Here is a 225,127-nt window from a genome sequence, read left to right as displayed (position 1 = left end):
TCAGGCTGAAGAAGCCCATGCCGGAAATCGAATGGAACAGCCTGTCGTTGACCTGGCCGATGTCGAGGGTGACCGGCTCGCCCTTGCAGAGCGCCTCGATCTGATGCTCGAGCGTACCGTAGAGGCCGAGATCGCGGCCGAGCACGTTGACGGTGCCCAGCGGCAGCACGCCGACCGGCCGGCCGGCCTCGAGCAGGACCGGCAGCACGCCGTTGATCGTGCCGTCGCCGCCGGCGACGACGGGTATGCAGCTCTCGTCCCTGATCGCCAGGGCAAGTGCGTCGCCGAGATCGCGCGGATGCACGAGCTTGACCGCGACCGAACAGTCATGGGCGGCGAAGGCCGAGCGGAGGCGATCTGCGAAGGCCTCCGGACCTGCAGCCAGGACCGTGCCTGCCTTGGCGTTGACCACGACGGTATGATGCATCGACGGTTCCCCCGGGAGCCGTTGCGGTTCGGTCGGGGATGGCAGATCCGCCAGGCTCATGACAAGGCGGGCTGGTGCCAATGACGATTGCCGAATCCTGGCGGCGCCTGTTCCGACTGAGCCTCCTCGACCTCTTCGGTCACAACCTCGAAGCGCTGCAGGATGTGCGGGCCGAAGGAATTCACCATAGCGACATCGGTCGCGTCCCGGCCGCGCGCGATCACGATGCGCCCGATCCGGGGCATGTTGTGACGGGCATCGAAGGTGTACCAGCGGCCGCTGAGGAAGACCTCGAACCAGGCGTTGAAATCCATCGGGGCCGGGTCCTTCGGCACGCCGATGTCGCCGAGATAGCCATTGCAGTAGCGCGCCGGGATGTTGAGGCAACGGCACAGGGCGATCGCCAGATGCGCGAAATCGCGGCAGACGCCGATGCGCTCATCGAAGGCTTCGGAAGCGGTGCGGGTGTTGCGGGCGAAATGGTAGCCGAAGGTGAGATGGTTGTGGACGAAGTCGACCACCGCCTGCACGCGCGGCCAACCGGGCTCGACCTGGCCAAACAGGCTCCAGGCCTGGGCACCGAGCTTGTCGGTCTCGCAATAGCGGCTGCCCATTAGATAGACGAGCGCCTCGTCGGGAAGCCTGGAGGGCACAACCTCGTGGGCAGCGAGGTTGACCGGGTCAGGCTCGCCCGAATCATGCGCGACGCCTTCGGAGCAAAGCAGGATGCCGCCGGCCGGAGCGACGATGCGGCGGCAGATGTTGCCGAACTGGTCGAGATATTGCGAAACCGGCACCGGCCGGTGCGGATCGCCGAGCGCGGTCACCATCATCTCGTCGGGCTGCATCAGGTCATGGCGACGCGAGGGATGAATGTCGAGCAGGGTGATCAGCGGCAAATCCTGCTGGCAGACGAGTTCGATACGATAGCCGTAGCGGATCTGCATGGCGCTCTCCTGGATTCACCGTGAGGTAATCGTCGCTCGATCCAATCGTTGCTAGATCATGGAGCGTTCGCGTGTGTCGAATTCAGGAGGCGCCACGCCCTGATCGCACTCCCCAAAAAATGGGCGGGATGCGGGTCAAAAGTCCCGCATCCCGCCGCCACGGCGATTCGGCTGGGGGGATAGCAACCGCCGCGACCTGCTTAAGGCCGGCCCTACATCATCCAGTAGGGCATCGTGCCGTAATAATCGTGGACGCGCTTGCCATAGGCTTTGTCGTCCCAGTCGGGCTCGCCCTCGCTGTCATACATGGGCGCCGCCGCGAGCTTCTCCTTGGTCAGCGGAACGACGTAGCCACCGCGATTGGTGTCGTAGTCGAGCACGCTCCAGGGGATCGGGTGATATTTCTCGCCGAGTCCGAGGAACCCGCCGAAGGACATGATGGCGTAGGCGACCTTACCGGTGTGCTTGTCCAGCATGACGTCGTAGATCTCGCCGAGATGGTCCCCGGTCGCATTGTAGACATCCGTACCGGCGACGCGTGCTCCCGCGATCAGCGGATTCTTCGATGAGACGGCCATGGTTTGAGCTGTCATCAGCTGCTCCTCCGGTTCGAGCGGCTTGTCTCGCCGCAGGCTGACTGGAGAACGTCGCTTCCCGGGAAAAGGTTCCGGCCAAAATTCATCTGCCGTTCAAATCGAGGGAGCCAATGATGCCGCCTGCGCACCGCGTGGGCACTCATGTGGGGAACTTTCCCCGCCACCCCTCGTTATGGGCGCAAGGCATCGGCCGATGCCCGGACGCCAAGGAGAAATCTGATGAAGAAGCTCGTAATCCTCGCCGCATTGGCCGCCTCCCTCGGAGCCTGCACGCAGCGCGAGCAGAATACGGGGGCTGGCGCCCTGATCGGCGCCGGTACAGGCGCTGTCATCGGTGGGCTCGCGACAGGACGCGCCGGCGGCGCGCTGGCGGGCGCCGCGATCGGCGGCGCCGGCGGCGCGATCATCGGCAACGCGTCGACGCCGGACACCTGCTATGGCCGCGACGAATACGGCCGTCGCTACCGCTACGCCTGCTGATCGACCTCAGCTTTCAGCGACAAGGCCCGCCTGGGAAGGCGGGCCTTTTTGTTTCGCGTCGCCGACGGTCTGCTCAGACCTGTCCATAAGGTCCGAAGCGGCCGACGAAGCGGTGACGCGTGCCGGGATAGAGCAGCCGCACCGCCGTGACCGGGGCGCCCTGGTTCCAGGTCCGGCGCTCGACCAGCAGGCAGGCCGTGCCGGCCTCGATGGCGAGCAGGCGGGCCTCCTCCGCCTCGGCGGCGATGGCGCTGATCGCGTGCTCGGCCTGCGACCACAGGCTGTGCTGCAAGAGCCAGTCGCCCGGTGGCGTGGCCTTGAAATCCTCCTCAGCGGCGGCGGGCACCGTGGCGAGATGGATCACGCGCTCCTCCAGCACATGGGGCTGGCCGCTGCTGAAATGGCGGGTGACGAGATGCGCGACCCTCTCGCTGCGCTTCAGCCCGAAATGCGAAGCGAGTTCGGCCGAGGGGCGGCCGTCGCGCCGCGACAAGATCTCATAGGCATAAGCCTGGCCGAGCCCCCTGACCTCGTCGGGAATCGAGAGGATGTCGAGCATGGCGTGGCTTGCCGGCGGGCTCGCGACAATCGTCCCCGACCGCCGCCGCCGCGTGATCAGGCCCTCGCGCGCGAGCTGGACGAGGGCGCGGTGTACGGTCATGCGCGAGGCGCCGAGCTGCTCCATCAGCGCGTGTTCGGGCGGGACCGAAGTGCCCGGCGACCAGACGCCATTCAGGATCAGATCGCGGATCGCCCGCCTGATCTGGTCGTAGACCGGGCCGGCTCCATCGAGCTTCACCGCCTCCAGCCTGGTTTCCGCCATCGTCAAGCCGCCTTCAGCCGAGCAATTTTCGTATCGTCGCGGCAAAGCGCGTCTTGACCGGCTCGCGCCCGAGATGGCGCCCCTCCGCGACGACCCTGCGACCGCCGACGAAGACATCGCGCAACGGCAGCGCGTTGGCGGCGAAGATCGCGCTGTCGAGCGCGATCTCTCCGGCCTTGCCGAGCAGCGCCGGATGGTCGGCAGCAAGCGTCACGAGATCGGCGCGGCAGCCCGGCGCGAGCCGCCCGATGGCACGACCGCAGGCCTGCGCGCCGCCCACGCAAGCCGCCTGCCAGAGCGCGGCCCCGGTCGAGGCGCCGGCATCCGCCATCAAGGCGCGGCCGCGGTCGCGCAGGCGCTGGGAGTATTCGAGCTGGCGCAGCTCCGCCCCGGCATCGATCTGGATGTTGGAATCGCTGCCGATGCCGAAGGCTCCACCGGCCGCGCGATAGCGCACCCCGTCGAAGATGCCGTCGCCCAGGCTGGATTCGGTGATGGGGCAGAGGCCGGCGACCGCGCCGCTGCGGGCGATGCCATCGCGCTCGGCCTCGGTCAGATGCGTCGCGTGGATCAGGCACCAGCGCCGATCGAGCGTCGTATGCTCCATCAGCAATTCGACCGGGCGGCGGCCGGTGATCCTGAGGCTGTCCTCGACCTCGCGCATCTGCTCGGCGACATGGATATGCAGCGGGCCATCGGGCCGCAAACACGCCAGCCAATCGAGATCGTCGAGCGCGACCGCGCGCAGCGAATGCGGGGCGAGGCCGAGCCGCGCATCCGGCAGCGGGCGGATCGCCGCCGCGCTCGCCTCGATCAGGCTGAGGTAGGCGTCGCGCTCATTGATGAAGCGGCGCTGGCCATGGACGGAAGGCGTGCCGCCGAAATTGCCGAAACGATAGAACACCGGCAGCAAGGTCAGCCCGAGCCCCGTCTCCTGCGCCGCCGCGGCGACCGCGCCCGCCATGGCGGCGATATCGACATAGGCGCGCCCGTCCTTGTCGTGATGCAGATAGTGGAATTCGGCGAGCGCCGTGAAGCCGCCCTCCAGCATCTCGACGAAGGCCTGGGCGGCGATGGCCTGGACGTCGTCGGGATCGAGCCTGTCGAGGAAGCGGTACATCACCTCGCGCCAGGTCCAGAAGGAATCATCGCTCGCGCCACGCCGCTCCGACAGGCCGGCCATGCCGCGCTGGAAGGCATGGCTGTGCAGGTTCGGCATGCCGGGCAAGGCGAGACCGGGCAAACGCTCCGCATCCGGCGTGGCCGCAACGCCGGCTTCGATGCGCGTGATGACGCCGTCCGCGATCGTCAGCGTCACGTCATCGGCAAATCCGTCCGGCAGGAGGGCCTGCGCGAGATGCAGGGTCTGGTTCACGCGATCGCTCCAGCAGTCATTTGCGGCCCGCTTGCCAATTGCATATGCAATTGGCTAGCATAGTCCTGGGATAGGGATTGTCGAGAGGAAACGCGGGTGGCGCAACGGCCGGATGAGTTCCTGATCTGCGACCGGGTTTGGACGAATGCCCGGCTCGCCACGATGGCGGCAGGCTCCGGCACACCCTATGGCGCGATCGCAGATGGCGTCATCGCCGCACGCGACGGGCGCATCGTCTTCGCCGGAGCGAAAGGCGACGCGCCTGCCTTCGATGCGGTGGAGACGATCGACTGCGGCGGCCGCTGGATCACGCCCGGCCTGATCGACTGCCACACCCATCTGGTTTATGGCGGCGACCGCGCCCATGAATTCGAGCTGCGCCTTGAGGGCGCAAGCTATGAGGAGATCGCGCGCGCTGGCGGCGGCATCCTCTCCACCGTCAGGGCGACGCGGGCCGCAAGCGAAGCCGAACTCTTCGCCAGCGCCGACAGGCGGCTCGCCGCATTGATCGCGGAAGGCGTCACCACCGTCGAGATCAAATCCGGCTATGGGCTGGAGACGGAGACCGAGCTGAAGCAGCTTGCCGTGGCGCGCCGGCTCGGGCGCGAGCGGCCGGTCGGCGTGCGCACGACTTTCCTGGGCGCGCATGCGGTGCCGCCGGAATATAAGGGCCGCGCCAGTGACTATGTCGAGCTCGTCACTGGACCGATGCTGGACACTGTGGCCGCACGGGGACTGGCGGATGCGGTCGATGTCTTCTGCGAGGGCATAGCCTTCTCGCCCGAGGAAACCGCGCGCGTCTTCGCTGCCGCCAAGGCCAAGGGCCTCTCAATCAAGATCCATGCCGAGCAACTCTCCAATCTTGGCGGTGCGGCGCTGGCCGCCGAGCATGGCGCGCTCTCGGCCGACCATCTCGAATATCTCGACGAGGCCGGCGTCATCGCCATGGCTGGGGCCGGCACGGTTGCGGTGATCCTGCCCGGCGCCTTCTATTTCCTGCGCGAGACGCAAAAGCCGCCGATCGCGCTGCTGCGCCAGCATGGCGTGCCGATCGCGCTCGCGACCGACGCCAATCCCGGTTCCTCGCCGCTGACCTCGCCGCTCCTGGTGCTCAACATGGCCTGCACGCTGTTCCGATTGACGCCGGAAGAGGCGCTGGCCGGCCTGACCCGCAACGCTGCGCAGGCGCTGGGCTTAGGCCGCGAGATCGGCACGCTCGAGGCCGGCAAGCGCTGCGACCTCGCGATCTGGGAGATCGAGCGCCCGGCCGAGCTCGCCTACCGCATCGGCTTCAACCCGCTTCACGCCCGCATCTGGAACGGACAATGACCTCGCCTCTCCTGCTCACGCCCGGCCACGCCCCCCTGACGCATTGGCGCGACGTGCTCGCCGGCGCCTCGCTCACGCTCGACGCGGCAAGCGCCATCGCCGCGGCCCAGGCGATCGTCGACGACATCGTTGCCGCCGGCACCGTGACCTATGGCGTCAATACCGGCTTCGGCAAGCTCGCCAGCGTGCGCATCGCAGATGCGGACCTCGCGACGCTGCAGCGCAATCTGATCCTGTCGCATGCGGTCGGCACCGGCCCGGCCCTGCCCGACAGCGTGGTGCGCCTGATCCTCGCCATGAAGGCGGCGAGCCTAGCGCGCGGCGCCTCGGGCGTGCGCCCCGTCGTGGTCGAGGCGCTGCTCGGCGCGCTCGCGGCCGATGCCTTGCCGGTGGTTCCGGCGAAGGGTTCGGTCGGAGCCTCCGGCGATCTCGCCCCGCTGGCGCATCTGACAGCCGCCCTGATGGGGGTCGGCGAAATCAGGCTGAAGGGCATGGCGCTGCCGGCAGCGGAGGCCCTGTCGCGCATCGGCCAGGCCCCGCTCGCGCTCGGCGCCAAGGAAGGGCTCGCGCTGATCAACGGCACGCAGGTCTCGACCGCGATCGCGATCACGGCGCTCTCCGAGATCGCGCGCGTCTTCGACGCCGCGCTCGTTGCCGGTGCGCTCTCCGTCGATGCGCTGAAGGGCTCGGATACGCCGTTCGATCCCCGCATCCAGGCGCTGCGCGGCCAGCCCGGCCAGATCAGGGTCGCCGCCACCTTGCTGACGCTGATCGCGGGCAGCGAAATCCGCGACAGCCACCGCTTCGGCGATACGAAGGTGCAGGACCCCTATTCGCTGCGCTGCCAGCCGCAGGTGATGGGCGCGGTGCGCGACCTCCTCGGCAACACCGCCGCGACGCTCGGCATCGAGGCCAATGCCGTTACCGACAACCCCTTGGTACTCGGGCCGGGCGAGATCGTCTCGGGCGGCAATTTCCACGCCGAGCCGGTCGCCTTCGCGGCCGACATCCTCGCCATTGGGCTGTGCGAGATCGGCAATCTCTCGGAGCGGCGCATGGCGCTCTTGGTCGACCCAGTGATGAGCGGCCTGCCTCCCTTCCTGGCGCGTGACGCCGGGCTCAACTCCGGCTTCATGATCGCACAGGTGACGGCCGCCGCCTTGGCGTCCGAGAACAAGCAGAAGGCCTATCCGGCTTCCGTCGACACCATCCCGACCTCCGCCAATCAGGAGGACCATGTCTCGATGGCGACGCATGGCGCCTACCGCCTGCTCGACATGGCCAAGAACGCCGCCAGCATCATCGGCATCGAATTGATGGCGGCGGCAGAGGCGATCGAGCATCACCGGCCGATGAAGACGAGCCCACGGCTGGAACCGGTGCTGGCTCTGTTGCGCGGACGCATCGCGCCGCTGACGGCCGATCGCTATCTCGCCCCGGATCTCGCGGCAGCGACGGACCTCGTGCTCAGCGGCGCGGTCGGTCAGGCGGCGGGGTTGGATAGTTTTGCGGAGTTCGCGGCGTGATGGTGTGCGTCATTCTCGGGCGCAGCGGAGCGGAGACCCGAGGATCTCGGGCAAGAGATGCTCGGGTCAAGCCCGAGCATGACGGAAGGCTCATCCCATGACTGACATCGTCACCGTCACCCCAGGCCCCTCGCCCTTCATCCTCTCGATGCCCCACCCCGGCACCGGATTGCCCGGCGAGGTCCGCACCGCTCTCAACGAGACCGGCCGCAGCATGCCTGACACCGACTGGCACATGCGCCAGCTCTATGGCTTCACCGAGCGCTTCCGGCCGACGATCGTCGAGGCGGGGCTGTCGCGCTATGTCATCGACGTCAATCGCGACCCCTCCGGCGTCTCGCTCTATCCCGGCCAGGCGACCACCGAGCTTGTCCCGACCACGCGTTTCGACGGCGAGCCGATCTGGACTGCGCCACCAGATGCGGCCGAGATCGAGCGGCGACGCCAAGCCTATTTCCAGCCCTATCATGAGGCGCTGGCCGCCGAGATCACCCGCGTGAAGGCGCTTCACGGCTGGTGCCTGCTCTGGGACTGCCACTCGATCAAATCGGTGATCCCGCGCCTGTTTCCCGGCACGCTGCCGAGCTTGAATCTCGGCACGAATTCGGGCGCGAGCTGCGCGGCGCCCATTGAGGCGGCGGCTGTCGCCGCGATGGCGGGCCAGCCCTTCAGCCAGATCGTCAATGGCCGCTTCAAGGGCGGCTGGATCACGCGCCATTACGGCAAGCCGGGCGAGCATGTGCACGCGATCCAGATGGAGATCGCGCTCTGCGCCTATCTCACCGATGAGGCGCCGCCCTGGACCTTCGACGAGGCCAAGGCGGCCAAGCTCCAAGCCGCCCTCTCCAGCATCATCGCCGCCGCGCTCGACGCGGCCGCCAGCTTCGAAAAGGCTCAAGCATGACCCGTATCGACAACAGCCGCGTCATCCGTAGCCCACGCGGCAGCGAGCTCTCGGCCAAGAGCTGGCTGACCGAGGCGCCTTTGCGCATGCTGATGAACAATCTCGACCCCGATGTCGCGGAGAAGCCGGGCGAGCTCGTGGTCTATGGCGGCATCGGCCGCGCGGCGCGGACCTGGGAGGATTTCGACCGGATCTGCGCCTCGCTGCGCTCGCTCGAGGCTGATGAGACCTTGCTTGTGCAATCCGGCAAGCCGGTCGGCATCTTCAGGACGCATACGGACGCGCCGCGCGTGCTGATCGCCAATTCGAACCTCGTCCCGGCCTATGCCAATTGGGAGCATTTCCACGAGCTCGATAAGCTCGGGCTGATGATGTACGGCCAGATGACGGCCGGCTCCTGGATCTATATCGGCACGCAAGGCATCGTTCAGGGCACTTACGAGACCTTCGTCGAGGTCGGCCGCCAGCATTATGGCGGCTCGCTCAAGGGCAAATGGATCCTGACCGGAGGCCTGGGCGGCATGGGCGGGGCGCAGCCGCTCGCCGCCACCATGGCCGGCGCCTCGATGATCGCGGTCGAGTGCAAGCCCTCCTCGATCGATTTCCGCCTGCGCACCCGCTATCTCGACGAGAAGGCTGCCAGCATCGACGAGGCGCTGGAGATCGTCGAGCGCGCCCATAAGCAGGGCAAGGCCGTCTCGGTCGGCGTGCTCGGCAACGCGGCCGATGTGTTTACCGACATGGTCCGCCGCGGCATCCGCCCCGATGTCGTCACCGACCAGACCTCGGCGCATGATCCGCTCAACGGCTATCTGCCGGCCGGCTGGACGCTGCAGGAATGGGAGGAGCGTCGGGAGCGTGACCCCGCCGGGACGATCCTGGCGGCGAAGGAATCGATGGCGACGCATGTGCGCGCCATGCTCGATTTCCAGAAGATGGGCGTACCGACGCTCGATTACGGCAACAACATCCGCCAGATGGCGAAGGATATGGGCGTCGCTGACGCCTTCGATTTCCCTGGCTTCGTGCCGGCCTATATCCGGCCGCTGTTCTGCCGCGGCATCGGGCCGTTCCGCTGGGCAGCACTCTCCGGCGACCCCGAGGACATCTACCGTACCGACCAGCGCGTGAAGGAGCTGATGCCGAACGACACGCATCTGCACAACTGGCTCGACATGGCGCGCGAGCGCATCCAGTTCCAGGGCCTGCCCGCCCGCATCTGCTGGGTCGGGCTGGGAGACCGGCATCGGCTCGGCCTCGCCTTCAACGAGATGGTGGCCAAGGGCGAGCTCAAGGCCCCGATCGTGATCGGTCGCGACCATCTCGATTCCGGCTCCGTCGCCTCGCCCAACCGCGAGACCGAAGCGATGAAGGACGGCTCGGACGCGGTCTCCGACTGGCCGCTGCTGAACGCCTTGCTGAACACGGCGGGCGGCGCGACCTGGGTCTCACTGCATCATGGCGGCGGCGTCGGCATGGGCTATTCGCAGCATTCGGGCGTGGTCATCGTTGCCGACGGCACGCCGGAAGCCGCGAAAAGGCTGGAGCGCGTACTCTGGAACGACCCGGCGACCGGCGTGATGCGCCATGCCGATGCGGGCTACGAAATCGCGATCGACTGCGCCAAGGCGAAGGGGCTGAAGCTGCCAGGCATTCTCGGTTGAATATGCGCCTGATCCGAGCCAGCGAATGCCGCGCCATGCCGTGGAAGAATGGCGGCGGCACCACGACCGAAATCGCCGTGCATCCGCAGGGCGCCTCGCTCGATGCCTTCGACTGGCGCATCTCCATGGCGCATGTCGGCGGCGACGGGCCGTTCTCGAGCTTCCCCGGCATCGACCGGACCCTTGCGGTGCTGCGCGGTAACGGTATCCGCCTCGCCTTCAGCGATGGTGAAACGATCACGCTCGACAGACAGACGAAGCCCTTCGCTTTCGCAGCCGACCGCGCTGTCGCGGGGCAACTCGTCGCCGGACCGATCGACGACCTCAACGTGATGAGCCGGCGTGGCGGCTGGGCTCATGCGATGCGGCGGCTGACGGGACCGGGGCCGCATGCGCTTGAAGCCCATGCGGGGCTGCTCGTCCTCGTCGCCCACGCCGGCGGCTGGGCGGTAACGGCGGCGCGCCGGACGGAGGCACTCGCGCCCGGCGACAGCGCGCTCCTGGAAAGCCCTGGGAACGTTGAACTCAGCGCCGACAACCCCGAAAGCGAGATCTTCGCGATCACGCTACAGCCGATGAGCTGACACGCATGCGTCAGGCTCGCCCTTGGGCGATCTTCGGCGAACAGCCCTCGTCCGCGCAGGCCTTTGGCGGCGTCGCGATCCTGGCAACGGTGACGCTGGTGCGGCGGGAATAGGGCCGCGACGCCCTCTTCCCTTCTCCCCTGGCGGGAGAAGGTGGCTCGGCGAAGCCGAGACGGATGAGGGGGCGCTGTGAGCTTTCCATCTAGCCGAATACGACGCCAACCTGACAGGGCACGGCGCCCCCTCATCCGGCGCTACGCGCCACCTTCTCTCCCGCCAGGGGAGAAGGGTTTCCAGCGCTCTTCCACTAGCCGCCCCCCTATTGCGGCTGCTCCATGTAGCCGCGCGTCATCGGCAGCGTGTCGAGGCGCTTGGTGAGCTGGAACTGGAAGACGACGAGGTCGTCATGCCGGAAGCTCGCCTCCGAAGCCGCGAGATAGAACTCCCACATCCGGGCGAAGCGCTCGTCATACATCGCGACCGCCTCCGTGCGGCGCGCGAGGAAACGCTCGCGCCAGGCCTTCAGCGTCTCGGCATAATGCAGGCGGAGCACCTCGACATCGGAGATGATCAGGCCCTCATGCTCGATCGCCGCCGTCACCTCCGACATCGCCGGGATATAGCCGCCCGGGAAGATGTATTTGGCGATGAAGGGATTGGTCGCGCCCGGCGGCGAACAGCGGCCGATCGTGTGGATCAGCGCGACGCCGTCTTCCTTCAACAGCTCCGCGACCTTGCGGAAGAAGGTGCGGTAATAGCCGACGCCGACATGCTCGAACATGCCGACCGAGACGATCCGGTCGAAGCGTTCCGGGACATCCCGGTAGTCCTGCAGGCGAAAATCGACCGGCAGGCCTGCGGCCGCCGCGCGCTCCTTGGCAACAGCGAGCTGCTCCTGCGAGAGCGTGACGCCGGTCACGTTCGCGCCGGTCTCGCGCGCGATCGTCAGGCCGAGCCCGCCCCAGCCCGAGCCGATATCGAGCACCTCATGGCCCGGCCTGATCGCGAGCTTGGCCATGATGTGCCGCTTCTTGGCGATCTGGGCCTCGGCGAGCGAGGTCTGCGGCGTCGGGAAATAGGCGCAGGAATACTGCATGTCCTCGTCGAGGAAGAGCCGGAAGAACTCCGATTTGAGGTCGTAGTGATGGGCGACATTGCGCCGCGCCCAGCCGAGCGTGTTGTGCTGTTGGAAGCGCCGGACGCTCGTCCTCAGCGTTGCCAGCGCCCTCCAGGCCGTCGGGCGGTTGCGCGCCACTCCTGCGACCAGCACGTCCAGCAGATCATAGAGGCTGCCGCGCTCGACCACGACACGCCCTTCCATCACCGCTTCACCCAGCGCCAGTTCCGGGTCCAGCGCGAGCTGGAGCTCGGTCGGCCGGTCGGCGATGCGCATCCTGAATGTCGGCGTACTTCCCTTCCCGACGGATTGTAGCGATCCATCGGGGAACACAACATCGATCCGCGGCTCCTTCACCAGCCGGGACAACATCCTTGCGATAAACGCGTGCATCGGCCCCACCTCATGGCAGCACCCCTTTGGAAATAAGATGGCAATCGTCCAGCGCAACAAAATAGCCCTTTTTATGCAATTCCGACCATCGCCAGCCGCATAACGAGCGAGTGGCGGGCCGATTGTTGCGCGGGCAGGTTCTAGTGGACCTCCGCCGCCAGCACGGCCTCGACGCGGATCTCCTCGACCAGCCGCTCCTTCAGCGCTACGAATTCCGGGCTGGTCTTGATGGTGTAGGGTCGCGGATGGGGCAGATCGACCGCGATATCGGCCTTGATCCGGCCGGGCCGGGCGCTCATCACCACGACGCGCGAACCGACGAAGATCGCCTCCTCGATATCGTGGGTGACGAAGAGCACGGTCTTCTGCTCGCGCTCCCAGATGCCGAGCAGCATCTCCTGCATCAAGGCGCGGGTCTGGTTGTCGAGCGCCCCAAAAGGCTCGTCGAGCAGCAGGATCTTGGGGTCGTTGGCGAGCGCGCGCGCAATCGCGGTGCGCTGCTGCATGCCGCCTGATAGCTGTTTGGGGAAATGATCGACGAAGGCGGAGAGCCCAACGCGTCCGGCCCAGTCGCGGGCGCGATCGAGCCGCTCGCGCTCGGGCACGCCCTTCTCGCGCAGGCCGAAGGCGATGTTCTCGATCACCGTCAACCAGGGAAACAGCGTGTAGCTCTGGAAGACGAAGCCGCGATCGGCGCCCGGCCCGGAAACAGGCGCACCGTCGAGCAGGATGCGGCCCTCGCTTGCCGTCTCCAGCCCGCCGATGATGCGCAACAGCGTGGATTTTCCGCAGCCCGACGGGCCAAGGATCGTGATGAAGTCGTTATCGGCGACGCTGAGCGTCGTCGGCGTCAGAGCCCGCGTCGGCTGGCCGCCGCGCTGGGCCGGAAAGACCTTGCCGACATTCTCGATGATCAGCTTGCTCATCGAGCCGCCCATGGAAACAGGCGCTGATTGACCGCCTTGAACAGGAAATCCGAGACCAGGCCGATCAGCCCGATGACGATGATGCCGAAGATGATCTGGCCGGTGTTCAGCAGCGCCTGGCTGTCGGTGATCATGTGGCCGATGCCCGATGACGAGCCGATCAATTCGGCGACGATGACATAGGTCCAGGCCCAGCCGAGCACCAGGCGGAAAATCTCGGCGATCTCGGGGGCGGCATTGGGCAGGAGCACGCGGCGCACCACGGAGGTGTCGGTCGCGCCCAGCGTATAGGCTGCGTCGACGAGATCGCGCCGGATCGAGCCGACGGCAACCGCGATCATCAAGATGAGCTGGAAGACCGAGCCGATGAAGATGACCAGCAGCTTCTGCGCCTCGCCGATACCGGCCCAGAGGATCAGGAGCGGAATGAAGGCCGAGGCCGGCAGATAGCGCGCGAAGGAGACGAAGGGTTCGAGGAACGCCTCGACCGGCTTGTAGGCGCCCATCAGGATGCCGAGCGGCAAGGCGACGACGACCGCCAGCACGAAGCCGCCGATGACGCGCCAGATCGTCATGCCGATATCGAAGGCGAAGCCGTACTGGACCAGCAGGCTATAGCCTTCCCGCAGCATGGTGAGCGGGTCGGCCAGGAACAGCCGCTGCACATAGCCGCCGAAGGTCGCGACGGACCAGAGCACGACGAACAGCGCGAAGAAGGCGACACCGTAGCCGATCCTTGCGCCGCCGGAGACCGGCTGAAGCGGTTTCATGCGGCGGCTCCGATCGTGCCCGCGACCGAGGCCAGCTCCCGCCAGGGTTCGATCGACCAGAAGCCGGCCGCCGCGCCCGAGCTCGAAGGCAGGACGAAGGCCGCGGTTGCCGCGATCTTCGCCGCTTGCGGGCCGTAGGACATCGCCTGACCTGGGAGTCCGAGAGCCGCTTGCGCCGCCCGCTTGCCGTTGAAGGCGACGATGGCTGGGGCATGCGCCCTGATCTTGCTCATAAAGCCCTCGATATCGAAATGGGATCTCAGCAAGGCGGCGTCCGGCCCCGACGTCGCCTTGGCGACGTCGGTCAAGCCGATGCCGTATCGCGGCAGATCGCGGAAATCCATCGGGCCGAGCCGCTCAGCGATCAGCCCGACCTCATGCAGGGTTTTCCAGAACTTGTTGCCCGGCCCGGCATAATAGGCCCCGCGACGTGCCGAGACCGCCCCGGCCTGCGTGCCGCAAAACACGATACGCAAGCCAGGACGCAAGACATCGGGCAGGATCACGCGGTTCAGCCGCCGATGACGTATTTCGTCTCGACCAGCGTGCCGAGATCCGGCTTCGCCTTGATCAGGCCGATCTCGAGCAGGAGGTCGGCGGCCTTGGCGGAGAAAGCCTGCCATTCCCCGGAGAAGAACGCCTTGTTCCCCGCGGCATCCGACCAGCGCAGGTAAGCGGCCGACTTGCCGAACTGCTCGCCGCTCTGCTTCACATCGGCGCCCATGATGCCATAGGCCTTGTCCTTCTCGGCCTTGATCAGGTCCAGCGCCTCGAAGTAGCTTTTGGTCAGGGCGGCAGCCGCCTTCTCGTCGACGAGGAAGGCCGGCGTGCAGCCGAACGTGTCCATCACCATCGGGTAGTCGAGCGTGGTGGCGATGATCTTGCCGGCCTCCGGCTTGTCGCGCACGGCGGAGAGGTAGGGCTCATAGGTCAGGGCCGCGTCGTTCTGGCCGGCGATGAAGGCCTGCGCCGCCGGGCCCGGCTCCATATTGACCACCGTCACGTCCTTGATGGACATGCCGTTCTCCTTGAGGAACCAGGCCAGCGCGAAATAGGGCGAGGTGCCCGGAGCCGAGGCCGCCACCGTCTTGCCCTTGAGATCCTTGATCGAGCCGATGGCGCTGCGCGTCACCATGCCGTCGGCGCCGTAGCTCTTGTCGAGCTGGAAGATCTGCTTGCTCTTCACGCCCGCGCCGTCCCAGACGATCCAGGTCTCGACGGTCGTCGCGGCGCATTGGATGTCGCCCGAGGCGATGGCGAGATGGCGGTCCTTCTGCGGGATCTTCTTGATCGTCACGTCGAGGCCGTTCTTGGCGAAGATCCCGGCCTCCTTGGCGAGCACCAGCGGGGCAAAGCCGGTCCAGCCCGAGATACCGATGGCGACCTTGGTCTGTGCCTGCGCGGCGCCCGCCGCAACCAATCCGGCGAGCCCGATGCCGGCCAATGCCGCGATGCGCTTCAAAGCTGTCATGACGTGAGCCTTCCCCTGTTGTCGTCGGATGATCCGGGCGGCGAGACGCCACCGCAAGCTGAAGCAGACCCAGATGCAACCTTCGTTCCAGGGAAGGTTAAATGCATATGCAAATCCGTCAAGCCGCGCCCTCAAGCCGCGCACTCAAGCCGCACCCTTGGCACCCATCACGCGATCTCGACCCCGCCATGAATTTCTCGCGTTTGACAGTGCGCCAAACATCTTTTCCCCTGAGGCCTCCTTTCGCGCTCAGCGCGTTCTCCACCAACCCTGTCCGGGATGATCCGAATGAACGGCGCCGACCGCCTCTGCGACACGCTCCTCGTCAACGACGTGGATGTCTGCTTCGCCAATCCCGGCACATCCGAGATGCATTTCGTCGCAGCGCTCGACCGCAAGCCGCAGATGCGCTGCGTGCTCGGCCTGTTCGAGGGCGTGGTGACGGGCGCTGCCGACGGCTATGCCCGCATGGCCGACAAGCCGGCCGCGACCCTGCTGCATTGCGGGCCCGGCATGGCGAACGCGCTCGCCAACATGCACAATGCAAGGCGCGCCTGGACCCCGATGATCAACGTCGTCGGCGACCACGCGACCTATCATCTCCAGCACGACGCGCCACTGACCAGCGACATCGAGAGCCTGGCCAAGCCGATGTCGCATTTCGTCCGCCGCATCGCCTCGGCCGAGGATGTCGGCCCGGCGATCGAAGAAGCCTATGTCGCCTCGCTGACGCTGCCGGGCGTCACCACCGTCATCCTGCCGGCCGATTGCGCCTGGAACGGTGTCGAGCCGGCCGAGCTGAAGCCGGTGAAGCTGCCCGCGCTGAAGAGCGTCGACGCCACCACGATCCGCGACATCGCCGCCGGGCTGCGCAAGCATGGCACGCGCGCCGCGATCATGCTGACCGGGCTCGCACTGCGCGAGGCGCCGATGGAGATGGCGGCGCGCGCCTGCGCCGCGACGGGCGCGAAGATCTTCAGCCAGATGTCGAACGGGCGCGTTCAGCGCGGCGCCGGCCGCGTCGCAATGCCCAAGATCCACTACCCCGTCGACAAGGCGCTCGATCAGCTCAAGGACATCGACTATCTCGTGCTGGTCGGCGCGCAGATCCCGGTCGGCTTCTTCGCATATCCCGGCAAGCCCGGGCGGCTGGTCCATGAGGGCTGCGAGATCGTGACCTTGGCCCGGCCCGGCGACGATCTGCCCGGCACGGTCGCCGCCCTCACCGACGAGCTCGGCGCGACGAAGACCGCGCCTGCCTTCATCGCCCCGCCGCGCCGGGAGCAACCGGCGCTGCCGACGGGAACGCTCGACGCCGACAAGGTCTGCAGCATCGTCTCGACCCTGCTGCCGGAGAACTGCATCGTCTGCGACGAATCCGTCTCGTCTGGCCGGATGTTCTATTTCGACTGCTACAGCGCGCCGCAGCACGACTATATCCAGCTCACCGGCGGTGCGATCGGCGAGGGCATCCCGCTCGCGGTGGGCGCTGCGGTCGCCTGCCCCGACCGCAAGGTCATCGGCATGCAGGCGGACGGCTCGGGCATGTATACGGTGCAGGGGCTGTGGACGCAGGCGCGCGAGAATCTCGATGTCGTCACGGTGATCTTCGCCAACCGGACCTATGCGATCCTGCATGGCGAGATGCGCGCCGTCGGCGTCAATGATTTCGGCCGCAACGCCAAGCTGATGCTGAACCTCGACGAGCCGGCGCTGGACTGGGTCTCGATGGCGCGCGGCCTGGGCGTCGAAGCCGCCCGCGCCACGACGGCGGAGGAGTTCACCAAGCTGTTCAAGGGCGCGCTCGGCAGGAAGGGGCCGTTCCTGATCGAGGCGGTGATCTGAACTCTTCCTTCTCCCCACCCATCTCGCTTCTCCCCACCCATCTCGGGCTTGCCCGAGATGGGAAAGGCAAGTGTCAAAGTCGGCAACAGCCGACTTGATCGGGTGGCATGGCGAAGCCATGACGGATGAGGGCAGACCCTCGACCTAAAGAAGAAAGGGCCGCTGGCGCGACCCTTCCCTCATCCGTCTGCTATGCAGACACCTTCTCCCCCAAGGGGAGAAGGAGATCCCCTACTTGAACCCACCCAGGAACGCATCCAGACAGCCGCCGATCGCCTCGATCGCGTAGCCGCCCTCCTGCACCACCAGCGTCGGCAGGCCGAACGCCTTCACCTTCGCGCCGATCGTGCCGAAATCGGCCGCGTCGAGCTTGAGCACCCCGATCGGGTCGTCCTTGTGGGCGTCGTAGCCGAGCGCGATCACCAGCGCGTCCGCCCCAAAAGCCTTGATCGCCGCGCCGGCCTTGTCGACCGCCGCCGCCATCGCCTCTCCACCCGTGCCATGGGCCAGCGGCAGGTTGAGGTTGAAGCCCTCGCCCGGGCCATTGCCGGTCTCGTCGGCATAGCCGGTGAAGAAGGGGTAGTAGTCCACCGGGTCGGCATGGACCGAGATCGTCAGCACATCGTCGCGACGGTAGAAGATCTGTTGCGTGCCGTCGCCGTGATGGGCGTCGACATCGAGGATCACGACCTTGCCGAATTTCGAGCGCAGGCGCTGCGCCGCGACAGCCGTGTTGTTGATGTAGCAGAAGCCGGTGGCGCGGTCGGCGCGGGCATGGTGGCCCGAGGGGCGGCAGAGCGAATAGACCGCGCGCTCGCCGGACAGGATGGCGTCGGCGCCGGCGACCGCCGTCTCGGCCGAACGCAAGGTCGAGGTCCAGCAATGCTCGCCGACCGGAACCGAGAGATCGCCGAGATACCAGCCGAGCTGGCCCATGATCCCGGTCGGCCGGCATGGCGGCCGGACGGATTCGTCGGTGCGTCCGCTCCAATAGGGGAAGGTGTTGGGCCAGGCTTCCGGCCCGCGCTCGGGCAATTCCAGCCAGCGCGGCCAGAGCGTCTCGAGGAAGCGCACGAAGCCCTCGCTGTGAACGGCGAGAATCGGGTCGGTGCCGCTGGCGGCCGGCTGCTCGGGCGTGACGCCGTGCTTCTTCAGCGCGCCGAGCAATTGCGCCGTGCGCTCGGGCAGGTCCTTGGGCGCAACGATCTGGCCGAAGCGCATATATTGCTTGGGGTCATGGAGCGACTGGTCGGGGTGATAGAAGGCGCGCATGCGTGAGACGGTCCCTGGAACGAGCGAAGGCGGTATAGTTGAGCAGAGGGGGCGGATGCTAGCAAAGCCCGCGCCGCGCCGTCAGGCCGCAGCGACGCTGCCCCGCCCTGCATCAGTCGAGGGGTCCGCCGGCATGAGGCTCGCCGCGACGAGCTTCGAATAGCGGTAGCCTTTGCACGAAACCACAGCCGTGACGCCGCAGGAAAGCCTTGCTCCCGCCAAATGCCTCAAGAAGCACCGCGCGGAGCGCGATCAAGCCATCAGGGTTTCGGCGCGATCAGTGCGGTGAATTCGGCGGCGAGCTCGGCGACGTCGTAGCGGCCTGGGCGATACCAGTCGGTCGAGCCGTTCAGCGCGCCGAGCAGGAAATTGCGCAGCGCCTCGGGCGCTCGCTCGCCCGGCAGCACATCCGCGGCCTGCATCTCGGCGACAAGCTCGCGCCAGACCTCCTCATAGGCGCGGCGCACCCGGCGCACGCTGTCGGGCGCGGGCGACGCCCCGAAGGTGAAGGTCTTGATGCTGGCCGAGGTGTAGTCGCCATGGCCGTGGAGCGCGGTGAGATGCGCGCCGATCGCCGCCTCGAGCCGCTCGCGCGGCGTGGCCTCGGCATGCCCGGCCAGGGCCGCGACGACCGCCTCATGGACGAAGCGGACGCCGTCATTGACCACCGCCTCGACGATCTCCTCCTTCGAGGCGAAATGGTAGTAGAGGCTCGCCTTGCGGATGCCGACGGCCTCGGCGATCTCGCGCAAGGTCGTCTGGTGGTAGCCGCCCGAGCGCAGCAGGCGCGCGGCGGTGTCGAGGATGAGCCGGCGCGAACCGCCTTCGGCGGGCTCGCGACCGCCCTTTTCTACCGCCACCATCACCGCGTGTCGTCCCGGACAAGCGGCGAAGCCGCGCCGATCCGGGACCCATGCCCGAACCTTTCAGAAAAGCGTTCTGGCATGGGTCCCGGGTCTCCGCTTCGCTGCGCCCGGACGACGGCGCGCGTGGCAGAAAAGAAGAGCGCTCGCTCACAGCCGCTTCGCGACCTCTTCAAGCATCACTTCGGTCGCGCCGCCGCCGATCGACTGGACGCGGGCGTCGCGGGTCATGCGCTCGATCGTGCTTTCGCGCATGAAGCCCATGCCGCCATGGAACTGCAGGCAGGCATACATCACCTCGTTGACCAGCTCGCCACAATAGGCCTTGACCATCGAGACTTCCCTGGTCGCCTCAAACCCCTGCGCGTCGAGCCAGGCCGCGTGGTAGACGAGCTGGCGGCCGGCCTCGACCTTGCCGGCCAGCGTCGCCAGCTTCTGGCGGATGGCTTGCTTGTCCCAGAGCGGCGCACCGAAGGCCTTGCGGGTCTTGACGTAGTCAAGCGTCAGATCGATCGCGGCCTGGGCCTCGCCGATCGCCATGGCGCCGATCACCGTGCGCTCGTTCTGGAAGTTGCTCATGATCGCGTAGAAACCGCGCCCCTCCTGGCCGAGCAGGTTCTCGGCTGGAATGCGGCAGTCCTCGAAGACCAGCTCGGCGGTGTCGGAGGAGCGCCAGCCATGCTTGTCCAGCGCACGCGAGACGCGGAAGCCCGGCGTGCCCTTCTCGACCAGGAAGATCGAGACCGATTGCGACGGCTTGGCCGCGAGGTCGGTCTTGGCGGCGACGCAATAAAGATCGGCATGGACGCCGTTGGTGATGAACATCTTTGCGCCGTTGAGCACGTAATGGTCGCCCTCGCGCCGGGCCGTGGTGCGGATGCCCTTCACGTCAGAGCCGGCATCGGGCTCGGTGACGGCGACCGCGACGATCTTTTCGCCGGCGATGATGTCGGGCATGAATGTGTCGCGCTGGGCCTGGCTGCCGGCATTGAAGATATGGACCGAGGCCATGTCGGTGTGGACCAGCGCCGTGATGGCTGCACCCGAGAAGGTCGAGCGGCCGAGCTCCTCGGCCAGCACCACGGTCGCCAGCGTATCCATCTCCGAGCCGCCATATTCGCTGGGGTAGCGGATGCCGAAGAATCCGAGCGCACCCATGCGCTTCAGCACCTCGCGCGGCACGAAGCCGGCTTCCTCCCAGGCCAGCCCATGCGGCTTGATCTCGGTCTCGACGAAGCGGCGGACCTGGTCGCGCAGCGCCTCGTGCTCCTCGGTGAAATAGGGCGAGCGGCGCGGGGCTTCACCGCCCGCCTTGATCGTCTCGGCTGCCGTCATGGTCTGTTCTCCCGCGCTTGACCTGTGCGCTTCAATCCGCCTACCTAACGGACGGTAGGTGAATTTGCGGTGACGTTCAACCCGTCATTGCGAGTGTGAGCCGAAGCAATCCAGAAGGTCTCGCTCGATCCCACTGGATTGCTTCGTCGGCTTCGCCGCCTCGCGATGACGGTTGACGGCGGCGCGACAGGAACAGAGCCATGAAAGACACCAATCGGGTGGAAACCGCCAGCGCCCCTCCCCCGCTCGCCGCGATGCTCGCCACTCTGCGCGAGCGCCATGCATTGGTCGCCGCAGGTGGCGGCGACACCATGCGCGCCCGCCATGAGCAACGTGGAAAAATCATGGTGCGCGAGCGCATCGATCTCCTGCTCGATCCGCAGACGCCCTTCCTCGAACTCTCGCCGCTCGCCGCCTGGGGGCTCTATGGCAACGAAGTGCCGGGCGCAGGCATCGTCACCGGTATCGGCATCGTGCAGGGCCGCGCCTGCATGCTGATCGCCAATGACGCGACGGTGAAGGGCGGCTCCTTCTTCGCCGAAACCGTGCGCAAGCATCTGCGCGCACAGGAGATCGCCGGAGAGCATCGCCTGCCCTGCCTCTACCTCGTCGATTGCGGCGGCGCCTATCTTCCCGAGCAGGACCGCGTCTTCCCCGACCGCGATCATTTCGGCGGCTCCTTCTACAACCAGTGCCGGATGTCGGCGGCGGGAATCCCGCAGATCTCACTGGTCTTCGGCGGCGCGACGGCGGGCGGGGCCTATATCCCGGCGCTGTCGGACGAGGTTATCATGGTCAAGGGCACCGGCCGCATCCATCTCGGCGGCCCGCCGATCGTGAAGGCCGCCATTCACGAGATCGTCGATGGCGAGACGCTGGGTGGGGCCGAGATGCACACGCAAGTCTCGGGCGTCGCCGACCATCTCGTGCTGACGGAAATGGAAGGCCTGGCCAAGCTGCGCGAGATCGTCGGCTCGCTCGGTGATGCAGGCAGGCTGGTCGAACCGCCGCATGAACCTGCCCCGCCGAAGCTCGACCCGGCGGACCTCGTCGAGCTCGTGCCGACCGACCTGCGCCGCCCTTACGACGTGCGCGACGTCATTGCCCGCATCATCGACGACAGCGCCTTCAACGCCTTCAAGCCCGATTATGGCGCGACACTGGTGACGGGCTTCGCCCGCATTCACGGCCACCCCGTCGGCATCATCGCCAATAACGGCGTGCTGTTTTCTGAAAGCGCGGTGAAGGGTGCGCATTTCATCGAGCTCTGCGACCAGCGCCAGATTCCGCTGCTCTTCCTGCAGAACATCACCGGCTTCATGGTCGGCACCGAGGCAGAGCGCGGCGGCATCGCCAAGCATTCCGCCAAGCTGGTCTATGCCGTCTCGAATGCGCGCGTGCCGAAATACACCGTGCTGATCGGCGGCTCCTATGGCGCGGGCAATTACGGCATGTGCGGACGCGGTTTCCGCCCGCGCTTCCTGTTCTCCTGGCCCAATGCCCGCATCGCCACGATGAGCCCGGAGGTCGCGGCCAATGTCGTGACGGAGCTGCGCCGACAATCGCTCAAGGGCGCCACCGATGAGGCCGCCATCGCTGCGCTCGACGCCAGGACCCGCGCCCAGTTCGAGGAGCAGAGCGACCCCTATTACGCCACCGCCCGGCTCTGGGACGACGGCATCATCGAGCCGGGGCAGACGCGCGACGTGCTCGGCCTGTGCCTCTCGCTGGCAGCGGGCGAGCCGCGCGATACCTCGCCCCGCCCCGTGTACCGGATGTGATGGTGATGCTCAGAAACCTCCGCTGTCATTCCGGGGCGGCCCGCAGGGCCGAGCCCGGAACCCAGAACCGATGCCGGTTCAAGGAAAAACGAGGGCGCGATGCCGCTCTTTCTGAAAGGGCATCGGCTCTGGGTTCCGGGCTCAGGCCTGCGGCCTGCCCCGGAATGACGGGCGCGGTTCCAACAGATCTCCGGCGAGGCATTTGATGTTCGACACCATCCTGATCGCCAATCGCGGCGAGATCGCCTGCCGCATCATCAAGACCTGCCGGCAGATGGGGATCCGTACCGTCGCGGTGCATTCGCAGGCCGACCGCGATGCGCTGCATGTGCGCCTTGCCGACCAGGCCGTGGATATCGGCCCCGCACCTGCCCGCGAGAGCTATCTGCGCGCGGACAAGATCATCGCGGCGGCGCTCGCCACCGGCGCGCAGGCGATCCATCCAGGCTACGGCTTCCTGTCCGAGCGGCTCGACCTGATTGCCGCATGCGAGGCCAACGGCATCAGCTTCATCGGGCCCTCCAGCGCGGCGATCGACGCGATGGGTGACAAGATTCGCTCCAAGCAGATCGCGCGCGACGCCGGCGTGCCGGGCGTGCCCGGCTATGACGGCGCCGATCAGTCGCCGGAGGTCTTGCGTCGGGAGGCGCTGCGCATCGGCCTGCCGGTGATGGTCAAGGCCTCGGCCGGCGGCGGCGGCAAGGGCATCCGCAAGGTCGAGCGCGCGGACGATCTCGACGGAGCCATTGCCGCGGCCGCGCGCGAGGCGCAAGCAGCCTTCGGCGACGGCCGTCTGCTGATCGAGAAATTCGTGACGCGGCCGCGCCATGTCGAGGTGCAGGTCGCCGGCGACAGGCACGGCAATATCGTCCATCTCTTCGAGCGCGACTGCTCCGTGCAGCGTGCGAACCAGAAGCTCCTGGAGGAGGCGCCTGCGCCCAATCTGCGGCCGGAGACGCGCGCGGCCCTGCACGAACATGCGCTCAGGCTCGCGCGCGCGATTTCCTACGACAATCTCGGCACGGTCGAGTTCCTGGTCGATGCGGCGACGCAGGCCGTGTTCTTCCTGGAGATGAACACCCGCCTCCAGGTCGAGCATCCCGTTACCGAGGCGATCACCGGGCTCGACCTGGTGGAATGGCAGATCCGCATCGCGGCCGGCGAGACGCTGCCGCGCAAGCAAAGCGAGATCACCTGCACCGGCCATGCGATCGAGGCGCGATTGACGGCCGAACGCGCGGATGAAGGCTTCCGGCCCGATACGGGGACGATCCGGCTCTGGCGCGAGCCGGACAGCCTGCGTATCGACAGCGGCGTCACGGTGGGCAGCGAGGTCTCGACGCATTACGATTCCCTGCTCGCCAAGCTGATCGCGCATGCGCCCGATCGCCTGGCCGCCATTCGCAAGCTCGCTGACGGCCTCGACCGCCTGAGCGTGCTTGGACCCGGCACGATCCGGCCCTTCCTCACTGATGCCTTGCGCCAGCCCGCCTTCGTCTCTGGCGAGGCAACGACCCTGTTCATCTCCGAGACCTGGCCCGGCGGCTGGGCGCCCCGGCCTGTTGACGAGGTCGTGCGCAACGCCGTCGCCGCGGCAATCTGGCTCACCGCCAACAGGCCAGCGCCAGGCAGCGGGCCCTGGAATGCGCTTGGCGGCTTCAGGCTGCTCGCTCCGGCGGGACGCCCCGCCACGGCGCATCTCTCAATCCAGGTAGGAGGGCATGCAACGCGGCTTGCCGTCGAAGCGCATGACGGCTTCCTGCGCCTGACCAGCCCCGGCGGCTCATATGACGTCGCTATCAGCAAAGCCGGGCGGGATCGCTGGAACGTCACCGTCGATGGCGTGAACACGGCCGTGGATGCGGCCTGCTACGCGGAGGAGGTATTCCTTCGCCATGGCGGATTCGAAGGCCGGATCGGGATCGCGTTGGCCGCGGTCGCCGCAGCGGCGCAGCGCGCTGCGAGCGGCGAGACCGGCGACACGCTGCGCGCCAGCATGCCGGGCACCGTCGTCTCGCTTCATGTGGCCGAGGGCGACAGCGTCGAGGCCGGGCAGATCGTCGCCGTGCTGGAATCGATGAAGCTGTTCATGGAGCTGAAAAGCCCGGCTTCAGGCACGGTCAGGCGGCTGGGCACGCGGGCCGGCGCCAGCGTCGCGGCCGGCGATATGCTGATCGCGGTGGAGAGCGTTTGATCGGCACCGAGGTCAAACAGGACCGCCCAAAAGCAGCGCCGTGTTTTCTTCACGCGGACCGGCGTCCACTTCGCTCGCACATAAAAGAGGGGCCGGTTTGCACCGGCCCCTTCCCGCCCGACCCGGCCGAAGCCGAGGCCGGGGCCGTTCAGGATCGATCGGCTGGATCAGTTGCAGCCGCAGCCATGGCCGCCACGGCCACCACGACCCAGTCCGCCAAGCAGGCCGCCGACGACCGCCTTGACCGGGGCAATGACGTTGACCTTGTTGCCGTTGCCGACATTGTTGGCGATGTTGTTGCCGCTGAGGACGCTGACATTGTTGAGCACGCTCACCTTGGAGATGCTGGCCGTCACCGGGGCGATGATGCCGCCGATCAGCGAGCCGCCGAGAAGCGAGCCGCCCTTGCCGCCAGCCATGGCAGGAGACACGGCGAAAGCTGCAACCGTAGCGAGAACATAAGCGTATTTCATTGTACTCTCCCTGGGTCCGCCTCGGGGTTCGAAGCGATGACAAACGTATAGGTTGCAACAACCTCGAGATGCAATCTTAGACGAATATTAACCATACTTGATAATCTTAACCCAGATGTCGGCGGAGACATGCTCTGCGAAATCTAAATCTATTCAATTCTTCTTTTGATATAACTCTAGTAGCCGAACGTAATACCTTCGGCCGTTTAGAAAATTTTAAGTACGATCGACTGATTATCGGCGCCTCTACAGCGCGAGCAGCGATGAAACACAGCCTGTTCACTCTCTACCTCCTGCCGCTCCTCATGGCGGGAACCGCTTATGCGGCGGAGAAGGACGTGCAGCCTGCGGAGAGTTCGGTCGCCGTCATCGGCCTGCGCGGCGGTTACGACAGCAATCCTTTGACGCTGGAAGGCGAGAAGGGCAGCCCCACCGCCACGGTCTTTGCAACCTGGGATTATCTCCACGGGACATTGCAAGACGGCTATGGCGTCAACCTCACCTTGGCCGAGACCCAATATGACCCGCGCGTGCTCTCCGCGGCGCGCTTCCACACGCTGACCTTGAAGCATGCGGTCCCGATCGGCGATGCGACGGTGGTCCAGACCTCGATCCTGGCTTCCAACGAACAGAGTTGGTCGCGCCGCAGGAGCAGCCTGGGCCTGCGCGGGCGCATCGACCATGCCATCGGCGCCTTGCGCCTGTTCGCGAACGCGGAGGGCCGACTCACGGCACTGAACGAGCGCAATGTCTTCAATCTTGGCGACTTCCTGCCCCGCGACGAGAATTTCGGCACGGTCTCGCTGACCTCGGGCGCGGCCTGGCGCATCGGGGACAGCGAGGTCGGCGCCTCCTTCACCGGGTCCCGGACGCATTTCGTCGACGGGGTCGATTATCTCGGGCTCCGGCGCGACCATAACCGTGTGCAGCCGAACCTGTTCATCTCGACCAAGATCGGCGAGGCAACGCTCGAAGGCTCGCTCTCGCCGTTCCGCGCCATCTTCCCCGAGAAAGAGTTCGAGACCGTCAGCGAACTGCTCTACACGGCCAAGGCGCGCATTCCCTATGGCGCCCTGGCGTTCGAATTCGCCTCGAGCCGGGCAGTCGAGGACACCACGCTGCCCTTCTCGGCCATCGATCTCGTGACGGCCCATGAGATCAAGCTCACCGCCAAGATCAATGAGGCGAACGCGGTGGCGCTGAGCCTGCGCCGCAAGACCGACAATTATCTCGGCCTCGACGCGCTCTCGGACCAGAAGAGCATCGGCATCGACTATCAGCGCGCCCTTGGCGACGGCCTGACCGCGACCGCCTCCGCCTCGCTGCGCAAGACCAAGGAAACCGGCCTTGAGCCGGTCACCTCCTTCAGCCTGATGCTGGGGCTGCAAAAGCAGATCGATTTCAGCAAGCCCGGAAAGCCGGAGAAGGCGGGCGGCTGATGGAGGGCTGCGTGGAGCGCAGTCCAAGAGCAATTTCCGATCCAATCGGGATCGTTCAATTACTCTAAATCCTTGTTTTTTACGCGTTTTCTTCACGCGAACCGGTATCCCCTTCGCTCGAAAACGCTCTAATCGGCGGCGTCGCACGCTCCCGGGCCTCGCCACTCCCAGGCCTCGCTACGCCCACGCGCAACGCATCCCGTAGGAGGCGTGTGCATTGAACTCAACCGCGGGCCCACGCACAACCATAGGATGTGGCTGAAATGTGACGGACAGCGAGCTTCCAATTCTGTAGGACGCAGCCTGTGTGGAGATAAGGGCCTGACCTTGTTGAATTTGAGCCGTTTGCGCAGGCCCCGATACGCAACTTTCATGATCGGCGGAATCGTTGCTGCAGCCGCAGCAATTGGATGGTCGCTTGGAGCTTATGCAACCAAAGACGACTTCAATGCGAGGGCTTATTCGCGCCAACGGGCCCCTGTCATCGACGCGCAGATGCGGGATACCGACCCTGGTTTCATCCTCTTTGCAGGGGACAGCCATATTGACCTGTTCAATGAGCCCAGTGAACTCTGTGGCCGGGATACCGCCAATGCCGGCCTGAGCGGCGTAACGGCCGAGATTTACGCTACAGCGCTCAAGACGCTGCACTACCCTCACAAGGCCAGCCTTGCGGTCCTGACAATTGGGACGAACGACCTTGCGCGGAAGAAACACCTCGATCCGGAAGCTTTCCAGGCAAGCGTGGAGAGCATTGTTCAGACGCTCAAAGAACACGCCTCCTTCATCGTCATGACGGCCATTCCTCCGATAGGTAGAGAATTGGCCAATTCCTTCAATATCGACTCGATTGAAAAGTACTCCACGATCTTGTCTGGCGTCTGCATCAGCGCGCACGCCTGCAGCTATCAAGATCCGTACCAGGACATGCGCGTGACCGGAGAATTCGGCCTTGCCAAGCCCAACACCTTGGCTGACGGCGTTCATGCGAAATCATATCGCGAAGTTTACGAGCGAATTCCGCTGTGCCGCATTCTCGCGGAAGCTCATTAGCTCGACCTGTGACGGCCCGGAGCAGGCGAGCTTGGCGTCCCGCTCCAGCTTCGCCATACACGACACCCTATCCCGCCCCTTTGTGCCAAGGCGCGGCTTGCGGTGGAAATTGGCGGGGATGATCAACAACCGCAAAAGGTTGGATGGTGCCGCTTGAGGGATTCGAACCCCCGACCCCCTCATTACGAATGAGGTGCTCTACCAGCTGAGCTAAAGCGGCGACACGCGAGGCGTCTACCAGCCCTGCCGATTCTTGGCAAGGCGAAGCGGGGCAATGATCGCCGCGCGGTTCAGGATTTCCGCAGTTTTTCGGTCTCGGGCTTTTCCTGGCCGAGCGCGACGATGCCGCGGCGGATGGTGCGGGTGCGGGTGAAGTGCTTGTGCAGCGTCTCGCCGTCGCCGAAGCGGATGGCCCGCGTCAGCACCGAGAGGTCCTCGCTGAAGCGGCCGAGCATCTCCAGCACCGCCTCCTTGTTGTGCAGGAAGACGTCGCGCCACATCGTCGGGTCGGATGCTGCGATGCGGGTGAAATCGCGGAAGCCGCCGGCGGAGAACTTGATCACCTCCGACTGCGTCACCGCCGCCAGATCCTCGGCCGTGCCGACGATGTTGTAGGCGATCAGGTGCGGCAGGTGGCTGGTGATCGCGAGCACGAGGTCGTGGTGCTGCGCGGTCATGATCTCGACCAGCGCGCCCATCCCCTCCCAGAACTGGCGGGTCCGGGCAATCGCCGTCGCGTCCGTGCCCTCCGGCGGGGTCAGGATGCACCAGCGGTTGAGGAACAAGCTCGGGAAGCCGGCGTCGGGGCCGGAATTCTCGGTGCCGGCGACGGGATGGGCCGGGACGAAATGCACGCCCTCGGGCAGATGCGGCATAACCGCCTCGACCACGGCGTTCTTGACCGAGCCGACATCGGAGAGGATCGCGCCGGGCTTCAGCGCAAGCGCGATCTCGACGGCGACAGCTCCGCAAGCTCCGACCGGCACGCAGAGGATGATGTGGTCGGCATCGCGGGCGGCCTCAAACGCCGTCTCCGCGATCTCATGGCCGAGGCCGAGCTCGCGCGCCCGGGCGCGCACGGCCTCGTCACGGTCGGAAAGCACGATCCGACCGGCGAGGTTGAGCTCCTTGGCCGCATGCGCGATCGAGGAGCCGATCAGGCCGATGCCGATGATGGCGAGGCGACCGAAGATCGGCTCACTGCGACGCGGCGCAAAACTCTCGGACGCGGTCGTCATGCCTTGCCCGCGAGGAAATCGGCGAGCCCCGCGACGACGAGGCGGTTGGCCTCTTCCGAGCCGATCGTCATGCGCAGCGCATCGGGCAGGCCGTAAGCGGCCACGGCGCGCAGGATCAGCCCGCGCCGGGTCAGGAAGGCGTCGGCCTCCTTGGCCGTCTTGCCGGGCTTGGCCATCTCGCCGGGCTTGGCCGGAAAATGGATCAGGATGAAGTTGCCGACGGAGGGCGTGACCGAGAGCCCGAGCTTCTCCAGCTCGGCCGTGGTCCAGGCGAGCCATTTGTCGTTGTGCTCGATGGCCGAGGCGACATGGGCCTCGTCCGCGATCGCCGCGGCGCCGGCCTCGATCGCCGCGCCGTTGACGTTGAACGGGCCACGGATGCGGTCGAGCGCATCGACGACATGGGCGGGACCATAGAGCCAGCCGAGCCTGAGATTGGCGAGACCGTAGATCTTGGAGAAGGTGCGCGTCATCACGACGTTCTCGCTCTCCGCGACCAGTTCCAGCCCCGAGGCATAGTCGTTGCGGCGGACATATTCGGCATAAGCCGCATCGAGCACCAGCAGCACATTGCCGGGCAGGCCGGCATGCAGGCGCTTGACCTCGTGGAAGGGCAGATAGGTACCGGTCGGGTTGTTGGGGTTGGCGAGGAAGACGATCTTGGTCCGCGGCGTCACCGCCGCCAGGATGGCGTCGACATCGGCGGTGAAGTTTGTCTCCTTGACGATAACGGGTTTGCCACCGGCGGCCAGGATCGCGATGCGGTAGACCAGGAAGCCGTGTTCGGTGAAGACGCCCTCATCGCCATCGCCGAGATAGGCCTTGGTGACGAGCTGCAGCAATTCATCGGAGCCGGTGCCGCAGAGGATGCGGTTGGCGTCGAGCCCGTAGCGGCCCGCGATCGCCTCGCGCAACTTGGTCGAGGAACCATCGGGATAGAGCTCAAGCTTGCCGCTGAGCGAACCATAGGCTGCAACCGCCTTGGGGCTTGGGCCGAGCGGCGTCTCGTTGGAGGAGAGCTTATGCAGCTTCACGCCCGCGGGGGCTGCGGACTTGCCCGGCACATAGGCCTGGATGTCGAGGACGCCGGGGCGGGGCACGGGGCGGGAGGCGGCATTGGCCATGATGGTCGGGACCTTGCGAAAGACGGCTTTTAAATCAGCGGACGGACTTGACGGCGAAGCGGGCGGCGTGGCTGCCGATCTCGGAAAAATCGCTGAGGCCGGCGGGCTCCAGCGCCTTGCGGATCGCGCTCTGGTCGACCTCGCCGGAGGCGGCGACCAGGAGCGAGAGATGCGAGCCGTCGGCGGCCGAGGCCGAGACCTCGGCCAGATGCTGGGCGAGGCCCGAGCGCAAAACCTCGGACCAGCGCTCGACACGCGCCGCATAGAGCACGATCTCGCGCACCGCGGCATCGGCCAGGGGCTTGGCGACGCAGTAGACCGGCGTGCCGGCCGGATGGTCCGGCCGCTCGATGAAGGGCAGGCGCGCGATGATCTTGGGGGCGTCGCTGCCGATCAGATCGCGCCACCAGATGCCGGCGCTGGCGCCCTGGTCCATGCGGAAGATGCCGAGATCGCCGGCCGAGTCGGCCACCGCCTTGATGACGGCACGCGCATCTTCATGCGTGACGAAAGGCACGGTGAAGCCGAAATGGAAGCGGGCGGAATCGCGCATCGCCGCGTCGCCGCCCGAGACATCGGCATGGACGGAATAATTCGCCTGCACATAGGTGAAGGTCGCGATGATGATGCGCCAGATGCCCTCGATCGTGTCGAGCGGCAGCAGGCCCTTATGGCGCAACGCCAGGCGCTTCATCATGTCGGCCTCGCGGCCGGGGCGGAAGGCCGAGCCCGAGACTTGCGTGTTCTTGATCGCGATCAGCGTCTCGATGATCGAGGAGCGCTCCATCAACAGCGCATGCATCTCGCTGTCGATGCGATCGATCTCGGCGCGCAGATCGGCAAGGGTAGTCGGAGCGGCTTCGGTCATGACGGCTGCGCGATCGGAGGGACAACCCTCATCCCGAGGAGCCGCGAAGCGGCGTCTCGAAGGATCGTTCCAGCAGGCACTGGAGCATCCTTCGAGACGCAGCTGAAGGCTGCTCCTCAGGATGAGGGCTTTAGGTTCTGCTTAGGCTCTTAGCGCCGTCGCGGGGCCTTGGCAAAGCCGTCGCGCGCATCCACGCATTGACAGAAAGCTTGCGCGCATTGACAGAACGCTTGCATCGCGGCATCGCTAGAGTTCGATCTTTCGAACAAGTTGACCGGCAAGACAAATCATCCTGTCAAAGCGGACGATGATGAGCGATCTCTCTCCCAGCCTCGCAGACCCGTTGAAGGAGGCCAATGAGCCTTCGAGCCTGGTTGCGCGCTTCGGCCCGGACACGCCGTTGCTGATGGATTGCGGCGTCTCGCTCGATCATTGGCAGATCGCCTACCAGACCTATGGTTCGCTGAACGCAGCCCGGTCCAACGCCATCCTGGTCTGCCACGCGCTGACCGGCGACCAGCATCTCGCCAGCCGCAACCCGATCACCGGCAAGGGCGGCTGGTGGACGGCGATGATCGGGCCGGGCAAGCCGATCGACACCGAGCGCTTCTTCGTGATCTGCTCCAATGTGATCGGCGGCTGCACCGGCACGACCGGCCCGGCCTCGACCAACGCCGCGACCGGCAAGCCCTGGGGCCTGCAATTCCCCGTCGTCACGATTCGCGACATGGTGCGCGCCCAGCGGCATCTGATCGACTCGCTCGGCATCGAGAGCCTTTTCTGCGCCGCCGGCGGCTCGATGGGCGGCATGCAGGTGCTGCAATGGGCGGCGAGCTATCCCGAACGTGTGTTCTCAGCGCTGCCCCTGGCGACCGGCGCCAAGCATTCGGCCCAGAACATCGCCTTCCACGAGGTCGGCCGGCAGGCGGTGATGGCCGATCCCGACTGGCGCGGCGGGCGCTATCTCGAAGAAGGCACACGCCCCGCCAAGGGCCTGTCCGTCGCCCGCATGGGCGCGCATATCACCTATCTCTCGGAGCCCGCGCTGCACCGCAAGTTCGGCCGCAAGCTGCAGGACCGCGAGGCGCCGACCTTCTCCTTCGATGCGGATTTTCAGGTCGAAAGTTACCTCCGCTACCAGGGCGTCAGCTTCGTCGAGCGCTTCGACGCCAATTCCTATCTCTACATGACCCGCGCCATGGATTATTTCGACCTCGCCGACGACCATGGCGGCGTGCTGGCAAAAGCCTTCGCGGGCACGAAGACCCGCTTCTGCGTCGCCTCCTTCACCTCCGACTGGCTGTTCCCGACAGCGGATTCACGCGCCATCGTGCATGCGCTCAACGCCGCGGGCGCGTCGGTCTCCTTCGTCGAGCTCGAGAGCGACAAGGGCCATGACGCCTTCCTGCTCGAGGAGCCGAACCTCTTCGCCACGACGCGCGGCTTCATCGGCGCAGCGGCGCGGGCAAGGGGAATTTGAGATGCCGGTGATCAGCCGCATCCGTCATGCTCGCCCTTGTGGCGAGCATCCACGTCTTGGTCATAGCGCTCGACAGCGGAAGACGTGGATGGTCGGGACAGGCCCGACCATGACGGGGAGGCAACCCGCCTTCACGATGAGAGCCGCGCCATGGCCCTGACCGATCTCCACACCAACCGCATCGACCTGAAGCTCGTCGCCGAGATGGTGACGCCGGGCTCGCGCGTGCTCGATGTCGGCTGCGGCGATGGCGAATTGCTGGCGCTGCTGGCCGATAGCCGCCATGTCGATGCGCGCGGCATCGAGCTCTCCCGCGAGGGCGTCGCCGGCTGCGTCGCGCGCGGGCTCTCCGTGATCCAGGGCGACGCCGACACCGACCTCGCCGATTACCCCGATGACAGCTTCGACTATGTGATCCTGTCGCAGACCATCCAGGCGACGCGCAATCCGCGCCTCGTGCTGGAGCAGATGCTGCGGATCGGCCGGCGCGCCATCGTCTCCTTCCCGAATTTCGGGCATTGGCGGATGCGCACGCAGGTCTTCTTCATGGGCCGCATGCCGGTGACGGATTCCCTGCCCTATGCCTGGTGGGACACGCCCAACATCCATTTCTGCACGATCCGCGATTTCGTGACGCTCTGCGACACGATCGGCGCGGAAAAGGAGCGCGCCGTCGCCCTCGACGCCGCCGGCGGCAAGGTCGGCGTCAGCGCGCCCTGGTGGCTCTGGAACCTGTTCGGCGCACAGGCGGTGTTTTTGCTGAAACGGGGATAGCCCTTCTCCCCTCGGAGCACCGCAGCGCTCACTTTCCTTCTCCCGGATGGGAGAAGCAAGGTGGCGCGGAGCGCCGGATGAGAGTGTGCCCTTTCAATAGAAGGCGCTGCGGCTCAGTCTCGCCCCGATAATCAGCAGCACACCCTCATCCCTGCCCTTCTCCCATCCGGGAGAAGGGTTCCCCGCGCCTTTCGCCACAGCCGCGACGCCTCTTCCCTCTCCCCGAGGATGACGCGGCTTTCGCCGCGTCAGTTCAACGCCACGCCGGCCGGCCGCTTCTCCTTCACGGCAGCGACGTCGCCCAGCATCAGGCTGGTCGGGCCGACCGTGACCGGCACGGTCTCGCCATCATGGATCTTCCCGGCCAGCAACAGCTCGGCCAGCGGATCCTGCACCGACTTCTGGATCACGCGCTTCAGCGGGCGCGCGCCATAGGCCGGGTCGTAGCCCTTCTCGGCCAGCCATTCGCGGGCCTGCTCGGACAGCTCCAGCGTGATCTTGCGATCGGTCAGGAGCTTGGCGAGGCGGGTCATCTGGATATCGACGATCGCGCCCATATCCGCCCGCTGCAAGCGGTGGAACAGGATGATGTCGTCGATGCGGTTCAGGAATTCCGGCCGGAAGGCCTGCCTGACCACGCTCATGACCTCGTCGCGGACCGCGTCTGAATCCTCGCCCTCGGGCTGGTTCACCAGATATTCCGAACCAAGGTTCGAGGTCATGATGATCAGCACGTTGCGGAAATCGACCGTGCGGCCCTGGCCGTCGGTCAGGCGCCCGTCATCGAGCACCTGCAGCAGCACATTGAAGACATCGGGGTGGGCCTTCTCGACCTCGTCGAACAGCACGACCTGATAAGGCCGGCGCCGCACCGCTTCCGTCAGCGCCCCGCCCTCCTCATAGCCGACATAGCCGGGAGGCGCGCCGATCAAGCGGGCGACCGAGTGCTTCTCCATGTATTCGGACATGTCGATACGCACCATCGCGGTGTCGTCGTCGAACAGGAACGCCGCCAGCGCCTTGGTCAGCTCGGTCTTGCCGACGCCTGTGGGGCCCAGAAACATGAAGGAGCCGATCGGCCGGTTGGGGTCCTGCAAGCCGGCGCGAGCACGCCGAACCGCCGTCGAGACGGCTTCGACCGCCTCGCGCTGGCCGACGACGCGCGCCGCCAGGACCTCCTCCATTCGCAGCAGCTTTTCCTTCTCGCCCTGAAGCATGCGATCGACCGGCACGCCGGTCCAGCGGCTGACGATCTGGGCGACATGGTCGGCCGTGACCGCCTCCTCGACCATGCCCGAGGTGTCGCCAATGGCCTCGATCTCGCCCAACAGCTTCTCGAGCTGCGGAATCTCGCCATAGGCAAGCTCGCCGGCGCGCTGATACTCGCCCTTGCGCTGCGCCTGCGCGAGTTCGTTGCGGGCATTGTCGAGCTTCGTCTTGATCTCGGCAGCCTGGCCGAGCTTGTCCTTCTCGGCCTTCCACTTCGCAGTGATCGTGGCCGAGCGGGTTTCGAGATCGGCAAGCTCGGATTCAAGCCGCTTCAATCGCTCCTTCGAGCCGGCGTCGCTCTCTTTCTTCAGCGCCTCCTGCTCGATCCTGAGACGCACGATCTCGCGGTCGATCGAGTCGAGCTCCTCGGGCTTGGAATCGACCTGCATGCGCAGCCGCGCCGAGGCCTCGTCCATCAGGTCGATCGCCTTGTCGGGCAGGAAACGGTCGGTGATGTAGCGGTTCGAGAGCGTCGTCGCCGCGACCAGCGCCGAATCCGTGATGCGGACGCGGTGGTGCTGCTCGTATTTCTCCTTCAGGCCGCGCAGGATCGAGACTGTGTCCTCGACTGAGGGCTCATCGACGAAAACCGGCTGGAAACGCCGCGCCAAGGCCGCGTCCTTCTCGACATATTTGCGATACTCGTCGAGCGTGGTCGCGCCGATGCAATGCAGATCACCGCGCGCCAAGGCGGGCTTGAGCAGGTTGGAAGCGTCCATCGCCCCATCCGCCTTGCCGGCGCCGACAAGCGTGTGCATCTCGTCGATGAAGAGGATGACGCCGCCATCGGCAGCCGAGACCTCGTTCAGCACTGCCTTCAGCCGCTCCTCGAACTCTCCGCGATATTTTGCACCCGCGATCAGCGAGCCCATGTCGAGCGAGAGCAGTTCCTTGTCCTTCAGGCTTTCGGGCACATCGCCATTGACGATGCGCAGCGCCAGCCCTTCGGCAATGGCGGTCTTGCCGACGCCGGGCTCGCCGATCAGCACGGGGTTGTTCTTGGTCCGGCGCGACAGCACCTGGATGGTGCGGCGGATCTCCTCGTCGCGGCCGATGACCGGGTCGAGCTTGCCCTCGCGCGCCGCGGCGGTGAGGTCGCGGGCGTATTTCTTCAGCGCGTCATAGCTCTGCTCGGCCGAAGCGGAATCGGCGGTGCGGCCCTTGCGGATCGCCTCGATCGCGGCGTTGAGCCCCTGCGGATTGACGCCAGCCTTGGCGAGCGCCTTGCCGGCCTCGGAATCCTTCTCGATGGCGAGCGCCAGCAACAGCCGCTCGACCGTGACGAAGCTATCCCCTGCCTTCTCCGCCGCCTTCTCCGCCGTGTCGAAGACGCGGGCCAGGCCCGGCGTCAGATGCGGGCCCGAGGCACCGCCGCCCGAGACCTTCGGCAACTTGGCGAGCGCCGTGTCGGTGAGCTGCAAGGCGAGCTTCGCGTCGCCGCCGGCGCGCCCGATGAGGCCCGCCGCCATGCCCTCATTGTCGTCGAGCAGCGCCTTGAGCAGATGCTCCGGCGTGAATTGCTGGTGGCCCTCGCGCTGCGCAATGGTCTGCGCCGCCTGCAGGAACCCTTTGGACCTGTCGGTGTATTTCTCGATATTCATTCGGTTCTCCGCCCGCCGGTGCGCCCCGTAGCGACGCTGTCCGGCTGCCTTTCCATAGGATAGGGCTCCCTCAGGGACGCCCTTCCCGACAGAGATAGGTGTGGCATCCGCGCAACGTAAGAGGGGATGGGACGCAAAGCATTGACGGCGATCAAATCGCAAGGGCAGCTTTCACTCATGGCGGGCACAAAACGGCAGCAGGCGATTCGCAAGGCGCTGCGGGCGCTCGCGCCCGGCATCCCACTATCGGACGCCGAGGCTGTCCTGACGCTTGCCGAGCGCCGCCACATGAAGGACCTGCCGCCTGCGACTGCGCTCTGGCTCGCACTCGGCAGCCATGTCCGCCATGTCCACACCGATTACGAGCAGTTGCTCACTGATGGCTATGAGCGCGAGGCGGCGCGCTTCTTCGTCGCCGACGAGACCGACGCGGTGCTTGCGGGCTGGGGCTGCCAGCGCTCCGTGAGCGAGACCGGAGACGCGGAGGAGGAGGCGGTCAGGACGCATCTGCAGCGGCGATGATCGAACCGATGCAAGGATTTCATCGATCGCACGACCTGAATGCCGCTATCCTACCCATCCTGGCCATCCTGCGGACATAGCCCTCCATGCGCATCGCCTCGCTTTATCGCTATCCGGTCAAGGGGCTGTCGCCCGAACGCCTGCCCCGCGCCACCCTGACCAGGGGCCAGTATTTTCCAGGCGACCGCCTTTTCGCGATCGAGAACGGCCCCTCCGGCTTCGACCCGGCGGAGCCGGTCCATCAGACGAAGATCAAGTATCTGATGCTGATGCGCAACGAAGCGCTGGCGCGACTGCGCACGCGCTATGACGACGCCAGCGGCGATCTCGTCATCGACCATGAGGGCGAGCAAGCACTGCGCGCCAGCACGGTCACCGCTGAGGGACACGAACGGATCACGGCCTTCTTCGAAGCCTTCATGCCAGACGAATTGCGCGGCACGCCGCGCTGGCTCGGCGCGCCGGAGGGCTATCGCTTCACCGATTCGCCCAAGGGCTTCGTCTCGATCATCAACCTCGCCAGCGTCGCCGAACTGGCAAGCCGCGTCGGCTCGCCGCTCGATCCCCTGCGCTTCCGCGGCAATGTCATGGTCGAGGGGCTGGCGCCTTGGGCCGAGTTCGACCTCGTCGGGCAGGAACTCGCGACGACCTCGGGCGCGCGGCTGCGCGTGACCAAGCGGATCGTCCGCTGCGCCGCGACCAATGTCGATCCGCAGACGGGCTTGCGCGACCAGCAGATCCCCAAGGCCCTGATGGACGCTTATGGCCATGCCGATTGCGGCGTCTATTGCGAGGTCCTCGAAGGCGGCACGCTGACGGAGGGCGAGGCGCTGAACCTCGCGCCCGCCCCCGCGCAAACGGCGCTCGGCATCGCCTGAGCCAACGAAAAAAGGGGCCCTCGCGGGCCCCTCATTCTTACAGCGCAGTGAGGACGAACCTCACTCCGTGATGTTGTCTGCGTCCGATCCGAGCGCATCCATGACCTCGCGCGGCGAGCGGCGACGGCCGCGCGGGCGCTTGGCGGCGGCCTCGACGGCCGGAGCCTCTTCCGTATCCGCAGGCGCGGGCGCGACAGTGACAGGCTCCTCGACAACCGCGACCGGAACCCTGACCGGCGTGGTCAGGAAGGACGGCAGCGCGCCCGAAACATCGTCAGCCGGCTCGGCTTCGACCTCGCGACGAGGGCGGCGCTCGGGGCGCGGTGCACGCTCGGGGCGATCCGTGCGCTCGGGACGATCCGCGCGTTCGAAGCGACGCTCGCTTTGCACCGGAGCCGCGATCACCTCGGGCTGCTCGGACGACACGACCGGGATATCGGAGCGCGGCGCATCGGGACGGGGCGCATAGCCACCCTGGTTGTTCTGGCCACCCTCGGGACGGTCGAACCTGCGCTCGCCACGATCATTGCGATCGTTCCGGTCGAAGCGGCGATTGCCGTTCCGATCGTTGTTCTGGCGGTCTTGGTTCGGACGGTCTTGGTTCGGACGGTCGTTGTTTGGACGGTCTTGGTTCGGACGGTCTTGCTGATTGCGCGGCTGCCGATCGAAGCGCTGGCCGTTGTTCTGCTGGCCGTCGCCCGAATCACCGTCCTGACGCGGCGCGCCATTGGTGGAGTAGCCGTTGCCATTGCCGTTCATGCCGCCATTGCGGAAATCGGGCTGCTGACCGCCGGGCTGGAAGGACTGACCATCGTCATCCCCCTCCTCCTCGCCTTCCTCGGAATCATCGACGAAGCCGCGATTGGGCGGGAAGCTGTGGCCGAACTGCTGCGACATTTGCTCCTGGGCCGCCAGCAGGATGCGGTAATAATGCTCCGCGTGCTGGAAGTAGTTCTCGGCCGCTACCGGATCGCCGGAGGATTGCGCGTCGCGCGCCAGCTGCAAGTACTTCTCGGCAACATGCTGCGCAGTGCCGCGAACCTTGACGTCCGGTCCGTTCGACTCATAGCCGCGCTGCAACGGATTGGGAGTTTTCCGATTGCCGTTGTTGTTGCTGTTATTATTGTTGTTGTTACGGCCGCGCATACGCCGGTTCTGACCTGGTCTCATTCGCGTCTGTCTCGCGCTCTGTGTTCAAAGCAACCGTTGGATCGTCATGCGCGCTCCGGTGCACAGCGGGTTGCGACGCTGCACCGGGTGGAGTTGACCTGAAGGGGCGATACGCCGTTCCTGGTCTTCACGCGCTCTTTCCAAAAGGGCCTCTCCGCCCCATGAGCCGATTGGCGTCTCGACGCCTTCGGATGTCTAATCTGGTCTGTCAGTCACGTCGATCGTCGGACGCTTCCGGAAGCTAGGCCTTGCCACTGAGGGGGCTGGCCAAGGCTCGGTTCTGACAACACCAGCTTCGGCTGCGACCTACATAGCGGTTTTCCCGTCCGCCTCCAAGCAAATTCGCACGAATGCCTGTGCATATCATTCAAGCGTGAAGATCAGGGCGCGCGTATGCCCACCAAGATCGCGCCGCGAGCCGCGATGGACCAGCCCCATGGCTGCCATGATCGCGACCACATCCGCCTCCTGACCCGCGCCGATCTCGAGCACGACCGCACCGCCCGGAGCGATCTGCCGGGGCAGGCCGGCGGCGAGCGCCCGGTAGGCGACGAGCCCGTCCTCCCCGCCATCGAGCGCGCGCAACGGGTCATGTTCCCGGACAGCGGCATCCAGCCCGGCGATGTCTCCGGCCGGGATATAGGGCGGGTTCGAGACGATGAGGTCGAAGCGTTCGCTCAAACCGGCCATCCAGTCCCCCTGGCGGAAGCGCGCGCGCGCGCCGACGCCATTGCGCTCGGCATTGCCCGCAGCCGTCTCGCACGCCTCCTCCGAGAGATCGACGCCGACGCCGCGCGCCGCTTTGCATTCGCTCAGCAAGGCGACCAGCAGGCAGCCCGTACCGGTGCCGAGATCGAGAATCGAGATGGCCTGATCGCGGCGCTCTGCGAGCACGCCAAGCGCCGCCTCGACGATCGTCTCGCTGTCGGGACGCGGCTCCAATGTTGCCGGCGAGAGGCGAAAGGGCAGGCTCCAGAACTCCCGCTCGCCGAGAATTCTCCAGACCGGCTCGCCCGCCAGCCGCCGCGTCGCGAAGCTATCGAGCCTGCCGAGCATGGCGGCGTCGAGGGGCTGGAGCGGATCGAGATCCGCGTTCTCGCCCATCGCCGCCTCGACCAGGATGCGCGCATCCATCGCCGCCGTCTCGACGCCGGCCTCGCGAAGGCGCGCGGCGAGATTTCGCCGCGCGTCGAACATGCCGGGTGCCTTATCACTGAGGCCAGAAGCGTCCCGGTTCAGATGCCTTCCATGCGCTTGCGCATGCAGATCGCCATCTTCTGGCGGATGGCGGAGCGGCTCTCGCGCGTGCCGCGCATCTCCATCTGGCAGAGTCGGCGCGCCTGGCTCTGCGTCATGGATTTCTGCAGGGGCGCCGACGGACCCGCCGTGATGCGGCGAAACGTGCGCTCCTGGGCCTGCGCCGCGCTTGCGATCGTCAACGTCATCATGCCTGCCAGGGCTATGCTCGAAACGAGTTTGATCATGGTTGCCTCCCGCCGATTGTTGATTGGGCACCAGATCAACGCCCAAAGGCTGCGGAGGTTTCATCGCCATGCTCAGGCGCCGTTTTCGGTGGCGAGCAGCCTCGCCTGCTGCTCGGCCGTCAGCGCATCGATGATCTCGTCGAGCACGAGCCCCTGCATCATCTCGTCGAGCTTGTAGAGCGTCAGGTTGATGCGGTGATCGGTGACGCGCCCTTGCGGGAAATTATAGGTGCGGATGCGCTCGGAGCGGTCGCCGGACCCGATCTGGGAGCGCCGGTCGGCGGCACGATCGGCATCGGCGCGGCTGCGCTCGATGTCGTATAGCTTTGCCCGCAGCAATTCATAGGCGCGGGCCTTGTTCTTGTGCTGGGAGCGCTCGTCCTGGACCACGACCGCGATACCGCTGGGAAGATGGGTCAGGCGGACAGCCGATTCCGTCTTGTTGACGTGCTGGCCGCCGGCGCCGCCGGCCCGCATCGTGTCGATGCGGATTTCGTCGTCTTTCAAGACGATGTCGACATCGCCCGCGAGCGGCAGCATCGCCACCGTCGCAGCCGAAGTGTGGATGCGCCCGCTCGTCTCGGTATCGGGCACGCGCTGGACGCGGTGCACGCCGGATTCGTATTTCAACTTCGCATAGACGCCCTTGCCCGCGATCTCGGCGATGACCTCCTTGAAGCCCCCGACCGTGCCCTCGCTTTCGGACATGATGTCGACGCTCCAGCCTTTCTGGGCGGCATAGCGCTGATACATGCGCAGGAGATCGCCGGCGAAGAGCGAGGCCTCGTCGCCGCCCGTGCCGGCCCGGATTTCGAGGATGACGCCGCGCTCGTCGGCGGCGTCCTTGGGTAAAAGCGCGATCAGGATCTCGCGGGCGCGGGTCTCGATCTCGCTGCGCGCGGCGTCGCGCTCCTCATAAGCCAGATCGCGGAACTCGGAATCGGTGGCGGGATCCTCGATCAGCGCCTGCGCCTCGTCCAGCGTCGTGAGCGCCTGCCGCCAGGCGGCAATGGCTGTCACCACCGGATCGAGCTCGGAGAGCTCCTTGGCGAGTTCGACGGTCCGCACCGCATCGGTCGCGCTGTTGATCTCGGCCATGGCGGCGGCATGGCGCGCCACGATGGCATCGAGACGATCTTGCGGAAGCTGAAGGGACATAACGGAACTCGGACAGATGACATCGTGAGGGTTCGGGCGGCGAAGCGCGCGTCGCTAGAGCAGGAGCGTCGCTAGAGCCGGATGATTTCAGATGGGCTCACAAAGTGATCCCATCTGAAATCTGAATCCGTCTCTCATCAAAAAGTGAGAGCAGGATCAATGCGAAAAACCGGTGCCCACTTTTTCGCATCCTGCTCTAGACCGGAACCTTGAATTCGGCGGCGAGCGCCGCCAGTTGCGGCCGCAGGCTGGCGACGCCATCCGGCGAGGCCAGCATCCAGTCGAGCCGCTCGCGCAGCCTCTCCACGTCGAGCGCGCGCAGCATTGCCTTGACCGGGCCGATCGAGGCCGCCGACATCGAGAAGGCGCGGTAGCCGAGGCCGATCAGCGCCATCGTCTCCAGGGGCTTGCCGCCCATCTCGCCGCAGACCGTGACCGGACATTTCGCCTCGGAGGCGGCCTCGACGATGCTGCGCAGCGCCCGCAAGGCGCTCACGCTCAGCGGATCGAAACGGTCGGCGACGCGCTTGTTCTCGCGGTCGGCCGCGAACAGGAACTGCATCAGGTCATTGGTGCCGATCGAGAGGAAATCGGCTTCACGCGCGATCTCCGCCAGCTCGAAGAGCAGCGAAGGCACCTCGACCATGACGCCGAGCTGAAGGCTGAGCGGCGGCGCGTGACCGTGCTTGGCCAGCATCGCCTGCTCGCGCCCAACGATCATGCGCGCGCGCTGGAACTCGTCGACGGTCGCGATCATCGGCAGCATGATCTTCATGTCGCGGCCGGCGCCGGCGCGCAGCAGCGCGCGCAGCTGCGCGCGCAGAAGCCGCGGCTTGTCCAGGCCGATGCGGATGGCGCGCCAGCCCAGGGCCGGGTTCTCCTCCTCGACGCGCTCCATATAGGGCAGCACCTTATCGCCACCGATATCGAGCGTGCGGAAGGTCACGGGCTTGCCTTGCGCCTGGTCCAGCACGGCATTGTAGAGGGCCTGCTGCTCGCTGGTCGTCGGCATGTGCTCGGCGACCATGAATTGCAGTTCAGTGCGGAACAGGCCGATACCCGAGGCCGCCGTCGCCTCGATATTGGGCATGTCGACGAGGAGCCCGGCATTGATCTGGAGCAGGATCGGGACGCCGTCCTTGGTGACCGCGGGCATGCTCTTGAGCTTGCGGTACTGCTCCTGCTTGCGGGCGCGCAGGCGCGCCTTGTCCTTATAGGCGTTCTCGACGTCGGGCTGCGGCCGGATCTGGACCTCGCCGGCCTGGCCATCGACGATGACGGCGTCGCCCGCCTGGACGAGCGCGGTCGCATTGACGATCTCGCCGACGGCCGGGATGCCGAGCGCGCGCGCCACGATGGCGATATGGCTGGTCGGGCCGCCCTCCTCCAGCACCAGGCCACGCAGATTGGCGCGGTCATAGTCGAGCAGCGCCGCAGGGCCCATCGAGCGCGCGATCAGGATGGCGTTCTCGGGCAGCTCCTCGCGCGCGACGCCGTTGGCCTTGCCCATCAGCGTGCGCAGCAGGCGGTTGGCGAGATCGTCGAGATCGTGCAGGCGCTCGCGCAGATAAGGGTCGGTCTGGCGCAGCATCTTCGCGCGCGTGTCGGACTGGACGCGCTCGACGGCGGCCTCCGCCGTCAGGCCGGTCATCACGACCTCGCGCATGCGCCTGAGCCAGCCCTGGTCATGGGCGAACATGCGGAAGGTCTCGAGCACCTCCCTGTGCTCGCCGGTATGGGCGACGTCACCGCGTTCGAGCAGTTCATCGATCGAGGTTCGCATCTCGGCGATGGCGGCCTCGAGCCGCTTGACCTCGCTCGCCGGATTCTCGGCGATCAGGTTGGTGATGGCGACACGCGGCTCGTGCAGCACGGCATGGCCAAGACCGACGCCATCGGCAAGCGAGACGCCGATGCCATGGATCGGGCGGTCGAGGCCGATCGAGGCGCCGGGCGGCGCGAGCGATTTCAAGCCGCCGGCCGCGATCATCTCCGCCATGATCATGGCGGTGGTCTGCAGCGATTCGATCTCCTCCTCGCTGTAGAGCCGCGTCGCGCGGTTCTGGATGACGAGGACGCCCATGACCGCGCCGCCGCGCAGGATCGGCACGCCGAGGAAGGAGCGGTAGATCTCCTCACCCGTCTCGGGGCGGTAGGAGAAGGCCGGGTGGTTTTGCGCGTCCGACAGCGCCAGCGGCTCGGCCTCGCGCGCGATCAAGCCGACGAGGCCCTCGCCGGCGCGCATCAAGGTGAGATGGACCGCCTCGCGGTTGAGGCCCTCGGTGGCGTAGAGTTCGAGTGAGCCGTCCTCACGCAGGACGTAGACCGAGCAGACCTCGGCGACGAGATTGCCAGCGATCAGGACGACAAGCCGGTCCAGCCGCTCCTGCGGGCTGATTGACGCTGCCATCACCTCGCGGAGGCGGCGCAGCAGAACGCCTGGTCCTCCGAGAGCGCCTCGCATCAATCCCAGCCCTCCGCCCGCCTCCTCAGCCATTGCGGCCGATGTCCATCGCAGACCTGACACCTGTCGTGGCCGAGTCGCAAGCGAACCTCGGTTCCAGCCGCTTCTAGCGAGGCAAGGGCCTGTTCGGCAAGGGCCGTGCGCCGCGGCAAGGGCTTATCTTCGGCAAATCGTCAGTTCCGCGGCAAGAGCAGGATGCGAAAAAGTGGGAACCGGTTTTTCGCATTAATCCTGCTCTCACTCTTGGATGAGAGACGGATTCAAATTTCAGATGCGATCACAAGGTGATCCCATCTGAAATCATCCGGCTCTCGCAGGATGCGAAAAAGTGGGAACCGGTTTTTCGCATTAATCCTGCTCTCACTCTTGGATGAGAGACGGATTCAGATTTCAGACGGGATCACTCTGTGATCCCGTCTGAAATCATCCGGCTCTAGGCCGGTCCGAGCGCGGCGCCGTTGCGCGCCGGCGTGGCGGCGACAGCGGGTTTCGCCGAGGCCCGGCCTTTCGGCTTCTCTGCCGGCAGGGCCGCCTCCCCCTCGCCCCGGCCCTCCATCTCGGGCTGGGGCGACGGCTTCACGACCCGCAGTCTGGGCGCGGCTTTTTTCGACGCGCTGCGCTTCGGTCCCGATTTTGGCGCGCTGTCCTGGGCGGGCGCCTCGATGCCGGAGAGCGCATCGAGATAGCACTGCGTCCACCAGCCGATATCGGTCGCGTCGATGATCTCGTAGAGGCGCTCGAACCGGCGGATGCGCTCGGATTTGGGCATGGCGAGCGCGGTGCGGATCGCCTCGGCGACCTCATGGGTGTCGTAAGGGTTGACGATCAGCGCCTCGCCCATCTGCTGCGCCGCGCCGGCGAAGCGCGACAGCACGAGCACACCGGGATCGGCCGGATCCTGCGCTGCGATATACTCCTTGGCGACGAGGTTCATGCCGTCGCGCATCGGCGTCACCAGCCCGACCTGGGCACGCCGGTAGAACCCTGCCAGCGCATTGCGCGAATAGGCTTTCTTGACCACGCGGATCGGCGTCCAGTCGAACTCGCCGAGCGCAGCGTTGAGGCGGCCCGCGGTTTCGTCCGACTGACGGTCGAGCTCGGCATATTCGGGCACGTCGGTACGCGAGGGCGGCGCGATCTGCAGCATGCCGACCCGGCCACGATGCTCGGGATGGCTGCGCAGGAATTGTCCGAACGCCTCCAGACGCTGGACGATGCCCTTGGAATAGTCGAGCCGATCGACGCCGATGACGAGCTTGCGGGCACCGAGCGATTCCCTGGTAGCCTTGATCGGACGCGTCGCGGCCCGCTCGGAGGCGGCGGCAAGCTTGCGGAAGGCCTCGACATCGATGCCGATCGGGAAGGCCTGCACGGTGGTTTCGCGGCGGCCCATCCTGACCTTGCCGCCCTCCATCCTCGCGCCGCAGAGCGAGACGAGGCCGCTGATCAGATTGCGGACATCGACCTGCGTCTGCACGCCGACGAGATCATAGGCGCCCATCGTGCTGATCAGCGTGGCGCTGAAGGGCAGCGCGCCGAAAACCTCCGCCGGAGGCCAGGGAATGTGATGGAAATAGCCGATCCGGTTGGTCACGCCGCGCCGGCGCAGCTCGGCGGCCAGCGGGATCAGGTGATAATCGTGGATCCAGATCAGATCATCGGGCTTCAACAGCGGGATCAGCGCCTTGGCGAAGCGGCGGTTGACCGCGAGATAGCCGGCATAATCCGTGCGCGAGAACTCCGTCAGGCCGAGCCGGTAATGCATGTTGGGCCAGAGCGCCCGGTTCGAGAAGCCGAGATAATAGGTCTGGCGCTCGCTCTCGGTGAGATCCGTGACCGCGTAGGTCACCTTGCCGCGCTGGACCGTGCGGACAGCCTGGCCGGCGGCGGCGTCATTGACATCGCCACTCCAGCCGAACCAGAGCCCGCCCCGTTTCTCCAGCGCCTCGCGCAGCGCCACCGCCAATCCCCCTGCCGCCGCTTTTTCGTGACGATCTGGAATGGTGACGCGATTCGAGACGATGACGAGACGCATGGCGCGACAGCTCTCCTTTTGAATTGCCACTGGTCGCCAGAATTTCGACACCAGTGGCAGGAACAGAACGCGGTTGAGCACGTAATGTTTCCAAGGCCTCCGTCTCCGCCGATGGCGAAGCGGTGGCAACGTCACGTCGAGAACGTGACGGCAACGGGAAGCTGGACAATAAATGTGGCGAGTTCGCGAACAGAATCACGATCCGGGAGGCATGCCGGCGCTTCGGCACAAGGAACGCACAAGCTGAAGGGCCGTGTTTTCGCCCGACTCATGCCTCAGATAGACAAATATCTGGCTCAGATAGACAAAGATGATGACACTGATCGAAACTGAATTGCCCCACGATATCCGCGACATCGCTCCCACGGAGTCCGAGATCGCTCTGTTTCTCGACTTCGACGGCACGCTCGTCGAGATCGCGCCCATGCCCGACGCCGTGCATCTCGACCGACAGGTGGCCCCCGCACTGGAATCCTTGCGCGCCTCGCTTGGCGGAGCGCTGGCGCTCGTCTCCGGCCGGCCCGTCAGCTTTCTCGACGAGGTTCTGGCGCCCTATCGATTCGACGCGGCCGGGCTGCATGGCGCGCAAATTCGGGTCGATGGCGAAATCCTTTCGCAGTCCGCGGTGCCCGAGGCGATGCGCGAGGCGACACGCGATCTGGTGCGCTTCGCCAACAGCCATGTCGGCATCATCGTCGAGGACAAGCGCATCTCGATTGCTCTGCATTGGCGGCTGGCGCCCACGCTGAAGGACGAGGCGCTGGAGCTGATGCGCAATGTTGCCGCCCGCATGGGACCGGCAATCCGGCTCCAGGAAGGCAAATCGGTGGCCGAGCTGGTTCCCGCCGGCGCCAGCAAGGGCGGCGCCATCGTTCAATTGATGCAGGCCGCGCCCTATGCCGGACGCAGGCCCGTCTTCATCGGCGACGACATCACGGACGAGGCCGGCTTCGAGGCGGTGAACGCATTGGGCGGGCTCTCGATCCGGATCGGCGACGGCGAGACCTGTGCCGCGCACCGCATTGCCTCGCCGACCGCCCTGCGCACTATCCTTCTCACCGCGGCCGAACACGGCCGTCTGACCGCTTCCAGCTTCTCATAAGGTTACCGATGACAGTTTCGACGACGATCGCGGGACGGAACTCCGTCTCGCTCGACCTCGGCGTGATCGGCAATTGCACGATCGCCGCGCTGATCGACAGGCGCGCCCGCATTGTCTGGGGCTGCTTCCCGCGCTTCGACCGCGACCCGGTGTTCTGCGCCCTGATCGACAACCAACCGGACGATGACGGAGCGATGCCGAAGAAAGGCGTCTTCGCGATCGAGCTGGTTGGGATGACGCGCTGCGAGCAAAATTATCTCGACAACACCGCGATCCTGTCCTCCGTCTTGTCGGACGATCAGGGCAACGCCATCGAGATCCTCGATTTCGCGCCGCGTTTCGTGCGCTATGAGCGCTTCTTCCGGCCGCCGCAGCTGGTGCGGCGCGTCAGGCGCATCTCGGGCCGGCCGCGCATCCGCATCGTGCTCAAGCCGAGCCTGGGCCTCGGCGAGGAGCCCGACGAGATCACGCGCGGCTCCAACCATGTCCGCTTCGTCGGTGCCGATCAGACCATCCGCCTGACCACCGACGCGCCGGTCTCCTATGTCGTCGACAGCATCCCCTTCGCGGTCGACCGACCCTTCTCCTTCTTCATCGGCTCGGACGAGGCGCTGCGCGCCGAGATCGAGACGACCTCGCGCGAATTCCTGGACAAGACGACCGATTACTGGCGCGACTGGGTGCGCTCGCTCTCGATCCCGTTCGACTGGCAAAAAGAGGTGATCCGCGCCGCGATCACGCTGAAGCTCTGCTCCTTCGAGGAGAGCGGCGCGATCGTCGCAGCGCTCACCACCTCGATCCCCGAGGCGCCTGGCACCCAGCGCAACTGGGACTATCGCTTCTGCTGGCTGCGCGACGCCTATTTCGTCGTCCATGCGCTCAACCGCCTGGGCACGACGCGGACGATGGAGGATTATCTCGGCTTCATCACCAATATCGTCGACACCTTCACCGAAAGCGGGGCCGAGCATCTGCCGCCGCTCTACCCGATCACGCGCGGCGGCACGCTGGACGAGTTCGAGGCGCCCAATCTCTCAGGCTATCGCGGCCACCAGCCGGTGCGCTTCGGCAATGGCGCGGCGACGCAGATCCAGAACGACGGCTACGGCGCGGTCGTGCTCGCGGCGACGCATTCCTTCTTCGACCAGCGCCTGATCCAGCCCGGCAAGGACACGCTCTTTGCCCAGCTCGAGCGCATGGGCGAACTCGCCATCGCTTATTTCGACAAGCCCGACGCCGGCCCCTGGGAGCTGCGCGAAAGGCAGGTGGTGCACTCCTTCTCCAGCGTGATGTGCTGGGCGGCGTGCGACCGCCTCGCCCGCATCGCCGGCACGCTCGGCCGGGCCGACCGCAAGGAGTATTGGCGATCCGAGGCCAAGCGCCTGAAGGGCATCATCGGCGAGCGCATCTGGAACGAGGAGAAGGGCCATTTCGTCTCGACCTTTGACGGGACGGAACTCGACGCGACGCTGCTGCTCTTCGCCGAGCTCGGCTTCGTCAAGGCCGACGATCCGCGCTATATCGCGACCGTCGAGGCGATCGGCCGTGATCTCACGCGCGGCGACCTGCTGCTGCGCTATGCGACGCAGGACGATTTCGGCTTCATGCACACCGGCTTCCTGATCTGCGCCTTCTGGTATGTCGACGCGCTCTACGCGATCGGCCGGGTCGACGAGGCCAAGGAGCTGTTCGACCGCATCCTGAAACGGCGCAACAGCTTTGGCCTGCTCTCGGAGGATGCCGACCTCGCCACCGGCGAGCTCTGGGGCAATTTCCCCCAGACCTATTCGATGGTCGGGCTGATCAACTCGGCGATGCGGCTCAGCCGGAACTGGGAAGAGGCGTTCTGAGAGCGCACTCTTCGGCATAGCGCGCCCGTCATGCTCGGGCTTGTCCCGAGCATCCACGTCTTGAACACAGCCCTCAATCAGCGAAGACGTGGCTGGTGGGACAAGCCCGACCATGACGGCAATAGCGCGGGCTCACTCCATCCTGGCCGCGGTCCGCATCACCGCCAGCGCCAGGACCTGCGCGGCGGGGACGATGCTCTCGACCTCCAGGAACTCATCGGGCGTATGGGCGAGGCCGCCGATCGGCCCGACGCTGCACAGGGTCGGGCAGCCCTGCGCCGCGGTGAAGCCGGAATCGGCGCAGCCGCCGGTGAACTCGGCGGCGACGCCGATGCCGAAACCCGCCGCCGCATCGCGATAGGTCTCGAACAGGACGGCCGATTCGGGCGAACGCTCCAGCGGCACGAACTCGCCCTTGATGGTCAGGGCTCCGGTCGCACCCGGCACCACCGGCGTCTCGACGATGGTCCGGATCGCGCCGACCAACTCGTCGCGCTGGGCGGCCGTGACATAGCGCAGGTCGATCTCGCACCAGGCATGGGGCGCGATGGTGTTGACGGTCTGGCCGCCGCCGATCAACCCGACATTGACGGTGACACCGCGCTCCAGATCGGTGAGGCCCTGGAGCCTGGGGATCTTGTGGCCGAGATCGACGATGGCCGAGATGCCCTTGTCGTAATTCGCGCCGGAATGGGCGGCCTTGCCGGTGAATTCGGCGCGCATGAAGACGCCGCCCTTACGGCCCGAGGTGATCGACTGCTTCTGGTCGCGGCTGAATTCGGTGCCGGCCGGCAGGCGGCTCGGCTCGGCGTTGAAGACGCAGCGCGCCTCGCGAGCCGCGGCCTCGATGATCGGCCGCGAGGATGGCGAGGCGATCTCCTCGTCGCTCGTCGTCAGCATCAGGAGCGGCGCGGAGAGCCCGCCGCATTCGGCAAAGGCGGCCGCCACGAAAGCCTCGATGACGAGGCCGGCCTTCATATCGGCGACGCCTGGCCCATAGGCCCGGCCGCCCTTGATGGTGAAGGGCCGGCGCGTCGGCTCGCCTTGCGGGAAGACGGTATCGCGATGGCCGAGCAGCAGCACCGGGCGCTGGTCATTGGCCGAGGGGTTGGGCAGGCGCGCCTTGACGGCGTCGCCGTAGCGGGCATCCGGCACGATCTCGACGGAAAGCCCGTTCGCCTCATGGAAGCGCGCCAGCACCTGCCCTGCCCGATCGACGCCGGCCTTGTCGTAGGAGCCTGAATCGGTGTCGACCATCTCGCGCAGCAGCGCGACCATCGCCTCCTTGCGGCTGGCGAGCCAGGCCGTGACCTTCGCTTCTTCAGGCGTCAAATCGCTCATCGCGTGCAGCTCTCATCGTTCCCAACGGGACCATGCTGCGAGCATAGCCTGAAGAACCGGCGCGGCGGTAGCGCATCCGCGATGCGTACCCCTTGCGAAAACAGAAGGCTCTGCTCCTTGTTTTATCGCATTTTCTTCACGCGAACCGGTGTCCACTTCGCTCGAAAATGCTCTGGGCCCCTATTTCGGCGCGGCCATCTTCCGGATCAGCGCGTCGCGGGCGGCACGCGCAGCGGTTTTCAGCGTTTCATCCTCTGGCTTGTAAGCCGGCAGCTCCAGCGCCTTGGCATAATAGCCCAAGGCAAGCTGATCCGAGGCGATACCGGCATAGAGGTCACCGAGGCGTTTGTTGGCAATCAGCGCGGCGTCGGGTTTGGCCACGGCCTCCTCGAAGGCGCCGATCGCACCAGGCGCGTCGCCGTTGCGCGCCTTCAACTCCGCCAATGCGAGCAGAATCCTGGAGTCGCCGCCATTGCTGGCCCGCGCCGCTTCGGCGTCGGCGAGCGCCTCCTTGAGATTGCCCTGCCCTGTCCTCGCCTCGATCCGCACCAGCAAGGCCTCAGTGTCGGATGGCGCCACGGCCAGCCGCGCCGCGGCATCCTCGACCGCCGGACCGAACTTGCCCAGAGCGAGCCGCGCTTTGGCACGCAGCAGCACGAGGTCGGGATCGGCGGCTTTTGCGGCAAGGGCCTCGGTTGCGAGGCGCTCGGCGGCGGCCGTATCACCGGTCGCCAGGTTGATGCGGGCCGCGAGAGCAAGCCAGCGCGGTTCGGCGGGCTCGATCCTGAGCGCCATGGCGATATCGGTCAGCGCCGCCGGGCTGCCCGCCATGAGGGCGAGACGCGCCCGCTCGGCATAGGGGCGGGCGCGATCAGGCGCCAGCCTGATCGCCTCAGCGAAATCGACGCGGGCAAAGTTGACCTGGCGCAGCTGCAGGCGCGCCAATCCGCGATGAAGCGCGAGGTCGGACATGAAGCCAGGCGTCAGCCCCTCATAGCTCGCCTGCGTGCGATCCTTGCTGACCCCCTCGAGCGCGCCGTCGATGTCGGAGATGGCGGCGAGCCCATTGCCGAGCCTTGCCTGCGCGATGCCGCGCACCGCCTGCGCACCGATATCGATTCGGCCCCTGGACAGCACGGCATTGGTCAGGTCGAGCGCCGCGGCATCGTCTCCGCGCGCCAGAAGCGCGCGGGCGCGCATCACGTCCTGCGATTGGGACTGCTCCGGGCTGCGCGCACTCCAGGCCTCGATCTCGGCCAAAGCCGCATCGACCTGTCCGGTCTCGATCAGTGGGAGAACGAGGTCGCGGCTACCGAATATACGCTTCTTGTCGTCCGGCATCAGCCGATCGGCTTCGCGCGCCGCGACCAGCGCCTCGGACGGCCGGCCCAGCATCAGCAGGGATGTCGCTCGGTAGGACTGAAGCCAGACGGCACTGTCTGGCTCGATCTGCAACAATTTCGACCAGTCGGCGAGGGCTTCTTCGTGGCGACCAAGCGAGGTCGCGACGAGGCCACGCACCGTCAAGGCCCGGCGCAGCTCCTGCGAATCCGGCGCGGCCCGGCGCACGACGCTATCGGCATCGACCCAGGCCCGCTCGAACGGAGCGATGTTGCCGTCATAGCCATAGGATGAGATGTGGCCGCTGGCGCGCGCCAGGGCCGCCTCGAGATAATCCGGCATAGTTGCCACGGCGAGATCGAGATCGGCGATCTGTTGGCCATAGGGCCGCGCCCGCGAACGCAGGATCAGCATGTCCGCCTTGGCCTGAGGCGTCGGCGCCGTCTCGACGAGGCGATCGCAGCTCTGCATCCGGAGCGGGTCGTCGCGCGTCTCGCAGCGTGCCTTCAACTCCGTTTCGTCGAGCTCGGCGACGATGATCGGAGGCGGTGCGTCGAGTTCGATGATCCAGGCCGCCGCAACGTTCCGCGAGGTCTTGTCATAGGCCATTTTCGCATCTGTGCGGGCGGCCGATTGCGCATAGAGCGCCCGCGCCCCGGCCTTGTCGCCGGCCGCCAGCAGGATCTCGGCCTTTACCTGATTGGCGTCGAACAGCTTGGGATCGAGCTCGATCGCCTTGTCGGCGTCGGCCCGGGCGGCGTCGAGGTCCTTCATGGCGAGCTTGACCGCCGCGCGCGTCGCATAGGCGCGGCCGTATTTCGGCGCGGCCAGGACCACCGTATCGGCATCGGCGAGTGCCTCGGCACTCTTGTTCTGCGCCAGTCGCGCCCGGGCCCGGATCTCGCTCAGGTCATAGACGGTTGGGAAACTCGCCAGGCCTTCCGAGGCTTCCTTTTCGGCGAGACCGTAGGCATTGAGATAGAAATGGCTGCGCGCCTTGGTGATGAAACCCTCATTGCCCTTGAAGCCCAGTGTGCGGGCCTGCTCGATCGCGGCGACCGCCTCGCGATACCGACCGGTCGAGTAGTGCAGCAGCCCCATCATGTAGTGGCTGCGCGGATGGTCCTTCTGCCAGAACAGGCCTTGGCGCAGATCCTCGCGTGCGCCCTCGAAATCATATGCCAGCAGCTTGAGATAGCCGCGATTGGCGTGGTTGTCGGCGTTGAACGGTTCCTTGTCGATCGCGACCGTGAAATCCGCCATGGCCCCAGTGCCGTTGCCGAGGCCGAAGCGGATCTGCCCACGGTCGCGGTAGAGCGCTGCGAAGTTCGGCGCGAGCTTGATCGTCTCGCTATAGTCCTTCTCGGCCTCGACCAGGCGTTTCAGCGCCCAATAGCTCTGCGCCCGGCTCAACAGCGCAGAAGCCTTGGTCTTGCGGTCGCCGCGGCCTTTCAGGACGGCAGTGCAGGCGGCGATGCCCGCATCGGTTTTATCGGCCTTGCAGACCGCGACAGCATCGACCTTCTGGGCCAGGCTCGGCGACAGCCAGAAGCCTGCGATGATAGGGATCAGACAGGCTCGAAACGCCATCCGCGACAGTGAGCAGGCCATTTTGCAACCTCCCGCACAAGCTCGCCTTACGTTGCGATAGGGTAACATACCCCCTGCGGCAGCGGTCAACCGGTCGGCGCGAGCACGGATCCAGGACGAAAACACCCGCCTGCGGGAACAGGCGGGTTCGTGATTTCGCGCTCCTCAGGATGAGGGCTGTATGCGTGGCTCCAAGGCCTCAGCGCCGGGCTTCCATCGCCATGCGCAAGGCGAAGCCCGCGAGCACGGTGCCCATCAGCCAGCGCTGCACCAGGGACCAGAACGGCCGCGTCCGCAGGAACAGCGCGATGCTGCCGGCGGCAAGGGTGATCAGCGTGTTCACGCTGAGGCTGACTGCGATCTGGATGAAGCCGAGCATGATCGACTGCGCCAGCACGCTGCCGGCAGCGGGATCGATGAATTGCGGCAGCAGCGCCAGATAGAACACCGCGATCTTGGGATTGAGCAGGCTGGTCAGGAAGCCCATCGCGAAGAGCTTGCGCGGACCGTCGGGCGCGAGCTCGCGGACATGGAAGGGCGAGCGGCCGCCGGGCTTCAGCGACTGCCAGGCGAGATAGAGCAGATAGACGACGCCCGCGAGCCGAAGCGCGTCATAGGCGAACGGTACCGCCAGGACGAAGGCGGTGATGCCAAAAGCGGCGCAGAACACATAGAACAGAAAGCCGAGCGCGATGCCACCGAGCGAGATCAGGCCGGCGCCGGGGCCCTGCGAGATCGAACGGGAAATCAGGTAGATCATGTTCGGGCCGGGCGTCAGCACCATGCCGAAGGCCAGGAGCACGAAAGCAAGCAGGTTGTGAATCTCGGGCATGAAACGGCTCCAGCAATGGCGCACACCATGCCCGTATCCTGCCGGCCCCGACAATCACCCGGCGACGCGCGCCTCTCATGTCGCGCAAGCGTGGGTCGCGCCGGCGCATCATCGCGAGTGGCACGATCGACGCTCGCTCAGTTGGCCTTGGTGGGGCAGTCGATCGCGCCCGCGCCGGCAGGCAAGCGCAGCAATGGCAGGCGGGCGCCGACCTCGCCGGGGAACAGGCCGGCGCTGACGAAGCCACCGGCGGCGTCAGGGTCGAGCGAGGCGACGACGAGACCGACCAGCGGCTGCTCGACCGGGACATAGCTCGAACCGGCAGGGAGGGTGACGGGCGCAGCGTCGCGTTCGCTCTTCGTCGAGACGCCACCTTCCGGATTGATGGCGCGGCGGTCGACCTGCCGGCGCGCCGTCACGATGAAGGCTTCCGCGCCCGACACCGTCGCGGGCGCGGTCAGGATGCAAGAGCGGATGCCGCGCCGCGCCAGCGCCTCGCGCACCGGCGCCGTCGCTTCGCCATCCGCCAGCCAGTAGCCGGCCGGCCGCGGGCGCACCACGGTCGGTTCGATATGGCGGGCATCGATGAAAGGCACCGCGGTCGGGCGCGGCGCCGCCGTGACGGGGTCGACCAGCGGCACGAAGCCCTGGACCACCGGGACGCGATGCGCGACGACGAGGTCCGCATGCGAGCGCGCCGCCTCCTGGCGCCCCTCGGCGACGGCACGCCGCAGCCGGGCAGGATCGGCCGCCGCTGCCCGCAGGGCGCCGATGGCGGCGAGGTAATGAGTGGCAACGCGGCGCTGGAAGCCTTGCGCGCCGATGCCGACGCCGCGCGTCTCCAGCAGGATCGAGACCGCGCCCATCAGCCCGAAGGCGTTGCGCGCGATGCCCGCCGCATTGCCGCCGGTCGCGACGGTCTTGTCCTCCGGCCTGGCGTTCGGAGAGGTCTGATAGACATAGGCGGTCAGGCCGGCGCTTGCGGCCGCGGCCTCGATCGCGGGCAGGAAGAGCTGGTCGGCCAGCACCGTGGCGCGCGCCGGCACCAGCGGATGCGTCGCGCGCATATAGACGAAGTCCGTCGCATGCAGCGCCTCGAACTTGGCGAGCCAGCGGCCGCCGACCGTGAACTCATGCGCGTCGATGACCAGGTCCGGCGGCAGCGTCGCAGCCGCCATCTGCAGGACGCGGGTTTCGGGCAGGGTCAGGAGCAGGTGATCGCGGTTCGGGTCGGCCTTGGCGGCGGTGTCGCGCGTGAAGGCCGCGGCGCCGTCGGGATTGGAGCGCGGCACGATGACAATGGTCAGCGCCCGCGTCAGCTCGGCGAGCTCGCCGCCCGAGGCGAGATCCTTCGCCAGCGCCAGCATCGCCTCGCCGCCGGCGGGTTCATTGCCGTGATGCTGGCCGATCAGCCAGACGACCGGTCGGTCGACGGGCTGATTCCTGGCCGCCTCCTCCAGGCTGCGGGCGCCCTCGGCCGTGAACAGGAGATAGGGGATGTTGCGGCCTTCGAGCGAGCGCCCAAGCGAGCCGATGCCGAGATTGGCGGCGTTGCCCAAAGCCGCGATGAAGGCTTCCATCTCGGCCTGGGTGGTGAAGCCGGCAGCCTCCCGCCCCGGATCATAGCTGCCGGCGCGCCCCTCCGCAAAGAAAGGCGAGCGCAATGTCACCGGCACATCGGCATAGCGCGCAAGCAATGCCGGCGCCTGCTGAAGTTCGCCCCTCGCCGGCGCCTCCTGCGCCAGCGCCGCGGCGGTCAAGACGAATCCGAGCCAGAAAACTCCCAGGAAACGAAGCACGGCTGAAGCCTCCGCAAGCGCCCGCGACGAAAGCGGGCGGCCATCATCCTGCCGAGTTGGCAGACGACTTCAAGCGAAGATCGCCCGCCCCTCTTGCAGCTCCCGCCGAGCGGCCTGTCCGTCGCCTCAGATCTTCCCGTCATAGGCGCGCCGCGCGATGCGGCAGGCCAGCACGGTGAATACAGAACGGCCCAGCGCGGCTTCGACTTCCCCCGCGAGCGTGCCGGCATCGTCGACCCAGCGACCGACGCCGCCGAGCGCCTGCGCCACGGCCGGGAAATCGCTGCCGGAGAAATCCACCGCCGCATTGGGTCGTTGACTGGAGCGCTGCTTCATCTCGATCAAGGCGAGGCTCTCATCGACCAGGACGACGATGACGATGGGCAAGCCCAGTTCGCGCGCGGTCGCGAGCTCGCCCAGGCCCATCTCCAGCCCGGCATCGCCGACGAAGGCGACAACCGGCGTCGCGGGCCTGGCGAGCTTGTAGCCGAGCGCCAGCGGCACGGCGCAGCCCATGGTGCAAAGCCCGGTCGATTGCAGGATCGCATGCGGGATGTCGGTCTGCCAGATCTGCGAGAGCAGGATGCGATGGGCGCCGGAATCGATGCTGATGACGGTGTCTGCGGGCGTCGCGGCGCGCACCGTCTCGAAGATGACATCGGGCCCCCAGGCGGCCGAGGAGGCGAAGCTGTCGCGCAGCGCCTCGCGCGCCACTGTGGGCTCGCCGCCCGGCCAGACATGCGCCTTGGCCGGCGCGACGCTCAACCCCGACAGGCTGGCCGCGATGTCGCCGACGATGAGATGGTCGCTGCGATGCACGCCATGGGGCATCGCCTCGGCGACGATGTCGATGATCTGCGTTCCAGGAGAGAAGGGATCGCGCCAGTTGAGGCGCATCTCGATTGGATCATAGCCAGCGAGCACGATCATATCCGCAGCCTTGACCAGCGGCAGCAGCAGCTTGTCCGCCTTGGGCGAGAGCCCCGCTCCGCCAAGCGAGAGCGGATCGCTCTCGGGCAGCACGCCCTTGGCCTTGTAGGTGGTGATGACGGGGATGTCGCGGTCGCGCGCGAAATCGGCGACCACATCGGCCGCGCCCTGGTTGACGACATCGAGACCGGCGATGATCAATGGGCGCTCGGCATTCGCCAAAGCGCCGCGAGCCGCCTCCAGGCCGTGCCCCTCGGCCGGCCGCACCGGCAGGGGCAGCGGAGCCGGCGGACGCATGGACGCCTTGGCAGCGCCTTCCGCCACGCTGATCGGCACATCGATATGGACCGGGCCGGGCCGGCCCGACAGCGCGATGGCGAGCGCCTTCTCGACGACGAGGGCGGCGGTCTCGGCAGTGGCGCGGAAGCTCGCCTTGACGATCGGGCGCAGCAGCGCCTGATGGTCGAAGACCTGATGGGTGTAGCTCTCGGCCTCGGCCGCATCGACGCAGCCGGTGATGAAGATCAGAGGTACGCGGTCCTGCAAGGCATTGGCGACGACATTGGCCGCGTTGGCCACGCCGGGACCGAGCGTCGCGTAGAACAGACCCGGCGCGCCCGTCGCATGCCAGACGCCTTCGGCCATGAAGCCGGCCGCGTTCTCATGCTTGACCAGAACAGGCTCGATGCCGGCCGCACTGAAGGCCTCGACCAGCGCCAGGACCTCGCCGCCGGGAATGCCGAAGGCATGGCGAATGCCGGCCCGCGCGAGGCCTCGGGCGATCAGGTCCGCGCCGGTGGTGATCGTCTCTGAGCTGGGCATGTCTGAGCTAGGCATGTGTGGCCATCCATCTGCGGCGCAGGCGAGGACGCCTGCGCAAAGGGTTTTCCAAATCAGGTTCTACGCCATCAATGGCACATCAAATCTGAGTGACAGGCTGCGCGAAACTCAGCGCGATTCGACCAGCATCAGGTCGGTATCGTCGGGTTTGGCCCCGGCGGCGGTCAGCATGGCGTGGACCTGTCCGCGATGATGGGTCTGGTGGTTGAACATATGCGCGACGAGCAACGCTTTCGGCTTGGTGAGCTCGCGACGCGAAAGGCCCGAAACCCAGGTCAGATCGCCGGCGAGCCAGTCAGGCGAGAGCGTCGCGGCCCATTCGCCGATCAGCGCATCGGTGACCCGCCGCTCGGCCAGGAGTTCCGACCATGCCTCGATCATCCGGACCGACTCGCTGCCCGGAACCGATGGCTTCGGCGTACCGGCGAAGCGCGAGAGCCACATCCGGTCTCCCCATAGCAGATGGCAGAACGTGCCGTGGATCGAACCGAAGAAGGCGCCGCGCTCCAGCCGCCGCGCCTCGTCGCTCAAGCTCGCGGCAGCCGCATAGAGACTGTCGTTCTGCCAGGCGTTGTAATGCGCCATGGTCCGGACGAAGGCGGGTTCGATCATCGTGACAGCCTTTTTCAGATGATGTTGGCCTCAAGAAGCGGCCTGCCCTCGACGATGCGCTCATGGCCGAGATCGGCAAGATCGAGCGCGCGATAGCCGCCATGCAGGATATGCTCGGCAAGCCCGCGCCCGACCGCAGGCGATTGCTGCAGGCCATGGCCGGAGAAGCCGTTGGCGAGATAGAGATTGGGAACGCCGGCAGCCGGGCCGATGATCGCGTTGTGGTCGAGGCCATTCATATCATAGGGACCCGCCCAGGCGCGGCCGGGCCTGATCTGCTCGAAGGCCGGGATGCGATGCGCCAGCGCCGGCCAGACGGTCTCCTCGAAGAAGGACCAGTCGACATCCTCGACGCCCGGATCGCTCTCGAGCCATTCCTGGTCGGCCTCGCGCGTCGGCGAGGAGCCGCCGATGAAGAGCTGGCCTTCGCTGCCGCGCTTGCCCTCGGGCCGGCACCAGACGCCGGTGGTGTCGATCAGCAGCGGGCAGTTGTCGACCTCGCCCTTGCAGGTGAAGGAGAAGACATAGCGCTTCATCGACTTGACCGGGATCGCGACGCCGGCCGTGGCGGCCAGCCGCGCGCCATGGGTGCCCGAGGCGTTCACCACCGCGCCGCAGGCAATGCGGCTGCCATCAGTGAGCGCGACGCCGGTGACGCAGCCGCCTTCGACGTTGTAGCCGGAGACCTCGCCCTGCCGGTATTCGACGCCGAGCGAGCGCGCCTTCTTGCGGAAGGCCTGCAGCAGCGCCCAGCCGTCGAACCAGCCCTCACCGCTGATGCCATAGGTGCCGCAGATAAGGTCCGAAGTATTAAGCCAGCTAAATTTTCTGCGCAGCATCTCTGCAGCATAAAGCGCAATGTCAGCCCCCTCGGCCGCCTGAAGCGCCTGGTTCGCGGCGAGGATCGGAGCGCCCTCGTCGCCCCCGAGATAGAGATAGCCGCCCTCGTGCAGATCGATGACGGGCGTCTCGCCATCGACGGCGAGATGGGTGCCGAGATTGCGCAGGAAATCGATGCCGAAGAGCGAGATGCGGATATTGACCGCGCTGGAATATTGCTGGCGGATCGAAGCGGCCGAGAGCGCCGAGGCGGCCAGGCGATAGCTCGGGTCCTTCTCGATCACCACGACCTTGCCCTTGAAGCCGGGATCGGCGGCGAGGTGATAGGCGACGGAGGAGCCGATGGCGGCACCGCCGCAAATCACGACATCGGCGCTTTCAGACGAAGACGACATGGCGGTCCCGCGGAGCATGGCCGCGATGCGTCGCGACCGAGGTTGGTGAATTCAGCGCATGAATGACGCGACAATGGCGCCTTGTCGAGGGCTGTCGTCGCAGGGCCTCGCGAAGCAATCCCGGCGCCATCGCGCAAAACCGACGCTGCCTCTGAGCGCATACGCGCCGGCAGCCGGCTAGCTCACGCGCCGCATTCGCCGAGCAGCCAATCGCGGAAGGCGATCACCGCCGGCAATCCGGCCTTGGCCTCGGGATAGACCAGATAATAGCCCTCGGAGCCGGTCACCGGCCGATCGACGGGGATGACGAGCGCGCCCAGGCGCAACTCCTCCTCGACAAGGAAGCGCGGCACGATGGCAAGCCCCAATCCGGCGACCGCTGCCTGCGAGACCATGGCGAATTGCTCGAAGCGCGGCCCCATCAAGGCGCGCTCGGGAGGCAGACCCTGCTGCTCCAGCCAGTTGGCCCAGGCGCGCGGCCGTGTCGATTGCTGCAGCAGGGGCGCGCGCAGCATGTCCGCCGGCTCCGCCAGGCCAAGGCGCGCCACCAGGGACGGCGCGGCGACGGGAATGATTTCCTCGCCCATCAATCGGTGCAGCCTTGCGCCGGCCCAGACGGGATCGCCGAAGTGGATCGCGGCGTCGACCTGCTCGCGAGCAAAGTCGAAGGGCACCAGCTTGGTGGTGAAGTTGATGGTGATGCCAGGATGCGCCTCGATGAAGCGCGACAGGCGCGGGATCAGCCAGCGCGTGCCGAAAGTCGGCAGGATCGCCAGATGCAGCACGCCGGCCGCGCCGCGAAAGGCCATGGCCGAGACGGTGGCCGCGGCCAGCCGCGACAGACCGTCCCGGATCTCGGCCGCATAGGCGCTGCCCGCTGGCGTCAGGCTGACACGCTGCCTGACGCGCTGGAACAGGCCAACGCCGAGAACCTTTTCGAGATGCGCGACCTGCCGGCTGACCGCGCCTTGCGTCAGGTTTAGCTCCTCGGCCGCACGCGTGAAGCTGCCATGCCGCGCCGCCGCCTCGAAGGCGGCGAGCGCCGAGAGCGAGGGCACCGAAAGCCGGCCCGGGACGATGTCAAAATTCATGAGAAACTCTCATCAAGTCGTGAGAACATATCGATTGCCCATGCGGGGTGGAAGAGGGCATTCTTCGCCCCTCCGGCGCGGCGGCTCGAAGTCCCGCGCCGCTTGGCGTGTTTCGCTAGGGCAGGATGCGAAAAAGTGGGTACCGGTTTTTCGCATTGATCCTGCTCTGACTCTTGGATGAGAGACGGATTCAGATTTCCGGCTCTAGCGACGGGTTTGGAATTCACAGATGGCTTCATCTTTGCCGCAAGACGCGCTGGCGCTGCTCAAGCGCCTTGGCGTAACCGACACCGCCTTCGCCAAGGCAGGCATTCCCGCCCATTCGCCGATCACGGGAGAGGCCGTCGCCACGCTCCGCGAGACCAGCCCTGCTGAAGCGGAGGCCGCGATCGGCCGGGCCCAGGCCGCGTATCTCGTCTGGCGCCGGGTGCCCGCGCCGCGCCGCGGCGAGTTCGTGCGCCTGCTCGGCGAGGAACTGCGCGCCGCGAAAACCGATCTCGGCCTGCTGGTGACGCTCGAAGCCGGCAAGGTCGTTTCCGAGGGCCTCGGCGAGGTCCAGGAGATGATCGACATCTGTGATTTCGCGGTCGGCCTCTCGCGCCAGCTCTACGGCCTGACCATCGCGACCGAGCGCCCGAACCACCGCATGATGGAAACCTGGCACCCGCTCGGCGTCTGCGGCGTGATCTCGGCCTTCAACTTCCCGGTCGCGGTCTGGTCGTGGAATGCCGCGCTCGCCTTCGTCTGCGGCGACAGCGTCGTCTGGAAGCCCTCGGAGAAGACCCCGCTGACCGGCATCGCCGTGCAGGCGATCGTCGAGAAGACAATGAAGCGCTTCGGCCCCGAGGCCCCGGTCGGCCTCTCCGAGATCCTGATCGGCGGCCGCGAGATCGGCGACCTCCTGGTCAGCGACCATCGCGTGCCGGTGGTCTCGGCCACGGGCTCGACCCGGATGGGCAAGGAGGTGGGCCAGAAGCTCGCCGCGCGCTTTGCCCGCGCCATCCTCGAACTCGGCGGCAATAATGCCGCGATCGTCGCGCCTTCGGCCGATCTCGACATCGCGCTGCGCGGCATCGCCTTCGCGGCGATGGGCACGGCCGGCCAGCGCTGCACCACTTTGCGCCGCCTGATCGTGCATGAGAGCGTCTATGACGCGCTGATCCCGAAGCTGATCAAGGTCTATGGCAGCGTCAAGATCGGCGATCCGCGCGAGGCCGGCGTGCTGGTCGGACCGCTGGTCGACGAGGCTGCGTTCAAGGGCATGCAGGCCGCGCTCTCCGAGGCCAAGGCTGCCGGTGGCAAGGTTCATGGCGGCGAGCAGGTCACGGTCGGCGCAGGCGGCTTCTATGTCCGCCCTGCCCTGGTCGAGATGCCTTCGCAGACCGGGCCGGTCGAGCGCGAGACCTTCGCGCCGATCCTCTATGTGATGAAGTACAAGACGCTCGACCAGGCGATCGCGCTGCAGAACGCGGTCGGCGCCGGCCTGTCCTCCTCGATCTTCACGCTCGACATGCGCGAGGCCGAGATCTTCGTCTCGGCCGAGGGTTCCGATTGCGGTATCGCCAACGTCAATATCGGCCCGTCCGGCGCCGAGATCGGCGGGGCGTTCGGCGGCGAGAAGGAAACGGGCGGTGGCCGCGAGGCCGGTTCCGATGCGTGGAAGGCCTATATGCGCCGCGCAACGAATACGCTCAATTACGGCACGACATTGCCGCTGGCGCAGGGCGTCAGCTTCGATGTGGATGCGTGACGATTTGAGCTGAGGAAACACGCCGTCATTGCGAGCGTAAGCGAAGCAATCCAGGAGCGGCAGCGCTCTACATCCCCCTGGATTGCTTCGTCGCTTCGCTCCTCGCAATGACGGTGAGCAGCGAACAATAGGGAGACACACCATGGCCGAAGCCGCTCGCAGCCACTCCACCAGCCACAAGCTGGCCGAGTTCACCTGGGACGACGCCTTCCTGCTCGACGAGCAGCTGAACGAAGATGAGCGCCTGATCCGCGACACCGCGCGCAGCTACGCCCAGGAGAAGCTGCAGCCACGCATCTCGGAAGCCTATCTCGACGAGAAGACCGATCGCTCGATCTTCAACGAGATGGGTGAGCTCGGCCTGCTCGGCGTGACGGTGCCCGAGGAATATGGCTGCGCCGGCGCAAACTACGTCTCCTATGGACTCGTCGCCCGCGAGGTCGAGCGCGTCGATTCCGGCTATCGCTCGATGATGTCGGTGCAGTCCTCGCTGGTGATGTATCCGATCTACGCCTATGGCGACGAGAACCAGCGCAAGAAGTACCTGCCCAAGCTCGGCTCGGGCGAATGGGTCGGCTGCTTCGGCCTGACCGAGCCCGATGCCGGCTCCGACCCGGGCGGCATGAAGACCCGCGCCGAGAAGGTCGCTGACGGCTACAAGCTGACCGGCTCGAAGATGTGGATCTCGAATTCGCCGATCGCCGATGTCTTCGTCGTCTGGGCGAAGTCGGCGGCGCATGACAATGCGATCCGCGGCTTCATCCTGGAAAAGGGCATGAAGGGCCTGTCCGCCCCCAAGATCGGCGGCAAGCTCTCACTTCGCGCCTCGATCACCGGCGAGGTCGTCATGGACGGCGTCATCGTGCCGGAAGAAAACCTGCTGCCCAACGTCTCCGGCCTCAAAGGTCCGTTCGGCTGCCTCAACCGCGCCCGCTACGGCATCTCCTGGGGCGTGATGGGCGCCGCCGAGGACTGCTTCCAGCGCGCCCGCCAATACGGGCTCGACCGCAAGCAGTTCAACAAGCCGCTAGCCCAGACGCAGCTCTACCAGAAGAAGCTCGCCGACATGCTGACCGAGATTTCGCTCGGCCTGCAGGGCTCGCTCCGTGTCGGGCGCCTGCTCGACGAGGGCAAGATGGCCCCGGAGATGATCTCGCTGGTGAAGCGCAACAATTGCGGCAAGGCGCTCGACATCGCCCGCCAAGCCCGCGACATGCATGGCGGCAACGGCATCTCGATCGAGTATCAGGTGATGCGCCATGCGGCCAATCTCGAGACGGTGAACACCTATGAGGGCACGCATGATGTGCATGCGCTGATCCTCGGCCGTGCGATCACCGGCCTGCAGGCGTTTTTCTGAGACGTCATTCGCGTCATGGTCGGGCTTGACCCGACCATCTCTCCCAGAACCAGACTCCCGAAGAGATGGTCGGTTCAAGGCCGACCATGACGGTCCGGATCAAGCCTGATGTCCCCACCCCCTCCCCTTACCGGCCTGCGCGTCCTCGAACTCGCGCGCATCCTTGCCGGTCCCTGGATCGGCCAGCTTCTGGCCGATCTCGGCGCCGATGTCGTCAAGGTCGAGGCGCCCGAGGGCGACGACACCCGCAAATGGGGCCCGCCCTTCGTCGAAGGCGTCGGTGACGAGCATCTCTCGGCCGCCTATTTCCACTCGGCCAATCGCGGCAAGCGCTCGATCACAGCCGATTTCCGGACCTCGGAGGGCCAGGCGCTGGTGTATCGCCTCGCCGCCCATGCCGATGTCGTGGTCGAGAACTTCAAGGTCGGCGGCCTGGAGAAATACGGGCTCGATGCCGCCGCGATGCGCGCAGCCTTCCCGCGCCTGATCTATTGCTCGGTGACGGGCTTCGGCCAGACCGGTCCTTATGCGCCCCGCGCCGGCTACGACTTCCTCGTGCAAGGCATGGGCGGGCCGATGTCGGTGACCGGCGAACCCACGGGCGCGCCGATGAAGGCGGGCTATGCCGTCGCCGACATCTATACCGGGCTTTACGCCTCGGTCGGCATCCTCTCGGCCCTGCGCCGGCGCGACGCCACTGGCGAGGGCGCGACGCTCGACATGGCTCTGCTCGATGCCCAGGTCGCCGTGCTCGGCAACCAGGCGATGAACTATCTCGTCTCGGGCAATCCACCGCCGCGGCTCGGCAACGCGCACCCCAACATCGTGCCCTATGACGTCTTCCCCGTCGCCGACGGGCACATCATCATCGCCACCGGCAATGACGGGCAGTGGCGCAAGCTCTGCGACGTGCTGGGCGGCGCCGAGCTCGCCAGCCATCCCGACTATGCCGACAACAAATCCCGCGTCGCCAATCGCGCGCCGCTGACGATCGCGCTCCACGCCCTGACCCAGCGCTACGGCAAGGCCGACCTGCTGGCCGCGCTCGAGGCGGTCGGCGTGCCGGCCGGGCCGATCAATTCCGTCGACGAGGTCTTCGCCGACCCGCAGATCATGGCGCGCGGCGTCAAGGTCGACCTGCCCAGCGCCGCCGCCAAGGGCGGGACGATCCCGACCGTCGCCTCGCCGATCGTGATCGACGGCGTCAGGCAGGTGGCGGGACGGCCGAGCCCAGGGCTCGGCGAACATCACGACGACATCCTGAACGACCCGGCCTGGGGAGGGCCGCACCATGGCTAATCGCACAGGCGGGCAGATCCTCGTCGACCAATTGCTGATCCACGGCGCGACCGACGCCTTCTGCGTACCGGGCGAGAGCTACCTTGCCGTGCTCGACGCGCTGCATGATGCGAGCCTGAAGGTCACCATCTGCCGGGCCGAAGGCGGCGCCTGCATGATGGCCGAGGCCGCCGGCAAGCTGACGGGCAAGCCCGGCATCTGCTTCGTGACGCGCGGCCCAGGCGCCACCAACGCCTCGCCCGGCATCCATATCGCCGACCAGGATTCGACGCCGCTGATCCTCTTCGTCGGCCAGATCGAGCGCGGCATGCGCGAGCGCGAGGCCTTCCAGGAGCTCGACTACCGCGCCGTCTTCGGCACCATGACGAAATGGACGACCGAGATCGACGATGCCGCGCGCATCCCCGAGATCATCAGCCGCGCCTTCCATGTCGCGACCGCCGGCCGGCCCGGCCCGGTGGTGATCGCGCTGCCCGAGGACGTGCTGACCGACCTTGCCGATGTGGCCGATGCGCAGCCCTATCAGGTCACCGAGACGCACCCCTCCCTGCTCCAGACCATCGATCTGCAGAAGCGGCTCTGGGCGGCGAAGTCGCCGGTCGCGATCCTCGGCGGCTCGCGCTGGAGCCCGCAGGCGATCGAACGCTTCACCCGCTTCGCCGAGCGTTTCGACCTGCCGGTCGCAGTCTCCTTCCGCCGGCAGATGCTGTTCCCGGCCGATCATCCGAACTTCGCCGGCGATCTCGGCATCGGCCCCAATCCGAAGCTGCTGAAGCGGATCAAGGAGAGCGATCTCGTCCTGCTCGTCGGCGGGCGGCTCTCGGAGATGCCGAGCCAGTCCTACACGCTGTTTGGCATCCCCGAGCCCGGCCGGCCCTTGGTGCACGTCCATCCCGATGCCGAGGAACTGGGCCGCGTCTACCGGCCATCCCTAGCGATCAACGCCTCGCCGACCGCCTTCTGCGCCGCGCTGGAGACGGTGCATCCGCCGCAGGAGATTGCCTGGGCCGGCGCTGCGGCGGAAGCCCATGAGGCCTATCTCGGCTGGACCGAGCAGCCCGCGCCGGTGGCCGGCGCCTTCCACCCCGGCGAGGCCGTGACCTGGCTGCGGCGCTACCTGCCCGACGACGCGATCCTGTGCAACGGCGCCGGCAACTACGCCACCTGGGTGCATCGCTTCCATCGCTTCACCAAATTCGCGACGCAGCTCGCGCCGACCTGCGGTTCGATGGGCTATGGCGTGCCCGCCGCGGTCGGTGCCAAGCGGCTTTATCCGGAGCGCACCGTCGTCGCCTTCGCCGGCGATGGCTGCTTCCTGATGAACGGGCAGGATTTCGCGACGGCGGTTCAGTACGATCTACCTGTCATCGTCGTGGTGATCGACAACGGCATGTACGGCACCATCCGCATGCATCAGGAGCGCGAATATCCCGGCCGCGTCTCGGCCACCGAGCTGAAGAACCCGGATTTCGCGGCCTATGCCAAGGCCTTCGGCGGCCATGGCGAGCGTGTCGAGACCACCGCCGAATTCGGCCCCGCCTTCGAGCGGGCGGTCGCGAGCGGCAAGCCGGCGATCATCCACTGCCTGCTCGATCCGGAAGCGATCACGCCGGCGAAGTCGCTCTCGACGATCCGGGCCGAGGCTTTTGCCGAACAGGAGGCTGAACGCCTTACGCCTTCCTGATCACTCCATCGAAGGTCGACTGGATCGCACGGGCCAGCGTGATGGTCGCGATCCCCTGGAAGATCAACTCGATCGCCAGGAAAGTGCCGAGCACCCAGAGGGAGGATGCCGGCCACTGGATCATGATCAGCACGCCAAGGACCAACGAGAGCAGGCCTGAGACGAGGATCATGCTCCAGGAGGGATTGGGCCGCGTCTGGAAGGCGATCAGGATGCGCAAGATGCCTGTCGCAAAGAGCGCGGCGCCGACGAACAGCGTCAGCGACGCCGTCGCCGCCAGCGGATTCGAGAAGGTGACGATGCCGACCGCGAGATAAAGCAGGCCGATCAGACCGTGCAGCAGACGGCTCCGCCAGCCGCCATGGCGGACCGCGTCGGCCACCAGTACGATGCCCGCCACGAGCACCATCGCGCCAAACCAGATCGCGCTGGCAATGCTGAGCGCCGCCGTCATCAGCAGGCCGAGGCCGCCGAGCACGACAAGCGAGACACCCGCCGCCAGGAGCCAACCCGACTTCTGTCGCAACGAAACCAGCTTCGAACCGAAGGACTCTGTTGCCGGTCGATTGGTCGTATCGGGCATTGAACCCTCCTGTTTCGCAGAAAGCGAATCGCACGTTACGCGTCGCGAAGCCCAACAGCTAACGACCCATGCCAATCGGGCATCCGTCGGGACAGAACTGCGCCGCTCAGCCCAGCCTGGCCGCCACCAGCTTGCGCAATCCGCGCAGATCCTTGACGAAGCCGCGGATGCCCTCGGCCAGCTTCTCCGTGCCCATGGCGTCCTCGTTCATGGCGAAGCGGAAGGCCTTCTCGTCGAGGACGATCCTGCTTCCGCCGGGAGAGGCTACCTGCGGCGAGGAGGCCGGAGACAGCTTGCGCGGCAGATCGCCGGTCGCCCCGGCCAATTCGTCGAGCAGGCCGGGCCCGATCGTCAGCCGGTCGCAGCCGGCCAGCGCCTCGATCTCGCCGGTGTTGCGGAAAGAGGCGCCCATCACCACCGTCTTGATCCCGAACGCCTTGTAATAGGCGTAGATGGCCTTCACCGAGACGACGCCGGGGTCGGTCTCGGCCGTGTAGGGGCCGCCGCCGGCCTTGACGTGCCAGTCGAGGATGCGGCCGACGAAAGGCGAGATCAGGAAGGCCTTGGCGTCCGCGCAGGCAACCGCCTGAGGCAAGGCGAAGAGCAACGTCAGATTGCAGTCGATGCCCTCGGCCTGCAACACCTTGGCGGCCTGAATGCCTTCCCAGGTCGAGGCGATCTTGATCAGGATGCGGTCGCGCTCGATGTCGCGCTGCTGATAGGCGGCGATGATGGCGCGCGCCTTGTCGATCGTTGCCTGCGTGTCGAAGGAGAGATCGGCGTCGACCTCGGTCGAGACCCGGCCGGGTACGATCTTGGTCAATTCCGCCCCGAAGGTCACGGCGAGCCGATCGCAGACCGCATGCACGGCCTTCTCGCCGCCGTCCGCCTTCTTGCCCCAGCTGATCGCCTCGTCGACGAGATGGGCATAGGCCGGGGTTTCCACCGCCTTCAGGATCAACGTCGGGTTGGTGGTGCAATCGACCGGCTTCAGCCGGCGGACCGCCTCGATATCGCCGGTGTCGGCGACGACGGTCGTCATCTCGCGGAGCTGGTCGAGCTTGGAAGCGGTCATGTCGTGTCCTTGCGGCGGCTGATCCTCTACCGCCCACATATGACGAACAGGCCGTCATTGCGAGCGTAGCGAAGCAATCCAGCGCCGCGCTCTACGCCTTCCTGGATTGCTTCGTCGCTTGAGCTCCTCGCAAAGACGGGAGCGTCTCGATCCTCAGCTCTTGACGGCGCCCGAGGTCAGGCCGCCGACCATGTTCTTGCGGAAGCCGTAATAGATCACCGCCGGCGGGATGGCGTAGAGCAGGCCCGCCGCCATCAGCAGGTTCCAGGGCGCGTCGTCGGCCGAGAGGAACAGCCCCAGCCCCACGGCGAGCGGAACCGCCTTCTCGTTGGATAGCAGCAGGAAGGCGTAGAGATATTCGTTCCAGGCGAGCAGCAGCGCGTAGATGCCGATGACCACCATCGAGGGCTTCATCAAGGGCAGATAGACCAGCCGGAAGAGCTGCAGCGAGGTGGCGCCGTCCATGATCGCGGCCTCGTCGAGTTCCTTGGGCAGTTTGTCGGAGGCCTGCTTCAGCACCCAGATGGCATAGGGCGAGGCCAGCGCGACCATCGCCAGGATCAGCGCGGTCTGCGTGTTGAGCAGCCCGTAGGAGCCCATCGCCTTGTACATCGGGATGGCGAGGAAGGCGGCCGGGATCAGATAGGTTGCCAGCGCGAGGTTCATGATTGTGCGACCGCCCTTGACCTTGAGCCGTGCAATGGCGAAGGCGGCGAAGGTCGCGACGAACAGCGTGATCATCCCGGTCGCGACCGCAATGAAGAAGCTGTTGAACATCTGCAGCCAGAAATTCGTCAGGTAGTAGTGCTGCTGCTTGAAGACGATGGTGAAATTCTGCAGCGTCGGCGCGTCAGGCCAGAGCTTGCCGGCCAGCATCGATTCCTGGCTGGAGATCGACAGCACGAAGAGATGGTAGATCGGCAGCAACGTCCAGAGCAGGACGGGAATGGCGATCAGGATGAGTTTGCCCTCGTCGAGAACCTTTTTCATCATTCGGCTGCCTTCGAAAGACGCTTCACCATGAAATAGACCATCGGCAGGATCAGCGGCATGGCGACGATGATCGAGGCGATGCCGAGATCGAGGTTGTTGTTGCGCATGTAGCGGATGCCGAGCGTGGCGAGCACGTGGTTGAGGTCGCCCGGCCCGCCGCCGGTGAGCAGGTAGACGCTGTTGAAGTCGCCTAGTGTCCAGATCATCGAGAGCATGGTCGAGGTGACGTAGAGCGTCGCCAGCGACGGCCAGGTGATGAACTTGAATTGCTGCCATTTGCTGGCACCGTCGACGCTGGCGGCCTCGTAAAGGTCCTGCGCGATGGCGAGGCGGCCGGTGACGAGGATCAGCGTCCAGAACGGCAGCGACTTCCAGATATGGACCATGATCGAGCAGGCGAAGGCCAGCGTCGGATCAGTGAGCCAGCCCGGTCCCTCGACGATGCCGAACCACTGGAACAGCTGCGAATTCACCATGCCGGTCTCGGGGTTGAGCATGACCCGGAAGGACAGGATGGTCGGGATCGAGGGCACCGCCCAGGGCAGGATGAAGAGAACCAGCACGAAGCGGATCCAAGCCCGCTGCGCCACGAAGAAGCCAGACAGCACCATCGCGATCGCGAATTTCAGGTTCACCGCGATGAACAGGAAGACGATGGTGTTGAACACAGTCCGCAGGAAGATCGGGTCGGCGAAGAGTGCGCGGTAGGAGTTCCAGTTGAGGCCGATCCAGAGACCATAGGCCACGGGGTAGACGACCATGACCGCGAAGACGAGGACATAGGGCGCGAGCATGATGGCGCCCCAGAGCGCGCGGTCACGTGTATGGCCGGACACGGCATCGCTCGGCGTTGAGACCGGCACAGCCATCGTGGTCGCTGTCATGCGTTACTCCCTCGGTATCGCCGTCATGTTGAGACGGTTCGACGCCCCGCGGCTCTTTCGGCCGCAGGGGCGCCTCTTTCGCTAGATTCGGAACGTCGGCGTCAGCCGGCGATCTGCTTGATACGTGCGATCATCTCATCGACCGCCAGTTCCGGAGCAACCTTGTCCTGGACGACACGGTTGACCGCCTTCGCCCAGACGTTCTCGGCGTTCACAGCCGTGAACTTGTAGTTATAGACGAACTGGAAGGGAATCGTGCCGGCGCTGAACTGCTTGTAAACCAGCGCGCGGTGCGGATCCTTGCCGTCGGTCCAGAACGGGCTGGCGAGACCCGACTTGGTCGTCGGCAGCCAGCGGCCGAGCGAACCTTCGACGAAGGGACGCAGGTTCTCATCCTTCATCATGAAGGCCATGAACTCCTTGCCGCGCTTCTTGTTCTTGCCATCGGCGAAGACCACAGCGGTCTTGACGGCGGCGAGGTTCGGCAGCGGCTTGCCATCGGGCTTGTCGGGGAACTGGGTGGTGCGGATATTGTCGAAGTAGTTCTTCTTGGCCTGGTCGCGCTGCTCCTGGGTCAGAGCCGGATTGTTCATGTCGTCCAGGTGCTTCGACGCGATCGAGATCGTCGCGTTGTGGGTCATCGCGATCGTCTTGTTGTGGAAGGCGACGTTGTTGTCCGGGTCGAGCCAGTTCACGGACGAGGGCGGCGTGCAGCCGCGCTGCAGGATGTTGGCGTAGGACTTCACCGCCTCGATCATCGCCGCCTTGTTTGCCGGCTGGTCGAGAATGATCTTGCCGTTCTCGTCGACCACCTGCGCGCCATAGGCGTTGGCGAAGGTCAGGAACGAGTAGAAGGTGTCGGACGCTGCGACGCCCATCGGATGGCCGACGGCGTAGATGCGCTTGCCCTTGGCGCGCAGCCCGGCCTGGACCTTGTCACACCAGAAATCCCAGTAGCCGTTCCAGCCCTTGGGAATGTCGCTTTCCTTGAAGCCGGCCTCTTCCAGCATGTCCTTCCAGTAGGTGATGTGCATCATCTGCTGCTGGACCGGGAAGGCGTAATAGGCCTTCTTCTTGGTCTTGTCGTTCATCAGGAGGGTGCCGACGAGCGCGTCGGGCATGATGTCGGTCTTCAGCGGCTCGATGACGTCGCTGACATCCTCGAGCTTGCCCTCGAAAGCCCATTTGCCGGTCGTCCGGAAATCATAGGTCGTGCAGAAGCCAACATCCGGCGGCGTACCGGCCTCGACCGCGCCGACCGATTTCGTCACGCAATCCTCAGTGGAATAAAGCGAAAGATCGACCTTGACGCCGGTCGCCTTCTGGAACTTGTCGACGACGGCCAGCAGCGCGTCATCCTCGCCCTTGTAGAACCCCTTGGTGAACCAGACCGTGATGGTCTCTTGCGCGACCGCCGCGCCGGACCAACCCGCGGCAATCGCCGCAAAGGCCGCGCCGGTGACGAGACAACGAACCGATTTCATCGATAACCTCCCATTTAAAACGTTTAATGCCGACGATTTATGACGTCTTGTCGAGGACACTAGTCGAAAAGCCATCGGACAAACAAGCCGGTGCAATGCGGGAAATTCGGGCAGCTCGCGTCGCCGACGCGGCGCGGCAGCGGATCGCTGGCACTTTCATGGATATGTCATATAGGGGGCCTAACGGCCCTGATGGACCCTGCCGGGTCGAGGCCCATGGGAGGCGGCGATGCGCGCCAACATCTTGATCGTATTGGCAGCCGCGGGCGCGCTCGCCTCCACAACGGCGCTGGCCGCGGAGGGCAAGCTCGTCCTCTACACCAGCCAGCCCAACACCGACGCGCAGCAGACGATCGATGCCTTCAAGGCGCTCTATCCTAAAGTCGAAGTGAGCTTCGTGCGTGACGGCACGCCGCGCGTGATGGCGAAGCTGCGCGCCGAGATCGAGGCTGGCAGCCCGCAGGCGGACGTCCTGCTGATCGCCGATTCGGTGACGATGGAAGGCCTGAAGCAGGAGGGTCGGCTGCTCGCGCATGATGCAGCCGATGTCTCCGCCTATCCGGCCGGCATCCACGACCCGCAGAAGATGTGGTTCTCGACCAAGCTGATCACCACCGGCATCGTCTACAACAGCAAGGCTGCGCTGAAGCCGACGAGCTGGGCTGATCTGACGAAGCCCGAGGTCAAGAACCTGCTTGCCATGCCGAGCCCGTTGAATTCGGGCGCCGCCCTGATCCACACCATGACGCTGGCCGGCAACCTGCCTGGCGGCTGGCGCTATTACGAGCAGCTGAGGGACAATGGCGCGCTCGCGGCCGGCGGCAATGGCGACATCCTGCGCCAGGTCGCCACCGGCGAGAAGCTCTACGGCATGATCGTCGATTTCATGCCGATCCGCGAGAAGGCCAAGGGCGCGCCGGTCGAGTTCGTCTTTCCCAGCGAAGGCGTCTCCGCCGTCGGCGAGCCGGTCGCGATCCTGAAATCGACGAAGAACCCGGAAGCTGCGAAGGCCTTCGTCGGTTTCCTGATCTCCCGGGAAGGCCAGGCGCTGGCGCTGCGCCAGGGCTATGTCGCGGCCCACCCCGATGTCGCGCTGCCGGCCGGCTATCCGACGCGGGACGCGATCAAATTGATGCCGTTCGACGCCGCCCAGGCGCTTGCCGGCGAGGCCGCGGCGCGCAAGCGTTTCAGCGCGATCTTCGAGTGAGCCCCGCGTGACGCGCACCCCGCAGCCCGCGCAATGACGCTCATCGCCCGCCCCGGCTGGCGACGCGACGCCGTACGCCCGAGCTGGCCGGGCCTGCATCGGCCTTTGCGTCTGCATCTGCATCTGCCGGAGGGGCTTGGACTGCCGGCCATCGTCACGCTCGCCGCCCTGCTGCTCGGCGCCCTGCCCTTCCTGCGGCTCGCCATCGCGGCCCTGGCGCCGGGCTGGCAATTCGCTCCCGACGCCGCGCTGGAACAGATCGGCAGCCGCGCTGCTGTCAATGCGACGCTCCATACATTGGAGACGGCGGGCTTCTCCGCGCTCGCGGCCTTGCTGATCGGCGGCGCTGTCGCGCTTGCGCTCGGTATCACCGACATGCGCCATAAGCGCCCCCTCGCCTTCTTCTTCGTGTTCTCGATGATGATCGCGCCACAGGTCGCAGCTCTTGCATTCCTGAGCCTGTTCGCGCCGCACTCGCCAATCCTGGGGGCGCTTGGCCTGTCGCCTGTTCCAGGCACGCCAAACCCACTGCTCGGGCGCGGCGGCATCATCCTCGTCATGGCGCTGCATCATGCGCCGCTGGTCGCTATCACGCTCTGGACCGGCCTGCGCAGCGTGCCGCATTCGCTGGTCGAAGCGGCACAGATGGAGGGCGCGGGACCGGCGACGATCGTCGCGCGCATCCTGCTGCCGGTGCTGCGGCCGCAGATCATCGCCGCCGCGCTGATTGCTTTTGTCGCCGGCATCGGCAATTTCGGCATTCCGGCGCTGCTGGGATTGCCGGTGAACTACCTGACGCTACCGACACTGATCTATCGGCGGCTGGCGAGCTTCGGGCCGGCCGGACTGTCCGACGCCGCCGCGCTCTCCCTGCTGGTGGCTCTGGTCGCCGGTTGCGGCATCCTGGCGAGCGTGCTGGCGACACGGCGCGCCGGCGGCAAGGTCGAGATCGAGCGGCCGCTGCAACCGTTCTGGACGCTCGGGCGTGCGCGACCGCTGGTTGCCGGCGCACTCTGGACGCTGCTGGCGCTGAAGCTCGGCCTGCCTTTCCTTGCGCTGCTTTGCGAAGCGCTGACGCCGGCGCTCGGCGTCGCACTGTCCTGGCAGAGCCTGACGCTGGATAAATTCACCGAGGTGCTGCTGCGCCAGGATGTGACGATGCGGGCCTTCCGCAACTCCTTCCTGTTCGCCGGCTCGGCCGCCCTGCTGCTCGCGCTGATCTCGATCGGTTTCGCCTATGCGTTGGAGCGGCGCATGGGCAGGTTCAGGCGCGTCGTCGAGCTCGTCATCGAACTGCCCTATGCCCTGCCCGGCGTCGTGCTCGCCATCGCCTGCATCCTGCTCTTCCTGAAGCCCTTGCCGCTTCTCGGAGTGAGCCTCTACGCCACGCCTTTCATCATCCTCTTCGCCTATCTGGCGCGCTTCCTGCCGCTGGCGCTGAAGGCGCCCGTCGCCGCGATGGCGCAGATCGAGGCGCATCACGAGGAGGCGGCGAAGCTCGATGGCGCGAGCCTCTGGCAGATGCTGCGTTTCGTTGTGGCGCCGATCCTGGCTCCGGCGGCAACCGTCTCAGGCCTGATGGTCTTTCTCGTCGCCTTCAACGAGTTGACCGTATCGGCGCTGCTTTGGTCCTCGGGCACCGAGACCCTCGGCGTCGTGCTGTTCAGCCTGAAGGAGGCGGGGCTCGCCGGCGAGGCGGCTGCGGTTGCGATCAGCGCCTCCCTGATCATTTTCGCGGTGATGCTGGGACTTGACCTGTGCGGCAAGCGCTTGCCGCGGAACGTGCTGCCCTGGCGGATCTGACGGAGGCCCCGACCGCTCGACACCGCCCGAACCGGCCTCATCCTGTCGAAGCGTCCCGGCAGGTGAAACAATTGCGGCCCGCAACCACAGGTTAATACGACCTTTACCCAGGTTGGCCAGTTTCGACCGGAGCAGCAGGGTAGCGCCCTCCTGCCTGGACAACCGACCTGGCATGCCGCCACGAACCATGGCGAGTTGCCAGTACGCGTCGTAAGGATTCTGCGCCGATGAAGTACCGCGCTGCTGTTCGTCGCAGATCCGAGCCGATCGCCGATATCAGGAAGATTCTCATCGTCGAGGATTCGAAGACCTTCGCGAAGGCGCTGCGCAAGCTCCTCGCCGAGGAGATCGGCCTACCCATCGTCTCCTGCGCTTCGCTGAACGAGCTGCACGAGGTCGTCACTGAAGAGCCGGAAGCCTACGGCATCGCTGTGGTCGACCTGAACCTGCCGGACGCGCCCGACGGTGAAGCGATCGACTTCACGGTCCAACGCGGCATCCCGACCATCGTCTTCACGGGGAGCTTCGACCTGCAGACGCGCAGCCGGATCATGGAGCGCGACGTCATCGACTATGTCCTGAAGAACAACGAGTTCGCGCTCGACACGCTGGTAACCGCGGTCAAGCGCGCCTTGTCCAACCGCGAGATGCGCATCCTCGTCGTCGACGACGTGACGACTGCACGCAAGCACCTCGCCAGGATGCTGGCGGTGCAGCAATATTCGGTCATCGAAGCCGGGTCCGGCACGGAGGCATTGGCGCTGCTGGAGGCCAATCCCGACATCCAGATCGTCGTCTCCGACTACAATATGCCGGATATCAACGGATACGAGCTGACGCGCAAAATCCGCCGCCTGGTCGGACCGGACAAGCTGCGCGTGATCGGGGTTTCTTCGACGACCGACATCGCCGTCTCCGCCGGTTTCCTGAAAGCGGGAGCCAACGACTTCATTTCGCGGCCATTCATGCCTGAAGAGCTGCAATGCCGGATCGCGAACAATGCGGACACGCTCCTGCAGCTGAAACAGCTGCAGGAGCTGGCGTCCCGCGACTATCTCACCGGGCTCTTCAACCGCCGCCATTTCTTCGAGAACGGCCCGAAGCTCATCAAGACCGTGCAGGCGCGCCCTTCAAGCACGGTCGCGGTTCTCGATATCGACCACTTCAAGCAGCTCAACGACACGCACGGCCATGACATCGGCGACCGCGTGCTCGAATTGGTCGCCCGTTGCCTGAAGGATGCGGTCGAAGGCACCGGCAACCTGCTTGCCCGCCTCGGCGGCGAGGAGTTCGTCATCCTGTTTCCCGGAATGAACCCGGCCGCCGCGATGCGCTTCAGCGATCACCTCCGGCTGGATATCTCGCACGCAACCTTGCAGGTCGGGGCCGAGACGATCTCCGTCACAGCCTCGATCGGCGTTGCGGAGGCCGATCCGGAGGATAGTTTCGATCATTGCCTGCGCAGCGCAGACCAGGCGCTCTACGCGGCAAAGCAGCAAGGCCGGAACCGGGTCTGCCTTGCCGCCGCCTGACGATCGGGTCTTGCGAAAGCCGAGATCCTATCCCTCGACCCAAGCCTATCCTTCGACCCAAGCCTATCCCTCGACCCAAGCCTATCCTTTCGACCCACGCCTATCCCTCGACCAAGGCCGGGCGCGGCGCCGCAACGGCAGGCTGTTCGCCCATCAGCAGAGCCCGCGATGCCTTCGCCTCGCGCACGACGAAATCGACGATGGCGCGGACGCGGGCGACATCCTTCAGATCGGCATGGACCAGGAGCCAGAAGGACCGTGTGATCGAGACCGTCTCGGGCAGAACCGGCACGAGACGCGGCTCGCCTTCGGCCATGAAATGGTGGATCACGCCGATGCCGGCTCCGGCGACGACCGCGTTCATCTGCGCCAGCACGCTCGAGCTCTGGACCTGGGCGCGCAGGCCCTTGGCGACCTCGTCGAGATAGTCGAGCTCAGGCGTGAAGATGAGATCGTCGATATAGCCAACGATGCGGTGATCGAAGAGGTCTTCCGGTTTCTCGACCTTCGGCATCGCGTCGAGATATTCGCGCGCAGCATAAAGCCCGAGCCGGTAGTCGGAGAGCTTGCGCGCGACGACCTTGCCCTCCTTGGGCGGGGCGAGCGTGATTGCGACATCGGCCTCGCGCTTCGACAGCGAAAGCAGGCGCGGCATGGCGATGAGCTGGATCTCGAGGCCGGGATAGGCGCTCGCCAGCTTGGCCAGGCGCGGCGCCAGGAAGGTGGTGCCGAAGCCGTCGGGCGCGCCGATCCGGACTGTGCCGGCGAGCGCCATGTCGGCGCCGCCGATATCGCTCTGGATCGCCAGAGCCTCGGTCTCCATGCTCTCGGCCTTGGCCAGGAGCCGCTCGCCATGAGCGGTGAGCGTATAGCCCTGCGGCCGGCGCTCGAAGAGCTTGGCCTTGAGCGCTTCCTCCAGCGAGGTGATGCGACGCGAGACCGTGGCGTGGTCGGCCCCGAGCCGGCGCGCCGCCGCCGTCAAACGGCCCGAGCGCGCAACCGCCAGGAAGAAGCGCAGATCATCCCAGTCGAACCGCTCCAAAGGCGCTCTCCCCGATATTCGCTTTTCCGCACGACATCCTATCCATCGTCGCTATAGCCGTGCGCAAACGAGAATGGTAGGGGTAGCACCGGTCTCAGGACATCACCATTCGTAGGGAGGGCGCGATGCGTCAGGTTGGGCATTTCATCGGCGGCAAGCATGTCGCGGGCACTTCGGGCCGCACTGCCGACATCTATCAGCCCATGGACGGAAGCGTCATCGGCCAGGTTGCGCTGGCCTCGGCCGCCGAGATGCGCGCAGCCGTCGAGAACGCCGCCGCCGCCCAGCCGAAATGGGCCGCGATCAACCCCCAGCGCCGCGCCCGCGTGCTGATGAAATTCCTCGACCTGATCGCGCAGAACAATGACGAGCTCGCCGAACTCCTCGCCCGCGAGCACGGCAAGACCATTCCCGACGCCAAGGGCGACATCCAGCGCGGCGTCGAGGTGGTGGAATTCTCGCTCGGCGTGCCCAACCTGATGAAGGGCGAGTTCACCGACGGCGCCGGCCCCGGCATCGACATCTATTCGCTGCGCCAGGCGCTGGGCGTCTGCGCCGGCATCACGCCGTTCAACTTCCCGGCGATGATCCCGCTCTGGAAGCTCGGCCCCGCGATCGCCTGCGGCAACGCCTTCATCCTGAAGCCCTCCGAGCGCGACCCCGGCGTGCCGATGCGGCTGGCCGAACTCTTCATCGAAGCGGGCGGACCTCCCGGCATCCTCAACGTCGTCAATGGCGACAAGGTCGCGGTCGACGCGATCCTCGACGATCCCGACATCAAGGCGGTCGGCTTCGTCGGCTCGACCCCGATCGCGGAATACATCTACGCCCGCGGCTGCGCGGCCGGTAAGCGGGTGCAGTGCTTCGGCGGCGCCAAGAACCATATGGTCATCATGCCCGACGCCGATATGGACCAGGCCGTCGATGCGCTGATCGGCGCCGGCTACGGCTCGGCCGGCGAGCGCTGCATGGCGATCTCGGTCGCGGTTCCCGTCGGCAAGGCCACCGCCGACGAACTGGTGAAGCGCCTCATTCCGCGCGTCGAGAGCCTCAAGATCGGCCCCTCGACCGACACCGCCGCCGATTTCGGCCCGGTCGTCACCAAGGCGGCGATGGAGAAGATCAAGGCTTACGTCGATGTCGGCATCGAAGAGGGCGCCAGCCTCGTCGTCGACGGGCGCGACTTCAAGATGCAGGGCTATGAGAACGGCTTCTATGTTGGCGGCTGCCTGTTCGACAACGTCACCAAGGACATGCGCATCTACAAGGAGGAGATCTTCGGACCCGTGCTCACCGTGCTGCGCGCCGAGACCTATGACGAGGCGCTGAAGCTGACCAACGACCACGAATACGGCAACGGCACCGCGATCTTCACCCGCGACGGCGACGCGGCGCGCGACTTCGCCTCCAAGGTCCAGGTCGGCATGGTCGGCATCAACGTGCCGATCCCGGTGCCGCTGGCCTATTACACCTTCGGCGGCTGGAAGCGCTCCTCCTTCGGCGATCTCAACCAGCACGGACCGGACTCGATCCGCTTCTACACCAAGACCAAGACCGTGACGGCGCGCTGGCCCAGCGGTATCAAGGACGGGGCGAGCTTCGTCATTCCGACGATGAGCTGAGCGGGCGCGCGGAGGCGGCGATGACGCGATTGCCACAGGTTCAGACGATGATGCTCGTCTTCCTGTGCTGCGCGCCTGACGCCATGGCACAGCCGGACTTCGATGGTCCGGCCGTCGTCGCCTCCGATGTGAGCCGCTGCACGCCGGGCAGGACCGCCCAGGCGCCGCTGAGCGAGCCCGAGACCATCGCCTGCCGCAGGCTCTGGCAGGACGCCGTCGAGATTTCGCGCCAGCGCGCGCTGCTCGCGCAAATGCGGGCAGAGCGCGAACGGGCGCAGATGCTCGAGGCCGCCCGCCTGCTAGCCGCGCGCAACGCCGTGGCGAAGCAGCCGCCGGCCACGATCGAAACCTTCCTCAGTGACGGCCAGCTCGCCTATGGCGATGTCGTCGTCATCGAGGGCGGCCCGCGGGTCTTCGTCGGCCGCCCCGGCGAAAGCCCCGACATCAGGGATTTCGTCCCCCTGGCCTCGCCGCGCTCTCCGCATAGGAGGCGCGCGGCGCAATATGAAGGCGCGCTTCCGCAACGCAGGAGCCTGCAGCCCGGAGACACGCCATGGAAACCGCCCAGCCTCCAGGAGCGCCAGCCTTGACGCCGTTCTCGCTCACCGAAGACCAGATCGCCATCCAGGAGATGGCGCTTGGCTTCGCCGCCGACACGCTGGCCCCCAACGCCATGCGCTGGGATGAGGAGAAGCATTTCCCGGTCGAGGAGATGCGCGCCGCCGCGGCGCTCGGCATGGGCGGCATCTACATCAATGAGGATGTCGGCGGCTCCGGCCTCTCACGGCTGGATGCCGCGCTGATCTTCGAGGCGCTCTCGACGGGCTGCCCGACGGTGGCGGCCTTCATTTCGATCCACAATATGTGCGCCTGGATGATCGACCGCTACGGCTCCGACGAGCAGCGCAAGAGCTTCCTGCCGAAGCTGTGCACGATGGAGCATCTGGCGAGCTATTGCCTGACCGAGCCCGGCGCCGGTTCGGACGCAGCCGCCCTGAAGACCAGGGCGGTTCGAGACGGCGATCATTACGTGCTCGACGGGCAAAAACAGTTCATCTCGGGCGCCGGCGTCTCCGACATCTATGTCGTGATGGCGCGCACCGGCGAGGCTGGCCCCTCGGGCATCTCGACCGTCATCGTCGAGAAGGGCACGCCCGGCCTCTCCTTTGGGGCCAATGAGAAGAAGATGGGCTGGAACGCGCAGCCGACACGGGCCGTGATCTTCGAGAATTGCCGCATTCCCGTCGCCAACCGGCTCGGGCCAGAAGGCATCGGCTTCAAGATCGCGATGGCCGGGCTCGATGGTGGCCGGCTCAATATCGGCGCCTGCTCGATCGGCGGGGCACAAGGGGCGCTCGACAAGGCGCTGGCCTATGCACAGGAGCGCAAAGCCTTCGGTTCCCGCATCGCTGATTTCCAGGCGCTGCAGTTCAAGCTTGCCGACATGGCGACCGAACTGGAAGCGGCGCGGACCTTTCTCTGGCGGGCAGCTGCCTCGCTCGACGCCAAGGCGCCGGACGCGACGAAACTCTGCGCCATGGCCAAGCGGGTCGCTACCGACACCGGCTTCGAGGTCGCCAATCAGGCGCTGCAGATCCATGGCGGCTATGGCTATCTCGCCGATTACGGCATCGAGAAGATCGTGCGCGACCTCAGGGTCCACCAGATCCTCGAAGGAACCAATGAGGTGATGCGGATGATCGTGGCGCGCGGGCTGGTCGGGCGCGCGAAGGGGAATTGACGCCGAAGGCGTCATCCCGGACGCCGACCGGCGATCGGGGATCGTAAGACGAGAAGGCGCCTTTTTCTGATGACGATCCTGGGTCCGCTCTTCGCGCAGCCCAGGATGACACCAAGAACGACGAGAGGACACGCACATGACCAGCATCGCCTTCATCGGCCTCGGCAATATGGGCGGCCCCATGGCCGGCAACCTCGTCAAGGCGGGGCATATGGTCAGCGCCTTCGATCTGGCACAGACCTCCAAGGACGCCGCCGCCGAGCTCGGCGTCGGGATCGCCGGTTCGGCCAAGGAGGCGGTCGCGGAGGCCGACATCGTCATCACCATGCTGCCGGCCGGCAAGCATGTGCTCTCCGTCTGGGCCGATATCCTGTCCTCGGTGAAGCCGGGCGCGCTGCTGATCGATTCCTCGACCATCGATGTCGAGAGCGCCCGCAAGGCGCATGCGCTGGCGGCCGAGCGCGGCTGCCTCTCGCTCGACGCCCCGGTCTCGGGCGGCGTCGGAGGGGCCAAGGGCGCGACCCTGACCTTCATGGTCGGCGGCGCGAATGATGCTTTTGCGCTGGGCGAACCCATCCTCAAGGCAATGGGCCGGCGCATCGTGCATTGCGGCGATGCCGGCAACGGACAGGCCGCCAAGATCTGCAACAACATGATCCTGGGCATCTCGATGATCGGCGTCTCGGAGGCCTTCGTCCTGGCCGAGAAGCTCGGGCTCTCGCATCAGGCGCTGTTCGATGTCGCCTCGACCTCCTCGGGCCAATGCTGGTCGCTGACGACCTATTGCCCGGTGCCGGGCCCGGTGCCGACCTCGCCGGCCAACAACGAGTACAAGCCCGGCTTCGCTTCCGCTCTGATGCTCAAGGACCTGAAACTCTCGCAGGAAGCCGCGCAAGCCGCGGGCGCCTCGACGCCGCTCGGGGCGGCAGCCGCACAGCTCTACGGCATCCACAATGCCTGGGGCGAAGGCGGCGCGGATTTCTCGGCCATCATCCATCTGCTGCGGGGACGCAACCTTTCGTGAAGCGTGCCTGCTTTCGTGAAGCGTGCTTGCGTGGCCCCGTGAGGAGCAGCTAGGACGGAAGCCATGAACGATGCTTCCAACCGCCGCGAACGCTCGGCCCAGACCGGCTTCGCCACCAGCCATCTCGATCGCCGGGCCGATCTGCGCGACAAGCCCGATGCGATCGCGGCCCTGCGCCATCGCTCCGATACGCGGCTGGCCGTGCTCGCGGGCGAGACGCCGGTGCTGAAGCGGCTCGAGGGCGAGGCGCTGTCGGTCTGGTTCAGCCATGGCGAGACCGAATTGCTCGGCGCCGGGCTGGAGGAGGCCTTTCTCGGGCTCGACCCTGACGGCGCGCCGCGCTTCGCGCGGTTGATCGACAAGGCGCTGGCCGAGCCCTTGCGCGAACGGCCTGAAGTGCTGCTGAGCGATCTGCGTTCGGTCGCGCTGAAGCGGCTCGTGCCCGCCCATGAGCTCGGCCCGCTCGGCGAAGGCAAGGCGCTGCTCGATTGGCATGCGCGCCACCGCTTCTGCGCGCAATGCGGCGGCCCAAGCGAACTCGGCTCGGCCGGCTGGAAGCGGCACTGCACGGCTTGCGGCGCGCAGCATTTCCCGCGCACCGACCCGGTCGTGATCATGCTCGCTACGCGCGGCGACAAATGCCTGCTGGCGCGGCAGGCCCGCTTCGCGCCGGGTATGTATTCCTGCATCGCCGGTTTCATCGAGCCGGGCGAGACCTTCGAGGATGCGGTGCGCCGCGAGACCTGGGAGGAGGCCGGCCTGCGCACCGGCACGGTGCGCTACATCGCCTCGCAGCCCTGGCCGTTTCCCGGCTCACTGATGATCGGCTGTCTGGTCGAGGCCCTCAACGACGACATCGTGCTCGACGGCATGGAGTTGGAGGCCGGGCGTTGGTTCTCGCGGGCCGAGGCTCTGCAGATGCTGGAAGGCAACCATCCCGAAGGCTTCACCAGCCCCCAGCACCTGGCGATCGCCAACACGATCCTCAGGGCCTGGGCGGTGGAGGGGGAAGAGGTGAATAGCGAGTAGCGAGTGGCGAATGACGCCCCTCTCGCTATTCGCCATTCGCCACTCGCTTTCTTACTCGCCCGCCTCCGCGAAACTCTCCCGGAAGGCATGCGCCGGGTAGACGCCCAGGATCTTCATCTCCTTCGAGAAATACTCCAGCTCCTGCAGCGCCCGCTTCAGATGCGGGTCGTCCGGATGGCCCTCGACATCGAGGTAGAACATCGTCGCGGAGAAATGCCCATCGACCATGTAGCTCTCGAGCTTGGTCATGTTGATGCCGTTCGTCGCGAAACCGCCGAGCGCCTTGTAGAGCGCAGCCGGGATGTTACGGACGCGGAAGACCAGGGTCGTCACGGTCTTCGCCGGGCCCTGGCGGGCGAATTCCGGATATTTCGACAGGATCACGAAGCGCGTGGTGTTGTGCTTCTCGTCCTCGATATCCTCCATCAGGATATCGAGCCCGTAAACCTCGGCGGCGATGCGCGGCGAAATCGCGGCACGCGTCAGGTCGCCTGCCTCGGCGACCTGCCGGGCGGAGCCCGCCGTATCGGCCGCGACCTCGGCCTTGAGGCCGAGCTTGCGGATCATCTTGCGGCACTGGCCGAGCGCGTGAATATGGCTCTGCACCGTCTTCAACGTGGCCAGCGTCGCGCCCTTGAGCGCCATCAGATGGAAGCGGATCGGCAGGAAGTGCTCGCCGATGATGTGCAGCCCCGAACGCGGCAGCAGATGGTGGATGTCGGCGACGCGGCCGGCGATCGAATTATCGATCGGGATCATGCCGTAGCGCGCCGTGCCGTCGCTGACCGCCGCCAACGCGTCCTCGAAGGTCGCGCAAGGCAGCAATTCGCAATCGGGAAAGGCCTGCAGGGCCGCCTGCGACGAGAAGGCGCCGGGTTCGCCCTGATAGGACACGATAACAGGCATGAAACTCTAGGCTCCGGCGCGGGCTGACAGGATCGCGCGGGCGCGGTCCAGATCGTGGGGGGTATCGACGCCGAGCGGCACGTCGTCAACGACGATGATGTCGATGCGCATGCCGTCCTCGATGGCGCGCAACTGCTCCAGCCGCTCGCGCCTCTCCAGGGCTGAGGGCGGCAGCGAGACGAAGCGGTCGAGCGCTTTGCGGCGATAGGCGTAGAGGCCGATGTGATGATAAAGCGGCCCCTCCCCGCCCGGCGCGGTGGCGCGGGTAAAGTAGAGTGCGCGCATGCGCCCGGGCGCGATCTCGCTGCCGATCGCCTTGACGACGCTGGGCTCGGTCTTTTCGTCCTCGCGCGTGATGATCGCGGCGAGCGTCACGATATCCACAGCCGAATCCGAGAGCGGCCCGACCGAGGCTGCGATCACGCGCGGATCGATGGTGGGCAGGTCGCCCTGAACGTTCACGATGACATCGTGCCGCCCCTGGGGATCCAAGATGTCTGCCGCCTCCTTGATCCGGTCCGAGCCCGAGGGATGATCGTCGCGGGTCAGCACGGCGCGGCCGCCGGCCTTCTCGATCACCTCGACGATGCGCGCCTCGTCGGTCGCAACCGCGACCGGGCCGATGCCGGCCTCCATGGCGCGGCGCCAGACATGCACGATCATCGCCTCGCCATGGATATCGGCCAGCGGCTTGCCGGGCAGGCGGGTCGCGGTCATGCGGGCGGGAATCAGGATCAGCGGGTCGGACATCGGGGGCAGGCTCGGCTGGGCCGTAGGGGGCACGGCGGGAAGCGTCAAAAGGTCTCAAAGCGGAGGGTGCTTATACGAGTTGCATTGCAGCGCGCAAAGCGGTTAAGCAACGCTCGGGTGTCGGCGCTTTCAGGCCCCGGCCAAAGCGCTGTCTTGCCTCCCGCGCTATCGCGTCGGTGGGCCGAGGGTTCGGATACGATGGATATCGAAACCAACAAGATCGCCGGAGCGGTTCTCTCCACTCTGCTCGTGGTGATGGGGCTCAGCATGATCTCCGGGATCGTCTTTGCGCCTCACAAGCCGGCGGTGCCCGGTTTCGACCTGCCGAGCGAGGAACCCGCCGCAGGTGCCGGTGCAGCAGCGCCCGCAGCCGACGAGCCGATCGCGGTACGCCTCGCCAAGGCCGACCCGGCCAAGGGCGAGAAGGCCGTCGGCGCCTGCAAGGCCTGCCACAGCTTCGAGAAGGGCGGCGCCAACAAGGTCGGCCCGCATCTCTACGACGTCTACGGCCGTAACGAGGGTTCAGTCGGCGGCTTCGGCTACTCGGCCGCAATGAAGGGCCGTACCGACAAGGTTTGGGAAGCCGACGGGCTCGATCACTTCCTGAAGGGTCCGAAGGCTTACGTTCCCGGCACCGCGATGGCCTTCGCCGGCATCAGCAAGCCCGACACGCGCGCCGACGTCATCGCCTATTTGAACACGCTCTCCGACGCGCCCAAGCCGCTGCCGAAGCCCTGAGTTTCAGCCGGCGTCGATCCGGCGCTCATTCCGATTGCGCCAAGCCGGGCCCGTCAGCCCGGCTTTTGCATATCCGCGCCATGCTGCCGCCGTCAGGATGACGGCAAATCCCTGAATGACTGGCGTCGCCGGCCGCGTTCGACATAATCGGAACGCGAATCGGCCGGCGAACCAATGCAGAGTGTTTTCGAGCGAAGTGGATGCCGGTTCGCGTGAAGAAAACGCGTTAAAACAAAGACCTAGAGCTGTTGAGCGATCCAGTTGGATCGGAAATTGCTCTGGAAGACGAAGGAGCATGGCGATGCGCATCACCCGCCGCAGGCTGATCGAGGCCGGAGGCGCCCTGGCGGCAAGTGCGAGCCTGCCTGCGCTTGCCCTCGCGCAGGAGCCGGAAATTCATGGTCTCTCGACCTTCGGTGAGTTGGCGCTGCCCGCCGATTTTCCCTATTTCGCCTATGTGAACCCCAAAGCGCCCAAGGGCGGCACGCTGACGATCCAGATCAAGCGCGCCGGCGGCAACCAGAGCTTCGACACCTTCAACACGCTCAACACCTTCGTGCTCCAGGGCGACGGCGCGGCGGGCATGGATGCCTGCTTCGACAGCCTGATGGCGGGCTCGGGCGACGAGCCGGGCTCGCTCTACGGCCTGCTCGCCAAAAGCGTGGCGATCTCGCAGGACAAGCTGGCCTACCGGTTCCGGCTCCGGCCCGAGGCAAGGTTCCATGACGGCTCGCGGGTGACGGCCTCCGACGTCGCCTTCAGCATGAATCTGCTCAAGACCAAGGGGCACCCCTCCTTCCGCCTGATCCTGAACGAACTGGTCTCGTCGAAAGCCGAGGGCGACGACATCGTCGTCGTGCAGCTCTCGCCCAAGCGCAGCCGCGACCTGCATCTCATCGTCGCCGGCCTGCCGGTGTTCTCCGAAAAATACTGGTCGACGCGCAATTTCGAGGCATCGACGCTGGAGCCGCCGCTCGGCTCGGGCGCCTATAAGGTCGGCCGCTTCGAGCAGGGGCGCTTCATCGAGTTCGAGCGCGTGCCGGATTACTGGGGCAAGGATCTGCCCGTGAATATCGGCACCAATAATTTCGACCGGGTGCGCTGGGAGTATTTCCGCGACAGGCAGGTCGCCTTCGAGGCCTTCAAGAGCGGCGTCATCACCTTCCAGGAGGAGTTCACCTCACGGATCTGGGCGACGGGCTATGATTTTCCGTCGATCAACGAAGGCAAGGTCAAGAAGGAATCCCTGCCCAAAACCGAGCCGATCGGCTCGCAAGGCTGGATCTTCAATCTGCGCCGCGACAAGTTCGCGGATCCGCGCATTCGCGAAGCGCTGGGGCTGTGCTTCGATTTCGAATGGACCAACAAGAACATCATGTTCTCGTCCTTCAGTCGGATGACCTCCTATTTCGAGAACTCGGATTCCAAGGCGATCGGCAAACCCTCGCCCGAGGAGCTCAAGCTGCTCGAACCGTTCCGTGGCCAGGTGCCCGACGAGGTCTTCGACGAGCCCTTCCTGCCGCCGGTTTCGGACGGCTCGGGCAGTGACCGCAACCTGCTGCGCCGGGCCGACGAGATGCTGCGCGCCGCCGGCTGCAAACGTGAGGGCAATGTCCTGAAGCTGCCGGACGGCAAGCCATTCGAGATCGAGTTTCTCGATTCGCAGCCTGCGCTGCAGCCGCATACGCAGCCCTTCCAGGCCAATCTGAAGCGGCTCGGCATCAATGCGACCTCGCGCATCGTCGACGCCGCGCAATATCAGCGCCGGCTCGACGAGTTCGATTTCGACATCATCAGCCGTGCGCTCGGCGGCAGCTCGATCCCAAGCGATTCACTTCGCATCGTCTATGGCTCGGAAGCTGCAAAGACGCGCGGCTCACGCAATGCCGCCGGCATCGCCCACCCCGCCATCGACGCGATGATCGAGACAATCGGGCAGGCCCACAGCTATGCCGAGGTCGTCACCGCCGCCAAATGCTTGGACCGGCTGCTGCGCGCCGGGCGCTACTGGATCCCGATGTGGTGGAACGCCCATGAGTGGCTGGCCTATTGGGACATGTTCGACCGGCCCCAAACCAAGCCGAAATACTCTTCCGGCGCGCCGGCGATCTGGTGGTACGACGCCGAAAAAGCCAAGCGCATCGGGAAGGCCTGAGCATGGCGGCGGTCATGCAGTGCCATGTCACGGGGGTCCCAAACCGGCTCCTGCGCCTCGAAGGCGTCCTGCTCGGCGGGCTCAGCGTCTGGCTTTTTGCCAGCACGGACGTTTCATGGTGGCTGTTCGCCGGCCTCATCCTGGCGCCTGACCTCGCCATGCTCGGCTATCTCTTCGGCCCCCGGCTGGGTTCCGCAATCTACAACGCCGCCCATTCCCTGATCGGCCCGGCCCTGCTGGGAGTTGCTGCCTTAGCCTCGGAGTCCGCCATGACGCTGGCTCTGGCCCTGATTTGGGCCGCGCATGTCGAATTCGACCGGGCGCTCGGTTATGGACTGAAATATGCTACGCGCTTCGCTGACACTCATCTCGGCGTTATCGGCTCAGCCAGAAGGACCGAGTGAACCGGCATGCTGAGCTATATCGCGAGACGTATCGCCTTGATGGTGCCGACGCTGTTCGGCATCCTGCTGATCTCCTTCATCATCGTGCAATTTGCGCCCGGCGGGCCGGTCGAGCGCGTGATCGCGCAATTGCAGAATCCGGCGGCCGGAAGCGCGTCGGATCGCGTTGGCGGCGGCCAGGGCGGCGATGCCGGCGCACAATTGGGCGGCGATTCGAATTCCGCCTATCGCGGCGCTCAGGGGCTCGATCCCGCTTTCATCAAGGAGCTCGAAAAGCAGTTCGGCTTCGACAAGCCGGCGCATGAGCGCTTCCTCAAGATGCTGGGCGACTACATCCGCTTCGATTTCGGGCGCAGCTATTTCCGCGATGCGCCCGTGCTCCAGCTGATCAAGGAGAAGCTGCCGGTCTCGATCTCGCTCGGCCTGTGGATGACGCTGCTGTCCTATGCGATCTCGATCCCGCTCGGCATCCGCAAGGCGGTGAAGGACGGTTCGCGCTTCGATACCTGGACCAGCGCGGTCGTGATCGTGGGTTATGCCATCCCAGGCTTCCTCTTCGCGATCCTGCTGATCGTGCTCTTCGCCGGCGGCTCGTTCTGGCAGATCTTTCCGCTGCGCGGGCTCCATTCGGAGAACTGGGCGCAGCTCAGCCTGCTCGGCAAGACCGTCGATTATCTCTGGCACATCGCCCTGCCCGTGACGGCGATGGCGCTGGGCGCCTTTGCCACCTCGACCCTTCTGACCAAGAACTCCTTCCTCGACGAGATCAGGAAGCAGTATGTGCTGACTGCACGGATGAAGGGGCTCTCCGAGCGCGGCGTGCTCTATGGCCATGTCTTCCGCAATGCCATGCTGATCGTGATCGCCGGCTTTCCCGGCGCCTTCGTGCATGCGCTCTTTGCCGGCTCGTTGCTGATCGAGACGATCTTCTCGCTCGACGGCTTAGGGCTCTTGTCCTTCGAGGCGATCGTCAACCGCGACTATCCGGTTGTCTTTGCCAATCTCTACATCTTCTCGCTGATCGGCCTTGTCGTGCACCTCATCACCGACCTGACCTATACCTGGGTCGACCCCCGCATCGATTTCGAGACGCGGGAGGCCTGAAGCGATGAGCGACACGCTGATCGACGCGCCGCCGCCAGCCTTGCGCAGCCATGCGCCGCTGGCCCCGCTGGAGGCAAGCCAGGGCTGGCTCAAGCTCTCGCCGATCAACCGGCGCCGGCTGAACAACTTCAAGGCCAACAAGCGCGGCTGGTGGTCGCTGTGGATCTTCCTGACGCTGTTCGTACTCTCGCTCTTCGCCGAGTTCATCGCCAACGACCGGCCCTTGATCGTGCGCTACAAGGGCGAATGGCTGTTCCCGGTCGCGGTGAACTACCCGGAAGAGAAGTTCGGCGGCTTCCTGGCCACGACGGACTATCGCGACCCGGTGATCGCCAAGGAGATCACAGCCAACGGCTACGCGGTCTGGCCCCTGATCCGCTACAGCTACCGGACGCATAATCTCGATCTGCCCGTGCCCGCGCCAGCGCCGCCGACCTGGCTGCTCAAGGACGAGCAATGCCGCGTCATCGCGCAGCGCAGCGGCGGCACGGGCTGCCGCGATCTCGAATGGAACTGGCTGGGCACCGACGACCAGGGCCGCGACGTTGTCGCGCGGTTGATCTACGGCTTCCGCATCTCGATCCTGTTCGGGTTGATCCTGTCCTCGATCTCCTCCGTGATCGGTATCGCAGCCGGCGCCATCCAGGGCTATTTCGGCGGCTGGACCGACCTGATCTTCCAGCGCGTCATCGAGATCTGGACCTCCATCCCGGCGCTCTATCTGCTGATCATCGTGGCGGCGATCATCACACCGAGCTTCTTCGTGCTGCTCGGCATCCTCCTGCTGTTCTCATGGGTCGCGCTTGTCGGCGTGGTGCGGGCCGAGTTCCTGCGGGCGCGCAATTTCGAATATGTCCGCGCCGCACGCGCGCTCGGCCTCTCCAACCGCGCCATCATGGTCAAGCATCTCTTGCCCAATGCGATGGTTGCGACTCTGACCTTCCTGCCCTTCATCCTGAACGGCTCGATCACCACCCTGACCTCGCTCGACTTCCTCGGCTTTGGCCTGCCGCCCGGCTCGCCCTCGCTGGGCGAATTGCTGGCGCAGGGGAAATCGAACCTGCAGGCGCCATGGCTCGGCCTCTCGGGCTTCGTCGCGATCGCGCTGATGTTGTCGCTGCTGATTTTCATCGGCGAAGCGGTCAGAGACGCGTTCGACCCGAGAAAGACGTTCGCGTGAGCTGTGGTATGATCGCACGCCAAGGAGCGAGGCGATGAACAAGATCGTGCGGGAACATTACCCGATCGAGAAGCTGCCCGAGGATTTACGGGCGGAATTGACGGGCCAGGGCACCGTAACGGTGACGATTGAAACCGAAATGACGCCCCCTCAAAATGTGGCCGCAGCACGCGCCTCCTGGAACGCATTGCTCGAGCGTATCAGCCAGCTTCACGCTACGGGTGCCGTCAAGCCTGTGACGTCGGAAGAAGCTGTCGCACGTGTCAGGGCACTGCGAGACGAGTGGGATTAGTGGAACGGGGCCCGCGGACCCACATCTATCTGGACGCGAACGCCATCATACGCTCTATCGAGGGCGGTGTGGGATCGCTTGCCTTCCTGATCGAGATGGCTTCCGAGAATTTGGTTCACCTCTACACTAGCGAACTCACCCTTGCAGAGGTGCTTGTTGGCCCGTTGAAACAGTCCCAGCCTGGGCTAGCGAAATTCTACGAAGAGATGCTGGTATCCGACGACTACCTTACCGTCGTTCCCGTCGGCCGGGATGTCTTGCGCCGCAGTGCCGATATTAGAGCGACCACGGCGAGCAAGGGCGCGGATGCAATCCATGTGGCTACCGCCATGTATAGCACCTGCACGCTCTTCATATCATCAGACAAGAGGATCCGATTGCCGAATGGCATGACGCGGATCGACATCGATCAAGTCGAGGATCTAGACGTTTGGACATGATTCCCCTCCTCTCCGTCCAGGATCTCTCCGTCGCCTTCCGCCAGGGCGGGCGCGAGACGCTGGCTGTCGACCGCATCTCCTTCCAGATCGCCAAGGGCGAGACGCTCGCCATCGTCGGCGAATCCGGCTCGGGCAAATCGGTCTCGGCGCTCTCGATCCTGAAGCTGCTGAACTACCCCTCCGCGCACCACCCCTCCGGCAAGGTGATGTTCAACGGCCAGGACCTGATCGCGGCCGATGAGGATGCGATGCGCAAGGTGCGCGGCAACGACATCACCATGGTGTTCCAGGAGCCGATGACCTCGCTCAACCCGCTGCACACGATCCAGCGGCAGATCGGCGAGATCCTCGAGCTGCACAAAGGCCTGCGCGGCGACAACGCGCGCGCCCGCACGCTCGAACTCCTGGCGCTGGTCGGCATCCGCGACGCGGAAAGCCGATTGGAGGCCTATCCGCACCAGCTTTCGGGCGGACAGCGCCAGCGCGTGATGATCGCGATGGCGCTCGCCAACGAACCTGAATTGCTGATCGCCGACGAACCCACGACCGCGCTCGACGTCACGGTGCAGGCCCAGATCCTCAAGCTGTTGAAGGAGCTCCAGGGCCGGCTCGGCATGGCGATGCTGTTCATCACCCACGATCTCGGCATCGTCCGGCGCATCGCCGACAGGGTCTGCGTCATGCTCAAGGGCCAGATCGTCGAGCAGGGACCAGTCGGCGCGATCTTCGGCAATCCCCGGCACGACTACACCAAGCGGCTGCTCGCAGCCGAGCCGAAAGGTCGCCCGGCGCCCGTCGCGGAGGGCGCCGCCACGCTGCTCGAAGCCGGACCGATGAAGATCTGGTTCCCGATCAAATCCGGTTTCCTGCGCCGCACCACCGGCCATGTGAAGGCGGTCGACGGCATCACGATCAGGGTACGCGAGGGCGAGACGCTCGGCGTCGTCGGCGAATCCGGCTCCGGCAAGACGACGCTCGGCCTCGCCATCCTGCGCTTGATCTCGTCGGAGGGGCCGATCGTCTTCCTCGGCGACCGGATCGACGGGCTCGCCAGCGCCGCCGTCCGGCCGAAACGCCGGGATCTCCAGGTCGTCTTCCAGGATCCTTACGGCTCGCTCTCGCCGCGCATGTCGGTGGCCGAGATCGTGGCCGAGGGCCTGACCGTGCAACAGAGCGGGCTGAGTTATGCCCAGCGACGCGAGATCGTCGCCCGGGCCCTCGATGATGTCGGGCTCGATCCAAGCGCGATGGACCGCTACCCGCATGAATTCTCCGGCGGCCAGCGCCAGCGCATCGCGATCGCACGCGCCATGGCGCTCGATCCGAAATTCGTCGTGCTGGACGAGCCGACCTCGGCGCTCGACATGTCGGTTCAGGCGCAGATCGTCGAATTGCTGCGCGACCTCCAGGCCAGGCGCAAGCTCGGCTATCTCTTCATCAGCCATGACCTCAAGGTCGTGCGGGCGCTCTCGCACCGGGTCGTCGTGATGCAGAACGGCCGGGTTGTCGAGGAGGGGCCGGCCGAAGAGATCTTCGCCCGGCCACGCGAGGCCTATACCCAGGCCCTGCTCGCAGCCGCGCTCAACCTCGAACCTGTCGGCGTCGCCGCCGTGAGGGAATGAGCATGGCCCGCGCCATCCTGATCGTGCTCGATTCCGTCGGCTGTGGCGCAGCGCGGGACGCGCATCTCTACGGCGATGCCGGCGCTGATACGCTGGGGCATATCGCACAAGCCTGTAGCGATGGCAGGGGCGACCGTGCGGGCCTGCGCAAGGGGCCGCTCACGCTGCCCAATCTGGTGCGATTAGGCCTCGCCCATGCCTGCGAGGCCTCCACCGGCAAACCGCTCGCCGGCATCGTCAAGCCTGTCGCTCCCGAAGGCCAATACGGCTACGGCGTCGAGATCAGCCAGGGCAAGGACACGCCGTCCGGCCATTGGGAGATCGCCGGCTGCCCCGTGCCGTTCCAATGGGGCTATTTCACCGCGCTGGAGAATTCCTTCCCGCCCGACCTGGTTGCCGCGATCGTCAAGCAAGGCGCCCTGCCCGGCATCCTCGGCAACAAGCATGCCTCGGGCACCGCAATCATCGATGAGCTTGCCGAAGAGCACATCCGGACGGGCAAGCCGATCTGCTACACCTCGGTCGACTCCGTGCTCCAGATCGCAGCTCACGAGGAGCTGTTCGGGCTCGAGCGGCTTTACGAGCTCTGCCGCAAGACGCGCCTCCTCGTCGACCCGCTGAAGATCGGCCGCGTGATCGCAAGGCCCTTCCTGGGGAGGACCGAGGACGCCTTCAAGCGCACCGGGAACCGCAAGGATTTCGCCATCCCGCCACCTGGCGAGACCCTGCTCGACCGGCTGGCGGCACAGGGGCGCATGATCATCACCGTCGGCAAGATCGGCGACATCTTCGCTCATCGCGCGACCGGCGAAGAGATCAAGCCTTTCGGCAATGCCGCGATGTTCGAGGCCGCGCTGGAGGCGCTGGAGCGCCTGCCCGATGGCGGCTTCTGCTTCGTCAACCTCGTCGACTTCGACAGCGAGTACGGCCATCGCCGCGACGCGCCGGGCTATGCCGCCGCGCTGGAAGCCTTCGACGCGTCTCTGCCGCGCCTGGAGGCCAGGCTGAGATCGGGCGATATCGCGATGATCACCGCCGATCATGGCAATGATCCGACCTGGCCGGGCACCGACCATACGCGCGAGCACACGCCGATTCTCGCCTTCGGCCCTGACGTGGCGCCAGGTTTGATCGGCCGGCGTGAAAGTTTCGCCGACATCGCGGCGACGCTGGGAAGCTGGCTCGGCATCGGCGTGGTGGGGCCGGGGCGCCCCTGGTAGGGCTAGAGCATTTTCGAGCGAAGTGGACACCGGTTCGCGTGAAGAAAATGCGATAAAACAAGGATGTAGAGTATTTTCGCGTTTCGGAGAAATGCGAAAATACTCTGGATCGACGGCGTCAAGCCGCCGCGACCAGGCTGCAGAACGCCGCGACCTCGTGGCGGATGCTGTGAGCCTGCGCGGCAAGCGCATCGGCTGCCTCTTGCAGCTGCTCCGCCGCATCATGCGTGCGCACCGTCATCAACTCGAAATTGCCGACGACGCCGACACCGCGCCTGGCACCCTCGAAGGAAAGCTGGACCTGGCGCGCGATCTCGGCGGTCGCCCGATCCTGCTCATGGACCGCGACCGCGATCGCCTCGGCCACGTTCTCGACCTCGCCCATGGCCCCGACGATGTCGCGGATGGCCTTGAGCGAGCGCTGCGAGGCAATCTGCATCGCATGGATCTGGCCTGAGACTTCGTCGGTGGCGCGAGCGGTCTGCGCCGACAATGTCTTCACCTCGCTGGCGACAACCGCAAAGCCGCGCCCCATCTCGCCGGCACGCGCCGCCTCGATCGTGGCGTTCAGCGCCAGCATGCTGGTCTGCGCCGCAATGCCGCGAATGATCTCGACGACGGCCCCGACATTCTCGCTGTTGCGGGCAAGTACCTCGATTTCATCGCTGGCGCGGCGCGCGAGATCGGCTGCGTTCTTGGAACCGTCGAAGGAATGCGAGACGTTTCGGCCGATCTCACCGATCGATTCCGCGAGTTGACCGCTCGCATTGGCGAGCTGATCGATGCCGCGCGTCGTCGCATCCGCGGCCTCCGAGACCAACGCCATCTGCTGGCGCGCCTGATCCGACGTGCCGGTCAGTTCGCGCGACCCGCCCTGCATGGTCTCGGCCGAGCGATCGAGCACCGCCATGGCCCGCTCCATCTGGGAGCGGAAGCTCTGGACGATCTCGCGCAGCGCCTCGGCGCGCCGCCCGAGCTCTTCCGCCTGGCGCTTTTCGCGTTCGCCCGCCATCCGCTCGCGCTCGGCGATCTCGTTGGCGCGCTGCAGGTTGTTTTCGTTGGTCGCGAACATGCGTCCCAGGATCACGGCAAGAGCCGCCAGGAACACGGTTTCGATGATGACGATCACGGCGTGCAGCAGCACGCGCAGGAGGCTGCCGCCCTGATAGAACACGGCCGACGGCAGGATGTATTGCAGGGTGAGGTGGTGCAGCGCGGTCAAGGCGGCGCCCATCATGATGGGGCGCCAGTCGCAGAAACCGGCGAGCAAGGCCAGGACCGCGAAATAGTACATATGCGTGTCGGGCTGCCAGGGATGGCCGGCGAAGCTGTAGACCAGCATCGAGACCTGGCCGATCAGCACGACCGCGATGACGAGCTGCGTGACGATGGCGACGCCGCAGCGCATGTAGAGCAGCAGGGCGCCCGCAGCCAGCAGGAAGGCACAGGACGCTGGCAGCAGGATGTCTCCACCGCGGAACCAGATGCTCAGCACCAGGATCGGCACGTGCAGGAATGCGAGCCCCAGCAGCACGCGCGCGACGGCGACACGAATGCCCGTCAAGGTCCAGATCATAGGGATGGTTCCGCAGACGCGCGGGAGTCGAGACAGCCGGCGAGTCCATCGAGCGCCAGCATCAGCAAGGCGCCTCGCGGCCTGGCAGTCTCGGCACCAGCTTCGGCAGCAGCCACGATCACGATGAAAGGTGAAATGCCACCGCGCAGGACGCGATGCCCGGCCGCGAGGCTTTGTGCCATCGCGTCCTGCTGCGGCATCCATGGTGGGAAGATGATCGCCTGCGGCACGGCCCGCCCGAGCGGGGCCTGAGGCAAGCTGAGCATGGCAGCAAGGCTGACAGCCACGAGCGCCAGCGCCACGATGCAGCCATCCCGCAGGGTCGCAACCCGCCCGCTATTGGCGGAGGCTCCAATCAGGCTTCCCGATGTCATGGGACGTAGGTTTCTCCGGGGCGCCAAGCAATTCGCGCCGTTCCGGATGAACTGGGGCCACTCCCGTAAAGTTTTACTTAAAGATGAAGGCAAAGCCTAACCACGATGATTTTTAGCGCTGCCGTTTACTATTTTTAAGAGGTTGAAGATTACAACTGTAGATAGTATTTAAATACCGTAAGGTGCATGCCATGTGGACCTCAGCAAGCCGGTTCCGTCGGAACGAAGCCGCCACCAGCGCAGTCGAATTCGCGATGATCGCGCCTGTGCTTCTTCTGATGATCTTCGGCATCATCGGCTACGGCTACGTTCTGGGCATTTACCACGGCATCCAGCAAGTCGCCTCCGAAGCCGCGCGCGCCTCCGTTTCCGGCGTAACCGACGCCGAACGCGACCAGATCGCGCGTGCTTTCGTCACGGCAAACGCATCCTCCTACGCTTTCATCGATCCGGCCAAGGTCAGCGTGACGACAGCCCAGGGCGGCGCACCGCAGCAGACCTTCACGGTCGCTGTGGCCTATGACATGTCCGGAACGCTCTTCCAGAGCCTCGCTTCGCTTGCCTCGTTGCCACCACCTACGGTTGTGCGTCGAGCCGTCATCCAGCGCGGCGGCTATTAACCCAGATCTTTGCTCTCGCTCCCGCAGGAGGCCGTGATGAATCGCAGCTTCAAAGCTTTTGCCAAGAACGAGCGCGGTGGCGCGGCCCTGCTCTTCGCTGCCGGGATCTTCGTCCTTTTCGGCTTTGGCGCGATGGCGGTCGATGTCGGCAGCTTCTTCTATGAGAAGAGGCGGCAACAGACCGCCAACGATCTCTCGGCGCTTGCAGCGGCGGCGGATCTGCCGCGCGCCAAGGCTGCCGCGCAGGCCACCGCCGGCAGAAACGGCTACCCGGCAAATACCGTCCTGGCCGTGCAGACCGGCATCTACAACGCCGACTCGACCATACCGGTCAACAACCGCTTCACGCCCAGCACGGGAACGACAGCCAACGCCGTCAAGGTCGAGATGCGCGGCGTCACGCAGATGATGCTCGGCCGCGTTCTCGCAGCGAGCCCGCCAAGCACGGCTCAGGCGAGCACGACGCTGGCGAGCTTCTCGAGCGGCGACGTGCCGATCGGCAGCAGCGCCATCGCGGTGCAGGATGCGCAGGCCGCCTTCGCGGTCGGCTCGCGGCTGGCACAGCTGGACGGCGGCCTCCTCAACAGCCTGCTCAGCTCGCTCCTGGGCAGCAGCGTCTCGCTTTCCGTGATGGACTACACCGGGCTGGCGCAGGCGCGGATCGATCTGTTCACATTCTCCAAATACCTGGCGGTGCGCGCAAATCTGTCTGCCGTGACCTATGACGACGTGCTGAAGGCCAATGTGAAACTCGGCGACGTGCTTTACGCCGCCCAGCAGGCCGCCCGCGACAACAGCACCAGCAGCGTGACGGCGAACGACGCGCTCTCGCGGCTGGCCACGGCGACGGCCAGCTCGACGCAGCGCGTCGACCTGACCAAGCTGATCTCGTTTGGCCCCGCCGGCCAGACAGCGCTGTCGCTGCCGGGGCCGATCGTGGCTTCGCTCTCAGCCCTCGACCTCGTCTCGGCGGTCGCCCAGATCTCCAATGGCACGCGCCAGATCGATACGGGGCTTTCCATCAACATCCCGGGCATCGCGGCGGTCTCGCTCAAGCTCGCCATCGGCGAGCGGCCGGTGGGTACGAGCCTCGTCAGTGTCGGGCGGGCAGGCGCGACCGTCCACACCGCCCAGACCCGCCTGCTGCTGACGATCAACCTCGTCGGCAGCGGACAAGCCTCGCTGGTGAGCCTGCCGCTCTATCTCGAGCTCGCGGCTGCGACGGCAAAGCTCACGAGCGTCCAGTGCAACGCCGGCGACGTCACCACCTCCCGCGTCACGCTCGGCGTGACACCGGCCGTGGTCGACGCCTGGATCGGGCAGGTTTCGCTGACGGATTTCAACAATTTCAGCACGGCCCCGAACCCACCCGCCGCCGTGGTCCTGAACGTCCTTGGCCTCTTCAAGGTGACGCTGCGGGCGCATGCGACCATGACGAACCTGGCCGAAACGCCGGTGAGCTTCACCTATCCGGAGATCCTGCGCGGCGACAAGCGCACGACCTCGACGCAGAACTTCACTGCGAGCCTGCTGTCACGCCTCTTCGGCGATCTCGTGGTCCGTCTCGACCCGCTGGGATTGGACCTCGGCGGCGTCGGAAACCTCGTCAGCGGCATCGTCACGGCGGCGGCGACTCCGATCGACCAATTGCTCACCGGGGTGCTGGGAACGCTCGGCATCGGCCTCGGCCAGGCCGATAGCTGGGTCACCGGTGTGCGCTGCGGCGGCTCCCTGCTGGTGCGCTAGCTAGAATCGCTTCGCTCGGCCGGTGATCGCACTCGGCCAGCAAGGCAGCCATTCCCTTCCTTGAGAGCCCAGACGGCCTCAAGCATCCGATGGCAGACACCCTCGACCTTGTTCTTGACAACAGTATCTTCGCAGCCGGTGCACGCGCCGATAACGTGTTGGAGCGCTGCATATCTGCGGTATCGCCACGGAGCCGATCATCCCCGCGGCGACAGCAACCGGCCGGGCGGCCTCGCGATGAGATTTGCGTTTGAGCTATGGAAAAGCTGACGAAAATGCCGCTGTCCTCGTCCCCGCATCCGGCATCGGCGCCCATTCTACCCGGAGCGATTCTCTCGCTTGCAGAGCTGTGCGATAGTGACCGCTATCATGTCGAGCGCGCCTGCCGGGCGGCGACCCAGACAGCCTATCTCGGCGATCACATCGTGCTGGCGCGCTGATCAGAGCCAGAAGATGACGGTTGCAGCGACGCAGATGGAATTCAGCGAACCCGGCGGCCAGAAATGCAAGGAGAGGCCGAGCTCCGTGGTGACATGCTTCATCAGCATCTTCATGATCTGGCCATTCGGATGGGTTGTCGCGTAGAGGACCTGCCGGTTCCTGAAGTTCTCGAGGAATATAGGCGCCGGGGAGTGAAGCCATGACCGTCTATGTCGACGACGCCCGTCACCAGTTCGGCCGCATGATCATGTGCCATATGTGGGCCGACAGCCTGGAGGAATTGCTGGAGATGGCCAGCCGTATTGGCCTCGACAGCAATTGGATCCAAGGCCACCCGACGCTGTCGGAAGGCAAAGCGCGCAAAGCCTCGTGGCTGCACTTCGACATCTCGCTCACGATGAAGGCGATGGCGCTTCTGGCGGGCGCCGTGCAGACCGACAAATACGGCCCGGTCGAGCATGTCGCCCGGCTCGACCTCGCATCGGGCAATCCCGAACTGGTCGCGCGCGGCCGGAAGCGCCTCGCCCAGGTTGAGGCTTGCCGCAAGCTGCCGCGCAGGATGTGGCTAAGCGACCTCGCCGCCCTCTAATAGGGCGGCTTCAGTCGGACAGGCCTTTCTCAGCCCGTCTTCTCTTCCATGGCCTCCCGCTGCTTCAGCAGATCATCCAAGCGGGATTGCTGCTCTTCGATTCGAGCGGCCAATCGCTCTTCCGCTGCGGCGCCAGACGCCCGGGTCGCCTGCGCGGTCAACTCGGAGATGTCCCTGCGCAGGATCGCAATGCGAGCGTCCAACTCACTCTTGGAGATATCCAGCTTCATCTTTTTTCACGCCACGTGCGACGATCTCCAGCGTACCGTCGGGGAGAGGACGCTGAAGCCCCCGCGCAAGTTCCCAGGGCGCCGTCATCCAGGCTTCGCACTCTTCCGGAGTAGTCAGGATGACCGGCATGGCCTTCGGGTGCACGGCCCCGACTTCAGCGTTCGGCGTCGTGGTGAGGAAGGCGAAGAGGTCTATCGTTTCCAGCCCCTTGCTGACCTTGCGGACGCTGGTCCATTGCGGCGCCCAGATGCCGGCGAGAACCGCGAGCGGCCGATCCTCATCGAGGGCGAACCAGATATCGCCGCCGGCGTCGCGGTTGAACTCGCTAAAGCTGGTGAATGGCACGAGGCATCGATTATCGACACCGAGCCAGCGTTTCCAATGGGCGCTGTTGGTGTTGCGGACATTCGTCGTGCCGCTGTCGGGCTCCATCGGAAGCAGGGCGTCGAAGTCGACCACCTTGCCCTTGGTTCGCAGCCTGTCGGCGCGCCGGCTCGCTGCCTCGAAGAGCGCCAGCTTCGAGCTCGGCATGCCCCAGCGCGTCATGGCCAGGCGCGGGCCGTCCGCCTCGTTGCGGATGATCGGGGCCTCGTAGTCCGGGAAGATGCCCGGCAGGGGCGGCAGGTTGGTCTCCGGCGCGTCGAATTTCGCGAACAGCTTGCGCATCGCGTCGACGCTGCGGGTCATGCTGTAGAGGTTACACATCGTCGCCCATCTTTCTGACTTGGAGGGCAACTGCCCGAGTTCATCGCCTCAACCATCGCGGGCTTAGGTGGTCTCACCCCTTTAGGAGACTTCAATGCGCGCGAATGTTCACATCACCCTCAAAATCAAAATCCATCTCGGCCGGACTGCATTGGTCATGCTGTTCCTAATCCTCTAGGTGTCGCCCACCCTGCGCCGGTGCGGCTCCGCACCAGGCTTGGCCGGCAGCATGTCGCCCTTGCCGCCCTCGATCAAGGTCAAGCCCATCATCGCGGGCGGCAGGTCCGGCGGGCCGCTGCGCATCACGTCCGGCAGATAGGCGCCGCAGCGATAGCTGTATTTTTGGGGCTTTCGCGCCGGGTTGTGCGGGTCATAAGGGCAACGGCTCATGAACACGCCGAGCAGCGACCCCAGCGTCGCATTGGCTCCATAGCGCTGCGCGCAGACCGCCAGGCGCGCATCGCCGGCCCGCTTGCAGATATGGCAGCGGAATCGGATCACCACCCACGCGTACTGCATCAAGGTCGTGTCGAGGGATGGTGGAATGGCGGAAGGCCCCGCCCCGGCTGGGTTCATCATTGCGCTCTCGAAAATGAGAACATAAAGAGAACACGCGAGAGCAGAGAGTCAAGCCATGGTCGCCGTCGAGACGCTCGTCCTTCAGCGCATGGAGCATGACGAGGATGGGCGGATGTGGTCCGTCTACTGTGAAGGCGAGGTCGTCGGCTCGATAATCCAGCCATTCACGGGCCACCGCTGGCAATGGTCGATCACGGTTCAAGACCCCGCGCCGATCAGCAAAAGCGGCAGAGCCGAGACGCGGGAAGCGGCTATGGCGGATTTCCGCGCGGCGTGGGATCGCTACCGGGAGCACATCGGCGAGAGAGGATGGCAGGACCATCTCCAGCACATGGCCGAGCTCCGGGCGCGGCCCTGGTATGTCGCTATGATGCTGAAGCGCGACGGAACCGACCGCGGGAAGTAGTCTCCGGAAACTTCTGGAGATTCGCCTATGCCTTGGCCGCCCGACAATCCACCCCTCGTCTATTCCCACCTCGCCGGCCGCGAGGTCTCGACATGGTCGGAAGAGTGGAAGCACGAATGCGAGATTGCCTATTTGCTTGAGCTGCCGCCGCCCGCGCGCAACGCGATGCTGGACGGTGTGACCGGCTCGGCCGACCGCGACGCGCGCGGAATCAAAGGTGTTCGAGGTGAGGCTGCCGTCGCGGCGCTGCGGGCAGAAATCCAGCGGCTGTCCGAGATCAGAAAGCGGGGCTGAGATCTGTCCTAGCCGTCCAGCTGATAGATCTCGCCGGCGTCGGCGTCATCGCGAATGCCCTTAAATGATGCATGGCGCAGCTTGCCGTCGTTCGTCCAGGCGCGGAAAGCGACCTCGGCCTTAAGGGTGGGCTCGACCCAGCGCATGCCCTTCTTGGCGATGCCAGTGACTGCGGGCTTCTCGATCAGGATGCTCATCAGCCGGCGGCGCAGCACACTCGCCGTCCTCACCGTGAAACCCGTCCCGACGCTACCGACATAGACCAGAGCCTTGCCGAGCCGGGCAGCCAGGAGCAGCCGGCCGATCCCGCCAAGCGCCCCGGGTGAGGCCTCCCAGCCGACGATCAGGAACGTCTCGGACTGGATGCACTTGATCTTGAGCCATTCGCCGCCGCGGCCGGAGCGATAAGGCGCGTCGAGCCGTTTGGCGATAATCCCCTCGAGTCCCATCTCGCAGGCGAGCTTGAGAAAGGGCGCGCCCTCCGCATTGACCTCCTCGCTGAGGCGGATGGAGCTGTGCTGCTTGCCGATAAGAGCGATCAGCATGCGCCGCCGTTCGGACAGGGGAAGCGCCCTTAGATCGCGGCCATCGAGATAGAGCAAATCGAAGGCATTGAGCAGCGCGCCCGCGGCGGAGCGCTTGCCGCCGCGACCGCCCAACGCCTGCTGCAGCGCGCCAAAATCGGAAGCGCCACGTTCATCGAGGACCACGGCCTCGCCGTCGACGATGGCGCTCTCGACACCTAGTTCGCGCATATCGTGGGCGATCGTGGGAAAGCGGAGCGTCCAGTCGTGACCGCCCCTGGTCAGTATCCGGACCCTGCGGCCAGGCTCGAGATGAACAGCAAGCCGGTAGCCGTCCCATTTCACTTCATAGGCCCAGTCGTCACCGACGGGCGGCCTGGACGTCAGGAGCGCCAGGCAGGGCTCGACACGGTCAGGCATGGGATCGAAGAGCAGGCCGCGCTGTCGACTGTCCCGCCGCCGCGCGGCCGGCCCTCGCACCACCTCGGACACCGGGCCCGAGCGCAACACACGACGCGCACACACACCAAGACTCCACGCAACCGACTCGCCAACGAAGATGCATAAGATTCGTTCCAACCTCAGGAACCGAGGCGTTCGCAAGCGGTTGAGCATGGAGAGTTTGGTCGCGTAGGTGTCCCATGAGTGCAGCGCGCGCCGCCCACATCGATCGCCCGTCCCGTGAAGTTCGAGGGCGCAAACGAGAGCTCTACCGCGAGCGCTGCAAAGACAGCGACGGCAACACCTACTGCGTCATAGTCTGGCAGATGTTCCGGGGGCTCGCTGTCACGAGCTACACGCTCGAAGACGGCACACCGGCTAAATATATCGACGGCTGCAAGTTCGAAATCGTTTCGACCGGAAAAGTCATCAGCCGCTGCGACGAGCCCGCCCCGGAAGGTTTGGTGCTGTCATGATCATGTAGTGCGTGCGTGGATTGTCCGCCGTGCGGATCGCCAAACGCATCCGCTCGACGACGGCAAAGGTCACCGCAAGACTAAGCCATTCTGGCGTTGGCTTGAAGCGGCGGCTGAAGGTCACCCGCGGCCGGGAGTGCGAGACCGTCACCGACACCACTCAGGGCGTCCGCCTCGCGATGATGAAAGCCGTCGCGAACTACTAGACGAATGAATACGACTGGTGGAATTGCACGATAAGCTGCATGACGTCATGGCGACTGCTCATAAATTCCTGAAGCCGAACCATCGCTCCAAAGCGCGCGCCGTCCCATTGCCCTGTTCCCGAGCTTTGATTCCGAAGAGCGCCGGGAGCTTTAGGAATTGCTCAGCACCGCGACAGCATAGACGCAGCTCCGATCGCTCTCATTCTTGAAGACGCAATCGCTGGGAGGGCCGAGTTCGAGGCAATCACCTTCCTTCATGTCATGCCGCGTCTGCCCTTCGATGAAGATCAGCTCTCCATCCAGAATCCAGATCAATTGGCGCATGAAGGCGTAGGCAGAAGCGGGCATCGGCACCTCCCTCCCGGCCGGCAATTCGATGCGCACCAGGTCGAGCGGCAGGTCGGAGCGCGGCGAGACATGGCGGCGCACATAGCCGGTCTGCGGATCGACCCATAGCGGCTGATCGGCCTTCCGCAGCAGCCGCCCCTGCTGCATCTCGGCCCGCGCCATCAGCGTCGACATGCTCAGGCCGAAGGCTCCGGAAAGCTTGCCGAGCAAGGTCGCCGTCGGGCTGCTCTCGGCCCGCTCCACCTTGAAGATCATGGCGCGGGATACCGATGCCCTTTCGGCGAGATCGGACAGCGACCAGCCCCTGCCCTCCCGCTCGATGCGAATGCGAGCGCCAATGCGCTGATCGATGCCGTCAGATTTCACCATGCGTAATACGATAGTGGACGGATCCGGAAAATCAAAAGCGGGCCGCTCTGCATCATGGCGTCTCCGCAGCAAGCCATCGACCTCGAATTGATCCTGCGCGGGAGCATCTGACCCCCTCGCCCTCAGATCGCGTCCGCCTGCTCCGAAAGCAAGCCCTGGGCGATCGACGAGGCGTTGCGGACATGCGTCAGCGCCGCATTATAGGCCGCCTCACCGTCGCCGGCCCGGATCGCGTCGACGATGTTCTGCATCTGCCTGGGACCCTCGACATTGCGCCCCGTCGTCTTGATCGTCATCGAGCGCAGATAATTGATGCGCACGGTGATGGAGCTGACGATGCCCCAGGCGATGTCCTTGCCGGAGGCTGCGAACAACAGGCGATAGAATTCGGTCGTCTCGGCGAGGACCGTCGACATCGCATTCTCGGCATAGGCCGCGCGGATGTTCGCAAGCCGGCTTTCGAGCGTTGCGACGACGCCAGGCTGCTGGTTTTCCGCACAGGCCTTGGCCGCGATGCCTTCGAGCACACCGCGAATCTCGTAGATCTGCTTGGCTTCATCCGGCGTGGTCTTGGCCACGATCGGACCGCGATTGGGAAGCGTCGCGACGAGCCCTTCCGATTCGAGATGGCGCAAAACCTCGCGGACGATGGTTCGACTGACCCCGAGTTGCTCGCACAGATCGCGCTCGACAAGTCGCGCGCCCGGCTTGAAGCGCATGTCGAGGATCGCCTCGCGCATCTTTTCTAAAGTCAATTCACGAAGGGTCTTCCCCGGACGATCGACCAGCATCGGCCGCTCAGTCGAATTCATCGGTCATTCTTCCTGTTTCTACGACAGTTGCCCGATCAGGACACAGAAGACAACAGCCCATTCGCCTGCGCTCCCTCGCCTGATTTATGGGCATGGCCCTGCCTGATTTTTCCCTGGGCAGCCAGATTGTGGCGTCAAGTTTGGTATGCCATAATATAGAATACCAGCTTGAAGATGGAGCGACAAATGGCTTTCCGGAGATTTGCCGTGCCTTGCGGACGCAATCCTCGCAAAGCGATCCGCGCGATCGGGCTTGCGGGGCTGATGGCGCTGGTCGCCCTCCCAGCCGCACAGGCCCAGGCGCAAGGCTGCACGCCGAAGATCGCCGGAAATCTCCTGACCAAGCCCGGACATTTCGTCATGGCCACCAGCCCGACCTTGCCGCCGATGGCCTATGCGGATCAGAAGGGCGTGCTGAAGGGCATGCGGATCGAGCTCGGATACGAGATCGCCAAGCGTCTGTGCCTGACGCCGGATTATATCAGCACGGAATATGCCGCGATGGTGCCGGGCCTGCAGGGCGGGCGCTGGGACATGATCAATGCCGGCCTCTTTGTCACGCCCGAGCGCCTGAAGATTCTCTACATGATCCCCTATGAGAACCTCGCGATCAGCATCTCGACACCGACCCAGGCGGGCAAGCCGATCACGGCGGTCGACGACCTCGCCGGCAAGCGGGTCAGCACCGATCTCGGCGGCTATGCCGAACGCAAGATCCGCGACCTGAACAAGGAGTTCAAATCGCGCGGGCTCACCGAGATGACCATCAATCTCTTCGACAACTACGCCACGGTCTATCAGGCCCTGCGCGCCGGGCAGGTCGATGCGGCGGTCTCGATCGACCCCGTCGCCAAGCAATATCAGGAGCGTGGCGAGTTCACCCATGCGCTGAGCGGCATGTTCCCGACCCCGGGCTCACTCTCCTTCGGGCAGAAGGCCATCGCCGATGCTGTGGCCCAGGCGCTGAAGGAGATGGAGGCCGACGGCTCGCTGGCCAAGCTGATGTCCAACTACGGCGTCGGCCAGATCGAAGGCGGCGTCCGCGTGCTGGGGCGCGACAGCTAGGCCCTCGCCGCGAGCCATATCCCCCTGCCCTGGCGCATGCCCGGGTGTCCGATGTCCGATTTCGACCATCTGCCGGGAGATCTGCGTGAAAGGCTGGAACTGGGGCGGTTTCTTCGAATATCTGACGAACGAATACATGCTCGAAGGCGCGCTGATAACGCTCGGCCTGACGGTCTTCTCGATGGTGTTCGGATTGATCCTGGGTTTCGTCGTCGCGCTGATGCGCATGTCGAAGCACAAGATCCTGTCCGTTCCCGCCTATTTCTACACCTGGATCATGCGCGGCACGCCGCTGCTGGTGCAGCTCATCATCATCTATACCGGCCTGCCGCAGCTCGGCATCCGCTTCTCGGTGCTCGAATCCACGCTGATCGGCCTGACCCTCAACGAGGCCGCCTATCTCTCCGAGATCGTGCGCGCCGGCATCTCGGCGGTGCCGCGCGGGCAGGTCAATGCGGCGCGCGCCATCGGCATGCGCGAGTTCCAGGTGATGCGCTATGTCGTGGCGCCGCAAGCCTTCCGGATCATCATCCCGCCCCTGGGCAATTCGGTGAACGGCATCCTCAAGACCACCTCGATCGCCTCGATCATTTCCATGGAAGAGCTGCTGCGCCGCACGCAGGTGCTGATCCAGGAGAAATTCCTGGTGCTCGAGCTCTTCATCGTCGCGGCGCTCTACTACCTCGTGATGACCACGGCCTGGGAGTTCATCCAGCGCCGGATCGAAAAGCGTCTCGGCCGGGCCTTCGACGTGCAGGCCACCGTGACCGAGCAGCGATGAGCCCCCCAGTCATGCAGCAAACGAACGCCATGATCGAAGTCCGCGCCGTCAACAAATGGTATGGCGACAGCTTCCACGTCCTGAAGAATTGCAGCCTGGCGGTTGGGAAGGGAGAGGTCGTCGTGGTCTGCGGCCCCTCCGGCTCCGGCAAATCGACCCTGATCAAATGCGTCAACGGGCTGGAGAGCGTCAGGGATGGCGACATCCTGATTGATGGCGTGAAGGCGACCGATCCCGACACCGACATGCCCAAGCTGCGGGCGCGGGTGGGCATGGTCTTCCAGCATTTCGAGCTGTTCCCGCATATGACGGTGATGGAAAACCTCTGCATCGGGCAGGAGAAGGTGCTCGGACGCTCCCCCTCCGAGGCCAGGGAGAAGGCGCTCTCCCTGCTCGAACGGGTCGGGCTGACCGACCATGCGCGGAAATACCCGATCCAGCTCTCGGGCGGCCAGCAGCAGCGCGTCGCCATCGCGCGTGCGCTCGCCATGGACCCGATCGCGATGCTGTTCGACGAGCCGACCTCCGCGCTCGATCCGGAGATGATCAACGAGGTTCTCGACGTCATGGTCGGGCTCGCCCAGGAGGGCATGACGATGATGGTCGTCACTCATGAAATGGGGTTCGCCCGCAAGGTCGCCGACAGGGTCGTCTTCATGGATCGCGGCGAGATCGTCGAGAACAGCGACACGGAACAGTTCTTCGCCGCCCCCGAAAGCGAGCGCGCGAAACAGTTCCTGTCGAAGATCCTTCCCCATTGAGCATGCTTGCCCATTGAGCATCCTTCCCCATTGAGCATCCCTGTCGACGGGATGGCGAGGCGCAGATGATCAACCGCATCCTCACCCCTCGCGAACTCATCGTCGGCGGCGGATCGATCGGGCAGCTTCCCGCCCTGCTGCAGCGCCTTAGCGTCTCGCGGCCCTTGCTCGTCATCGACCCCGGCGTCCTCAAGCTGGGGCTGGCCGAGCCGGCGATCGCCGCCATGCGCGCTGACGGGATCGATCTCGATATCTTCGCGGAGGTCATCGAGGATCCCACCGACGCCACGGTCGATCTCGCCGTGGAACAGATACGCAGCAGCAACCGCGACAGCGTCATCGGCTTCGGCGGCGGCAGCGCCATCGACACGGGCAAGGCCGCGGCCATCGTTGCCAGCACCGGGGAAGCGGTCCACGCCCTGAAAGTTCCGCGCATCGTCGACCTGAGCGTGATGCCCTTCATCGCGGTTCCGACGACGGCTGGGACAGGCAGCGAGGTGACGCGGGCCTGTGTGATCACCGACACGCAGCGACACGAGAAGATGCTGATCCTGGGAACAGCCGCCTTGCCGGCCGCCGCAATCGTCGATTTCGAGTTGACCCTGAGCTGCCCGTTCCGCGTCACGGTCGACACCGGGCTCGATGCGCTGACGCATGCTTTGGAAGCGATCATCAACCGCAACCGCAACGCCCATGCCGACGCGCTCGCATCCTCGGCGCTGGCGCTGATCGGCGCCCATCTCGAAACGGCGGCAAGCGAGCCAGGCAACCGCGCCGCCCGCGAGGCCATGATGCTCGGAGCGACCCATGCGGGGCTTGCCGTCTCCAACACCTCGACGGCGCTGATCCATGGCCTCAGCCGCCCGATCGGAGCGTTGTTCCATGTGCCGCACGGCCTGTCGAACGCCATGCTGCTGCCGCTCGTCACCGCCTATTCCTTGTCGGCGGCACCGCGACAATACGCAGCCGCGGCGCGGGCGCTCGGCTGGGCGAGCGCGAGTGACAGCGACGAGCACGCCGGCCGCGTGCTCGTCCAAGGCTTCATCGGGCTGAATGCGCGGCTCAAGGTTCCGACGCCGCAAAGCTTCGGCATCGACGGGGAGCGCTACAAGGCGCTGCTGCCGGAGATGGCGCGGCAGGCGCTCAGCTCCGGGACGCCGCAGAACAATCCGCGCGTCCCGGATACCGATGACATCATCGCGCTTTACCGGAATGCCTGGGATGGCCGGGTTCCGGTCTTTTAGAATGACGGTCGCTATCCCCCTCTCGATGCAGCCCGCTCCCGCCCGACGCTCCACCATCGGCGAAAGCCGATCTCGCGGTGCGTTTCGCTCGCGTTGGCGGCGGTTGACTCGCCCCGGCCGATCCTGCTGTCTGCAGGCGAGCGCGACGATGCGCGGTTGGCAGGGGATGGTGCTGTCGTTGAGCGTCCAGGACAGTTCGACCGGCTCGGGAGCGCCGGGGGAGACACGCAAAACACTGGAGATCGCGCTCGGCCGTCAGATCCGCGCGATCCGGCGCTCGCATGATTTGTCGGTTGCCGATCTCGCGGCGGCGGCCGGGATCTCGGCCGGCATGCTGTCGAAGATCGAGAACGGGCAGATCTCGCCGTCGCTCAGCACGATCGCGGCCATCGCCGCCAGCGTCAACGTACCGATCAGCACGCTTTTTGCCGCCTTCGAGGAGAAGAGCGACTGCTCCTATGTGCCGGCCGGCAAGGGTGTCAACATCGAGCGGCGCGGCACCAAGGCCGGGCATGTCTATGAGCTCCTGGGCCATGCCCTTGGCGGCGACGTGGTAGTCGAACCCTATCTCATCACGCTGCGCGAGGACGCCTCGCCCTTCACCGGCTTCCAGCATGCCGGCGTCGAGTTCATCTACATGCTCAGCGGCGAGGTGGTCTACCGGCACGCCGAGGGACGCTATCGCTTGAAGCCGGGCGATGCGCTGCTGTTCGACTCGGGCGCGCTGCATGGGCCGGAGGAGTTCGTGCAATTGCCGATGACCTATCTGTCAATCATCGTCTATCCGCGCCAGGCGCTTTAGATTTCCTGATAAGAACTTTTGTTTCTTGACAGGATAAGCACCCATGCTAGGACTCTCGCCATGACGGGAGGGTCACATGTGCGGGATCGTCGGCTTATTCATCAAGGCTCCGGAGCTTGAGCAAGATCTAGGCCGGCTCCTCTCGGGCATGCTTGAGACGATGAGCGATCGCGGGCCCGACAGCGCGGGCTTCGCCATCTACGGCTCGGACAAGGCCGACCTCGTCAAGCTGACGCTCAGCCATTCCGACCCTGCCGCCTTGGAGCGTGTTGCCGGCGCGCTCGATGCCCATCTCGGCTATCCCGCGGAACGGACGATCCGCTCCAACCATCTCATCGTCTCGGTCCGGCGCGCCGACGAAGAGACGGCGCGCGCCTTCGCGACGGCTGCCGGCCTGCGCCTCGTCGGGGCCGGCAAGCGCATGGAGATCTTCAAGGAAGTCGGGCTTCCCATCCGGGTCGCGGAGCAGTTCGGCCTCTCCGGCATGTCCGGCACCCACGGCATCGGCCATACCCGCATGGCAACAGAATCCGCCGTGACCACGAAGGGCGCCCATCCCTTCTCGACCGGGCGGGACCAGTGCCTCGTCCATAACGGCTCGCTCTCGAACCACAACTCAGTGCGGCGCGAGCTGACGCGCGAGGGCTTGTCCTTCGAGACCGAGAACGACAGCGAGGTCGCCGCGGGCTACCTTACCTGGCGCATGCGCGAGGGTGCTTCGCTGCGCGAGGCGCTGGAGAACAGCCTGAAGGCGCTGGACGGTTTCTACACCTTCGTGGTCGGCACCGAGAACGGCTTTGCCGTGCTGCGCGACCCCGTCTCCTGCAAGCCGGCGGTGATGGCGGAGACCAAAGACTATGTCGCCTTCGGCTCGGAATACCGCGCGCTTTCCGGCCTGCCCGGCATCGAAAGCGCCCATATCTTCGAACCCGAACCAGCCAAGGTCTACGCCTGGGAGCGCGCCTGATGCCTGTCGTCGACCTCGCAACGGTTCCGCTGCGCTCGCTGAACGCGGAGCTGCACAAACTGCCCCAGAACACCAATGAAACGCATTGGACGATCAAGAACCCCGGCGGCAAGCACGCTCTGGCGGTCGGGCTCGACGCGCCGGTGATCGTCGAGATCGAGGGGCATGTCGGCTATTATTGCGGCGGCATGAACAAGGAGGCCACGATCGTGGTCGCCGGCAATGCCGGGGTCGGCGTCGGCGAGAACATGATGTCGGGCGAAATCCGCATCAAGGGCGACGCCAGCCAGGCGGCCGGCGCCACCGGCCGGGGCGGCCTTCTCGTCATCGAGGGTGACGCATCGGCCCGCTGCGGCATCTCGATGAAGGGCATCGACATCGTCGTGAAGGGGTCGATCGGCCCGATGAGCGCCTTCATGGCGCAAGAGGGCAATCTCGTGGTGCTCGGCGATGCCGGCGAGGCGCTGGGCGATTCCATCTACGAGGCCAGGCTCTTCGTGCGCGGCACGGTCAGGAGCCTCGGCGCCGATTGCGTGGAGAAGCCGATGGAGGCCGCCGACCGCACCGCGCTGGCCGGCGTCATCGCGCGCGCAGGCCTCAGCGACGACGTCTCGCCGGACGAGTTCAAGCTCTACGGCTCCGCCCGCACCCTCTACCATTTCCACGTCGACAACGCCTCGGCGTATTGAGCGAGCACCCCATGACCGCGTCACTCAAGCCCATGCCGGCTGCACCGCATCTCGACATGCCGGCGACCGCGCAGACCACGCCGCGCTTCTCCGCGACCTTCGACCCGCATACGATCTCGGAAATCCAGCGCGCCGCCGCGACCGGCATCTACGACATTCGCGGCGGCGGGGCGAAGCGCAAGCTGCCGCATTTCGACGACCTGCTGTTCCTGGGCGCCTCGATCTCGCGCTACCCGCTCGAAGGCTATCGCGAGAAATGCGGCACCGATGTCGTGCTCGGCGCGCGCTTCGCCAAGAAGCCGATCCATCTCAAGATCCCGATCACGATCGCCGGAATGAGCTTCGGCGCCTTGTCGGGACCGGCCAAGGAAGCGCTCGGGCGCGGCGCGACGATCGTCGGCACCTCGACGACGACGGGCGATGGCGGCATGACACCGGAGGAGCGTGGCCATTCGCAGACGCTGATCTACCAGTACCTGCCCTCGCGCTACGGCATGAACCCGGACGATCTGCGCAAGGCCGACGCGATCGAGATCGTGATCGGCCAGGGCGCGAAGCCGGGCGGCGGCGGCATGCTGCTCGGCCAGAAGATTTCCCCGCGCGTCGCCAGGATGCGCAACCTGCCGGAAGGCATCGACCAGCGCTCGGCCTGCCGCCACCCGGACTGGACCGGCCCCGACGATCTCGAGATCAAGATCGAGGAGCTGCGCGAGATCACCGATTGGGAGAAGCCGATCTATGTGAAGGTCGGCGCGAGCCGGCCCTATTACGACACCGCACTCGCCGTAAAGTCCGGCGCCGATGTCGTGGTGCTCGACGGCATGCAGGGTGGCACGGCAGCGACGCAGGAGGTCTTCATCGAGAATGTCGGCCTGCCGATCCTGGCCGCCATCCGCCCGGCCGTGCAGGCGCTGCAGGATCTCGGCATGCATCGCAAGGTCCAACTCATCGTCTCCGGCGGCATCAGGACCGGCGCCGACGTCGCCAAGGCGCTGGCGCTCGGCGCGGATGCGGTCGCGATCGGCACCGCGGCACTGATCGCGCTCGGCGACAACGACCCGCGGCTGGAGGCGGAATACGCCAAGCTCGGCACCACGGCCGGCGCTTATGACGACTGGCATGAGGGGCGCGATCCCGCCGGCATCACGACGCAGGATCCCGAGCTCGCCGCACGTCTCGACCCGGTCAAGGCCGGGCGCAGATTGGCGAATTACCTCTCCGTCCTGGCGTTGGAAACGCAGACCATCGCGCGCGCCTGCGGCAAGAGCCATGTCCATAATCTGGAGCCGGAGGATCTCGTGGCGCTGACCGTGGAAGCGGCCGCCATGGCGCGCGTGCCGCTGGCCGGCACCAACTGGATTCCCGGTAGCGCCGGGTTCTGAAAGCCACAGACGGGGCCGTCCAACGAGGCGGCCCTTATCGTTTGAAGAATGGGGAATTGAATGACCGTCGATCTCGCGGCCGCCGCCAAGGAGCGCGGCATCAAGTATTTCTTGATCTCCTACACCGATCTGTTCGGCGTCCAGCGCGCAAAACTGGTTCCCGCCAGCGCCATCAACGGCATGGCGAGGAGCGGCGCCGGCTTCGCCGGTTTCGCGACCTGGCTCGACATGACGCCGGCCGACCCCGATCTCTTTGCCGTGCCCGACCCTGACAGCCTGATCCAGCTGCCCTGGAAGCCGGAGGTCGGCTGGCTTGCGGCCGATCTGTGGATGAACGGCAAGGAGGTCGCGCAAGCCCCGCGCAACCTGCTCAAGCGCCTGGTCAAGGACGCCGCCGCCCAGGGCTATACGATGAAGACCGGCGTCGAATGCGAGTTCTTCCTGACCACGCCCGACGGCCTCGAGGTCTGCGACAGCGCCGACAGGCAGACAAAACCCTGCTACGACCAGTCGGCCCTGATGCGCCAATACGACGTCATCGCCGAACTCTGCGACGCGATGCTGGCGCTCGGCTGGAAGCCCTATCAAAACGACCATGAGGACGCGAACGGCCAGTTCGAGATGAACTGGAATTTCGGCGACGTGCTCGTCACCGCCGACCGCCATTCCTTCTTCAAATACATGGCGAAATCGATCGCCGAGAAGCATGGCCTGCGGGCGACCTTCATGCCGAAGCCGTTCCTGAACCTGACCGGCAGCGGCTGCCACGCCCATGTCTCGGTCTGGAACGGCGAGCGCAACCTGTTCGAGGATGAGGCCGGCGAGCTCGGCGTCTCGCAGCTCGGCTATCACTTCATCGGCGGCGTGATCCATTCAGCCGACGCGCTCTGCGCCTTGTTCAACCCGACGGTGAACTCCTACAAGCGCATCAATGCGCCGCGCACAACCTCCGGCGCGACCTGGTCGCCCAACACCGTGACCTATTCCGGCAACAACCGCACCCATATGATCCGCATACCCGAGGGTGGGCGGTTCGAATTGCGGCTGCCCGACGGCGCAGCCAACCCCTATCTCCTGCAAGCCGGCATCGTCGCCGCCGGCCTCGACGGCATCCGCAACAAGCGCGATCCCGGCAAGCGCCTCGACATCAACATGTACACGGACGGCCACCTGGTCGAGGGCGTCAAGAAGCTGCCGCTCAACATGCTCGACGCGCTGCGCGCGCTCGAAGCCTCGGAGGTCCTGAAGGAGGGGCTTGGCGCGTTCGTTCCCGCCTATCTCAAGCTCAAGCATCAGGAATGGAACGATTACGCACGCCATCTCACCCAGTGGGAGCGTGACGTGACGCTCGATTGCTGAGGGCGCTGGAGCGGAGCCTTCTCGTCATTGCGAGCGCAGCGAAGCAATCCAGGAGGGCTCGCTCGACGGCTCTGGATTGCTTCGCTGCGCTCGCAATGACGTTGGCGGCCCGCCGCCATCCAACCGGTTTCCCCACTCTCTCAGGGTGCGCTGTAGATGCGGGCGGCTCCCGCCGGCCAGCCAAGACGGACCTGGTCCGCGGTTTGCGGCGGCTGGCCCTTGAAACCGTCGCAGGGCAAGCGGATCGAGACCTCGCCGCCCCAGCTCGTGCGCGTCAGGACATGCACGACATCACCGAGGAAGGTCGTCGCGGTGACGGTGGCTGGGACCAGCCCTGCCGCCATGTCGTCGCCCCGGGTGATCGTGAGGCGCTCCGGCCGGACCATGATCGCGACATCGTCCCCGGCCTTGAAACCGGCGCCGGCAACGCCCGGAAGCCGCGAGCCATCCGGCAGAACCGCCTCGAAGGCGGCACCGCTCGCGAACGCGACCTTAGCCGGCAGGAAGTTGGAGTTGCCGATGAAGCCAGCGACGAAATGCGTGGCGGGTGCATCGTAAAGGTCGCGGCCGGACCCGACCTGCTCGATCCGGCCATTGTTGAACAAGGCGACGCGGTCGGACAGGCGCAACGCCTCCTCCTGGTCATGCGTGACATAGAGGATCGTCACCCCGGTCTCGTTATGGATGCGCTTGATCTCGAACTGGATCTCTTCCTTCAATTTCTTGTCGAGCGCCGACAGCGGCTCGTCCATCAGGAGCAATGGCGGGTCATAGGCCAGGGCGCGGGCCAGGGCCACGCGCTGCTGCTGGCCGCCCGAAAGCTGCGCCGGCATGCGCTCCGCATAGCGCTCCAGCCGCACGAGCCTGAGCATGGCCTGAACCCGCGCATCGATCTCCGCCTTCGAGCGACGCCGGACCTTGAGCGGAAAGGCGATGTTGTCGGCGATGCTCAGATGCGGAAACAGCGTATAGCGCTGGAAGACCATGCCGATATTGCGCTTGTTCGACGGCACCCGCAGCAGCGAGCTTCCGCGCAGCAGCACATCGCCGGCTGAGGGCTCCTGGAACCCGGCGATGACATAGAGCGTCGTGCTCTTGCCGGAACCGGACGGGCCCAGGAACGTCACGAACTCGCCCTCCGCGATATCCAGCGAAACATCCTCCACCGCGGCGACCGCGCCATAGCGCTTGGCGACGCCCCTGATGGACAGGAAGGGTGTCGTCATGAGGGTTTGTCCTTGCGCAGGAAGGCGGCGAGCAGCATCAGCACGGCGGTGAAGCCGACGAGGATCGAGGATACGGCGGCGATGACCGGCGAGAGATCCTGCCGCAGCGTCGAGAAGATTCGTACGGGCAAGGTCTGGAGGTCGGGGCTCGCCATGAAGATGGCGATGACGACCTCGTCCCAAGACGCCAGGAACGAGAAGATCGCCGCGCCGAACACACCAAGCTGGATCGAAGGGATCGTCACCCTGAGCTTGGCCTCCAGCGGGCTCGCGCCGCAGATGATCGCGGCTTCCTCGATCGCTGTATCGAAGCGCTCCAGCGCATTGCAGATCGAAATGATGGCAAATGGCAGCGCCACCACCAGATGGGCGATGACGAAGCCGATGAAGGTGCCGTTGAGCTGGATCCGCAGGAACAGCGCATAAAGCGCCACTGCCAGCACCACGACCGGCAAAACCATCGGCGTCAGGAACAAGGCGCGGACCAGTTCGCGCCCCGGGAAGCGCCCGCGTGTCAGCCCGAACGACGCCATCAGCCCGATGACGGTCGACAGCACCATGACGGTCAGCGCGATCCTGAGACTGACGAAGAAGGAAGTCAGCCATTCCGGGTCGGCGAAGAGCTGACCATACCATTTCAGCGTCCAGGCCGGCGGCGGGAATTGCAGCCATTGCGAGGAGCCGAAGGACAAAGCGACGATCAGCAGGATCGGCAGGAGCAGGAACAAGCCGACAAGCACGGCGACAAGGCAAAGGGCATGGCGCAGCCAGCCGAGACGATCGAAATCCAGCAGCATGGCCTACCTCGCCTCCCGGCTGCCGCCGAAGCCGAAATAGCGGAACTGCACCGCATAGATGGCGAGCGTCACCACGAGCAGGACGAGGGCCGCCGCCCCCGCCAGCCCCCAGTTGAGCAGCGACTGCACCAACTGCGCGATCAGCTCGGCCAGCATCATGTTGGAGGTTCCGCCGAGCAGCGCGGGCGTGACGAAGTAGCCGAGCGACATGACGAACACCATGAGCACGCCCGCAGCGACGCCCGATGCGACGAGCGGCGCCTTCTCGGTGAGGATGGCGACCAGGCGGTCATGCACCGGGCGCTCGACATAGAGCCGGGACCCGGCGACGCAGCTCTGGCCGGTCGCCGCGAAGATGCCGGCGATGATGGCGTTGGAGACGCTGTCGAGATCAGCATCCGCGAAGACCAGGACGGGCGATTTGCCGCCGAGCTCCAGTGTCACATGCGCCAGGTTCTCTGCGGTGTTGCGCACCACCTGGCGTGCCGTCGCCGGCCCGCCGGTAAAGGCGACGCGCGCCACTTTCGGGTGGCTCGTCAGGGCGCGCCCGGCGGGCTCGCCGAAGCCGGTGACGATATTGACGACACCCCTGGGAAAGCCCGCGGCATCGACCAGTCGCGCGAATTCGAGCAGCGGCGCCGGCCCGTCCTCCGAGGCCTTCAGCACGACGGTGCAGCCGGCGGCGAGCGCGGGCCCGAGCTTCACGGCGGACAGGAAGAGCTGCGAGTTCCACGGCACGATGGCGGCAACGACGCCGATCGGCTCGCGGCGCAGGAAGACCTCCATGTCCGGCTTGTCGATCGGCAGATGCGCACCTTCGATCTTGTCGGCAAGGCCACCGAAATAGCGGTAGTAATCGGCGACGTAGCCGATCTGCGCCCGCGTCTCGCGAATGATCTTGCCGGTGTCGCGCGTCTCCAGCTCGGCCAGGCGGCCGGCATGTTGGGCGACGAGATCGCCGAGCTTGATCAGCAGCTTGCCGCGCTGGGTCGCGGTCAGCCCGGCCCAGGCCGGGTCATGGAAGGCGCGGTCCGCCGCCTCGACGGCGCGGTTGATCTCGGCTTCCCCGCCGCCGGCATCAGCGCCCAGGCCGCGCCAGTCGCCGGGTCGAGGCTCTCAAAGGTCTCCGCCGCGTCGACGAAGGCGCCGTCGATATAGAGCTGGAACCGCGGCAAGGTCATCGACGCCCTCCGTCAGAGAAAGGCCGGCAGGACATGCCGGATGAAGAGATCGAGCGACTTCTTCTTGCGCGCATGCGGCAGGCCGCTGTCGATCCAGATCGAGAACTGGTCGAAGCCGAGCGCCTCATAGCCCTTCAATCGCGCGATCACGGCGTCGGGCTCGCCGATGACGAGGTTCTGGGCGACAGCCTCCGGCCGATAGGCGGGCAGCATCACCGCGCGCTCCTCGGCATCGAGCGGCGCCATGATGCCTTGCCGGATCGGGCGCTTGTTCTGGAACCAGGCGCCGAACAGGCCGTAGAAATCGCTCAGCGCTTGCGACAATTCCTCGGTCTCGGTCGGGCTGTCGGAGACGAAAGTGTGCTGCAGCAGCATGATCTTCGGGCGCTTGACCTCGGGATGGTTCGCGACGGCGGTCTCGAAGCGCTCCATCAGGCTCGCCACCTCGCCATCGCCCGCGGCGAGCGGCGTCACCTGGACGTTGCAGCCATTCACGACTGCGAAATCATGGCTGTTGGGGTCGCGCGCCGCGATCCAGACCGGCAGTTCCGCCTGCACCGGCTTGGGCGAGGAGGTCGTCTCGGGGAAGGACCAGAACTCGCCCTGATGGGCATAGTCGCCCGCCCACAGCTTCTTCACCGCCGGCACGAGTTCGCGCATGCGCTGGCCCGCGCCCCAGGCATCCAGGCCAGGCACAAGGCGCTCGTATTCGAAGGAATAGGCCCCGCGCGCAATGCCGAGATCGAGACGCCCATTCGTCGCGACATCGGTCAGCGCCGCCTCGCCCGCGAGCTTGATCGGGTGCCAGAACGGCGCCACCACATTGCCGGTTCCGAGCCGGATTCGCGTCGTCTTCGCCGCGAGATAGGCGAGCTGGACGAAGGGATTCGGCGCGATGGTGAACTCCATCCCGTGATGCTCGCCGATCCAGGCCGTCTCGAAACCGGCCGCCTCGCAGATCAGGACGAGCTCCTCCAGCTCCTCGAAGAGTTCGCGATGCGACTTGGCCGGGTCGGCGCGCTCCATATGGACGAAGAGGGAGAATTTCATCGCGCCGCCTTTCGTCTAGACCGATTGCGCCAACGGCTTGGTAGGTGATTTTGTCAGCGTCTGGACCGTGCCGCTCTCGGTGTCGCCGACATAGACGCCGAAGCTGTCCTCGCTGCGCTCGCGGACATAGCGGCGCAGCATCGAGCGGATCGCCTCGTCACGGAGCCGCTCCCACTGAATCTCGTCGAACGGTACGAGACGCACCGCTCCCGACGGCTCCGGCACCTCCAGAAGCCTGCCGCGATAATAGATCGAGGTCGCGCCCGGCGCCTCGCGATCCTCGAACACGGCGAAGAGGAAGCCGAGATCGGCCTTGACGCCAAGATGGTTCATGCGCCCCGACAGGCTCGCCGAATCGCCGCCCGCGCCGAGCGAAGCGCCCTCGGGCAGGTCGAGCCGCCCGCCCTCGCCTGCGACGAACAGGATCGCGCGCTCATGCTCCAGGATCGCGCCGACGCGCATCCGGCCGCCCTTCGCGGAGAAGCTGTCGAGCGACAGGCCGAACGCCACATGCGCCCCACGGCAATAGCCGAGCGGGTTGGCCGGCTCATGATCGAAGCCCATCACCTCGCCAATAAGGATGACGTGGTCGCCGGCCTCGATCAGCTCATGCTGCCGGCAATCGAACCAGGCTGCGACGTCGTTCAGGATCGGACTGCCTGCCGGCCCCTTGCGCCAGGCGGTCCTGGCGAATTTGTCGGCGCTCCTGGTCGCGAACAGGTTGGAGATATCGGCCTGACTCTCGGCCAGGATGTTCACCGAGAAATGGCCCGCTTTCGAGAAGACCGGGCAGCTCGACGCCGTCTTGGCGATACAGACCAGGACCAGCGGCGGATCGAGCGAGACAGAGGTGAAGGAGTTGGCGGTGAAGCCGCGCGGCTCGCCATCCTCCTGGAGCGTCGCCACCACGGTGACGCCGGTCAGGAAGCTGCCGAGCGCCTTGCGGAATGCACCCTTGTCGAAGGCCGCCGCCTCGGCCTGCGCGAAAAAGGCGAGCAGCCGCCGGCTGATCTCACCGGGCGCGGTCAGGCTCATCATATGGCGCTCGTCGGGCACGATCTCGGCCCGGCTGCCGGGCGCAAGCCGCGCCATCGCCAGGGACATCTCGGGGGTCGAGTTGGGGTCACCTTCGCCGGTGATGAACAGCGCCGGCACGGAAAGCCCGGCAAGACGGTCGCGATGGGCGGCGTCCGAGGTCGCAAACAGCCGGTAGGTCCGCGCATAACCGACCGGATCGACCGCATCGAGAAGCGCATGCACCGTCGCCGCCGCTCCGCTCCACGAGGCCGGGACGGGATCTCCGAACCAGCGCGTGATCGTCGCAGCCCAGGCGGGGGGAGCAGCCGCATCCTCCAGCGCCGCGAGACGCTGCGCGATCGCCTCGCGCTGCTCGGCCGTGCGGCAGAAGGTGGCGTTCATCGCCGTCACGCTCGCCAGCCGCGAGGGATGCGACAGAGCGAACTCCAGCGAGACGAGCGCGCCCATGGAATGGCCGACGAGATGCACCTTCCGGAGACCGAGACCGTCTATCAGCGCGAGCAACGCGTCGGCATAGTCGGAAAGCCGCGCATCCGCCGGCGGCAGGCTGGAGCCGCCATGGCCGAGCATGTCGACGGCGACGACGTCGTAGCGCTTCGACAATTCCTCGATCTGGTCCGCCCAGACCGAGGCCTGCATGCCGACGCCATGCACGAGAAGGACGGGCGCGCCCCTGCCGCGCCGGATGAACGCCACCCGTGCGGGCGCTCCCGTCCGGTCCTGGTAGGAGATCGCGCCCCGCTCAGACATCCGTGCCGCCCAGATCCTTGAGATCCTGGTAGCGGTCGCCGATGCGATGATGCGGCCGCCCGCCGATGGACGCCCCGAGCGCCACCACGATCTCGTCGGGAGCCGGCGCGTCGAGAATGCCGAACTGGATCGTGAGGTAATGCGAGCGCATGCCCTCATCGGCTTTGTGCATCAGCGGGATGACCACCGGACAGTTCGGCCCGCCGCGCGTATTGGTGAAACTCAGATAGCTCTTCGCACCGACGGCCTTGCGGAAATGGTTGCCGAAGCGGAGCGTGTGGATCAGCGCCGAGGCATGCTCGATCTCGCCCGAGGTGCCGACGATCGCGGCCTTGCCATAACCTTCGACCGCCTCGCCGTCGCCAGTCATCCGCAGGATCTCGGCCGTCAATCGCTCGCCCAGAACCGGCGCGACGGCATGGATCTCGGGCTTCAGATCCTCGACGAAACCGCGGCCCGCCCAGGGATTGCGCAGAACCGCCGCCGCCGCGAACAGGCGCAGCGGGCGGGCAGCCTCGCGGCCACCCTCGATGAAGGTGTCCTCGGTGAAGGTGACGATCTTGCGCAGTTCCAAGCCCACTTCCCTCTCCTCTCAAGCGATCCGCTTCGAGAATGAGATTATGGTATGCCATATTATAGTTTCGTCAAGAGCGTCTGGATGGTGGATCCATTACCCTGGGAAACGCACCGTCATCCTGGCCGAAGCCCTCGGGTCCGGCCTTCGGCCGGCCCAAGGACAGGCTCCGCGCAGCGCCGGGATCCATCGGGGGGCTAGGCCCCTACGATGGATCCCGGATCTGCGTCGCTTACGCGACTTGTCCGGGATGACGGAGTGAGTGTGTGCAGGCCGCCCGCTTAGACGCGGGGCGCAGCGTTCACGGCCGCGCCGTCAGGCGCCCACCTTGGCCAGCACATCGGCGCGCAGGAAGCGCTCGATGAACAGCATGAACAGCACGGAGGGAACGAGCAGGATCAGCGCCGTGATCGAGGCGACCTGATAATTGCCGCCCATCGCCGCGTTGTAGAGCAGGAGCGGCAGCGTCGTGACCTGCGGCACGCCGACGAAGAAGGTGCCGGTGAACTCGTCGAGCGACTCCAGGAAGACGAAGATGCCGCTGGCGATGATGCCGGGCGCGGCCAAGGGCAGCGTCACCGTGAAGAAGGCGCGCAAGGGCGAGGCGCCGATATTGCGGGCGGCGAGTTCGAGATCCTTGTCGACCGCAGCAAATGCCGCCGCCGCGATCCAGACCGAATAGACCAGGCCATGGGCGGCATGGACGAGAACGACGGCGAAGACCGTGCCGTTGATGCCGATCTGGTAGAACACCCGCGCGACGTTGATGTAGATCGCGACCGAGGGAAAAGCCTGCGGCAGCAGGAACATCACCATGAACAGCGCCCGCATCGGCAGCTTCAAGCGCGCCAGCGCATAGCCCGCCGGGATAGACAGAGCGAGCGCGACGACGACCGTCAGCACGGCGATCCAGACCGAGGTGCCGAGCGAGGCCATGGCGTCGCCGGTCGGGCGGAAGACCTGCTCCCAATAGCGCGTGCCATAGGTCACCGGCAGCTTGAACGGCGTGTACCAGCGCTCGGCGACCGACCAGAGCGCGAGGTTTGCGAGCGGACCGATCAGCACGAAGGCGAAAGCGGCGAGCAGCGCGGCGGCCAGCGTCGCCCGGGCGGCCGAGGCGAGGCGGATCATGGCGCCGCCTCCTTCGACAGGCCGCGCTTGAGGTAGAGGATCGCGGCGCCTGCACTGATCAGATAGGTGATGACGCCAAGCGCATTCGCCGTGGCGTAGTCGCCATAGGAATTGATGCGGAAGGCCATGTCGACCGTCAGCATGGTCGGCTGCGAGCCCGCGACCATCATCGGCACGGAGAGCACCGAGAGCATCGTCACGAAGGACAGCACGAGCGCGACGAGCAGGGTCGGCATCACCTGCGGCAGGGCCAGTTCGACGAGCACGCGCACACGCGAGGCGCCGAGATTGCGGCCGGCCTCCAGCGTCGCCCGGTCGATCGAGGCAAGCGCGCCGGCGAGCAGCAGCGCGACGAAGGGGGTCTGCTTCCAGACAAAGGTCGCGATGATGCCGCGCCAGTCGAGATAGCTCACGGCGCTCAGCGGCTCCATCAAGCCGAGCGAGACGAAGGTGTTGTTCATCAGCCCGTTCTTGGCGAGGAAGGTGCGCATGCACTGCGCCGCGACGATGAAGGGGATGAACAGCGGCCAGCGATAGAGCGCCTTGAGCGTGCCGACGATCCAGGGATTCTCACCCAATGTCAGCGTGCCGGCGATGACGATCGCAGCAAGCGCGGTCAGCCCGCAGGACGCCAGCACGATCACCACCGTGAAGACGATGTCGGTCGAATACAGCTCATAGGCCTTGGCGAACCAGTCTAGCGTCAGCGAGCCGTCCGGCTTGGTGAAGGCCGAGATCAGCGAGAAGCCGAGCGGATAGAGGAACAGTGCGGCGACCAGGAGAAGGCCGGGCGCGACGAGGATCAGCGCCAGTTGGCGTTGAGAGAGCATGGGCGGCGAACCTGGTTGACGTCGACGCAGATCACGTCACATTCGGACGGCAACGTCCGAATGTGACGTGATCTGCTCTAAAAGTTGAGAGCATTGCTCTTGCGAAAAACCGGTGCCCACTTTTTCGCGCAATGCTCTAGAAGCAGCGAGGGCCGCGTCACGGTCGGGCTTGACCCGACCATCTCTTGAACCAGAACGATCTGGTCATGAGATTCTCGGACAAGCCCGAGAATGACGCGTGATCCCATCAGCCGTGTCAGTTCGAGACCTTCTTCTCGTAACCTTCGAGGATGTCGTTGAAGTAGGGCGCGATCGGGAAGGACTTGGCGTTCTTCGCGAGATCGCTCGGGGTGATGTCGGTGAAGAGCTTGTTCCAGGCCGCCTGGTCGAGCTTGCCCTCGAGGTTCTTGGCGTCGATGCCCGGATACCAGTTGAACTTCTTGACGATGCCGTCCGCCTGCACCTGCGGGCTGGTGGCGAGCGCGATGAACTCCTCGGCGAGCTTGCGGTTGGCGGTCTTCTCCGGCACGGCGTAATACATCGGCTGGCCCGGCATGCCGGGAGAAGCGAGCTTGAGCTTCATGTTCGGCGGCAGCTTGCCGTCGGCCTGCCAGGAATAGAACATGTCGACCCAGACCGGCCCGATCGCGATCTCGCCGCGATTGAGCATGTCGAGCGTGCCGGCATTGCCGGGGGTGATGACGACCGACTTGTTGAACTCCTTGAGATCGGCGAGCGCGCCGTCCCAGGACGCCTTCACGGCCGGATCATAGGGGCCCTTGATCAGCCTGTCGGCGTCGCCGCCGAAGGCGTAGACCCAGCCGGCGACGAAGGCGACGCCGGACATGCCGCCCTTGATGCCGTTATAGCCGAACTGCTTGGGGTTCTTCTTGGCCCAGTCGCGCAGCTCCGCGAAGCTGTTGGGCGGAGATTTGAGCAGATCGGCATTATAGGCGAGCGCGGTCTGCGACTGGAACATCGGGATGACGAAGCCCGAGACGTCGGCGCCGAGCGCGTTCTTCGCCGACTCGCTCGAGACGAGTTTCGCGGTGTCGACCTTGTCGGTGTATTTGGCGAGCAGGCCTTCCTTCACCATCGTGCCGGCGGCCTTCTGGTGGATGACGACGACATCGAAATCGGTCGTGGCCGAGCTCTTCTGCGCGTCGAGCTTCTCATAGATCTTCTGCGAGCCGGAATCGCCGGCGCCGGTGCCGACGGAAACGACCTTCACGCCGGGATGGGACTTCTCGAACATCGGCCCGAGATAGTCCTTCACATAATCGACCATGTTCTGGTCGCCGGCGGTGGCGACGTTCAGGGTCTGGGCCGAAAGCGGTGATGCCGCCATCAGCGCCGCGAGCGAACAGGCTATGGTGAGGATGCGCATGGGTCTGACTCCTTGTTGGATAGAACGCGGTCAGGCGGCGATCGACCCGGCCTCGGATGCCGGGAAGATGTGGAGGCGCTGCAGCGGGATGCGCAGGCCGACTTTGGTTCCGAGTTCGTGGCGGTCGGCGTCGTCGACCGTGATCTGGCGGCCTGCCGCCTCGACCCGGTAGCGATAGACGCCGCCGGGATAGGCGCGCGCGGCGATCAGCCCCGGCACGATCAGATCGTCGACCGAGGTCGCGTCGCTGGCGTCGAGCCGCGCGACGTCGTCACGGAAATAGGCAACCGCATCACCGCTCGGCAAAGCGCTCGATACCGCGTTCGCGAGGCTCGCCGTGGCCTCGCCCGCACTCAAGCGAGCACCCTGCTCCGAGCGCTCGACGCGCAGCGGCAGGACGTTCTCCGCGCCCATGAAATTGGCGACGAAGGCAGTCGCCGGGCGGTCATAGACCTCCTCGGGCGTGCCGACCTGCGCGATCCTGCCCGCCTGCATGATGACGAGCCGGTCGGCCATGGTCATGGCCTCCTCGCGATCATGCGTGACATGGACGGCGGTCAAGCCCAGACGCTGCTGGATCGCGCGGATCTCATGGCGCATCGTCATGCGGATCTTGGCGTCGAGATTGGAGAGCGGCTCGTCGAGCAGCAGGATGCCGGGGTCGATGGCGAGCGCCCGGCCGAGCGCGACGCGCTGGCGCTGGCCGCCCGAGAGCGCCGTGACCTTGCGGTTCTCATAGCCGGCAAGGCCGAGGAATTCGAGCATGGCGGCGACCTTGGCCGCGATCTGCGCCTTGGTGGCGCCGCGCAGCTTCAAGCCGTAGCCGATATTCTGCAGCACGGTCATATGCGGCCACAGCGCATAGGACTGGAACACCATCGCCATGCCGCGCTTCTCCGGCGGCAGCGAGGCGACATCCTTGCCGCCGACGATGATCGAGCCGGATTGGACCGGCACGAAGCCGCTCAGCGAGCGCAAAAGCGTGGTCTTGCCGCAGCCCGACGAGCCGAGAAGCGCGGTGAAGCTGCCGGGTGTGAAATCGAGGCTGACGCCGTGCAGCACCCGTGTGCCGCCATAGGCGACATGCAGATCGCGCACGGCAATGGCCGCGCCGCTTTGCGGCCCGTGCTGCAATTCCGTTGGCAAAACGCCGTCTCCCTTGCCGCGATCTTTTTCAGAATGATTGGAACGTCTCTTCCAATTTCTGATACGCTTGGAATAAATATAACGCCCGTCTCCGGCCGTGTGCAATAGGTTTGTGAACCTCTGATGACGCCCCTGATCCACTCCATCTGGCTGCTGCCGAAAACCGAGGACGAGACGCTGCTGGCGGAGGTGGTCGCGGAGCTGTCGCGCCGCTTCGACACACCGCTCTTCGCGCCGCATCTGACGATGAAGGGCGACACCGACCTGCCCATGGCGGCGCTCGAAACCGCGATCGCAGAGGCGGCCGGCGCGGTCGCGAGGTTTGCGGAAGAGATCGCCGCGATCGAGACGAGCGAAAGCTATTTCCGCTCGTTCTATGCGCGCTTCGCGGTCAGCGCGCCGCTGGCGCGATTGAAGCAGCGATTGGACGCGCAGGCGGCAGAGGCCTTCATGCCGCATGTCTCGCTGCTCTACGGCCCGGTCGCGCCAGAGCTGAAGGCCGCAGTGGCAGAGGAGGTCGGGCGGCGGCTGAAAGGGCGAGCCGTCAGCTTCGACCGGCTCTGCGTGGTGCGCTCGGGCCAGGATATCCCGATCGCCGATTGGCGCGTCGTGGCCAGTGCGTGGTTGGGCTGAACACCGGCGCGCTCTTTTCCCGTCCTATCCGTCATTGCGAGCGCAGCGAAGCAATCCAGCGTCTCGCTCGACGTCTTCTGGATTGCTTCGCTGCGCTCGCAATGACGGTTGGCGCCGGCTCAGCCCGGCGGGATCAGCGTCACGCCCGAATTCGCGAAACCGAGCTTCACCGATGTGCCCTCGGCCAGCATCGGGCGGGCGCCGTACTGCACCACGAAGAGATCGGCGGCCTCGGTCTCGACGATGATGTCGAGGTGGTTGCCGAGATAGGTGCATTTGCGGATCGTGCCGGGCAGCCCCGCGCCTGCCCCTTCCGACAGGATCAGGCTCTCCGGCCGTACCGCGACCCGGGCCGGCCCCGGCCCGAGCCCACGCGCCGGCAAGGAGACGCTGGCCGAGCCGATCGCGACATCGGCGCGCCCCTCGGCGACGGAGCGGATCGTCACGTCGATCAGATTGGCGTCGCCGATGAAATCCGCGACGAAGGCGTTGGCCGGCTCCTCATAGAGCTCGCGCGGCGCGCCCTCCTGCGCGATGCGCGAATTCGACATCACGATGATGCGGTCGGAAACGGCGAGCGCCTCCTCCTGATCATGGGTGACATAGGCGACCGTCAGGTTGAGACTTTGCTGCAATTCGCGGATCTCCTCGCGGACCCGGCGGCGCAGTTTTGCATCGAGATTGGAGAGCGGCTCGTCGAAGAGCAGCACCTGCGGCTCCAGCACCAGAGCGCGCGCCACCGCGACGCGCTGCTGCTGCCCGCCGGAGAGCTCCGAAGGGTAGCGGTTCTCGAAACCTTTCAGGCCGACGAGCGCAAGCTTCGACAGCGCCATTTCGCGCGCCACATCCTTGCCCAGCCCCTTCACGGTCGGGCCATAGGCGGCGTTCTCCAGCACGCTCATATGCGGAAACAGCGCATAGGACTGGAACACCATGCTGACGTCGCGATCAGCCGCCGAGAGCCGCGTCACATCCTTGCCGCCGATCAGGATCTGGCCCGCGCTGGCGATCTCGAGCCCGGCGATCATGCGCAGGGTCGTGGTCTTGCCGCAGCCGGAGGGGCCGAGCAGGGTGACGAGCTTGCCGGCCTCGATGGCGAAGCTGACATCGTCGACGGCGGTCACCGCGCCATAGCGCATGCTGACATTGCGGAACTCGACGGATGCGGGGCCGGCCTTCGTCAACTTGCTGCTCCTTGACTGATAGGATTGGAGACCGAGCCGGAGAGTGCCACGAGCTTGCGCCGGCCGAGCTTGCGTTCGCCGACGCCGAGCTGGATCAGTCCGATGCCGGCGGCCATGACCACGATCAGCACCGAGGAATAGGCGATGGCCAGGCCGAACTCGCCGGCCTCGACCCGGCCGACGATATAGGCGGTGGCGAGGTTGTACTCGGCCGAGACCAGGAAGATCACCGCGCTGACGGCGGTCATGCTGCGTACGAAGCTGTAGACCAGCGCCGCGACCAGCGCCGGGCGCAGCAGCGGCAGCACGACGCGCCAGAGCGTGGTGAAGCTGCGGGCGCGCAGCGTCGTCGAGGCCTCGTCCAGGCTCTTGTCGATCTGCGACAGGCCGGCGATGCCGGAGCGCACGCCGACCGGCATGTTGCGGAAGACGAAGGCGATGATCAGGATCAGCCCGGTGCCGGTGATCTCGATCGGCGGCACGTTGAAGGCCAGGATATAGGCGACGCCGAGCACCGTGCCGGGAATGGCGAAGGAGAGCATCGTCGCGAATTCCAGGGTGCTGCGCCCGCTGAATTTCTGCCGCGTCAGCAGATAGGCGGTGAGCAGGCCGATCAGCGCCGTCAACGGCGCTGAAATCGCCGCGACCTTCAGCGTCGTGAAGAACGAGTTCCAGGCCGCACCCTCGAAGAAGAGTCCGCGGCTGAAATCGATCGCGAAACCGGTGCGGTAGTGCTCCAGCGTCGGCGTGTAGTCGCGGCCCATCGTCTTGACGAAGCCGCCGACGAGGATGACGAGATAGATCACCAGCGTGAGCGCCACCCAGGGCAGGACGGCCAGCCCCGCGAGCCAGGTGACCCGGCGCGGCAGCGGCGTCGGCAGGCCGGCATCGCCCTTGCCCGTCACGGTCGTGTAGGATTTGCCGCCGAGCCAGCCCTGCTGCAGCCAGAAGGCGCCGAGCGTGAAGGCGAGCAGCACCATGGCGAGCACCGCCGCCTGGCCCTGGTTATAGGCTGCGCCGACGACGGCGAAGAAGATCTTGGTCGAGAGCACCTCGAAATTGCCGCCGAGCACCAGCGGATTGCCGAAATCGGCCATGCTCTCGACGAAGCCGAGCAGGAAAGCGTTGGCGATACCGGGTCGCAGCAATGGCCAGGTCACGGTCGAGAAGGTCTGCCAGCGGCCGGCCCCCAGTGTCTGCGAGGCTTCCTCCAGGCTCGGGCTGATGCCCTGGACCACGCCGATCAGGACGAGGAAGGCGATCGGCGCGAAGGCGAGAACCTGCGCCAGCAGCACGCCGGGCAAACCATAGATCCAGCGCGAGCGCGGAACCCCGAACCAGTCCGCCATGATCCCGGTGAAGAAGCCGGAACGGCCGAAGAGCAGGATCAGCGCGAGCCCGATCACGAAGGGCGGCGTGATGATCGGCAGCACCGTCAGCGCCCGCATCAGGCGCTTGCCGGGCATCGCCGTGCGCTGGAGCAGCAGCGCGCAGGCAAGACCAAGCAGGGTCGTGATCACCCCGGTCAGCACGGCCAGGATCAGCGTGTTCCAGGCAACCCCGCAGCTCGTGCCGCTGGAGACGCAACCGAGACCCCAGATCGTGGCGCTGAAGAACCTGTCCGAGAAGGCCGAGAGCGCGACATGGCCGTTCTGATCGACCAGCGCGCTCTTCAGGATGACCATGACGGGCCAGAAGATGAACAGCCCGATCAACAGGACGACGATGCCGATGGCCGAGGTGGTGAACAGGTCACCCCGGCAATAGCCACGATAGGCCAGGCCATGGCAGGTCAGGAGCAGCAGCGCCAGGACGGTGAGGAAAGCGCCGCCGCCCATGCCGGCCTGCGCGACATCCGCGCCCAAAAGCGCCGTGGCCCAGCCGGCGGCAGAGCCTTTCAGGCCGATGCCGAAGCCCTGCAGGAAGAACACCGCTAGCCCCGCCCCCCCGGCCGCGACGAGGACACGCGCCACCTTGCCGGATTCAGTGCCGCGGCAGAACGCCGTCGCTGCCAGCAAGGCCACACCTACCGGCAGCAGCCAGGGCGCTTCCCCGGACAAGGCGAGCGCCAAGGCACTGCCCGCCTTGCCGAGCGGATAGCTGGAGAGCCAGCCAAACTGCGTCAGGCTCATGCCCTCGGGCAGATACCAGGGCAGCACGGCATAGCCGAGCCAGCCGATCAGGAGCACGAGTTGCGTGGCGCGGCGCATGTCAGCCGTCTCCGCCCGAGAGCCCGTCACCTACTTCGGCAGCGCCTTGACCTCGCGGTCCCATTTGGCGAGCAAGCGCGTGCGCTCGGCCGAGGAGCCGTATTTGACGAAGTCGTAGTCGATCAGCTTCATCTCCGACATCTTCGGCGATTGCGGCGGCACCGGCGCATTCTTGTTCGACGGCACCTGATAGGATTTCGCCGGTCCGGCGAGCCCTTGCGCGGCGGGCGTCAGCGCCCAGTCGTAGAACTTCTTGGCGTTGTCGAGATTGCGCGCGCCCTTGACGATCGACATTGAGCCGATCTCGTAACCCGTGCCCTCGCAGGGCGCGACCGGCTTGATCGGATCGCCCTGCACCGCGAAGACGACGGCGTCGTGGATGAAGACGATGCCGACGGCGGTCTCGCCCAGGCTCGTCGCCTTGGCCGGCGCGGCGCCCGATTTGGTGTACTGGTTGATGTTCTTGTGCAGGGCCTTGAGGTAGGCGAAGGCCTTGTCCTCGCCCATCAGCTGCACCACCGTCGCGAGCAGGTTATAGGCCGTGCCTGACGAGTTGGGGTCGGCGACCTGGACGTCGTCCTTGAGCTTGGGGTCGAGCAGATCGGCCCAGCATTTCGGCTCCGCCATGCCCTTGGACTTGATCTGCTGGGTGTTGAAGCCGAAGCCGAGCGCGCCGGCATAGATGCCGATCGAGCGCTGCTTGGCGGCCTTCCACTGCGAGATCGCCCAGTCGTTCAGATCCTTATTGGCGGGCGACTCGTATTCCTGCGTCAGCCCCTCCTCGGCCGCCTGGAGATGCGGATCGCCAGTGCCGCCCCACCAGATATCGCCACGCGGATTAGCCGATTCCGCCTTGAGCTGGGCATAGATCTCGCCCGCCGATTTGCGCGTCATCGCAACCTTGATGCCGGTCTCCTTCTCGAAGGCGGTCGACATGGCGCGGCACCATTCTTCCTGGACGCCGCAATACATCACCAGCGCGCCTTGCGCCTTCGCTGGAGAGGTTGCCAACGGCGAAGCGGCGGCAACAGCGGCGAACACTCCGGCGGCAAGCCAGGATTGGGTCTTCATGGTCGTCCTCCCTGGTCGAACGTTTCGTTCGTTGTTCTGTCGTTGGCTGAACTCTGACGGCTTTCGCGCAAAGATCAACGGATCAGTTGCTGGCTAAGAAATTCCGCTGATCGCCCTCATCTCGTCGGCAAGCGCCGGCGTGCAGCACAGGACCGGGTTGCCCTTGGCGATGGCGTCCCCGGTGAAGAATTCATTGAGCACGGCGCCGGCTTCGCCGGCGATGACGACGCCCGCGGCGACGTCCCAGGCATTGATGTGCAATTCGACATAGGCCTCGGTGCGGCCATTCGCGACATGGCAGAGCCCGAGCGCACCGGAGCCGGAGCGTTTGACCGATGCGCCTGCCGCCAGGCCGCGCCCGATCATGGCGAGATAATCGGCCGCGAGAATGCGCGTCGACCAGCCCATCTCGACATAAGCGCGCGTGATGTCGCCAGCCCCCGAAACTTGGATCGGCTGGCCGTTCATGCTCGCGCCGCGCCCGCGCCGGCCGAGATAGATCTCGTCCAGAGCCGGGGCGGCGATGATGCCGATCTCCGGCACGCCATGATTCAGAAAGCCGATCGAGATGCACCAGTTGCGGTCACCACGGGCGAAATTCGAGGTGCCGTCGATCGGATCGATGATCCAGACCGCATCGGAATTCTCGCCGCCGCCCTCCTCGCCGATGACAGCATCCGAAGGGAACAACACACCGAGGCGCTGGCGCAGAAAATCCTCGACCGCGCCATCGGCGACAGTGAGCCAATCCTGCGCGCCCTTCATGGTCACGCCGAGGCTGTCGCGCTTGCGGAAATAGTCGAGCGCCATCCGGCTCGCCTCGGTGACGAGGCCGAGCACGGCATATTGACGAAGGTCAAGTTCGGCTGGCGACATGGTCAATTCGCCTCCAGCGCAACGGCGACAGGTTTGCCCGTGCGCGCCGACTCCGTGGCGGCGTCGGCCAGGATCTGGGCCTTGAGACCGTCGAGACCAGAGGGCCTTGCCGCCGTTCCACCCCGGCAGGCAGCGATGAAAGCCTCGAGCTCGGCGCGATAGGCCGCCGCATAGCGCTCGAGGAAGAAGTTCTGCACGGGATCGGCGCGGAAGCCGGCGCCGGTCGCACTCTCGACCGTGGTCTCGTGAATGTTGCCGGCGCGCAGCATGCCCTTGGAGCCATGCACCTCGATGCGCTGGTCATAGCCATAGGTGGCGCGCCGAGAATTCGAGATCTGCGCGATCCGGCCCGAGGCGGTCTTCATCAGCACGGCAGCGGTGTCGACATCGCCGGCCTGCCCGATCGCCGGATCGACCAGCGCCGAGCCCAGCGCGAAAACCTCGACCGGCTCTTCGGCGAGGAGGAAGCGCGCCATGTCGAAATCATGGATCATCATGTCGCGGAACAGCCCGCCCGAACGCGCGACATACTCGACCGGCGGCGGCGAGGGATCGCGCGAGATCACGCTGACGATCTCGATCGCGCCGGCCTCGCCTGCGCGCAGGCGGCGTTCGAGCGCCGCGAAACTGGGGTCGAAGCGGCGATTGAAGCCGATCATCAAGGGCTTCCCGGTCTGCGAGACCAGCTTCAGGCAGCGACGGATGCGCTGCGCATCGAGATCGACCGGCTTCTCGCAGAACACCGCCTTACCGGCCGAGACGGCTGCTTCGATGAGATCGGCATGGGTGTCGGTCGGCGTGCAGATCAGAATGGCGTCGATGCTGGCGTCGGCCAAGATGGCGTCGATGCCGGCGACATGCGCGCCCGTCCCCGCCGCCAGCGCGGAGGCCGCCTCCTTCGAGGCATCGGCGACCGCGACCAGCGCGGCATCGGCCCGCGCGGCGACGTTCAGTCCGTGAATGCGGCCGATCCGCCCGGCGCCCAGCAATCCAAATCGCATTGTCGTCGTTGTCCTATGGTCAAGCTTCGTGTCGTCGGGCCCGCATCAGTTATGCGCGCCAAAATCAGTCATGTGCGCGGAGATCAGTCATGTGCACCCAGAATCGTCTGGTCGAAATCGATGTTGGAGCCGGTCATCAGGCCGGATTCTTCCGACGCCAGATAAGCCACCGCCTTGGCGACCTCGCGCGGGTCGATCAACCGGCCGAAGGGCTGCCCGCTTGCCGCCCTGTCGAGCCAGCCATCCCTTGCGTCGTGGCGCAGCCGCATGATCGCGTCCTCACCCGGCGTTGCCATCCAGCCGATATTGAGGCCGTTGACCCGGATGCGCTGCGCCAGCAGGCCGAAGGCGGCGTTCTTGGTCAAGGCGGCGAGCGCCGCCTTGGAGACGCTGTAGGCGGAGAGGAAGGGCTGACCGCCATGGGCCGACATCGACTGGATGTTGACGATCGCGCCTTCGATACCGAGCCGCGCCATCGCCTCGCCCGCTCCCTGGATCAGGAAGAAGGGCGCGCGCAGATTCACCGCCATGATGCGCTCATAGAGCTCGGGCGTGGTGTCGAGGATCGTGCCGCGATCGGTATCGCCTGCGGCATTGACCAGAATGTCGATGCGCCCGAAGGCAGCCTCGGCTGCCGGCACGATCGCCTTCACGGCGGCGAGATCGGCGAGATCGGCCTCATGAAAACGGACATCGCAGCCCGCGCTACGCAGCGACGCCGCCACCGCTTCGCCGCGCACCCGGTTGCGGCCGGTCAGCAGCAGGCCGGCGATGCCGCGCGCCGCGAATTCGCGCGCAATCGCCTCGCCCAGCCCCTGGCTGCCGCCGGTCACGATGGCGACCTTGCCCGTCAGATCCCTGCTGAAGGCATCACGGTTCGGCACCTGGCGTCACGCTCCCATGCGCATCATTTTGATACGAGCGGATTGTTTTTCTCGTAGATTGGAATAAACATTCCGCCCGCCGGCTTACGAAGTCAAGGCCGCGCCCAAGCGGGAAACGCATGCCAGCCGAGCCACAGACAGCCGCGCCAATCAAGGACTTCGACGGCTTCGTCGCGCTGCTGCGCCAGCGCCGGCCGAGGCTGCCGAAGCGCCTGAAGCAGGTCGCCGACCACGCTCTCGCCCATCTCGACGACATGGCCTTCGGCTCGACGGCGCAGATCGCCGAGCGCGCCGGCGTGCAGGCCTCGACCCTGGTGCGCTTCGCCCAGGCGCTCGACTATTCCGGCTTCAGCGAGATGCAGGAGGTCTTCCGCTCGCGCCTGCGCCGCCAGGTCGTCGACCATCGCGAGCGGCTGGCGGCACTGCGCAGCACGCAAGCCGCGACAGGCGGTGCCGTGGCGCTGCTGGAGGGTTTCGTCCATGCCAGCGAAACCTCGCTGACGCAGGTCAAGGCAGCGATCCGGCCTGCCGATCTTGAAGCTGCCGTGACCCTGCTGGCCGGAGCCCGGACGATCGTGCTGGTCGGCGCCAGACGCATGTTCCCGGTCGTCTCCTATCTCGCCTACGCCTTCGGCAAGCTCGGCATCCGCGCCGTATTGGTCGACAATGTCGCGGGGCTGGGACCCGAGCAGGCGGCGATCGCCGGCCCGGGCGACGTCGTGCTCGCGGTGAGCTACGCGCCCTATGCCGCCATGACCGTCGAGATCGCGGCAGCCGCGCATCAGCGCGGTGTGCCGGTACTCGCACTGACCGACAGCGCGCTCAGCCCGCTCGCCGAGAATTGCCACCTCTGGCTCGAGGTCGCCGAGGCCGATTACGGCGCCTTCCGTTCGGTCGCCGCGACCTTCGCGGTGGCGATGACTCTGGCCGTCGCGACAGCCGAGAAATCCGGCCTCTCGGCCGACCCAGACCTCGATCGATAGAGCGCAGAACCCACATGCCGACAGCCGCTTCCGACACGACGCTCGACGTCATCGCCATCGGCCGCTCCTCGGTCGATCTCTACGGCCAGCAGATCGGCGGGCGGCTGGAGGATATGGGGACCTTCGTCAAGGCCGTCGGCGGCTGCCCGACCAATATCGCCATCGGCACGGCGCGGCTCGGGCTGAAATCGGCGGTGATCACCCGCGTCGGCGACGAGCAGATGGGCCGCTTCATCCTCGAGCAGCTCGAGCGGGAAGGTGTCGAGACGAACGGCGTCGTCACCGATCCCAAGCGCCTGACCGCGCTGGTGATCCTGGGCGTGCGCGACGAGAAGACCTTTCCGCTGATCTTCTACCGCAGCGACTGCGCCGATGCGGCGCTGCATGAGAGCGAGATCCATGAGGCCTTCATCGCCTCGGCCAAGGCGATCGTCGTGACGGGAACGCATTTTGCGCTGCCCGACGCCGCCGCCGCGCAGAAAAAGGCGATCCGCTTCGCCCGCAAGCATGGCCGCAAGGTCGTGTTCGATGTCGATTACCGGCCCAATCTCTGGGGCCTGGCGGGCCATGCCGCCGGCGAGGAACGCTATGTCCGTTCCGACAATGTGACGCGGCATTTGCAGGAGATCCTGCCGCATTGCGACCTGATCGTCGGCACCGAGGAGGAGCTCCACGCCGCCGGCGGCTCCGAGGATACGCTCACGGCCATCCGCACGATCCGCAGCTTGAGCACTGCGACCATCGTCTGCAAGCGCGGGCCGATGGGCTGCGTAGTCTTCACCGGCGCGATCCCCGCCTCGATCGAGGACGGCATCAAGGGGCCGGGCTTTCCAGTCGAGGTCTACAATGTATTGGGCGCCGGCGACGCCTTCATGTCAGGCTTCCTGCGCGGTTTTCTGCGTGACGAGCCGATCGAAACCTGTTGCGCCTGGGCCAATGCCTGCGGCGCTTTCGCGGTCTCGCGGCTGCTCTGCTCGCCGGAGAGCCCGACCTTCCCGGAGCTGCAATATTTCCTGAAGCATGGCTCGCAGCATCGCGCGCTGCGGCAGGATGTCGAGATCAACCACGTCCATTGGGCGACGACGCGCCAGCCCCAACCCGCCGGTATCATGGCGCTCGCCATCGACCATCGCGCTCAGTTGGAAAACATGGCCGACGTCGTGGGCGCACCGCATGAGCGCATCGCCGCCTTCAAGACGCTCGCTGTCGCGGCCGCCGCGCGGGTCGCGGCCGGGCGGCCCGGTTTCGGCATGCTGATCGACGGGAAGCATGGCCGCGAGGCGCTGTTCCGGGCCGGCGACCACGGTTTCTGGATCGCGCGCCCGCTCGAATTGCCCGGCTCGCGGCCGCTGGTGCTCGAGACGGACGCAACCGGCTCTTTGGGGGCGACGCTGGCGGAATGGCCGGTGGATCACATCGCCAAATGCCTGTGCTTCTACCACCCGGACGACCCCGCCGAGCTCAAGGCCGCGCAGGAGGCCGTGCTGAAGCGCGTGGCCCTGGCCTGCCGGCAGGTCGGGCGCGAATTGCTGGTCGAGATCATCGCCTCCAAGCACGGCCCGCTGCATGACGACAGCACGGCGCAGGTGATGGAACGGCTCTACGCCATCGGCATCCGGCCCGATTGGTGGAAGCTGGAAACCCAGCCCTCGGCCGCCGCCTGGCAGGCGATCGACAACGTGATCGCGACGCACGATCCCTATTGCCGCGGCGTATTGCTGCTCGGGCTCGATGCGCCGGAGGACGTCGTCATGCAGGCCTTCCGGGGCTCGCGGAATGCCGCCTCGGTCAAGGGCTTCGCGATCGGGCGCACCATCTTCGGCGAGGTGGCGCGCGCATGGCTTTCGGGCGCGATCGACGACGAGGCCGCCACTGTGCGGATGGCACAGAACTTCGGCAAGCTGGCCGCTGCCTGGGAAAGCCGGTGAGGAGACAGCCGATGGCCAAGATCAGGCTCACCATGGCGCAGGCGCTGGTCAAGGCGCTCGCCGCGCAGAAAACGGTGATCGACGGGCAGACCCTACCGCTCTTCGCCGGTGTCTGGGCGATCTTCGGCCATGGCAATGTCGCGGGCCTCGGCGAGGCGCTCCATGGTGCACGCGATGGGCTGCCGACCTACCGCGCCCATAACGAACAGGCGATGGCGCATGCGGCGATCGCCTTCGCCAAGGCCTCGCGACGCCGGCGGATGATGGCGGTAACGAGTTCCATCGGCCCCGGCGCGACCAATATGGTCACCGCCGCCGCAGTCGCCCATGTCAATCGCCTGCCGCTCCTGCTCCTGCCGGGCGATGTCTTCGCCGGACGCCGGCCCGACCCGGTGCTGCAGCAGATCGAGGATTTCGGCGACGGCACCGTCTCGGCCAATGACTGCTTCAAGCCGGTCTCGCGCTATTTCGACCGATTGACCCGGCCCGAGCAATTGATCCCGGCCTTCGAGCGCGCCATGGCCGTCCTCACCGACCCCGCCGAATGCGGGCCAGTCACGCTGGCGCTATGCCAGGACGTGCAAGCCGAGGCCTTCGATTATCCGGAAGCCTTCTTCGCCGAGCGCATCTGGACGCCGCGCCGCCAGCGGCCGGATGAGGCCGAGCTGGCTGAAGCGGCCGTACTGCTCAAGGCCGCGGAAAAGCCCTTCGTCGTGGTCGGTGGCGGCGTGCTCTATGGCGAGGCCGAGGCCGAACTCGCCCGTTTCTGCGAGGCGCATGGGCTGCCGGCGGCCGAGACGCAGGCCGGCAAGAGCGCCCTGCCCTTCGACCATCCGCTCAATCTCGGCGCGATCGGCGTCACCGGGACCGGCGCTGCCAATGCCATGGCGGAAGAGGCCGATGTCGTGCTCGCCATCGGTACGCGCCTGCAGGACTTCACCACCGGATCCTGGTCGCTCTTTTCCAATCCCGCCTGCCGCATCATCGGGCTGAACGTGCAGGCCTTCGACGCCGGCAAGCAGCGCGCCCGGCCGCTCGTCTGCGACGCCCGCGCCGGGCTCGCCGAGCTCGATGCGGCACTTGCAGGCCACCGCGCGCCCGAGACCTGGACAGCGCAGGCGAAGAGCGCAAGGACCGACTGGCTCACTACCGCCGCGCATTACACCGCCGCCGGCAATGCGGCTCTGCCGAGCGATGCGCAGGTCCTCGGCGCCGTGCAGCGCTGGAGCGAGCCCTCCGATGTCGTGGTCTGCGCCGCCGGCGGCTTGCCGGGCGAATTGCACAAGCTCTGGCAGGCCGGTGCGCCCGGCGGCTACCATATGGAATACGGCTATTCCTGCATGGGCTATGAGATCGCCGGCGGGCTCGGCGTCAAGATGGCCGACCCCGCCCGCGAGGTCGTCGTCATGCTCGGCGACGGCTCCTATCTGATGATGAACTCCGAGATCGCCACCTCGGTGATGCTGGGGCTGAAGCTCACCATCGTCGTGCTCGATAATCGCGGATTTGGCTGCATCAACCGATTGCAGGGCGCGACCGGCGGCGCCCCCTTCAACAACCTCCTGGCCGACAGCCGCCACGAGACATTGCCGGCGATCGATTTCGCCGCGCACGCCGCCTCGCTCGGTGCGGTCTCGCGCAAGGTGGCAAGCCTTGCCGAACTCGACGAGGCGCTGCGCGAAAGCAGGGCCCATGACCGCACCAGCGTCGTCGTGATCGACACCGACCCGATGATCTCGACCGATGCCGGCGGGCATTGGTGGGATGTCGCGGTGCCCGAGATTTCGACGCGGGCCGAGGTCGCCCAGGCCCGCCAACGCTATGACGACGCGCTCAAGGCGCGGCCATGATCAACTACCCCCGTCATTGCGAGCGAAGCGAAGCAATCCAGGGAGAGTGCGTGAGAGTCCTGGATTGCTTCGCTTCGCTCGCAATGACGGGGAACCGCGCCTCATTCTGATCGCCTCGAAGAATACGGAACCAACGACATGCCTATCCGCATCGGCGCCAACCCCATCGGCTGGTCGAATGACGACCTGCAGGAGATCGGCGGCGCGACCTCGCTCGAAACCTGCCTGGATGAGGCCCGCGAGGCCGGTTTTGAGGGCATGGAACTCGGCCATAAATTCCCGCGCGAACCCGCCGCGCTCAAGGCCGCGCTCGCCCCCTTCGGCATGGCCTGCATCTCGGGCTGGTACTCCGCCGAATTGCTGCTGCGCGATGCCGATGAAGAGATGGCCCAGCTGCGGCCGCATCTCGATCTGCTCAAGGCGATGGGCTCGAATGTCCTGGTCTTCGCCGAGACCTCGAACGCGATCCATGGCGACCGCGGCAAGCCGCTCTCGCAACGGCCGGTGATGGCGGCGGGCGACTGGGCGCAGTTCGGCCGGCGGATCACCGAGGTCGCCGAGCGCACGCTGAGCGAAGGCGTCCGGCTGGTCTATCACCACCATATGGGCACGATCGTCGAGAGCGAGGCCGATATCGACGCCTTCATGGCGGCAACCGGCCCGGCCGTGCATCTGCTGCTCGACACCGGCCATGCGAGCTGGGGCGGGGCCGACCCTGCCGCGCTCGCCGCGCGCTATCGCGACCGGATCAGCCATGTCCACGCCAAGGATGTGCGCGAGAGCGTGATGGAGCAGGCCAAGGCCGGCAGCTGGAGCTTCCTCGATGCCGTGCTCGGCCAGGGCAGCGATCTCGGCGTCTACACCGTGCCCGGCGACGGCATGGTCGATTACCCCGCCGTCTTCCGCGCCCTGCCCGGCTATTCCGGCTGGGTCGTGGTCGAGGCCGAGCAGGACCCTGAGAAGGCCCATCCCCTGACCTATGCCAAGAGGGGCGTCGCCCATCTGAGGCTGAGCCTGAAGGAGGCCGGGCTCGCCTGAGCCGGAGCACATCATGTCGAAACTGCTCGTCAAACCCGCCGCCCCCGATACCGAGGGCCGCATCCACAACGTCACGCCGGCATCGGCCGGCTGGGACCATGTCGGCTTCGAAGTCTACAAGCTCGCTGACGGCCAGAGCCTGTCGAAGGAGACCGGCGATCGCGAGGCCTGCATCGTCCTGCTCGCGGGCAAGGTCGCGGCCAGCGCGGGCGGCACGGAGTTCGGCACGATCGGCGGCCGCAATTCCCCCTTCGAACCCGACCCCTGGTCGCTTTATGTGCCGGCTGGAACGTCCTGGAGCGTCACGGCTGAAGGCGGCTGCGACGTGGCGGTCTGCTCAGCCCCCGGCAAGCCGGGTCTCAAACCACGCGTCATCGCGCCCAGGGATGTCGGCTGCCTGACACGCGGCCAGGGCACGAACACCCGCCATGTCCGCAACATCCTGCCGGAGACCGAGCCTGCCGAAAGCCTGCTCGTGGTCGAGGTGATCACGCCCTCGGGCTCTTGGTCGAGCTACCCGCCGCACAAGCACGACCGGGACGCGCTGCCACGGGAATCGCTGCTGGAGGAGACCTATTACCACCGCCTCTCGCCACCACAGGGTTTCGCTCTCCAGCGCGTCTACACCGACGACCGTTCGCTCGACGAGACGCTCGCGGCCGAGGATGGCGATGTCGTGCTCGTGCCCAGGGGCTACCATCCGGTCGCCGCGCCGCATGGCTACGAGCTGTATTATCTCAACGTCATGGCAGGGCCGAAGCGGGTCTGGAAATTCGCCAACGACCCCGCCCATGAATGGATGCTGGAAAGCTGAGCGAGGCGACCAGGCCCCGCGGAAGAAGAAGGGCAGTGAAGGGAAGAGGTTTCGCCGCGAAGCCCTCAGTTAACCCTGCGCTTTTCGAGCTTCCGCGCCAGCGTCCGGCGATGCATTCCCAGCCGCCGAGCGGTTTCGGAGATGTTGAAATCCGTCTCGACCAGGGTTTCGTGAATGCGCTCCCATTCGAGGTTCTTCAGCGAGGTCGGCCGCTGCGAGAGCGGCACCTCCGCATTGCCGGTCGATTTCTCGAAGGCCGCCTCGATATCGTCGCCATTGGACGGCTTCGCCAGGTAGTGGCAGGCGCCGAGCTTGATCGCCTCGACCGCCGTGGCGATGCTGGCAAAGCCGGTCAGCACCACGATCTTCATCAGCGGATCGTGCCCATGCAGCAGCTTGATGCATTCCAGGCCGGAGCCGCCGACGAGCTTGAGGTCGACGACGGCATAGCCCGGGGACGCGGTCGCCAGCAGGTCCTGCAGGCCGGCAACGCCGTCGCAGGATAAGACCATGTAGCCGCGACGCTCGAAGGAGCGGCGCAAGGCACGCGCGAAGGAGGGGTCGTCCTCGACGATCAGGAGCGTGCGTTCAGGCTGCATCGACAGCTCCCGGAGAGAGGCTCGCCAGCGGCAGCGCGAGCATGACATGGGCGCCACGGCCGATGCGGTTGCGCGCCGTCACCGTGCCGCCGAGCTTGCGCAGCACATTGACGACGAGAAAGAGCCCCAGCCCGCTGCCGGGGCGCTGCTTGGTCGAGCGATAGGGCTGGCCGAGTTCGGCGAGGATCGTCGGGTCGAAGCCCGGCCCGGCATCATCCACCGCGATGAGGAGTTCGTCGCCGCGCCGGCCGATGGTGACCCCGACCCAATGCGGCGAGGCCTCGAGCGCATTGTCGAAGACGTTGAAGATGACCTGCTTCAGGGCCGGGTCGGAGACGATGCTGTCATCGGGGCTGAAGCGGTTGTCATAGTCGAGCGCGATGGGCGAGCGATGCGAGCGCCACTCCGCGACCAGGCCATCAACGAAACCATTGACCGTGGTCTTGACCGGCCCCTCGCCGCGCGCTTCGCCGGAGGACATCAGGATGCCGGTGACGATCGATTTGCAGCGGTCGATCTGGCTCTGCATCTCGCCGATCTCCTGGACGAGATCGGGATCGCTCCTGAAGACGGGCATGCGCTGCCAGTCGTTCAGGATGACCGAGAGCGTCGCCAGCGGCGTGCCGAGTTCATGGGCGGCGCCCGAGGCCAGCAGGCCCATCCTGACGATATGGTCTTCCTCCGCCGCACGCTGGCGCAGATCGGCGAGGTGAAAATCCCGGATGCGCAGGTTCCGGTTGATCCGCGCGATGAAGAAGACGAGCAGGCTCGCCGCCAGCACGAAGCAGACGAACATGCCCTGAATGTGCAGCGTCAGGAGCTCGCCGGCCAGTTCCGGCGGCAGCACGAGCGGCCGATAGGAGAAGATCAGCCCGATGAAGCAGCCGCTGGCGACGACGACCAGGAGCCTGGCCGCCCAGACCTCGAGCAGCACGGCGCCGAGCGCGATCTGCAGGAGATAGAGCGAGATGAAAGGGTTGCTCGCGCCGCCGCTGAGATAGAGCTGGATCGTCAGCGCGGTGACGTCGAGCATCAGTTCGGCGACGAGTTCGCTGTGATTGATCTCGGTGTTCTGCCGATGGCGCAGCAGGCTGACGACGTTGAGACCGACCAGGAACAGGATGACGCCGGCCATCTGCGGCACCGGCAAGGCGATGCCGAGCCAGAACTGCACGACCAGCATGGTCAGCACCTGGCCGCCGACGGCGAACCAGCGCAGCTGCACGAGTAGCAGCAGGTTCTTCCGGCTTGTGGTGTCCTGAACGCTAATGCTCGTTCTCCACTGCGCGCCGCAGCCGATACTCGCCGCGAATGACGAAGGCCGCCGCCGCGGCGAGCATGAGCGCCAGCGCGAACCAGGTCAGCGCGTAAACGAGATGACTATTCGCAAAGCGCAGCACTGTCAGCCCGCCGACGGGAAAGCCCGCCGGACCCTGCTTCGCATCGGCGTCGATGAAATAGGGCGCGACCTCGCCAACGCCGAGCTCGCGCGCTGCGGCGATCGCGGCGACATCGCGTGAATACCAGCGATCAACGGCGGGATCGTTGTGGCGCAGGAAGCCGCCTCCGGGTTCGCTCAGGCGCAGGAGGCCCGTGACCGTGACCTGCGCGATTGGAATCTGGCCATTCGACACGGAGGCCGGCCCGCTCAGTTGACTGCGCTGCTCCGGCGTGACGAAGCCGCGATTGACCAGCACCGTGAAACCCGCATCGGTGCGCAGCGGCGTCATCAGCCAATAGCCGCCGCCGCGCTCCGTCACCGCCTGCACGAAGGTTGCGCGACCCTGCTGGAAAAGCCCGCTCATCTGCACGCGCCGGTATTCGTCGTCGGCGATCGTCGTCCAGCCCGCCGAGCCGGGAGCGGGCACCGGCGCCGCATGGATGCGGCTCTCGACGCGGGCGATCAGCGCCTGCTTCCAGCCAAGGCGCTGAACCTGCCAGATGCCGAGCGCCAGGAAGCCTGTGACGCCGATGAGGGCGACAATGCCGAGACAGACGAGCAGGCCCATCGAACGCGGCCTGCGGCCCCGCCCGCTCGCCGCCCCATCGCCGTCGTCACGCGCGCGCTCGTCCAGCGTAGCAGGCACTCCCTGCCGCCTGGCCGTGCGTGTCACGGCATCTGGCTCATGTCGTGGCCGGGCATCATGTTGGTGTTGAGGTGGTACATCACCCAGAGCGAACCGGTGAGCGCGATGACCACGAGGATGATCGTGAAGATCAGCGCCAGCATCGTCCAGCCCCCTTCCGAGCGGCCGTTCATGTGCAGGAAGAAGACCATATGCACGACGATCTGGACCACGGCGAAGGCCATGATCACAAGCGCCGTCGCCTGCTTGTTGTCCAGGACGTTGTTCATGACCAGCCAGAACGGGATCGCGGTCAGCACGACCGAGAGCAGGAAGCCGGTCAGATAGCCGCGAAACGAACCATGCGCCTCGACCTGATCGCCATGACCGCCGTGATCGCCATGCGCTTCGGAGCTCATCGCAGCATTCCCGTGAGATAGACGAAGGTGAAGACGCCGATCCAGACGACGTCGAGGAAGTGCCAGAACATGCTCAGGCACATCAGGCGACGGCGGTTGGCCGCGATCAGCCCGTGCTTGGCGACCTGCACCATCAGCGTCACCAGCCAGATCGTGCCGAAGGTCACGTGCAGGCCGTGGGTGCCGACGAGGGTGAAGAAGGCCGACAGGAAGGCGCTGCGCTGCGGCGTCGCGCCGATCTCGATCAGGTGGTGGAACTCGTAGAGCTCGATGCTGAGGAAGGCGAGGCCGAACAGGCCGGTAACCGCCAGCCAGGCCTGGGTCGCCGCGACGCGGCCCTTCTCCATGGTCAGCATGGCGAAGCCATAGGTGATCGATGAGAGCAGCAGCATCGTCGTGTTCAGCGCGACCAGCGGCAGATCGAACAGGTCCTTGGGCGAGGGCCCCGCGGCATAGTTGGCGCCGAGCACCCCATAGATCGCAAACAGCACCGCGAAGATGAGGCAGTCGCTCATCAGATAGATCCAGAAGCCGAGCGCGGTGCTCGAGCCTTCCGGGTGGTCGTGCTCGTCCTTCAGATAGAAGACGGTCTCGGCGTCTTCCCGCACAGAGATATCGGCTGTCGTCATGGCTCAGGCTCCCGCGCCGGCCAGGAGGCGGGTACGCTCCGCTTCCGTGCGCACCACCTCCTCGACAGGGATGTGGAAATCGCGGTGGTAGTTGAAGGTGTGGGCGATCGTCACGACGAGCAGCGCCACGAAGCCGAGCGCGGCCAGCCACCACATGTACCAGATCAGGCCGAAGGCGACGGCCATGCTCAGGCCGGCAAGGATGATCCCGGTCGGCGTGTTGCTCGGCATATGGATCGCCCTGTAGCCGTCGAGCGGGCGCTGGTAGCCGCGGCGCTTCATGTCCGACCAGGCGTCATTGTCGTGGATGATCGGCGTAAAAGCGAAATTATAGGCCGGCGGCGGCGAAGCGGTCGCCCATTCCAGCGTCCTGCCGTCCCAGGGGTCGCCGGTCGTCTCGCGCAGCTTGTCCCGCCTGAGGATGCTGACGCCGATCTGCACGAGGAAAGCGACGATGCCGAGCAGGATCAGGAAGGCGCCGAAACCCGCGATGATGAACCAGATCTGCAGGGACGGGTCGTCGAAGACGCGCATCCGGCGCGTCACCCCCATCAGGCCCAGGATGTAGAGCGGCATGAAGGCGAACCAGAAGCCCACCACCCAGAACCAGAAGGAGAGCTTGCCCCAGAACGGATCGAGCTTGAAGCCGAAGGCCTTGGGCCACCAGTAGACGATGCCGGCGAAGAGCCCGAACAGCACACCGCCGATGATGACATTGTGGAAATGGGCGACCAGGAACAGGCTGTTGTGCAGCACGAAGTCGGCCGGGGGCACCGCCAGCAGCACGCCCGTCATGCCGCCGACCGTGAAGGTCAGCATGAAGGCGAGCGTCCACATCATCGGCAGTTCGAAGCGGATGCGGCCGCGATACATCGTGAACAGCCAGTTGAAGATCTTGGCGCCCGTCGGGATCGAGATGATCATCGTCGTGATCCCGAAGAAGGAATTCACGCTCGCGCCGGAGCCCATCGTGAAGAAATGGTGCAGCCAGACCAGATAGGACAGGATGGTGATGACGACGGTGGCGTAGACCATCGAGGTGTAGCCGAAGAGGCGCTTGCCCGAGAAGGTCGAGGTCACCTCGGAGAAGATGCCGAAGGCCGGCAGGATCAGGATGTAGACCTCCGGATGGCCCCAGATCCAGATCAGGTTCACGTACATCATCGGGCTGCCGCCGAAGTCGTTCGTGAAGAAGTTGGTGCCGACATAGCGATCGAGCGAGAGCAGCGCGAGGACCGCCGTCAGCACCGGGAAGGCCGCGACGATCAGGACGTTGGTGCATAGCGACGTCCAGGTGAAGACGGGCATCTTCATCATCGTCATGCCCGGGGCCCGCATCTTCACGATGGTGCAGACGAGGTTGATGCCCGACAGCAGCGTGCCGATGCCGGCGACCTGCAGCGCCCAGATGTAATAATCGACCCCGACATCGGGGCTGTAGCCGATGCCCGAGAGCGGCGGGTAGGCGAGCCAGCCGGTGCGCGCGAACTCGCCGACGAAGAGCGACATCATGACGAGGACGGCGCCGGCCGTCGTCATCCAGAAGCTGAAATTGTTGAGGAAGGGGAAGGAGACGTCGCGCGCGCCGATCTGCAGCGGCACGACGAAGTTCATCAGCCCGGTGACCATCGGCATCGCCACGAAGAAGATCATGATCACGCCATGGGCGGTGAAGACCTGATCGTAGTGATGCGCGGTGAGATAGCCTTCCGAGCCGTTGAAGGCCATGGCCTGCTGCAGGCGCATCATGATCGCGTCGGCGAAGCCGCGCAGCAGCATGACGAGACCCAGCACCATGTACATGATGCCGATCTTCTTATGGTCCACGCTGGTGAACCATTCGCGCCAGAGATAGCCCCAGACGCGAAAGTAAGTCAGCGCGCCGACGACGACGATGCCGCCGAGCACGACCGCGGCGAAGGTCACGAGCAGGATCGGCTCGTGCAGCGGGAACGACTCCAGCGTCAACCGGCCGAAGATCATCTTGAGGAGAGCGGAAACGTCAGGCACCGGACTATCTCGCTTCAGGAATTGGATGGGTGGCCCGGGCTGGAAAGCAGCAGCGAGTCCAGGCGACGGAGCGAGAGATTGGGCAGGGGCAGGCCAGCGCCGCGGATCGCGCTCGCCCTGGGCGCAGCCGACATCGCAGGCGCCCGTGCCTGCATCGCCTCGGCCTCCTCGGTGGTGCAGACGCTGAGCACATAGCTCGGATCTGCGCCGAAGACCGCGCCTCGGCGGGCATATTTGTCGTAGGAGAGCGGTAGCGTATTGGCGATGCCGGCCAGGCCGAGCCCGCCCTTGGCGTCGACGGCGGCCATCTCGTTCATGCACATCTTGCCGGGCTCGACGCACATGTTGAGGATGGCGTTGAAGAGCTTCGGATCGACGTTCGTATAGCGGCGCACCGGATCGTTCTCGCTCGGCCGCTCCAGCTGCAGATAACTGGCGCGATCGAGCGTCGCTCCCGCCGCCTTCGCCTGCGCGATCCAGCCGTCGAAATCGGCATCAGTCAGCCCGTGGAACGCGAAGCGCATGCCGGAGAAGCCGGCGCCGCTATAATTGGCCGAGAAGCCCTGATAGCGCCCCGGCCGGTTGATCACCCCGTGGAGCCGCGTCTGCATGCCGGCCATCGCATAGATCTGGCCTGCGAGTGCGGGAACGTAGAAGGAGTTCATCACCGAGGAGGAGGTGATGCGGAAGCTGATCGGCCGGTCGACCGGGGCTGCGAGCTCGTTGACGGTCGCGACCCCGTATTCCGGGTAGATGAACAGCCATTTCCAGTCGAGCGCGACGACGTTCACCTCGAGCGGCTTGGCCGTCTGCGGGACCGGGCGGCCGGCCGCGATGCGCCCGAGCTGGCGATAGGGATCGAGCAGATGGGTGCCCATCCAGGTCAGCGCGCCCAGGCAGATGATGATCAGCAGCGGCGCCGACCAGATCACCAGTTCGAGCCCGGTCGAGTGGTCCCAGTCGGGCTCGTAGCGCGCCTCCTTGTTGGAGTGCCGATAGCGCCAGGCGAAGAACACCGTGAGCGCCATCACCGGTATGATGATCAGCAGCATCAGGATGGTCGAGATGACGACGAGGTCGCGCTGCTGCGCAGCCACATCCCCCGCCGGAGCGAGCACGACGAAATTGCAGCCGCCCAATAGCGCGAGCAGCGGCAGTACGGCGATGATCCGGAAACGGCTCACGGCACCAACCTGTCAGCATTAATCTGTGGGGATGAGCGCTAGCGGCTGAGCATCAAGCCGAACATTGGACAATTTGCCCAATCCCCGCCTAGCCTGTCATCGGTCAGAAGGGCATGAGTGAAAAGCGGACTGCCGTCAGGCTACGGGCCGGCGGATCGCCAAACGATGCGAGCTCGGGCGCACATGTCAACGACACCAACGACAGCGGAACGCGACGCCAGGATCGTCAACGCGCGCCACGGCGAGATCAATCCGGGCGAGATCGCGATCGGCGTCGTCATCGGCCGGACCTCCGAGTTCTTCGATTTCTTCGTCTACGCGATCGCATCGGTGATCGTGTTTCCCAAGCTCGTCTTCCCCTATCTCGATCCCCTGACCGGCACGCTGTATTCCTTCGCCATCTTCGCCCTGGCCTTCGTGGCGCGCCCGCTCGGCACCGTCATCTTCATGGCTGTCGACCGCGCCTATGGCAAAAGCGCCAAGCTGACGATCGCGCTGTTCCTGCTCGGCACTTCGACCGTGGCCATCGCCTTCCTGCCGGGCTACGGGCAGATCGGCGCGGCCTCGATCTGGCTTCTGGCGCTCGCGCGCATCGGCCAGGGCATCGCGCTCGGCGGTACCTGGGACGGGCTGGCCTCGCTGCTGGCCCTCAACGCCCCCGGCAAATATCGCGGCTGGTATGCGATGATCCCGCAGCTCGGCGCGCCGCTCGGGCTGATCGTGGCGAGCGTGCTCTTCGCCTTCTTCGTCGGCAATCTCTCGGCCGAGGATTTCTTCAGCTGGGGCTGGCGCTACCCGTTCTTCGTCGCCTTCGCGATCAATGTCGTGGCCCTCTTCGCCCGGCTGCGCATGGTCACCACGCCGGACTACCAAAAGCTGTTCGAGAACCGCGATCTCCACCCCGCGCGTATCCGTGACACGCTGCGCAGCCAGGGCGGCAGCGTGTTGATCGGCGCCTTCGCGCCGCTGGCGAGCTTTGCCATGTTCCACATGGTCACGGTCTTTCCGCTGTCCTGGGTCTTCCTGTTCACGCAGGAGGGGCCGGCGCGCTTCCTGATCATCGAAGCCGTCGGCGCCGTCTTCGGCATCGCGGCGATCGTCGCCTCGGGCCTGATCGCGGACAGGATCGGGCGGCGTTCCCTGCTCGGCGGCTGCGCGGTGGCGATAGCCGTCTTCAGCGGGTTCGCGCCGCAATTGCTCGACGGCGGCGTGGTCGGCGAGACGGTCTTCATGATCGTCGGCTTCGTGCTGCTCGGCCTCTCCTTCGGCCAGTCCTCGGGCGCCGTCGCCTCGAGCTTCTCCCCAGGCTTTCGCTATACCGGCTCGGCGCTGACCTCGGATCTCGCCTGGCTCTTCGGCGCGGGCTTCGCTCCGCTCGCAGCCCTCTTGCTCTCGACCCAGTTCGGTTTGATTTCCGCGGGCGCCTATCTGCTCTCGGGCGCGGCCTGCACCTTGGTCGCGCTACGCCTCAACCAGAGATGGGAAAGACGCAAGCCCGAGGCTCCTCAAGTCTGACGCAGTCGGCAACTCGGCAGAGCCGGCCGTCTTCGCTTACGATGAACCGATTCCGGTTCCAAAACCTTCCCTATATTCGCCTGGATTTGGCCGCACTTCATTCAATCCCGGTTCATGGCGCTGCTTCGACATTGCAGTGCTCTGACTTGTCCTTGCCGGGAGGGCGCAATGCCTGGATTCCATCTCCTGCGACTGGTGGTCGTCGCGCTCTGCGTCGCCGTAGGTTTCAGTCCCAGCCAGGCCCAGCAGTTCGAAAAGCGGATCGCGCTGGTCATCGGCAACGGCGCCTATCAGGCGAGCCCGCAGGCAACACCGGCCAATGATGCCGGCCTGATCGCACAGACCTTGCAAGCCGCCGGCTTCGATGTCGTCGGGGCGCGTGACCTTGACACCGCGACGCTGCGCTCCTCGCTGCGCGAATTCTTGGACAAGGCTGGTGCCTCCGGGCCCGACACCGTCGCGCTGGTCTATTTCGCCGGCAACGGCCTGCAATTCGAGGGCGAGAACTATCTCGTCCCGGTCGATGCGCGGATCGCGCGCGACGCCGATGTGCCGCTCGAGGCGGTTCGGCTGAGCGACCTCACCAAGCCCTTGGCGGCCTTGCCCTTGAAGGCGCGCATCGTCGTGCTCGACGCCGCCTATGCCAATGGCTTCGCTAGATCCGGGCAGCCCCTCGCCGGCGGCCTGGCCCTGATGCAGCCGGACCCCGGCACATTGCTCGCCTTCAACGCCGCGCCAGGCACGATCGGCCCCGACAACAAGGGGCCCTACGGCGCCTATGCGACCGCCCTTTCCGAGATGATCAAGGAGGGCGGTCTGCCGCTCGACGACCTGTTCGAGCGCGTCCGCCTGCGCGTCGACGCCCTGACGCATGGCGCCGAACTGCCCTGGCAGGTCTCGCGCGTGCAGGCACCGTTCCTGTTCTTCGAACGCAGCCAGGCCGCCCCGCAAGCGCAGGCCAGCCGCTTCTCCGAATTGCGCTCCAGGCCGATCCGCGATTTCGACGCCGGCGAGGCTTATCTCGCGGCTTTGGCGCGCGACACGATGCGCGGCTATCTCGATTTCCTCGCCGCCTATTCCAGCGACCCGCTCGCCAAGCGCGTGCGCGCCATCGTCGCCGCGCGCCGCGAGGCCGCGACCTGGCGCGAAAGCGCCTTCGCCGACACGCCCGATGCCTATTGGTCCTATCTGCGGCGCTATCCGAGCGGCCCCCATGCCTATGATGCGCGCCGCCGCCTCACCCATTTCGCGGCCGTGCTGGAGCCGCCGGCCTCCTTCGCCATGCTCGCCTATGACGTGCCGCCGCCCCCGCCGGAGGAGGTCGTCTATGTCGAGCGCCCGGCCGTCTATTTTGCGGACCCGATCTACGATCTGCCGCCCCCGCCGCCGGTGCCGGTGTTCTTCCTGCCGCCGCGGCCGGCCTATTTCGTCGACCTGCCACCGCCCGCGCCGCCTGCCGTCGCCTTCGTGCTGCCGATTCCGGTCTATCACCCGGTTCCGGCCTGGATCGAGCGTCCAGCCTATGTCGCTCCGCCGCCGCTCAATGTCGTCAATGTCAACATCCACAACACGGTGGTGATCAACCAGGCCAATCAGACGGCGATCGTCACCAATCCGGCCGGCCAGCAAGTTGCGCCCATCCCCGCCAACCTATTGCCGCCGCAGCCGGCCGCACCGACGCCGCCGCCCGGCAACGGCCCATCCAATTTGATCCAGGCGCATCCGGTCGCGAGCGCCGCGATAGCCGCCGCGGCCGTCGCATTGCCGACTGCAGCGGCACTGCACGCGGCAGGACAGCGGGCAAGACCTTCTGACGCTCCAAGGCCCGTCAACGCCCCGGGCCAGCCGCCGGTCGCGGCACCCCAGGCGGCCGCGCCAAACCCGGCTGCGCCCATCAACAACGCCTGGCCCGGCGCTCGCCCCCTGACGCCCGCTCAGGCTGCGCCCGCTCAGGCGGCACCTGCCCAGGCAGCCCCGGCCCCGGCCGCCAATTTGCAGCCGCAAGCTCAGCCGCTTCCCGGCGCCCATCCGCAGCCGCAGCGCCCCGGCCAAGCGCCGGCACTGCCAGCCGCTCCGGGTGCGCAACCACCGCCCACTCCCAACGCGCCTCCCGCCGCTGGCCGCAACACGCCGCCGCAGACCCCGGGCGTGGCGCAGACACCGACCGCCCCGGCGCGCGGCGCTCAGCCGGCGCCCAACGCCGCTGCTCCTGCACAGGCCAACCCGCAGACTGTACCGCCGGCCGCTCCGGGTGCGCCGCCACTACCCACACCGAATGCGCCTCCCGCCGCCGGCCACAACGCAGCGCCACAGACCCCGGGCGTAGCGCAGACGCCGGCGGTCCCGGGGCGCGGCGCCCAGCCGGCGCCCAATGCCGCTGCTCCTGCACAGGCTAACCCGCAGCCGGTCCCGCCTGCCGCTCCGGGAGCGCGGCCTCTGCCCACGCCGAATGCGCCTGCCACCGCCAGCCGCAACGCGCAGCCGCAGACTCCGGGCGTGGCGCAGACGCCAGCCGCCCCAGCTCGCGGAGCCCAGCCGGTTCCCAGCACTGCCGCGCCCGCCCAGGCGGGTTCGCAGGCACCCCACCCGGCTGGACAAGCGACACAGCCGGCCGCCCCCGCCACCATCGCCCGCCCCTCGCCACCGCCCGCCTTGCCTCCTCAGGCTGTGACGAACGATGCCGCAGCTCGGCGTCAACAACAGGCCGACCAGCAACGCGCCCAACAAGCTGCTCAGCAGCAGCAGGCGGCTCAAGCCGCCGCACAGCAACGTGCCCAGCAAGCCTCTCAACAACAGCGACAGCAGCAAGCGGCCCAGGCCGCGGCTCAACAGCGCGCCCAGCACGCCGCTCAACAGCAACGCCAGCAGCAGGCGGCTCAGGCCGCGGCGCAGCAACGCGCCCAGCAAGCAGCGCAGCAACAGCGGCAACAACAGGCCGCCCAGGCCGCGGCTCAGCAGCACGCCCAACAAGCCGCCCAGCAGCGGCAGCAGCAAGCGGCTCAAGCCCAACAACAGGCCGTCCAGCAACGCGCCCGGCAGGCGGCTCAGCAAGCCGCTCGTCCACACCCGGCGCAGCAGAAGCGGCCGAACTGCGGACATCCCGGCGAGCCGGTCTGCCACTGATCAGGTCGCGGGCTTAGAGCGTTTTCGAGCGAAGTGGACACCGGTTCCCCCGCGACAAACGCGAAGCGTTTGCGCGGAGAAAACGCGTTAAAACAATAATAGCGAGACGTCGGAGGGCGCTCCGGCCTCACGCCTCGACCTTGATGCTCCAGCTCATTGCCCGGCTTTCGCCGGGCGCCAGCAGCAGGATACCGGGCTTCTCCGTGAACTCGCCATCCCAGCCGAGCGGGCTCGCCATGCCGAACCAGGGCTCGATGCAGAGGAAGGGCGCGCCATCGGGCTTCGACCAGATGCCGAGATCGCGATAGCCTTCCCACGAGACCTTGATAGCTCGCGCCGTGCGCCCGGCCTCGTCCCTTGCGATGAAGCGGACGGAGCGGCTGGCGAGTGAAGGCAGGATCAGCGCGTCCCTGGCGAACAACTCCGACGACAATGGCAGGACACGGCCCTGCAGAGGCAATGGCGCCCGCGCATCGAGCAATCCGTCGGTCAGCAGGACGGCGCTTGCCTCCTCCGGCGCATCAAACTCCAGGACCTCGAACTCCAAGACATGGCGCTCCTTGGGAACGCCGGGCATCAGCGGCCAGTTGAAGGCGGGATGCGCGCCGACGCTGCAGGGCAGCACGACATCGCCCGGATTGGTCACGCGCGTCGTCACGCTCAGCGCGCCGTCAGCGATGGCGTAGGTCAGTTCGAGGATGAAGCGGAATGGATAGATGGCTTGCGTCTGCGCATTCTCGGTCAGGCGCAGCACCGCCCGCGCCTCGCTCTGCTCGACCCAATCGAACAGGCTGTCACGTGCAAAGCCGTGCTGGGTCATGGTGTAGTTGTGCCCCTGATGCCGCAGCCTGCTCTCCGCCAACCGCCCGACGATCGGGAACAGCACCGGAGAGTGGCGCGGCCATTGCGGCCCGGCCTGCCAGAGGAGCTCGCCTTCCTTCGTACCCCGCAGACTGATCAATTCGGCGCCGTCCGGCTTGATGATTGCCGACAGCATCGCGTCGCCAATGCTGTGGCTGGCTTGCGAGGGTTGCATGCTGATCTCCCGGTTCCCGTCGGACGAGCGCTCATCTGGTGCGCGCGCAAGCAGCATTCCTAAGCCATCCCGGAAGAACTCGGCTACTCTGCCGCCGGCATCGCATGGCGGCGCATATGCCTTGCGATCGGAGACATGGAGCTTTGCGGGGAGAGATGGGCACGGTTCGCTACGAGACGGAGAACGGCATGGCTCGGCTGGTGCTCGACCAGCCCCAGAAGATGAACGCGATGAGCTATGAGATGTGGGCGAGCCTGCCGGGCCTGGTCGCCCGCGCGGAGGCCGACCGCGAGGTGCGCGCCATCGTCGTCGCAGGCGAAGGTGGGCGCGCCTTCTGCGCCGGCGCCGATATCTCGCAATTCGGCGAGAAGCGCGACAGCGCCGCCGAAACCCGGGCCTATGACGAAGCCTATCTGCAAGGCTGCGCCGCGCTGGTCCATGCCGCCAAGCCGACGATCGCGCTCATTCGCGGGATCTGCTTCGGCGGCGGCTTCGGCCTGGCGATGAGCTGTGATCTCAGGTTGGCGCGGGCCGATTCGCGCTTCCGCATTCCCGCCGCGCGGCTCGGCCTCGGCTATGCCTATGAGGGCGTGCGCATGCTGGTGGCCAAGCTCGGCTTCGGCCCTGCCTCCGACCTGCTGCTCAGCGCCCGCATCATCGCTGGCGAGGAGGCGCTGCGCCTGGGCGTCGTCACCGCGCTCTGGGGCGCAGAAAGCTTCGAGCAGGAGGCCTGCGACTACCTCGCGCGGATCGCCGGCAATGCGCCGCTGACCTTGCGCGCCCTCAAACATGCGCTGAGCGAGCTCACCCGCCCCGAGAGCGAGCGGGACATCGCCGGAGTCGAGGCCTCCATCGCCGCCTGCTTCAGCAGCGCCGATTATCGCGAGGGCCAGCGCGCCTTCAAGGAGAAGCGCGAACCGGCCTTCACCGGGGAATAGAACCCGCGTCATCGCAACAAGGACTACTCGCATGGATCTGAAACTGACCGGCCGCCGCGTCCTGATCACCGGCGGCTCGAAAGGCATCGGCGCGGCCTGCGCAAAAACCTTCCTGGCCGAGGGTTGCTCCGTCGTCCTCGTCGCGCGCGACACTGAGCGCCTTGCGGCCACGACGGCGGCCCTGGGCGAGGCCAACCGGGTCGCGAGCTGCGCCGCCGATCTCTCGGTCGCAGCCGAGCGCGAACGCGTTGCGGCCAACTACCCCGATATCGACATCCTGGTGAACAATGCCGGCGCGATCCCCGGCGGCGGGCTGCTCGATCTTTCCATGGAAAGCTGGGAGCAGGCCTGGGCGCTGAAGGTGATGGGCTATATCCATCTGACCAAGCTCTATCTGGCGGGGATGAAGGAGCGGAAGGCCGGCATCATCGTCAACATCATCGGCGGGGCCGGGCGTAGCCCGCGCTACGACTATGTCTGTGGCGGCACCGGCAATGCCGCCTTGATGGCCTTCACCAGCGCGGTTGGCGGAAAATCCGTCGATTGGGGCGTGCGCGTCTTCGGCATCAACCCCTCGCAGACCCGCACCGACCGCATCATTTCGCTCAGCAAGAACCGCGCTGCGACATCGCTCGGCGACGAAGCACGCTGGGAGGAGATGCTGACGAACCTGCCATTGGACCGGTTGATTGAGCCCGAGGAGATCGCCAACGCCGCCGCCTTCCTGGCCTCACCGGCCTGCGGTTATGTCAGCGGCACCGTGCTCGATGTCGATGGCGGCGGGGCGTTTCGGGCGTGACGCCCTCCCCGTCATTGCGAGGAGCGCTAGCGACGAAGCAATCCAGGGGGACGTCGAGCGAGCCTTCTGGATTGCTTCGCGGAGCCTGTACTCGGGCTTGCCGAAGGCAAGACCCGGGTGCTCGCAATGACGGCAAAGAGGGCGCCATCAAAGCCCGTCTCGCGGCTCAATACTCGGCGTAAATCTCGATGATGGTGTCCTCGGGATCGCGAAAGAACAGCGTGCGGTGACGCCAATTGGGCAGATCGGTCGGCTCCCTCAGGATCGGCACGCCCTTGGCGACCAGTTCCGCATGGCAGGCATCGACCGCAGGAGGCGCCACGCGAAAGGCGAGCTGAACCGCCGCCGATCCCGGCAGCGCCTTGCCGTCGTCGCAGACGCTCCACACGCCGCGCGGCCGCAGGGCGAGCAGCGCGGCGCCTACGCGAAAGCTGACCCAGTTCTCAAGATCGACCTCGATCGGAAACTGCATGATATCGCGGTAGAACGCGCGCGTTTCCGCCATCCTGCTGCATAAGATCACGGTGTAATCGAGGTTGCCTATCCCACCCAGGCTCATTGCGATGCTCCTTGATCCTGCGGTCAGCCGACGCGGTTCAGCCGCCCGCCTGTCATCGGCTGCGGCACGCCGGTCGTGCCGGGCAGGCTGAGCGGCAGCCCCTTGACCGAGCGGATCGCAAGATAGGCGAAGGTCTGGGCTTCCAGCGCATCGCCGTCCCAGCCTGCCGCCTCGACCGGCTCGACGGGAACGCCGAGGCGGCTCGCGAGCTGCGCCATGAAATGCCGGTTCAGCCGTCCGCCGCCGGTGACGAGCCAGCGCTTGGGCACATCAGGCACATGGCGCAGCGAGGCGACGACGCTCTCGATTGTGAAGGCGGCGAGCGTGGCGGCGCCATCGGCATCCGGCAAGGCCTCGACGACCTGGGCGCGGCGGTGAAAATCGTTGCGATCGAGCGATTTCGGCGCGGGACGGTCGAAATAGGAGTTCTGCATGAAGCCCGCGACCAGCTCCTGCCGCACCTGCCCGCTCGCTGAGAGCGCACCGTCGGCATCATAAGTGCGGCCCTGCCGGCGCAGCACGAAATCATCGAGGATCGCGCTTGCCGGGCCGGTGTCGAAGGCGATCACGGTCTCGCCGTCGATATAGGTGACGTTGCCGACGCCGCCGAGATTCAAGACCATGACCGGCTGCTCCAGCGCCTGCGCCAATGCCCGGTGGTAGAGCGGCGCGAAGGGCGCCCCCTCGCCGCCCGCCGCGACATCGGCATGGCGGAAGCGATCGACGGTGGCGATGCCGAGCGCCTGCGCTACCGCCGGCCCATCGATGAGCTGGCGGGTGAAGCGCTGTTCGGGCCGGTGATAGACGGTCTGGCCATGCAGGCCGACGAGATCGATCGCGGCTGGATCGAGCTTCTGCTCGGCGATGAAACGCTCGACCGCCGCGAGATGGTCGGCGGTCACCGCCGCCTCGAGCTCGACAAGCGGTTCGGTCAGCGCGCGCTCGGCCTCAGCGACCAGTGCCTGCAGTTCACGCCGTGTGCTGTCGCGATAGGGGTAGGAGGCGCCGGCGCCGAAGCGCGGCGTATCCTGGCCGTCGCTGCTGACGATCGACACGTCGATGCCATCCATCGAGGTGCCGCTGATGACGCCGATGGCGGTGAGCGTGGTCTTGTCGTGCAGCGTCACTATGTTCGCCATCCTCGGTCACGAACGCGGCGTCATCCCAGAATCAAACGCCTCAATCCCCCGGCTGGGCGCCGTCATAGCCGCCGATGATGACGAGGTCGGATTTGCCGGCCTGGGCGAGGTACTTCACCGCCTCCTGGTATTCCGGCGAATCGTAGCAGGCACGTGCCGTCGCCTCGTCCTTGAACTCGAGGACGACATTGTGCTTGCGGCCCTCGCCGCGGGCGAGCTTGTAGTCGCCGCCGCGCACCAGGAACTTCGCGCCGTATTTGGCGAAGGCGATCGCGTTCAGCGCGCGGTAGCTGTCATAGGCGGCCGTGTTCTCGACATCGACACGCGCGATCCAATAGCCCTTCGCCATGGCTTCAGACCCCCTCGACGACGACGATGTCGAGTTCGCCGGCGCCCTCGCGCAGCTTGCGCGCCTCGGCATATTCCGGCGAGCCGACATAGGACTTGGCCGAGGCGAAATCGGCGAATTCGATGACGATGTTGCGGGCCCGGCCCTCGCCCTCGGCCACCGTCATCTGGCCGCCGCGCACGATCGGCGTGCCGCCATAGATCTTCATCGCGTCCGAGGCCTTGGCGGCATAGGCCGCCCATTTGGTGGCGTCGGTAACCTTGGCGCGCGCCACGACATATCCCTTGGGCATTTCCGTATCCGTCTCTGCGTGGTTCGGTTGGAGCGCGCGAGCTTATGAGGCCGCGGCGATCTCGTCCATGATCGCGGCGGCCGCTCCACGCGGGTCTGCCGCGCGGATAATGGGACGCCCGATGACAAGGTGGTCGACACCGGCGCGGATCGCCTCGCCCGGCGTCAGCGTCCGCTTCTGGTCGCCTGCGGCGCTCCCGGCGGGGCGGATCCCCGGCGTCACGATCAGCATGTCGGCGCCGACGACGTCGCGCACGATCTCGGTCTCGGCCGCGGAGCAGACGATGCCGTCGATGCCGGTGGTGCGGGCCTGCTCGGCGCGCATCCGCACGAGATCGCGCACGGCGAGCCCATAGCCGGCGTCGCGCAGATCGCCATCGTCATAGGAGGTCAAGGCCGTGACCGCGAGAAGCTTCAGCGCCGCCTCCGCCCGTCCCTCGACCGCGCCGCGCATGGTCTGCGGATAGGCATGCACGGTGAGGAAGTCGACGCCGAGATTGCTCAGCGACTGCACGCCTTCCGTGACCGTATTGCCGATGTCGTGCAGCTTCAGGTCGAGAAAGACCTTCTTGCCCTCGGCCACCAATTGCTGGGTAAGCTGCAGGCCGCCGGCGAAGGCGAGCGCGTAACCGATCTTGTAGAAGCTCGCCTCGTCGCCGAGCTGCGAGACGATGCGATAAGCGTCCCAGATCGTCGGCACGTCGAGCGCGACGATCATGCGGTCACGAAGGTCGTTGATCTTCTGCGTCATTGGCCAGCCACCTCCTCCATCGCGCGCCACGCGTGGTGCACGATTCGTGTCGCGGCGTCGAATGCGAAAAGATTGCCGCCTCCGCCAGGTTGATCCCGTTTGCGCGCTATCGGCTCCGCCCCGAGATGGCAGAGCAACAATGTGCCGACGCCGCCATGCCCGACGAACAGGATATCACCCTCACCCGGTTCGGCCAGCACGGCCTCGACCTCGCGCAGGATCCGCGCCTGCGCGTCGACCGCACGCTCCCAGCCGCGAATGCTGAGCGACGGCGAGGCGAAGAACGCATCGGCCATCGCCTCGAACTCCGGCGGCGGCAGATAGCCGGTCGCCGAGCGGTCGTTCTCATGCATGGCGTGACGAATTTCGACGGCAATGCCGAGCACGGAGGCAATGCATTGCGCAGTCTCGATCGCCTTGCGTTCGCCGGACGAGACGATCCGGCGCGTGGCATGGAGCAGCGACGCGCCCGCGAAGGCTTGTGTTCGCGCCAGGCCAAGCGGCGACAAGCCCCAATCGGGCACAGGGACCGCAGGGTCGATCTGGACCTGCGGATGGCTCAGATAGCGCGCGATCGCCATGCTCGGGCTCAAGCCGCGTCGCGCATCACCTGCTGGAACACCTGCGCCCAGACATCGGCGGTCTGCGCGCCGGAAACCGCGAGCTTGCCGTCGATGATGAAGAAGGGCACGCCGGTGACGCCGACCTTCTGGGCATGAGCCTCCAAGCCGATGATGGTCTCGCGCAATTCGTCATTGGTGAGCTCGTCGCGGGCCGCCTGTTCGTCAAAACCCTGCTCGACTGCGATCTCGACCAGCGTCTCCAGATTGCCGATGTCGCGGCCCTCCTGGAAATAGGCCTTGAACAGCGCCGCCGTCATGTCGCTGCCACGCTGCACGGTCGAGGCGGCGGCGATCAACATATGCGCCATGCGCGTGTTCACGCTCCTGGTGACCTTGGCCCAGTTGAAGGTGATGCCGCTTTCGAGCGCCGCCTCCGAGAGCCTGACCTCGATCTCCTTGCGCTTGCCGGGGCCGAATTTGGCGTCGAGATAGGCCGTACGGTCCATCCCTTCCGCCGGCATGTCCGGGTTCAGCTCATAGGGCAGCCAGGTGATGGCGACGCGGTCGGTCAAGCCATGCGCATCGAGCGCTTTTTCCAGCCGCGCCTTGCCGACGAAGCACCAGGGGCAAACGACGTCCGAGACGATCGCGATGGGCATCTTCTCTTGCATGGCATGTCCTTCCATGGCCGCACGCTGGCGGCTCTATGCGTCAGGCCGGCGGGTAGCGGTGAAACTCACCATGGCGATCCTCGGCGAAAGCCTCCGCGCCGGGTGTCTCGCAGCCCGAGAGAAAGGCGGGACCGACCGGGATCTTGCCTGCCCCACCAGGGATGTCGAGGATATAGGTCGGCTGGCACAGCCCTGAAAGATGGCCCCTCAGGCTTTTGACCAGCGCCTGCCCCTCCTCCAGCGAGAGCCGGAACTGTGAGGTGCCGGGCGCGAGATCGGGATGGTGTAGGTAATAAGGCTTCACCCGGTTCTCGACGAAGGCGCGCATCAGCGCGCCAAGGGTCTCGATATCGGCGTTGACGCCCTTGAGCAAAACGCTCTGGCTGATCAGCACATGGCCGGCATCATTGAGGCGGGCGAGCGCGGCGCAGGCGGCATCAGTGAATTCGCGCGGGTGGTTGGCATGGACCGCGATGTAGCTCGCCTTGCCGGGGACGCGAAGCGCCCGAGCATAGTCTGCCGTGACGCGCTCCGGCTGGACCATCGGCACACGGGTATGCCAACGCGCGACCTTGATATGCGCGAGCTCGGCAAGCCGCGCCGCGATCTCGCGGACGCGCCTGGCGGAGAGGATCAGCGGGTCACCGCCCGTCATGATGACCTCCCAGATCTCCGGCCGGGAGGCGAGATAGGCCAGCGCCGCGTCAAGCTTCTCGCCGGTCAGCGCATCCCCGCCGGGGCCGACCATCTCGCGGCGGAAGCAGAAGCGGCAATAGACAGGGCAGGCATGGACAAGCTTGAGCAAGGCGCGATCGGGATAGCGATGGACCACGCCCTCGACCGGCGAATGCGCCTCGTCGCCGATTGGATCGGCCAGTTCCTGCGGCAAGGTGACAAGCTCGGCCGAGTCGGGCACGAACTGCCGCGCGATCGGGTCGGCTGGGTCGGCGGGGTCGATCAGAGCCGCCATGGCCGGCGTCACGGAGACGGCGTAGCGCCGGGCGACGGCATCCAGCCCGTCACGCTTTTCAGGCGCGACGAGCCCCTGCGCGATCAGCGCATCGATGCTCCGCATGGGCGTATGGGCGTTCATGCCTGCCTCCTGCCCGGTTCCGCCACCGGCGTCCAGAGCACATCCTCGATCCGCGGCGCACCCGTGCAGAGCATCACCAGCCGGTCGAAGCCAAGCGCGATGCCCGAAGCCTGCGGCATCTGCGCGAGCGCGGCCAGGAAATCCTCGTCGACCGGGTAGCGTTCGCCGTAGATGCGCGCCTTCTCGTCCATATCGGCCTCGAAGCGCCGGCGCTGCTCGGCCGGGTCGGTGAGTTCGCCGAAGGCGTTGGCGAGCTCGACGCCGCAGGCATAAAGCTCGAAGCGCTCGGCAATCCTGCCATCGCCGGGCTTGGGCCGCGCCAGGGCGGCCTCGGAAATCGGATACTCACACAGGATCGTGGCACGGCCTTGACCGAGATGCGGCTCGATCCGTTCGGACAGGACGCGGCTGAAGATGTCGGACCAGCTATCGTCTTCAACCAGCCTGATGCCGGCAGCGATGGCGGCTCTCGCGAGCGCAGCGCGATCGGTCGCGCCGTCTTGCCCGATCGTCGCCAGCAGATCGATGCCGGCATGGCGCGCGAAGGCGTCGTGCAGCGTCAGGCGCTCAGGCTCGGCAAAGGGATCAGCCTCCACGCCGCGCCATTGCAGCAATGTGGCGCCTGCCGCCCGCGCGGCCTCGGCCAGCAGCGCGGCGCTGTCGGCCATCAAACTCTCATAGTCCTCGCCGGCCCGGTACCATTCCAGCATCGTGAATTCGGGATGGTGCAGCGCCGTGCGCTCGCGGTTGCGGAAGACGCGGGCGAAATCGAAGATCCGCGGCTCGCCCGCCGCCAGCAGCTTCTTGGCGGCGAATTCGGGCGAGGTGTGCAGGTAATAGGGGTGGCCCGCGCCGGCATCGTCGATCAAGACCGTCGCAAAGCCGTGGAGATGCGTCTCGTTGCCAGGCGAGAGCTGCAGGATCGCCGCCTCGACCTCGACGAAATCGCGCGCCTCGAACCAGCGCCGGAGCGCACTCTTGATGCGCCCGCGCGCCAGCAAGGCGTGCCGGCGGTCGGCATGGATGTCCGGCCGCCAGAAGGGAGGAGGTCCGTCGTTCATAGGGTCTCGCGTCAAAGCGTCTGACAGCTTCCGTTTCGCCCGCGAATGCGGTAGTTGCGCGGCAACGAATTCGAATAGCGCGCGCAAGAGCCGCGCACCAGTCAAGGAAGCTTCACGTGGTTAAGGTCATCGCTTCATCCGTCCGCAAGGGCAATGTGCTCGAGCTCGACGGGCATCTCTGCTCGGTTCTCTCGGCCGAGAGCTTCTTCCCCGGCAAGGGCACGCCGACGACACAGATCGACATGCGCCGGATCCATGACGGCACCAAGATGACGCAGCGCTACAAGACGACCGAGCAGGTCGAGCGCGCCTATGTCGAGGATCGCGATTACACCTATCTCTACCAGGACGGCGAGCAATACGTCTTCATGAACCCCGAAACCTTCGACCAGATCAACGTCGATGGCGACGTGGTCGGCGACATGGCGCCCTATCTCCAGGAAGGCATGAAGGTCTCGCTCTCGGTGTTCGAGGAGAAGGCGGTCTCGATCGAATTGCCGCAGCGCGTCGTCGTCGAGGTCGCCGAGACCGAGCCGGTCACCAAGGGCCAGACCGCCTCGTCCTCCTACAAGCCCGCGATCCTGGTCAACGGCGTGCGCACCGCCGTTCCCCCGCATATCGGGCCCGGCGTCCGCATCGTGGTGATGACGGAGACCGGCGCCTATGTCGAGCGCGCCAAGGATTGATCTCGGGGAGGATTGATCTCGGCGCGCTTTGTTCGCAGCCGGCCCCTGTATACGGCGTGGCAGCAACTATATTCGCGATGCGACGGGCCCATCCGGGCCCGTCTTCGTATCCGAGGATGATCTGATGCCATTGACCGCCCGCTCCGCCGCGTTTGCCGGCTTCATCCAGACGCTCAAGGCGCTCGACGCCATCCTCGACAAAGCGGCCGCGCAGGCCGCCGAGCGCAAGATCGACCCGGCGGTTCTGCTGTCGTCGCGGCTGTCGCCCGACATGCTGCCCTTCACGCGCCAGATTCAGCTCGCCTGCGATTTCGCCAAGAACGCGGCGGCACGGGTCAGCGGCGCCGAGAATCCGAAATTTCCCGACGAAGAGACCACCGTCGCCGAGCTCAAGGCGCGCATCGCCAAGGTGCTGGCCTTCGTCGCGAACACCGATGATGCAGCGCTGGATGCGGGCCTCGCCAAGGATGTGACCTTCCCGCGCGGCCCGTCGGCGACGGTGACGATGAAGGGCGAGACCTACCTCACGCGCTTTGCCGTGCCGAACTTCTATTTCCACGCCACGACCGCCTATGCGATCCTGCGCGAGAACGGCATCCAGATCGGCAAGAGCGACTTCCTGCACGGCGTTCTCGACGCCTGAGCTCTTTAGCGGGGAGGCAAGATGAAACGCCGCGATGCAACGCGGATCGAGCGCGCCACGGCCGACGACGCCGCCGAGATCGCCGAGCTCTATCTTGCCTCCCGCACTCAAGCCCTGCCGTTCCTGCGTCGTGTCCACAGCGACGCGCAGACGCGCCGCTGGATTGCCGACACGCTTTTGACGACTCGCGAAACCTGGATCGCCAGATCGGGCGAGAGCATCGTCGGCGTCCTCGCTTTGCAGGGCGAGGATCTCGACCAGCTCTACCTGCTGCCGGGCTGGTATCGCCGCGGCATCGGTTCGCTGATGCTCACCAAGGCCAAGGAGCTGAGCCCGGCCCGGCTCACGCTGTTCACCTTCCAGCGCAATGCCCGCGCCCGCGCCTTCTACGAAGCTCATGGCTTCCACATCGTCGAGATGGGCGACGGGACAGGCAATGAGGAAGGTGAACCGGACATCCTCTATGAATGGCGTCCGGACCGAAGCTGATGCGCGCCCTTGAAACCGCCGCATTGCTCTCCCATATAGGGATCACGACGATGTCGAGGGCGTTCCACTGTCCTCCAGCGTCGGTGAAGACGGCCATGAGCCGAACGTTTGACGCCGGATGTACGCGCAGCCGTTCAGGACATGGCCGTTGGTTCTTCCAGGGCCCGTAGCGGTTATCCGCTGCGGGTCTTTTCGTATCAGCGGTCTTTTCGCGTCAACCTTGCAGGAACTCGTTGTTCAGGCGCTCCTCGCCGAGCGTGCTCGCCGGGCCGTGGCCGGGCAGGAACTGAACGTCGTCGCCCAGCGGCAGGAGCTTGGCCTTGATGCCGGCGATCAACGTCTCGTGGCTGCCATAGGGAAAATCGGTGCGGCCGACCGAGCCGGCGAAGACCGTGTCGCCCGCCAGCAGGAAGCGCAGGTCCTTCTGGAAGAAGGTGACATGGCCCGGCGTATGGCCGGGTACATGCGCGACCGAGAAGGCGACCTCCCCGACCGTGACTTCATCGCCCTCAGTGAGCCAGCGCGTCGGCGTCACCGGCCTGATGCCGCGCATGTCGAAGCGCAGGCCCGAGGCCGGCAGATCGTCGAGCAGGAACTTGTCCGCCTCATGGGGACCGATGACCGGCACCGACAAGGCGTCGGCGAGATCGGCCGCGCCACCGGCATGGTCGATATGGCCGTGCGTCAGCCAGATCGCGACGGGCGTCACCGAAAGCTCGCCCAAGGCGCGCTGGATCTGCGGGACATCGCCGCCGGGATCGACGATCGCAGCCTGCATCGTCTTGGTGCACCAGACGATGGAGCAATTCTGCTGGAAGGGCGTCACCGGCACGACGGCGATGCTCAGCGGGGCGGTCGTATCGCTAGTCATCCATCAATCCCGTGGCTGCTCACATCAAAAACCCGGCAGTGACATATCGCAGAGCCGCAGTGCGACAGCCATACTCCAAATGCCGCCTTGCCCAAACCCATTCGCCGCGGTGCATTTCGAGGGCGAGGCGATTGCGAGGTGAATTGGGATGCACGATGAGGCGCCGGGCCGGGCCCAGTCACAGCATTTCAGCAAAAGCAGCTAAGTTTCCGGCTCTCAGATAGGGCAGGCTATCCGCCATGGTACGGGATCGCACAGAACGGGATTATCGCGCTCGGGTGGCGCGTGCGGTTGCGGCCATCATCGGCAATCCAATCGCCGACCTGCATCTCGACGACCTGGCACGCCTCGCGCATTTCTCGCCTTTCCATTTTCACCGCGTCTACGCCGGCGTGGTGGGTGAGACCGTGACCGCCACGCTCCGTCGCGTCCGGCTGGCTCTCGCGACACGCCTCCTGACCAGCTCCGACGACAGCGTCACGCAAGTGGCGCTGACTATCGGCTATGACAGCCCGCAAGCCTTCACCCGCGCCTTTCACCAGTTCACCGGACAGTCGCCGCGTGCTTTTCGGCAGCAGATGAGGCGCGCGATCCTCACTGTCGACGGGGCGTTCGTCGACGACGACGAAGCCACGCCGACCGTGAAGATCGTCGAGCGACCGGCGCAGCGGTTGCATGCGCTGCGCCATGTCGGGTCGTTCGCGACCATTCCTCACACGCACAGGCAACTGCGTCTGCGCGCCGGCACGCGAGCCATCTCGGAGAAATGGGGCGCCTCCTTCGGCAATCCCCGATATGCCGACCGTTTCAGTTATTACGCCGCCATCGCCTCGCCCGATCCCTGGCCAGAGGGTTCCGAAGTCGAAACGCTCGAGCTCCCCGGCGGCCGCTATGTCGTGCTCCGGCTGGTGGGTCCGTACACCCGCATCAACGCTGCCGCACAGGCAATCTATAGGAGGTGGATGCCGGACAGCGGCTACGAGCCGGATGATCGGCCCACGCTGGAGCATTATCTCGATACGTCGTCGCGCGGAATAGCGCCCGCCGCCCTGCGTACCGACCTGTTCATCCCCATCCGCAACGCGAGCGCGCCATGAATCTCCGCCGCCTGCTCCCCTGCATCGCCCTTGGTCTTGGGCTTGGCCTTGGCCTTGGCCTTGGCCTTGCGGCCTCACTGGCACAGGCAGCCGGGTTCAAAGCCGTCGACATCCCTGCCGAAGGCGCACTCCAGCCGCTCAAAGGAGCGGTCTGGTATCCATGCAGCCAGCAGCCGAGCGCGGTACGGCTCGGACCTTTCGCCATGTCCGTCAGCATGAACTGCCGGCTCGCGGGCGAGAAGCGCCCGCTCATCGTGATCTCGCATGGCAGGACCGGCAGCTTCCTCGGACATCGCGATACGGCCGAGGCTCTGGCAGATGTCGGCTTCATCGTCGTCGCCATCAATCACCCCGGCGACACCAGCCAGGACAAGAGCCGCACGGCTGAGTTCTCGGTCTTCGTCGAGCGGCCGGCCGACATCAAGCGCGCGGTCGATTACATGCTCGGCTCATGGCCCGATGCGGCCAGGATCGATGCCGGGCGGATCGGTTTCTTCGGCTTTTCCCGGGGCGGCTATACCGGGTTCGTCGCCATCGGCGCCACCCCATATTTCGGCAAGCGCCTGAGACTCTGCGAGGACAAGAGCGACCCGCTGTGCGAGCAGGTTCGCGCGGGAAGACTTCCGCAACTCAGCCATGATCCACGCATCAAGGCGGCCGTCATCGCCGATCCGCTCAGCGTCTTCTTTACGGAGGAGAGCTTCAGGAACGTGCGGGTGCCGGTTCAGCTCTGGGGCTCCGAGCGCGGCGGCGACGGCGTGACCCCGGCCAGCATCGTGGGCATAGCCAGCCTGCTGCCGATGAAACCCGATTTCCGCGTCGTGCCGGGCTCCCAGCATTTTTCCTTCCTGCCGCCCTGCCCGGCGGAGCTCGCCCAATCGGCTGCGGATCTCTGCAGCGATCAGCCCGGTTTCGACCGAGCCGCTTTCCATGCCGATTTCAACGCCGGCGTGCTCGCCTTCTTCAAGGCGCAGCTCGGCCAGCCACCTGAGGCCCGATAGAATCAGCGCTTGCCGCAGCGATTGGCGAGCAGCACGCGGTATTCGGCCAGCTCGGTATCCATCAAGCCGACATTCTGTTCGCGCTGGGCACCGCTCTGGCAGGTCGCGAACACCGAACGCGCGCTCTGCAGGAAGCCCACATGCTCGCGCCAGGTCCGGCATTGCGTCGCCTGATCGGCCGTCGCGACCGCCTGCAATCGTGTCAGCTGGCGGCGCAGCGCGCCTTCATTCTGGAACAGGTCGCGCGAGCAGGTCGCGGGCGCACCCGCCCGCCCCTGCGCCATCGCCTCGCCTGCCGTGGCGAGCACGGCAAATCCGAGGCATGCGGTTCCGAAGCTTGCGGCAGCAAAACCCCTCATCCGAGGTTCAACTCCTTGAAGAAGTCGTTGCCCTTGTCGTCGATGACGATGAAGGCCGGAAAATCCTCGACCTCGATGCGCCAGACCGCCTCCATGCCGAGTTCGGGGTATTCCAGGACCTCGACCTTCTTGATGCAGTCCTGCGCAAGCCGCGCGGCGGGACCGCCGATCGAGCCGAGATAGAAGCCACCATGCGTCTTGCAGGCTTCCCGAACCGCGGCGGAACGGTTGCCCTTGGCGAGCATCACCATCGAACCGCCGAAGGACTGGAACTGGTCGACGAAGGAATCCATCCGGCCGGCCGTGGTCGGCCCAAACGAGCCCGAGGCCATGCCCTCGGGCGTCTTGGCCGGGCCGGCGTAATAGACCGGGTGGTTCTTGAAATAATCGGGCATGCCCTGCCCGGTCTCCAGCCGCTCGCGAATCTTGGCATGGGCCGAGTCGCGCGCCACGATGATCGTGCCGGTCAGCGAGAGCCGGGTCTTGACCGGATATTGCGACAGCGTCTTGAGGATCTCGCTCATCGGACGGTTGAGATCGACCTTGACGACCGCGCCGCCGAGCGAAGCATCCTCGACCTCGGGCAGATATTTGGCCGGGTTGGTCTCCAGCGCCTCGAGATAGATGCCGTCTTTGGTGATCTTGCCCTTGGCCTGGCGATCGGCCGAGCATGAGACGCCGAGCCCGATCGGCAGCGAGGCGCCATGGCGCGGCAGGCGGATGACGCGAACGTCATGGCAGAAATACTTGCCGCCGAACTGTGCACCGACGCCGAGCGACTGCGTCAGCTTATGCACCTCCTCCTCCATCTCAAGATCGCGGAAGGCATGGCCGGAGGGCGAGCCCTTGGTCGGCAGCGCGTCGAGATATTTCGTCGAGGCGAGCTTGACGGTCTTGAGGTTCTGCTCGGCCGAGGTGCCGCCGATGACGATGGCAAGGTGGTAGGGCGGGCAGGCGGCGGTGCCCAGCGTCAGGATCTTCTCCTTCAGGAACGCCATCATGCGGTCCTTGGTCAGGAGCGAGGGCGTCGCCTGGAACAGGAAGGTCTTGTTGGCGGAGCCGCCACCCTTGGCGACGAAGAGGAATTTGTAGGCGTCCTCGCCCTCGGCATAGATGTCGATCTGCGCCGGCAGGTTGGTCGCGGTGTTCTTCTCCTCGAACATCGAGAGCGGAGCGACCTGGGAATAGCGCAGATTGCGCTTGAAATAGGCGTCGGCGACACCTTCGCCGAGCGCCGCCTCGTCATCGCCATCGGTCCAGATTTTGCGGCCCTTCTTGCCCATGATGATCGCCGTGCCGGTATCCTGGCACATCGGCAGCACGCCGCCGGCCGAGATGTTGGCGTTCTTCAGGAGGTCATAGGCGACGAACTTGTCGTTTGAGGTCGCCTCGGGATCGTCGAGGATTTTTGCCAGCTGGGCGAGATGGCCCGGCCGCAGCAGATGGTTGATGTCGATGAAGGCCTGTTCGCTGAGTTGGCGGATCGCCTCGCGCGAAACCGTCAGAACCTCGCGATCGCCGAGTTTCTCGACCGAGATCCCTTCGCTGCCCAGCTTGCGATAAGGCGTGGCGTCGTCGCCGAGCGGGAAGAGATCGACATGCGTATAGGCCATGGACGGAGGCTCCGAGGCGGGGTGACGCGCCACGCTCAGAACCATCTCAGCGCAACGCCATTGTGCATGGCGTCATAGCGGCTTGGCGCACGCTGTCCAAGCCCAGCTTCAAACGGTTCCAGTCAGGCCGCCTTCGCGGCCGACTCCGCCAGGATCGCGTAGATCGCAGCCGGGTCGCGGGCCTTGCGGACCTGCTCCAGCACGGCATGGTTGCGCAGCACGCGAGCAACGCGGGCAAGCGCCTTGAGATGGTCGGCGCCGGCGCCCTCGGGCGCGATCAGCACGAAGATGATGTCGACGGGCTGGCCGTCCAGTGCGTCGAAATCGACCGGCTTTTCGGCGCGGGCGAACAGCCCGACCAACCTGTCGATGCCGGGCATGCGCCCATGGGGAATCGCGATGCCATCGCCGATACCCGTGGAACCGAGGCGCTCGCGTTGGAGCAGCGCCTCGAAGAGCTCGCGCTCAGGCAAGCCGGTAATCATCGCCGCGTGTTGGGCGAGTTCCTGCAGCGCCTGCTTCTTGCCATTGGCCCGCAGCGGCGAAATCACCGCAGCCGGTGTCAGGAGATCGATCAGCGTCATGCGCCAGTCCATGCATGTCCCGTGCCGGCCCGGAGAGCCATGCAGCGCGGGTCAGATTTGAAAGCCGGGGAGCCTCCCGCTGGCCTTACGACAGCGACGCCGGGGGATCGATCCACCCGATATTGCCGTCGCGCCGGCGGTATACGACGTTCATCCGGCCATTGCCAGCATGGCGGAAGATGACGACGGGAGCGCCGGTCAAATCGAGTTCGGCGACAGCGTCGCCAACCGTCATGACATGGAAGGATTTGGTGGCTTCGGCCACGATAACCGGGTGATCTCCGGCCATATCGAGCTCGATCTCCTCGAGATCGTCGTCCGGCGCCGCAATCACATAGCTGGGGATTTCGATGCCGGCCTCGCGGCCATTGGTCGAAGCCGAGCGGTCCTTCAATCGACGCTTGTAACGACGCAGCCGTTTCTCGATGCGTTCGGCCATCTTGTCGAGGCTGGCATAGGCGTCATGCGCCGTACCCGAAGCCTCGAGCGTGATTCCAGAGGACAGATGCAGCACGCCGTCGGTCTTGAACGCCGTACCGTCCTTGGCGACGGTGACGTGACCTTGATAGCCGCCCTCGTAATATTTGCTGAGCGCGGCCGCGACGCGGGTCTCGGCCTGGCCGCGAAGGGCCTCGCCGACATCGAGATTCTTGCCGGAGATTCGCAAGCTCATGGAGTGCTTCCCCTTATTAACCATGGCCAGTAGCCGGCCATCCTTAGGAGGTAAGAACGGGGTCACGGGGATGTCAATGCGTTGATCGGCTTTCATGACCGGCATGTCCATAAGGACGAGCGAGACAGAAAATGTACACGGAATCGCCGCACCTGAATGGAAGAATGATCCAGCCTGGTACGGCAGTTTCATGGTGACAGTCTCACCTTGGGACGCGGCTCGACTTGCGTGGTGCCGCATCGGGAGTTCACGAAGGTACGGAGGCGAAAAACCTCGGACGGCGGCTCAGCGGCTGCCCATCGCCATCGCGACCTTCTCGCGGCGGCGCTCCATCGATGAGGGAATGCGCAGCGATTCGCGGTATTTCGCGACGGTGCGCCGCGCGATGTCGATGCCACCCGCCTTGAGCCTGGCGACGATGGCGTCATCCGAGAGCACGTCCGCCGGCGTTTCGTCGTCGATCATCTGCTTGATGCGGAAGCGCACCGCCTCGGCCGAATGCGCCTCGCCATAGCCGGTCGCGGCGATGGCAGCCGAGAAGAAGTACTTCATCTCGAAAACACCGCGCGAGCAGATCAGATATTTGTTCGAGGTCACACGCGAGACGGTCGATTCATGCATGCCGATGGCGTCCGCCACCGTCTTGAGGTTCAGCGGCCGCAGATGCTCGACGCCATGGGCGAAGAAGCCGTCCTGCTGGCGCACAATCTCGCTGGCGACTTTCAGGATGGTGCGGGCGCGCTGCTCCAGCGAGCGCGTCAGCCAGTTCGCGGTCTGCAGGCATTCAGCGATGAAAGCCTTGTCCTCATCGCTGCGCGCCGCCCTGGAGACGCGGGCGTGATAGGTCTGGTTGATCAGCACGCGCGGCAGCGTGTCGGGGTTGAGGTCGACCAGCCAGGAGCCGTCGGGCGCCGAGCGGATGAAGACGTCGGGCACCACCGTCTCGGCCGTCGCGCCGCCGAAACCGCGCCCGGGCTTGGGATCGAGCCGCCGAATCTCGGCGACCATATCGGCGATGTCCTCGTCATCGACGCCGCAGATGCGCTTCAGCGCCGCGAAATCACGCTTGGCGACGAGATGGAGATTGGCGACCAGCGTCTGCATCGCCGGGTCGAAGCGGTTGCGGTCACGTAGCTGGATCGAGAGGCATTCGCAGACGTCGCGCGCCGCAACGCCCGAGGGATCGAAGCCCTGGACGATGCTCAGGACGCCCTCGATCCGCGCCACCGTGATGCCGAGCCGCTCGGCCATCTCCGCGACCGGTTCGCCGAGATAACCCGAATCATCCACCGCATCGATGAGGTGCCGGCCGATGATCCGGTCCGCCGGGTCGGTGACCGCCAGATCGAGCTGGCCGCTGAGATGATCATGGAGGGACGCCTCCACCGTCAGCCCGCTCTCGAAACCGTCCGGCCCCTCCTCGAAGGACCCACCGGAGCCGCCATAGGCGCCGCCGATGATCGGCAGGGAATCGGCGCCGCGCGTGTCGAGCCGCGCCACGCTGGGCTGCTCACCCTGGAAGACGTTGTCGAGCCCGGTGCCGAGCCGGTTTTCCATGCCTTCCTGGCTGTTCAGGCTCTCCGAGCGGGCAAAGGTCTCAGCATCGACAGCGAGCGGCCCGTCGCCGCCATTGGCGCGCAGAGGCCCCTCCGTCACATCGTCGCGCTCCAGCAACGGATTCCGCTCAAGCTCGCCCTCGACGAAGCTCTGCAGCTCCAGATGCGACAATTGCAGAAGCTTGATCGCCTGCAGAAGTTGCGGCGTCATCACCAGGGACTGGCCCTGGCGCAGCTCCATGCGCGGCATCATCGCCATTGCGCTCGTAACCCTTTCATGCCAGCGCGCCATTTCGGCACGCTTCTTGCCTGTGGCTAGAGCCTAGCGGCGCGAGAGCGGCGCGTCAAAGCCCTTGCCTCAGCATTGAGCAGGGAAGTTAATGCGCTGCAGCATGAAGCCGCGATTGCGGCTGAATCACCCGGTCTCAGCGGCTCAGAGCCGGAAATCCTCGCCCAGATAAACCCGGCGGACATCGGGATTGGCGATGATCTCGGCCGGCGAGCCTTCCGTCAGCACGCGGCCGGTGTGGATGATATAGGCGCGATCGACGAGGCCGAGCGTCTCGCGGACATTGTGGTCGGTGATCAGCACGCCGATGCCGCGATCGGTCAATTGCCGCACCAGCGCCTGGATGTCGCCGACAGCGATCGGGTCGATGCCGGCGAAAGGCTCGTCAAGCAGGATGAAGGAGGGCTTGCCGGCGAGCGCACGCGCGATCTCGCAGCGCCGCCGTTCGCCGCCTGACAGCGCGATCGAAGGCGCCTTGCGCAGCCGGGCGATGTTGAACTCCTCGAGCAACTGGTCGAGCTGGCGCTCGCGCGCCTTGCGGTTGGGCTCGACCACTTCGAGCACGGCGCGGATATTGTCCTCGACGCTCAGGCCCCGGAAGATCGAGGCCTCCTGCGGGAGATAGCCGATGCCGAGCCGGGCGCGCTGGTACATCGGCAAATCGGTGATGTCGTTGCCTTCGAGCGAGATGACGCCGAGATCGGCGGGGACGAGCCCGGTGATCATGTAGAAGATCGTGGTCTTGCCGGCGCCGTTGGGGCCGAGCAGGCCGACCGCCTCGCCCTGGCGCACGAACAGGCTCGCCTCCGTGACGACCGTGCGCCCGCCATAGCTCTTGCGCAGCCCGCTGACGGCGAGCACGCCCGGTCCGCCGATCGCCGCTGCGACCGGCACGGTGTCAGTGCCCTCGCGCGCGCCGAACAAGCCGCGAATGCGGCCAAACAGGCCCGGGCCGCCGCGTGCCATCACGGCCTGAGAGAGATCGGTTTGCGGCGTATCGGAAATGGTCACTGCGAGCGCTGGCCTGGTCTGGGAACGGAGAGGGGCCGGCGCCCCGTGAGTGGGTCTTTACGAAGCGGTTCTTAATTCGTCGGCGTGGCAGGGCGCGCGCCGCCGGCAGCCGGCTTGGCAGGCGTGGGCTTGCCCGCCTCGTTCTTGCCGGCCTCGGTCGAGTTCGGCACGAAGAAGCCCTGCACGCGACCACCGGCATTGGTCTCGACATTGGCGATGCCGGTAACGGTGTTGTAGGTCAGCTTCTCGCCGCGCGTGATATTGGGACCGTCGTTCAGCGCAACATTGCCGGTCATGATCACGACATTGTGGGCGCGGTCGAAGACCGCATTATCCGAGGTCGCGGCCTGGGTCTTGGAGACCACCGTGACCGGCCCTTTGCATTCGATGCGCTTGATGCTGCTGTCGTTCGCATTGCCGCCGGCCGGCGGCGCAGCGGCGGGTGCGGCGGCAGGCGCGGCGGTCGAAGCGGTCGCCTTCGCGGCTCCAGCTCCACCCTGCTGACCGTTGCGCCCCTCATAGAACACGGTCATCACCGTGCAACGCACCGTCGTTTCGCCCTGCACCGCCACGACATTGCCGGTGAAGACGGCCCGATTCTCCTTGTCGAGCACATCGAGCTTGTCGGCGTCGATCTTGATCGGCTCCTTGCTGTCGCCGCCGAGCCCGCCAAGCGCCGAATCGCCACCGCCACGGGCCTTCTTCGCCTGCGCCTGGGCGGCCCCGGGAACCAGCGCGGCGAAAGCAAGCGCGGCAGTCAGGACGAATAGGGCCGTTTTGCCGGCCAGGGCGGTCTTGCCGGCCAGGGCAGTCTTGCCGATCGTTCCAGGAAGCTTTGACGCTTGGCGCATGTCACTGTCTCGTTTCGGTGTCGGGAAGGCCAGCGGGCGACGCCGCCGCGCCGTCTGCCGGAACAACCTGGCGCGGCGCCAGCAGTTCCGGCGCCGGCGTGCTGCCTTGACGTTCGGGGCCGGCGAGCGTGCCGGCCGGAGCATTCAGGATAACCGCACGGACATGTCCCTGGAAAGCGATCAGCGCACCATTATCCTTCACATCGAGCGTATCGGCATCGATGGTGGTCGTGCCGAGATTGACCTTGACCGGTTCCTTCGAGACCACCGTGCCGCCTTTGAAGTCGATATCGGCGGTGCGCATGTGGATATCATAGCCCGTTTCGGTGCGGACATGGACATTATCGACGAGCTGAAGCTTTTCCTTCTGCGTGTCGAACAAGCCTGTCCGCGAGCTGACCGTGACCCAGCCCTCGCGCTCCATCTGGATCCGGGCCGTCAGCGCCATCAGCTCGACCTGCGTCGGGTTGCGGATATCCTGCAAGGCGGCCTCGGCGTTGACTTCATAGGGCCGGTTATCCTTGCGGTAGCCGGAGAGCTTGGGCGTCTCCATCTTGACCTTGCCGTTCGAGATGCCGACCGCGCCGAGCGACACATTCGCCAGGCCGCGCAGCGGATTCAAGAACGGTGCCACGACCAGCCCGAGCACCGCGACGACCGCAGTGATCGGGATGGCGCGACGCAACAGGCGCACCAATAGCGTATGCCGGCGCGCCGCCTTGAAGGCAGCCAGCCGGTGGGCGGCGTCCCCCGAGGACGGCCCAGTCCAGTCGTTCGATGTCATAGCCACAGTCATGCCCCGCGCAATGGCAGTCGCTAACGGCTTTTTCGTGTCGCCAGCCTGGCAGCATCGCGCCCCTCGCGCCGCCTGCTTCGCTCCAGACAGACGCTGGATGACTTAGAATTTGTCAAGTATGCGCGAAGATATCGTTTTCCGCCCAGCCGGAGAGATCGAGCTCGGCGCGATGCGGCAGGAAGCCGAAACAGGCCTGCGCCAGCTCGGTGCGGCCCTCCCGCGCCAGCATCGCATCCAGCCGCGCCTGCAGCGCATGCAGGTGCAGCACGTCGGACGCGGCATAGGTGAGCTGCGCCTCGCTCAACGTGTCGGCGCCCCAATCCGAGGATTGCTGCTGCTTCGACAATTCGATTCCCAACAGCTCCCTGACCAGATCCTTCAGGCCGTGGCGGTCGGTATAGGTGCGCGTCAGCTTGGAGGCGATCTTGGTGCAATAGATCGGGCCGGTGACGACGCCGAAGGCCTGGCGCAGCACGGCGACGTCGAAGCGCGCGAAATGGAACAGCTTCAGCACCGACGGATCGGTGAGCAGGCGGATCAGGTTCGCCGGCGTCTCGCCGTCCTTCAGGATCTGCACGACATCGGCGGTGCCGTCGCCGCGCGAGAGCTGCACCACGCAGAGCCGGTCGCGATGCGGGTTCAGGCCGAGCGTCTCGGTATCGATCGCGACGCTGGGGCCGGCGACGAAGCCGTCAGGCAGATCACCGCGATGGAAACGGATCGTCATGGCGCAAACCTCGCTCTGCGGCGCAAGCGCCCCGTGAAACCTGACTGACGCATTCCTTGCGGCAGCCGCTCCGCAGCTAGCGGCGCGGCTGTCGCCATTCAAGCCTTTTCCGCGTTAACCTTCTATTCACCATAAACTTCCTTCGCCCACCCATGCATGCGAGAACGGCAGGATCGGAGCCTCGCCATGTCCCTTTTCCGCCTGCTGACCGATTTCGATGGACGCATCGGGCTTACCCGCTTCTGGTTCGGCAGCGCCCTGGTGGCGCTGATGCTTCTCGCGATCCAGCATGGTGCGCCGCATCTCGCCGGGCGACATACCGGCCCGATCATCGCCTTCGCCAATGCCTTTGCCCTGTTTCCCTGGGCCGCGCTGGCGGCCAAGCGCTCGACCGATCGTGGCGGCACGGCGCTGTTCGGCATCCTGCTGGTCTGCGCGATGGTGCTGCCCGGCCAGCTCAAGCCGTTCCTGTCATCCTATGTCTGGGGGCCTTCGCTCGACACGATAGCGCTGCTTGCCTGGCTGGTCGCTCTCGTCGATCTGGGGATGCTGCCTTCCGTCCATGACGACGAGCGGGTTGCGGAGGCTGCGGCCGATGCTAAAGCGAGGGCATGGACCAAGAGCTCGACGCACCCCTCCTCGCCTTCGACCCAACCGATCCCGTCGCCCTGACACAGGCGCTGGTGCGCTGCCCGTCGGTGACGCCGGCGGAGGGCGGCGCTTTGTCGCTGCTCGCGGCCGTGCTGGCTTCGGCGGGCTACAGCGTGCACCGTCCCGTCTTCAGCGCGGACGGCATGCCCGATATCGAGAACCTTTATGCCCGCATCGGCACAGAGGGACCCGTCCTCGCCATTGCCGGCCATAGCGATGTCGTGCCGGTCGGCGACGCCGAGGCCTGGACGCGCGATCCCTTCGGCGGGGAGATCGTCGACGGCGTGCTCTATGGGCGCGGCGCCTGCGACATGAAGGGCGGCCTCGCCGCCATGGTGTCCGCCGCCTTGCGCTTCCGCCGCGACAACCCGCAGGCCCCCGGCTCGATCGCCTTCCTGATCACCGGTGATGAGGAAGGCCCCGCAATCAACGGCACGGTCAAGCTGCTGGCCTGGGCGCAGAGCCAAGGCCAGCGCTTCGACCACTGCCTGCTCGGCGAGCCGACCAATCCCGCGAGCATGAGTGACATGATCAAGATCGGCCGGCGCGGCTCGCTGACCGGCAAGCTCACGGTCAACGGCAAACAGGGCCATGTCGGCTACCCCCACCTCGCCGACAATCCGATTCGCGGCATGGTGCGGCTGCTGGCGGCGCTCGACGCGGCGCCGCTCGATGGTGGCACCGCGCATTTCGACCCGAGCAATCTCGAAGTCACGACGCTCGACGTCGGCAATCCCTCGAGCAATGTCGTGCCGGCGCAGGCCAAGGCCGTGTTCAATATCCGCTTCAACGATGTCTGGACGCCCGACACGCTCGCCGCCGAGATCGAGCGGCGTTTGCGCGAGGCAGCCGGCAACCTGGTGCGGTACGAATTGACCTTCCAGCCGACCAACGCCGTCGCCTTCCTGACCGAGCCCGGCCCCTTCGTCGCCATGGTCGCGGATGCGGTCGAGGCCGAGACCGGCAAGCGCCCGGCGCTGTCGACCACCGGCGGCACCTCCGACGCCCGCTTCATCAAGAACTATTGCCCGGTGGTGGAGTATGGCGTCGTCGGCCAGACCATGCATCAGATCGATGAGCGCGTCGCCGTGGCGGACCTGACGGCGCTGGAGCGGATCACGCACAGGCTGCTCGACAGCTATTTTGCACCGCAACATGCACCTTGACCATCGCGGCCGGCATGCCAATATGAGTCTTAGACGAAAGTCTAAGATTGATCATTGGAGTGTCGGCCATGGCGCTTGCTGCCGATGATGTGGCGCGCTCTCTGCGCGGCTCGTGGCGTCTGATGTCCCAGGGCGCCAAAGCGCTGCCGGAACTCGATTTGTCGAGCGAGGGCTTCCTGCGTTCCTATGGCGCAGCCGTGCTGACGCTGCCGGCGATGGTCGCGGTGCTCGCTGCCGAACGGAGCATCGCCGGCCTTCCCAATAGCGATGGCTTGTTTCATTCGGCGCCGCTGGTGATCGCCGTCATCGCCTCGCAGGCCGCCGCCTTCCTCTGCGTGCCGGCGCTGCTCGTCGCGCTCGCCCCGCATCTCACGCGCTCCCCTGCCCTGTCGGGCTTCATCATCGCCTGGAACTGGACTGAGATCCTCTCGGCCGGCCTGCTGGCGGTCCCGGCCGCCGTGCATGCGATCGGCTGGTCGACGCCCGAGATCGCCGCGATGCAATGGCTCGCCTTCGCGGCGATCGTGGCGCGGCTGCGCTACGCCGCCGCCAAGGTGACGCTCGGCGCGGAGCATGGCCTCGCCATGACGATCGTCTGCGCCAGCTTCCTTGGCCAGTTTGGCCTCGCGCGGCTGCTGGGGCTGTGGGGCTTCTAGAGCAGGGTGCAAAAAAGCGGGAACCGGTTTTTCGCACCCTGCTCTACTGGAACCACGCCGTCATTCCGGGGCAGGCCGAAGGCCTGAGCCTGGAACCCATATCCTCAGGTGGGGACGGGTAAGGCGCGACGGCGGTAGCACCCGATCTTGCAACTCCGTGGTTATGGGTTCAGGGCTCGATCCTGCGGATCGCTCTGGAATGACGGCGGTGTTTCCAAATCAGGTCATGCTGCTCTAGTAATCCACGCCCGCCAGATAGAGCCCCGAGGGCGGCGCCAGCGCCGCGCATTGCGAGCGGTCGCGCGCCGCCAGGACCTTGCCGAGCTTGTTTTCCGGCCAACGCCCGGCCCCGACCATCTTCAGGCAGCCGACCATGGAGCGGACCTGATGATGCAGGAAGGAGCGGGCATGGACATAGGCCACGATCTCGGCTCCCTCGCGCCGGACGTCGAAGCGGTCGAGCGTGCGCATCGGGCTGTTGGCCTGGCATTCGGCGGCGCGGAAGGTCGTGAAGTCGTGATGGCCCAGCAGGGCCTTGGCCGAGCGGTCCATCGCCTCGTGATCGAGCCTGATCGGAACATGCCAGAGCCTGTCGCGATCGAGCGCCGGCTGGGCGCGGCGGTCGAGGATACGGTAGATGTAATAGCGCCGCTTTGCCGAGATGCGGGCGTCGAAATCGCCGGGCACGATCTCTGCGCTGACGACGGCGACAGGCAGGTGCTTCAGCCGCGCATTGGTCGCGTCGCGCACGACGTCGCTGCGCCAGTCCTTGTCGAGATCGACATGGGCGACCTGATGCGTCGCATGCACCCCGGCATCGGTGCGGCCGGCGCAATGCAGGCGCACGGCATGACCGCAGAAGCCTTCGATCGATTCCTCGACACTCTGCTGCACCGACGGCCCGTTGAGCTGGCGCTGCCAGCCCGAGAACGGCGTGCCATCATATTCGATGACGAGCTTGTAGCGCGGCATCAGAGCCTGATGCCGAACAATGCACGGCGGTTTTCGGGCAACGTCATGCTCATACTCTAGAGCATTTCCGCGTTTCTACGAATCGCGAAAATGCTCTAGCTCCTTGTTTTGACGCGTTTTCTTCACGCGAACCGGTGTCCACTTCGCTCGAAAACGCTCTAGAGCTTCGCGCCGGCCGTAAGCTTCGTCCCACGCAGGAATTCCGCCCCGGTGACAGGTCGCCCGCCGGCGCGCTGGACCTGCAGCAGCTTCACCGCGCCCTCCGCGCAAGCGACGGTGCCCTCGCCGTCGAGCAAGGTGCCGGGCTCGGCCGCCCCACCCGCCAGCGCCGTGCGCAAGATCTTCAATCGCTCCGGGCCCTTGCCGAGATCGATCTCGGCGAAAGCACCGGGAAAGGGCGAGAGACCACGCACGAGGTCATGAACCTGCTTGGCCGGGCGCGCCCAGTTCAGCTTCGCCTCGGCATTGCCGATCTTGGCGGCGTAGCTCACGCCCTCCTCCGGCTGCGGCGTGAAGCGCAAGCCGCCGCGGCCGAGTGCCGCCAGCGCGCGCACCATCAGATCCGCGCCCAGCGGCGCCAGCCGGTCGTGCAATTCGCCCGCCGTCATGTCCGGGCCGATCATCAAGCTCTCGACCATGCCAACGGGGCCGGTGTCGAGGCCGGCTTCCATCTTCATGACGCAGACGCCGCTCTCGGCGTCGCCGGCCATGACGGCACGCTGGAGCGGAGCCGCGCCGCGCCAGCGCGGCAGCAGCGAGGCGTGCAGGTTCAGGCAGCCGAGCTCCGGCAGATCGAGGATCGCCTGGGGCAGGATCATGCCATAGGCGACGACGACCGCGACATCGGCCTGATGCGAGGCGATGGTCTCGAGCGCCTCTTCCGATTTCAGGGTCTTGGGCGTGAAGACGGGGATGCCGAAGCGCTCGGCCGCGCGCTGCACCGGCGACGGCTTGAGATCGAGCCCCCGCCCAGCCTGCGCCGGGGCGCGGGTGTAGCAGGACACGACCTCGTGGCCTTGCCCGATGATCTCGGTCAGGGTCGGCACGGCGAAATCGGGCGTGCCCATGAAGATGACGCGTAAGCTCATACGCTGAACATGACCCCAACCGTAGCCTTTGCACTCACGCCGCGCTTTCGCGCTTGGCGACCTTGGCGAAGCGCTTGGTCACGCGCTCGCGCTTCAGCCGCGACAGATAATCGATGAACAGCACGCCGTTGAGATGGTCGACCTCATGCTGCAGGCAGGTGGCGAGCAGGCCCTCGGCGGCAATCTCCTGGGTCTTTCCGTCGAGATCCATATAGCGGAGCTTGATCGAAGCTGGCCTTTCGATCTCCTCGTAATATTCGGGGATCGAGAGGCAGCCCTCCTCATGGGTGCTCATCTCCTCGGAGGTCCAGATCACCTCCGGATTGACGAAGACCATCGGGACCTTCTCCTCGTCATCGCTCTTCGAGAGATCGATCGTCACGATGCGCTTGGGCACACCGATCTGGATCGCGGCGAGCCCGATGCCGGGCGCGTCATACATCGTCGCCAGCATGTCGGCGGCGAGCGTCTTGATCTCGGGAGTGATCGTATCGACCGGCGCAGAAACCTGACGCAGGACGGAATCGGGCAGGATAACGAGTGGACGAATGGCCATGGGGGCTCTGCGCGGAATTTTTCGAGGTTGCCGCGACATAAGCACTTGTACGCAAGCGGTCAAACTGTTCCGCTTTCGTTCGGAATCATCACCCGAATCTGCTAGGCTCTTCCGATGAAAGAGATCGCCTTCATCCTGCTCGACCGTCCCGTGACCTGGGCCGAGGCCGCGCTCGGCTTCGCCGGCTTGAGTCTCCTCCTGCTCGTGCTGGTCGTCGTCTCGTCCTGGCGCGGCGCCTCACGGCGCGCGCTCGAGGCCGCCATGGCGACTGAGCGCGCCCGCGAGATGGACGACAAGGTCGCCGAAATGAACCGCAGCCAGGCAGAGCTGTCAGGCCGCCTGCAGTCGATGGCCGAGATCCTCTCGACGCGGCAGGGCGATCTCGCCCGCCTCGTCGCCGAGCGGATGGATGGTTTGCGCCAGCAGGTCGGCGCCGGGCTGGAGCAGAATGTCCGCCAGACCTCGGAGAGCCTCGGCAAATTGCAGGAGCGGCTCGCCGTCATCGACTCCGCCCAGAAGAACCTGACCGACCTCACCTCCGAGGTGGTGACGCTGAAGGATGTGCTCTCGAACAAGCAGGCCCGCGGCGCCTATGGCCAGGGTCGCATGGAAGCGATCATCCGCGACGGGCTGCCCGCCGCCTTCTTCGCCTTCCAGCCCCAACTCTCCAACGGCAAGCGGCCCGACTGCATGGTGACGCTGCCCGGCGACGGGCGCGGCCTGGTGATCGACGCGAAATTCCCGCTGGAAAGCTTCACCATGCTGCGCGAGGCGCGCGGCGACGAGGCGAAGAAGGCGGCAGGCGTGCGCGTCCGCAATGATGTCGGCGTGCATGTGAAGGACATCGCCGAGCGTTACTTCCTGCCGGGCGAGACGCAGGATCTGGCCCTGCTCTTCGTGCCGTCGGAATCGATCTATGCCGATCTGCACGAGCATTTCGACGATGTGATCCAGAAGGCGCATCGCGCCCGGATCATGATCGTCTCGCCCTCGCTGCTGGCGCTCGCGATCCAGTTGATGCAGTCGCTGGTGCGCGACGCCCGCATGCGCGAGGAGGCGCAGGTGATCCAGTCCGAAGTCGGCAAGCTGCTCGCCGATGTGCGCCGCCTTGGCGACCGGGCCGAGAAACTCGACCAGCATTTCCGCCAGGCCCAGGAGGATGTCTCCGGCATCCGTACCTCGGCCGGCAAGATCGCCAGCCGCGGCGAGAGGATCGGCGCGCTTGAATTCGACGACGCCAAGGCAGCCGAACCGACGCTGCCCTTCGCCAAGGGGCTGGCGCTGAAGGCCGCGGCGGAGTGAGCCTGGCCTCGCCGGCGCTCTAACCCTTACTTGAGCAGCTGCCCTTACCTGAGTACCTGGAGCAGCGCCTTGTGAAACTCCTCGGGCGCCTCGACCTGCGGGGAGTGGCCAAGTTCGGGGAATTCGACGAGCCGCGCATTGGGAATGGCCTTGGCGGCCTCCCGTCCAAGCTGTTGATAGAGGCCGAGCGTCTTCTGCAGCTCGGGCGTGGCGCGGTTGGCTCCCGGAGCGGTGCGGTCCTTGCCGCCGATCATCAGGGTCGTCGGCACCTGGATATTCGGGAATTCATGGACGACCGGCTGGGTGAAGACCATGTCGGAGGTCTGCGCCTGATTCCAGGCGACGGCCTGCTTGCCGTCGCCGGCATACATCCCCGCGAGCATCGCGACCCATTGGTCGTATTCGGGCTTCCAGTTGCCGTTGTAGTAGAAGCGCTGCTGATAGGCCTTGATGCTCTCGGAGCTGGTCTTCAGCTCGCCCTGAAAGGCCGCGTCGAGCGTGGCATAGGGAACGCCCTTCGCCTGCCAGTCCTCGAGCCCGAGCGGATCGACCAGCACGAGGCGCTCGACCGTCCCAGGATACATCAGCGCATAGCGGGCCGCGAGCATGCCGCCCATTGAATGCCCCACAACGATGACGCGCTGAATGCCGAGTTCCTTCAGCAGCCCCGCCGTATTGGCCGCCAATTGCTGAAAGCTGAACTGGTAACCCGGCGGCTTAGATGATTTGCAGAAGCCGATCTGGTCGGGCGCCACGACGCGGTAGCCGGCCTGCGTCAGGACCTTGATGGTCGCGTCCCAGGTTCCGGCGCAGAAATTCTTGCCATGCAGCAGCATGACGGTCTGACCATTCGCCTGGCCGCTCGCCGGAATGTCGAGATAGGCCATCTCGAGCGGCTGACGCTGCGAGGTGAAGCCGTGGATCTTGACCGGATAGGCGTAATCGAAGCCTTCCAACCGGGGCCCATAGGCGGCAACGCCCGCTTGCTGGGCGCTGGCCGGCGCTGCCAGGGCGAACAGAATGGCGGCTGCGGTGGCGATACGCATGGAGCGTCCTTCCTTCAGAGCATTGCGCAAAAAAGTGGGCACCGGTTTTTCGCTGGAGCAATGCTCTCAAACTTTTAGTCTGCGAAGACGTGACCGGCTCCCGCCATCTCGCCCGGCCCGGATCACGATCCGCTGAGCGAACGCTGCGGCAACTACCCTAGCGTCAGCCGCGCGTCAGCGCCGCTGAGAGCTCCGGCTTGACGTTCAAGGTCTGGAACACCACGCAATAGCGCTCGGTCAGCTTCAGCAGCGTGTCAAGCTTCTCCTGCGGGGCGTCGGTCTCGACGTCGAAGGAGAGGCGGATCGCCTTGAAGCCGACGGGCGCGTCCTTGGCGACGCCGAGCGTGCCGCGGAAATCGAGATCGCCCTCGGCCCGGACAGTGCCCTTCTTCAAGTCGATCTCGAGCGCGGTCGCGACCGCCTTCAGCGTCACGCCGGCGCAGGCAACGAGCGCCTCCAGCAGCATATCGCCGGAGCAGAGCTCGGCACCGGAACCGCCAGTCGCCGGATGCAGGCCGGCAAGCGCGATGGCGCGGCCGGTCTCGACCTTGCAGGCGATGTGCTGGTCGTCGAGCTCGCCCCGCGCCTTCAGCGTGATGACGGCCGCATCGGGCGTCTCGCGATACTGGTCCTTGAGCGGGGCCTGGAGGGCGCGCAGGGCTGTGATGTCCATGGTTTCAACCTTCTCAGGATAAGCATCGCTTCTCAAGACAAGCGACGATGCCCGTCGCAGATAATGCTGCCGACCGGATCAGGCCAGAGCCGGGCAGCGCCTTACCACCACATCCCCGCCGTCTCGGCGGTCTTGTGCTGCTGCGGCTCCTCGTCGCGCAGCGAACGATCAAGCGTGCGCAAAACCTCGCGCTTGCTCGCCTCGAAGGAGGGCGAGAGCCGATCGCGCGGGCGGGCAAGCGGATTGTCGAGCTCGTCGAAGATGCGGCCGGGCTTGGGCTGCATCACGATGATGCGGTCGGCCAGGGTCACCGCCTCCTCGACATCATGCGTGACCATCACCACGGTCGGCCGGCTTTCCTGCCAGAGCGCCAGCAGATGGCCGTGCAGGCTCGCGCGCGTCGTGGCGTCGAGCGCCGAGAACGGCTCGTCCATCAGCAGCAGCTTCGGCCGGGTGATCAGCGCCCGGGCGATGGCGACACGCTGCTGCTGGCCGCCGGAGAGCTCGCGCGGCCAGCGTTTCTCATAGCCGGCGAGCCCGACCCGGACGAGCGCATTGGTCACCAGCCCCTCGCGCTCGAAGGCGGAGAGATGCGAGAGCCCGAAAGCGACATTGTCGGTGACGCTGAGCCAGGGAAACAATCGCGGCTCCTGGAAGATCACCCCGACATCGGCGCGCGGTTCATGGATCGCCTCGCCATCGAGCAGGATGCGCCCGGCGCTCGGCCGGTCGAGGCCCGCGATCAAGCGCAGCAGGGTGGTCTTGCCGCAGCCAGAGCCGCCGACAAGGGCGAGGATCTCGCCCGCCGCCACGCTGGCGGAGATCGCCGACAAGGCACGCGTGCCGTCGGCATAGGTTTTCGAGAGGGTCTCGAAGCTCAGCATCGGGGATGCCTTTCAGAGCGTGTCGCGGCCGAGATCCTGCCAGGCGAGGAAGGGCCGCGTAATGGCGAGCAGCAGCCCGTCGGCCAGCTTGCCGAGTACGGCGAAGCTGATGATGGCCGCGATGATGGTGTCGGGGCGGCCGAGCTGCTGGCCGTCCACGAGCAGGTAGCCGAGGCCTTCGCTCGCGCCCATGATCTCGGCTGCGACCACGAACATGAAGCCGAGGCCGAGGCCCGAGCGCAGCGAGGTGAACCAGGCCGGCAGGATCGCCGGCAGCAGGACGCGCCGGACCATGGCGAGCCGGCCGAGCCGGAAGACGCGACCGACCTCGACGATCTTGCGATCGATGCCCTGGATCGCGGCCGCCACCCCGAGATAGACCGGGAAGAACACGCCGACCGCGATCAGCGCGACCTTCGAGGCCTCGAAAATGCCGAACCACAGGATGAACAGCGGCACCCAGGCAATCGAGGGGATCGCGCGCAGCGCCTGAAGCGTCGGGTCGAGCAAGCCGCGCGCGACGGGTAGAGCCCCCGTCAATGCACCCAGAACCGTGGCGACGCCCGCTCCCAGCCCGAAGCCGGCGGCGACGCGCCAGAGCGTCGCCGTGACATGGGTCAGGAGCTCACCCGAGGCCGCCAGGCCCCAGAGCGTCCGCCCGACCACGCTGGGCGGCGGCATCAGCCGGCCATTGGCGATGCCGGCCCGGACCAGAAGCTCCCAGAGCGCGGCGAGCGCGATCGGCAGCAGCCAGCCGGCGAGACCGAGGCGACGAGAGCCGGGGCGACGAGAGCTGGCGCCGGGCGAGCCCGGGGTTTTCGCCTGCGTCGCGGCCGCGATCTCCAGCGGGCTCATCGCGCCTCGACCGCCTCAGTTCGTCGCGGCGAAGCGCCGGTCGAGCAGATCGTCGACGGCCGCTTTGATGTCGGTCGTCGCGGGCAGCACGCCGGCTTCCTTCAGGGCGAGGCCGGCAGCGATGATCGTATCGGCTTGCGCCTGGCCGATGCTGGAATGCGTCAGCTCGGTGCGGGTGAGCTGGCGCTCGATCACGACGTCGGAGAGCTTGGTGTAGTCGACCAGCGTCTTCTTCAGCTCGGCCGGATTGGCGAGCGCATAGGTGCGCGCCTCCTCATAGGCGGCAATGACCTTGCGCACGAGGGCCGGGTTTTCCCTGGCGAAGGCCTCGCGGACATTGAGGATGCCCCAGGTGTTGTCCTCAGCCTTGCGGTGGAAGAGTTTTGCGCCGCTCTCGACCTCGGCCGCCGCCATCAGCGGGTCAAGTCCTGCCCAGGCGTCGACATCGCCGCGCTCCAGAGCGAGGCGGCCATCGGCATGCTGCAGCAGGACGAGCTTGACGTCCTTCTCGGTCAGCTTGGCCTCGGCCAGCGCCCTGACCAGGAAGATATGCGGGTCGGTGCCCCGCGTCACGGCAACGCGCTTGCCCTTGAGGTCGGCGACCTTGGTGATCTCGCTCTTGGCGCCGGTGACCAGGGCCGTCCATTCCGGGCGCGAATAGACATAGATCGACTTGATCGGGTTGCCGTTGATCTTTCCGATCAGGGCTGCCGCGCCGGCGGTCGAGCCGAAATCGAGCGAACCGGCATTGAGGAATTCGAGCGCCTTGTTGGAGCCGGCCGACTGAACCCAGCGCACGGCGATGCCCTCGGGGGCGAGCGCTTTTTCGAGGATGCCGCGCTCCTTCAGCACGAGGCTGACGGGGTTATAGGTCGCGTAGTCGATGCGGATTTCCTTGGGGGCCTGCGCGAAGACGGATGTGGCGCCCAGGGCAAGCGAGGTGGCGACGAAACCGGCGATGGCGCGGCGGCGTGTGATGATGCTCATGATCGATCCCTTGTTGCGATGACGCGCAGGGATCGGGACCGACTCGCAAGCCTGCCCTTGGCCCCGACGCTTTAGCTGCACTTATTTCGCGCCCGCAAGCTGCTGGCTCAAATCGGCGCGTATCCGTCTTTTAGGTCCACGCGTTCTGTTTGTCAAACACGACATCCGGCGATGTTGAATTGTAAATTACACGTACTCGTAATGTGTAATTTATCTGCTTTGCGAATCCCGCCGGCATGTTAACGAGCGGAATGGGCCGAGGCCGCATGGCCCGGAATCGAGGGTGAGCCGCCGTGTCGTCCGTCGCCGATCAGCCGCGCCTCGCGCTCGCCGAGGTGCTGGAGAACCCCGCCCAGGCCGTCGCGAAACTCATCGCCCGATTGGGCAACCCCTCGACCACCGAGATGCGCCAGGCGCTGGTGGCGCATCTGCGCCGCGTGCTCGATGAAGGCCACGCCTCGGCCAAGGATCTGCTCGCCGGCCCACGCAACGGCCTCGCCTGCGCCGAGCGCATCTCCGAGACGATGGACGGGATCGTCGCCTGCCTGCATATCGCAGCGAGCGAGCATTTCTACCAAGCGGTCAACCCGTCGCAATCCGAGCGCATCGCCGTCGTCGCGGTCGGCGGCTATGGCCGTGGCACGCTCGCGCCGGGCTCCGATGTCGACCTGCTGTTCCTGTTCCCGCACAAGCAGACCGCTTGGGGCGAGAGCGTGGTCGAGGCGATGCTCTACCCGCTCTGGGACCTGAAGCTGAAGGTCGGCCACTCCGTGCGCTCGATCGATGACTGCATGCGCGAGGCGCGCGCCGACATGACGATCCGGACTGCGCTGCTCGAAGCGCGCTTCCTCATCGGGGACAGGTCGCTCTTCGACGAGATGGTGCGCCGCTTCGGGGCCGAGGTGATGGAGGGCACGGCGCCCGCCTTCACCGAGGCCAAGCTCGCCGAGCGCGAGACGCGGGTGCGCCGCGCCGGCACCTCGCGCTATCTGGTCGAGCCCAACGTCAAGGACGGCAAGGGCGGCCTGCGCGACCTCAACACCTTGTTCTGGATCGCGAAATACGCCTATCGCGTCGATGATGTCAGCGAACTGGTCGCAGCCGGCCTGTTCGACCGCAAGGAACTCGTGATGTTCCAGCGTTCGGAGGAGTTCCTCTGGCGCGTGCGCTGCTGGATGCATTTCATCACCGGCCGGGCCGAGGAGCGCCTGTCCTTCGACCTCCAGCGCCAGGTCGCCGCCGCGATCGGCTATGCCGGGCGCAGCGGCCAGGCGCCGGTCGAGCGTTTCATGAAGGCCTATTTCCTCGTCGCCAAGGATGTCGGCGACCTGACCGCCATCGTCTGTGCGGCGCTGGAGGCGCGCCAGCAGAAGCCGCGCGCCTCGCTCTCGCGCCTGCTCGGCTCGTTTGCCAAGCGCAAACGCGTGCGCGCACTCGGCCATCCCGATTTCACGCTGAAGAGCCAGCGCCTCAACGTGATCGACGACGACGCCTTCCGGCGCGATCCGGTCAACCTGCTGCGGCTCTACGAGATCGCCAGTCGCGACGACATCGCCATCCACCCCGACACCAGCCGGCTGGTGACGCAGTCGCTGCGCCTGGTCACGGCGCAATTGCGCCACGATCCCGAAGCCAACCGCATCTTCCTGGAGATCCTGACCGGGCGGCGCTCGCCGGAGCCGGTGCTGCGGCGGATGAACGAGTCGGGGCTGCTGGGGCGCTTCATCCCGGATTTCGGCCGCATCGTCGCGATGATGCAGTTCAACATGTATCACCACTATACGGTCGACGAGCACCTGATCCGTTCGATCGGCGTCTTGGCGGAAATCGATGCCGGCGTTCTCGAAATCGAGCATCCGCTCGCCAACGAGATCATGCCGAACCTCGCCAATCGTCGCGCGCTCTATGTCGCGCTGTTCCTGCACGACATCGCCAAGGGCCGGCTCGAGGACCACTCGATCGCCGGCGCCAAGATCGCCCGCAAGCTCGGCCCCCGGCTGGGCCTGAGCGAGGCACAGACCGAAACAGTCGCCTGGCTGGTCGAACACCATCTCGACATGTCGACCGTCGCCCAGAGCCGCGACCTCGGCGACCCCAAGACGATCGAGACCTTTGCCGCGACGGTGCAGACGCTGGAGCGGTTGAAGCTCTTGCTCATCCTCACCGTCGCCGACATCAAGGCGGTCGGCCCCGGCGTCTGGAACGGCTGGAAGGGCCAGCTCCTGCGCACGCTCTATTATGAGACCGAGATCGTGCTCGCCGGCGGCTATTCCGCGATCGAGCGCAAGGCCCGCGTCGAGAAGAAGCAGGATGCGCTGAAGGAACAGCTCGCCGATTGGCCCGAGACCGAGCGCAACGCCTATCTCGCCCGCCATTATCCACCCTACTGGATCAAGACCGAGCTCGCCCGCCAGGAGAAGCACGCCCGCTTTCTCAGGCAGGCGGAGAGCGAGGGCCGCACCACAGCGACCGCCGTCGAGACCGACCAGTTCCGCGGCATCACCGAGCTCACCATCCTGGCGCCCGACCATCCGCGCCTGCTGGCGATCGTCACCGGAGCCTGCGCGGCGGCCGGCGGCAACATCGTCGACGCGCAGATCTTCACCACCACCGACGGGCTCGTGCTCGACACGATCTCGGTCTCGCGCGCCTTCGACCGGGACGACGACGAACTGCGCCGGGCCGAGCGGATCGCGGCCGCGATCGAGCGCGCGCTGAAGGGGGAGATCAAGATCGCGGATCTGGTGGCGCAGCGCCGCGCCCCGCCGCCGCGCGGCCAGACCTTCCAGCTCGCGCCCGAGGTCATCATCGACAATGTGCTCTCGGCCCGCCACACCGTGCTCGAGGTCTCGGGGCTCGACCGGCCCGGCTTGCTCTACGACCTGACCACTGCGATCGGGAAGCTCAACCTCAACATCGCCTCGGCCCATATCGCCACTTTCGGCGAGAAGGCGGTCGACGTGTTCTACGTCACCGACCTGACGACGGCGAAGATCGTCTCGACCGCGCGCCAGCTCGCCATCCGCAGAGCGCTGCTCGACGTCTTCGCCTTCGATCACGACAAGCCGGCCGCAGCCAAGGCCAAGGCACCCGTGCGCGCTTGATTTCGCAGGCAACAAGCCCGATATCGGCCCGGAACGCCGTTGCGCCCTTCGCCTGCGCCGGCCCCCGATCCGCCTGGAATTGCGATCTATTTGGAATTGGATGACGCCATGACGCAGAAGCCTGCGAAAGAAGAGCCCGAGATCGACACCGCGACCAGCGAGGAACTGGCCAATGAAGCCGCCTCCAATGCCGAGGCCGATCTCGCCCGGCTGGAATCCGAGCGCGACGACTTCAAGGACAAGCTGCTGCGCACACTGGCCGACATGGAGAATTTGCGCCGGCGCACCGAGCGTGAGATCTCCGACGCCAAGGCCTATGCGGTAACGAGCTTCGCCCGCGATATGCTGGCCTCGGCCGACAATCTGCGCCGTGCGCTGGAGAGCGTGCCCGAAGCCGCGCGCAGCGGAGCCGAAGCGGCTCTGGCAGCGCTGATTGAAGGCGTCGAGCTGACCGAGCGCGACCTGCTGAAGACGCTGGAGCGCCACGGCGTGCGCAAGATCGATCCGCAGGGGGAGAAGTTCGATCCCAACCTGCATCAGGCGATGTTCGAGGCGCCCGATGCCGAAACGCCCAAGGGCATGGTCTCCAAGGTCGTGCAGTCAGGCTACAAGATCGGCGAGCGCGTGCTGCGGCCGGCCCTGGTCGGCGTCTCGGCCGGCGCGCCCAAGCCGCAGGAACCCTCGACCCCGGACACCTCCGGCAGCACTCCGTCCGGCCACTGAGACGTGCTCGAAACCGCCGGCGTCGCCGTCTTTGCATTGACTGGCGCGCTGGTCGCGACCCGCAAGGGCATGGACCCGTTCGGCTTCATCCTGCTCGCGACGGTGACCGGCGTCGGCGGCGGCACGCTGCGCGATCTCCTGCTCGGGCGCCTCGTCTTCTGGGTGCGCGATCCCAGCGATGTTCTCGTCTGCTCGGGCGTCGCGCTTGGCGCCTGGGCCATCGCTTATCTGAAGCCCGGCATGCTCGATGGCTGGGCCGGCAAGCGCCTGCTGATCTGGGCCGACTCGGCCGGGCTTGCGCTCTTCGCCGTTGCCGGCACGCTGAAGGCGCTCGATGTCGGCGTCTCCTCCCTGTCAGCGATCGCGCTCGGCGCGATGACCGCCTCCTTCGGCGGCATCCTGCGCGACATCCTGGCCGGCGACCGGCCGATGGTGCTGTGGAGCCGCGATTTCTACGTCACGGCCGCAGCCGCGGGGGCAGCGATGACCGCGCTTCTGTCGAGCCTGGTGATCGAACCGGTCATCGTCATGCTCGTCGGCCTCGCGACCACCTTCGGCCTGCGGGCTGGGTCGATCCTGTTCGGCTGGTCGTTCCCGAACCTGCCGGGCTCGGGATCGTCCTGATGAGTCACTCCGGCCTCATTGTTTTAACGCGTTTTCTTCACGCGAACCGGTATCCACTTCGCTCGAAAACGCTCTCGTCACACGCCGCAATGTCAGATTGATCCGCCCGCCCTGCGGCAACAGGCTCGACGAGCCCGCCAGGATGCGGTCGATGCCGTGATAGGCGAGCCTGGCCTCCCCGCCGAACAGCAAGACATCGCCCGAGGCAAGCTTCAGCGACACCGTCTTGCCGCCCCGCTCCGTGCCGCCGATGCGGAACATGGCGGTGTCGCCCAGCGACAATGACAGCACCGGCGCCTCGAAATCCTGCTCGTCGCGGTCCTGATGCAAGCCCATCTTGGCGCTCGCCTCATAGAAATTGACCAGGCAGGCCTCGGGCGGATGCGGATAATCCGCAAGCTCCCGCCAGGCCTGCGTCAGCAGCGCCGGCATCGGCGGCCAGGCCAGGCCCGTCTCGGGATGGAGCGGCTGGTAGCGGTAGCCGCGCTCATCGGAGACCCAGCCGAGCGAGCCGCAATTGGTCATCCGCACCGAGAAGGGTTTTCCGGTCCTGGGCATGCGCGGGGAGAAGAACGGCGCCTGCCGCGCCACCTCGCGCAGATCGGCGACGAGCGCGGCCTGCGCCTCGGCCGGGAGGTAGCCTGGCCAATGGATTACGCCGGGCGCGATCGCGAGGCGCGTCATGCCCAGTTGCGTCATTCCCGGACGCTCAGAGACTGTCGAGCCCGAGCACATCGGCCATGGAATAGAGTCCGGGCTTGCGGCCCCTGCCCCAGAGCGCGGCCTTGACCGCGCCCTGTGCGAAGAGACTGCGGTCCTCCGCGATGTGGGAGAGCTCCAGCCGCTCGCCGGTCCCCGCGAAGATCACCTTGTGGTCGCCAACCACGGTGCCGCCGCGCAGCGCCGCGAAACCGACCGTGCCGGGCTGCCGCGCGCCGGTGTGGCCGTCGCGCACGGCGACGCGGGCATCAGCCAGATCGACCGCCCGGCCCTCTGCCGCCGCCTCGCCCAGCATCACGGCCGTGCCCGAGGGCGCATCGACCTTCATGCGGTGGTGCATCTCGACGATCTCGATGTCCCAATCCGTGCCGAGCGTGGCCGCGACCTTGCGTACGAGGCCGGCCAGCAGATTGACGCCGAGGCTCATATTGCCGGAGCGGATGATGGCGGCATGGCGGGCGGCAGCCTCCAGCTTCGCCAGGTGCTGCGGCTCCAACCCGGTGGTGCCGACGATATGGGCGATGCGCGCCTGCGCGGCGAGGGCAGCGAAGGAGACCGTGGAGTCAGGCGTCGTGAAATCAAGTACGCCCTCGGCCTCGACGAAGGCCGGCAGGGCCTCATCGGTCACGTCGATGCCGCAGGCCGGCAGGCCGGCGAGCACGCCGGCATCCTGCCCGACCACACCAGAACCCGGCCGCTCGACCGCAGCCGACAGGACACAGCCCGGCGTCTCATGGATCGCTTTGATCAGCATCCGGCCCATGCGCCCGGCGGCGCCGACGACGACAAGACGCATGTCGCTCATGAGAAGAACTCCGGAAAGCAGGTTGGCCTATCCGCCCGCCTATAGGACGAATCCGGCAGGTGCGACACCCAAAACCCGGGTCCAACAAAAAACGGCCGGGTTGCCCCGGCCGTCATGTCATTCAGTATCGCTGGATCAGGCTGCGGCCTGGATCCCCGAGAGCTTCCAGGCGCCGCCCCGCGTGCGCAGGAAGGTCCAGTGTTCGGTGACCTCCTGGGGAACGGTGGCGTTGCCATCGACGACCTTGCCGCTGGCGCGCTCATACAGCGCGTTGATCAGGCTGAAGCGCATCGCGACCGTGGCGTAGTCGGCATCGCCCTCGCGCCAGGCTTCCGCGAGGTCGCCCTTCAGCAGCTTGACCTCGGAGACGCGGTCGACAAGGCCCTTTTTGGCGTTGCCCGAGAGATCCTCGTCGAAATAGCCGAACATCTCCGGCGTGACGTGCTGGCGCAGGCCGGCCTCGTCCTCATTGGAATAGGCCGCGTTGACCTCCGTCAGCAGGCGCTCGAAGGCGCTGAAATCCTCGCCCGTCAGCTGGATCGGCTGGGTCTGCGGCGCGGCGGAACCGCCGCCCATCATACCCATGCGGGCGGCCTGGTTCTGGGCCTGCGGCTGGTAGGCCTCGCGCGGCAGCGGCGCGCCGGCGCCGGCGAGCTGCGGCTCGGAACGGCGACGGAAGAAGCGCAGAGCCAGCCAGATCAGGCCGCCGATCAATGCGATCTGCATCAGGAAGCCGAAGATGCCGGCGAGCGATGCCAGGCCGCTGAAGAAGCCGGAGCCCGACAGCATGCCGAACAGGCCCGCGCCGAGCAGGCCGGCGCCGAGGCCCATCATCAGGTTGCGCGCCATCGAAGGCCGGGCCGCCTGGGCGGCGGCGCCGGCGGCAGCGCCCGCCATCGGAGCGGCAGGCGACGGCGTCGCGCTGCGCTGGAAGGGCTGCGCCCCGTTGGGGGCAGTATCCGTTCGAGCCGGCGCGGATTCGGTGCGCGAGCCGCGGCTGCCGGAGCTCTTGCCACCGCCAGGCCGCGCCTCGGCGACCATGGGGACGATCAGCAGTGCACCAGCGAGAAAAGCGATGGCCCGGCCGCGCCGGGCGAGCAAAATCAGAGACATGGTTCCTCCCGGAGCCCCCCTCGGGCTCTCTTGCCGTCAATATGGTCGGCCATCACAGCGGTTACAAGACCGATCTCGCCAAGTATCTACGACTAAAGTCGTAGTTCTCTCCGGCAAAGCATTTGAGAGCCATCTGGAGACGTGCTAGTTTCGGTTTGCTTGACCGGCTTGGCCGGCAGCGGAGGGATCGAGCCATGCGCAGGATCTCATCGGGACTGGTTCCGGCGCTGCCGCAGCCTTGGCTTGCGGCTTTGGCCCTGTTGCTCCTGCTCGGCGCGTCGGCCCGGGCCCAAGACCGAGTCCAAGACCGCGCCATACCTGTCGATCCGCCGCGTCTGGCGCAGTCGCCCGAACCGCTCTGCTACTGCTGGAGCGAGGGCCGCAAGATCGCCGAAGGCGCCATCGCCTGCATCAGGACGACGCAAGGACGGCGATTGGCCGCCTGTGGCCGGGTCATCAACATGATGTCCTGGGAGGTCACCGAGAACCCCTGCCCGGAAAGCTAGAGTATCGGCCCGAAAAGTGGGAACCGGTTTTCGGGGCATGCCGATGCATAATCAAAGCCCCAAAACGAAAGCGCCGCCAGGAGTTTCCCCGGCGGCGCTCGTCAAAGGCTCTTGTGGTCCATTCGACTCGAGACTGACGTCTGTCAGAACGCTCCCAGCACGATTGCCATCATGAAAATGAAGGCCGCACCCATGACCAAACGGTCGAGACGTAGCGTGAGGCTCATCACATCCTCCTGTGTCATTGACCTGTCGCGAGGCTAGCAGAACTGGCGAAGGCTGCAAGGGGGCAGCAAGGTGACGAGAAGGGGGCGCAGCCAAGAGTATGGCTAAAATTTGATTAAAGCATTGAATTATTTTGGGGACAGTTTCGGTTAGCGGATTGGTTCAACACGCGTTTCCAGCGCCTTCGCCACTGCGATGACACGATCATCGGCGCCAAATCCAGCTATGACCTGAATCCCGACCGGCAGACCGCGCGGGCCGCGCATCACCGGGATCGTCAGGCATGGCACGCCGAGCAGGGTCCAGAGCCGGTTGAAGCGGGCATCGCCGGTCGAGGCCAGTGTGTCGGGCGCCTCGCCGGGGGCGGCATAGCTCACCACGACATCGACCTGGCCGAAGAAGGCGCGGGCCGCGTCGCGGCCACGCCGCGAGATCCGGCGCGCCTCGTCATATTGCGCCGGCGTGACGCTGCGGGCGCCGTCGAGATAGGCGCGCAGCTTCGGCGCGATCTGCTCGCGATGCTCGGCATATTCCCAGGCCAAGGCTTGCGTCGCCTCAAAGCCCTGCAGCGGCACATGGGCATGAAAGGCCTCCGACAAGGCCTGCGGGCTTTCGAGATCGACCAGTTGCGCCCCAGCCCCGGTCGCGATCTCGCAGAAGCGTTGCAACGCTGCCTCAGCAGCCTGCTCGGGCGCGCCGGCGAAATCCTGCCGGGTCACGCCGATGCGCAGGCCCTTCAACTCCGCCGCGGCGGCGTCCAGTTCGGGCCGGCCCGTAATCGTGGCGAGCGCCAGGCCGAGATCATCGGCGCTTGCCGCCATCAGGCCCAGCGTATCGAGCGACCAGGAGAACGGCTTCACGCCGACTGTCGGCAGCAGCGCATAGGACGGCTTGATGCCGGCCACGCCGCAATAGGCGCTCGGCCGGATCACCGAGCCGCCGGTCTGCGTGCCGATTGCGAGCGGGATCATGCCGGCCGCCACCCCTGCAGCCGAACCCGCCGAGGACCCGCCGGGGCTCGCGCTGAGGTCATGGGGATTGCGGGTCGGCGCCGGATCACTGGCGGCGAAGGCGGTGGTGTGGGTCTTGCCGGCGACGGTCGCACCAGTGGCCTTCAGCATCATCACGACGGCTGCGTCGGAGCGCGGCCGCCAGCCCTCATAGATCACCGAGCCCATCTGCGTCGGCAGATCGGCTGTGTCGATAATGTCCTTGACCCCGCAGGCGATGCCGGCAAGCGGACCCGCTCCCGCGACGAGCTCGGCCGGGCGGCTGGCGAAGGCCTGGATGGACGGCTCGGATTCGGCGATCCGCGCAGCGCTCAGCGCCAGCGCACCGGCTGCCGTGATCTCGCCCGCCGCAATCCGGCGCAGGATGTCGCGCAAGCTCTGCATGCTACTCTCCAATGACCTTGACGATGAGGGCCGTCCCTCGCCGTGCGAGCGGGATCGCGAGGAAGGCGGCGCCGGCCGCGCAAGGCCAGGCGATGACGAAGGCGTGCAGCCAATGCGCCACGAAATCCGGCGGGAAGCCGAGATTGAGATAGGTCACCAGCGCCGTCATCAGGAAGGCCATGACGCCGGCCATGAGCACGGGAAAGATGAAACGGGCCTTGCCTGTCATGGCTGACGATCTCCGGACACTTCATGCTGTCTCGCATGCGGCGTGCCAGCCGCACCAGCCTGCTTTCGGACATGGCTGACTGCGGCGATCGCCCGTTCATAGCCCTCGCCATGGCCGACGTCTTTCTCCATCGTCCCCAGGCGATCGAGGCGCGGGATGACCTTGGGACAGCCCTCAGTGGCGCCTTAAGATCCCGTTAACCGCAGCGCCAAAGTTAATCCGGCTGTTGCGCCGCGGGCTCAGGCGGTTGAGAAACCGTTCACCAAACGGGTCGCATTTGATCGGTCATGCGACGCGTTCACCTCACCCTCATCGCTCTTGGCGTGATCGGCGCCGGCCTTGCCGGCTGCGGAAAATTCCAGAAGCCGCAGCGTGCGGCCTGGCGCGACCAGGCCGAAGCGGAGTGCCTGGCCTCGCGCCAGGTGCAGCTCTCCTCCTATGTCAGCCTGCGCAGCAAGCCGATCGACGGCCCCGGCACCTGCGGCATGGAAAAGCCGCTGAAGGTCGCCGCCTTCGCCAATGGCGGCATCGGGCTGACGAGCTCTGCCACGCTCGCCTGCCCCGTCGTCGCGACCACCGACAAATGGCTCGCCGAAGTCGTCCAGCCGGCCGCCCAGAACGTTCTCGGCGCGCAGGTCATCGAGATGCGCGCCGGCTCCTATTCCTGCCGCGCCATGAACAACGGCACCGGCACCAGCCGCACCTCCGAACACGCCTATGGCAATGCGCTGGACGTGTTCTCCTTCCGGCTCAATGACGGGCGCAACATCACGGTCAAGGACGGCTGGCGCGGCTCGCCGGAGGAGCAGAACTTCCTGCGCGAAGTGTTCGTCGGCGCCTGCGAGAACTTCTCGACCGTTCTCGGACCGGGCTCGAACGTGTTCCACTACGACCATATCCATATCGACCTGGCCCGGCATGCCAAGGGTCGGCACATCTGCAACCCGGTCATCAAATACACCCCGAACTACAATCTGCCGCCGCCGGATCCGGCGCGTCCGTATCAGTCGGCGCAGCGCGGGCAGCAGCGCGACGAGATCGGCGCACTCATCGCCGGCGGTCCAATGCTGCGCCAGCCAGGCGATGGATTGCGGCCGCCGGGCTCGGTGCAGGGCGGCTATCCCGTCGCGACCAATCGCGGCGGCCAGAGCCTCGACGCGCAAAGGCGCTTCATCGAGGAGCCCGCGAGTGAACCGCTCAACCAGTCGCGCTACCGGCCTCAGCCGCTGCCGAGCGAACAGCGCGGCCCGCTGACCTTGCCGGGTTCGGTGCCGCCGACGGAAGAGGTGATCGTCGGCGACGACGAGGGCACCGGTGTGCTCGACCAGGAAGGCATGGAGCAGGCCAAGCCCGTGATCACGCCGCAGAACGATCCGTTCGCCTATAGCTCTGGTCGCACGCAGCGTCGGTAGCTGAAACCAGGCATCGAGTTAACCGCGCCACGTCATTGCGAGCAATCTAGGGGACGTCGCGCGCGCTGCTCTGGATTGCTTCGCTGCGCTCGCAATGACGGTAGAGGCCGGTCACCGCGACAGCAGCACCTGCCGGCACTCGGCTGGCAGCGCGTCGAGCGACATTGGCGGCTTGGGCTTCGGCGCCGGGCCGGTGCGCGGCTTCTTCGGCGCGAAGAAGGCGGTGCGCTGGCGCTCGATCCAGCCCGAGAGCTCCTCGCCGCAGCCATCGCCGAAATTGGGCGGCTCCTGGCCCTGGCACCCCTCCATTCCCGCCGGGCAGACCATCCGGACATGGAAATGGTAGTTGTGGCCCCACATCGGCCTGACCTTGTTGAGCCAGGCACGATCGCTCCCGGCCTCGCGGCAGAGCGCCACTTTCAGCGCCGGGTTGACGAAGATGCGCTCGACGCGCGACTCATTGGCGACGGTCTTGATCAGCTTGGTCTGCGCCGGCGTCCAGTTCTTCGGATCGATGTCGCGCCAGTCGGCGCGGGCCATGTTGACGGCCGGCATGTTCTCGCGCTCGCTGCGGTCGAGCCGCTCCCTCGGCATCGGCGTCAGCCAGAGATCGGCGTCGAGGCCGATCTGGTGCGAGGCATGGCCGGTCAGCATCGGCCCGCCGCGCGGCTGCGAGATGTCGCCGACCAGGATTCCCGGCCAGCCATTGATCTTCGGCACGTCGTGCGCGAGCTTTTCGAGATAGTCGATCAGGATCGGATGGCCCCAGTTGCGGTTGCGATTGAGCCGCATCACCTGCCAGCTCGGCCCATCGACCGGCAAAGCGGTCGCGCCCGCCAGGCAGCCGCGCGCATAGGAGCCGATGGCGCGGGCGCGCATATCCGCCGGCGCGGTCTTCTGGCCGAAGAGCGCACGCGCCGCGTCGGGAAAGGCCGCGATATTGGCAGCGCGGCGCCGCGCCTCCTCATCAGCCGTATCCTGCGCATGGGCGAGCGCCGGGACGACGATGCCCGAGAGCAGGACGAAGACGGCGGCGATTCGGCGGTTCAGGGCGCGCATGAGCTGAGAATCGGCGCGTTGCCCCCCAAAGGTCAAGACCAGGCGTGGGCGCAAATGCCGGTGGACAAGTCCCTACCGAGGCGGCAGCCTACCGGCAAGCAGCAAGCGGGCCTCAAGCCCCGCGGCACGGTCCCAGGGAGAGATTGACTGTCATGACCGATTTCACGATCGACCGCCGCAGCATGCTTGCTGCGCTCAGTGCCAGTCTTGCCCTGCCGCAGGCGGCTTTCGCTCAGGCTGCCTGGCCGCAGGGCCGCACAATCAAGCTCATCGTACCGTTCCCGCCCGGCGGGGCGACCGATATTCTCGGCCGGCTCGTCGCCGACAAGCTCGGCCACGCCTGGAGCACGAATCTCGTCGTCGAGAACCGGCCGGGCGCGGGCGGCAATATCGGCGTCGACGCGGCGACGCGGTCCGAGCCGAACGGCGACACGCTGCTGATCGGCTCGGTCGGGCTCGTCGCGAACCCCTATCTCTACGCCAAGGTCAATTACGACCCGATCAAGGACCTCAGCCCCATCACCATGGTCGCGATGGTGCCGAACCTGCTCGTGGTCAGCAAGGAGCTGCCGGTCAAGGACACTGCCGAGCTCGTCGCCTACGCCAAGGCCAATCCCGGCAAGCTGAGCTATGCCTCCTCGGGCGTCGGTACCTCGATCCATCTTGCCGGTGAATTGTTCCAGAAGCTGACCGGCACCAAGATGGTGCATGTGCCCTATCGCGGCTCGTCCCAGGCGATCCAGGACCTGATCGGCGGGCGCGTCGACCTGATGTTCGACAACATCACCTCGGCCCTGCCGCAGGCGCGGGCCGGCTCGATCCGCGGCTTCGGCGTCACCACTGCGAAACGCTCTCCGACCGCTCAGGAATTCGCGCCGATCGCCGATGTCGTGCCTGGCTTCGACGTCTCCTCCTGGTTTGCGCTGTTCGCGCCGGCGAAGACGCCCAAGGCGATCGTCGACAGGGTCCAGGCCGACACCAAGACCGCGATCGCGGATCCTGGCGTCCGCGCCAAGATGGATCTGCTGGCGGCCGAACCCGTCGGCAACACCCCGGCGGAGCTCGCAGCCTTCGTGCAGTCCGAGCAGAAGAAATGGGGCGATCTGATCAAGGAGGTCGGGATCAGGGCCGAATAACCATTCCTCAACCGTCGCGTGCAACGACTAAGGGGATGGAGCCTCGGAGCGAAATCAAGGTGAGGGCGAACTGGCGCGGTGGGGTGGCGCTTGTAGTGTCATTACTGGCCCTTCACGTATTTTGGTGGTCCCATAAGCGCATAGACAAACCATTCGGCACCATCAGAGGTGCCTGGTTTGACAGCCTGCCACTTGAAGCACGCACGGCATTATCTGTCATGCTGCTGGCGATGACTGTATTTTATATCGCGCTTATTGTTTTCCCGGTGATTTTTCGAGTTCCCTTGATCACCTGCTCGCCAAGCGACCTCCGCGTATTTTCGTTTCGTCGTCGATCTATTGATTGGAATAGAATCGAAGCCATTCGGTTCGACCGAACCGTGTTGACCGTCCAACCGCTCGCAAGCGATCCCGATCAGCGCAGCGTGAGATTTGGACTGGTCCATCTGACAAGCCGCGAGCGGATCATCGAGGCGATCCATCACTATCGCTGGGATCTTGTGCCGATGCCGAAGTCCCTTCTCGAGGCTCGCGCCGCGGAAGCCGAAGCGACATTCAGAAAGCAACGGCCGCCGGCCAAAAAAATACAGGTCAATGCCCGCAACTGGACAGGCTAGCTGCAGGCAGATCCGAAGAAATGAGGCGACCTGATCAAGGAAGTCGGGATCAAAGTCGAATAGGCGCACCGTCCACGGAACTTGCGGCTCGCCGCTGACGTTCTCCTTCTACTTTCGGTCGTCGCGCCATGCGACCACGCGATCAGGGAAGGGAATGTCCGATGTCCACCCTCGTCATCATCCTGCTGCTCCTGCTGCTGCTCGGCGGCGGAGGCTATTATGGCCATCGCAGCTATGGCACCACCGGCCTCGGTGGCGTGCTCGGCCTCGTGCTGGTCATCGCCGTGATCTTGTGGCTGCTCGGTGCGATCGGCGGCGTGCCCGTACGGGTCTGACGGCGCCGCCCCGCTGACAAATCAGGTTTGGGCACTGGTGTAGATCAGGCTTGTGCAGAGGCTTCCCAGACGGCCACGGCGGCAGCCAGATCCTCCAAGGAGACGCCGACCGATTTGAACAGCGTGATCTCGCCACCCTCCGCCGCGCCCGCGATACGGCCATGGCAGAGATCGGCCAGCGTGCCGGCGATCCTGTCGGCGCTGTAGCTGCCCTCAGTGATCGCGACGGCGACATCACCGCCCTCATCGATCGCCTTCCTGGAGTCGACGATGACGCGGGCGCGGTTCAGCGCTTCGGCGTCAGCCTCGCGCATCTGCATGGTGAAGGCGCCGATCAGGTCGAGATGTGCGTCGCGCTTCAGCCATTTGCCCTGGATCAGCGGCTCGCTCGCATTGGTGGCGCAGGAGATGATGTCGGCCGTGCGCGCCTCGGCTTCGAGATCGGTGACCGCGCGGGCGTCTATGCCGTCACGCGCAAGCTCTTCCACCACTGCGATGGCGGCTTCGGGCCGGCGCGCCCAGATGGCGATATCGGTCAGCGGCCTGACCGCGCGATGCGCCTTGACCAGGAAGGGCGCAAGGCTGCCGGCGCCGACCATCAGCATGCGGCTGGCGGCAGGGCTGGCCATGTAGCGCGCGGCCAGGGCCGAAGCCGCCGCCGTGCGCCACAGCGTCAGGCGGTTGCCGTCCATCACCGCCAGGGGCTGGCCGGTGTTCCCATCCATCAACAGATAGGCGCCCATGACGCCGGGCAGGTTGCGCTTGCCGTTGCCGAAGAAGACCGAGACGATCTTGGTGCCGATATAGGGCTTCTCGGCGCCAGGCGCGCTCCAGGCCGGCATGATCAGCAGCACGGCCGGGTCGCCATCGGGGCGCTTGACGTCATGATGGCTGCGCGGCGGCAGGGCCGCGTCGCTGCGGAAGGCCTCGTCGAGCGTGTCGATCAGGCGGGGAAAGGTCAGGGCGGCGTCGATCTCGCCATTGTCGAACAGCCGCATCAGCCCCTACCGCTGGTCAGCGCCGGCAAGGCGGAATCGGGCACGGCGGCGCGCAGCATCTGCGCCTCGCCGCGCAGCGTCTCGGCCTCGCGGCGGTTGCGGCGGGCCGCCTTGCGGTGCTTGCCCTGGGCAATCCAGGAGGCGAGGCCGCCGATCAGGATGCCGACCGCAATCGCCGCCAGAACGACCGCGAACAGCGGCACGTCAAAGACGAACACCGGCGCGTCGCGACTGAACGGGTCGAAGGACAGCGGAACCGACTTCCGATTGGCGACGGAAAACAGCACGATCGCCAGGGCGACCGGAACCAGAATCAGGGCCTTGAAGAAGGATTTCATCGGAGTTCCTTTCAGCGGCTATCGCGAGCCCTCATCCTGGCAAGCTATTTCGGCGGAAATAGCATCTCGAGGGATGTTTCAGCCCGCTCTGGACCATCCGTCGAGACGCCGCTTCGCGGCTTCTCGGGATGAGGGCTGAGAGAGGCTTTACGCCTTGCCGTTCAGCCGCAGCCGAAGCTCCTTGCCGGTCTTGAAGACCGGAACGAACTTTTCCTCGACCTCGACGGCGTCACCCGTGCGGGGATTGCGGCCGACCCGCGCCGAGCGGGCCTTTCGGGAGAAGGCTCCGAAGCCGCGCAGCTCGACCCGGTCGCCGCGCGCCAGCGCCTTGACGACCTCGTCGAGGATCGACGTGACGATGTTTTCAATATCGCGCTGGTAGAGGTGCGTGTTGCGCTCAGCGATGCGCTGGACGAGTTCGGATTTAATCATGTGTCCAATATAACCGCTTGTATCAACATCATTTTTCGACTGCAGGCTGCCAGAGCGCCAAGGGCGCGTCAAGACGCAAACCGATCGGTTGTTCGGCCGCACGCGCGATAAGGCTCGCCACGGTTTCGAACCCGGCGGCGCGCGCCAACGCCTCGCCGGCACTCCATAGCCCGTAGGAGGATGATTCGCTGCGGCGACGCCAATCGCGAACCGCAAGATCCTTCGCCACGCCCTTCTCGCGTTCGAGCCAGGCAATGGCTTCCGGCTCGCCGCCGATCTCGTCGATCAGCTTCAGAACCGCGCCCTGCCGGCCGGAATGCACCCGGCCGTCGGACACCGCCGCGACCTCGGGATCGCTGAGATGACGGCGCTCGCGTACCAGCCGCTTGAACCAGTCGTAATTGTCGTCGACGACGCTCTGGAGCGCCGCGCGCGCCTCCGGCGAGGTCGGCTCGAAGCCGTTGGGCGCTGCCTTCAGCGGGCTCGACTTGATCTCCTCGAGCTTGAGGCCGACCGTCTCCATCAGCCGCCCGACATTGGGGATCTGAAAGAGCACACCGATCGAGCCGACGAGCGAGGTCTGGCGCGCCACGATGCGATCGGAGCCGAGCGCGGCGATATAGCCGCCCGAGGCCGCCAGGCCATCGACCACCGAGACCATCGGCTTCTTCGCCGCCAGTCGGCGCAGCGCATCGAACAGCGCCTCCGAGCCCGAAGTCGTCCCGCCCGGGCTGTCGATCTTGAGCAGCACGGCCGAGGCCTTGCTGTCCTCCAGCGACTTGATCAGTTCGAGCGTGCGCCGGTCGCCCGAGATGAAGCCGGAGATGGTGACGCGGGCTATATGGGCTTGGCTGAGCGAGCCGGGCGTGCGTCCGCTCCAGGCGAGGCCTGCAACGACAGCCGCGGCAAGCACGCCGAGGACGGCGAACAGCCGCCAGAGCGTCAGCTTTCGCCTGAGGCTGCGGCGGTCGGCGAGCAGATCGGCATCGGACGACATGAGGTCAGCGCTCCGGGTTTGCGGCCCCGTGATGTAGCCTCGCCGTGCCGGGCGGGCAAGACGAAGAGGTGGACTTAGAGGCTGTTAGGGATTCTGAGGCCGCTTAAGCCGCAACCGTGGCGCGCGCCCTGTCCAGCGCCAGCAAGGCGAGCCCGCTCGCCACCGAGCGGAAGGCATCGCCGATATGAACGCGGCTCGCCCCGAAGCGGCGGTCGAACAGCGCCCGCACTGCCGGGACGTGAGAGGTGCCGCCGGTCATGAACACGGCCTCGATCGCCCCAGTGGAGACATTCGCTTCGCTCAAGGCCTTGTCGAGCGCCGTCTCGATCGCGCCGACATCGTCCGCGATCCAGCTGTCGAAATCGCGGCGGCGGATCGGGGCCTCGATCGTCACATCCATCTGGCGGAAGCTGAGCCGGGTCTCGTCGACGTCCGAGAGCGCGATCTTGGCGGCCGACACTGCGCGGTAGAGTTCGTAGCCGAGATCATATTCGATCACGGTCAGCAGATCCTCGAGCTTGCCGGGCTCGACTGCATCGCGGATCAGCGCCTTGAGCTCGGCCATGGTCTCGCGGCTTTTCATCAGCGAGAGCCGGTGCCATTGCGCGAAGGCGGCGTGGTAATGCGCCGGGATCGGCAGGAGCTTCTCGAAGGAGCGATATTGCGTGCCCTTGCCGAGACGCGGCGAGATCGCGTGCTCGATGATGCGGTAGTCGAAGGTGTCGCCGGCGACACCGACGCCGGCATGGGAGAGCGGGATCGCATCGAGCCGGCCCGCTCCGCCGGGCTCGAAGCGCATCACCGAGAAGTCGCTGGTGCCGCCGCCGAAATCCGCGACCAGCATGGTCTGCGGCGTCTTCAGGTCGCGGGCATACCAATAGGCCGCACCGAGCGGCTCATAGGCGAAATCGACGGCGGGCATCCCGGCTTTGCCGTAGGAGGCGCGCAGCCGCCCGAGCGCGAGCTCCTCATCGGGCCGCTCGCCGGCGAAGACGACCGGGCGCCCTGAGACCAGCGGTGTCTCCGCTACGTCGTCGAGGCCGGCCACGAGATCGGTCAGGAACACGCCGATCAGGTCCTCGAGCCTGAACAGCTTGCCGAACAGCCGCGTCTCCTGGAAGGCGCGGCTGGAGAGATGTGTCTTCAGCGATTGCAGGAAGCGATGCTCCGTCGTCATGCCGAGCGCCATGTCGAGGGCATCGGGCCCGCTGACATGAGCGACATGGGTCTTGGGCGGCCGGCCCTCGCGCCAGAACATCAGGGCCGAACGATAGGCGTCGACCGCGCCCTGCCTGGTCGCGAAGGACCGCGTCGCCACCGAGCCGTCGGCGCGCGCCAGGGCAACCACGCTGTTGGTGGTGCCGAAATCGATGCCGATCGCCGCGGTGGTCATGGTGAAATCCTCAAGGGGCCAATGGCGAGTAGCGAATAGCGAGTGAGGAGGTCCACTCGCCATTCGCTACTCGCCATTCACTCGAAAAAGAAACAAAAGCCCGCGCGGATTGCTCCGCGCGGGCTGGTCTGATGGGCCGGCCGCTTTCGCGGCCGAAACCTCACTTCTTCTCGGTCGTCGCCTTCTTGAGGGCGGCGCCCAGGATGTCGCCGAGCGAGGCGCCGGAGTCGGCGGAGCCGTACTGCGCCATCGCCTCCTTCTCCTCGGCCATTTCCAGAGCCTTGATCGAGACCTGGATCTTGCGGGCCTTCTTGTCGAACAGGATGACGCGGGCGTCGACCTTTTCGCCGGCCGCGAAGCGCTCAGGGCGCTGCTCGGCACGATCGCGCGCGATTTCGGCGCGCTTGATGAAGGTGGTCATGTCGGTGCCGACGATCTTGACGTCGAGACCGGCTTCCTTGACCTCGATCACCTCAGTGGTGACGACCTGGCCCTTCTTGAACTCGCCGGCATCCACGAAGGGATCGCCGCCGAGCTGCTTCAGGCCGAGCGAGATACGCTCCTTCTCGACGTCCACATCGAGAACGACAGCCTGCAGCATGTCGCCCTTCTTGTATTCCTCGATGACCTGCTCGCCCGGACGGTTCCAGTCGAGATCCGAGAGATGGATCATGCCGTCGATATCGCCTTCGAGACCCAGGAACAGGCCGAACTCGGTCTTGTTCTTGACCTCGCCCTCGACCACCGCACCGCTCGGGTGGGTCTCCGCGAAGACCTCCCAGGGGTTGCGCAGGGTCTGCTTGAGACCCAGCGAGATGCGGCGCTTGACCTGATCGACCTCGAGGATCGCGACGTCGACTTCCTGCGAGGTCGAGACGATCTTGCCGGGGTGGACGTTCTTCTTGGTCCAGGACATCTCGGAGACGTGGATGAGGCCTTCGATGCCCGGCTCCACTTCGACGAACGCGCCGTAGTCCGTGATGTTGGTGACGCGACCCTTGAGGCGCGCACCGACGGGGTAACGGGCCGCAATGCCATCCCACGGATCAGCAAGCAATTGCTTGATGCCGAGCGAGATGCGGTGCGTGTCCTGGTTGATCTTGATGATCTTGACCTTGACCGTCTGGCCGATGGTCACGACCTCGGACGGATGGTTGACGCGACGCCAGGCCATGTCGGTGACATGGAGCAGGCCGTCGATGCCGCCCAGGTCAACGAACGCACCGTATTCGGTGATGTTCTTGACGACGCCGTCGATGACCTGGCCCTCTTCGAGCGAAGCCACGAGCTCGGAACGAGCCTCGGCGCGGGTCTCTTCGAGGACGGTGCGGCGCGACACGACAATGTTGCCGCGGCGGCGATCCATCTTGAGGATCTCGAAGGGCTGCGGCTGGCCCATCAGCGGGCCGACGTCGCGGATCGGACGGATGTCGACCTGCGAACGCGGCAGGAAGGCGACAGCGCCGTCGAGATCGACGGTGTAGCCGCCCTTGACGGTGTTGAAGATAACGCCCGAGACCTTCTCGCGAGCCTCGAAAGCCTTCTCGAGCTTGACCCAGCTCTCCTCGCGGCGAGCCTTGTCGCGCGAGATGACGGCTTCGCCGAGCGCGTTTTCGATCCGGTCCAGATAGACCTCGACCTCGTCGCCGACCTTGATGTCCTGGTCACGGCCGGGGCCGTTGAATTCCTTGAGCGCGACGCGCCCTTCCGTCTTCAGGCCGACATCGATGATCGCCATGTCTTTTTCGATGGCGACGACGATGCCCTTGATGACTGAACCTTCGAGGGCTTCGTTCTGGCCGAACGATTCCTCGAGCAGGGCGGCGAAATCCTCGCGACCCGAATGATAGCTTTCTACGGCTGACATGTATTCTCCTGACGCCAGCTCGCGGATCCCGCAAAGCCGGCAAGCGCCGATTGGGTTTGTGCCACAGGCCGGACCTGTCCGTCGGCGCCTCCTGAGAGGCCTGCCCGCTCTTCCCGCGCTCTGAGGCGCCGGGACGAGAACGGGCGGCGCTTGGCCGCCGGCATCGATCCGCATCCGAACGATCCGCTCCAAACACGAAACGGGAGCAGGCCTAAAAGGCCGCCCCCGGCTGTGATCGATCACGGCCCTTCGGACAGGCGCGATGTAGTGCAAAGCGGACGGCAGGGCAAGGGTTCTTGTCCGTTTCGCGCAGCGACGGCCAGGACGGAAAACCTTATAGTGAGGGCTGCGCCTGAGAGGAGACCGCCAGGAAACGGCCATGACCAGCGATCCCGACACACCCGACGACAGCAAGCTGACGCGCACCAAGCAGGCCTGGGCGCGGGCCGGGAAATTCCTGACCGGACGCATCAGCCGGCCCGACAGCGAGCGGCTGCCGCCCGGCCAGCATCTGGTCAAGGACTGGCCGGTGCTCGATCTCGGCCTCCAGCCCGAGATTTCGACCGCGAACTGGACACTCGACATCGACGGCGCGGTCGAGAACCGTTTGCACTGGCGCTGGGCGGATTTCATGGCGCAGGAGCAGGCGAGCGAGACTTCCGACATCCACTGCGTCACGACCTGGTCGCGCTACGACAATCGCTGGCAGGGCGTGGCGACGCGCAGCTTGCTCGACCTCGCCCAGCCGAAGCCCGAGGCCGGCTTCGTCGTGCTGCACTCCCATGACGGTTACACCACCAATCTGACGCTCGCGGATTTCGCCAGCGAGGATGCGCTGCTGGCCCATAGCTGGGAGGGCGAGCCCCTGACGGGCGAGCATGGCGGGCCGGTCAGGCTCGTGCTGCCGAAGCTCTATTTCTGGAAAAGCGCGAAATGGCTGAAGCGGATCGAATTCGTCGATCGCAACCAGCCAGGCTTCTGGGAGGTGCGCGGCTATCACGATCGCGGCGATCCCTGGCTGGAGCAGCGCTACAGCGACGATTGAAAAACGGGAACCGCCTAATGACCATCAAGGCCTTCGTCTTCGACGCCTATGGCACCCTCTACGACGTTCAGTCCGTCGCCGGCGCGACCGAGGCCGCCTTTCCCGGCCATGGCGAGACCATCACCCAGATCTGGCGGATGAAGCAGCTCGAATACACCTGGCTGCGCTCCGCCATGGGCGCCTATGCCGATTTCTGGACAGTGACGCGGGATTCGCTCGCCTACACGCTCGATGTCCTGGGCCTGAGCGCGGGCGAGGCGGCGATCACCGCCCTGGCCGAGGCCTACAACCATCTCGCACCCTATCCCGACAGCCTCGCCGCGCTCGATGCGCTGGCGGGCAAGCGGCTCGCCATCCTCTCGAACGGCAGTCCGGCCATGCTCGATGCGCTGGTGGGCAATAGCGATCTGGCAAACCGCTTCGAGGCCGTGCTCAGCATCGACGCCGCGCGGGTCTACAAGCCCGATCCGCGCAGCTACCGGCTGGTCGAAGAGCGGATGGGCGTGAAGCCCGATGAGGTCGTCTTCGTCTCCTCGAACGGCTTTGACGTCGCCGGCGCCAAGCATTTCGGCTTCAAGGTCGCGCGGATCGCACGGGTTTCAGCGGCGGCGCTGCATGCCGAGATCGCAAGCGCGGCCCCGATCCCGCCGAAGACCTTGTTCAAGGCGCTGCGCATGCAGGAGGAGCAGCTGGGCGAGAGGCCCGATTGGGTGATCGGCTCGCTGGGCGAGTTGCCGGGAGTGATCGCTGGGCTCTAGAACCGTTGAACGATGCCATTGGATCGTTCAACGGTTCTAGCTCTTTGTTTGAACGCGTTTTCTTCACGCGAACCGGTGTCCACTTCGCTCGAAAACGCTCTAGCTGATCGACATCGCCCGCATGCTGCCCTGCAAACGACGCGATGGCTCCGCCTGATGCAGGTAGACGGCGAGCGTGTCCCATGGAGGTGAGATCGCCAGCTGTGACAGGATTCGGCAGACCTCACCACGATGGATTGCCGAATGCAAAGCGACATGCATGAGCATTTCCTGTCGCGTCATGCAGCCTTTGTCTCCATCGGTGAATGTAAAGGCGACTGGCTCGGAGAGTTTGTCCGAAGTGAGCGGGCGCACGTAGTCCTGGTACCAGCGATCGATTGCGGCGACAGATTCGTGAAGTTCATTCAACTCCGGCGTCTCGACAGTGTTGTCTGACGCATAATCATGCGCTCGACCGTCCAGATGCGCCGCAAATATCCTCGCTACGACATGATAGTGATTGGTCAACCGAATGGCCGTGTGAAACTCCGTGGCCTGCGCCTTTGGATCGATTGCCGCCAGTTGATCGAGCAGATCGCTGTTTGCCCACGCTTGATAGCCATACAAAACTTGAAACAATTCACTCATGACCGCGCTTTCCTCCATCGAAAGAATGTGAGTAAGTTCTCTACATTCTGAGTGGAGGAGCCAGATTGTCTACTCGCATTGCCAAAAAGCAGCCCGTTATGCGGAAGGAGCCGCGTCAAGCTCGCTCACGGGCAACGGTCGAGGCCGTGATCGAAGCGGGGGCTCGCATTTTGAGCGAGCAGGGCTGGGTGGGCTTCACCACCAACAAGGTTGCCGAGGCAGCCGGGGTCAGCATCGGATCGCTGTATCAGTATTTTCCCGACAAGGTTTCGTTGGTTGGAGCGATCCGACGAAAGCATCTCGATGACAGCCTGGCTGCGGTGAGGAATGCGCTCGCGGCAGCACTGCCCCTAGCCGGCTTCGTGGAGGTACTCGTCTCCAACATAGTCGAGGCCCACAAGATCCATCCCGGATTGCATAGGGTTCTTCTCGATGAGGCGCCGGGCCTGGAATCGTACAGAACTCAAAATATCCAGATAGAGGCACAGTACATTTCTTACTACACCGAGGCCGTCGCGATGCACCGGCCGAAAAAGACCGATGCTTCTGATGAAACGATCGGAATTACCATTTCAGACGCAATCGACGGCGTGATTCACAACGCCGCGCGCCGCGGCAACCTGCATGAACCCCGCATACGCCATGAGCTGGTCAGAATGATCCGCCTGTATCTTGGGGATGCATCCTGAACACGGATCAACCACGGCTAGCGCCTGATTGAACGGAAAGGGGGGTTCCTGTCCTTAGCCTGAACAATTCGCGACGCTGGAGCAATTTCCGATCCGATTGGACGCGCAATCGCTCTAGATCTTTGTTTTAACGCGTTTTCTTCACGCGAACCGGCATCCACTTCGCTCGAAAACGCTCTAAGCCCCCGCGATGGCGCCGACGGCTGTCCCGCCCTCCAGCGCGCTGCCGCTCTCGTCCTTGAGGTCGACGCCGGTCAGCGAGCGATTGAAGGCCTGGTCGATCAGCCAGGCTAGCTTGAAGGCGGCGGCCTCGAAATCGAGTCCGCCGGGGCGGATGTTGGAGATGCAGTTGCGCGCGGCGTCGGTCAGGCCGGGCCTGGGCGCGAAGGTGAGATAGGCGCCAAGCGAATCCGGCGAGGACAGGCCCGGCCGCTCGCCGATCAGCACCAGCGCCATGCGCGCACCCAGCGCATGGGCCGCTTCGTCGCCGAGCGCGACACGGGCCTGCGAGGCGATCACGACCGGCGCGAGCGTCAATCCCTGCCGCTTCAGATGCGGCAGCAGCGCCGTGATGAAGGGGGCGGCGTTCTGATGGATCGCGGTCGAGGACAAGCCGTCGGCGACGATGATGGCGAGATCGCAGGCGCCGCGCCGCGCCAACAGCACGCGGCGGCTCTCCTCCGAGAGGCCACGGCCGAGATCGGGCCGGCGCAGATAATCGCCGCGCGAGCGGGCCGCGCTCTCGACCATCACCGTATCCAGCGACAAGGCCGCAAGGTCCGCGGCCAGACCCTCCGGACGGAAGGGCTCGTGCACCGCGTCACGCGCCAGCGCATGGGCGAGGCCGAAGCGCAGCACCTCGCGCGTCGGCAGCGAGGCGCCCGAGCGGCCAAGCGCGATGCGGGCCGGCGTCAATTGCGCGAGTTCGGCCCAGCGCTGAGCCGTGGAGGCAGGCTTGTCCGGCGTTTTCATGCGGCGCGGTCCTGCATGGCGGCGAGCAAGGCCTGGCCACCCTGTCCCGCGCTCAACTTTCCCGCGGGGTCGGTGATGTCCATCCGCCGGAGCCAGGCTTCGAATTCCGGCGCGCGCTTCAGGCCGAGCACCTCGCGGATATAGAGCTGGTCGTGGAAGGAGGTCGACTGATAGTTCAGCATCACGTCGTCGGCGCCGGGGATGCCCATGATGAAATTGACGCCGGCCGTGCCGAGCAGCGTCAGAAGCGTATCCATGTCGTCCTGATCGGCCTCGGCATGGTTGGTGTAGCAGATGTCGCACCCCATCGGCACGCCCATCAGCTTGCCGCAGAAATGGTCCTCGAGGCCGGCGCGTATGATCTGCTTGCCGTCATAGAGATATTCCGGGCCGATGAAGCCGACGACCGTGTTGACCAGAAGCGGCTCATAGGCACGGCAGACCGCATAGGCGCGGGCCTCGACCGTCTGCTGGTCGACACCGTGATGGGCATTGGCCGAGAGCGCCGCGCCCTGGCCCGTCTCGAAATACATCACGTTGTCGCCGACCGTGCCGCGCTTCAGCGAGCGGCCAGCCTCCAGCCCCTCCTGCAGCAAGGCCAGCGTCACTCCGAAGGAGGCGTTAGCTGCCTGCGTTCCAGCCACCGACTGGAAGACGAGATCGACCGGCACGCCCTGCTCGATCAGCGCCACCGAGCTCGTGACATGGGTCAGCACGCAAGCCTGTGTCGGAATCTCGAAACGCGCGATCAGCGCGTCGAGCAGGCGCAGCAGGTCGCCGATCGTACTCATGCTGTCAGAGGCCGGATTGATGCCGATGACGGCATCGCCGCAGCCATAGCTCAGCCCGTCCATGGTCGAGGCGAGGATGCCGGCGACATCGTCGGTCGGGTGGTTCGGCTGGAGCCTGACCGCCATGGCGCCGGGCAGGCCGAGCGTGTTGCGGAAGCGCGTGACGACCCGGCACTTCCTGGCGACCAGGATCAAATCCTGATTGCGCATCAGCTTGGAGACGGCAGCCGCCATCTCCGGCGTGATGCCGGGCGCGAGCCGGGCCAGGACCGGCGTCGTCGCCGCATCCGAGCAGAGCCAGTCGCGGAAGCCGCCGACCGTCAGCGAGGCGATCAGCTTGAACGCCGCCGCATCATGGCTGTCGACGATCAATCGCGTGACCTCGTCCTCCTCATAGGGAATCAGCGCCTCGTCGAGGAAGGTCCGCAGCGGCAGATCGGCCAGCGCCATGCGCGCTGCCATCATCTCTTCCATGCTGCCGGCGGCGAGGCCTGCGAGCTGATCGCCCGAGCGCAGGGGCGTCGCCTTCGCCAGCAAGGTCTTCAAATCGGCGAAAACGTAACTCTGTCGCCCGACCGCCGCGCGATACGCCATGAAATCAATCCTCGCCGAAATCAATCCTCGTGCCTTGCAACATGCTAATGCGGATATTGGCACGAGCAAACGCAGATGCAGCATTGCTGCCACCCGCTACCGCGATTAACGCTCCTTGTCCGGAGAGCGGGACGTCATCCGCCGCAGGATTTGGAAACGTCATGTCGGCTCGCAGGACCATCGGCACCTTCGACTATGTCGTGATCGGGGCGGGCTCGGCCGGCTGCGTCGTCGCCAACCGGCTCTCAGTCGATCCGAGCAAGAAGGTCCTGGTGCTGGAGGCCGGCGGCAAGGACGACTGGATCTGGTTTCACATCCCGGTCGGCTATCTCTACGCCATCGGCAATCCGCGCGCCGACTGGCTGTTCAAGACCGAGCCTCAGGCGGGCTTGGGCGGGCGGGCCTTGCCCTTCCCGCGCGGCAAGGTCGTCGGCGGCTGCTCGGCGATCAATGCGATGATCTATATGCGCGGCCAGGCGGCCGATTACGATGGCTGGCGCCAGCGCGGGCTCACCGGCTGGGGCTGGGACGATGTCCTGCCCAATTTCCTGAAACATGAAGACCATGTCGCGCCGGGGACGGGCGAGCACCACAAGGCCGGCGGCGAATGGCGGGTCGAGAATCCACGCGTGCGCTGGGACATCCTCGACGCCGTGCGCGATGCGGCCGAGGCGGCGGGCATCGCCAAGATCGCAGACTTCAACACCGGCGACAATGAAGGCTCCGCCTATTTCCAGGTCAACCAGCGGCGCGGCCGGCGCTGGAGCGCCTTTACCGCCTTCCTCAAGCCGGTGCTCGATGTCCGCGACAACCTCCGCATGGAGACGCGCGTCCTGGTCGAGCGCATCGTGATCGAGGATGGCCGGGCCAGTGCGATCGAGTTCAGCCATGGCGAGGAGAAGCTCAGAGTCGAGGTCCGCGGCGAAGTCGTGCTCAGCGCCGGCTCCTTCGGCTCGCCGGCGCTGCTGGAGCGCTCCGGCATCGGCGACGGCGCGCGCCTGCAGGCCCTCGGCATCGACACGACCGCGAACCTGCCGGGCGTCGGCGAGAACCTGCAGGACCACCTCCAGATCCGCCCGGTCTACAAGGTCGACGGCGTGCGCACGCTCAACACCGACTATGCGAAACTTTGGCGCCGGCCGCTGATGGCGTTGGAATATGCGGCGTTGCGCACCGGGCCATTGACCATGGCGCCCTCGCAGGTCGGCGCCTTCGCGAAATCCTCGGCGGACTACGCCACCGCCAATCTCGAATTCCATTTCCAGCCACTCTCGCTCGACAAATGGGGCGATGGCTTGCACCCCTTCGGGGCCTTCACCGCAAGCGTCTGCAACCTGCGCCCATCGAGCCGGGGCAGCGTCCATCTCAAGAGCCCGACGCCTGAGGACGCCCCGGCGATCTCGCCCAATTATCTCGATACCGACGAGGACAAGCGCGTCGCCGTCGATGCGCTGAAGCTCGCGCGCCGGATCGTGGCGCAAGCGCCGCTGGCGCGCTTCCAGCCGCAGGAACACAGCCCGGGCACAGCCGCGACCTCGGACGAGGCGCTGCTGGAAGCGGCGAAAGGGCTCAGCACCACGATCTTCCACCCTGTCGGGACAGCGAAGATGGGCGTCGATGACGATCCGACGGCCGTGCTCGATGAGCGCCTGCGGGTGCGGGGTGTGCGTGGCCTGCGCGTGATCGACGCCTCGGTGATGCCGGCGATCACCTCGGGCAATACGGCAGCGCCGACGATGATGATCGCCGAGAAAGGCGCGCAGATGCTGCTGGAAGATGCAAAAACGGCCTGACGCCATGATATGAAGGCTCCAACCGGCACGCTGGAGCCATCATGTCATCGCCGCCCGAACGCAGCCTGCCCGTCAAGACCTTGACCACAAAGATCCTGCTCGCCATCGCCAGGGGCGTGCTGACGGTCCTCGTGCTGCTCGACGAGATCGCGCGGCCGCTCTACCGGCCGCTGGCGGACTGGCTCGCCTCGCTCGGAATCGTCGCGCGGGCGGAAGCGGCGATCGCCCGATTGCCGCGATCGGCCATTCTCGCCTTGCTCGCGATCCCCTTCGCGGTCGCAGAGCCCTTGAAGATCGTCGGCCTGATCATGATCGGGCGCGGGCAGGTCGCAGCAGGCATCGTGATCCTCGCTGTGGCCTATCTCGCCAGCTTCCTGATCGTCGAGCGCATCTACCAGGCCGGGCGGAACAAGCTTCTGAGCTATCGCTGGCTGGCCTGGCTGATGGCGGCGATCGAGACCGTCCGCGTCAAGGCGCTCACCTGGGTCAAGGCGAGCGCGGCCTATCAATCCGCCATCCGGATTCGCGACGAGGCCAGGCGCTGGTTGCGGGGCTTGCGCGCCTGAGCGCGGCCGCTCCGGCTCAGAACGTCACGTCGATCCGGCCTCGCAGCGCATGGTCGCGCGCGCCATTGCCCAGGGCGGCATTGTAGCCGAGACCCAGCGCGACATTGCCGGCAACACGCCAGGACAACCCGACCTCCGCAACCATCGCGTCGCGCGCCACCGGCGCGGCGTAGACCCGGAATGGGCTCGCGGCTCCGGCGAAGGCCAGCACAGCTGTCGGCGTCGTCTCCCCGAAGGCGTGACGCCAGCCCAGCATGGCGCGGGCGAAGAGCGGCGTCGCGCCAAGCTGCGTTTCTGCGCGCAAGCCCAATGTCGAGAACCCGAGGCTCTGGTCGTGGCCATTCAAGTGCAATGCGGCCGTCCCGCCCTGCTCCGTGCCTGAATCCGAATGCACGCTCACGGCGGCGACCTGGACGAAGGGCTCGAAGGCGACGGAGCCGAGCGGCAAGGCATAGCCGACCTCGGCGAAAGCCTGCGCCGTTGCCCCCTGGCCGTCGAAACGCAGCACGTCGGAGAAGCCGTTCAGCCCGACGAAGCGCGTCAGGTTGGTCTGGTTCCAGGCATAGGCGGCACCGGCGCGCAGATTGACCGCGCCGAAACGCGCCCCGCCATAGAGCGCGGCATGGACGGCGTCCTGCGTGCCGTCCGAACGGCGCTGGTCGATGTCGAAACGGGTGCGGGTGAAGCCGCCGGCGACGCCGACGCGCCACGGCGTCTCGCCACCGCCGGAATCGAACTCCGCGCCGAACAGCATGCCGCCGCCGCGCCGGTCGAGCGAGGCCGCATTGCCGTCGCCATCGCTGCGCCCTTGAGCGCCGATCGCCTCGCCCCAGAGTTGGAAGCGTCGTGCCTCGAAGCCGGGTGCGGGCAATGCCGCCATGCGCGGCCGGCCCGGCGCATCGGCCGAGAAGGCGCCAGTCACCGTGCCGGGCGATGTCGAGGAGGCGAACGGCGCACGCAGGCGGTTCATGATGGTGTCGCGCACCAGATGGCTGGTCTCGATCGCGACCGAGACGGCCTGCGCATGCGCCTCGCCCGAAAGCGCGTCGAAACCGGCGCGCGCCTCCGCCAGCGTCGAGGACACCAACGCGTCATAGACGCGATTGCCCGTTCCTAGCGCTTCGGCAGCGCGGCCGGCGCTCGCCTGGTTGCGTGTGGCTGCCGCATCGGCGAAGGCAACCGCATTGCGCGCCAGCGTCAGCGCTACAGCCGTTGCGTCGTAACTCAGCGTCGGCGTCAGGAAGGCGAAATTCGAGGTCACGCCGGAAAACTGCCCGCTGACGCCGCCCTGAGCCGTCAGGATGACATAGCGGGTCGAGAGACCGTAACTGCCCGGCGCAGCCAGAAGCTGAACCTGGCCGCCGGACAAGGTTGCGGTTCCCGTCGCCGCGACCAGGTCGGATGCGCCGGCCGCATTGAGCTCGACCTGATAGGTCGAACCGGCGGCGAAGGCGACATTGCCGGCGACGTTCAGCGTGCCGATGGAGTTGCCCGGTGCGACCGTGCCGCCGGAGGCGATGATGAGGCTGCCGACCGTGCCCGAGCCGCCGAGCGCGCCGCCCGCCACGGTGATGGCGGAGCCGGTCAGCGAACCATTGACGACAAGGAGCCCGGCGAGCACCGAGGTCGGGCCGGTATAGTTGTTGGTCCCGGTCAGGATCAGCTTGCCGGAGCCCTGCTTGGTCAGCGTCCCCACCCCGGAGATGTTGGCGGCAAGGGTGGTGCTGTCGGTGAAATTCGCGACGATGGCGCCGTCATTCTGGATGAAAGGCGTGTCGATGGCGCCCGCCAAGCCGCCATTGCCGAGATTGAGCACACCCAAGGCGCTGATCTGGATGCCGGCCCCGGCCTTGACGAGCCCGCCATCCGCAACCGTGAGCACGCCGGCATAGTCGCCACCGCAGCCGCAACCGGGAGAGCCGATGAGCAGGCCGTTGGTCGCATTCAGGACCGAGCCCGCCCCTGTCACCATGACGCTCGCGGTGGGAAAGCCCAGAGCGGGATCGGGATCCGAACTGATCTCGACAAACCCGGTCGCGTTCACGACGCCGCCCGCGGAAATGACGAGACTACCGGAGCCGCCGAAGCCAGAAAAATTGCCGACGAACAAGCCGTTATCGACGTTCCAGGTCGATCCGGGGCCGGTCACCGTCACGACCGGCGCGATCGTTAGCCCATCGAGACCCGCGCCGCCCTTGCTGTTCACCACCGCGCCGCCGCTGATATTCAGCGTTGCGAGCGTGAAGTTGCCGATGCCCGTGAAGCCTTCGACAGTCACGGTCGAGCCCGCGCCCGTGACCTCCATCGCCGATTGGACGACGAGGTAGCCGGCCGGATCCACCATGTTCAAGGTGCCGCCATTGCTGACGCGCAATGTCCCGACAGCCACCGCGATGCCGCCGCCTCCGCCGGCCGGATTGCCGACGCTGAGCGAGCCGCCGCTGATATCGAGCGTCGGATTCGAGCAACCGCACAGAGCCCCCAGAAAGAGAACCCCTTCTATGCTGCTCGTCCCGGTCAGGGTGAGCGTCCCTGGCCCGTCCATGAAGAGCGAACCCTTGCCGGTGATATCGCCGGAGAAGACGGTCGCGACGGCGTTGTAGCCGATCGACAAGATGGCGCCATCGCCGATGACGACTTTGCCCGCCCCCGACAGCGAGCCGATCGTGGTCATGAGCGTATCCGCGACCTGGATCGTCGCGCCGGTGGCGACACTGTAATCGGAGCTCGCCGAGAACGCCGTGCCGGAATTGGCGATGAGCCGGCCCTGCATGACGCTGGTCGCACCGGAATAATTGTTGTTGCCGGAGAGGATGAGATCGCCGGGACCGGTCTTGGTCAACCCGCCTATGCCCGAGATGGTACTGAGGCTGTCTAGCTCCAGCACAAAACCGTTGCTGTCGATCGTACCGCCGCCGGCATTGAGCGTGACGGTGCGCGCCGAGGTCACATTGGCGGTGATGACGAGGCCGCCGCCATCGAAGGTCAGCCCGCCGGCGACATCACCAAGCTGGGCATTGTGGCTGATCGAGATCCGGCCCTGACTGATCGTCGTGCCGCCATCATAGGAATTGTCGAGATGGGTCAGCGTCAGCGTGCCCGCCCCGGTCTTGACCAGCGAGCCGCCGACGCCGCTGATGATGCCGTCGACCGTCGTGGACGTGCCGTCGCCGCCGACGGTGAGTTCGTTGGCGCCGAGGACGTAATCGCCTGCGCCAGCGATCGACCCGGCGCTCAGGCGGTTGTCGCCGAGCGGGCCGGTGCTGTCCGAGAAATCGGTCGTCGCGCCGATATTCGTCACGATCGTCGCATTTCCGGCCGTGCTGCCGTTGAAGAACCGAAGGCTGGTGTTGTTGGTGATCGTGGCGCTACCGGCCGTGCTCGTACCGATGAACCAAAGGCTGCTGTTGTTGGTGATCGAAGCGCTGCCGGCCGTGCTACTGCCGGAGAACTGAAGGCTGTTGGTGTTGGTGATCGTAGCAGTGCCGGCCGTGCTGCTGTCGTTGAACTGAAGGAAGCTGTTGGTGGTGATCGTGGCACTGCCGGCCGTGCTGCTGTTGGCGAAAATCAGGAACCAATGATTGACCAGGGTCTGCGCCTGGCCGGAATTGTTGACGATGCCTGCTCCAGCGAAGGTGAGGTTGACGGCAGGGTCGATGGTGATCGTGTAGGCCGGCGCGCTTGCGTTGAAGGTAAAGCCCCCAAGCGTCGTGGCCGCACCGATTGTGATCGCGGACTGGCTGGTGGCATCGAAGAACGCCGTGCCGGTTGGAACCGTCGCCGGCGTCCAGTTCGCGCCGGCGTTGAAATTGCCCGAGCCGGGATTGAGCTGCCAGGTCGCGTCCTGCGCGTGGGCCGAGCCCGGACAGAACAGCGCCGAACCCAGCGACGTGCCCGCCAGCAAAGCCAGCATGACGAAGCGGCGGCGATACGCGCCGCGCCCTTGGCTTATCAAATCCACGAAAGCGTCGCCCCCAAATCCCGGGGCGGCAACTTAAGGCAATCTTACTCTACGGCAATAGACCACCATTCACAGGGCGAGGATCGACATTCGTCGCCATGCCGGGCGACGGCCCACGAATCGAACGCCCGGCATGCCGTCGCTTCGACATGCCGGAGCAGGCCAGCAGCAGTGGCGCATTCAGACGATCTGGTTGCGCAGCGCGGTTTCGCCCCGCGCCAGCCGCCCGAGATTGTCGAGCAGGGTATCAACGACATTGCCCTCATAGGCCCGCGTCTCGCCGGCGCTATGGGGCGTGATGACGACCTGCGGCAGGCCCCAGAAAGGCGAGGATGGCGGCAGCGGCTCGTCATGGAAGCAGTCGAGCCCGGCGCCGGCCAACCGGCCCTCGCTCAGGGCGGCGAGCAGCGCGGCCTCATCCACCACCTTGCCGCGTGCGACATTGATGAGGACGGCCGTGGGCTTCATCACGGCGAGCGCCTGGACGCCGATCAGCCCTTCGGTCTCCGCCGTCAGCGGGCAGGTCAGCGCGACGATGTCGGCCTGCGCCATGACCTCGTGCAATTGGTCGGGCCGGACGATCGCCTCGATATGCGGCTGCGGCTCCGGCCGGCGGCGCACGCCGATGACGCGGATGCCGAAAGCCGAGGCGAGCGCGGCCAGGCGCAGGCCGATGCGGCCGAGCCCGACGATGACCATGGTCTTGCCGCCGAGTTCGTCCTCGCGCCTGGCGCGGTCGCCGATCATCGGGCGCCAATGCTTGGCCGTCTGGTTGTCGCGGGCGAGATGGATCTGGCGGGTCAGGGCCAGGACCAGCGCCATGGCGTGCTCGGCGACGGCGCGCTCATTCACCCCTTGCGCGCTGGCGAGGCGAATGCCGGCGGCGGCCAGGGCCGGCTTGTCGAACTGGTCGGTGCCGGCGCTGACCGACTGGATGAAGCGCAGCTTCGGCGAAGCGGCGATCAGCTCGTTGCGCCAGAGGCCGGAGACGACGAGGACATCGGCCTCGACCGAGCGCGCCTTGAGCTCGTCGAGCGAGTTCGCCGAAAAGCTCCGGGCGGCGTGGCCGCGCGTCGCGAACTCGGCCTGCAATTGATAGGCGGCGTGGGAGAAGCCGATCGTCAGCTCATTGTCAGGCGGCAGCAGGGGCATTCGTCTCGTTCCTCGACAGTCAAAGGCGTGGTCAGGTTATTGGGCGTGGTCAGGTTATCGGGCGCGGTCAGGTTATCGGGAGAGCGGCGCGCTGTCCCGGCAGTCAACGCATGCAAGCTTCACGCTGGGCCGGGGCCGGAGGTCGCAAAGCCCGCCAGCGCCGCCTCGAGCCTGGCCCATTCCGAGGCCTGCCCCGGCAGGCCGAAGCGCAGCCAGCGCACATCGTTCTGGAAGCGGCGCAGATAGAGGCCATGGCGGCCGAGATGGGCGAAGAGCGCCGGCGCATTGCCGGTTTCGAGCAGCCTGAACAGCGCCGTGCCGCCGACGACCCTGCCGTGCGGCGCGAGCAGCGCATCGAGCCGCGCGGCGTCGGCCGCGCGCGCGGCTCCCGCTTGCGCAAGCCAGGAGGAATCGGCCAGCGCCGTCGCCCCGACACGCAGGGCCGGCCCGGCCACCGCCCAAGGCCCCATCGCCGCATGCAGGGCCTCGGTCAGCGCCGGATCGCCGATCGCGAAGCCCAGGCGCAGGCCCGCCAGCCCATATGTCTTGCCGAAGGAGCGAAGGACCACCGTCGCCGGCGGCAGCTCGGGAATGATACTGGGCTCGGGGGTGAAATCGGCGAAGGCCTCGTCGACTATCAGCGCGCCGCATCGCGCATCGCATTGTTTGGCGATTGCAACGAGATCTTGCTTTGACACAACACGGCCATCGGGATTGTTCGGATTGACGATTACGACTGTCGCCGCATCGCCAACCTCGTTGAGGGTGGCGATCTCTCGGGCTACGCGCCCTACCTTGAGCCATGTGCGAGTGTGCTCACCATATGTCGGCGTCAAGACAGCCACCGGCCCATGCCCTTCCAACCGAGGCAACAGGTCGATCAGGATCTGCGTGCCGGGTGCCGCGACGATGCCGGCGCTTTCGGGCACGTGATAGGCCGCGCGCGCCGCAGCCAGCAGCGCCGCCTCGTCATCGGCGCCCGGCAGGCGCTGCCACAGGCTTTGCGGCAGCGGCGGTAGCGGATACGAGATGGGATTGATACCGGTCGAGAGATCGATCCAGGGCTCGGGCGCATTCGCAAACAGCGCCCGCGCCTTGGCGAGATCGCCGCCATGCCAGATTTCCCCCTTAATCACGATCGATCCCGCCTCGCATGAGCCCGCCCGACACCTTGCTTCTGCTGCTCGCCGCGCTCGCGATCGAGGCCGCGCTCGGCTATCCCAAGGGCTTGTATGCGCGGATCGGCCATCCCGTCACCTGGCTTGGCGCATTGATCGCGGCGCTCGACGACAGCCTGAACCGCGAGACCGCGTCTTATGCGGCACGCAAGGCGGCCGGGCTCGCCGCACTCGTCATCCTGCTCTGCGCGACAATCGCCTTCGCTTCGACCGTGACCCGGCTTTGCCTCGCGCTCGGGCCGCTCGGCCTGCTGCCCCTAGCGCTTCTGGCCTCGACCCTGCTGGCGCAGCGTAGCCTCTACGAGCATGTCGCTGACGTCGCCGAGGGGCTGGAGCAAGGCGGGCTCTCCAAGGGACGAAAGGCGGTTGCGATGATCGTCGGGCGCAATCCCGAAAGCCTCGACGAGGCCGGCGTCTCGCGTGCCGCGATCGAGAGCCTCGCCGAGAATTTCTCCGACGGCGTCGTCGCCCCCGCCTTCTGGCTCGGCCTCGCCGGCCTGCCGGGCTGCGCACTCTACAAGGCGATCAACACCGCCGATTCGATGATCGGCCATAAGACGCCGCGCCATCTCGCCTTCGGCTGGGCGGCGGCCAGGCTCGACGACCTCGTCAACCTCCCGGCCTCGCGACTCACCGCGCTGCTGCTGATCGCAGCCGCAGCCCTCGACCGGGAGGCCGATGCGGCGGGAGCCTGGAAGGCCGTGCGGCGCGACGCCCATCGCCACCGCTCGCCCAATGCCGGCTGGCCGGAGGCGGCGATGGCCGGGGCGCTCGGCCTGCGCCTCGCCGGGCCGCGCATCTATGGCGAGACACGCGTCGAGGATGGCTGGATGGGGGATGGCCGCGCGGAGGCGACGGCCGCCGATATCAGGCGGGCGCTCAGGCTCTATCGCGGGGCCTGCCTGATGCTGTGGGCGCTGGCGGCGGCAGGTGTGGCGTTGCTCGCCACAGTCTGACCGGATCCGGCGATCAGCTTACGCCAGAGCGGCAAAAGCGCTATAGTATCCAGTATCGGATAGCCGGCAGGAGCCCGTGATGGGCACGCATGTCACGATCGATGAGGATGTCGTCCGAGCAGCCGAGAAGCTGGCGCTGGAGCAGAACCGTACGGTCGGCGAGGTGATTTCCGAGCTCGCGCGCCAGTCGCTGCCGGCCGGGACGGAGATCACCTATCGCAATGGCATTCCGCAGTTGCCCCGCCGCCCCGGAGTGGTCGTCACCATGGAGCTGGTCAACGAGCTTCGCGATGAGGAACCGTGACCTATCTGCTCGACGTCAATGTTCTGATCGCACTGATTGATCCCCTCAGAACTCGATCCCAGCCTGCGCCTTCACGCCGGCTGCGAAATGATGCTTCACCAGCGTCATTTCCGTCACGAGATCCGCGGCGGCGATCAGCTCCGGCTTGGCGTTGCGGCCGGTGACGACGATGTGCAGGTCGGGGCGGCGCGCGGCCAGCGTCGCGACCACCTCGTCCAATGCCAGGTAATCGTAGCGCAGCGCGATGTTGAGCTCGTCCAGCACGATCAAGCGGATCGTCTCGTCGGCCATCAAGTCCTTCGCCTTCTCGAAGGCGCGTCCGGCGGCGGCGATGTCGCGGGCCTTGTCCTGCGTCTCCCAGGTGAAACCTTCGCCCATGCTGTACCAAGCGATCTGATCGCCGAAGGCATCGAGCGCCTTGCGCTCGCCTGTCGCCCAGGCGCCCTTGATGAACTGGACCACACCGACGCGCCAGCCATGGCCGAGCGCGCGCAGGATCAGCCCGAAAGCGGCTGTCGATTTGCCTTTGCCCGGCCCGGTGTTGACGATCAGCAGGCCCTTCTCGATCGTCTTGGCGGCAACCTCGGCGTCCTGCACCGCCTTGCGCTTCTCCATCTTGGCCTTGTGGCGGGCGGCTTCATCAGCGTCGATCGTCATCATTTCACCTGCATCATTTCACCTGCATCATTTCACCTGCATCGCAAGTCCGGCGACCATGAAAACCACGTGCTGGGCTTGCGCAGCAAGGTTCTGGTGCAGGCGGCCGGCCTCGTCGCGGAAGCGCCGCGCCAGGGCATTGTCGGGCACGATGCCGAGCCCGACCTCGTTCGAGACGAGCACGACGCGGCCCGAGGCTTCAGCACAGGCGGCGATGAGCTCGGCGCCCGCGGACACCGTATCCCGCTCCGCCAGGATCAGATTGGTCAGCCACAATGTCAGGCAATCGACCAGGATCGGCCGCCCCGCCGGCACGGCGCGGATCGCCTCGGGCAAGGCGAGCGGCGCGTCGACCGTGAGCCAGTTGCCGGAGCGCCGCGCCCGATGCTCGGCGATGCGCGCGCGCATCTCGTCGTCATAGGCCTGGGCGGTCGCGATATAGGTCCAGGGCGCCGGCAGCGCCTCGATCAGCGCCTCGGCATGGCGGCTCTTGCCCGAGCGCGCGCCGCCGAGAACGAGGGTGAGATGGGGAGTTTCCAAGAGCCCTTTCCTCCGGCGTCATGGTCGGCCCCGAGCCGACCATCTCCTGCAAGAGATTCTCGGGATCTGCGCGGAGTTTATCCTTGGGCCGATCGAAGATCGGACTCGAGGGCTTCGCCCGAGAATGACGGCGCAGTGCATTGCACAGCACCGCCCACATGGCTAATGATCATCCCCGACGGTGCCCCGGCAACGGGGTGAAAAGGGAACGCGGTGCGATACCGCGGCTGCCCCCGCAACTGTAAGCGGTGAGTTCTGCGCCATCGGCCACTGGGAGCGATCCCGGGAAGGCGGCTCAGGACGTCGAGATCCGCGAGCCAGGAGACCTGCCGTCGTCGTTCCGCAATCCAACAGGCCGCCGGCGGGGCGGCCAGGAGAATCACGATGAACACCTCCGCTTCGCTTTCGACTTCGGCCGGCGTTTCCGAACGCGCCAAGGCCGCGCTGGCCGCCCTGCTGCTCGGCAGCGTGCTGATCTTCACGGTCGGCTTCGCGCATTCGAGCAGCGTCCACAACGCCGCCCACGACACGCGCCACACGCTCGCTTTCCCCTGCCACTGAGGGGATCGAACATGGTCAATCGCGTTCTCACGGTCAGTCTCCTGGCCGGGCTTCTGGCTGGGCTCGTCATCGCCGCGCTCCAGCATGTCAGCACCACGCCGCTGATCCTCAAGGCGGAAACCTATGAAGCGGCGATGCGCGCCGCCGCGCCGTCTTTCGCGTCCTTTGACGGGCAGGCCCGCATCATCCTCGCCCATGGCCCCGCCGGCGACGCCGCCGGCCATGAGCACGCCGAATGGAAGCCGCAGGACGGCTTGCAGCGCACCGCCTTCACCACGCTGGTCACGGTCGCGACCGCGATCGGCTTCGCCGCGCTGCTGCTCGGCGGCATGATCGCGGCGAATGAGACGATCGACGACAGGCGCGCGCTCGCCTGGGCGGTCTGCGGCTTCCTCGCCTTCGGCCTCGTCCCGGCGGCGGGTCTCGCGCCGGAATTGCCCGGCAGCGCGGCGGCCGAACTCTTGCATCGTCAGATCTGGTGGGTCGCGACGGCGCTGGTCACGGCCGGCGGGCTCTTCGTCTTCCTGCGCATGGAAGCCGGCTGGCTCCGGGCTCTAGCCGTATTCGCCATGCTCGTGCCGCATCTGATCGGCGCGCCGCATCCGGCCGCGCCGGAGAGCAAGGTCCCAGCCGAGATCGCAGCGCATTTCGCCGCGCTGTCGCTCTCGGTCCAGGCCGCGCTCTGGCTCGCCACCGGCCTGGCCGTCGGCGTGATCTGGCCCTGGGCGACGCGACGCGCGGCCAAGGCCTGACGCCTCGCGCGCTCCTCTCCAGGGAGCGCGCATCTCGAACACGGAGGCGTTTTCATGCCCGAGGCCGATCTCACCATACATGTCTGCACCGTCTGCCGACGCGTGCGCGAGGACCTCGCCGAAGGCTATGACCAGCCGGGCCTCGGCCTCGCCACCGCGCTCGGCGAGCGGCTTGCCGGCAAGGCCGGGATCAGCGTCGAGGCGGTCGAATGCCTTGCCGTCTGCAAGCGTCCTTGCACGGTCGCCTTCGCGGCGAACGGCAAATGGACCTATCTCGTCGGCGATCTCGACGCCGAGACCCATCTCGACGATATCGTCGGCGCGGCGGAGAGCTATGCCGCCAGCGCCAACGGCATCATTCCCTGGAAAGAGCGACCCACCCCCTTCCGCAAGGGCGTGGTCGCGCGCGTGCCGCCGCTGAGCCTGCGCGAACAAGGCCTGCGCGAACCAGACCTGCGCAAAAAAGGATCGACATCATGACTGCCTCCCTGGCCAAAGTGCCTTGCACCATCATCACCGGCTTCCTGGGTGCCGGAAAAACCACGCTGGTGCGCCATCTGCTCGAGAATGCCGGGGGCAAGCGCCTCGCCGTGCTCGTCAACGAATTCGGCGATCTCGGCTTCGACGGCTCCTTCCTCGCCGGCTGCGGCATCGAAGGCTGCACGGAAGAGGATGTGGTGGAGCTGCCCAATGGCTGCATCTGCTGCACGGTCGCCGACGATTTCGTGCCGGCGCTGGAAAAGCTGCTGAACCGCCCGAACCCGCCCGAGCACATCCTGATCGAGACCTCGGGCCTAGCCCTGCCTAAGCCGCTGGTCACCGCCTTCAACTGGCCGGCGATCCGCTCGCGCGTCACGGTCGATGGCGTCATTGCGGTGGTCGACGGGCCGGCTGTGGCCGAAGGCCAATTCGCCGACGATCCCGAGGCTATGGCCGCTCAGGCCGCGCAGGATTCATCGGTCGAGCACGACAACCCGCTGGAGGAGGTCTTCGAGGACCAGATCCTCTGTGCCGACCTGATCCTGCTCAACAAGAGCGATCTCGTCGACGCAGAGGCCAGAGCTCGCGTCATCGCCGAGATCAGGGCGCATCTGCCAAAGGCGATCAAGATCGTCGAGACCTCGCACGGCAAGGTCGAACCTGCCTTGATCGTGGGGCTGAATGCCGCCGCCGAGAGCGATCTCGCGGCGCGCCCCTCGCATCACGGCGAGGGCGAGGACCACGACCATGACGATTTCGACTCGGTCTCACTGCCGCTGCCGGCCGGCCTCTCGCCCGAGACACTCTCAATCCGCATGACCAAGGCCGCCGAGGCCGAGGGCGTGCTGCGGCTGAAGGGCTTCACCGCCGTGCCGGGCAAGCCGATGCGCCTCGTCGTGCAGGGCGTCGGCCGCCGTGTCAGCCATCATTTCGACCGGGCCTGGGGCGCGGACGAAGCGCGCGACGGCCGGCTCGTTGTGATCGGCCTCAAGGGCTTCGACCGCACCGCCGTGGAGGCCGCGCTCGCGGGCTGAACGCGCATGCACCTTCTCCCGACCAGCGAGATCAGGCTCGACGACGGCGAAGACGCCGTCGACCTCGCCTTGCCGCCGGGGGATGTGCTGGTCCTGTCCTATGCCGACAGCGATCTCTCGGCGATCGCCGTGGCTGCTGGGGTGAGCGGGTTCGATGTCCGGCTCGCCTCGCTCAGGCAGCTCAAGCACCCGCTGTCGGTCGACCTGCTGGTCGAGAAGACGGCGGCAAAGAGCCGTTTCGTGCTGGTGCGCTGCCTCGGCGGGCTGGACTATTGGCGCTACGGCGTCGAGCAGTTGACCGAGACCTGCCGGCGCGATGGTATCGCACTTGCCGTGCTGCCGGGCGACGACCGGCCGGATGCGCGCTTGGCGGAACACGGCACCGTGCCGGCGGAGTTCGCGGCCGAATTGCTGGGCTATTTCCATGCCGGTGGCGGCGCCGAGAACATGCGGCGGTTGCTGGGGCGGATCGGGGATTATCTCGGCGCCTCCCTTCCCTCATCCGACCCGGCTGCGCCGGGCCACCTTCTCCAACGCATGTCGGATGTTTCCGACATGCGCACCCAAGATCCAGTCTCGGGCGAGCCCGAGATTGGTGGGGAGAAGGATGAGGCGGCGGCAGCTTCGCCCTTCTCCCCTCCCATCTCGGGCTTGCCCGAGATGGGCAACCCTGAGTGTCAAAGTCGGCAACAGCCGACTTTGATGGGGAGAAGGTGCCGGCAGGCGGATGAGGGAAGGCGAGATGCTTGCGAGTTCGCACCTCTTCCGCTCCCCTCGCTCTTTGCGCTCGGCGCGGGCGCAACTCCCGTCCCTTGGCGCGAGGCGCTCGCCGCCCTCCCCACCGATACCTCGCTCGTCCCCATCCTGGTCTATCGCTCCGTCGTCAGCGCCGGCGACACCGCCATGGCCGAGGCTATCTCCGCTGCTCTCGCCGCGCGCGGCCACGCCCCGCTGATCCTGGCGCTGACCAGCCTGAAGGACCCCGCCGTCACGGCAGAGCTCGCGGCGCTGATCGCCCTGCGCAAACCCGCGCTGATCGTCACCACCACCGCCTTCTCGGCTCGCGAGGGCGGCGATTTCGTGCTCGACACCGCCGATTGCCCGGTGCTGCAGGCCGTACCCGTCGGCAGCGCGCGCGAGGCCTGGAATGCCTCGCCGCGCGGTTTGTCGGCCGTCGATCTCGCCATGCAGGTGGCGCTGCCCGAATTCGACGGCAGGCTCGGAACCATCCCCGTCGCGTTCAAGGCGGATGTGACGGATGCCGCGACCGGCCTCGTCATCCGCCGCCTCCTGCCCGATCCCGAAGGCATCGCGGCGCTGGCCGATCTCGCCGCCGGCTGGATCGCGCTCGCCGCCAAGCCAGTCGCCGAACGCAGGCTCGCGCTGGTGATGTCGGACTATCCCGCACGCGGCGGCCGGGCCGGATTCGCGGTCGGGCTGGATACGCCGGCGAGCGTGGCTGCGATCTCGGAGCTGCTGGCGGGGGCGGGGTACGATGTCGCCACCTGTCACGGCGAGGATGCGTCCGCGCTCATGGCAGCGCTCACCACCGGCCCCGCCGACTTCACCGTCCCGCTCCCGGCCTATCGCGCCTGGCTCGACGGCATTCCCGCGGCGGCCCGCGACGCGCTTCTCGCTGCCCATGGCGAGCCTAGTCCCGACGGCGACGCCTTCCGCTTCCGCGCCGTCTCCCACGGCAAGCTCACCATCGCATTGCAGCCACGGCGCGATGCCACGCCCGACCGCAAGGCGCGCTATCACGATCCGGACGCCCCGCCCGGCCATGCCTATCTCGCCTTCTATCTCGGCTTGCGCGAGACCCTGCGCATCGACGCGCTGATCCATCTCGGCACGCATGGCACCATGGAGTGGCTGCCGGGCAAGACGGTCGCGCTCTCGCCCTCCTGCTGGCCGCGCCTGATCACCCAGGGCCTGCCGGTGATCTATCCTTATGTGGTCGATGATCCCGGCGAAGCAGCGCCCGCCAAGCGCCGGCTGTCGGCGATCACGCTCGGCCATCTCCCGCCGGAACTAGCCGAGACCGGGGCCGGCGGTGAGGTGGCGCTGCTGCGCGATCTCGTCGAGGAGTTCTCGCAGGCGCAAGTGATGGATCCGCGACGGGCGGGAATCGTCGCCCGCGAGATCCGCGAGCGGGCAGAAGCCAGCGGGCTCAGCCAGGCCTGCGGTGTCACGCCCGCCATGGAGATGAGCGAGGCCCTGACGCGACTAGACGCGCAACTCTGCGACATCTCCGAACTGCCCTTCCGCGACGGCCTGCATATTTTCGGGCAAGCGGCGCACGACCC

The 225,127-nt window shown here is 66.1% G+C and carries 213 protein-coding genes, 1 tRNA gene, 1 pseudogene and 1 riboswitch (2 of these 216 running past the window's edge); of the genes and pseudogenes, 94 read left to right on the top strand and 121 right to left on the bottom strand.

All coding sequences use genetic code 11. The annotated features are described in order from the left end of the window. The 3 genes from BHK69_RS10350 to BHK69_RS10340 form a co-directional block, all read right to left on the bottom strand. On the bottom strand, window positions 1-427 hold the start of the coding sequence (locus BHK69_RS10350; RefSeq protein WP_069690027.1) for a diacylglycerol/lipid kinase family protein. Its footprint begins 470 nt before the window's first position; only the first 427 of its 897 coding nucleotides appear in the window; the start codon lies at window positions 425-427; the stop codon falls past the left edge of the window. A gap of 56 nt (window positions 428-483) precedes the next feature. Continuing rightward, window positions 484-1,374, bottom strand: a complete 891-nt coding sequence (locus tag BHK69_RS10345; RefSeq protein ID WP_069690026.1) for a transglutaminase-like domain-containing protein — start codon at window positions 1,372-1,374, stop codon at window positions 484-486. Between the two features lie 212 nt (window positions 1,375-1,586). Beyond that, entirely contained in the window at window positions 1,587-1,967 is a 381-nt protein-coding gene (locus BHK69_RS10340) for a PRC-barrel domain-containing protein (protein WP_069690025.1), read from the bottom strand. A gap of 222 nt (window positions 1,968-2,189) precedes the next feature. Between BHK69_RS10340 and BHK69_RS10335 the strand changes: the two genes are divergently transcribed. Then, window positions 2,190-2,450 (top strand): YMGG-like glycine zipper-containing protein, encoded by a 261-nt coding sequence (locus tag BHK69_RS10335; RefSeq protein WP_069690024.1) that lies wholly within the window; start codon window positions 2,190-2,192, stop codon window positions 2,448-2,450. A gap of 73 nt (window positions 2,451-2,523) precedes the next feature. Here the strand turns inward: BHK69_RS10335 and hutC are convergent, their stop codons facing one another. Continuing rightward, window positions 2,524-3,273, bottom strand: coding sequence for a histidine utilization transcriptional repressor HutC (hutC, locus tag BHK69_RS10330; RefSeq protein WP_158516186.1), 750 nt, complete (start codon window positions 3,271-3,273; stop codon window positions 2,524-2,526). A gap of 13 nt (window positions 3,274-3,286) precedes the next feature. Next, window positions 3,287-4,648: a formimidoylglutamate deiminase gene (locus BHK69_RS10325; protein WP_069690022.1), complete on the bottom strand. Its 1,362-nt coding sequence runs from the start codon at window positions 4,646-4,648 to the stop codon at window positions 3,287-3,289. A gap of 120 nt (window positions 4,649-4,768) precedes the next feature. Between BHK69_RS10325 and hutI the strand changes: the two genes are divergently transcribed. From hutI to BHK69_RS10300, 5 genes are all read left to right on the top strand, one after another. Further along, window positions 4,769-5,977 carry an imidazolonepropionase gene (hutI, locus tag BHK69_RS10320; RefSeq protein WP_069693541.1) on the top strand — a complete coding sequence of 403 codons (1,209 nt, stop codon included), beginning with the start codon at window positions 4,769-4,771 and terminating at the stop codon, window positions 5,975-5,977. After that, complete coding sequence (hutH, locus tag BHK69_RS10315) at window positions 5,974-7,503, top strand: histidine ammonia-lyase (RefSeq protein ID WP_069690021.1); 1,530 nt, start codon at window positions 5,974-5,976, stop codon at window positions 7,501-7,503. Before hutI ends, hutH begins: the two co-directional genes overlap by 4 nt. Before the next feature lie 97 nt (window positions 7,504-7,600). Beyond that, a complete protein-coding gene (hutG, locus tag BHK69_RS10310; RefSeq protein WP_069690020.1) occupies window positions 7,601-8,407 on the top strand; it encodes an N-formylglutamate deformylase in 807 nt (268 codons plus the stop codon). Then, the gene (gene hutU / locus BHK69_RS10305) at window positions 8,404-10,071 is read left to right on the top strand and encodes a urocanate hydratase (protein ID WP_069690019.1); all 1,668 of its coding nucleotides are present in this window, start codon (window positions 8,404-8,406) and stop codon (window positions 10,069-10,071) included. The genes hutG and hutU overlap by 4 nt, the downstream gene beginning before the upstream one ends. Before the next feature lie 35 nt (window positions 10,072-10,106). Further along, entirely contained in the window at window positions 10,107-10,655 is a 549-nt protein-coding gene (locus tag BHK69_RS10300; protein WP_244548458.1) for a HutD/Ves family protein, read from the top strand. A gap of 319 nt (window positions 10,656-10,974) precedes the next feature. On the opposite strand, the gene BHK69_RS10295 is transcribed toward BHK69_RS10300, so the two are convergent. The 5 genes from BHK69_RS10295 to BHK69_RS10275 all read right to left on the bottom strand — a co-directional run bounded on the left by BHK69_RS10295 (window position 10,975) and on the right by BHK69_RS10275 (window position 15,332). Next, window positions 10,975-12,144 carry a class I SAM-dependent methyltransferase gene (locus BHK69_RS10295; protein WP_465248686.1) on the bottom strand — a complete coding sequence of 390 codons (1,170 nt, stop codon included), beginning with the start codon at window positions 12,142-12,144 and terminating at the stop codon, window positions 10,975-10,977. 161 nt (window positions 12,145-12,305) lie between these two features. Then, complete coding sequence (locus BHK69_RS10290; protein ID WP_069693539.1) at window positions 12,306-13,091, bottom strand: ABC transporter ATP-binding protein; 786 nt, start codon at window positions 13,089-13,091, stop codon at window positions 12,306-12,308. Beyond that, entirely contained in the window at window positions 13,088-13,861 is a 774-nt protein-coding gene (locus BHK69_RS10285; protein WP_069690016.1) for an ABC transporter permease, read from the bottom strand. Before BHK69_RS10285 ends, BHK69_RS10290 begins: the two co-directional genes overlap by 4 nt. Next, window positions 13,858-14,367 (bottom strand): mismatch-specific DNA-glycosylase, encoded by a 510-nt coding sequence (locus BHK69_RS10280; protein ID WP_244548456.1) that lies wholly within the window; start codon window positions 14,365-14,367, stop codon window positions 13,858-13,860. The genes BHK69_RS10285 and BHK69_RS10280 overlap by 4 nt, the downstream gene beginning before the upstream one ends. A gap of 5 nt (window positions 14,368-14,372) precedes the next feature. Continuing rightward, window positions 14,373-15,332 carry an ABC transporter substrate-binding protein gene (locus BHK69_RS10275; RefSeq protein WP_069690015.1) on the bottom strand — a complete coding sequence of 320 codons (960 nt, stop codon included), beginning with the start codon at window positions 15,330-15,332 and terminating at the stop codon, window positions 14,373-14,375. Between the two features lie 288 nt (window positions 15,333-15,620). On the opposite strand from BHK69_RS10275, the gene BHK69_RS10270 reads away from it, so the two are divergent. Beyond that, window positions 15,621-17,177 (top strand): acetolactate synthase large subunit, encoded by a 1,557-nt coding sequence (locus tag BHK69_RS10270; RefSeq protein ID WP_069690014.1) that lies wholly within the window; start codon window positions 15,621-15,623, stop codon window positions 17,175-17,177. Between the two features lie 231 nt (window positions 17,178-17,408). On the opposite strand, the gene BHK69_RS10265 is transcribed toward BHK69_RS10270, so the two are convergent. From BHK69_RS10265 to BHK69_RS10255, 3 genes are all read right to left on the bottom strand, one after another. Next, a complete protein-coding gene (locus BHK69_RS10265; RefSeq protein WP_069690013.1) occupies window positions 17,409-18,449 on the bottom strand; it encodes a histone deacetylase family protein in 1,041 nt (346 codons plus the stop codon). Between the two features lie 260 nt (window positions 18,450-18,709). After that, window positions 18,710-19,312: a TetR/AcrR family transcriptional regulator gene (locus BHK69_RS10260; protein ID WP_069690012.1), complete on the bottom strand. Its 603-nt coding sequence runs from the start codon at window positions 19,310-19,312 to the stop codon at window positions 18,710-18,712. Window positions 19,313-19,462: 150 nt separating this feature from the next. After that, a complete protein-coding gene (locus BHK69_RS10255) occupies window positions 19,463-20,647 on the bottom strand; it encodes an acyl-CoA dehydrogenase family protein (protein WP_069690011.1) in 1,185 nt (394 codons plus the stop codon). Between the two features lie 200 nt (window positions 20,648-20,847). Here BHK69_RS10255 and BHK69_RS10250 point away from each other — a divergent pair, with 200 nt between their 5' ends. Next, complete coding sequence (locus BHK69_RS10250) at window positions 20,848-22,428, top strand: acyl-CoA carboxylase subunit beta (RefSeq protein WP_069690010.1); 1,581 nt, start codon at window positions 20,848-20,850, stop codon at window positions 22,426-22,428. A 205-nt stretch (window positions 22,429-22,633) separates the two neighbouring features. Then, window positions 22,634-24,622, top strand: a complete 1,989-nt coding sequence (locus BHK69_RS10245; protein WP_069690009.1) for an acetyl/propionyl/methylcrotonyl-CoA carboxylase subunit alpha — start codon at window positions 22,634-22,636, stop codon at window positions 24,620-24,622. Window positions 24,623-24,789: 167 nt separating this feature from the next. On the opposite strand, the gene BHK69_RS10240 is transcribed toward BHK69_RS10245, so the two are convergent. Beyond that, entirely contained in the window at window positions 24,790-25,095 is a 306-nt protein-coding gene (locus BHK69_RS10240; protein ID WP_148663367.1) for a hypothetical protein, read from the bottom strand. 263 nt (window positions 25,096-25,358) lie between these two features. Here BHK69_RS10240 and BHK69_RS10235 point away from each other — a divergent pair, with 263 nt between their 5' ends. Together BHK69_RS10235 and BHK69_RS10230 are read left to right on the top strand one after the other, a co-directional pair. Beyond that, window positions 25,359-26,534 (top strand): hypothetical protein, encoded by a 1,176-nt coding sequence (locus tag BHK69_RS10235; RefSeq protein ID WP_069690007.1) that lies wholly within the window; start codon window positions 25,359-25,361, stop codon window positions 26,532-26,534. 372 nt (window positions 26,535-26,906) lie between these two features. Beyond that, window positions 26,907-27,587 carry an SGNH/GDSL hydrolase family protein gene (locus BHK69_RS10230; RefSeq protein WP_069690006.1) on the top strand — a complete coding sequence of 227 codons (681 nt, stop codon included), beginning with the start codon at window positions 26,907-26,909 and terminating at the stop codon, window positions 27,585-27,587. 144 nt (window positions 27,588-27,731) lie between these two features. Here BHK69_RS10230 and BHK69_RS10225 read toward each other — a convergent pair. From BHK69_RS10225 to BHK69_RS10210, 4 genes are all read right to left on the bottom strand, one after another. After that, a tRNA-Thr gene (locus BHK69_RS10225) sits at window positions 27,732-27,807 on the bottom strand. Window positions 27,808-27,877: 70 nt separating this feature from the next. Continuing rightward, a complete protein-coding gene (locus BHK69_RS10220) occupies window positions 27,878-28,825 on the bottom strand; it encodes a prephenate/arogenate dehydrogenase family protein (protein WP_069690005.1) in 948 nt (315 codons plus the stop codon). Continuing rightward, entirely contained in the window at window positions 28,822-29,949 is a 1,128-nt protein-coding gene (locus tag BHK69_RS10215; protein WP_069690004.1) for a pyridoxal phosphate-dependent aminotransferase, read from the bottom strand. The genes BHK69_RS10220 and BHK69_RS10215 overlap by 4 nt, the downstream gene beginning before the upstream one ends. A 34-nt stretch (window positions 29,950-29,983) precedes the next feature. Next, window positions 29,984-30,817 carry a chorismate mutase gene (locus tag BHK69_RS10210; protein ID WP_069690003.1) on the bottom strand — a complete coding sequence of 278 codons (834 nt, stop codon included), beginning with the start codon at window positions 30,815-30,817 and terminating at the stop codon, window positions 29,984-29,986. 310 nt (window positions 30,818-31,127) lie between these two features. On the opposite strand from BHK69_RS10210, the gene metX reads away from it, so the two are divergent. Beyond that, complete coding sequence (metX, locus tag BHK69_RS10205; protein ID WP_069693538.1) at window positions 31,128-32,297, top strand: homoserine O-acetyltransferase MetX; 1,170 nt, start codon at window positions 31,128-31,130, stop codon at window positions 32,295-32,297. Window positions 32,298-32,447: 150 nt separating this feature from the next. Then, complete coding sequence (gene metW, locus BHK69_RS10200; RefSeq protein WP_148663366.1) at window positions 32,448-33,071, top strand: methionine biosynthesis protein MetW; 624 nt, start codon at window positions 32,448-32,450, stop codon at window positions 33,069-33,071. A 248-nt stretch (window positions 33,072-33,319) separates the two neighbouring features. Here the strand turns inward: metW and clpB are convergent, their stop codons facing one another. Then, on the bottom strand, window positions 33,320-35,941 hold the full coding sequence (clpB, locus tag BHK69_RS10195) for an ATP-dependent chaperone ClpB (protein ID WP_069690002.1): 2,622 nt from the start codon (window positions 35,939-35,941) through the stop codon (window positions 33,320-33,322). 177 nt (window positions 35,942-36,118) lie between these two features. On the opposite strand from clpB, the gene BHK69_RS10190 reads away from it, so the two are divergent. Together BHK69_RS10190 and BHK69_RS10185 are read left to right on the top strand one after the other, a co-directional pair. After that, entirely contained in the window at window positions 36,119-36,463 is a 345-nt protein-coding gene (locus tag BHK69_RS10190) for a DUF2293 domain-containing protein (protein ID WP_069693536.1), read from the top strand. 86 nt (window positions 36,464-36,549) lie between these two features. After that, window positions 36,550-37,341, top strand: a complete 792-nt coding sequence (locus BHK69_RS10185) for an MOSC domain-containing protein (protein ID WP_069690001.1) — start codon at window positions 36,550-36,552, stop codon at window positions 37,339-37,341. A gap of 60 nt (window positions 37,342-37,401) precedes the next feature. Here the strand turns inward: BHK69_RS10185 and BHK69_RS10180 are convergent, their stop codons facing one another. The 6 genes from BHK69_RS10180 to otsA all read right to left on the bottom strand — a co-directional run bounded on the left by BHK69_RS10180 (window position 37,402) and on the right by otsA (window position 45,652). Beyond that, the gene (locus BHK69_RS10180; protein WP_069690000.1) at window positions 37,402-38,487 is read right to left on the bottom strand and encodes a DUF4167 domain-containing protein; all 1,086 of its coding nucleotides are present in this window, start codon (window positions 38,485-38,487) and stop codon (window positions 37,402-37,404) included. A gap of 387 nt (window positions 38,488-38,874) precedes the next feature. Then, a complete protein-coding gene (gene prmC / locus BHK69_RS10175; RefSeq protein WP_069689999.1) occupies window positions 38,875-39,708 on the bottom strand; it encodes a peptide chain release factor N(5)-glutamine methyltransferase in 834 nt (277 codons plus the stop codon). Between the two features lie 38 nt (window positions 39,709-39,746). Next, window positions 39,747-39,995 (bottom strand): hypothetical protein, encoded by a 249-nt coding sequence (locus BHK69_RS10170; RefSeq protein ID WP_069689998.1) that lies wholly within the window; start codon window positions 39,993-39,995, stop codon window positions 39,747-39,749. A 72-nt stretch (window positions 39,996-40,067) separates the two neighbouring features. After that, a complete protein-coding gene (prfA, locus tag BHK69_RS10165) occupies window positions 40,068-41,153 on the bottom strand; it encodes a peptide chain release factor 1 (protein ID WP_069689997.1) in 1,086 nt (361 codons plus the stop codon). 196 nt (window positions 41,154-41,349) lie between these two features. Beyond that, entirely contained in the window at window positions 41,350-43,617 is a 2,268-nt protein-coding gene (gene ptsP, locus BHK69_RS10160; protein WP_069693535.1) for a phosphoenolpyruvate--protein phosphotransferase, read from the bottom strand. Window positions 43,618-44,050: 433 nt separating this feature from the next. Next, window positions 44,051-45,652 carry an alpha,alpha-trehalose-phosphate synthase (UDP-forming) gene (gene otsA / locus BHK69_RS10155; protein WP_069689996.1) on the bottom strand — a complete coding sequence of 534 codons (1,602 nt, stop codon included), beginning with the start codon at window positions 45,650-45,652 and terminating at the stop codon, window positions 44,051-44,053. Window positions 45,653-45,965: 313 nt separating this feature from the next. On the opposite strand from otsA, the gene otsB reads away from it, so the two are divergent. Then, window positions 45,966-46,754: a trehalose-phosphatase gene (otsB, locus tag BHK69_RS10150; protein ID WP_069693534.1), complete on the top strand. Its 789-nt coding sequence runs from the start codon at window positions 45,966-45,968 to the stop codon at window positions 46,752-46,754. A gap of 8 nt (window positions 46,755-46,762) precedes the next feature. Next, the gene (locus BHK69_RS10145) at window positions 46,763-48,604 is read left to right on the top strand and encodes a glycoside hydrolase family 15 protein (protein WP_069689995.1); all 1,842 of its coding nucleotides are present in this window, start codon (window positions 46,763-46,765) and stop codon (window positions 48,602-48,604) included. A 132-nt stretch (window positions 48,605-48,736) separates the two neighbouring features. Here BHK69_RS10145 and BHK69_RS10140 read toward each other — a convergent pair whose 3' ends face one another. The 8 genes from BHK69_RS10140 to BHK69_RS10105 form a co-directional block, all read right to left on the bottom strand. Beyond that, window positions 48,737-49,945 carry a M20 family metallopeptidase gene (locus tag BHK69_RS10140; protein ID WP_069689994.1) on the bottom strand — a complete coding sequence of 403 codons (1,209 nt, stop codon included), beginning with the start codon at window positions 49,943-49,945 and terminating at the stop codon, window positions 48,737-48,739. Window positions 49,946-50,125: 180 nt separating this feature from the next. Further along, entirely contained in the window at window positions 50,126-52,897 is a 2,772-nt protein-coding gene (locus tag BHK69_RS10135; RefSeq protein ID WP_158516185.1) for a tetratricopeptide repeat protein, read from the bottom strand. A gap of 178 nt (window positions 52,898-53,075) precedes the next feature. Next, window positions 53,076-53,708, bottom strand: a complete 633-nt coding sequence (locus BHK69_RS10130; RefSeq protein ID WP_069689992.1) for a LysE family translocator — start codon at window positions 53,706-53,708, stop codon at window positions 53,076-53,078. 137 nt (window positions 53,709-53,845) lie between these two features. Further along, window positions 53,846-55,507 carry a M14 family metallopeptidase gene (locus BHK69_RS10125; RefSeq protein ID WP_069689991.1) on the bottom strand — a complete coding sequence of 554 codons (1,662 nt, stop codon included), beginning with the start codon at window positions 55,505-55,507 and terminating at the stop codon, window positions 53,846-53,848. Window positions 55,508-55,633: 126 nt separating this feature from the next. Further along, window positions 55,634-57,274: a thiamine pyrophosphate-binding protein gene (locus BHK69_RS10120; RefSeq protein WP_244548455.1), complete on the bottom strand. Its 1,641-nt coding sequence runs from the start codon at window positions 57,272-57,274 to the stop codon at window positions 55,634-55,636. Window positions 57,275-57,385: 111 nt separating this feature from the next. After that, a complete protein-coding gene (locus tag BHK69_RS10115; protein ID WP_069689989.1) occupies window positions 57,386-57,889 on the bottom strand; it encodes a DinB family protein in 504 nt (167 codons plus the stop codon). A 14-nt stretch (window positions 57,890-57,903) separates the two neighbouring features. After that, window positions 57,904-59,124: an NAD(P)/FAD-dependent oxidoreductase gene (locus BHK69_RS10110; RefSeq protein WP_069693533.1), complete on the bottom strand. Its 1,221-nt coding sequence runs from the start codon at window positions 59,122-59,124 to the stop codon at window positions 57,904-57,906. Between the two features lie 182 nt (window positions 59,125-59,306). Continuing rightward, window positions 59,307-60,215: a LysR family transcriptional regulator gene (locus tag BHK69_RS10105; RefSeq protein ID WP_069689988.1), complete on the bottom strand. Its 909-nt coding sequence runs from the start codon at window positions 60,213-60,215 to the stop codon at window positions 59,307-59,309. 229 nt (window positions 60,216-60,444) lie between these two features. On the opposite strand from BHK69_RS10105, the gene amaB reads away from it, so the two are divergent. The 4 genes from amaB to BHK69_RS10085 all read left to right on the top strand — a co-directional run bounded on the left by amaB (window position 60,445) and on the right by BHK69_RS10085 (window position 66,308). Further along, the gene (gene amaB, locus BHK69_RS10100; protein ID WP_069689987.1) at window positions 60,445-61,965 is read left to right on the top strand and encodes an L-piperidine-6-carboxylate dehydrogenase; all 1,521 of its coding nucleotides are present in this window, start codon (window positions 60,445-60,447) and stop codon (window positions 61,963-61,965) included. A gap of 142 nt (window positions 61,966-62,107) precedes the next feature. Then, the gene (locus BHK69_RS10095) at window positions 62,108-63,325 is read left to right on the top strand and encodes an acyl-CoA dehydrogenase (RefSeq protein WP_069689986.1); all 1,218 of its coding nucleotides are present in this window, start codon (window positions 62,108-62,110) and stop codon (window positions 63,323-63,325) included. A gap of 108 nt (window positions 63,326-63,433) precedes the next feature. Continuing rightward, window positions 63,434-64,624 carry a CaiB/BaiF CoA transferase family protein gene (locus tag BHK69_RS10090; protein WP_069689985.1) on the top strand — a complete coding sequence of 397 codons (1,191 nt, stop codon included), beginning with the start codon at window positions 63,434-63,436 and terminating at the stop codon, window positions 64,622-64,624. Continuing rightward, window positions 64,617-66,308, top strand: coding sequence for a thiamine pyrophosphate-binding protein (locus tag BHK69_RS10085; RefSeq protein ID WP_069689984.1), 1,692 nt, complete (start codon window positions 64,617-64,619; stop codon window positions 66,306-66,308). The genes BHK69_RS10090 and BHK69_RS10085 overlap by 8 nt, the downstream gene beginning before the upstream one ends. On the opposite strand, the gene BHK69_RS10080 is transcribed toward BHK69_RS10085, so the two are convergent. The 5 genes from BHK69_RS10080 to BHK69_RS10060 form a co-directional block, all read right to left on the bottom strand. Further along, window positions 66,295-66,891, bottom strand: a complete 597-nt coding sequence (locus BHK69_RS10080; protein ID WP_069689983.1) for an HdeD family acid-resistance protein — start codon at window positions 66,889-66,891, stop codon at window positions 66,295-66,297. The two genes, BHK69_RS10085 and BHK69_RS10080, sit on opposite strands and share 14 nt — an antisense overlap. Window positions 66,892-66,997: 106 nt before the next feature. Continuing rightward, window positions 66,998-67,966 (bottom strand): transaldolase, encoded by a 969-nt coding sequence (gene tal, locus BHK69_RS10075; protein WP_069689982.1) that lies wholly within the window; start codon window positions 67,964-67,966, stop codon window positions 66,998-67,000. A gap of 153 nt (window positions 67,967-68,119) precedes the next feature. Continuing rightward, window positions 68,120-68,956, bottom strand: a complete 837-nt coding sequence (locus BHK69_RS10070) for a carbohydrate ABC transporter permease (protein WP_069693531.1) — start codon at window positions 68,954-68,956, stop codon at window positions 68,120-68,122. Next, complete coding sequence (locus tag BHK69_RS10065) at window positions 68,956-69,828, bottom strand: carbohydrate ABC transporter permease (protein WP_069693532.1); 873 nt, start codon at window positions 69,826-69,828, stop codon at window positions 68,956-68,958. Before BHK69_RS10065 ends, BHK69_RS10070 begins: the two co-directional genes overlap by 1 nt. Before the next feature lie 116 nt (window positions 69,829-69,944). Further along, on the bottom strand, window positions 69,945-71,327 hold the full coding sequence (locus tag BHK69_RS10060; protein ID WP_069689981.1) for an ABC transporter substrate-binding protein: 1,383 nt from the start codon (window positions 71,325-71,327) through the stop codon (window positions 69,945-69,947). A gap of 229 nt (window positions 71,328-71,556) precedes the next feature. Here BHK69_RS10060 and BHK69_RS10055 point away from each other — a divergent pair, with 229 nt between their 5' ends. From BHK69_RS10055 to BHK69_RS10045, 3 genes are all read left to right on the top strand, one after another. Beyond that, complete coding sequence (locus tag BHK69_RS10055; RefSeq protein WP_069689980.1) at window positions 71,557-72,534, top strand: ABC transporter substrate-binding protein; 978 nt, start codon at window positions 71,557-71,559, stop codon at window positions 72,532-72,534. Window positions 72,535-72,567: 33 nt separating this feature from the next. Beyond that, complete coding sequence (locus BHK69_RS10050) at window positions 72,568-74,337, top strand: ABC transporter permease (protein WP_083269235.1); 1,770 nt, start codon at window positions 72,568-72,570, stop codon at window positions 74,335-74,337. A gap of 227 nt (window positions 74,338-74,564) precedes the next feature. Then, complete coding sequence (locus tag BHK69_RS10045; protein ID WP_069689979.1) at window positions 74,565-75,869, top strand: response regulator; 1,305 nt, start codon at window positions 74,565-74,567, stop codon at window positions 75,867-75,869. 100 nt (window positions 75,870-75,969) lie between these two features. On the opposite strand, the gene BHK69_RS10040 is transcribed toward BHK69_RS10045, so the two are convergent. Further along, the gene (locus BHK69_RS10040; RefSeq protein ID WP_069689978.1) at window positions 75,970-76,911 is read right to left on the bottom strand and encodes a LysR family transcriptional regulator; all 942 of its coding nucleotides are present in this window, start codon (window positions 76,909-76,911) and stop codon (window positions 75,970-75,972) included. A 125-nt stretch (window positions 76,912-77,036) separates the two neighbouring features. Between BHK69_RS10040 and BHK69_RS10035 the strand changes: the two genes are divergently transcribed. The 5 genes from BHK69_RS10035 to nudC all read left to right on the top strand — a co-directional run bounded on the left by BHK69_RS10035 (window position 77,037) and on the right by nudC (window position 82,327). Beyond that, on the top strand, window positions 77,037-78,533 hold the full coding sequence (locus BHK69_RS10035) for a CoA-acylating methylmalonate-semialdehyde dehydrogenase (RefSeq protein WP_069689977.1): 1,497 nt from the start codon (window positions 77,037-77,039) through the stop codon (window positions 78,531-78,533). 20 nt (window positions 78,534-78,553) lie between these two features. Beyond that, on the top strand, window positions 78,554-79,123 hold the full coding sequence (locus BHK69_RS10030; protein WP_069689976.1) for a hypothetical protein: 570 nt from the start codon (window positions 78,554-78,556) through the stop codon (window positions 79,121-79,123). Next, window positions 79,087-80,274 carry an isobutyryl-CoA dehydrogenase gene (locus BHK69_RS10025; protein ID WP_069689975.1) on the top strand — a complete coding sequence of 396 codons (1,188 nt, stop codon included), beginning with the start codon at window positions 79,087-79,089 and terminating at the stop codon, window positions 80,272-80,274. The genes BHK69_RS10030 and BHK69_RS10025 overlap by 37 nt, the downstream gene beginning before the upstream one ends. A gap of 136 nt (window positions 80,275-80,410) precedes the next feature. Further along, on the top strand, window positions 80,411-81,298 hold the full coding sequence (gene mmsB, locus BHK69_RS10020) for a 3-hydroxyisobutyrate dehydrogenase (RefSeq protein ID WP_069689974.1): 888 nt from the start codon (window positions 80,411-80,413) through the stop codon (window positions 81,296-81,298). A gap of 63 nt (window positions 81,299-81,361) precedes the next feature. Continuing rightward, the gene (gene nudC, locus BHK69_RS10015) at window positions 81,362-82,327 is read left to right on the top strand and encodes an NAD(+) diphosphatase (RefSeq protein ID WP_069689973.1); all 966 of its coding nucleotides are present in this window, start codon (window positions 81,362-81,364) and stop codon (window positions 82,325-82,327) included. Between the two features lie 51 nt (window positions 82,328-82,378). Here nudC and BHK69_RS10010 read toward each other — a convergent pair whose 3' ends face one another. Both BHK69_RS10010 and BHK69_RS10005 read right to left on the bottom strand, forming a co-directional pair. Continuing rightward, a complete protein-coding gene (locus BHK69_RS10010) occupies window positions 82,379-83,233 on the bottom strand; it encodes a prephenate dehydratase (protein ID WP_069689972.1) in 855 nt (284 codons plus the stop codon). Between the two features lie 6 nt (window positions 83,234-83,239). Continuing rightward, the gene (locus tag BHK69_RS10005) at window positions 83,240-83,983 is read right to left on the bottom strand and encodes a 3-deoxy-manno-octulosonate cytidylyltransferase (protein WP_069689971.1); all 744 of its coding nucleotides are present in this window, start codon (window positions 83,981-83,983) and stop codon (window positions 83,240-83,242) included. Between the two features lie 198 nt (window positions 83,984-84,181). Between BHK69_RS10005 and BHK69_RS10000 the strand changes: the two genes are divergently transcribed. Beyond that, complete coding sequence (locus BHK69_RS10000) at window positions 84,182-84,721, top strand: c-type cytochrome (RefSeq protein WP_069689970.1); 540 nt, start codon at window positions 84,182-84,184, stop codon at window positions 84,719-84,721. 3 nt (window positions 84,722-84,724) lie between these two features. On the opposite strand, the gene BHK69_RS31915 is transcribed toward BHK69_RS10000, so the two are convergent. After that, the gene (locus BHK69_RS31915) at window positions 84,725-85,030 is read right to left on the bottom strand and encodes a hypothetical protein (protein ID WP_148663362.1); all 306 of its coding nucleotides are present in this window, start codon (window positions 85,028-85,030) and stop codon (window positions 84,725-84,727) included. Between BHK69_RS31915 and BHK69_RS09995 the strand changes: the two genes are divergently transcribed. From BHK69_RS09995 to BHK69_RS09960, 8 genes are all read left to right on the top strand, one after another. Beyond that, entirely contained in the window at window positions 85,023-86,876 is a 1,854-nt protein-coding gene (locus BHK69_RS09995; protein ID WP_069693529.1) for an extracellular solute-binding protein, read from the top strand. The two genes, BHK69_RS31915 and BHK69_RS09995, sit on opposite strands and share 8 nt — an antisense overlap. 2 nt (window positions 86,877-86,878) lie before the next feature. Beyond that, window positions 86,879-87,280 carry a DUF4260 domain-containing protein gene (locus BHK69_RS09990; RefSeq protein WP_244548454.1) on the top strand — a complete coding sequence of 134 codons (402 nt, stop codon included), beginning with the start codon at window positions 86,879-86,881 and terminating at the stop codon, window positions 87,278-87,280. Between the two features lie 6 nt (window positions 87,281-87,286). Continuing rightward, the gene (locus tag BHK69_RS09985; RefSeq protein WP_069689969.1) at window positions 87,287-88,384 is read left to right on the top strand and encodes a microcin C ABC transporter permease YejB; all 1,098 of its coding nucleotides are present in this window, start codon (window positions 87,287-87,289) and stop codon (window positions 88,382-88,384) included. A gap of 4 nt (window positions 88,385-88,388) precedes the next feature. Then, a complete protein-coding gene (locus BHK69_RS09980) occupies window positions 88,389-89,564 on the top strand; it encodes an ABC transporter permease (RefSeq protein ID WP_069689968.1) in 1,176 nt (391 codons plus the stop codon). Between the two features lie 34 nt (window positions 89,565-89,598). Continuing rightward, complete coding sequence (locus BHK69_RS31910; protein WP_069689967.1) at window positions 89,599-89,856, top strand: hypothetical protein; 258 nt, start codon at window positions 89,599-89,601, stop codon at window positions 89,854-89,856. 68 nt (window positions 89,857-89,924) lie between these two features. Then, on the top strand, window positions 89,925-90,296 hold the full coding sequence (locus BHK69_RS09970; protein WP_244548453.1) for a type II toxin-antitoxin system VapC family toxin: 372 nt from the start codon (window positions 89,925-89,927) through the stop codon (window positions 90,294-90,296). After that, a complete protein-coding gene (locus tag BHK69_RS09965; RefSeq protein ID WP_069689965.1) occupies window positions 90,293-91,918 on the top strand; it encodes an ABC transporter ATP-binding protein in 1,626 nt (541 codons plus the stop codon). Before BHK69_RS09970 ends, BHK69_RS09965 begins: the two co-directional genes overlap by 4 nt. Window positions 91,919-91,920: 2 nt before the next feature. Next, on the top strand, window positions 91,921-93,138 hold the full coding sequence (locus tag BHK69_RS09960; RefSeq protein ID WP_069689964.1) for a phosphopentomutase: 1,218 nt from the start codon (window positions 91,921-91,923) through the stop codon (window positions 93,136-93,138). 118 nt (window positions 93,139-93,256) lie between these two features. Here BHK69_RS09960 and BHK69_RS32850 read toward each other — a convergent pair whose 3' ends face one another. Beyond that, the gene (locus BHK69_RS32850; protein ID WP_069689963.1) at window positions 93,257-94,714 is read right to left on the bottom strand and encodes a methyl-accepting chemotaxis protein; all 1,458 of its coding nucleotides are present in this window, start codon (window positions 94,712-94,714) and stop codon (window positions 93,257-93,259) included. Continuing rightward, a complete protein-coding gene (locus BHK69_RS33090; RefSeq protein ID WP_069689962.1) occupies window positions 94,711-95,088 on the bottom strand; it encodes a hypothetical protein in 378 nt (125 codons plus the stop codon). The genes BHK69_RS32850 and BHK69_RS33090 overlap by 4 nt, the downstream gene beginning before the upstream one ends. Window positions 95,089-95,279: 191 nt before the next feature. On the opposite strand from BHK69_RS33090, the gene BHK69_RS09945 reads away from it, so the two are divergent. The 4 genes from BHK69_RS09945 (at window position 95,280) to BHK69_RS09930 (ending at window position 98,484) form a co-directional block, all read left to right on the top strand. After that, window positions 95,280-95,708, top strand: a complete 429-nt coding sequence (locus tag BHK69_RS09945; protein WP_069693527.1) for a TadE/TadG family type IV pilus assembly protein — start codon at window positions 95,280-95,282, stop codon at window positions 95,706-95,708. 36 nt (window positions 95,709-95,744) lie between these two features. Further along, on the top strand, window positions 95,745-97,454 hold the full coding sequence (locus tag BHK69_RS09940) for a pilus assembly protein TadG-related protein (RefSeq protein WP_069693526.1): 1,710 nt from the start codon (window positions 95,745-95,747) through the stop codon (window positions 97,452-97,454). 257 nt (window positions 97,455-97,711) lie between these two features. Beyond that, the gene (locus BHK69_RS09935) at window positions 97,712-97,894 is read left to right on the top strand and encodes a hypothetical protein (protein ID WP_069689961.1); all 183 of its coding nucleotides are present in this window, start codon (window positions 97,712-97,714) and stop codon (window positions 97,892-97,894) included. Window positions 97,895-98,094: 200 nt separating this feature from the next. Beyond that, entirely contained in the window at window positions 98,095-98,484 is a 390-nt protein-coding gene (locus tag BHK69_RS09930; protein WP_069689960.1) for a DUF4031 domain-containing protein, read from the top strand. Between the two features lie 29 nt (window positions 98,485-98,513). On the opposite strand, the gene BHK69_RS09925 is transcribed toward BHK69_RS09930, so the two are convergent. The 3 genes from BHK69_RS09925 to BHK69_RS09915 all read right to left on the bottom strand — a co-directional run bounded on the left by BHK69_RS09925 (window position 98,514) and on the right by BHK69_RS09915 (window position 99,999). Continuing rightward, the gene (locus BHK69_RS09925; protein ID WP_069689959.1) at window positions 98,514-98,714 is read right to left on the bottom strand and encodes a hypothetical protein; all 201 of its coding nucleotides are present in this window, start codon (window positions 98,712-98,714) and stop codon (window positions 98,514-98,516) included. Next, the gene (locus BHK69_RS09920) at window positions 98,689-99,420 is read right to left on the bottom strand and encodes an SOS response-associated peptidase (protein ID WP_069689958.1); all 732 of its coding nucleotides are present in this window, start codon (window positions 99,418-99,420) and stop codon (window positions 98,689-98,691) included. The genes BHK69_RS09925 and BHK69_RS09920 overlap by 26 nt, the downstream gene beginning before the upstream one ends. 174 nt (window positions 99,421-99,594) lie before the next feature. Beyond that, window positions 99,595-99,999 (bottom strand): hypothetical protein, encoded by a 405-nt coding sequence (locus BHK69_RS09915; protein ID WP_158516183.1) that lies wholly within the window; start codon window positions 99,997-99,999, stop codon window positions 99,595-99,597. A 55-nt stretch (window positions 100,000-100,054) separates the two neighbouring features. On the opposite strand from BHK69_RS09915, the gene BHK69_RS09910 reads away from it, so the two are divergent. Both BHK69_RS09910 and BHK69_RS09905 read left to right on the top strand, forming a co-directional pair. Continuing rightward, the gene (locus BHK69_RS09910; RefSeq protein WP_069689957.1) at window positions 100,055-100,405 is read left to right on the top strand and encodes a hypothetical protein; all 351 of its coding nucleotides are present in this window, start codon (window positions 100,055-100,057) and stop codon (window positions 100,403-100,405) included. Between the two features lie 27 nt (window positions 100,406-100,432). After that, the gene (locus BHK69_RS09905; RefSeq protein ID WP_069689956.1) at window positions 100,433-100,699 is read left to right on the top strand and encodes a DUF7696 family protein; all 267 of its coding nucleotides are present in this window, start codon (window positions 100,433-100,435) and stop codon (window positions 100,697-100,699) included. Window positions 100,700-100,707: 8 nt separating this feature from the next. Here BHK69_RS09905 and ligD read toward each other — a convergent pair whose 3' ends face one another. After that, entirely contained in the window at window positions 100,708-101,838 is a 1,131-nt protein-coding gene (gene ligD / locus BHK69_RS09900) for a non-homologous end-joining DNA ligase (RefSeq protein ID WP_083269230.1), read from the bottom strand. Window positions 101,839-101,864: 26 nt separating this feature from the next. Here ligD and BHK69_RS09895 point away from each other — a divergent pair, with 26 nt between their 5' ends. After that, window positions 101,865-102,140: a hypothetical protein gene (locus BHK69_RS09895; protein ID WP_069689954.1), complete on the top strand. Its 276-nt coding sequence runs from the start codon at window positions 101,865-101,867 to the stop codon at window positions 102,138-102,140. A 29-nt stretch (window positions 102,141-102,169) separates the two neighbouring features. Then, window positions 102,170-102,346, top strand: a complete 177-nt coding sequence (locus tag BHK69_RS32600) for a hypothetical protein (RefSeq protein ID WP_158516182.1) — start codon at window positions 102,170-102,172, stop codon at window positions 102,344-102,346. A gap of 150 nt (window positions 102,347-102,496) precedes the next feature. On the opposite strand, the gene BHK69_RS09885 is transcribed toward BHK69_RS32600, so the two are convergent. Continuing rightward, window positions 102,497-103,063, bottom strand: coding sequence for a helix-turn-helix domain-containing protein (locus BHK69_RS09885; RefSeq protein ID WP_069689952.1), 567 nt, complete (start codon window positions 103,061-103,063; stop codon window positions 102,497-102,499). A gap of 122 nt (window positions 103,064-103,185) precedes the next feature. Beyond that, window positions 103,186-103,875 carry a GntR family transcriptional regulator gene (locus BHK69_RS09880; protein WP_069689951.1) on the bottom strand — a complete coding sequence of 230 codons (690 nt, stop codon included), beginning with the start codon at window positions 103,873-103,875 and terminating at the stop codon, window positions 103,186-103,188. Window positions 103,876-104,139: 264 nt separating this feature from the next. Here BHK69_RS09880 and BHK69_RS09875 point away from each other — a divergent pair, with 264 nt between their 5' ends. The 9 genes from BHK69_RS09875 to glnT all read left to right on the top strand — a co-directional run bounded on the left by BHK69_RS09875 (window position 104,140) and on the right by glnT (window position 112,925). Next, window positions 104,140-104,940 carry an ABC transporter substrate-binding protein gene (locus BHK69_RS09875; protein ID WP_069693524.1) on the top strand — a complete coding sequence of 267 codons (801 nt, stop codon included), beginning with the start codon at window positions 104,140-104,142 and terminating at the stop codon, window positions 104,938-104,940. A gap of 85 nt (window positions 104,941-105,025) precedes the next feature. After that, window positions 105,026-105,721, top strand: a complete 696-nt coding sequence (locus BHK69_RS09870) for an amino acid ABC transporter permease (RefSeq protein ID WP_083269228.1) — start codon at window positions 105,026-105,028, stop codon at window positions 105,719-105,721. A gap of 29 nt (window positions 105,722-105,750) precedes the next feature. Beyond that, a complete protein-coding gene (locus tag BHK69_RS09865; protein ID WP_148663652.1) occupies window positions 105,751-106,482 on the top strand; it encodes an amino acid ABC transporter ATP-binding protein in 732 nt (243 codons plus the stop codon). 65 nt (window positions 106,483-106,547) lie between these two features. Beyond that, window positions 106,548-107,726, top strand: a complete 1,179-nt coding sequence (locus tag BHK69_RS09860; RefSeq protein WP_069689949.1) for an iron-containing alcohol dehydrogenase — start codon at window positions 106,548-106,550, stop codon at window positions 107,724-107,726. Window positions 107,727-107,874: 148 nt separating this feature from the next. Continuing rightward, window positions 107,875-108,528, top strand: a complete 654-nt coding sequence (locus tag BHK69_RS09855; RefSeq protein ID WP_069689948.1) for a helix-turn-helix domain-containing protein — start codon at window positions 107,875-107,877, stop codon at window positions 108,526-108,528. A gap of 76 nt (window positions 108,529-108,604) precedes the next feature. Beyond that, complete coding sequence (locus tag BHK69_RS09850) at window positions 108,605-109,495, top strand: class II glutamine amidotransferase (RefSeq protein ID WP_069689947.1); 891 nt, start codon at window positions 108,605-108,607, stop codon at window positions 109,493-109,495. Then, the gene (locus BHK69_RS09845; RefSeq protein ID WP_069689946.1) at window positions 109,495-110,184 is read left to right on the top strand and encodes a GltB/FmdC/FwdC-like GXGXG domain-containing protein; all 690 of its coding nucleotides are present in this window, start codon (window positions 109,495-109,497) and stop codon (window positions 110,182-110,184) included. Before BHK69_RS09850 ends, BHK69_RS09845 begins: the two co-directional genes overlap by 1 nt. A gap of 56 nt (window positions 110,185-110,240) precedes the next feature. After that, window positions 110,241-111,566 carry an FMN-binding glutamate synthase family protein gene (locus tag BHK69_RS09840; RefSeq protein WP_148663651.1) on the top strand — a complete coding sequence of 442 codons (1,326 nt, stop codon included), beginning with the start codon at window positions 110,241-110,243 and terminating at the stop codon, window positions 111,564-111,566. A 60-nt stretch (window positions 111,567-111,626) separates the two neighbouring features. Beyond that, the gene (gene glnT / locus BHK69_RS09835; RefSeq protein WP_069689945.1) at window positions 111,627-112,925 is read left to right on the top strand and encodes a type III glutamate--ammonia ligase; all 1,299 of its coding nucleotides are present in this window, start codon (window positions 111,627-111,629) and stop codon (window positions 112,923-112,925) included. Window positions 112,926-113,065: 140 nt separating this feature from the next. Here glnT and BHK69_RS09830 read toward each other — a convergent pair whose 3' ends face one another. The 10 genes and pseudogenes from BHK69_RS09830 to BHK69_RS09785 form a co-directional block, all read right to left on the bottom strand. After that, window positions 113,066-114,151: an ABC transporter ATP-binding protein gene (locus BHK69_RS09830; RefSeq protein WP_069689944.1), complete on the bottom strand. Its 1,086-nt coding sequence runs from the start codon at window positions 114,149-114,151 to the stop codon at window positions 113,066-113,068. After that, window positions 114,148-114,948: an ABC transporter permease gene (locus BHK69_RS09825; RefSeq protein WP_069689943.1), complete on the bottom strand. Its 801-nt coding sequence runs from the start codon at window positions 114,946-114,948 to the stop codon at window positions 114,148-114,150. Before BHK69_RS09825 ends, BHK69_RS09830 begins: the two co-directional genes overlap by 4 nt. A gap of 240 nt (window positions 114,949-115,188) precedes the next feature. Continuing rightward, a pseudogene (locus BHK69_RS09820) lies at window positions 115,189-116,123 on the bottom strand (aldehyde dehydrogenase family protein); the annotation flags it as partial. 18 nt (window positions 116,124-116,141) lie between these two features. Then, on the bottom strand, window positions 116,142-117,179 hold the full coding sequence (locus BHK69_RS09815; protein WP_069689942.1) for an LLM class flavin-dependent oxidoreductase: 1,038 nt from the start codon (window positions 117,177-117,179) through the stop codon (window positions 116,142-116,144). Window positions 117,180-117,194: 15 nt separating this feature from the next. Beyond that, window positions 117,195-118,967: an alpha/beta fold hydrolase gene (locus BHK69_RS33395; RefSeq protein ID WP_069689941.1), complete on the bottom strand. Its 1,773-nt coding sequence runs from the start codon at window positions 118,965-118,967 to the stop codon at window positions 117,195-117,197. Then, window positions 118,960-119,547 (bottom strand): amino acid synthesis family protein, encoded by a 588-nt coding sequence (locus BHK69_RS09805; protein ID WP_069689940.1) that lies wholly within the window; start codon window positions 119,545-119,547, stop codon window positions 118,960-118,962. Before BHK69_RS09805 ends, BHK69_RS33395 begins: the two co-directional genes overlap by 8 nt. 309 nt (window positions 119,548-119,856) lie before the next feature. After that, window positions 119,857-120,672, bottom strand: coding sequence for an ABC transporter permease (locus tag BHK69_RS09800; protein ID WP_069689939.1), 816 nt, complete (start codon window positions 120,670-120,672; stop codon window positions 119,857-119,859). Next, window positions 120,669-121,502: an ABC transporter permease gene (locus BHK69_RS09795; RefSeq protein WP_069689938.1), complete on the bottom strand. Its 834-nt coding sequence runs from the start codon at window positions 121,500-121,502 to the stop codon at window positions 120,669-120,671. The genes BHK69_RS09800 and BHK69_RS09795 overlap by 4 nt, the downstream gene beginning before the upstream one ends. A 256-nt stretch (window positions 121,503-121,758) precedes the next feature. After that, a complete protein-coding gene (locus BHK69_RS09790; protein ID WP_069689937.1) occupies window positions 121,759-122,889 on the bottom strand; it encodes an ABC transporter substrate-binding protein in 1,131 nt (376 codons plus the stop codon). Window positions 122,890-122,919: 30 nt separating this feature from the next. Continuing rightward, window positions 122,920-124,035: an ABC transporter ATP-binding protein gene (locus BHK69_RS09785; RefSeq protein WP_244548452.1), complete on the bottom strand. Its 1,116-nt coding sequence runs from the start codon at window positions 124,033-124,035 to the stop codon at window positions 122,920-122,922. 123 nt (window positions 124,036-124,158) lie between these two features. On the opposite strand from BHK69_RS09785, the gene BHK69_RS09780 reads away from it, so the two are divergent. Beyond that, window positions 124,159-124,668: a 2'-5' RNA ligase family protein gene (locus BHK69_RS09780; RefSeq protein ID WP_069689936.1), complete on the top strand. Its 510-nt coding sequence runs from the start codon at window positions 124,159-124,161 to the stop codon at window positions 124,666-124,668. A 119-nt stretch (window positions 124,669-124,787) separates the two neighbouring features. Here BHK69_RS09780 and BHK69_RS09775 read toward each other — a convergent pair whose 3' ends face one another. From BHK69_RS09775 to BHK69_RS09750, 6 genes are all read right to left on the bottom strand, one after another. Then, entirely contained in the window at window positions 124,788-125,852 is a 1,065-nt protein-coding gene (locus tag BHK69_RS09775; protein ID WP_069689935.1) for an ABC transporter ATP-binding protein, read from the bottom strand. After that, window positions 125,849-128,062: an ABC transporter permease gene (locus BHK69_RS09770; protein ID WP_069689934.1), complete on the bottom strand. Its 2,214-nt coding sequence runs from the start codon at window positions 128,060-128,062 to the stop codon at window positions 125,849-125,851. Before BHK69_RS09770 ends, BHK69_RS09775 begins: the two co-directional genes overlap by 4 nt. A 30-nt stretch (window positions 128,063-128,092) precedes the next feature. Further along, window positions 128,093-129,133 carry an ABC transporter substrate-binding protein gene (locus tag BHK69_RS09765; RefSeq protein WP_069689933.1) on the bottom strand — a complete coding sequence of 347 codons (1,041 nt, stop codon included), beginning with the start codon at window positions 129,131-129,133 and terminating at the stop codon, window positions 128,093-128,095. Between the two features lie 93 nt (window positions 129,134-129,226). Further along, complete coding sequence (locus BHK69_RS09760) at window positions 129,227-130,009, bottom strand: inositol monophosphatase family protein (RefSeq protein WP_069689932.1); 783 nt, start codon at window positions 130,007-130,009, stop codon at window positions 129,227-129,229. 2 nt (window positions 130,010-130,011) lie between these two features. Next, on the bottom strand, window positions 130,012-131,010 hold the full coding sequence (gene iolG, locus BHK69_RS09755; RefSeq protein ID WP_069689931.1) for an inositol 2-dehydrogenase: 999 nt from the start codon (window positions 131,008-131,010) through the stop codon (window positions 130,012-130,014). 83 nt (window positions 131,011-131,093) lie between these two features. Then, complete coding sequence (locus BHK69_RS09750; RefSeq protein WP_069689930.1) at window positions 131,094-131,894, bottom strand: SDR family oxidoreductase; 801 nt, start codon at window positions 131,892-131,894, stop codon at window positions 131,094-131,096. Between the two features lie 119 nt (window positions 131,895-132,013). Here BHK69_RS09750 and BHK69_RS09745 point away from each other — a divergent pair, with 119 nt between their 5' ends. The 5 genes from BHK69_RS09745 (at window position 132,014) to iolB (ending at window position 138,507) form a co-directional block, all read left to right on the top strand. Then, the gene (locus BHK69_RS09745) at window positions 132,014-132,877 is read left to right on the top strand and encodes a MurR/RpiR family transcriptional regulator (RefSeq protein ID WP_069689929.1); all 864 of its coding nucleotides are present in this window, start codon (window positions 132,014-132,016) and stop codon (window positions 132,875-132,877) included. A 14-nt stretch (window positions 132,878-132,891) separates the two neighbouring features. Next, window positions 132,892-134,805 carry a bifunctional 5-dehydro-2-deoxygluconokinase/5-dehydro-2-deoxyphosphogluconate aldolase gene (locus BHK69_RS09740; protein WP_069689928.1) on the top strand — a complete coding sequence of 638 codons (1,914 nt, stop codon included), beginning with the start codon at window positions 132,892-132,894 and terminating at the stop codon, window positions 134,803-134,805. Between the two features lie 11 nt (window positions 134,806-134,816). Next, window positions 134,817-136,655, top strand: coding sequence for a 3D-(3,5/4)-trihydroxycyclohexane-1,2-dione acylhydrolase (decyclizing) (iolD, locus tag BHK69_RS09735; protein WP_069689927.1), 1,839 nt, complete (start codon window positions 134,817-134,819; stop codon window positions 136,653-136,655). A gap of 138 nt (window positions 136,656-136,793) precedes the next feature. Further along, the gene (iolE, locus tag BHK69_RS09730) at window positions 136,794-137,693 is read left to right on the top strand and encodes a myo-inosose-2 dehydratase (protein WP_069689926.1); all 900 of its coding nucleotides are present in this window, start codon (window positions 136,794-136,796) and stop codon (window positions 137,691-137,693) included. A 13-nt stretch (window positions 137,694-137,706) separates the two neighbouring features. Beyond that, window positions 137,707-138,507, top strand: coding sequence for a 5-deoxy-glucuronate isomerase (gene iolB, locus BHK69_RS09725; protein ID WP_069689925.1), 801 nt, complete (start codon window positions 137,707-137,709; stop codon window positions 138,505-138,507). Window positions 138,508-138,572: 65 nt separating this feature from the next. Here the strand turns inward: iolB and BHK69_RS09720 are convergent, their stop codons facing one another. From BHK69_RS09720 to cyoA, 7 genes are all read right to left on the bottom strand, one after another. Next, window positions 138,573-139,106, bottom strand: coding sequence for a response regulator transcription factor (locus BHK69_RS09720; protein WP_069689924.1), 534 nt, complete (start codon window positions 139,104-139,106; stop codon window positions 138,573-138,575). After that, window positions 139,096-140,331, bottom strand: coding sequence for an ATP-binding protein (locus BHK69_RS09715; RefSeq protein ID WP_244548451.1), 1,236 nt, complete (start codon window positions 140,329-140,331; stop codon window positions 139,096-139,098). Before BHK69_RS09715 ends, BHK69_RS09720 begins: the two co-directional genes overlap by 11 nt. 40 nt (window positions 140,332-140,371) lie before the next feature. Then, window positions 140,372-141,115, bottom strand: a complete 744-nt coding sequence (locus tag BHK69_RS09710) for an SURF1 family protein (RefSeq protein ID WP_069689922.1) — start codon at window positions 141,113-141,115, stop codon at window positions 140,372-140,374. Between the two features lie 101 nt (window positions 141,116-141,216). Beyond that, window positions 141,217-141,591 carry a cytochrome o ubiquinol oxidase subunit IV gene (gene cyoD / locus BHK69_RS09705; protein ID WP_069689921.1) on the bottom strand — a complete coding sequence of 125 codons (375 nt, stop codon included), beginning with the start codon at window positions 141,589-141,591 and terminating at the stop codon, window positions 141,217-141,219. Next, window positions 141,588-142,220 (bottom strand): cytochrome o ubiquinol oxidase subunit III, encoded by a 633-nt coding sequence (cyoC, locus tag BHK69_RS09700; RefSeq protein ID WP_069689920.1) that lies wholly within the window; start codon window positions 142,218-142,220, stop codon window positions 141,588-141,590. Before cyoC ends, cyoD begins: the two co-directional genes overlap by 4 nt. Before the next feature lie 3 nt (window positions 142,221-142,223). Beyond that, a complete protein-coding gene (gene cyoB, locus BHK69_RS09695; RefSeq protein WP_425285564.1) occupies window positions 142,224-144,203 on the bottom strand; it encodes a cytochrome o ubiquinol oxidase subunit I in 1,980 nt (659 codons plus the stop codon). Window positions 144,204-144,244: 41 nt separating this feature from the next. Beyond that, a complete protein-coding gene (gene cyoA / locus BHK69_RS09690; protein WP_069689918.1) occupies window positions 144,245-145,414 on the bottom strand; it encodes a ubiquinol oxidase subunit II in 1,170 nt (389 codons plus the stop codon). Between the two features lie 183 nt (window positions 145,415-145,597). Between cyoA and BHK69_RS09685 the strand changes: the two genes are divergently transcribed. Continuing rightward, a complete protein-coding gene (locus tag BHK69_RS09685; protein ID WP_069689917.1) occupies window positions 145,598-146,929 on the top strand; it encodes an MFS transporter in 1,332 nt (443 codons plus the stop codon). Between the two features lie 168 nt (window positions 146,930-147,097). After that, on the top strand, window positions 147,098-150,052 hold the full coding sequence (locus BHK69_RS09680) for a caspase family protein (RefSeq protein WP_069689916.1): 2,955 nt from the start codon (window positions 147,098-147,100) through the stop codon (window positions 150,050-150,052). 127 nt (window positions 150,053-150,179) lie between these two features. Here BHK69_RS09680 and BHK69_RS09675 read toward each other — a convergent pair whose 3' ends face one another. Further along, on the bottom strand, window positions 150,180-151,088 hold the full coding sequence (locus tag BHK69_RS09675; RefSeq protein ID WP_069693520.1) for an aldose 1-epimerase family protein: 909 nt from the start codon (window positions 151,086-151,088) through the stop codon (window positions 150,180-150,182). Between the two features lie 155 nt (window positions 151,089-151,243). On the opposite strand from BHK69_RS09675, the gene BHK69_RS09670 reads away from it, so the two are divergent. Beyond that, the gene (locus BHK69_RS09670; protein ID WP_069689915.1) at window positions 151,244-152,026 is read left to right on the top strand and encodes an enoyl-CoA hydratase; all 783 of its coding nucleotides are present in this window, start codon (window positions 151,244-151,246) and stop codon (window positions 152,024-152,026) included. A gap of 31 nt (window positions 152,027-152,057) precedes the next feature. Further along, window positions 152,058-152,825 (top strand): short-chain dehydrogenase/reductase, encoded by a 768-nt coding sequence (locus tag BHK69_RS09665; protein WP_069689914.1) that lies wholly within the window; start codon window positions 152,058-152,060, stop codon window positions 152,823-152,825. A 166-nt stretch (window positions 152,826-152,991) separates the two neighbouring features. On the opposite strand, the gene BHK69_RS09660 is transcribed toward BHK69_RS09665, so the two are convergent. The 9 genes from BHK69_RS09660 to epmA are packed head-to-tail and all read right to left on the bottom strand — an operon-like array spanning window position 152,992 to window position 159,302. After that, window positions 152,992-153,384, bottom strand: a complete 393-nt coding sequence (locus BHK69_RS09660) for a VOC family protein (protein ID WP_069689913.1) — start codon at window positions 153,382-153,384, stop codon at window positions 152,992-152,994. Between the two features lie 23 nt (window positions 153,385-153,407). Beyond that, a complete protein-coding gene (locus BHK69_RS09655) occupies window positions 153,408-154,523 on the bottom strand; it encodes an anhydro-N-acetylmuramic acid kinase (protein WP_069689912.1) in 1,116 nt (371 codons plus the stop codon). Window positions 154,524-154,563: 40 nt separating this feature from the next. After that, window positions 154,564-154,872 carry a DUF1330 domain-containing protein gene (locus tag BHK69_RS09650; RefSeq protein WP_069689911.1) on the bottom strand — a complete coding sequence of 103 codons (309 nt, stop codon included), beginning with the start codon at window positions 154,870-154,872 and terminating at the stop codon, window positions 154,564-154,566. Window positions 154,873-154,876: 4 nt separating this feature from the next. Further along, complete coding sequence (locus BHK69_RS09645) at window positions 154,877-155,164, bottom strand: DUF1330 domain-containing protein (RefSeq protein ID WP_069689910.1); 288 nt, start codon at window positions 155,162-155,164, stop codon at window positions 154,877-154,879. Between the two features lie 42 nt (window positions 155,165-155,206). Next, window positions 155,207-155,914, bottom strand: coding sequence for an orotidine-5'-phosphate decarboxylase (pyrF, locus tag BHK69_RS09640; RefSeq protein WP_069689909.1), 708 nt, complete (start codon window positions 155,912-155,914; stop codon window positions 155,207-155,209). After that, window positions 155,911-156,495 carry a histidine phosphatase family protein gene (locus tag BHK69_RS09635; protein ID WP_069689908.1) on the bottom strand — a complete coding sequence of 195 codons (585 nt, stop codon included), beginning with the start codon at window positions 156,493-156,495 and terminating at the stop codon, window positions 155,911-155,913. The genes pyrF and BHK69_RS09635 overlap by 4 nt, the downstream gene beginning before the upstream one ends. Before the next feature lie 8 nt (window positions 156,496-156,503). Further along, window positions 156,504-157,148, bottom strand: a complete 645-nt coding sequence (locus BHK69_RS09630; RefSeq protein ID WP_069689907.1) for a DsbA family oxidoreductase — start codon at window positions 157,146-157,148, stop codon at window positions 156,504-156,506. A 40-nt stretch (window positions 157,149-157,188) separates the two neighbouring features. Beyond that, window positions 157,189-158,241, bottom strand: a complete 1,053-nt coding sequence (locus BHK69_RS09625) for a lysine-2,3-aminomutase-like protein (protein WP_069689906.1) — start codon at window positions 158,239-158,241, stop codon at window positions 157,189-157,191. Next, a complete protein-coding gene (gene epmA / locus BHK69_RS09620) occupies window positions 158,238-159,302 on the bottom strand; it encodes an EF-P lysine aminoacylase EpmA (protein WP_069689905.1) in 1,065 nt (354 codons plus the stop codon). The genes BHK69_RS09625 and epmA overlap by 4 nt, the downstream gene beginning before the upstream one ends. A gap of 116 nt (window positions 159,303-159,418) precedes the next feature. Between epmA and efp the strand changes: the two genes are divergently transcribed. The 3 genes from efp to BHK69_RS09605 all read left to right on the top strand — a co-directional run bounded on the left by efp (window position 159,419) and on the right by BHK69_RS09605 (window position 161,120). Next, window positions 159,419-159,988 carry an elongation factor P gene (gene efp / locus BHK69_RS09615; RefSeq protein ID WP_069689904.1) on the top strand — a complete coding sequence of 190 codons (570 nt, stop codon included), beginning with the start codon at window positions 159,419-159,421 and terminating at the stop codon, window positions 159,986-159,988. 124 nt (window positions 159,989-160,112) lie between these two features. Next, window positions 160,113-160,631 carry a DUF1993 domain-containing protein gene (locus BHK69_RS09610; protein ID WP_148663361.1) on the top strand — a complete coding sequence of 173 codons (519 nt, stop codon included), beginning with the start codon at window positions 160,113-160,115 and terminating at the stop codon, window positions 160,629-160,631. A gap of 21 nt (window positions 160,632-160,652) precedes the next feature. Beyond that, window positions 160,653-161,120, top strand: a complete 468-nt coding sequence (locus BHK69_RS09605) for a GNAT family N-acetyltransferase (RefSeq protein WP_069689903.1) — start codon at window positions 160,653-160,655, stop codon at window positions 161,118-161,120. 214 nt (window positions 161,121-161,334) lie between these two features. Here BHK69_RS09605 and BHK69_RS09600 read toward each other — a convergent pair whose 3' ends face one another. Then, a complete protein-coding gene (locus tag BHK69_RS09600) occupies window positions 161,335-161,991 on the bottom strand; it encodes an MBL fold metallo-hydrolase (protein ID WP_069689902.1) in 657 nt (218 codons plus the stop codon). Between the two features lie 239 nt (window positions 161,992-162,230). Here BHK69_RS09600 and BHK69_RS09595 point away from each other — a divergent pair, with 239 nt between their 5' ends. Further along, window positions 162,231-163,088, top strand: a complete 858-nt coding sequence (locus BHK69_RS09595) for an AraC family transcriptional regulator (protein WP_069689901.1) — start codon at window positions 162,231-162,233, stop codon at window positions 163,086-163,088. Then, window positions 163,085-164,089 carry an alpha/beta hydrolase family protein gene (locus BHK69_RS09590; RefSeq protein WP_244548450.1) on the top strand — a complete coding sequence of 335 codons (1,005 nt, stop codon included), beginning with the start codon at window positions 163,085-163,087 and terminating at the stop codon, window positions 164,087-164,089. Before BHK69_RS09595 ends, BHK69_RS09590 begins: the two co-directional genes overlap by 4 nt. Window positions 164,090-164,091: 2 nt before the next feature. Here the strand turns inward: BHK69_RS09590 and BHK69_RS09585 are convergent, their stop codons facing one another. From BHK69_RS09585 to BHK69_RS09545, 9 genes are all read right to left on the bottom strand, one after another. Next, complete coding sequence (locus BHK69_RS09585; protein ID WP_069689900.1) at window positions 164,092-164,448, bottom strand: hypothetical protein; 357 nt, start codon at window positions 164,446-164,448, stop codon at window positions 164,092-164,094. Beyond that, window positions 164,445-166,061 carry a fumarate hydratase gene (locus BHK69_RS09580; RefSeq protein WP_069689899.1) on the bottom strand — a complete coding sequence of 539 codons (1,617 nt, stop codon included), beginning with the start codon at window positions 166,059-166,061 and terminating at the stop codon, window positions 164,445-164,447. Before BHK69_RS09580 ends, BHK69_RS09585 begins: the two co-directional genes overlap by 4 nt. 122 nt (window positions 166,062-166,183) lie before the next feature. Continuing rightward, window positions 166,184-166,645 (bottom strand): PTS IIA-like nitrogen regulatory protein PtsN, encoded by a 462-nt coding sequence (ptsN, locus tag BHK69_RS09575; RefSeq protein ID WP_069693517.1) that lies wholly within the window; start codon window positions 166,643-166,645, stop codon window positions 166,184-166,186. Between the two features lie 85 nt (window positions 166,646-166,730). Further along, window positions 166,731-167,510, bottom strand: coding sequence for a ribosome hibernation-promoting factor, HPF/YfiA family (gene hpf, locus BHK69_RS09570; protein WP_342029749.1), 780 nt, complete (start codon window positions 167,508-167,510; stop codon window positions 166,731-166,733). Between the two features lie 93 nt (window positions 167,511-167,603). Continuing rightward, window positions 167,604-169,133: an RNA polymerase factor sigma-54 gene (rpoN, locus tag BHK69_RS09565; RefSeq protein WP_069689897.1), complete on the bottom strand. Its 1,530-nt coding sequence runs from the start codon at window positions 169,131-169,133 to the stop codon at window positions 167,604-167,606. Between the two features lie 174 nt (window positions 169,134-169,307). Then, window positions 169,308-170,129: an LPS export ABC transporter ATP-binding protein gene (lptB, locus tag BHK69_RS09560; protein ID WP_069689896.1), complete on the bottom strand. Its 822-nt coding sequence runs from the start codon at window positions 170,127-170,129 to the stop codon at window positions 169,308-169,310. A 116-nt stretch (window positions 170,130-170,245) separates the two neighbouring features. After that, a complete protein-coding gene (locus BHK69_RS09555; RefSeq protein ID WP_158516181.1) occupies window positions 170,246-171,025 on the bottom strand; it encodes an LptA/OstA family protein in 780 nt (259 codons plus the stop codon). Between the two features lies 1 nt (window position 171,026). Beyond that, a complete protein-coding gene (lptC, locus tag BHK69_RS09550; RefSeq protein WP_069689895.1) occupies window positions 171,027-171,809 on the bottom strand; it encodes an LPS export ABC transporter periplasmic protein LptC in 783 nt (260 codons plus the stop codon). 124 nt (window positions 171,810-171,933) lie between these two features. Continuing rightward, window positions 171,934-172,548: a ribonuclease D gene (locus tag BHK69_RS09545; protein ID WP_069689894.1), complete on the bottom strand. Its 615-nt coding sequence runs from the start codon at window positions 172,546-172,548 to the stop codon at window positions 171,934-171,936. A 186-nt stretch (window positions 172,549-172,734) separates the two neighbouring features. Between BHK69_RS09545 and BHK69_RS09540 the strand changes: the two genes are divergently transcribed. The 3 genes from BHK69_RS09540 (at window position 172,735) to BHK69_RS09530 (ending at window position 175,021) form a co-directional block, all read left to right on the top strand. Further along, window positions 172,735-173,220 (top strand): DUF805 domain-containing protein, encoded by a 486-nt coding sequence (locus BHK69_RS09540; RefSeq protein ID WP_069689893.1) that lies wholly within the window; start codon window positions 172,735-172,737, stop codon window positions 173,218-173,220. Then, window positions 173,160-174,365, top strand: coding sequence for a succinyl-diaminopimelate desuccinylase (dapE, locus tag BHK69_RS09535; RefSeq protein ID WP_069689892.1), 1,206 nt, complete (start codon window positions 173,160-173,162; stop codon window positions 174,363-174,365). The genes BHK69_RS09540 and dapE overlap by 61 nt, the downstream gene beginning before the upstream one ends. A 68-nt stretch (window positions 174,366-174,433) precedes the next feature. Next, the gene (locus tag BHK69_RS09530) at window positions 174,434-175,021 is read left to right on the top strand and encodes a hypothetical protein (protein WP_069689891.1); all 588 of its coding nucleotides are present in this window, start codon (window positions 174,434-174,436) and stop codon (window positions 175,019-175,021) included. 234 nt (window positions 175,022-175,255) lie between these two features. Here BHK69_RS09530 and truA read toward each other — a convergent pair whose 3' ends face one another. From truA to BHK69_RS09515, 3 genes are all read right to left on the bottom strand, one after another. Continuing rightward, window positions 175,256-175,993: a tRNA pseudouridine(38-40) synthase TruA gene (gene truA, locus BHK69_RS09525; RefSeq protein ID WP_069689890.1), complete on the bottom strand. Its 738-nt coding sequence runs from the start codon at window positions 175,991-175,993 to the stop codon at window positions 175,256-175,258. 158 nt (window positions 175,994-176,151) lie between these two features. Further along, window positions 176,152-177,081: a methionyl-tRNA formyltransferase gene (fmt, locus tag BHK69_RS09520; protein ID WP_069689889.1), complete on the bottom strand. Its 930-nt coding sequence runs from the start codon at window positions 177,079-177,081 to the stop codon at window positions 176,152-176,154. A gap of 34 nt (window positions 177,082-177,115) precedes the next feature. Beyond that, on the bottom strand, window positions 177,116-177,637 hold the full coding sequence (locus tag BHK69_RS09515) for a peptide deformylase (protein ID WP_069689888.1): 522 nt from the start codon (window positions 177,635-177,637) through the stop codon (window positions 177,116-177,118). 114 nt (window positions 177,638-177,751) lie between these two features. Between BHK69_RS09515 and BHK69_RS09510 the strand changes: the two genes are divergently transcribed. Further along, a complete protein-coding gene (locus BHK69_RS09510) occupies window positions 177,752-178,939 on the top strand; it encodes a DNA recombination protein RmuC (RefSeq protein WP_069689887.1) in 1,188 nt (395 codons plus the stop codon). A gap of 44 nt (window positions 178,940-178,983) precedes the next feature. Here the strand turns inward: BHK69_RS09510 and BHK69_RS09505 are convergent, their stop codons facing one another. The 5 genes from BHK69_RS09505 to BHK69_RS09485 form a co-directional block, all read right to left on the bottom strand. Then, entirely contained in the window at window positions 178,984-179,985 is a 1,002-nt protein-coding gene (locus BHK69_RS09505; protein ID WP_069689886.1) for an alpha/beta fold hydrolase, read from the bottom strand. Between the two features lie 163 nt (window positions 179,986-180,148). After that, window positions 180,149-180,658: an OsmC family protein gene (locus BHK69_RS09500; protein WP_069689885.1), complete on the bottom strand. Its 510-nt coding sequence runs from the start codon at window positions 180,656-180,658 to the stop codon at window positions 180,149-180,151. 101 nt (window positions 180,659-180,759) lie between these two features. Beyond that, complete coding sequence (locus BHK69_RS09495) at window positions 180,760-181,542, bottom strand: ABC transporter ATP-binding protein (protein ID WP_069689884.1); 783 nt, start codon at window positions 181,540-181,542, stop codon at window positions 180,760-180,762. Between the two features lie 12 nt (window positions 181,543-181,554). Continuing rightward, a complete protein-coding gene (locus tag BHK69_RS09490) occupies window positions 181,555-182,397 on the bottom strand; it encodes an ABC transporter permease (protein WP_069689883.1) in 843 nt (280 codons plus the stop codon). 15 nt (window positions 182,398-182,412) lie between these two features. Then, window positions 182,413-183,384: an aliphatic sulfonate ABC transporter substrate-binding protein gene (locus BHK69_RS09485; RefSeq protein WP_069689882.1), complete on the bottom strand. Its 972-nt coding sequence runs from the start codon at window positions 183,382-183,384 to the stop codon at window positions 182,413-182,415. A gap of 338 nt (window positions 183,385-183,722) precedes the next feature. Between BHK69_RS09485 and BHK69_RS09480 the strand changes: the two genes are divergently transcribed. From BHK69_RS09480 to BHK69_RS09470, 3 genes are all read left to right on the top strand, one after another. After that, on the top strand, window positions 183,723-186,488 hold the full coding sequence (locus BHK69_RS09480; RefSeq protein WP_069693515.1) for a [protein-PII] uridylyltransferase: 2,766 nt from the start codon (window positions 183,723-183,725) through the stop codon (window positions 186,486-186,488). 108 nt (window positions 186,489-186,596) lie between these two features. Next, complete coding sequence (grpE, locus tag BHK69_RS09475; RefSeq protein ID WP_069693514.1) at window positions 186,597-187,211, top strand: nucleotide exchange factor GrpE; 615 nt, start codon at window positions 186,597-186,599, stop codon at window positions 187,209-187,211. A 3-nt stretch (window positions 187,212-187,214) separates the two neighbouring features. Continuing rightward, the gene (locus tag BHK69_RS09470) at window positions 187,215-187,835 is read left to right on the top strand and encodes a trimeric intracellular cation channel family protein (RefSeq protein WP_069689881.1); all 621 of its coding nucleotides are present in this window, start codon (window positions 187,215-187,217) and stop codon (window positions 187,833-187,835) included. A 15-nt stretch (window positions 187,836-187,850) separates the two neighbouring features. Here BHK69_RS09470 and BHK69_RS09465 read toward each other — a convergent pair whose 3' ends face one another. The 3 genes from BHK69_RS09465 to BHK69_RS09455 form a co-directional block, all read right to left on the bottom strand. Continuing rightward, entirely contained in the window at window positions 187,851-188,534 is a 684-nt protein-coding gene (locus BHK69_RS09465; RefSeq protein ID WP_425285552.1) for an alpha-ketoglutarate-dependent dioxygenase AlkB family protein, read from the bottom strand. A gap of 10 nt (window positions 188,535-188,544) precedes the next feature. Further along, window positions 188,545-189,351, bottom strand: a complete 807-nt coding sequence (gene dapB, locus BHK69_RS09460; protein WP_069693512.1) for a 4-hydroxy-tetrahydrodipicolinate reductase — start codon at window positions 189,349-189,351, stop codon at window positions 188,545-188,547. Between the two features lie 144 nt (window positions 189,352-189,495). After that, window positions 189,496-190,473, bottom strand: a complete 978-nt coding sequence (locus BHK69_RS09455; protein WP_069689880.1) for a Tim44 domain-containing protein — start codon at window positions 190,471-190,473, stop codon at window positions 189,496-189,498. Window positions 190,474-190,667: 194 nt separating this feature from the next. On the opposite strand from BHK69_RS09455, the gene BHK69_RS09450 reads away from it, so the two are divergent. Continuing rightward, complete coding sequence (locus tag BHK69_RS09450) at window positions 190,668-190,979, top strand: hypothetical protein (protein ID WP_069689879.1); 312 nt, start codon at window positions 190,668-190,670, stop codon at window positions 190,977-190,979. A gap of 374 nt (window positions 190,980-191,353) precedes the next feature. Here the strand turns inward: BHK69_RS09450 and BHK69_RS09445 are convergent, their stop codons facing one another. Beyond that, window positions 191,354-192,598: an amidase gene (locus BHK69_RS09445; protein WP_069689878.1), complete on the bottom strand. Its 1,245-nt coding sequence runs from the start codon at window positions 192,596-192,598 to the stop codon at window positions 191,354-191,356. A 1-nt stretch (window position 192,599) separates the two neighbouring features. Then, window positions 192,600-192,827 carry a DUF2798 domain-containing protein gene (locus BHK69_RS09440; RefSeq protein ID WP_069689877.1) on the bottom strand — a complete coding sequence of 76 codons (228 nt, stop codon included), beginning with the start codon at window positions 192,825-192,827 and terminating at the stop codon, window positions 192,600-192,602. A 287-nt stretch (window positions 192,828-193,114) separates the two neighbouring features. Here BHK69_RS09440 and BHK69_RS09435 point away from each other — a divergent pair, with 287 nt between their 5' ends. Beyond that, window positions 193,115-194,239 (top strand): extensin-like domain-containing protein, encoded by a 1,125-nt coding sequence (locus BHK69_RS09435; protein WP_069689876.1) that lies wholly within the window; start codon window positions 193,115-193,117, stop codon window positions 194,237-194,239. A 111-nt stretch (window positions 194,240-194,350) separates the two neighbouring features. On the opposite strand, the gene mepA is transcribed toward BHK69_RS09435, so the two are convergent. Continuing rightward, window positions 194,351-195,298, bottom strand: a complete 948-nt coding sequence (gene mepA / locus BHK69_RS09430; protein WP_069689875.1) for a penicillin-insensitive murein endopeptidase — start codon at window positions 195,296-195,298, stop codon at window positions 194,351-194,353. 152 nt (window positions 195,299-195,450) lie between these two features. Between mepA and BHK69_RS09425 the strand changes: the two genes are divergently transcribed. From BHK69_RS09425 to BHK69_RS09415, 3 genes are all read left to right on the top strand, one after another. Continuing rightward, entirely contained in the window at window positions 195,451-196,434 is a 984-nt protein-coding gene (locus BHK69_RS09425; RefSeq protein ID WP_069689874.1) for a Bug family tripartite tricarboxylate transporter substrate binding protein, read from the top strand. A gap of 95 nt (window positions 196,435-196,529) precedes the next feature. Further along, entirely contained in the window at window positions 196,530-197,051 is a 522-nt protein-coding gene (locus tag BHK69_RS31900) for a hypothetical protein (protein ID WP_148663360.1), read from the top strand. Between the two features lie 161 nt (window positions 197,052-197,212). Then, window positions 197,213-197,386: a DUF3309 family protein gene (locus BHK69_RS09415; RefSeq protein WP_069689872.1), complete on the top strand. Its 174-nt coding sequence runs from the start codon at window positions 197,213-197,215 to the stop codon at window positions 197,384-197,386. Between the two features lie 44 nt (window positions 197,387-197,430). Here BHK69_RS09415 and lhpI read toward each other — a convergent pair whose 3' ends face one another. The 6 genes from lhpI to rpsA form a co-directional block, all read right to left on the bottom strand. Next, the gene (gene lhpI, locus BHK69_RS09410) at window positions 197,431-198,384 is read right to left on the bottom strand and encodes a bifunctional Delta(1)-pyrroline-2-carboxylate/Delta(1)-piperideine-2-carboxylate reductase (RefSeq protein WP_069689871.1); all 954 of its coding nucleotides are present in this window, start codon (window positions 198,382-198,384) and stop codon (window positions 197,431-197,433) included. Then, complete coding sequence (locus BHK69_RS09405; protein WP_069689870.1) at window positions 198,384-198,722, bottom strand: LapA family protein; 339 nt, start codon at window positions 198,720-198,722, stop codon at window positions 198,384-198,386. Before BHK69_RS09405 ends, lhpI begins: the two co-directional genes overlap by 1 nt. A gap of 147 nt (window positions 198,723-198,869) precedes the next feature. Then, window positions 198,870-199,154 (bottom strand): integration host factor subunit beta, encoded by a 285-nt coding sequence (gene ihfB, locus BHK69_RS09400; protein WP_069689869.1) that lies wholly within the window; start codon window positions 199,152-199,154, stop codon window positions 198,870-198,872. Window positions 199,155-199,182: 28 nt separating this feature from the next. Continuing rightward, entirely contained in the window at window positions 199,183-200,151 is a 969-nt protein-coding gene (gene sppA, locus BHK69_RS09395; RefSeq protein ID WP_069689868.1) for a signal peptide peptidase SppA, read from the bottom strand. A gap of 103 nt (window positions 200,152-200,254) precedes the next feature. Next, a complete protein-coding gene (locus BHK69_RS09390) occupies window positions 200,255-201,544 on the bottom strand; it encodes an Hsp70 family protein (RefSeq protein WP_069689867.1) in 1,290 nt (429 codons plus the stop codon). A 160-nt stretch (window positions 201,545-201,704) separates the two neighbouring features. Next, a complete protein-coding gene (rpsA, locus tag BHK69_RS09385; RefSeq protein ID WP_069689866.1) occupies window positions 201,705-203,411 on the bottom strand; it encodes a 30S ribosomal protein S1 in 1,707 nt (568 codons plus the stop codon). A gap of 379 nt (window positions 203,412-203,790) precedes the next feature. Here rpsA and BHK69_RS09380 point away from each other — a divergent pair, with 379 nt between their 5' ends. Beyond that, entirely contained in the window at window positions 203,791-204,456 is a 666-nt protein-coding gene (locus BHK69_RS09380) for a sulfite oxidase-like oxidoreductase (RefSeq protein ID WP_069689865.1), read from the top strand. A gap of 17 nt (window positions 204,457-204,473) precedes the next feature. After that, complete coding sequence (locus BHK69_RS09375) at window positions 204,474-205,214, top strand: haloacid dehalogenase type II (RefSeq protein ID WP_069689864.1); 741 nt, start codon at window positions 204,474-204,476, stop codon at window positions 205,212-205,214. Window positions 205,215-205,313: 99 nt separating this feature from the next. Here BHK69_RS09375 and BHK69_RS09370 read toward each other — a convergent pair whose 3' ends face one another. After that, complete coding sequence (locus BHK69_RS09370) at window positions 205,314-205,841, bottom strand: DinB family protein (protein ID WP_069689863.1); 528 nt, start codon at window positions 205,839-205,841, stop codon at window positions 205,314-205,316. A 65-nt stretch (window positions 205,842-205,906) separates the two neighbouring features. Between BHK69_RS09370 and BHK69_RS09365 the strand changes: the two genes are divergently transcribed. Beyond that, window positions 205,907-206,530 carry a TetR/AcrR family transcriptional regulator gene (locus BHK69_RS09365; protein WP_342029748.1) on the top strand — a complete coding sequence of 208 codons (624 nt, stop codon included), beginning with the start codon at window positions 205,907-205,909 and terminating at the stop codon, window positions 206,528-206,530. A 177-nt stretch (window positions 206,531-206,707) separates the two neighbouring features. Here BHK69_RS09365 and eutC read toward each other — a convergent pair whose 3' ends face one another. Further along, the gene (gene eutC / locus BHK69_RS09360; protein WP_069689862.1) at window positions 206,708-207,502 is read right to left on the bottom strand and encodes an ethanolamine ammonia-lyase subunit EutC; all 795 of its coding nucleotides are present in this window, start codon (window positions 207,500-207,502) and stop codon (window positions 206,708-206,710) included. Next, the gene (locus BHK69_RS09355) at window positions 207,499-208,887 is read right to left on the bottom strand and encodes an ethanolamine ammonia-lyase subunit EutB (protein ID WP_069689861.1); all 1,389 of its coding nucleotides are present in this window, start codon (window positions 208,885-208,887) and stop codon (window positions 207,499-207,501) included. The genes eutC and BHK69_RS09355 overlap by 4 nt, the downstream gene beginning before the upstream one ends. Window positions 208,888-209,048: 161 nt before the next feature. On the opposite strand from BHK69_RS09355, the gene BHK69_RS09350 reads away from it, so the two are divergent. Both BHK69_RS09350 and BHK69_RS09345 read left to right on the top strand, forming a co-directional pair. Beyond that, window positions 209,049-210,680, top strand: coding sequence for a GMC family oxidoreductase (locus BHK69_RS09350; RefSeq protein ID WP_069689860.1), 1,632 nt, complete (start codon window positions 209,049-209,051; stop codon window positions 210,678-210,680). 41 nt (window positions 210,681-210,721) lie between these two features. Further along, on the top strand, window positions 210,722-211,246 hold the full coding sequence (locus tag BHK69_RS09345) for a hypothetical protein (protein ID WP_069689859.1): 525 nt from the start codon (window positions 210,722-210,724) through the stop codon (window positions 211,244-211,246). Between the two features lie 16 nt (window positions 211,247-211,262). On the opposite strand, the gene BHK69_RS09340 is transcribed toward BHK69_RS09345, so the two are convergent. From BHK69_RS09340 to cobD, 3 genes are all read right to left on the bottom strand, one after another. Then, the gene (locus BHK69_RS09340) at window positions 211,263-215,207 is read right to left on the bottom strand and encodes an autotransporter domain-containing protein (protein WP_069689858.1); all 3,945 of its coding nucleotides are present in this window, start codon (window positions 215,205-215,207) and stop codon (window positions 211,263-211,265) included. Window positions 215,208-215,387: 180 nt separating this feature from the next. Then, window positions 215,388-216,359: a D-2-hydroxyacid dehydrogenase gene (locus BHK69_RS09335; protein ID WP_069689857.1), complete on the bottom strand. Its 972-nt coding sequence runs from the start codon at window positions 216,357-216,359 to the stop codon at window positions 215,388-215,390. Window positions 216,360-216,478: 119 nt separating this feature from the next. Beyond that, on the bottom strand, window positions 216,479-217,495 hold the full coding sequence (gene cobD / locus BHK69_RS09330) for a threonine-phosphate decarboxylase CobD (RefSeq protein WP_244548448.1): 1,017 nt from the start codon (window positions 217,493-217,495) through the stop codon (window positions 216,479-216,481). 17 nt (window positions 217,496-217,512) lie between these two features. Between cobD and cbiB the strand changes: the two genes are divergently transcribed. Next, on the top strand, window positions 217,513-218,493 hold the full coding sequence (cbiB, locus tag BHK69_RS09325; protein WP_069689855.1) for an adenosylcobinamide-phosphate synthase CbiB: 981 nt from the start codon (window positions 217,513-217,515) through the stop codon (window positions 218,491-218,493). A 79-nt stretch (window positions 218,494-218,572) separates the two neighbouring features. Then, window positions 218,573-218,797, top strand: a complete 225-nt coding sequence (locus BHK69_RS09320) for a hypothetical protein (RefSeq protein ID WP_069689854.1) — start codon at window positions 218,573-218,575, stop codon at window positions 218,795-218,797. A gap of 45 nt (window positions 218,798-218,842) precedes the next feature. Here BHK69_RS09320 and cobO read toward each other — a convergent pair whose 3' ends face one another. Together cobO and cobU are read right to left on the bottom strand one after the other, a co-directional pair. Continuing rightward, window positions 218,843-219,454: a cob(I)yrinic acid a,c-diamide adenosyltransferase gene (cobO, locus tag BHK69_RS09315; protein WP_069693510.1), complete on the bottom strand. Its 612-nt coding sequence runs from the start codon at window positions 219,452-219,454 to the stop codon at window positions 218,843-218,845. Window positions 219,455-219,481: 27 nt separating this feature from the next. After that, a complete protein-coding gene (gene cobU, locus BHK69_RS09310) occupies window positions 219,482-219,994 on the bottom strand; it encodes a bifunctional adenosylcobinamide kinase/adenosylcobinamide-phosphate guanylyltransferase (protein ID WP_069689853.1) in 513 nt (170 codons plus the stop codon). A gap of 162 nt (window positions 219,995-220,156) precedes the next feature. Further along, a riboswitch (cobalamin riboswitch) is annotated at window positions 220,157-220,342 on the top strand. Window positions 220,343-220,378: 36 nt separating this feature from the next. On the opposite strand from cobU, the gene BHK69_RS09305 reads away from it, so the two are divergent. The 5 genes in view from BHK69_RS09305 to BHK69_RS09285 are tightly spaced (at most 54 nt apart) and all read left to right on the top strand, a layout consistent with a single transcriptional unit that may run on beyond the window. Beyond that, a complete protein-coding gene (locus tag BHK69_RS09305) occupies window positions 220,379-220,555 on the top strand; it encodes a CbtB domain-containing protein (RefSeq protein WP_069689852.1) in 177 nt (58 codons plus the stop codon). An 11-nt stretch (window positions 220,556-220,566) separates the two neighbouring features. Beyond that, window positions 220,567-221,307, top strand: coding sequence for a CbtA family protein (locus BHK69_RS09300; protein ID WP_069689851.1), 741 nt, complete (start codon window positions 220,567-220,569; stop codon window positions 221,305-221,307). A gap of 54 nt (window positions 221,308-221,361) precedes the next feature. Continuing rightward, on the top strand, window positions 221,362-221,787 hold the full coding sequence (locus tag BHK69_RS09295) for a DUF1636 family protein (RefSeq protein ID WP_069689850.1): 426 nt from the start codon (window positions 221,362-221,364) through the stop codon (window positions 221,785-221,787). Then, window positions 221,784-222,821: a cobalamin biosynthesis protein CobW gene (cobW, locus tag BHK69_RS09290; protein WP_069689849.1), complete on the top strand. Its 1,038-nt coding sequence runs from the start codon at window positions 221,784-221,786 to the stop codon at window positions 222,819-222,821. The genes BHK69_RS09295 and cobW overlap by 4 nt, the downstream gene beginning before the upstream one ends. A gap of 6 nt (window positions 222,822-222,827) precedes the next feature. Then, window positions 222,828-225,127, top strand: the 5' portion of a protein-coding gene (locus BHK69_RS09285; protein WP_069689848.1) for a cobaltochelatase subunit CobN. 1,240 nt of this gene lie beyond the right edge of the window; only the first 2,300 of its 3,540 coding nucleotides appear in the window; it begins with the start codon at window positions 222,828-222,830; the stop codon falls past the right edge of the window.

It is taken from the genome of Bosea vaviloviae (assembly GCF_001741865.1).
Lineage (GTDB): Bacteria > Pseudomonadota > Alphaproteobacteria > Rhizobiales > Beijerinckiaceae > Allobosea > Allobosea vaviloviae.
This window is presented reverse-complemented; position numbering and strand designations above follow the sequence as displayed.

Bases quoted from the DNA above. Each gene is read 5' to 3' on its own strand.
- BHK69_RS10345 (WP_069690026.1), bottom strand. From the start codon at position 1,374: ATGCAGATCCGCTACGGCTATCGTATCGAACTCGTCTGCCAGCAGGAT.
- BHK69_RS10340 (WP_069690025.1), bottom strand. From the start codon at position 1,967: ATGACAGCTCAAACCATGGCCGTCTCATCGAAGAATCCGCTGATCGCG.
- BHK69_RS10335 (WP_069690024.1), top strand. From the start codon at position 2,190: ATGAAGAAGCTCGTAATCCTCGCCGCATTGGCCGCCTCCCTCGGAGCC.
- hutC (WP_158516186.1), bottom strand. From the start codon at position 3,273: ATGGCGGAAACCAGGCTGGAGGCGGTGAAGCTCGATGGAGCCGGCCCG.
- hutH (WP_069690021.1), top strand. From the start codon at position 5,974: ATGACCTCGCCTCTCCTGCTCACGCCCGGCCACGCCCCCCTGACGCAT.
- hutG (WP_069690020.1), top strand. From the start codon at position 7,601: ATGACTGACATCGTCACCGTCACCCCAGGCCCCTCGCCCTTCATCCTC.
- hutU (WP_069690019.1), top strand. From the start codon at position 8,404: ATGACCCGTATCGACAACAGCCGCGTCATCCGTAGCCCACGCGGCAGC.
- BHK69_RS10300 (WP_244548458.1), top strand. From the start codon at position 10,107: ATGCCGTGGAAGAATGGCGGCGGCACCACGACCGAAATCGCCGTGCAT.
- BHK69_RS10295 (WP_465248686.1), bottom strand. From the start codon at position 12,144: ATGTTGTCCCGGCTGGTGAAGGAGCCGCGGATCGATGTTGTGTTCCCC.
- BHK69_RS10290 (WP_069693539.1), bottom strand. From the start codon at position 13,091: ATGAGCAAGCTGATCATCGAGAATGTCGGCAAGGTCTTTCCGGCCCAG.
- BHK69_RS10285 (WP_069690016.1), bottom strand. From the start codon at position 13,861: ATGAAACCGCTTCAGCCGGTCTCCGGCGGCGCAAGGATCGGCTACGGT.
- BHK69_RS10275 (WP_069690015.1), bottom strand. From the start codon at position 15,332: ATGACAGCTTTGAAGCGCATCGCGGCATTGGCCGGCATCGGGCTCGCC.
- BHK69_RS10270 (WP_069690014.1), top strand. From the start codon at position 15,621: ATGAACGGCGCCGACCGCCTCTGCGACACGCTCCTCGTCAACGACGTG.
- BHK69_RS10265 (WP_069690013.1), bottom strand. From the start codon at position 18,449: ATGCGCGCCTTCTATCACCCCGACCAGTCGCTCCATGACCCCAAGCAA.
- BHK69_RS10260 (WP_069690012.1), bottom strand. From the start codon at position 19,312: ATGGTGGCGGTAGAAAAGGGCGGTCGCGAGCCCGCCGAAGGCGGTTCG.
- BHK69_RS10255 (WP_069690011.1), bottom strand. From the start codon at position 20,647: ATGACGGCAGCCGAGACGATCAAGGCGGGCGGTGAAGCCCCGCGCCGC.
- BHK69_RS10250 (WP_069690010.1), top strand. From the start codon at position 20,848: ATGAAAGACACCAATCGGGTGGAAACCGCCAGCGCCCCTCCCCCGCTC.
- BHK69_RS10245 (WP_069690009.1), top strand. From the start codon at position 22,634: ATGTTCGACACCATCCTGATCGCCAATCGCGGCGAGATCGCCTGCCGC.
- BHK69_RS10240 (WP_148663367.1), bottom strand. From the start codon at position 25,095: ATGAAATACGCTTATGTTCTCGCTACGGTTGCAGCTTTCGCCGTGTCT.
- BHK69_RS10235 (WP_069690007.1), top strand. From the start codon at position 25,359: ATGAAACACAGCCTGTTCACTCTCTACCTCCTGCCGCTCCTCATGGCG.
- BHK69_RS10230 (WP_069690006.1), top strand. From the start codon at position 26,907: ATGATCGGCGGAATCGTTGCTGCAGCCGCAGCAATTGGATGGTCGCTT.
- BHK69_RS10220 (WP_069690005.1), bottom strand. From the start codon at position 28,825: ATGACGACCGCGTCCGAGAGTTTTGCGCCGCGTCGCAGTGAGCCGATC.
- BHK69_RS10215 (WP_069690004.1), bottom strand. From the start codon at position 29,949: ATGGCCAATGCCGCCTCCCGCCCCGTGCCCCGCCCCGGCGTCCTCGAC.
- BHK69_RS10210 (WP_069690003.1), bottom strand. From the start codon at position 30,817: ATGACCGAAGCCGCTCCGACTACCCTTGCCGATCTGCGCGCCGAGATC.
- metX (WP_069693538.1), top strand. From the start codon at position 31,128: ATGAGCGATCTCTCTCCCAGCCTCGCAGACCCGTTGAAGGAGGCCAAT.
- metW (WP_148663366.1), top strand. From the start codon at position 32,448: ATGGCCCTGACCGATCTCCACACCAACCGCATCGACCTGAAGCTCGTC.
- clpB (WP_069690002.1), bottom strand. From the start codon at position 35,941: ATGAATATCGAGAAATACACCGACAGGTCCAAAGGGTTCCTGCAGGCG.
- BHK69_RS10190 (WP_069693536.1), top strand. From the start codon at position 36,119: ATGGCGGGCACAAAACGGCAGCAGGCGATTCGCAAGGCGCTGCGGGCG.
- BHK69_RS10185 (WP_069690001.1), top strand. From the start codon at position 36,550: ATGCGCATCGCCTCGCTTTATCGCTATCCGGTCAAGGGGCTGTCGCCC.
- BHK69_RS10180 (WP_069690000.1), bottom strand. From the start codon at position 38,487: ATGCGCGGCCGTAACAACAACAATAATAACAGCAACAACAACGGCAAT.
- prmC (WP_069689999.1), bottom strand. From the start codon at position 39,708: ATGTTCGACGCGCGGCGAAATCTCGCCGCGCGCCTTCGCGAGGCCGGC.
- BHK69_RS10170 (WP_069689998.1), bottom strand. From the start codon at position 39,995: ATGATCAAACTCGTTTCGAGCATAGCCCTGGCAGGCATGATGACGTTG.
- prfA (WP_069689997.1), bottom strand. From the start codon at position 41,153: ATGTCCCTTCAGCTTCCGCAAGATCGTCTCGATGCCATCGTGGCGCGC.
- ptsP (WP_069693535.1), bottom strand. From the start codon at position 43,617: ATGCGAGGCGCTCTCGGAGGACCAGGCGTTCTGCTGCGCCGCCTCCGC.
- otsA (WP_069689996.1), bottom strand. From the start codon at position 45,652: ATGCGTCTCGTCATCGTCTCGAATCGCGTCACCATTCCAGATCGTCAC.
- otsB (WP_069693534.1), top strand. From the start codon at position 45,966: ATGACACTGATCGAAACTGAATTGCCCCACGATATCCGCGACATCGCT.
- BHK69_RS10145 (WP_069689995.1), top strand. From the start codon at position 46,763: ATGACAGTTTCGACGACGATCGCGGGACGGAACTCCGTCTCGCTCGAC.
- BHK69_RS10140 (WP_069689994.1), bottom strand. From the start codon at position 49,945: ATGAGCGATTTGACGCCTGAAGAAGCGAAGGTCACGGCCTGGCTCGCC.
- BHK69_RS10135 (WP_158516185.1), bottom strand. From the start codon at position 52,897: ATGGCCTGCTCACTGTCGCGGATGGCGTTTCGAGCCTGTCTGATCCCT.
- BHK69_RS10130 (WP_069689992.1), bottom strand. From the start codon at position 53,708: ATGCCCGAGATTCACAACCTGCTTGCTTTCGTGCTCCTGGCCTTCGGC.
- BHK69_RS10120 (WP_244548455.1), bottom strand. From the start codon at position 57,274: ATGCCTAGCTCAGACATGCCCAGCTCAGAGACGATCACCACCGGCGCG.
- BHK69_RS10115 (WP_069689989.1), bottom strand. From the start codon at position 57,889: ATGATCGAACCCGCCTTCGTCCGGACCATGGCGCATTACAACGCCTGG.
- BHK69_RS10110 (WP_069693533.1), bottom strand. From the start codon at position 59,124: ATGTCGTCTTCGTCTGAAAGCGCCGATGTCGTGATTTGCGGCGGTGCC.
- BHK69_RS10105 (WP_069689988.1), bottom strand. From the start codon at position 60,215: ATGAATTTTGACATCGTCCCGGGCCGGCTTTCGGTGCCCTCGCTCTCG.
- amaB (WP_069689987.1), top strand. From the start codon at position 60,445: ATGGCTTCATCTTTGCCGCAAGACGCGCTGGCGCTGCTCAAGCGCCTT.
- BHK69_RS10095 (WP_069689986.1), top strand. From the start codon at position 62,108: ATGGCCGAAGCCGCTCGCAGCCACTCCACCAGCCACAAGCTGGCCGAG.
- BHK69_RS10090 (WP_069689985.1), top strand. From the start codon at position 63,434: ATGTCCCCACCCCCTCCCCTTACCGGCCTGCGCGTCCTCGAACTCGCG.
- BHK69_RS10085 (WP_069689984.1), top strand. From the start codon at position 64,617: ATGGCTAATCGCACAGGCGGGCAGATCCTCGTCGACCAATTGCTGATC.
- BHK69_RS10080 (WP_069689983.1), bottom strand. From the start codon at position 66,891: ATGCCCGATACGACCAATCGACCGGCAACAGAGTCCTTCGGTTCGAAG.
- tal (WP_069689982.1), bottom strand. From the start codon at position 67,966: ATGACCGCTTCCAAGCTCGACCAGCTCCGCGAGATGACGACCGTCGTC.
- BHK69_RS10070 (WP_069693531.1), bottom strand. From the start codon at position 68,956: ATGAAAAAGGTTCTCGACGAGGGCAAACTCATCCTGATCGCCATTCCC.
- BHK69_RS10065 (WP_069693532.1), bottom strand. From the start codon at position 69,828: ATGGCTGTGCCGGTCTCAACGCCGAGCGATGCCGTGTCCGGCCATACA.
- BHK69_RS10060 (WP_069689981.1), bottom strand. From the start codon at position 71,327: ATGAAATCGGTTCGTTGTCTCGTCACCGGCGCGGCCTTTGCGGCGATT.
- BHK69_RS10055 (WP_069689980.1), top strand. From the start codon at position 71,557: ATGCGCGCCAACATCTTGATCGTATTGGCAGCCGCGGGCGCGCTCGCC.
- BHK69_RS10050 (WP_083269235.1), top strand. From the start codon at position 72,568: ATGACGCTCATCGCCCGCCCCGGCTGGCGACGCGACGCCGTACGCCCG.
- BHK69_RS10045 (WP_069689979.1), top strand. From the start codon at position 74,565: ATGAAGTACCGCGCTGCTGTTCGTCGCAGATCCGAGCCGATCGCCGAT.
- BHK69_RS10035 (WP_069689977.1), top strand. From the start codon at position 77,037: ATGCGTCAGGTTGGGCATTTCATCGGCGGCAAGCATGTCGCGGGCACT.
- BHK69_RS10030 (WP_069689976.1), top strand. From the start codon at position 78,554: ATGACGCGATTGCCACAGGTTCAGACGATGATGCTCGTCTTCCTGTGC.
- BHK69_RS10025 (WP_069689975.1), top strand. From the start codon at position 79,087: ATGGAAACCGCCCAGCCTCCAGGAGCGCCAGCCTTGACGCCGTTCTCG.
- mmsB (WP_069689974.1), top strand. From the start codon at position 80,411: ATGACCAGCATCGCCTTCATCGGCCTCGGCAATATGGGCGGCCCCATG.
- nudC (WP_069689973.1), top strand. From the start codon at position 81,362: ATGAACGATGCTTCCAACCGCCGCGAACGCTCGGCCCAGACCGGCTTC.
- BHK69_RS10010 (WP_069689972.1), bottom strand. From the start codon at position 83,233: ATGCCTGTTATCGTGTCCTATCAGGGCGAACCCGGCGCCTTCTCGTCG.
- BHK69_RS10005 (WP_069689971.1), bottom strand. From the start codon at position 83,983: ATGTCCGACCCGCTGATCCTGATTCCCGCCCGCATGACCGCGACCCGC.
- BHK69_RS10000 (WP_069689970.1), top strand. From the start codon at position 84,182: ATGGATATCGAAACCAACAAGATCGCCGGAGCGGTTCTCTCCACTCTG.
- BHK69_RS09995 (WP_069693529.1), top strand. From the start codon at position 85,023: ATGCGCATCACCCGCCGCAGGCTGATCGAGGCCGGAGGCGCCCTGGCG.
- BHK69_RS31915 (WP_148663362.1), bottom strand. From the start codon at position 85,030: ATGCGCATCGCCATGCTCCTTCGTCTTCCAGAGCAATTTCCGATCCAA.
- BHK69_RS09990 (WP_244548454.1), top strand. From the start codon at position 86,879: ATGGCGGCGGTCATGCAGTGCCATGTCACGGGGGTCCCAAACCGGCTC.
- BHK69_RS09985 (WP_069689969.1), top strand. From the start codon at position 87,287: ATGCTGAGCTATATCGCGAGACGTATCGCCTTGATGGTGCCGACGCTG.
- BHK69_RS09980 (WP_069689968.1), top strand. From the start codon at position 88,389: ATGAGCGACACGCTGATCGACGCGCCGCCGCCAGCCTTGCGCAGCCAT.
- BHK69_RS31910 (WP_069689967.1), top strand. From the start codon at position 89,599: ATGAACAAGATCGTGCGGGAACATTACCCGATCGAGAAGCTGCCCGAG.
- BHK69_RS09965 (WP_069689965.1), top strand. From the start codon at position 90,293: ATGATTCCCCTCCTCTCCGTCCAGGATCTCTCCGTCGCCTTCCGCCAG.
- BHK69_RS09960 (WP_069689964.1), top strand. From the start codon at position 91,921: ATGGCCCGCGCCATCCTGATCGTGCTCGATTCCGTCGGCTGTGGCGCA.
- BHK69_RS32850 (WP_069689963.1), bottom strand. From the start codon at position 94,714: ATGATCTGGACCTTGACGGGCATTCGTGTCGCCGTCGCGCGCGTGCTG.
- BHK69_RS33090 (WP_069689962.1), bottom strand. From the start codon at position 95,088: ATGACATCGGGAAGCCTGATTGGAGCCTCCGCCAATAGCGGGCGGGTT.
- BHK69_RS09945 (WP_069693527.1), top strand. From the start codon at position 95,280: ATGTGGACCTCAGCAAGCCGGTTCCGTCGGAACGAAGCCGCCACCAGC.
- BHK69_RS09940 (WP_069693526.1), top strand. From the start codon at position 95,745: ATGAATCGCAGCTTCAAAGCTTTTGCCAAGAACGAGCGCGGTGGCGCG.
- BHK69_RS09935 (WP_069689961.1), top strand. From the start codon at position 97,712: ATGGAAAAGCTGACGAAAATGCCGCTGTCCTCGTCCCCGCATCCGGCA.
- BHK69_RS09930 (WP_069689960.1), top strand. From the start codon at position 98,095: ATGACCGTCTATGTCGACGACGCCCGTCACCAGTTCGGCCGCATGATC.
- BHK69_RS09925 (WP_069689959.1), bottom strand. From the start codon at position 98,714: ATGAAGCTGGATATCTCCAAGAGTGAGTTGGACGCTCGCATTGCGATC.
- BHK69_RS09920 (WP_069689958.1), bottom strand. From the start codon at position 99,420: ATGTGTAACCTCTACAGCATGACCCGCAGCGTCGACGCGATGCGCAAG.
- BHK69_RS09915 (WP_158516183.1), bottom strand. From the start codon at position 99,999: ATGATGAACCCAGCCGGGGCGGGGCCTTCCGCCATTCCACCATCCCTC.
- BHK69_RS09910 (WP_069689957.1), top strand. From the start codon at position 100,055: ATGGTCGCCGTCGAGACGCTCGTCCTTCAGCGCATGGAGCATGACGAG.
- BHK69_RS09905 (WP_069689956.1), top strand. From the start codon at position 100,433: ATGCCTTGGCCGCCCGACAATCCACCCCTCGTCTATTCCCACCTCGCC.
- ligD (WP_083269230.1), bottom strand. From the start codon at position 101,838: ATGCTCAACCGCTTGCGAACGCCTCGGTTCCTGAGGTTGGAACGAATC.
- BHK69_RS09895 (WP_069689954.1), top strand. From the start codon at position 101,865: ATGAGTGCAGCGCGCGCCGCCCACATCGATCGCCCGTCCCGTGAAGTT.
- BHK69_RS09885 (WP_069689952.1), bottom strand. From the start codon at position 103,063: ATGGTGAAATCTGACGGCATCGATCAGCGCATTGGCGCTCGCATTCGC.
- BHK69_RS09880 (WP_069689951.1), bottom strand. From the start codon at position 103,875: ATGAATTCGACTGAGCGGCCGATGCTGGTCGATCGTCCGGGGAAGACC.
- BHK69_RS09875 (WP_069693524.1), top strand. From the start codon at position 104,140: ATGGCGCTGGTCGCCCTCCCAGCCGCACAGGCCCAGGCGCAAGGCTGC.
- BHK69_RS09865 (WP_148663652.1), top strand. From the start codon at position 105,751: ATGATCGAAGTCCGCGCCGTCAACAAATGGTATGGCGACAGCTTCCAC.
- BHK69_RS09860 (WP_069689949.1), top strand. From the start codon at position 106,548: ATGATCAACCGCATCCTCACCCCTCGCGAACTCATCGTCGGCGGCGGA.
- BHK69_RS09855 (WP_069689948.1), top strand. From the start codon at position 107,875: ATGCGCGGTTGGCAGGGGATGGTGCTGTCGTTGAGCGTCCAGGACAGT.
- BHK69_RS09850 (WP_069689947.1), top strand. From the start codon at position 108,605: ATGTGCGGGATCGTCGGCTTATTCATCAAGGCTCCGGAGCTTGAGCAA.
- BHK69_RS09845 (WP_069689946.1), top strand. From the start codon at position 109,495: ATGCCTGTCGTCGACCTCGCAACGGTTCCGCTGCGCTCGCTGAACGCG.
- BHK69_RS09840 (WP_148663651.1), top strand. From the start codon at position 110,241: ATGCCGGCGACCGCGCAGACCACGCCGCGCTTCTCCGCGACCTTCGAC.
- glnT (WP_069689945.1), top strand. From the start codon at position 111,627: ATGACCGTCGATCTCGCGGCCGCCGCCAAGGAGCGCGGCATCAAGTAT.
- BHK69_RS09830 (WP_069689944.1), bottom strand. From the start codon at position 114,151: ATGACGACACCCTTCCTGTCCATCAGGGGCGTCGCCAAGCGCTATGGC.
- BHK69_RS09825 (WP_069689943.1), bottom strand. From the start codon at position 114,948: ATGCTGCTGGATTTCGATCGTCTCGGCTGGCTGCGCCATGCCCTTTGC.
- BHK69_RS09815 (WP_069689942.1), bottom strand. From the start codon at position 117,179: ATGAAATTCTCCCTCTTCGTCCATATGGAGCGCGCCGACCCGGCCAAG.
- BHK69_RS33395 (WP_069689941.1), bottom strand. From the start codon at position 118,967: ATGTCTGAGCGGGGCGCGATCTCCTACCAGGACCGGACGGGAGCGCCC.
- BHK69_RS09800 (WP_069689939.1), bottom strand. From the start codon at position 120,672: ATGATCCGCCTCGCCTCGGCCGCCCGGGCGACGCTGGCCGCCGCGCTG.
- BHK69_RS09795 (WP_069689938.1), bottom strand. From the start codon at position 121,502: ATGCTCTCTCAACGCCAACTGGCGCTGATCCTCGTCGCGCCCGGCCTT.
- BHK69_RS09790 (WP_069689937.1), bottom strand. From the start codon at position 122,889: ATGCGCATCCTCACCATAGCCTGTTCGCTCGCGGCGCTGATGGCGGCA.
- BHK69_RS09780 (WP_069689936.1), top strand. From the start codon at position 124,159: ATGACGCCCCTGATCCACTCCATCTGGCTGCTGCCGAAAACCGAGGAC.
- BHK69_RS09770 (WP_069689934.1), bottom strand. From the start codon at position 128,062: ATGCGCCGCGCCACGCAACTCGTGCTCCTGATCGGCTGGCTCGGCTAT.
- BHK69_RS09765 (WP_069689933.1), bottom strand. From the start codon at position 129,133: ATGAAGACCCAATCCTGGCTTGCCGCCGGAGTGTTCGCCGCTGTTGCC.
- BHK69_RS09760 (WP_069689932.1), bottom strand. From the start codon at position 130,009: ATGTCGCCAGCCGAACTTGACCTTCGTCAATATGCCGTGCTCGGCCTC.
- iolG (WP_069689931.1), bottom strand. From the start codon at position 131,010: ATGCGATTTGGATTGCTGGGCGCCGGGCGGATCGGCCGCATTCACGGA.
- BHK69_RS09745 (WP_069689929.1), top strand. From the start codon at position 132,014: ATGCCAGCCGAGCCACAGACAGCCGCGCCAATCAAGGACTTCGACGGC.
- BHK69_RS09740 (WP_069689928.1), top strand. From the start codon at position 132,892: ATGCCGACAGCCGCTTCCGACACGACGCTCGACGTCATCGCCATCGGC.
- iolD (WP_069689927.1), top strand. From the start codon at position 134,817: ATGGCCAAGATCAGGCTCACCATGGCGCAGGCGCTGGTCAAGGCGCTC.
- iolE (WP_069689926.1), top strand. From the start codon at position 136,794: ATGCCTATCCGCATCGGCGCCAACCCCATCGGCTGGTCGAATGACGAC.
- iolB (WP_069689925.1), top strand. From the start codon at position 137,707: ATGTCGAAACTGCTCGTCAAACCCGCCGCCCCCGATACCGAGGGCCGC.
- BHK69_RS09720 (WP_069689924.1), bottom strand. From the start codon at position 139,106: ATGCAGCCTGAACGCACGCTCCTGATCGTCGAGGACGACCCCTCCTTC.
- BHK69_RS09710 (WP_069689922.1), bottom strand. From the start codon at position 141,115: ATGGGCCTGCTCGTCTGTCTCGGCATTGTCGCCCTCATCGGCGTCACA.
- cyoD (WP_069689921.1), bottom strand. From the start codon at position 141,591: ATGAGCTCCGAAGCGCATGGCGATCACGGCGGTCATGGCGATCAGGTC.
- cyoC (WP_069689920.1), bottom strand. From the start codon at position 142,220: ATGACGACAGCCGATATCTCTGTGCGGGAAGACGCCGAGACCGTCTTC.
- cyoB (WP_425285564.1), bottom strand. From the start codon at position 144,203: ATGATCTTCGGCCGGTTGACGCTGGAGTCGTTCCCGCTGCACGAGCCG.
- BHK69_RS09685 (WP_069689917.1), top strand. From the start codon at position 145,598: ATGTCAACGACACCAACGACAGCGGAACGCGACGCCAGGATCGTCAAC.
- BHK69_RS09680 (WP_069689916.1), top strand. From the start codon at position 147,098: ATGCCTGGATTCCATCTCCTGCGACTGGTGGTCGTCGCGCTCTGCGTC.
- BHK69_RS09675 (WP_069693520.1), bottom strand. From the start codon at position 151,088: ATGCAACCCTCGCAAGCCAGCCACAGCATTGGCGACGCGATGCTGTCG.
- BHK69_RS09670 (WP_069689915.1), top strand. From the start codon at position 151,244: ATGGGCACGGTTCGCTACGAGACGGAGAACGGCATGGCTCGGCTGGTG.
- BHK69_RS09665 (WP_069689914.1), top strand. From the start codon at position 152,058: ATGGATCTGAAACTGACCGGCCGCCGCGTCCTGATCACCGGCGGCTCG.
- BHK69_RS09660 (WP_069689913.1), bottom strand. From the start codon at position 153,384: ATGAGCCTGGGTGGGATAGGCAACCTCGATTACACCGTGATCTTATGC.
- BHK69_RS09655 (WP_069689912.1), bottom strand. From the start codon at position 154,523: ATGGCGAACATAGTGACGCTGCACGACAAGACCACGCTCACCGCCATC.
- BHK69_RS09650 (WP_069689911.1), bottom strand. From the start codon at position 154,872: ATGGCGAAGGGCTATTGGATCGCGCGTGTCGATGTCGAGAACACGGCC.
- BHK69_RS09645 (WP_069689910.1), bottom strand. From the start codon at position 155,164: ATGCCCAAGGGATATGTCGTGGCGCGCGCCAAGGTTACCGACGCCACC.
- pyrF (WP_069689909.1), bottom strand. From the start codon at position 155,914: ATGACGCAGAAGATCAACGACCTTCGTGACCGCATGATCGTCGCGCTC.
- BHK69_RS09635 (WP_069689908.1), bottom strand. From the start codon at position 156,495: ATGGCGATCGCGCGCTATCTGAGCCATCCGCAGGTCCAGATCGACCCT.
- BHK69_RS09630 (WP_069689907.1), bottom strand. From the start codon at position 157,148: ATGCAAGAGAAGATGCCCATCGCGATCGTCTCGGACGTCGTTTGCCCC.
- BHK69_RS09625 (WP_069689906.1), bottom strand. From the start codon at position 158,241: ATGAACGCCCATACGCCCATGCGGAGCATCGATGCGCTGATCGCGCAG.
- epmA (WP_069689905.1), bottom strand. From the start codon at position 159,302: ATGAACGACGGACCTCCTCCCTTCTGGCGGCCGGACATCCATGCCGAC.
- BHK69_RS09610 (WP_148663361.1), top strand. From the start codon at position 160,113: ATGCCATTGACCGCCCGCTCCGCCGCGTTTGCCGGCTTCATCCAGACG.
- BHK69_RS09605 (WP_069689903.1), top strand. From the start codon at position 160,653: ATGAAACGCCGCGATGCAACGCGGATCGAGCGCGCCACGGCCGACGAC.
- BHK69_RS09600 (WP_069689902.1), bottom strand. From the start codon at position 161,991: ATGACTAGCGATACGACCGCCCCGCTGAGCATCGCCGTCGTGCCGGTG.
- BHK69_RS09595 (WP_069689901.1), top strand. From the start codon at position 162,231: ATGGTACGGGATCGCACAGAACGGGATTATCGCGCTCGGGTGGCGCGT.
- BHK69_RS09590 (WP_244548450.1), top strand. From the start codon at position 163,085: ATGAATCTCCGCCGCCTGCTCCCCTGCATCGCCCTTGGTCTTGGGCTT.
- BHK69_RS09585 (WP_069689900.1), bottom strand. From the start codon at position 164,448: ATGAGGGGTTTTGCTGCCGCAAGCTTCGGAACCGCATGCCTCGGATTT.
- BHK69_RS09580 (WP_069689899.1), bottom strand. From the start codon at position 166,061: ATGGCCTATACGCATGTCGATCTCTTCCCGCTCGGCGACGACGCCACG.
- ptsN (WP_069693517.1), bottom strand. From the start codon at position 166,645: ATGACGCTGATCGATCTCCTGACACCGGCTGCGGTGATTTCGCCGCTG.
- hpf (WP_342029749.1), bottom strand. From the start codon at position 167,510: ATGAAACTGCCGTACCAGGCTGGATCATTCTTCCATTCAGGTGCGGCG.
- rpoN (WP_069689897.1), bottom strand. From the start codon at position 169,133: ATGGCGATGATGCCGCGCATGGAGCTGCGCCAGGGCCAGTCCCTGGTG.
- lptB (WP_069689896.1), bottom strand. From the start codon at position 170,129: ATGGCACGCGGCGGCCCGGGCCTGTTTGGCCGCATTCGCGGCTTGTTC.
- BHK69_RS09555 (WP_158516181.1), bottom strand. From the start codon at position 171,025: ATGCGCCAAGCGTCAAAGCTTCCTGGAACGATCGGCAAGACTGCCCTG.
- lptC (WP_069689895.1), bottom strand. From the start codon at position 171,809: ATGACATCGAACGACTGGACTGGGCCGTCCTCGGGGGACGCCGCCCAC.
- BHK69_RS09545 (WP_069689894.1), bottom strand. From the start codon at position 172,548: ATGACGATCCGTTTCCATCGCGGTGATCTGCCTGACGGCTTCGTCGCC.
- BHK69_RS09540 (WP_069689893.1), top strand. From the start codon at position 172,735: ATGTCCCTTTTCCGCCTGCTGACCGATTTCGATGGACGCATCGGGCTT.
- dapE (WP_069689892.1), top strand. From the start codon at position 173,160: ATGGACCAAGAGCTCGACGCACCCCTCCTCGCCTTCGACCCAACCGAT.
- BHK69_RS09530 (WP_069689891.1), top strand. From the start codon at position 174,434: ATGGCGCTTGCTGCCGATGATGTGGCGCGCTCTCTGCGCGGCTCGTGG.
- truA (WP_069689890.1), bottom strand. From the start codon at position 175,993: ATGCCGCGCTACAAGCTCGTCATCGAATATGATGGCACGCCGTTCTCG.
- fmt (WP_069689889.1), bottom strand. From the start codon at position 177,081: ATGAGCTTACGCGTCATCTTCATGGGCACGCCCGATTTCGCCGTGCCG.
- BHK69_RS09515 (WP_069689888.1), bottom strand. From the start codon at position 177,637: ATGGCCATTCGTCCACTCGTTATCCTGCCCGATTCCGTCCTGCGTCAG.
- BHK69_RS09510 (WP_069689887.1), top strand. From the start codon at position 177,752: ATGAAAGAGATCGCCTTCATCCTGCTCGACCGTCCCGTGACCTGGGCC.
- BHK69_RS09505 (WP_069689886.1), bottom strand. From the start codon at position 179,985: ATGCGTATCGCCACCGCAGCCGCCATTCTGTTCGCCCTGGCAGCGCCG.
- BHK69_RS09500 (WP_069689885.1), bottom strand. From the start codon at position 180,658: ATGGACATCACAGCCCTGCGCGCCCTCCAGGCCCCGCTCAAGGACCAG.
- BHK69_RS09495 (WP_069689884.1), bottom strand. From the start codon at position 181,542: ATGCTGAGCTTCGAGACCCTCTCGAAAACCTATGCCGACGGCACGCGT.
- BHK69_RS09490 (WP_069689883.1), bottom strand. From the start codon at position 182,397: ATGAGCCCGCTGGAGATCGCGGCCGCGACGCAGGCGAAAACCCCGGGC.
- BHK69_RS09485 (WP_069689882.1), bottom strand. From the start codon at position 183,384: ATGAGCATCATCACACGCCGCCGCGCCATCGCCGGTTTCGTCGCCACC.
- grpE (WP_069693514.1), top strand. From the start codon at position 186,597: ATGACGCAGAAGCCTGCGAAAGAAGAGCCCGAGATCGACACCGCGACC.
- BHK69_RS09465 (WP_425285552.1), bottom strand. From the start codon at position 188,534: ATGACGCAACTGGGCATGACGCGCCTCGCGATCGCGCCCGGCGTAATC.
- dapB (WP_069693512.1), bottom strand. From the start codon at position 189,351: ATGCGTCTTGTCGTCGTCGGCGCCGCCGGGCGCATGGGCCGGATGCTG.
- BHK69_RS09455 (WP_069689880.1), bottom strand. From the start codon at position 190,473: ATGTCTCTGATTTTGCTCGCCCGGCGCGGCCGGGCCATCGCTTTTCTC.
- BHK69_RS09450 (WP_069689879.1), top strand. From the start codon at position 190,668: ATGCGCAGGATCTCATCGGGACTGGTTCCGGCGCTGCCGCAGCCTTGG.
- BHK69_RS09445 (WP_069689878.1), bottom strand. From the start codon at position 192,598: ATGCAGAGCTTGCGCGACATCCTGCGCCGGATTGCGGCGGGCGAGATC.
- BHK69_RS09440 (WP_069689877.1), bottom strand. From the start codon at position 192,827: ATGACAGGCAAGGCCCGTTTCATCTTTCCCGTGCTCATGGCCGGCGTC.
- BHK69_RS09435 (WP_069689876.1), top strand. From the start codon at position 193,115: ATGCGACGCGTTCACCTCACCCTCATCGCTCTTGGCGTGATCGGCGCC.
- mepA (WP_069689875.1), bottom strand. From the start codon at position 195,298: ATGCGCGCCCTGAACCGCCGAATCGCCGCCGTCTTCGTCCTGCTCTCG.
- BHK69_RS09425 (WP_069689874.1), top strand. From the start codon at position 195,451: ATGACCGATTTCACGATCGACCGCCGCAGCATGCTTGCTGCGCTCAGT.
- BHK69_RS09415 (WP_069689872.1), top strand. From the start codon at position 197,213: ATGTCCACCCTCGTCATCATCCTGCTGCTCCTGCTGCTGCTCGGCGGC.
- lhpI (WP_069689871.1), bottom strand. From the start codon at position 198,384: ATGCGGCTGTTCGACAATGGCGAGATCGACGCCGCCCTGACCTTTCCC.
- BHK69_RS09405 (WP_069689870.1), bottom strand. From the start codon at position 198,722: ATGAAATCCTTCTTCAAGGCCCTGATTCTGGTTCCGGTCGCCCTGGCG.
- ihfB (WP_069689869.1), bottom strand. From the start codon at position 199,154: ATGATTAAATCCGAACTCGTCCAGCGCATCGCTGAGCGCAACACGCAC.
- sppA (WP_069689868.1), bottom strand. From the start codon at position 200,151: ATGTCGTCCGATGCCGATCTGCTCGCCGACCGCCGCAGCCTCAGGCGA.
- BHK69_RS09390 (WP_069689867.1), bottom strand. From the start codon at position 201,544: ATGACCACCGCGGCGATCGGCATCGATTTCGGCACCACCAACAGCGTG.
- rpsA (WP_069689866.1), bottom strand. From the start codon at position 203,411: ATGTCAGCCGTAGAAAGCTATCATTCGGGTCGCGAGGATTTCGCCGCC.
- BHK69_RS09380 (WP_069689865.1), top strand. From the start codon at position 203,791: ATGACCAGCGATCCCGACACACCCGACGACAGCAAGCTGACGCGCACC.
- BHK69_RS09375 (WP_069689864.1), top strand. From the start codon at position 204,474: ATGACCATCAAGGCCTTCGTCTTCGACGCCTATGGCACCCTCTACGAC.
- BHK69_RS09370 (WP_069689863.1), bottom strand. From the start codon at position 205,841: ATGAGTGAATTGTTTCAAGTTTTGTATGGCTATCAAGCGTGGGCAAAC.
- eutC (WP_069689862.1), bottom strand. From the start codon at position 207,502: ATGAAAACGCCGGACAAGCCTGCCTCCACGGCTCAGCGCTGGGCCGAA.
- BHK69_RS09355 (WP_069689861.1), bottom strand. From the start codon at position 208,887: ATGGCGTATCGCGCGGCGGTCGGGCGACAGAGTTACGTTTTCGCCGAT.
- BHK69_RS09350 (WP_069689860.1), top strand. From the start codon at position 209,049: ATGTCGGCTCGCAGGACCATCGGCACCTTCGACTATGTCGTGATCGGG.
- BHK69_RS09345 (WP_069689859.1), top strand. From the start codon at position 210,722: ATGTCATCGCCGCCCGAACGCAGCCTGCCCGTCAAGACCTTGACCACA.
- BHK69_RS09335 (WP_069689857.1), bottom strand. From the start codon at position 216,359: ATGCCCCTGCTGCCGCCTGACAATGAGCTGACGATCGGCTTCTCCCAC.
- cbiB (WP_069689855.1), top strand. From the start codon at position 217,513: ATGAGCCCGCCCGACACCTTGCTTCTGCTGCTCGCCGCGCTCGCGATC.
- BHK69_RS09320 (WP_069689854.1), top strand. From the start codon at position 218,573: ATGGGCACGCATGTCACGATCGATGAGGATGTCGTCCGAGCAGCCGAG.
- cobO (WP_069693510.1), bottom strand. From the start codon at position 219,454: ATGACGATCGACGCTGATGAAGCCGCCCGCCACAAGGCCAAGATGGAG.
- BHK69_RS09305 (WP_069689852.1), top strand. From the start codon at position 220,379: ATGAACACCTCCGCTTCGCTTTCGACTTCGGCCGGCGTTTCCGAACGC.
- BHK69_RS09300 (WP_069689851.1), top strand. From the start codon at position 220,567: ATGGTCAATCGCGTTCTCACGGTCAGTCTCCTGGCCGGGCTTCTGGCT.
- BHK69_RS09295 (WP_069689850.1), top strand. From the start codon at position 221,362: ATGCCCGAGGCCGATCTCACCATACATGTCTGCACCGTCTGCCGACGC.
- cobW (WP_069689849.1), top strand. From the start codon at position 221,784: ATGACTGCCTCCCTGGCCAAAGTGCCTTGCACCATCATCACCGGCTTC.